Below are 228,762 nucleotides of genomic sequence, written 5' to 3'. Positions count from 1 at the left end.
GCGGTGCGGCACCGGCAGCGCGGCCGCACGACAGCGTTCGGCACCATCGCGGTGATCTTCGTCTACACCACGCTGGCGAACGTGGTGGAACGCCCGGACGGCGTGAAGATCGCGGCCTGCTTCATCGGCGGGATCATCGTGGTCTCGCTGCTCTCCCGGTTGTCCCGCGCCTTCGAGCTGCGGGTCGACCACGTCGAGCTGGACCCGGTCGCGACCAAGATGATCGACGAACGCGCCGGTCGGCGGATCCGCCTCATCGCCCACGAGCCCGACGGCCGGGATGAGGTGGAGTACCGCGCCAAGCTGGCGCAGACCATGGCGGACAACGACTTCCCCGACGACAGCGACGTGCTCTTCGTCGAGGTCCACGTCTCCGATCCGTCGGACTTCGAGACCGAGCTCGTGGTGACCGGCAGTCTGGTCGACGGTCGCTTCCCGGTGCTCAGTCTGACCAGCTCAGGGGTGCCCAACGCGCTCGCCGCCCTGCTGCTGGAGATCCGCGACCGGACCCGTCGACGCCCGCACATCTACTTCGAGTGGACCGAGGGCGGCCCGGGTCGCAACGTCCTGCGCTACCTGGCGTTCGGGCAGGGTGAGATCGCCTCGGTCACCCGGGAGATTCTGCGTCGACACGAGCCTGATCCGCGCCGACGGCCACACGTGCACGCCGGCTGACGGGACCGCGGGCACCCATCTCCCTGGTGAGCGTGGTCATAACGACTGGACGATCCACCCGTGCCTGCTGCTAGCCTCGGCGCAGGTCATGAGCGCCAGCGCGAAGCCCCGGCTCGCTGGCCGGCAACCCTCCTCCGCGGTGGGGTGCCCCGGGTGAAGACCAGGCACCGACAGGACGTCGGTGCAAGCGTGGCCTGGCACCCAGGTCAGCACAGACCCGGGAGAACCATGCGCATCCTCAGCACCACTCCACCGACCGACACCGCGGACGTCCGCGCCGGTTGGCCCTCGCCGGCACTGACCCGGCGGCGGCACGTGGACATGATGCGAATGTGCAGCGCCGCGTGTCGTCGCGGCACCACGCACTAGCGCAGCCCTCCTCCCGAACCTCCCTCACCGGTACGCCCATCGGGCGCACCGCCGGCGACGCACATCCGTGCGTGCCGGGACGCGACCTTTTCGGAGACACCCGTGCGACTTCTTCCTGCCCTGACCCGTGCCACCGCCCTGGGCGCTGCCGCCGTCCTGGCCGCCACCGCGCTCACCGCCTGCGGCGGCGACAGCTCGTCCGACACCAGCGCCAACCCGTACGGCCTGGCGCAGCCGGGCGTTCTGCGGGCCGGCACCCTGACCGACGCCCCGCCGAACGTGTACCTCGAGGACGGCAAGTTCACCGGCTTCGACAACGACCTGCTGACCGCCGTGGCCGGCAAGCTCGGTCTCCGGGTCGAGTTCGTCGGCACCGACTTCTCCGCATTGCTCTCCCAGGTCAACAACCACAAGTTCGACGTCGGCAGTTCCTCGATCACCATCACGGAGGCGCGGAAGAAGACAGTCGACTTCGGCAACGGCTACGACTTCGGCTACTTCGGCCTGGACGTCCCGGCCGGCTCCCCGATCACCGACTTCGACCAGCTCGCCGGCAAGCGGGTCGTGGTGGTGCAGGGCACCGTGCAGGACGACTACGCCACCGGCAAGCAGCTCGACCCGGTGCGGGTGCCGGACTACAACGGCGCGATCAACCAGCTCAAGGCCGGCACCGCCGACGCGTGGATCGCCCCGGCGGAGATCGGCGAGAAGTCGGCCGCCGACAGCAACGGCAAGATCACCGTGGCGGCCAAGCAGCTCAGCCCGGCACCGACCGCGTACGCCGTCGCGAAGGGCGGCGACAAGCTGCGCGAGGCGCTGAACAAGGCCCTCGACGAGGTCATCGCGGACGGCACCTGGAACCGGTTGCAGTCCCAGTACTACCCCGGCCGACCGATCCCGGCGGACTTCAAGCCGGGCAGCGGAGCGGTCACGGTGGCGCCGTCGGCGTCCGCGTCGACCACGTCCTGAACCGACGACGAGCGAGCAGGACGGTAGGAGAGACGACCGATGGATCCGTTGAGCACCCTGTGGGAGACGTTCTTCGACCTCGACGCGATGCGCGAGGCGCTGCCCGAGATGCTGACCGTCGGGTTGCCGAACACGCTGATCCTGGCGGTCTCCGCCGCCCTGCTCGGCTCGGTGCTGGGCCTGCTGCTGGCCGTCGCCGGGATCTCCCGCAGCCGGTGGTTGCGCTGGCCGGCGCGGGTCTACACCGACGTGTTCCGAGGGCTGCCGGCCGCGGCGACGATCCTGTTGATCGGCGTCGGGCTGGCACCGCTGGGCATGCAGGTCTGGGGACCGGACCCCTACCCCCTGGGGATCCTGGCGCTGTCGCTGATCGCCGCCGCGTACATCGGGGAGATCTTCCGCTCCGGCATCCAGTCGGTCGAGGCCGCCCAGTTGGAGGGCGCCCGCGCGCTCGGCTTCTCCTGGAGCGACGCGATGCGGCTGGTGATCATTCCGCAGGGCATCCGGCGGGTCCTGCCGGCCTGGGTCAACCAGCTCATCGCACTGATCAAGGACTCCAGCCTGGTCTACTTCCTCGGCCTGGTGGCCAGCCAGCGGGAGCTGTTCCGGATCGGGCAGGACTACGCGGCCACCACCGGCAACGAGTCCGCGCTGCTCCTGGCCGGGCTCTTCTACCTGGCGCTGACAGTTCCGCTGACACACGTCGTCAACTGGATCGACCGGCGGTTGCGCCACGGACGGCCAGCCGTCGCGTCGACCGACGAGGACGACGACCTCCCGTTGCCCGCCACCGTCCAGGGAGACCGGCGATGACCACCGACACCACCACCACTACCTCGGTCAGCCTCGACGTACGGGACGTGCACCTCGCCTTCGGGCCGAACCGGGTACTGCGTGGCGTCGACCTGACCGTGCCGCGCGGGGGGACGGCCTGCGTGATCGGCCCGTCCGGGTCCGGCAAGTCCACCCTCCTGCGCACCATCAACAGGTTGATCGAGCCGGACCGCGGCGACGTCCTGTTGGACGGGCGCAGCGTGCTGGGGGACGACCCGGACAGCCTGCGGCAGCGGGTCGGCATGGTCTTCCAGCAGTTCAACCTGTTCCCGCACATGAGCGTGCTGCGCAACGTCACCCTCGCGCTGCGCCGGCTCCGCGGGCTCGGCGAGGACGAGGCGGAGGCCGTGGCCCGGGCCCAACTGGACCTGGTGGGGTTGGCCGGCAAGGCCGACGCGCGCCCGGCTCAGCTCTCCGGCGGTCAGCAGCAGCGGGTCGCGATCGCCCGGGCGTTGGCGCTGCGGCCCGAGGTGATGCTCTTCGACGAGGCCACCTCGGCGCTCGACCCGGAGCTGGTCAAGGGCGTGCTCGGGGTCATGGCCGACCTGTCCGCCGCCGGCATGACCATGGTGGTGGTCACCCACGAGATGGGCTTCGCCCGACAGGTCGCCGACACCGTCGCCTTCATGGACCGGGGCGTGGTGCTGGAGGCCGGCCCGCCCGAGGCGGTCTTCGAACGGGCCGAGCATCCTCGGCTCCGCCGGTTCCTGTCCCAGGTGCTCTGAGTCGCGACGGCTCCCAGGTGCTCTGAGTCGCGGCGGCAGGTCGGCGGTCACTCGTTGGGTCCGCGCCCCAGCAGCCGGATCTCCTCGTTGTCCAGGGCGGCCTGGAGCTCCTGGAGCACCAGGTCGTCGATCTCCCGGTTGTCGCGCAGGCGGGTGACCTCCCGACGCTTGTGGGCGAGGACGCGCAGGCGCAGCCGACGTTCGAGGCGGCGCTCCTCGGCGGTGCTACCCCCGCTCTCGTCGTTGAGGTCCTCCAGGTGCCTCTGGTACTCGGCTCGCAGCCGATGGACCGACTCCTCCTGCGCGCCGACCTCGGCCGCCACCTGGGGCAGAGCGGCGAGGCCCGCCTCGGTGGCCCGCCGCCGGGCATGCCGGGCCTCGTCGACGCGTTCGGGGTCGCCGACCAGCCCCGCCCAGCGCACGACCAGCGGCAGGGTGGTGCCCTGGAGCAGCATGATCAGCACGATCACCAGGGCGGTGACGAAGATGATCAGGTCGCGCTCGATCACCGGTTGGCCGGCGACGGTCACCGTCGGTACGGCCAGGGCGGCGGCCAGCGACACCGCGCCCCGGAACCCCGACCAGCCGGCGACGGTCCCCACCCGCCAGGCCGAGGGCCCCTGGCTCGGGTCCATGATCCGGCGACGTCGCAGCCTGGCGATCTGCGAGGTGAGGTAGACGAACACCAGCCGGGTGCCGATGACGACGAGCGTCACCACGAGCACGATCACCAGAGCGCGCTGGGGCGAGGTGCTGGTGATGCCCCGCACCGCGCGGGGTATCTGCGTGCCGAGAAGGACGAACAGCCCACCGTTGATGAGGAACGTGGACAGGTCCCAGAACGCGTACGCCAGCACCCGGGACCGGGCGCGGATCACCCGAGGACCGGCGTAGGAGAGCACCAGACCGGCGACCACCACCGCCAGCACACCGCTGGCGTGCACGGCGTCGGCCAGCAGGAACGCGGCGAACGGCGTGAGCACGCTCAACGCGCCCTCCCGAAGCGGGTCGTCGAGCCGTTTGCGGACCAGCACCACGGCCACCCCCACCAGCACACCGGCCAGTACGCCGCCGAGGCTGGCGCCGACGAACTCCTCACCGATGCCCAGCGCGCCCGGGTCCGCGCTGTGCACGAGCAGACCCACGGCCACCGCGAAGATCACCAGGGCGGTGCCGTCGTTGATCAGACTCTCGGCGTGCAGGGTGGTGAGCAGCTTTCGGGGCAGCCGTTTCGCGAGCCCGGTGACCGCAGCGGCGTCGGTCGGGGCGAGGACGGCGCCGAGCACCCAGGCGGCGGCGGGGTTCACCCCCAACGCCTGCGCGGTGAACGACACGGTGACCATGGTGAGGACCACCAGCACCACGGCGAGCGACCCGATCACCGGAAGGTTGGCCCGGATCTCGCGCAGGCTGATGGTGAGGCTCTCCCGGTACAGGATCGCCGGCAGGAAGATCAGCAGCACCAGGTCGGGTTCCAGGCTCACCTCGGACAGCGGGGGCGTCAGGCCGAGCAGCACCCCGAACGCGATGAGCAGGACCGGCGGGGCCACCCGGTACCGTCCGCCGAGCGTGGTGCCGATCAGGACGGTGACGCCCAGCACCACGATCATGACGAGCGCCTGCACGGCGTACCCCCTCGATCGTCGCCGGCGGCGGACGCGCCGGTCCTCCCATCTGACCGCACCCGCCAACGCGTTCCGAGGAGAATCGGCAAGTCGCCGTGGACGGCGACCGCGATCAGCGTGCGGGGCTGGCCGTCCGGGCCCGGGCGCTGACCGCGCGGGCGACCTGGCGATGCGCGGCCGCTTCCTCCGCGCGGCCGAGTGCCTCGGCCAGGGCGGCAAGGTGCCCGGCCACCGGGCCGACGGTGAGCACGCCGCTGCCGGCGGCCAGTTCCTCCGCCGCCGGCAGCAGTTCGGCGTGGACCCGTTCCATCGTGACCCGGTCACCGAGAGCACGCGCCGCTCGACCGACGAGGCAGAGGCGCGCCTCCCGGAGAAGGTCGTGCGGCCCTTCCGGAAGTACCCGCACGGCCGCTGCCGCAGCGTCCCGGTCACCGTCGGCGAGCAGCAGCAACGGCCGGACCCATGGCTCGTGCGGCCCCCAGTCCATGGTCGCCCAGCCCGGGCCGGGAAGCGGCTGGTCGAGACCGTCGGTCCCGTCGTCGACGGATTCGGCCAGCCGCAGGCCGAGCAGCGCGAGCGGGAGCAGCCCACGGGTCAGGCCCGGCATACCGTCCGGGGGCAGGTGGCGGGCCGCCGCATGGAAGGCGTCCGCCGCCGAGGCCGCTTCGCCGTCGAGAGCCAGGCGCACCGCGGCGAACCACCTGGTGAACACCGCTACCAACGGAAGCTCGTACCGCTCGGCGAGGCGATCGGCGGCACGGGCGTGCTCGTCGGCTGAGGGCCGGTCGGCCAACGCGCAGTACGCCTGGACCAGCACGAGGTGGCCGAGCACCTCGAAGGTCACCAACTGGTGCCGAGCGGCGAGGTCGACCAACTCGCGACCGATGCGGGCCCGCTCAGCGGCGAGGCCGACGCGCTGGAAGGTGTGCATGAAGCGGGCGTTGAGCGCGAAGGCCAGCAACCCGGGGTCGCCGACCGTCCGGGCGAGGGTCTCGGCCTCGTACGCCGCCCGGCGACCGCCGTCGGTGGTGGTGCCGCGCAGCTCCAGCGCAAGGGTGCTCAGGAGGCGGCTGCGCCGCGCCGAGCCGGTCGGGCCGAGTGCGCTCAGGGCCTGCTCGGCGGCTCGGACGATGTGCCCGGAGAGCCTGTCGTCGTCGTTGCGCGTCCAGATGGCGGGTACGTCGAAGCCGGCCAGCACCTCCTCGATCAGCAGCGGATCGCCGACCGACTCCGCGGCGGTGATCGCCTCGGCACGTCGCCCTCTCGCCTCGGCCAGCCGCCCGGTCACGGCCAGCGCGCGCCCCAGACCGAGCAGTGCGGTCAACCGCTCACGTTGCTCGACGCCGCCGGCACGGTCGTACGCCTCGATCACCTGTCGCCACAGGCGGGCCGCCTCGTGCGGGTTGCCACCCCGTTCGGCCTGCTCGGCAGCCGTGCGGGCGTACGCGCCGGCGCGACCGGCGGCGACCCGTCCACCGGCGCTGAGCAGGTGGTGCGCGATCGCGGCAGGCTCGACCGGATCTCGTTGTCGCAGCGCTTCGGCGATGGTCGCGTGCCACGCGGCACGGCGCGGTGTGGACAGGTCGGCGTAGAGCGTGTCGCGGACCAGGATGTGGGTGAAGCGCAGCTGACCGTCGGGCTGCCGCTCGGCGAGGAAACCCGCCTGCAGGGCGCGGTCGACGGCGTCCAGCACGACTGCGGGGTCGCTCGCCAGGGACGTGAGGATCTCCAGGTCGAGGTCCCGGCCGAGCACGGCGGCCTGCCGCAGCACGGTGCGCGTCGGTGTGGGTAGCTGCGCCAGCCGGTGTCGGATCACGTCGCGCACGCCGGGCGGCACCGAGGCCAGTGCGGCCTCCCCCTCGCTCGCGTACAGCTGGGCCAGCTCGCGGACGAAGAACGGGTTGCCTCCGCTGCGCTCGTGGATCAACTGGGCGGTGGTCGGGGCGAGTGCCGCGCCGACGACGGCGCGGGCCAGCTCAGTCGTCGCCGACGCGGAGAGACCGGCCAGGTACTCCCGGGTCGGTTCCAGCCCGGCGAGACGGGCCAGGGCGGCGGTCAGCTCCGGACTGATCTCGGTGGCCCGGTAGGTGCCGAGAACGAGCACCGGCCCGGTGGCCGGGTGTGGACCGGTGAGCAAGGCGGTCAGCAGGTCCAGGGTGTCACCGTCGGCGCGGTGCAGGTCGTCGAGGACCACGAGCAACGGCCCCCGGTCGGCTACCGCCGCGACCAACGACGCGACCGCCCGGTGCCGACGGAACCGCCCACCGGTGGGGTCGCCCGGTTCGTCGGTCGGGCCGGGGGACTCCACCAGGCCGTTGAGCGCGTCGGTGACCTGGGTCCACGGCCAGGCCGGCGGGGCTCCCTCGTACTCCGGGCTGCGTCCCCACGCGGTGGTCCAGCCCTCGACGGCGAGCTGCCGCGCCAGCGTCTCGGCCATCGCGGTCTTTCCGGCACCCGGGTCGCCGCCGAGGAGCGCGAGGGTGGGCGTGCGGCGTCGGAGCGCGGCCTCGGCGGCGTGCCGCAGGCGGTCCAGCTCCACTGCCCGGCCGACGAACGGACGCTGCGCTGGCGGACCGGGTGGCGGACCGGGTGCCGCGGGCTGCCGGAGGCTGGGGGTGGCAGCGTCGTCGAGGTCCGGAGTGAGATGCGGTGCCTGGGCCAGGACGTCGGCTTCCAGCCTCTGCAACTCGGGCCCGGGATCCACGCCCAACTGCGTCACCAGGACGGTGCGCGCCTCGCGAAGCGCAGCGAGGGCGTCCCCCTGCCGACCGGCGCGGTACCGGGCCACCGCGAGCAACCGCCAGGCGTCCTCCCGCAGCGGATGGCTGGCCAGGTGAGGCGGCAGGTCGGCGGCGGCTTCGTCCGGCCGACCCAGTGCCAGCAGCGCCTCCGCCCGCCGCTCGACGGCGAGCATGCGCAGCTCGTCCAGTCGATTGATCTCCGCCGCCGCCCAGACCTCGTTCGCGCAGTCCGCGTACGCGGGGCCTCGCCAGAGCCGGAGGGCGTCGTCCAGGGCGGTCAGGGCCTGCGCGGGGCGTCCCGCCACGAGCAGTGGACCCGTCTCGCCGACGGCTGCCTCGAACCGGCCGGCGTCCACCGCCTCCGGGGCGACCCGCAGCACGTACCCCGGTGGCTCGGTGACCAGGATCCGGGGCGGTTGCCGCGGTGGCCGGTCGGGCTCCAGGGCCCGGCGCAGGTCGGCGACGAAGGTCCGGATCGCGCCCACCGCGCCATCCGGCGCGACCTCCCACAGGTCGTCGACGAGACGCCGCACCGGCACCACCCGCCCATGGGCGATCAACAGCCGGGCCAGCACCAGGCGCTGCCGGTGCCCACGCAGCAGTGCCGGGCCACGCTCGGTGACGGCGGTCACCGGCCCGAGGACGCCGAACGTCACCGCGTCCGGTGCGATCGGCTGCCTGGTCATGGCACCAATCTAGGCGAGGGCCGGCGCGCGCTGATCCGACGCTGACCGCTTGCTGATCAGCGAGGAGAAGGCTCGACGACGTACGACGACGTGGGGCCATCGCCCCCGCCGGCACTGCTCACCAGAGAGGTTCTCCCGTGGACCCCAGGATCAACGGATTCGACTACCGGCGCGTGACCGTCGCCGACGGTGTGACGCTCAACGTCGCCGTCGGCGGTTCCGGACCAGCTGTCGTGCTGCTGCACGGTTTCCCGCAGACCCATCTGATGTGGCGGCACGTCGCGGCCGACCTGGCCGCCGACCACACCGTCATCTGCCCCGACCTACGCGGCTACGGCGACAGCGACAAGCCCGTCGACCTCGACGGCACCGGGTACGCCAAGCGGACCATGGCCGCCGACATCGTGGCGTTGGCCCGCGCGCTCGGTCACGAACGGTTCGCGCTGGCCGGCCACGATCGGGGTGCGCTCGTCGCTTTCCGCGCCGGCCTGGACCACCCGGCGGCGATCAGCCGGTTGGCGTTGCTCGACGTGGTGCCCACCCTGGACATGTGGGACGTGCTGCACGGCACCTCAGCGGCGGTCGCGTTCCACCTGTATCTCATGGCGCAGCCACCCGGGCTGCCCGAGGAGTTGATCGGTGGCAGTGCGGACGCCTTCTTCGGCCACTTCCTGGACGTCTGGACCCGTGATCCGGAGGCCCTACCGGCCGACGTGCGGGCGGCCTACCTGCGTGCGTCCCGTAACGCGGTCACGTCGATCGTCGCCGACTATCGGGCGTCGGCCGGGATCGACGTGGCCCACGACAGCGCCGACCGGGCGGCCGGCAACCAGCTGCGCATGCCGGTGACGGTGCTGCAGCAGGACTGGGGGGCCGCGTTGGGATATGACGCGGCCGGGGTGTGGCGGGCCTGGGCGCCCGACCTGGAGCACCGAACGGTCACCTCTGGGCACTTCATGGCGGAGGAGGCACCGGCCGAGGTGGTCCGGACGCTGCGGGCTCTGCTCGACCGCTGACCGATCGGAGGCCCGGACGCACCGCCATCACCCTGAGTAAGATTTGCGACACTACCAGTGGCGATCATGGCGGTGCGGCCGGGCCGTCGCGCTCCAAGCGGGCGAACCCACGGCAACCCGCCCCGAATGGGCCCTGACCTGCGGTAATGCGACGTGACACGCAGTGGACGACAACCGGTCATCGGTGATACACAGGCAGATACCGGCAGCCAACGACGTCGAGTCGCTTCGTCTCCTCGCCTTACGACCCGTCCAACCGCACCGCACCAGCGTCGGCGTGCCGCTCCACAGTCGCGCGATCGGACGGCACCGGCCCGTGAGGCCGCTGCGGGAGGTCGGCCCTCGACCAAGGAGTTGCCGTGGGAACCCTCCGTATCCGATCCCGACACCAACCGTACGAGATCGCTGTCCTGACCGCCGCACCCGTGTGTGGCGTTCTGATGCTGACCCTCGACGTCCGGCCGACCTCCGTGCAGACGGCCATGCCCGGGCCCATCCAGGTCGCCTGGGAGCTGGGGCTGATCGCGGTGGGCGTGGGCGGATTGCTGGGCATCCTGTGGCCCGGCCGACTCTCCACCGGGCTCGGCCTCGAACTCGCGTCGGTGCTGGTGCTCGGCACGATCACCGGCATGTACGCCGTGGCCCTGGTGGCCATGTCGGGTCGACAGTCCATCGTCGCGACGTCGTTCATCATGGCCGTGACCGTCGGATCGCTCTGGCGGGCCACGCAGATCGCCGTCGACCTGCGCCGCCTGGCCCGAGCTTGCGAAATAGTTGGTTACGAACCCCTGCAGGCAGGTGTCACGTGAATACCTCCCCGGCGCCGGCCGCACCCCACTGGGTGCAGCTGGCGCTCAGTGTGCTCGGCATCCTCGGTGGCAGCACCGGCCTCGCCGCGATCGCCACCGTCGTGGTGCAGCGCGGCAAGTTCAAGGCCGACGCCGCCGACACCCTCACCGAGGCCGCGCTCACCCTGGTGCAGCCGTTGCAGACCCGGATCACCCAGCTGGAGGGCGAGGCGCTGAGCGCGCGGTCCGAGCTGGGCGTGCTCCGCGAGCAGGTCAACCAGTTGCAGTTCGTGGTCCGGGTGCTCACCCGGACCTTGGACCGCTGGCGGGCCGCGATCCGAGCCCCGGACGCCACCCTACGGAAGATCCGCGCGACGGTGGCGGAGACCGACAGAGCGACCGAGGAGCGCTGACCACGCGCGTCCCCGGCGCGGCCGCCCGGCAGTGAGGGCCCTCAGGAAGAGCCCTGGATACGGGCGCGAAGCTCGTCGACCGCCCTGCGGAACTCGGGATCGGACTCGCCCGGGTGGTGCCCCCGCATGGGTGGCGGACAGCGCTCCCCCGGGGCTGGCAGCAGGTCCGAGGGGTCCCGCAACCGCCGGTCGACCCGACCGGCCGGGTCGGTCGGGTCCGGGGGTGGATCACCGGGCCGATGGGAGGCGAAGATCCAGCCACCGATGGGGTCGGTCTCCCGCCAGAGGTTGAGCCATCGCCAGTCGACCCGTTCCCCGACCTCCCGCAGCACCTCCTCGTTCAGGTAGGCGGGGAAGATCCGGGCGTACAGACGGTCCAGCGGCGATCCGTAGGTGAGCAGCGCGACCCGCGCACGTACGCGCGGCGGCAGCCGCAGCACAGCGAGAGCGAGCAACGCGGACCCGTGGCTGTGCCCACAGAGCAGCACCCCGTCGTGCCGCTCCGTCAGTTGGGTGATCCGCTGCGCCAGCTCCGGTACCGCCCGGTCGGCGTAGCTCGGAGGCGCGAACGGGTGCGCGGCCCGGGGCCAGAAGGTGCCCAGGTCCCACAGGATGCCGACGTGCCGGCGGAACCACGGCGTCCGGTAGGCGAACACCCCACCCAGGAGCAGGGCGATCACCGCCGCCGTCGCGAAGTAGCTACCCAGGGCCAGCCCCATGCCCACCACTCCGACCGGGAGCCCGAGAAGCCGCGTCGCCAGTTCGTCGGGTGTCAGGTCGAACAGCCGCAACAGCCCCGCGGCCAGTCCGATCGCGGTGAGGGCCGCCCACGCCACGGCGAGAAGCCCCAACCACTCGGCGAACCGCGCCCGGGCGACCGCGCTCGTCACCTGACGCAGCCGCCCGACGCCCTGCGGCGGCACGGTCGGGAAGTCGCGCGCCGTGACCGCCGCTGCCGCGCGGCGACGGCGTCGCCGACTCAGCAGGGTCAACGCTCCGCACAGCAGGACGCCGGCGATGACGTGCAGGAAGAACGCCAGGATCGTCCACTGGTACGGCAGCGGCGGTCCGCCGTGGTAGCCGTCCAGCAGGTTCCCGCTCTGGTAGACGAGGTTGGCGGAAAACGCTCCGGCGAGGCCGACCGCGAAGGCCGCGACCACCGCCGAACCCAACCCCCGCGACAGCGCGCGGCGACGGTCCCCACGGCCGTGATGCCACAGCACAAGCGCACTCAGCGACACCAGCAGGATCATCTCTCCGAGCAGCACCCAGGTCGCGATGGTGTCGTAGCCGGGCAGTGCGGCCGCCGAGGGCCACGGCCGCTCGTCCAGGACGACGGCGGCGAGGGTGGCCGCGGTCAGGCCGACGGCCACCGCGCGCAGCGTCGTGGCGGTCCGGGTGACCATCCCCGTCATTGCCGCCCGATCGAGCAGGCCGGGCACGACGAGCAGTCCGGCGCAGGCCAGCAGCACCGCGACGCTGAGCGTCAGCAGCACTGCGGTCACGGCCGTCGCGCCGCCTGACACCCGGGCGACGAGCAGGATCAGACAGAGCATGGCGAGCGCGGTGGCCACGTGGATCGCCCGCAACCGCCCCACCAGTGGCTCGACGACCCACAGGGGTTTGCCGGCCGGACGGGGCCGTCGGGTGCCGAGCAACCGGAGGAACGCGATGGCGGCGATCGGCAGGAGCGACAGGACTGCCAGCCGCAACCCGACCTGACGCCCGTCGAGCCCGCCCACCGCGTCGAACGGCCCCCTGCAGCGCGCCGCGCCGAGACACCGCCAGGCGAGCAGGTCCAAGGCGACTCCGGCGGTGGACACCACGTACAGCACTGTGAGGTCGAGCGCGAGGAGCCGGCACAGCATGGTGACCCAGGCACCGCCGCGGCGGGCCGTGGGCCGCATCCACACCGCCAGGTTGCTGAGCATGAACGGCAGGAGGAGGACCAGGGAGAGGGTCCGGGCCACGGTGCCCGAGGGCAGGTCACCCCAGCGGTACGCCTCGAGCGTCACCCCGTCCGGGCCGCTGTCGGACCGTTCGGCGCGGTGGAAACCCCCGCTGTCGTCGCCGGCGACCTGCGTGGCCGGCCCCTGACCGAGAATGGTTCCGGGCTCCGCCCCGGACACGCCGTGCACCCGCAACTCCACCACGTCGTGCTCGCGCGGTGGGTCGTCGTGCTGCCCTGTTCCCTCCGGCATCGGCGGCTACCGGGCCGGCCGACCGGCGGCGTCGGAACGTCCGGCGGCCTGCCACATGACGGGCATCGCGTCGACCAGGACGATCAGCAGCAACACCCCGGCGACGACACCGCTGCTGGCGAGCTGCGGGAGCTTCCAGGTCGCCAGTCCGGCCACGACGAGGGCCGGCACACCGACCAGTCGCGCCCAGGGCAGGCCGCCGTCGACGGCGGCCGCGAGCAGGATCCGGGCGGTGAGGAACAGCGCCGGACCGATGACGCCCACGGCCAACTGTCCGTTGTCGCGGGCACCCGGGTCGTCGATCGTCATCTCCATGGCAACCGAGGTGGCCAGGACCCCGGCGATCATGACCAGGTGCAGGTAGCCGGCCATCAGCGCCAGCATGCTGCCCGGCGGCCCGGCCGCCACGACGGCGGCGCCCAACCGCGTGCCGGCGGGCACCAGGTAGAGCCGGGCGAGCGCCACCGCTGTCACGAACGCCAGGGCGAACGCCAGAGTGCTCTCCCGGTCCATGCCGGAACCGCTGTACGTGATACCGGCGATGAGGATCAGCTCACCCAACGCGATGATGAAGATCTGCTGGTAGCGCTCGGAGAGGTGGTCTCCGTTCACCTGAAGCTCGGGCCAGGTGCTGCGCCCGAGCCACGGGAAGGGCCAGCGCAGCCGTGCGAGGGCGTACTCGAGCAGCAGGGCGAGCGCCCAGAGGATCTCCCGGGCCGGGGCGACGAACGCCCCGACGATCCAGAACACGCCGGAGATCGCGAACCAGATCGCCACCCGCGCGCTGCGCGACTGCAGCCGATGCCCCCGCAGCGCCGGGAGCAACAGCGCGCCCCGGCCCAGGTGGATGGCGACGTAGGCGACGGCGAACACCAGGGCGTGCGCGTCGAAGGCGGTGGGCACGGCGGCGGCCATCAACAGACCGCCGAACATCACCCAGAGCAGGAGGACGACGATCAGCGGGGCACGTGGGTCGAACCAGTCCGCCGACCACGCGGTCACGAACCACACCCACCAGATCGCCGCCAACAGGATCAACACCCGGAAGCCGCCGCCCATGCTGAGGTCGTCGAGCAACGCCCGGGACAGCCGGGTCAGCGCGAAAATGAACGCCAGGTCGAAGAAGAGTTCCAGGAACGACGTCCGGCGGGGATTCTCACGGCGTTGGAGCAGCCGGTTGGCAAGCCCGTTCGTCATCGCCCGCCTTCCCTGACGTCAACTGCCGCCCCAGTCGTACCACCTGGGCAGCCGGGCCCGGGCGCGTTCCCCCAGGCCCGGCCGTCGTCCTCAGCGGCCGCTGGAGACGGCGGGCCGGGACGTCAGGTCCGACGCCACGTCCCAGAGCCGCTCGGCGTTGCCCGGGTCGACCGCGTACGCGGCCACACCGCTGTAGTCCGCCGGCCGCTCGGTGACGACCGCAGCCTCGGCACAGTCCTCGAAGTAGCGACCGCCGACGCCGTCGAGCAGCGGGGACGCGGCGAGCAGCACCGAGGTCGCGGCACCCTGCTGCGGGGTCTTCTGCCGCTCCTTCGGGGTACGCAGCCCACCGGTGTGCTTCTGCAGACCGGTCGCGATGGCCCCGGGGTTCAACGCGTTGGCGTAAATGCCCTCACCGGACCAGCGGCGCGTCACCTCGACGGCGAGCAACGCCTCGGCGCTCTTGGACTGCCCGTACGCCAGCAACGGATCGTACGGGCGGAACGCGAAGTGCAGATCGTCGAAGACCACCGGGGAGAACAGGTTGCCGCTGGAGCTGACCGACACGACCCGGGCGCCCCCGGCGGCGGCAAGCGCGTCGTGCAGGCCGACGGTCAACGCGAAATGCCCCATGAAGTTGGTCGCGAACTGCATCTCCCAGCCCTCGACAGTACGCTCCAACTCCGGCAGCGCCATGATCCCGGCATTGTTGACCAGGATGTGCAACGGCTGATCCCAGCCGGCGACGAACCGGCGCACCGAATCCTGATCGGCCAGGTCCAACTCGCGCACGGTCACCCGGTCCGCGCCGATACCGGCCGCGATGTCGGCAGCGGCCTGCTCGCCGGCGGCGACCCGGCGTACCCCGAGGACCACCTCGGCACCGGCAGCGGCCAACGAGCGAGCGGTCTCCACGCCGATCCCGGCGGCCCCTCCGGTGATCACGGCCCGCCTACCGGTCAGGTCGACCCCGGCGATGACCTCGTCGGCGCTCGAGGCGAAACCGAACGGGGTCACGATTCGCTCAGTCATCTCTGTCCCATCTCCCGATCACGCATACGCCAACCACTGTCACCCAACCAGCGGGCGATGTCCGGGTCCTGGTTTTCCTGGTAGTGACAGGACCAGGATGAGCGGCCGGTCGCCGCTCCTACGATGGGCTGGTGAGCACGGCCGGCCCGCTCGGCGAGTACCTGCGTGCCCGGCGCGAGCTGATCGGGCCGGGCGACGTAGGGCTGCCCGCGCACGGCCGTCGGCGGGTTCCCGGCCTGCGTCGTGAGGAGGCCGCCCTGCTCGCCGGCATCAGCGCCGACTACTACCTGCGGTTGGAGCAGGGTCGGGACCGGCACCCGTCGGCGCAGGTGCTCGACGCGCTGGCCCGCGCGCTGCTGCTGGACGCGGAGGCCACGGCGCACCTGCACCGCCTCGGCGCACCGGTCCCGACCCGCCGCCCGGCGCGACGGCCGGAGCGGGTGCCGGCGGGAGTCCGGCAGTTGGTCGGGTCGTGGACCGAGACGCCGGCGTTCGTGCACGGTCGGTATCTGGACGTGCTCTTCGCCAACCCCCTGGCGACCGCGTTGGCACCCATCTTCAGCGCCGGGGTGAACCTGCTGCGCGCGGTATTCCTGGACCCGAGCGTTCCGGCGCTGTACCCCGCACTCACGGCGGTCGCGGCGAACGCGGTGGCCGGCCTGCGCGCGCAGGTCGGCACCGAGACGGATGATCCCCGACTCACCGAGCTGGTCGACGAGCTGACCACCGGCAGCGAACGGTTTCGCCGGTTGTGGGCTCGCCACGACGTCAGCGCCCGCGCCGGCGGTGGATTGCGGGTGTTCCATCATCCGCGGGTGGGCGAGTTGGAGTTGCGCTACGAGAAGTTCACGATCAGCGGCACCACCCAGTCGCTCGTCGTCTACCACGCCGATCCGGGCAGCGGGTCGGCGCGCGCCCTGGCCCGCCTGGGAGTGCAGGGGGCGCCGGGTTAGCCGGCGGTCGCCCGCTCGGCGACCACCACCGAGATCCCGTCGAGGACGCGTTGCAGACCGAACTCGAAGGCGTACTCCGGGCCGTACGCGGCGCCGTGCTGCTGGCCCGCCGCCGTGCCGACCCGGGAGGCGGTCGGGTAGGCGTCCGCCGTCATGAACGTCTCCAGCCAGGGCGCGTGCGACTGCCACCACTGGCCGTCGGTCATGCCGGTCTCGCGTTCCAGGTCGACCACCTCGGAGGCGGCCCGTGCCGCGCTCTTCACGTGGCCGAGCACCAGGGTGAGCACCGCGTCCATCTCGACGTCGCTGAGCCCGATGTCGGCGACCGCGCCGAGCTCGTAGTCGTACTTCGCCACCAGGTGCGGGCCGAGCACCGGTCGGGTCGTCTCAGCCCGCAACATCCAGGGATGCCGCTGATAGAGCGCCAGGTTGTCGCGGGCGATCCGGTCCAGCCGGGCCCGCCAGTCGCCCTCGACGGTCGGGCGCGGCATCTCGCCGTACGCGCTGTCGATCATGACGGCGACGAGTTCGGCCTTACCCGGCACGTAGGTGTAGACCGACATGGTGCCGACACCCAGCGCCTCGCCGACCCGACGCATGGTCAACGCGTCGAGGCCCTCCGCGTCAGCGATGTCGATCGCCGCCCGGACGATCCGATCGACGCTGAGCCCGGGCCCCGCGCTGCGGCTGGCCGGCTCCGTCGTGCGCCAGAGGATGGCCAGGCTCCGGGCCGGGTCCGCGGTCGCCTTGCGCTCACTCGCCATGGTGCGGCCATCCTAACAACGCGGGCGTACGCCGTACGCCGCTGGCGCGCGCTCGCACCCGGCCGCCGAGATCCGGTCACACGGCCTCGCGGTCGTCGGACAGTGCCGGGCCAGCGGCGGCGGGCACCAGGTGTCGTACGTCCGGTTCGCCGTCGGTCAGCTCCCGGGCCCGTTCCTCGGTCGCGCGGTCCTCGCCCGTCAACCGGCCGCCGTGCTGGCGCAGGTGTTCGCCCCAGGACGGCACCAGGTACACCTCAACGAACCGGTCTGTCGTCTCCGCCGGCCGGAACAGCCCCCAACGCATCGCGCCGGTGCGCTGCCGCGCGCCGCGTACCAGGTCCATAGCCGCCAGGAACGGCTCGGTCCGCTCCGGCCGCACGGTGTACTGCACCATGACCAGCACCGGCCCCACCCCCGGATCCGGCTCGTGCGCCAGGTGCAGTTGCGGCCAGTAGGCGGCCGGTTCCCGGTTCACCCCGCGCATGTTCGGCAACGGCCAGATCCGACTCGTCACGGTGCCGACGAACATCAGCGCCGCCGCCGCGAGGTAGGCGACAACCAACCCGGCCATGTCGGCCACGAGCCCCCAGATGAGCGCGCCGACCGCCTGCCCGCCGGCGAAACAGACCTGGTAGACGGCCAGACCTCTGGCCCGTACCCAACTGGGCAGGAAGAGCTGCATCTCGGCGTTGACGTTGGCCAGCACCGTCACCCAGGCCATCCCGGCGGGCAGCAGGGCGAGCAGCACCAGCGGCACCGCGTCCACGGTGCCGACCACGGTCAGCGCCACGGTGAACAGCGCCCCGGCGATCAGCAGGAGCTGGTTGGCCGACAGGCGGGTGCGGATCACCGCCAGCAACACGCCACCCGCGATGGCACCCACGCCGAGGGCGGCCAACAGCAGCCCGTACCCGCCGGAGCCCAACCCCAGTCGACGGCTGGCCACCAGCGGCAGCAACGCCCACAGTGAGCTGGCCGGCACGACGAAGACCAGCGCGCGGCGCAACAGCCGGCGCACGGTCGGCGAGTGGCGTACGTAGCGGCTCCCTGCGCGCAACGCGGCGGCGAACCGCTCGGGCACCTCGACCGCGCGGGCGTCGCCGGGCCGCCAGCGCCACAACGCGTACGTGAACACTCCGAACGCGATGGCGTTGAGGCCGAAGACCGGGGCGACACCGGTGCGGGCGATCAGCACGCCGGCCACGGCCGGCCCGACGGCCCGCGCCACGTTCACGCTGATCGAACCCAGCGCGGACGCCGCTCGCAGCTGGTCCTGTGGCACCAGCTCCGGGATCACCGCTGCCCAGGCCGGCAGGGTGAGCGCCTGCCCGACCCCGAACGCGAAGGTGAGGGTGAGCAGCAGCGCCGGGGGCATCCGGTTGGTCAGGGTGAGCAGCGTCAGCAACACCGCCACCGCCACCAGGAACAGCTGCACGGCGATCAGCAGGTGCCGGCGGTCGAAGCTGTCCGCCAGTACGCCGGCGGGCAAGGCCAGCAGCAGCACCGGCAGCAGGCTCGCGGTCTGAACCAGCGCGACCAGGGTGGATGCGTTGGAGTGGTGGATCAGCAGCCACTGCGCACCGACGGTCTGCATCCAGGTACCGATGTTGGCGATGAGCAGGGCCAGCCACAGGTTGCGGTAGACCGCGGTCCGCAGCGGCGCCCACGCCGAAGCCGGACGGTCGTCGGGTCCGGCTGCGGCCGTCACCACCGCCCGTCCGCGCGCAGCACGCGCTCACCGGAGACGTAGAGGTCGTCGGGTTCGAGCAGCAGTAACCGGACGACCTCGGTGGCGACCTGTTCCGGCATGGCGTACACCTCGTCCAGGAACTCGGCCCCCACCCGTTCCTGTAGCCGCGTCGGCATCGGCCCGGGATGCAGCTGCATCACCTTGACCCGGTTGCTGTGCTGGGCCTCGGCCAGCGAATCGACCAGGCTGCTGCCGTAGCTCTTAGTGGCCCGATAGACGGGGATGCCGGGCCGAGGGGCCGCCAGAGCCAGCGCGCCGATGTACACGACGTTGCCGTAGCCCTGTCGGTGCAGGTGCCCCACCGACTCCCGCAGGAGGTACGTGATACCCAGAACGTTGATTTCCACGGCCCGGCGGATGTGCTCCACCGACAGGTCCGCCAGCTCGCCGCCCGCCCACATCGACGCGCAGACCGCCACTCCGTCGATCGCTCCGTAGCGCTGCACCACCTCGACGAAGCCCTCACGGACCTGCTCGTACGAGGAAATGTCGCAGACGACGCCGTCGCACCCCAGCTCGTCGGCTGTCGTGGCGACCTCGGACGCCTCGTTGCCGAACACCACGACCCGGTGTTCGTCGACCAGCAACCGGGCCACCGCGAGGCCGAGGCCACTGGTACCACCTACCACCAAGAAGGTTCTGGCACCCATGTCTCTCCAGCCGCCGCCAGCGCAGGTCACGCGAACCGCGTGACGTCGCGTTCTTCCCGTTTCCGAGCCCCGCACACCCGTTCGGTCGGTAGTGCTGGACCTACCTTGGAGAGTGGATCTGGACGGCTGGGGCGGCAGTTCGCCCACGATTAGCGTCTGTGGCATGACCCCGGAACGTCCTTCCCACCTGGCCGAGGCGCTACGCCGCCGCGACTGGCTGGTCTCCGCCTGGCCCTGGCGGGCGCTGGCCTACCTGGTCAGCACCGTACCGATCGCGGGCGTGCTCGCCGTCGGGCTGCTCATCGTCGGCGCACCCCTGCTCGCCGCCGTCAACGGGCTGCTGCTGCACGACCGCCCGCCGGGCATTCCGCTCATGTTGTTCCTGGCAGTCGGCAGCCTCACCGTGCTGGCGCTGGCGCCGATCGTCAGCTTCCCGGTGGCCGCCGTGGAGCGGTGGCGACTGCGCCTGGTGGACGGCCGCCCGCTGCCTCCGTCGCCGTGGCCGGGCCTGGTCGCCCGCTACCGCACCGCCGCCGGATGGCGGGAGGTGGCGTACCTGTTCTGGCTGGGCGGGGTCACCCCGATCACGTACTGGGTGTTCCTGCTACTGCTGGTGTTCGACCTCGGGCTGATCACCAGCCCCTGGCTGGCCGGCGACCCGAACAACCCGGTGGTGGTCTGGCAGCCGATCGAGACCACCGGTGAGGCCGTCCCGTACGCGATAGTGGGTGTGCTGCTCCTGCCGGTCCTCTGCTACGCGGCCGGTCTGTTCGCCGCAGTGCAGGCCACCGTGGCCCGCTGGGCGCTGGCCTGGCCGGTCGACGCGGCGGCGTTGCGCGAGGTCGCCCGTTCCCGCACCCGCCTGGTCAGCGCCTACGAGGCCGAGCGGCGTCGGATCGAACGCGACCTGCACGACGGCGCGCAGCCCCGGCTGACCAGTCTCACCCTCCAGCTCGGCCTGGCCCGGCTGGACGTCCCCGAGGACTCCCCCGCGGCCCGGCCCCTCGCCGTGGCCCACGACCAGGCCCGGGGCCTGATGGTGATGCTGCGGCAACTGGTGCACGGCATCCGCCCGCAGAGCCTCACCGACCTCGGCCTGGCCGGCGCCGCGCGGGAGTTGGCCGACGCGTCCACGGTCGCGGTCACCGTCCGCGCCGACCTCGACGGCGAGCTGCCGGAGATCGTCGAGACCACCGCGTACTTCGTGGTGTCCGAGGCGCTGGGCAACGTGGTCCGGCACTCCGGGGCGACGCACGCCGACGTCCGCCTCACCCGGACCGGCGGCGACCTGGTGGTCGAGGTGTCCGACGACGGTCGAGGCGGCGCCGACCCGAGCCTGGGTACGGGCCTGACCGGTCTAGCCGACCGGGTCGCCGCCGTGGACGGCCGGCTGCTGCTGTCCAGCCCGCCCGGTGGGCCTACCCTGGTCCGGGTGGAGCTGCCGTGCCGTCGCTGACCACTGTGGTGCTCGCCGAGGACGAGGTGCTGCTGCGGGAGGGCCTGGTCGCGTTGCTGACCCGCTTCGACTTCACGGTCCGCGCCGCCGTCGGCTCCGCGCCGGAACTGCTGGACGCGGCCCGCGAGCACGAACCGGACCTCGTGCTGACCGACATCCGCATGCCGCCGGGCCGCCGCGACGACGGGTTGCGCGCCGCCGTCGCGTTACGCGCCGAGCGACCGCACCTGCCGGTCGTGGTCCTCAGTCAGTACGTGCAGACCGGGTACGCGGCGGCGCTGCTGGACAGCGGCGACGGCCAGCGGGTGGGCTACCTGCTCAAGGACCGGGTGGCCGAGGTCACCGAGTTCGTCGACACGCTGCGTCGGGTCACGGCCGGCGGCACGGCGATCGACCCGGACGTGGTCCGGCAACTCCTGCACCGCCCGCGCGATCCGCTCGCCGCGCTCTCCGCTCGGGAGCGCGAGGTGCTGACGCTGCTCGCCGAGGGCCGTTCGAACGCGTCGATCGCCTCCCGGCTGCACGTCACCGAGGCGGCGGTGGGCAAGCACGTCGGCAACATCCTGCTGAAGCTCGACCTGCCACCGAGCGACGACACCAACCGTCGGGTGCTCGCGGTCCTCACCTACCTACGGGCCGACCCGACGGCCTGACCTGCACCGGGTCGAGATCACGGCGACCCGCTCGGGGCGTAGATTCTCTCCGCGGTACCGCCGCCGCATCGGGGCGCGGACCAGGAAGATGGGGGCACGGGCATGGCGGAGGCGCTGCGGGTTGGTCTGTTGGGGTACGGGTTGGCGGGTCGGGTGTTCCACGCGCCGTTGATCGCCGCGACGCCCGGGCTGCGGCTCGACGCCATCGTGACCCGCGATCCGCAGCGGCGCGAGCAGGCCGGGCAGCTCTTCCCGGACGCCCGCCTGGTCGACGACGCCGACGAGTTGTGGCGTACCCCTGACGATCTGGACCTCGTCGTGGTGGCGACGCCGAACCGGCTCCACGTGCCGATGGCGCGCGCGGCGCTCGCGGCCGGGCTGCCGGTCGTGGTGGACAAGCCGTTGGCCGCGACGGCCGCGGAGGGCCGCGCGCTCGTCGACGAGGCTGCCGAGCGTGGGGTGCCGCTGACGGTGTTCCAGAACCGGCGCTGGGATGGTGACTTCCTGACCGCCCGCCGCCTGGTGGAGCAGGGCGAGTTGGGGCGGGTGCTGCGCTTCGAGTCCCGGTTCGAGCGTTTCCGTCCGACGATCAAGCCGGGCTGGCGGGAGCTGGCCGGTCCCGAGGAGGCCGGCGGCGCTCTCTTCGACCTGGGCGCGCACCTCGTCGACCAGGCGGTGCAGCTCTTCGGTCGGGTCGACCGCGTCTACGCGGAGGTGGACCGTCGCCGCGCCGGTGCGGCCGTCGACGACGACGCCTTCGTGGCGTTGACCCACGCCAACGGGGTGCATTCGCACCTCTGGATGGGCGCGATCACCGCCCAGCTCGGGCCTCGCCTGCGGGTGCTGGGCGACCGGGCCGGCTACACGACGTACGGGCTGGACGTGCAGGAGGCGGCGTTGCACGCCGGTGGCCGCCCCGACCAGCCCGGCTGGGGCGAGGTCCCGCCGGAGCGGTACGGCATGCTCGGCGTCGACGGTGACCTGCGGACGGTGACCACCCAACCCGGGTCGTACCAGAGTTTCTACGCGCAGGTGGCGGCGGCGTTGCGCGACGGCACGCCGATGCCGGTGGACCCACGCGACTCGGTCGCCACCGTCGAGTTGATCGAGCTGGCGCACCGGTCGGCGGCCGAGGGCGTGGTGCTGCCGGTCCCGACCGTCTGACCTCGTCGGGCGACCTGGGGGCGCGCGCGAAAACCGGTGGAGCGGCGGCGTCGTCCGCCGTTACCGTGCTGCGCAACCAGGTCGTCTAGGCAAGGACGGGCCGTTGTACACCCTGTGAGACACCCCGAGAGCTGATCTGTCGCGCGTCGCACCCTGTGCGCCGCGCTCCTTCTTGCTGCGGACTTTCTCACTGGAACCGGTGTACTTCTGTGCTCATCACCTGGGCCGTCGTGCCCACCTGCCTGCCCCTCGTCCGCCGTCGCTGCCACGCCTGCGCGTCGCGGCGACTGCGGCCGAGCGGCAGCTTCCGCGTCAACGCCAATCACAAACTCATCGACGTCTGGCTCCTCGCGCTCTGCACCGCCTGCGGGGTCACGGCGAAGCTCACCGTCCTAGAGCGGACGACGGTGCGCGCCATCCGCCCGGAGGTGCTGGACCGGCTGCACGACAACGACAGCGGGCTGACCGCTCAACTGCTCCAGGACCCGATCGTGCAGCGCCGTAACCGGTTCGACCTCGACTGGACCGACGCCTGGCGTCTGGACACCGACGGATCGGTTCACCTCGACCACGACGTGATCGACGTGGTCGTCCGCTTCGCGGCACGGATCCCGGTCCGGCCGGTACGACTGATCGCCGACGGTTGTGGTCTGTCGCGCGGCGAGGTCGATCGACTGATCCGGGAAGGGAGGATCGTCTCGGCGGTCCGGTTGGGCGGCAAACTCTCCGGCGACTTCACCTTCACGCTCAAACGCTGAGCGCGAGGACGTCGCGGGCAGTCACTCCTGGTGAGGGTCTCCCTCGGAGGGTGCCTCGTCCGGGGCTCGCGCGTCGTCGTCGGTCAGCGCGTCGTCGTCCAGCACGTCGTCCGACGAGGCCGTGAGGTTGGCGAGCCTGCGCTCGGCCTCCCGGACCTCCTCGTCGAGCCTGGGGTTCTCCTCAGCGGGACCCTGCGACATGGGGGGACCTCCATCGGGCGCGACCGGCAGACCTCCGTGTACCCGACCTGAGGGCAGAGACACGAGCCCGCCAGCAAGCCTTGATCAAGTGATGAAAAGTAGCTGAATCGGCTCTGCGGGACCTATTTCTCATCACTTGATCAAGGAGATCGAACATCGGCCGCTGAGCGTCTGGCGGTCCGGTGTACCGAGCACCGGGCCGGTCGGCGCACGCCGGGCTGGGGGAGCCCGAAAGCGTTGCCGACCCGGCCCGGTGCCGGATCAGCGCTGCTTCAGCTCGCGCCAGGATGGGTGGGTGCCGCGCCAGGCGTCGGCGAGGATGGCCGCCGAGGCCCGGCTGGGGCACTGCTGCACCCGCTCACGACCCGACGCCCCACCGATCTGGGCGCGGACCTCCCAACCCTGCCCGTCAGTACGGATGTACACGTCCCGGCGCCCGCGCGGGGTCGTGTCTCCGTTCCACCAGTGCTCCTCCACCTTCATTCGCCGACCGTATAGCAATTCCCGCGCAGAGGGTACGGCGCAGGTATGCCCGGACCGGGGCAAGAACGACAATCCAGGCGCAATTCGGGTCAAGCGTTGACGGATCGAAACCACAACGGGTGGTTTTTTCGCCCCTGACTTGCCAATCAGCGAGCCCTCACCCTCACGTGCGCGCGGGTCAGGTCTGGGTGGTCAGGAGGTAGTCGTCGGCTTCCGGGCTCCAGCGCAGGTCCAGCACGCCGGCGGTGGCAGCGGCCTTGCAGAACTGGAGGAAGCTGCGGTAGCCGAGCTTCTTCTCGCTGAAGTCGGGGCGGGCGCGGCGTACCTGGTTCTTCAGCCCGGACAGCGCCACCGGGTTGCCGCCACTGCCCAGGTCCGCCACGACACCCCGGAGCAGGCCGAACGCCACCTCCCGGTCACCGTGCTCGGGCAGGGAGACCTCCGGGTCACCCTTGGCGGGCCCTTCGGCCAGCTCGACCACTGTGCGCTCGGCGAGGTGGCGCAACAGTTCGCCGAAGGTGCGGAAACCGTAGTCGGACTCACTGAACGTGGGGTCCTTGCGCAGCAGGGTGCGCTTGAGTCGGGACGCGGTGACCTCGCCGTTGGCGCTGCCCTGCAACCCGGCGACCGTCTGGGCGACCAGCACGGCGAGGGTGTCCACGTCCCGGCCGGGCTCCTCACCGGCGGGTCGGCGGTCCACCTCGGGCTCCGGCTCGGGCGGGCGCTGGTTCGCGCCGACCTGACGGGTGGGACGCGCCCGCTGGCTGCGGGGCGGCGGGATGTCCACACCTTCCAACCGGTCGTAGTAGAGGAACTCGTCGCAGGCCGGCGGCAGCAGCGCCGACGTGGACCCCTCGACCCCGACACCGATCACCCGCTTGTTGAGCTCGCGCAGCTTGTGCACCAGCGGTGTGAAGTCGCTGTCCCCACTGCAGATCACGAAGGTGGAGATGTAGTCGCGCTCGAACGCCAACTCGATGGCGTCGACGGCCATCTTGATGTCCGCGGCGTTCTTCCGGGACGCGCCCATCCGTTGCGGTATCTCGATCAGCTCGACGTGCGACCGGGTGAGCATCCGTCGGTCCTCGTCGAAGTACGACCAGTCGGCGTACGCCCGGCGGACCACCACCCGGCCCCGTTCGGCGAGCGCGTCGGCGATCGGCCGGAAGTCGAAGTCCGCACCACCACGGTGGTCGCGCGCGCCGAGCGCGAGGTTCTCGTAGTCCAGGAACAGGGCGATCCGGTCTTCTTGATCCACGAGGGTCAGCCTACGCCCGGCGTGAGCTGGTCGAGGCAGACGACGCGCGGCACCTCAACTCGACAACCGTCCATTTCTTGCGGCCTGATTGTCGCTTCTTTTCGTTGTTCGCTTGCGACCTTGCAGCGTGGTGTTTAGTGCTGACATCATGGCGATCAATGCCGGGCGTCGGGGGCGCCGGGCGGGCCTCCCACCACCATCCACCCAGGAGGGTCACCGATGTTTCGGACCATCATGCCGGCGCGGGGACGCCCCGGCCGTCCGGCCGCCACCGCAGCCGCGCTCGCGGCCGGCCTCACCCTGCTGGTCGTCACCCCCAGCGTGGCCGTCGCCCGACCGACCTCCTCCCCCGGCGCGACGCCCGTCGTCACCCGGGCCGCCCTCGACCCGGCGTTGGTCGCCGGGCGCGGCGCGAACGTCGGCTTCGTCGAGCAGGAGGCCGAGAACGCCCGCACCACCGGCGAGATCATCGGCCCCGACCGGTCCGCCTACACGCTGCCCGCCGAGGCCTCCGGACGCCGGGCCGTCCGCCTCACCCCCGGGGAGTACGTCGAGTTCGTCCTGCCCAGCGCGGCCAACGGGATCACCGTGCGGTACAGCATCCCGGACGCCCCGCAGGGCGGCGGGATCACCGCGCCGCTACAGGTCGCGGCGAACGGCAAGCACGTGCGCACCATGACGCTCACGTCGCAGTACTCGTGGCTCTACAACCAGTACCCGTTCACCAACGACCCGCAGGCCGGGCTACTGCACCCGGACTGGTGGATCACCGAGTGCCAGTGCGTGCCGGCGGCCACCACCCCGTACCCGAGCATCACCACGCCGTTCCGGCCCACCCACTTCTACGACGAGCAGCGACTCCTGCTCGGACGCACCTACCGGGCCGGCGACCGGATCCGGCTCACCGCGCCACCCGGCAGCCCGGCCGCCTGGACGGTCATCGACCTGCTCGACTCCGAACTGGTCGCCCCGCCGCGGGTCCGGCTGCTCGCGGCGAACGTCCTCGCGTTCGGGGCCGACCCGACCGGCCGGCGGGACTCCGCCGACGCCCTGGACAAGGCCATCGCCTTCGCCCGGCGCACCCACCTGAAGGTCTACCTCCCGCCGGGCACCTACCAGGTCAACCGGCACATCATCGTCGACGACGTGACCATCGAGGGCGCCGGCAACTGGCACACCATCATCAAGGGCCGCGAGGTCGCCCTGCCCACGCCCGCCCCGGACGGCTCGGTGCACACCGGTGTCGGGTTCTACGGCCGGGACGCCGCCGACGGCGGCAGCCGCAACGTCCACCTCTCCGGCTTCGCCATCGAGGGAGACGTCCGGGAACGCATCGACACCGACCAGGTCAACGCTATCGGTGGCGCGATGAGTGACTCGACCGTCGACGGGCTCTACCTGCACCACACGAAGGTGGGTGTGTGGTTCGACGGGCCGATGCGCAACGTCCGGGTCACCAACAACATCATCGTCGACCAGATCGCCGACGCGCTCAACTTCCACACCGGAGTGACCGACTCCCTGGTCGCGCACAACTTCGTCCGCAACACCGGTGACGACGGCCTGGCGATGTGGTCGGAGAAGACGGCGAACGCCCGCAACACCTTCGACCACAACACCGTGCAGTCACCGACCCTGGCCAACGGCATCGCCATCTACGGCGGCACCGACACCACCGTGTCGCACAACCTCGTCGCCGACCCGGTCCGCGAGGGCAGCGGCATCCACGCCGGATCCCGCTTCGGCGCGGAGCCGTTCACCGGGCACCTGCGGATCACCAACAACACCACCGCCCGCGCCGGCACCTACGAGCTGAACTGGAACATCGGGCTCGGCGCGATCTGGATCTTCGCGCTGGACCGCAGCATCGACGCGGACATCCAGGTGACCGGCGATGCGTACCTCGACAACACGTACAACGCGATCATGCTGGTCAGCGACTGGCCGGTGAAGGACCTCTACTCGATCAGCAACGTGAAGTTCCGGGACATCCGGGTCGACGGCACCGGCACCTCGGTGGTCAGCGCCCGCGCCGCCGGGTCCGCCTCGTTCGCCAACGTGGACGCGCGCAACGTCGGCGCGGTCGGCGTCAACAACTGCGGGTCGTTCCACTTCACCCCGGCCGGTTCGGAGTTCACACTGACCGACCTCGGCGGCAACGACGGCGGTTGGCTCGCACCGTGGCTGCTGCCCAACACCATCACCTGCGACGACCGGCCGCCCGTGTCGCCTCCCCCGCCTCCGGCGCAGTGGTGAACGCGGTGGGCGGCCCGATCGTCGCGGGCCGCCCACCGCACACACCGAAGAAAGCAGGTCAGAGCAGCTTGGCGTACGCCAGCGGCACTGTCGTCGGCTGACCGTCCCAGCTGCCGCCCAACATCGCCCCGGCCGACCTGTCCACCTCGGCGCCCGGCCGGTGGACGACGACCAGTTCGACGGCGTCGGTGTCGATGAGCGTGCGGTCCTCGTCGACCACGCGGCGCACGGCGCCGATGGCGGGCACCTCGGCCTCGCCGACGCCGCTGACCACGATGGTCACCGTCGGTTCGCGCACCTCCCGCCGGCCGTCGACCTCGAAGTACTGCTCCGCCTGACCGGCGCCGGTGAGAATCGCGTGGGCGAGCGCGGTGGCGTAGATCGGGTCGCCACAGCCGTCGTACACCCAGCGGGTGCCGAGCACCGAGTGTTCCGTGGTGCCGACCAGCCAGTCCTCGGCCCCATCGAGAGGCGCGGCGCGGTAGGTGAGCGGAACCTGGTGGACCGGCCCGTCGGCGGTGCCGACCAGCATCGTCTCGATGCCGACCGCCCCGGCCGGGTCGTCGAAGCGGTACGCGCCCCGGCTCACCAGGTCCGCGGCGGTCAGCGTGCCGGAGGCGCCGACGCGCCCGGCGAACCACCGTTGGTCCGGCAGCCAGGCCGCCAGCAGGTCGAGCTTCGTGGGGCGCAGTGTGGCCCGGTGCAGCAGTGCCATGACCGCAGCCTAGGTCAGAGGCCGGAGCACGGGTTGCCGCCCACCGTGCAGCTCTCCGGCGCCCGGGCCTTGGGCCGGTTGTCGCGTACGTCGAAGCGGATCGTCTGTGACCCGCCCGCCGGCAGGGCTCCGCCGGTGAAGGTGATCGACCTGCCGTCCTGTCGCGACTCCGCGCCCTCGACGTCGTCGACGGTGCTGCCGTCGGCGAAGGTGACCACCACGGCCCAACCCGCCGCCGGCGTGGCTGCGGGGTTGCCGACCACCACTTCGCCGGTGTAGCCGAACAGCCGGCTGGAGTCGGTCTCGTAGCGGGCGGTCAACGGCGGCGGAGGTGGTGGCACCGCCGCCGTCGCTGTCGGTGTCGGCTTCACCGACGGAGTCCGACTCGGACGGACGGTCGGCGACGTGGCCGTCCGGGACGGACGCACGGAGGCTGTCGAGCGTGGGGTGGTGGCGACCGCGACGGCCGTCACGGACGGCGACGGGGACGGGGGCGCGGGAGGCGCGGCGCTCTGCTTGCCGCCGATCGGGAGCGCCACCCACGCCGCCGCTCCGCCGAGGACCGCCAGCCCGACCAGCACGGCGGCCACCGTCCGTCGACGGGCGCGGGCCGAACCGTTGCGGGACGCGCCGACCAGCGGCAGTTCGGTGGTCATTCCGCCGTCGCCGCGCCGCAGGTCGACCTGTTGGAAGGCGAGCCAGTCGAGGATGGCCGGCAGTCGTACGGTCAGCGCCTGCCGGAGTTGCTGCTCGCGTGGCTTCTGCTGCTCGACGGACCACCCGCCGTGCGTGGTGACCTCCCGCACCTCCAGCCGGCAGCCCTGCGCCGTGGCCGTGACGTCACAGGTCACCTCGCTGAGCCGGCCGGCCTCGTCGCAGGCCAGCACGAGACGGTCCGGCTCCTGCCGGTCGGTCACCTCGACCTCGACGTCGGCCCCGAAGCCGGGCAACCCGGCGGTGCGCAGCAACAGCCGATCCGGTACACCCTCCAGCGTCTCGGCATCGGCGAACCACCGGCCGAGCAACTCCCGATCGGTCAATGCCAGCCACACCCGCTCGGGTGGGTGGGACAGCTCGACCTGCGCGCCGATCTCGATCACGGCGAGACTCTAACGGGTCTCCCGCCCGTCCTGCCCCGCCCGCCCGGGCCGGTGGCCGGCGCCTTGGTCATCCCCAGCGGGTCGACCGCTCGGTCAGCGCGGTGAGGGCCGCCCGGGCACCGGCGCTCACGTCGGCGACGACCTCGGCCGCCGGCAGGTCCCGGGCCAGCGTGTGCGCCTGCCCGGCCCAGGCGTTCGCGACCGACGCGTCCCCGTCGCGCCGGGCGGCGGCGAGCAGCGGGCGCGTCAGGTGCAGCACCTGTGGGTAACCGGCCGGTGCCGTGGCGTCGTGCCGGCGCAGGAAGTCGTTGGTCACGCCCCGGGCCCGCTTGCCGGTGAACGACCGGGTCAGCGCGGTGGGCGCGGTACTGGCCACCGCCTCCCGGTGCATCGGCGAACTGCCCGCCTCCGGGCACCGCAGGAAGGCGGTGCCGAGCTGCGCGGCGGTGGCGCCGGCAGCCAGCACGGCGGCCAGCGCGGGGCCGTCGACGATGCCCCCCGCCGCCACCAGTGGCAGGTCGCAGCGGGCGGCGGTCAGCCGGAGCAACGGCAGCAGCGCGTAGTCGTCGTCGTCCGGCAGGCCACCGCGGTGCCCACCGGCCTCGGTGCCCTGCACCACGACCGCGTCCACCCCGAGGTCGGCGGCGGCCGTGGCGGCCTCCGGGCGGGTGACGGTGGCCCACACCTCGGTGCCGCGTTCACGCAGGGCGGCCACCGCCGCCCGGTCGGGCAGCCCGAACACGAAGGACACCACCGGGACCGGGTCCGCGAGCAGGGCGGCAAGCTTCTCCGGGTACGCGTCGTCGCCGCCCACCGGCTCGCCCAGGCTGACGCCGCGCTGGGCGGCCTGCGGGGTGAGCCGTTCGGCGTACGCCCGGATGGCGGCCTCGTCGACGTCGCCCGGGTCGGGCAGGAAGAGGTTGACCCCGAACGGCCGGTCGGTGCGCGCGCGGACCTCGGCGACGTCGGCGGCCAGCCGGTCGGCGTCGATCATCCCGGCGGCCAGGAAGCCCAGTCCACCGGCCGCGGAGACGGCAGCCGCGAGCGCGGGCGTGGACGGGCCGCCGGCCATCGGAGCGGCGATGATCGGGTGACGCAGCGTGGACAGCGTGGACATGGGACTCATCCTGCCGCACCGCGCCGTCCGCTCAGCGGCGTGCGGTGTGCCTCCACCGCAGCACACCGGCCAGCCCGAGCAGGGCCAGCAGTGTCCCGGCGCCGGCGACCAACAACCAGATCCGGCCGCCGGGCCCGATGGTGTCCTCGGCGATCGGGCGGACGTCGGTGGGCGACACCGGGCCGGCGGAGCCCGTCGGGGCCGTTGTCGGTGCCGGCTCGGCCGTGGCCGGGTAGCGCAGGATCGTCGGACGGGTGCCCGGCGGTTGGTCGGCGGATTCGGAGACGGTGAGCAGCGACCCACCGTCGCGACTGTAGGTGATCGACTCGCCCTGCGGTTCGTCCGGCAACGGCGTGGTCCTGGGGGTGCCGGACGTCAACGCCCTGACCACGTCCCCATCGGGGACGTCGTACTCGAAGGCGTCGGCGTAGGTGCGCAGCACCACCCGACGTCCGTCCGGCGCGGTCGCCGCGCCGGTGACCACACCCCGCCCGAGGAACGAGAACGGGTTGCTGGTCGTCGTCGTCGGGAGGGTCACCTGGCCGGCCGGGGCCAGCGGCGTCGTCGCCCCCGCTCGGAGCGCGGTGGTCGGGCGGTACAGGAAGACGGTGCCGCTGCCACCCTTGGTGATGATCATCGGTTGGCCGTCGGCGTCCAGCAGCAACGCCTCGGCGTCGTGCGGGCGGTCCGGGTAGGTCATCCGGTGCAGCACCGGCTGCTCCGCCCCCGGTGCGAGCCGCCACACCCCGACAGTCGTACGCGAACGGTCGTTGTCGCCGATGTCAGCGACCCAGACGGTGCCGTCCCGGCCGACGGCCAGGTCCTCGGTGTCCCTGGGCCGGGACGGGTAGGAGACCGCCCGGACCACAGCGCACCGCTGGTCGAGGAAGAAGATCCGACGGCGGGCCTCGTCGTCCGCGCCGTCGTTGACGACCACGTACCCGTCGTCGGTCGCGACCATCCCGGAGAGTTCGCGGAGCCGGTCGTCGCGGATCTGGCACACCGGCGTGCCGACCGCCGCCGCGACCGCCACCCCCGGGGTCAGCACCACCGTCGGTACGACCACGCCGGTGAGCAAGGCCCCGAGCGCCGCCCCCACCCGGGCACGCCGTCCCCCGCCCAACCGTCCGCGTACCCGCATCGCCATCCTCCTCGTCGCGGCCATGCCCCGGCCACCCGCCCATCTTGTCCGATCCCGACCACCGACGGCGGCAGTCGCGGGTACGCGTCCACACCCCTGGTCGATGTACCGTCGCTCCGCCTCGTTCTCGATCGGAGGGATGATCATGCCCGGGACCGACACCTCCGCGGCCCGCCCGTTCGGGCGGCGGCTTCTCCACCGCCTGGGCCGTCCGAGCACTGGCGCGGCTGTCGTCTGGGTGCCGCTCGCCGCTGTCGTGTGCGGCCTCTTCGCCGGCGCGTCGGCCAGCCGGGCCGCCTGGGAGACGTCCCGGCCGCAACCCGACCGGGCCGAGGCCAGCGCCATCCTGACCTCGGCCTTTCCCGGCCACGACCTCGGCGAGATCGACACCCCGCCGGCGCTCTTCGTCGTCTACGGCCACGCGTTGCGTCTGGGCACCGTGAAGACACTGGTTCTCGGTGACGGCGGCGAGTACCAGGAGAGCGCCACCAGCGCCGCCGCCCTCGGCGCGCCACCGGTGCCCGCCGAGCAGATCGTCGCGGTGGCCCGGGACCGCCTCTCCGGTGCCGGCTGGACGGTGTACGACCCGCAGGTGACCGAGGGCATCAGCTGCGCGGACAAGATGTGCGCCACCCCGTTCGCGATCACCGACACCACGCTGGTCGCTCGACGCGGCGACACCATCCTGAACGCCTCGATCTCGTCGCAGACCGCCGCCGACGCCTCCTACCTTGCGGTCGAGCTGCACCGCGCGCCACCGCCGCTGGTGGTTCCCGCCGGGGTGCTCGGCACGCTGCTGGGCACGGTGGCCGGGTGGTGGGTCTTCGCCTGGGCCAGCCGCCGCTGCGCGCAGCGCGGCAGCGCCGTGCGCGTCCTGCTGGGCGTGGCCGTGGCGCTGTGGTGGCTGCCGGTGCTGCTGGCCGTCCCGTCGCTGCTGCGCCACCACCGCGACGAGCCACACCCGGCCTGGCATCCGTTCTGGGAGTGGCTTGGTCAACCGGCCGCGTCATTGCTCTTCCTGGTCGGCTCGGTGTGCGCGCTGCTGGGGCTGGGACTGGCCGCCGTGCCCCGCCGGGAGAGGTAGCAAGCGTGCGACGGGCAACCGCGGGTAGGCAGCGGCCCGGCGGTATGTCGAGACACGCCGGGCAGGAGGCTCCGATGAGCACGTACCGGGACGATCAGGACGACACGTTCCCTCCTCCGGAGGCGGATGCCCAGGAGCAACGGCAGAGCGCCGTGGACTACGGGCCGCCGGACCGGGTGTCGGGTGACGTCGACCCCGAAGCGTCCGAGGCGGACCTGGCCGAGCAGGGCGCCCTGCCGGCGGGCGCGCTCGAAGACGTGACGTCGCTGCCGGCCGACGCCAACCCGGCCGACGCCCTCGAACAGCGCCAGGAGATCCCGACCCGCGACGAGGGCCGTCGAACCTGACGCACCCGCTGCCGCCCTGACCCGACACGCTGCGGACAGCGTTATGACTGTGGGTCATAAATATGACTCACAGTCATAACGCTCGCCCGGACGTCCGTGACCGTGGCGGCCCACTCGACCGGCGTCTGCTCACCGGACAGCACATCTAGCCCGCGACGACCTGCCAGAGCAGGAAGGCGTTCAGTGCGACCACCAGGACCGCCACCAGGGACGCGGCGGCCGTGGTGAGCGGGTGGTTGACCAGGTTGCCCATCAGGTCCCGGCGGCGGGTGAAGGCGACCACCGGGATCAGCGCGAACGGGATACCGAAGCTGAGAATGACCTGGGACAGCACGAGTGCGCGGGTGGGGTCGAGGCCGATGGCGAGCACGGCCAGCGCGGGCGCCAGGGTGACCAGCCGGCGCAGTAGCAGCGGAATCCGCCGCCGCAGGAAGCCCTGCATGATCACCTCGCCGGCGTAGGTGCCCACGCTCGTGGAGGCCAGCCCGGAGACCAGCAGGGCGATGGCGAACCCGAACGCCGCGGCGGTGCCGATGGTCTGGCCCAGTCCGGCGTGCACACCCTCCAGGCTGTCCGCGCCACCCGGTCCGCCACCCCGGAAGCTGGCGGCGGCGATCAGCAGCATGGCGAGGTTGACCGCGCCGGCCGCGCTCAGGGCGAGCAGCACATCCGTGCGTTGACCACGGAACAGGATCCGCCGCTCGGTGTCGTCGGTGGCCGGGATGCGGTCGCGGGTCAGCGCGGAGTGCACGTAGATGACGTGCGGCATGACTGTGGCACCGAGGATGCCGGCAGCCAGCAGCACGCTGTCGGTGCCCTGGAGTCGAGGCACCAGGCCGGCCACTGCGGAGCCCGGGTCGGAGCCGGCGGCGAGCAGGTTCGCCGCGAAGGCCAGGACGATGACGCCGAGCCCCACGGCGATGGCGATCTCGAACGCGCGGAAGCCTCGCGAGCGCAGCGCCAGCACGGCGAACGCTGTGGCGCCGATGATGATCCCGCCGGGCAGCAGGGGGATGCCGAAGAGCAGGTACAGGGCGACCGCGCCGCCGATCACCTCGGCCAGGTCGGTGGCCATGGCGACCAGTTCGGCCTGCACCCACATGGCCTTGTTGAGAGGCTTCGGCAGGCGTTGCCGGCACAGCTCGGGCAGGCTGCGACCGGTGGCCAGGCCCAGCTTCGCGGTGAGGGTCTGCACCAGCATCGCCATCAGGTTGGCCACCACCACGACCCAGACCAGCAGGTAGCCGTACCGGGCGCCGGCGGCGGAGTTGGTGGCGAAGTTGCCCGGGTCGACGTACGCGACAGCGGCGACGAACGCCGGGCCGAGCAGGATCAGTCGCCCGCGTACGCGGCCGCGCGCGCGGGCCACCTGTAGTGGAGTGGCCTTCGTCGTCGTCAGTTCGTTGGTGACCAACGCACACCTCCCCTTCCGCCTGGATCGCTGCCTGTTCCTTCCCGAGCCGCTGACCCGTGGGGGCCAACCTCTGGCCTGCCGGTGCCACAGGGTCGACACGCCGGGTGGTCGACGGTGACGCGCCGGGCCGGGCCGGGTGCGCGCCGCGACGGCCTTGACAGCAGTCGCCGTGCCGGTGAAGCTGTCTATTAGTCCTACTGTCGTAGGACAACAGGAAGGATCATCGCGAGTGATCGAGTTCGTACTGGACAGCCGGTCGAAGGTGAACACCTACATGCAGCTCGTCCAGCAGGTGAAACAGGCTCTGCGGGTCGGCCTGCTGACACCGGGCGACCAGTTGCCGAAGGTCCGGGACGTCGCCCAATCCCTGGCGATCAACCCGAACACGGTGCTGAAGGCGTACCGGGAACTGGAGATCGAGGGTCTGGTCGGCGGCCGACCCGGGGTGGGCACGTTCGTCCAGCGCACCCTGGCCGGCGCGTCCCTGCCCAACCAGGCCGAGCTACGCGACGACCTGGTCGCCTGGCTGCACCGGGCGCAGACCGCTGGCCTCACCGCCGAGGACGTCATCGCCCTGGTGGAGACCACGCTGCGCGCCACCCTCGCCGACGACACCCCGCAGAAGGAACCCGCATGAGCGGAACGAGAGGACAGAGAATGGACCATGTCTTGGAGGCCGACCGGCTGGGCAAGCGGTACGGCCGCACCTGGGCGTTGCGGGACTGCTCGCTGCACCTGCCGGCCGGCCGGATCGCCGCGCTGGTAGGGCCCAACGGTGCGGGCAAGAGCACGCTGTTGCACCTGGCCGTCGGGCTGCTCAAGCCCGACGCGGGCACCGTACGCGTGTTCGGTCGATCCCCGTACGGCGACACGGACGGCCTCGCCGACATCGGCTTCGTCGCCCAGGACACCCCGCTCTACCGGGACTTCACCGCCGCCGAGCTGGTCGTCGCCGGGGGCAAGCTGAACAGGCGGTGGGACGCCACGTTGGCTCGCCAGCGGCTGGCGCAGCTCGGCATTCCGCCGGACAAGCCGGTCGGCAAGCTCTCCGGCGGGCAACGGGCCCAGGTGGCGCTGGCCCTGGCGCTGGCCAAGCAGCCCCGGTTGCTGCTGCTCGACGAGCCGGTCGCCAGCCTCGACCCGCTGGCCCGGCGTGAGTTCCTCCAGTCGCTGATGGGCAGCGTCGCGGATTCCGGGACCACGGTCCTGCTCTCCTCGCACCTGCTGGCCGACCTGGAGCGCGTCTGCGACTACCTGATCGTGCTGAACGCCGCCAAGGTGCAGCTCACCGGCGCGGTCGACGACCTGGTCGCCGAGCACCGCCAACTGGTCGGCCCACGGCACGACGGCGGCCCGATCGGGGGCGTCGCCGCCGTCGTCCGGGCCAGCCACACCGACCGGCAGTCGACACTGCTGGTCCGCACCGACGGCCCGGTCACCGATCCGGCCTGGACGATCCGCGAGGTGAGCCTGGAGGACGTCGTCCTGGCCTACCTCGCCGAGGGCACCGCGCAGACCAGTCACAGCGAGTGGGGGGTGGCAGCATGATCTGGTTGACCTGGCGGCAACACCGCAAGCAGGCGCTCTTCACCCTGCTGGGGCTCGCGGCGCTGGCCGCCCTGCTGGTGCCGATCGGCCTGTCGATGCGGCACACCTTCGCCGACCTCGGGCTGACGGACTGCGCACGACAGCTCGCGGACACCAATGTGGCGGCGGCGACCCGGGAAGCGTGCGATGCGGGCTTCCGCCGCTTCGGCAACCAGTACAGCAGCCTGAATCTGGTGGCCGTGCTGCTGATCACCCTGCCGGCGCTGGTCGGCCTGTTCTGGGGCGCGCCGCTGGTCGCCCGGGAGGTGGAGCAGGGCACGCACCGGTTCGTCTGGACCCAGGGCGTCGGCCGGATCCGCTGGGCCCTGGTGAAGTTCGGCCTGGTGGGCGGGGGCGTGCTGGTTCTCGCGGCGATCTACGGGCTGGGCATGTCCTGGTGGGTCGACCCGCTGACCCAGGTCGCCGACGAGGGCCGGCTCGGCATGATCGTCTTCGACCTGCAGGGCATCGTCCCGATCGGCTACACGCTCTTCGCCGTAGCGCTGGGCGTCTTCGCCGGCACCATCTGGAAGCGGATGCTGCCCGCCATGGGCATCACCCTCGCCGGGTTCATCGGTGCCCGGGCGGCGGTGGAGATCCTGGCCCGACCGCACTACCAGGCCGCCCGCACCAAGACCTTCCCGATCGAGGCGGAAGGGCCACCGGAGATAGACCGGGGAGACTGGATCCTCACCCAGGGCGTTCGGAACCCCGACGGCACGATGATCGCTGAGGGCACGCAGATCCAGTGCCCCCCGGGCGGGAAAGGGCCGAACGGTCGGGTTTGCGGCGCCGAGCTGGGCCTCGAACCGGGCGCGTACAACTGGCAGCTGTACCAGCCGGCGGACCGGTTCTGGCTGTTCCAGGGCATCGAGACGGGCATCTTCGTCGCCCTCGCCCTGCTGCTGCTCTATTTGGCCGTGCGCCGGGTCCGCCGGATCGCGTAGGCGGCGACCTCGGATCGGGTGGACGACGACGGGTGCTCGTCGGGGCGCGGGGGCCTCGGCGATCACCCGTCAGCGCAGGCCCTCCGGGGTCAGCGACAGCCAGGACGCCAGGTCGCGCAGCTCGTCGTGCACGGCGCGGCTCACCTGCGGGATAAAGGGCACGTCCTCGTGCACGGCGTGCACGGTGAACGTGCCGCGCCGGCGATCAGCAGTGGCGTCCACCTTTCCGACCAGCCGGTCGCCGTGCAGGATCGGCAACGCGAAGTAGCCCCACCGGCGGTTGGCCTTGGGCTTGTACATCTCCAGCACGTACTCGTACTCGAAGAGCTCTTCGAGGCGGACCCGGTCGTGCACCAACCTGTCGAACGGCGACAACAACGCCGTACGCCCGGTGAACGGCTGCCCGAGCGCGGCCGGGTCCACCCGCCAGACCCCCGGGACCCCCTCGACCTCCGCCGGCTCGCCGGCGTCGCCGACCTCCGCCGGCTCGCCCGGAAGGACAGGTGTCTTCGCCCGGGCTATGCCCAAGGCGCGTAGCCGGCGCTCGTTACGGACCCGAAGCGCCTGCTCTAATGCCACGACGGGGGTGCCGGCCGGATAGACCCGCTCGGCGACGTCCCACAGCCGTTGCCGGCCCTGACGAGCGGAGATCGCGACCTCGCCGCGGGCGACCAGGAACTCCAGCATCTGGGTGACGTTGCGGTTGTTGGTCCAGCCCGACGACGGCCAGGGCACCACGCAGGTGTCCGGGATGTCGCGGGACAGCAGTGGCCCGGAGCGACCGAGCAGGTCGAGCACGTCACGCCGGAACGAGTCGTTCACGCGCAGCCACTCGCGCGCCCGCTCGTGGGCGGGCCAGGCGGCCATCGCCGCGAGGTAGAGCCCCAGGTCGTCCATCGGTCGCAGCATGGCCTGGTGCTCGAAGAGCGTCCGGTCCCGTTCGAGGGCCTGACGCAGGTGGGCGGGCTGGTACGACGAGCCGAGCCGGCTCCAGCAGACCAGGTCGGCGCTCGGCGCGACGGCAGCCGTCGGGTCGATCTGCAGCAGCGTCAGGTGCCGCACCACAGTGAGCAGGTCGGTCGGGCGCGGGTCGGCCAACAACTGGGCCCGCACGGCTATCCGTCGTGCCTGCGCGCGATCGAGCTGGTGCACACCCACGCCCGCGAGCCTAACGCCGAGCACCGACATGCCACTGACCAGCGCAGTCGGATTCCAGCCCGTCGCCAACGCGACTGAACGCGTCCGTCCGATCACGATCGGTGCTCCGATGTGGACCGCAGGCCCACGTCCGGTGGGCCGCAGCGATGGGAGCGTACGCGTGAAGTCCAGAGTCCTCCGTCGGGTCGCCGCGTCCGCCGTGGCACTCGCCTGCGCCGTGCTGGGGGCGGTGGCACTGCCGGCCGCCCCGGCGTCCGCCAGCCCGATCCGTAACGCGACCCCTTGGTCGGTGCTGTTGTGCAAGTTCAGCGACAAGCCGGCGGAGCCACAGCCGCCGTCGCACTTCGCCAACTTCCTCACGGCTACCGGCATCGGCACCGGCGGGGTGGCGGACTACCTGGCCGACCAGTCCGGTGGTCGGGTGTCGTTGGCCGGCTCGGTGGTGCGGGGCTGGTACCCGATGCCGTACACCCTGGCGCAGTTCCAGTCGATCGACAGGTGGACCCGGACCCAGCGCTGCGTGGACACCGCGGCCGCCGCCGGCTACGCGGTGCCGGCCGGCAACCGGATCGCGGTCATGCTCAACGACTGGGTGGACTCGGGTGCGGCCGGCGGTCGGGTGCTGCTCGACCCGGGCGCCTGGAACGTCGGCTTCGCCGCGCACGAGATGCTGCACGGCTACAACCTGGGCCACTCGTTCTCCAACGACACCACCTACCAGAACGCGTCGTGGTCCCAGCCGGGCGAGTACGACGACCCGTGGGACGAGATGAGCGCGATGCACATCTACGCCTTCGGGACGGCGAACTACGGCACCAGCGCGGTCGGGCTCAACGGACCCAACCGTGACGAGTTGGGCTGGCTGCCGAAGAACCGGATCTTCACCATGGGTGCCGACGGGGTCGGCTCCCGCAGCCTCACCCTGGCACCGCTGGAGGTGCCCGCCGCGAGCGGCCCGCAGCTGATCCGGATCCCGTTCGACCCGGCCGACCTGTTCCACTACTACACCGTCGAGTTCCGCCGGAAGACCGGTTGGAGCGCCGGCATCCCGGCCGACACGGTGCTGCTGCACGAGGTCCGCAACGGCACGCCCACCCTGCTGCGCACCGGCCCCGGCGGCGGTCCGGCCCAGTCACTCAACGCCAACGGCGTGCAGGTCGGCGTGAACTGGCTCTCCGGCAACGCCGCCTCGGTGACGGTGACCACCGACGTGGTCAACCGCTGCCTCCAGGGGTACGTCTGGCGCGAGGCCCGCGCGGGCGACCTGGTCTGCGTCACCGGAGCCACCCGCAGCCAGGTGTGGGCGGACAACGCCGCCGCGGCGAGCCGCTGGGTGAACGGCCCGTACGGCCCGCACACCTGCGTCGCCGGGTACGTGTGGCGCGAAGCGTACGCCGGGGACGACGTCTGTGTCACCGGAGCGCAGCGCACCCAGGCCGCCTCCGACAACGCCGCCGCCGCGTCCCGTCGCAACCCGGCCCGGCTGGTGTCCGGCCCCAACACCTGCGTCAGCGGGTACGTGTGGCGCGACGCCGACCAGTCCGACTACGTCTGCGTGACCGGCACGACCCGATCCCAGGTGCTCGCCGACAACGCGGTCGCCGCGAGCCGCTGGGTCAGCGGCCCGTACGGCCCGCACACCTGCGTCGCCGGCTACGTGTGGCGCGAGGCGTTCATCGGGGACGACGTCTGTGTCACCGGAGCGCAGCGCACCCAGGCCGCTTCCGACAACGCCGCCGGCCCCGGCCGGGTGCTGCGTCCCGGCGGCTGACCGAGCGCGCCCCCGGTGGCGGCGGCCACCGGGGGCGCATCCGTCTGCGGTTCAGCCGTTCAGCCGCCGGTACCGGGCGACCGAGAGCGGCAGGAACACGACGACCAGTGCGATCGGCCAGACCACGGCCAACCACAGGTAGTGCTCTGCCGCCCAGGAGTCACCACCCCAGCCCGGATTGCCGAACAGCTCGCGGGTGGCCCCGACGGTCGCCGACAACGGGTTCCACGCGGCGACCGCGCCGAGCCAGGCCGGCATGGTCGCCGGTGCGACGAACGCGTTGGAGAGGAAGCCGAGGGGGAACTCCAGGGTCTGCACGGCGACGACTGCCGTCTGTCCGCGCGTGACCAGGCCGAGGTAGATGCCGACCCAGACCAGGGCGAACCGCAACAGCAGGATCAACCCCACCGCGCCCAGTGTGGCACCGGGCCCGCCGTGCGCCCGCCAGCCGACAGCGAGGCCCGTGACCAGCAGCACCGCGAGGGTGAACAGGGCGAACAGCAGGTCGGTCACCGCTCGGGCGACCAGCGGGGCGAGTGGTGCGACCGGCATCGAGCGAAGCCGGTCGGTCACTCCACGCTCCAGGTCCTCGGCGACGGCGATCGTGGTGAGGCTGATGCCGAACACCATGGTCATCACGAACATGCCGGGCATCAGGAACTCCCGGTAGCTGCCTCCGCCGGGCACCTCCATCGCCCCGCCGAACAGGTAGGCGAAGATCAGGACGATCAGGATGTTGAAGCCGAGTGAGGCGACCAGGGGCCCGGGGTCACGTCGCCACCGGGCCAGGCCCCGCCAGACGAGGGTGCCGCTGTCGGCCAGCGGAGCGGGCCGGCCCGGGGTCAGGTCGACCGTCGAGGGCGGGGCCGTGGCGCTCACGCGACCACTTCCGCGGTGGCCCGGTGGCCGGTGACGTGCAGGAACACGTCGTCCAGGGTGGGACGTCGGAGGGCCACGTCGGCCACCGTGACCTGGGCGGCGTCGAGCGCCCGCAGCACCTCGACGAGCGCACCCGCTCGGTGCCCGACGCCGACGCTCACCGCCCGCCGCTCCACGTCGACGGTTGGTTCGTCGTCGACGACCCGACGCATCTGCGCGGCGGCGACGGCGAGGTCGGCGGTCTCCCCCACGACCAGCTCGATCCGGTCGCCGCCGAGCCGTGCCTTCAGCTCGTCCGGCGTGCCTTCGGCGATGACGCGACCGGCCTCGACCACCGAGATCCGGTCGGCGAGTTGGTCGGCCTCGTCCAGCTGCTGGGTGGTGAGCAGGACTGTCGTGCCCGCGCGGACCAGCTCCCGGATCGAGTCCCACACCTCGTTGCGACCGCGCGGGTCCAGCCCGGTGGTGGGTTCGTCGAGGAACAGCACGGCCGGGGCCAGGACCATGCCGGCAGCCAGGTCCAGCCGGCGACGCATGCCCCCGGAGTACGCGCGGACCGGTCGCTCACCGACGTCGGCGAGACCGAACCGCTCCAGCAACTCGGCCGCCCGCTCCTGGGCCCGGCGGCGTCCCAGGTGGAACAGCCGGCCGAAGAGCATCAGGTTCTGCCGCCCACTGAGCGCCTCGTCGAGCGCGGGGTGCTGCCCCACCAGGCCGATCCGATAGCGCACCTCTTCGGGTTGGCGGGTCACGTCGAACCCGGCGACCTCGGCACGGCCCCCGTCCGGCCGCAGCAGGGTGGACAGGATCCGCACCGACGTGGTCTTGCCGGCTCCGTTGGGGCCGAGCAGACCACACACCGTGCCGGTGTCCACCCGGAGGTCGAAGCCGTCGAGGGCGAACCTGTCCCGATACCGCTTGCGCAGCCCCTCTGCGGCTATCGCCGCACCGTTCGTCGTCACGCCTGTCCCCTTCCCGTAGCCCGACACCCGGCCCTACCGTACGACATACGGTAGGCCGTACGGGAGTCGTGGATCGACTAGCGTCGTGGGCATGACGATCTCGTTGGACGGCCGACGGTTCGCCGCGCTGACGGATGTGGTGGCCGGCGAGGTGAGCGCCGAGACGGTCTTCACGTACCACGAGCGAGCCGGTGAGGTGTGGGCCGAGTACGCGGGCGGCTCCATCCGACGGGGCTACCTCGTCGGCACCCGGGAGGGCGACCGGTTGGAGTTCCGCTACGTCCAACTGAACGCCGAGGGGCAGACGTCCTCCGGGCGCTGCGTGACCGAGGTGGGCGCATCGGCCGATGGCAGGCTGGAGCTGCGCGAGAGGTGGACCTGGGAGTCCCGGCCGGGCAGCGGCACCAGCGTGGTGCGGGAGCTCCCCTAGATCGGGTCGACGGGATCCGTCTGGCCGGCGACCCCGACGTTGAGCGGGTCGGCCAGCAACTTGTCGAACGCCAACTCGGCGGCGCCGATCAGGACGGCGTCGCGGCCGAGTGCCGCCGCACGCAACCGCAGGTACTCGCGGGAAGCGGGCAGTGGCATCGTGTCCAGCCGCTCACGGACCACGTCCGCACCGGCGGTGAAGATGTCGCGAAGCGACCCACCGAACACCACAGCGTCGGGGTTGACCACGTTGACCAGGTTGGCCACACCGAAGCCGAGCCAGTCGGCGACCTGCGCGACCGCCGCGCCGGCGGTCCGGTCGCCGTCCGCCGCCGCGCGCAGCACCTCGGCCACCGCCGCCCGGTCGCTCGGGTCCCGGCCGGCGTGCCGCAGTAAGGCGGCTTCGGAGATCTCGGTCTCCCAGCAGCCACGGGACCCGCAGCCACAGGGCAGACCGTTCGGGTTGACGACCATGTGGCCGACCTTGCCGCTGTGACCCCGGTGGCCGATCACCAGCCGACCACCGACGATGATGCCGGCGCTGATGCCGAGGTCGCCGTGCAGGTAGATGACGTCGTCGATGCCCGTCGCCACGCCCCGGACCTGCTCGGCCAGGGCGGCGATGTCGGCCAGGTCGCCGGTCACGAAACCCGGGCCGGCGCTGAACTCCGCCTCCAGGGCGACACCGAGCGTCTCGTCGACGCCGGCGATCCGGATCCTGCCGTCCGGCTCGCGGGTGGTGTCGGTGACCGCGACCGCCCCACCGACCAGCAGCGCGTCGGGGGCCACGGATCGTTCCATGTCACGGACCAGGTCGGCGAGCGGCCGGACGGCGTCGATCGCCGACGCGCCGCTCAGTCGCGGGATCTCCCGCAGGTCCAGGATCTGCCCACCGAGGCCGACCCGAGCGGCGCGTAACCGGTCCGCGTCGATGCTCAGGGCGTGCGCGTACACCCGGTCGGAGCGGGGACTGACCACCAGCGACGGCCGCCCGGCGCGGCGCACGCTCGCCGGTGCCCCCTCGGTGACCAGTCCGCTGGCCACCAGGTCGGCGGCGAGGGCGCCGATGGTGCTGCGGTTGAGGCCGAGCTGGCTGGTCAGTTCGGCCCGGGACGTCGGGCCGTGCAGGTGGACGTAGCGCAGGACGGCGCCGAGGTTCTGCCGCCGGATCTCCTCCTGGCTCGCGCCAGGGACCGCCGGAAGCGGTAATTCGGTGGTACGACCGACGCCGGTTGGCCTGGACCGGACTGGTGCCGCCACGGTCAGACCTCCTTCCGGGTCGAAGCCGATGGGCGCGGGGGTGCGGAGACGACGATGGGTCCCGGTAGTGGAGACCCGGGACCCATCGGCATTGCTACCTACCGTGCGGTGATTACTTGGTGAGCGGCGCGAGCTTCGGGTCGTTGGCGTACGCCTCAGCCGCGTTCGCCTTGGTGACGGCGACCGGCGGGAGCAGGTACGTGTCGACGACCTTGCTGCCGTTGTTGTAGGACTTGGTGTCGTTCACCTGCGGGGCGTTACCGGCCTGGAGAGCCTTGACCATGTTGATGGTCTCCTTCACCAGGTTGCGGGTGTCCTTGTTGATCGTCATGTACTGCTCGCCCTTGACGATCGACTTGACCGACTCGACCTCGGAGTCCTGACCGGTGACCACCGGGGTCGGCTTGCCAGCGCCCTTGACCGAGGTCAGGATCGCGCGGGCCAGGGTGTCGTTCGGGGAGAGGACGCCGTCCAGCTCCTTGTTGCCGTAGGTCGAGGTCAGCAGCTGGTCCATGCGGGCCTGCGCACCCTCGGCCTTCCAGCCCTGGATGGCGGTCTGCTTGACGTCCTTCTGGCCCGAGGCGACGACGACGTTGCCCTTGTCGATCTCCGGCTTGAGCACGTCCATCGCACCGTTGAAGAAGACGCCGGCGTTGTTGTCGTCCGGCGAGCCGGAGAACAGCTCGATGTTGTACGGGCCGTTCGGCTTCTTGGCCTTCATGCCGTCCAGCAGGGCCTGGCCCTGGAGCTGGCCGACCTTGAAGTTGTCGAACGCGACGTAGTAGTCGAGGTCCGGCGTGTTGGTGATGAGGCGGTCGTACGCGATCACCTTGGCACCGGCGGCGTGCGCCGCGGCGACCTGGGTCGACAGCTGCGCGGCGTCGGTCGCGCCGATGACGATGACCTTGGCGCCCTTGGTGGTCATGGCGGTGATCTGGGCCTGCTGGTCGGCGACCGTGGTCGACGCGCCGGCGTACTGCACGTCAGCCTGGAAACCGGCCTCCTTCAGGCCGTTGGTGAACAGGTCACCGGCGAGGACCCAGTTCTCCGAGGTCTTGGCCGGGAGGGCCACGCCGATCAGCGAGTTCGCCGCGAAGCCCTTGGCGGCCTCGCCGCCGGAGTTGCTGTCGCCGTCGCGGCCGGAGCCGCAGCCCGCGAGGGCCAGCATGGCGGCGGCGCTGACCGCGACCACCGACGTGCCAAAGAATTTACGCATGGTGAGGACTTGCCTTTCTGGATGTGAGACGGGTGGAGAGGTCGGTGGCCGTCAGCCGGACACCGCTGCCTTGGCGGGCTCGCGCTCCGCGTCCGGCGGTGAGGCGGGTGGGGCGGAGTCCTCGCGGCGGAACGGCCGCATCAGGCTCCCGATGATGGAGAAGCGCCCCTGGCTCTTGTTGTAGACGTCGATCGCGACGGCGAGCAGCAGGACCAGGCCCTTGATGATCTGAACCCGGTCGGTGCCGACTCCCATCAGCTGGAGGCCGTTGTTGAGCACGGCCATGACGAGACCACCGACGATCGAGCCGCTGATGGTGCCGATACCACCGGAGACGGCCGCGCCACCGATGAACACGGCGGCGATGGCGTCCAACTCCCAGCCGTTGCCGTCCTGCGGGCCCGAGGCCGCCGAACGGGCCACGAAGATCATGCCGGCCAGCGCGGCCAGGACGGACATGTTCATCATGACGAAGAAGTTGACCCGCTTGAGCTTCACGCCGGACAGCTCGGCCGCCCGGGAGTTGCCGCCCACCGCGTAGATGTGCCGGCCACCGGCCGTGTTGCGGGTGTAGAAGGAGTACGCGATCACGAGGAGCACCAGGATGATGCCGGAGATCGGGAAGCTGGTGCCGACGCGACCACTGGCGAAGCGCAGCGCCGCGAAGGCGATCACCCCGACCATGACGGCCATCCGCAGGATCGAGATCCACATGGGTGCCGGGTCGGCGTCCATCGCCCGACGGGTGTTGCGAGCCTGGAGCTCCCGCCACACCACGGCTACCGCCGCGGCCAGGCCGAGCAGCAGCGTCGCGTTGTTGTAGCCGGTGTTCGGGCCGAACTCGGGCAGGAAGCCGGAGCCGATCTCGCGGAAGCCCTCCGGCACCGGGATCGTGTTGGCGTTACCGATGAACTGGTTGCCACCACGGAACAGCAGCATGCCGGCCAGGGTCACGATGAACGCCGGCACCCCGATGTACGCCACCCAGAAGCCCTGCCAGGCGCCGATGATCGCGCCGATCGCCAGGCCGAACAGGATGGCGACGGGCCAGGGCAGATCCCACTCGGCCATCGACTTGGCCACCAGGATGCCCGCGAAGGCGGCGACCGAGCCGACCGAGAGGTCGATGTGCCCGGCCACGATCACCATGAGCATGCCGATGGCCAGGATCAGGATGTACGAGTTCTGCTGGAACAGTGCGATCAGGTTGTCCGATCGCAGCGTCAGGCCGTCCGTCAGGATCTGGAACAGGACGACGATCGCCACGAGGGTGAAGATCATCCCGAACTGACGGGCGTTGGAGGTCGTGCCTCCGAACAGGTTCTTCTGAAGGTCCTTCAAACGGCTGCTCATCGGGTGGCCAACTTCTTCGTCGAGGTCATCTGCTTCATGAGGGTCTCCGGGTTCGCGTCCGCCCGGGCGATCTCGCCCGTGATGGCGCCCTCGAACACGGTGTAGATGCGGTCGCAGAGCCCGATCAGCTCAGGCAGCTCCGAGGAGATGACGACGACGCCCTTCCCCTGGTCGGCGAGCCGCTGGATGATGCCGTAGATCTCGTACTTCGCACCCACGTCGATGCCGCGGGTCGGCTCGTCGAGGATCAGCAGGTCCGGGTCGGTGAACATCCACTTGGCCAGGACGACCTTCTGCTGGTTGCCGCCGGAGAGCTTCGAGACACCCTCGTCGACAGTGGGGGCCTTGGTCCGCAGCTCCTTGCGGTACGACTCGGCCGCCTGGTACTCCTCGACCTCGTTCAGCACGCCGTGGTGCGAGATCTTGGACAGCTTCGCGGCAACCGTCGACGTCTTGATGTCGTCGAGCAGGTTGAGGCCGATCGCCTTGCGGTCCTCGCTGACGTACGCGAGCCCGTTGTCGATGGCGTCCGCCACCGACTTCAGGACGATCTCCTTCCCGTCCTTGATGATCGTGCCCGACTCGTACACCCCGTAGGAGCGGCCGAAGACACTCATCGCGAGTTCGGTGCGGCCCGCGCCCATCAGACCGGCGAAGCCGACGATCTCACCGCGGCGCACCGTGAAGCTCTCGTTCTTGCAGACCTGGCGCTCGGCGGAGATCGGGTGCCGGACGTTCCAGTTGCGGACCTCGAAGAACACGTCGCCGATCTTCGGGGTGTGGTCCGGGAACCGGCTGCTCAGCTCGCGACCGACCATGCCCCGCACGATCCGGTCCTCGTCGACCCCGTCCGCCTTGACGTCGAGGGTCTCCACGGTCCGGCCGTCGCGCAGGATGGTGATCTGGTCGGCGATCGCCTCGATCTCGTTCAGCTTGTGCGAGATCATGATCGAGGTGATGCCGCGGGAGCGGAACCCGCGCAGCAGGTCCAGCAGGTGCCGGGAGTCGGCCTCGTTCAGCGCCGCGGTCGGCTCGTCCAGGATGAGCAGCTTGACGTCCTTGGCGAACGCCTTGGCGATCTCCACGAGCTGCTGCTTGCCGACGCCGATGTCCTTGACCAGGGTGTCCGGGTCTTCTTCCAGACCGACCCGGGCCATCAGGTCCAGCGCCATCCGGTTCGCGGCCTTCCAGTCGATCGCGCCCCGCTTGCGCGGTTCGTTGCCGAGGAAGATGTTCTCGGCGATCGACATGCCCGGGATGAGCGCGAGCTCCTGGTGAATGATCACGATGCCGGCGTTCTCGCTGGCCCGGATGTCGGAGAACTTGCTCTCCGACCCCTGGTACACGATCTTGCCGTCGTAGCTGCCGTGTGGGTAGACCCCGCTGAGCACCTTCATCAGCGTGGACTTGCCCGCACCGTTCTCGCCGCAGATGGCATGGATCTCGCCGGCGCGAACCACCAGGTTGACGTCGGAGAGGGCCTTGACTCCGGGGAACTCCTTGGTGATGGAGCGCATCTCAAGGAGGATCGGCACGTCGCTCATAGCTCGTACCACCTCGCCAACGTCATCGGTTGCCTCCGGAAGGTTGAACCTTCACTTGGTTTTGTTGTTGACGGCAACGTATTGCGGCCGGAGGGTCATCCGCAAGGCGAGGGCCTGTTGAAAATGTAACAATCCGGCAATATAGACGTAGCGCAGTATTCGCCCGTCACAGCCGCATCCGCAGCCCCTCCCGGCACCTTCGCGCGCCGGTGGCAACGTTGTCAAATGATAGCCACGCCCCACCCGGGGCCGGCGACCCCTTGACAGAGGCCGCCACCAGGCATGATCCACAGCAACCTGACGACCGTCGGCGTGTCCGCGCGCTCGACACCATCGAATGATCTTGATCGGCCGGCGACGCCGACAGCGCCTCCGAGACGCACCCGGACCCGGCGACAGGTGGTGTGACCCACGCCTCTCCCGCGGAGCCGGATCGACGACTGTCGTCTCGATGCGCCCGTCACCAGGAGAGGGATCCGCGACCTAACGCACCTTAAGGTCGATTCGGGGCCGATCCGCACGGTCAGTCCGGGCGCAGCACCGCCTTGATCACGCCGTCCTCCCGGCGGTCGAAACGGCGGTAGAGGTCCGGCGCGTCGGCCAGGGTGCCGTGGTGGGTCACGACGACACTCGGCCGGGCACGACCGGCGACGACCAGGTCGCGCAGCAGCACCGTGTAGCGGCGGTCGTGGGTGCGGCCGAACCGGACCGCGACTCCCTTGCTGAACAGCGTCCCCCACGGCACGACGAGGTCTTCGTGGCCGTCCGCGCCGGGGGCGGGATGGAGGTCCTCGTCCGGGTAGACGCCGGCCACAGCTATCGCGCCGACCGGGTTGACCAGCCGAGCCGCGTCGGCGACGACCTGGTCCGGGCGCTCCCGCCCGGGGTGCTCCCGGTCGCGAGCCTGGAAACCGACCGCGTCGATCACCTTGTCCACTCCGCCCAGCTTCTCCTCGCCGAGCGGCAACCCGGCCCGGGCCCGGTCGGCGCGGATCTGCTCGACCGGGTCACCCCGGCGGAAGTCGATCGGCACGGCGCCGATCTCGCCGGCCTTGTCGAGCCGGGCGTCGACGCCGTCGACGCAGTAGACGACGCGGGCGCCTCTCAGCAACGCCGAGTAGGCGCCCAACAGGCCGATGGTCCCCGCACCGAACACGGCCACCGTGTCCCCGGCCTCGACCCCGGCCAGGGTGGCGGCGGCGTGCCACCCGGTGACGAACGCGTCGGCGAGCAGTACGAAGTCGTCCTCGTACTCGTCCCCCGGCTCGCCGGGCACCGGCACGCAGTTCGCATCGGCCCACGGCACGCGCAACAGGTCGGCCTGGGCACCCCGGTACGGGCCCATCCCGGCGTAGCCGTACGCCGCGCCCGGCGCCTCGGCCCGGGCTCGTAGGCAGGCCGCCGAGAACCCGCGCGCACACATCACGCACGTCCCGCAGAACAGATGCGTGGGGATCACCACCCGGCTGCCCGGCCGGACGGTCTGCACCGCGCTGCCCACCTCCTGCACCACTCCCAGCGGCTCGTGACCGAGCACCAGCCCGGGGTCGGCGCCGGTCCGTCCGTCGTACATGTGCAGGTCGGTGCCGCAGAGAGCGGTGGAGGTGATCCGCACGAGCACGTCGGTGTCCGCCTCCAGCGTCGCGTCGGGCACCTCTCGCACAGCGACGGTTCGCACGTCGGCGTAGACGACGGCTCTCATCCGGGCCCTCCTGTTCGGCGACGGCGGGTCTTCCCCCCGCCGGGCCGTTCATGCCACCGGGCCGGCCGACCGCGATCGGGGCGGTGCTATCTTAGGGCTCCTAAGTTCAGTCCTAGCCAGCCAAAGGATCGCCATGCCGCGACAGGGTCTGACCAGCGAGCGCGTCTCCGCCGCCGCGGCCGACCTGGCGGACGCGGTCGGCCTGGCACGACTGACCGTCGCGGCCGTCGCTCGTCACTTCGGGGTCTCCGACGCCGCGCTGTACGTCCACGTCCGCAGTCGTGACGCGTTGATCGAACAGGTCGCGGTGCGGGCCGCTGCCGGGTTCGCCGACCGACTCGCGATCGCCGTGGCTGGCCGTGCGGGCCGCCACGCGCTCGACGCGTTCGCCGACGCCTGGCGCGGCTTCGCCCTCGCCCACCCGGGGCAGTACGCGGCGACCCAACTCCCGTTGCCGCCCGAGATCGGCACGGCGTCCGCCGGGCACCTGCGCCTGATCGAGCTGAGTTACGCGATGCTGCGCGGCTACGGGCTGGACGAGCCCGCGCTGACCGACGCGATCCGATTCGTCCGCAGCACCCTCCACGGGTTCACGAGTCTCGAGACCGTCGACGGGTTCGGGCACCCGCGCGCCGTCGACGCGTCCTGGCACTCGATCCTCGACGCGGTGCACACCACACTGACCAACTGGCCGACCACACCTCGGGAGCAGATGTGACCAGCGACGACCAGACGATCAAGTCCGCCGACGGGACCCGTCTGGTGGTCCGGCGTGTCGGGGCCGGGGATCCCGTCGTACTCGTGCACGGCTCGGGTGGCGGGCTGCACTCGTGGGCCGCCGTCGCGGACGACCTCGCCCGGGACCACGCGGTGTGGATGCCGGCCCGGCGCGGCTACGGCCCCAGCGACGTGCCGCCGGGCCCCAAGTCCTTCCAGCACGAGACGGCCGACCTGCTGGCCGTCATCGAGGCGGCACGCCGCCCCTCAGGCAAGCCGGTTCATCTCGTCGGAGCGTCCTACGGAGCAACCCTGGCACTGCACACCGCCTCGGCCGACTCACACGACCTCCGCTCGCTGGCCGCCTTCGAGCCTCCGCTCTACGCCGCCGGAGCAGGGATCGCACCGCTGCTCGACAGGTACCGTTCCGCCTTCGAACGCGACGACACCACGGCGATGGCAGCGGCGTTGAACGACGTGACACGGGTTCCGGCCGAGATCGTCGCCGCCCTCGCCGCCTCGGCCGGCGACCGGACGCCCGACCCGGTCGAGGCCCGATGCTCGGCGATCGGCTGGCTGCACGACCTCGAAGCCCTCGCCGCGGACGGCACGGACATCGCACGGTGGTCCTCGATCAGCGTGCCGACGCTCCTGCTGGCGGGCGCCGACACGTGGGAGCCGATGCCCACCACCGTCAACGCTCTGGCGGCGGCGATGCCGACGGCGCGTCACGTCGTCTGGCCCGGCCAGTCGCACTTCGCGACCATGACGGCACCCCACCTCTTCGCCGACGCGCTGCGGCAGTTCTTCGCGGAGGTCTCGGGATAGCCCGGGCGCGACGCTCAGCGGGCCAACCGGTCGCGCAGTATCGGGACGCCGTCACCGGACAACTCGGCGAGGACGATGGACCGACCAGTCAGCGCGAGCATCACCGCCTCTGCCGCGCCCCGGACCACTCGCCCCTCCCCTGATGCCCAGCCCAGGTCGGTCGCCTCGAACCGCAGGCCGTCGGTGTGACCTCTGCGCACGAAGGAACCGATCGCGCGACGGTGCACCAGGAAGTCCAGCGACGTCCGGAGCCGATCGGGACGCAGGTCGTGCGGCAGGCCCAGCGGGCGGCGGATGTCCTGTCCGTGCACCTGGAGGTCGGTGAGCTGGCCGAGGAAGCCGACCCGCGGTGCCCGGAACGGCGTCTCGGCCTTCTCGCGCAGCAGCGCCGAGATCTCATCGGCCGGTCGGCGGGCGACCATCTCGGCCAGCCGGGCGTTGGCGTGGTGCAGATTGAAGCGGCTCCTTAGCAGGAGCGGCAGGACCCAGCGGCGGCGAGCGGCGAAGGGGGCGACGAGATGAGCGGCCACCTGTCGGACGGTCCATGCGCCGCACAGACTCGGGACGCCCAGTTGCTCGGGCGTCAGCGTATCGATCAGGTCGGCGGCCCGTCGCCGCTCGTCGCTGATCATGACCATGAGGTCGGTGGGTGTGGGACCTGGCGGGCCGGCGGACGGTGTGGTCATCGGAGTCCTCCCCGTTAGGACAGTGAACTCGGTCAGTATGCCGACCGCGTCCGTCCGAGACTGCCCCTCGCGGCTGGCTCACGAACCGGGAGCGCCCTCGCCGACGAGGCCTGCCCTCGCCGGTGCGGAGGCTGGGCCGCACCGGCGAGGGGCCGGGTCTACTCGGATGCCTGCTGCTGCCGGAACTGGTCGACCGGCAGGCCGCCGCGACCCCAGTTCTCGGTGGCGACCTCGTCGATCACCACGAAGGTCGACGTCAACGGCTTGTTCAGGACGTCGCGCAGCACCTCGCTCACGCCCTTGATCACTGCGGCCTTCTCCTCGGCGGTCGCCGCGGACGTACCGGGTGTGCTGCCCTCGCGGGTGATCTGGATGGTGACGATCGGCATCGTCTGCTCCTCTCCGGGATCGGGTCAGGTCAGTGGCCGGCGTTCTGGCCACCGTCGACGTGCAGGATCTCGCCGGTGACGAACGGGGCGGACTCGAGGTAGACGACGGCCTCGACCACGTCACTGGTCTCGCCCATCCGGCCCACCGGGTGCAGGCCGGCGAGCGTCTCGTGCGTCTCGACCGGGTGCATCGGGGTCTTGATGACGCCGGGCGCCACGGCGTTGACCCGCACACCGCGACCCGCGTACTCGATGGCCAGGGACTTGGTGGCCGAGCTGAGGCCGCCCTTGGTCAGCGACGCGAGCACCGACGGAACGTTCGAGTTGGGCTGGTCGACGAAGCTGGTCGTGATGCTGACGATGTGACCGGCGCCACTGGCCAGCAGGTGTGGCATGACGCGCCGGGTGAGGTGGAAGAACCCGGCGAGGTTGATCCCGGTCACCTGGTCGAAATCCTCGTCGGTGTAGTCGGTGAACGGCTTGGCGACGAAGACACCGGCGTTGTTCACCAGGGTGTCGATGCGCCCGAAACGGTCGAGGGCGGCGTCCACCACCCGCTGGGCCGTGTCGGCGTCGGCGATGTCGCCCCGGACCGTGACGACCTGCGGGTCGTCGGACGCGCCGATCGAGCGCGAGGTGGCTACCACGCCGTAGCCGAGCTTGCGGTAGGCGTCCACGAGGCCGGCGCCGATGCCCTGGGACGCGCCGGTGACCACGACGACCTTCTGTACCTGGCTGGTGTTCATGGGAACCCTTCCTGACTGGCCGAAGCCCCTGAGGGCCGGACCTGGAGGCCCGACCGGATGACCACTAGACGACTGGTCTACTAAAAGCTAGCCGACCGGTCGTGTATCGTCAAAGCATGGGACGGACCAGTGACGCGCGGAACAAGATCCTCGACGCTGCCGCCACGCTGATCGAGCAGCGCGGCTACTCGGCCCTGGGCGTGGCCGAGATCTGTGCGACGGCCGGCGTGCCGAAGGGCAGCTTCTACTACTTCTTCGAATCCAAGCAGGCCCTCGCCCGCGCCGTCATCGACGAGCACTGGGTCGCTCAGCGTCGCCAGTGGGAGCAACTGCTCGGCGCCGAGCACGACCCGCTACGGCGGCTGCGGGACCTGTTCGTGGCGACCGAGGAGATCCAGCGCGTCGGCCAACAGAACTCCGGGGTCGTCGCCGGCTGCCTGTTCGGCAACCTCGCCCTCGAACTCAGCAACCAGGCCGAGGATATCCGCGGTCGGCTCCAGGAGATCTTCGAGGAGCAGATCACCCTCATCGAGCAGGTCGTCGTCGAGGCGAAGGAACGCGGCCTGGCCGGCCCGTCGGTCGACGTTCGGGAGGCCGCCCGCTCCATCGTGGCCCAGATCGAGGGACGGGTCCTGCTCGCGAAGCTGCTGAACGACCCGAGCCAGCTGGAAACGCTGTGGCGCAACTGCCTGGATCTCCTCCAGGTGCCGGCGGAGGCACGGACCACGATCGACTGAGTGGACGGACAGCGCTGACCGATCAGGCCGGCACACCGACCGGGCCACTCAGTAACATCGGCGAGGAACGATGTCCCAGGCGGACCCTCACCGACCCGATCGGGCACCCGACATGACGACCGAGCAGACCACGACTCCCCCGCGCACCGGCGTCGGCATCGCCACGAACGGGCTGGGCCAGAGCGTCCGAGGCGGTCGCCAGATCCTGGACGACGTCTCGCTGTCCATCGCGCCGGGCGAACTGGTCGCGATCATCGGTGCCAGCGGCGCCGGTAAGACCACACTGCTGGAGCTGCTCGGGGGCGTACGGCGACCGACGGCGGGCACCGTGACGTACGACGGCACCGCGGACCCGGGCGTCATCGGCTTCGTCCCGCAGGACGACATCATCCACCGGGAGCTGCCCCTGGCCCGCACCCTGCGGTACGCCGCCCGCCTGCGCCTCCCCTCCGCGACCGGGACGGCCGAGGTCGGCGACCGGGTCGCCGAGGTGCTCGCCGAGCTGCGACTCAGCGAACGGGCCGGCACACCGGTGGGACTGCTCAGCGGCGGTGAACGCAAACGCGCCAGCATCGCTGTCGAGTTGCTCACCCGGCCCGGCGTGTTCCTCCTCGACGAGCCCACCTCCGGGCTGGACCCGGCGATCGCCGTGGAACTGCTCCAGGTGCTCCGCACCCTCGCCGACACGGGGACCACGGTCGTGCTCACCACCCACCAGATCACCGACGTGGACCACTGCGACCGGGTGGTCGTGCTGACCCGCGGGGGCCGTCTGGCGTTCAGCGGCACCCCGGCCGCAGCCCGGGAGTTCTTCGGCCTGCGATCCCTCGTCGAGGTGCACCTCCGTCTCGACGAGGCGACGCACCCGATCCAGTGGCCCGACCGTTTCGCCGAGCAGCGGCGCGACGCGGAGCCAGCAGCCCGCCCCGCGCACGCCGGTGACGGCGGCGCGCCGGCGCCCGTCGGGCGGCTGCGTCAGTGGTCCGTCCTCACCGCACGCAACGCGGAGATCGTCGTCCGCAACCGGCTGACGCTGGCGATCCTGCTCGGCTCACCGCTGATGGTGCTCGGCATGTTCGCGCTGCTCTTCCGTCCGGGCGCGTTCGAGCCGAGCCGGCCGAGCCCCACGGTGACGGTGATGATCCTGTTCTGGATCGCGTTCGGCGGCTTCTTCTTCGGGCTGACCTACGGGCTGCTCCAGATCTGCACCGAGCTACCCGTCCTGCGTCGGGAGCGGCTGGCGGGTGTCCGGCTGGTGCCGTACCTGATGGGGAAGGTCGCGGTGTTGCTGCCGCTGCTGGCCCTGGTGGACCTGGCCCTGCTCGGGGTGTTGCGCGGCATCGACCGGCTGCCACCTGTCGACGGCCGCGATTTCGCCGCCCTGTACGCGACCCTGCTGCTCTCCTCGACGGCCGCGCTCGCCCTCGGTCTGCTGTGCTCGGCGGCCGTGTCCGACGCGGCACAGGCCACGCTCATGCTGCCGATGCTGTGTTTCCCGCAGGTGCTGTTCGTCGGCGCGATCCTGCCGGTGCCGGCCATGGCGGTCGGTGGTCAGTGGCTCAGCTTCGCGATGTCGAACCGGTGGGCGTTCGAGGCCCTGGGGCACACCGCCGGGGTGGAGCGGCTCTGGCGCGACGGCGGCTCGCCGCTCGGCCCGCCGCTGCTCGCCACGTACGGCGACAGCTTCTCCCGGCCGGTGTGGGTGAACTGGCTGGTGCTCGGTGGCTTCGTGGTGCTCTTCCTGAGCGCCACCTGGGCGGTGCTGGCACGGAGGGACTCCCGTGGCAACCCGTGAGCCGGCAGCGCCCACCTCGCCGACGGCGTGGCCCGGATATTCCGCCACGAGCCGCATCGACGACCTGCGGGCCACGGAATACCAGCACCTGGACCGGGACGGGCAGGTGTACCTCGACTACGCCGGGGCGGGTGTGGCGGCGCAGGCCCAGGTACGCGAGCACCACGATCGGCTGCTCGCCGGCCTGTACGGCAACCCGCACTCGGAGAATCCCACCAGCAGCGCGGCGGGTTCGCTGGTGGAGTCGGCCCGGCGCACGGTGCTCGACTTCTTCCGCGCGGATCCGGCCGAGTACGCGGTCGTCTTCACCCCGAACGCCAGCGGCGCCTGTCGGCTGGTCGGCGAGGCGTACGACTTCCGTCGGGGCGGGTCACTGGTGCTGACCTGGGACAACCACAACTCCGTCAACGGTGTCCGCGAGTACGCCCGGTCGGCCGGCGCGACAACGCGCTACGTACCGCTGAGCGGGCCGGACCTACGGGTCGCGGAGTCCGACCTGGTCGCGGTGCTCGATGCCGGCCGGGGCGGCCTCGCCGCCCGGCGGGGTCGCCCCGGTGGTCGGGGCCTGTTCGCCTATCCGGCGCAGAGCAACTTCTCCGGCGTGCAGCATCCTCTGGACTGGGTGGAGGTGGCGCACCGGCGCGGGTACGACGTGCTGCTCGACGCCGCCGCGTTCGCGCCGACGAACCGGTTGGACCTCAGCGCCGTCAGGCCTGATTTCGTGTGCCTGAGCTGGTACAAGCTCTTCGGTTACCCCACCGGGGTCGGCGCGCTGCTGGCCCGCCGCGACGCCCTGGCCCGGCTGCGCCGGCCGTGGTTCGCGGGCGGCACCATCCGCGCGGTCAGCGTGCAGGGCGACTGGCACCGGTCGACGGACGACGAGTCGGCGTTCGAGGACGGCACACTCAACTTCCTGAGCATCCCGGACGTGGAGTTCGGGTTGCGGTGGCTCGACTCGATCGGCGTCGACCTCGTCCACAGCCGCGTCGCCCTGCTCACCGAGTGGTTGCTGGAACGGCTGACCACGCTGCGGCACGACACCGGCGGGCCCCTGGTGCAGGTGTACGGGCCGACGACGGGTGCGGGGCGCGGTGGCACTGTGGCGTTCAACCTCCGCCACCCGGACGGCACCCTGGTCGACGAACGGCTCGTCGCCCGGGAGTCCGCGGCAGCCGGGTTCTCACTGCGTACCGGCTGTTTCTGCAATCCGGGCGCGGGTGAGGGAGCGTTCGGGATCAGGAGGGAGTCGGTGCGGCAGCGGCTGTTGGCGCGGGTCGACACGATCGACCAGTATCTCGACGCGTTGCGTCTGCCGACGGGCGGCGCGGTACGCGTCTCGTTCGGGCTGGCGTCGACCGCGACCGACGCGGAGCGTTTCGTCGCCTTCGTGCAGTCGACGTACCTGAACCGTGACGTCGGGGTGGGCTCACCTCTGCCACCCCGACTACGCTGCTGACGGCAGCGCGGGCCAGCGTGCCCTAGCTGACCTGGGCTACCGGGCCCGGGTGGTGCGTGAATTCCTCCATGAACGGGAACCGGGCGGTGAGCTCGGTGAACGGCAGCCCGGCCCGCCAGGCCGCGGCCACCTGGGCGACCTGCAACAGGTCCATGACGTCGCCGCGCGCGAGGACCTCGCCGGAGACCCGCAGGTCGATCATGAAGTATCGGGCCTGCGAGCCCAGCTTGACGCAGACCACGCCCTGGTCGGAGTGCAGTTCGGCGCAGGTGAACCGGCTGCGCCCCTGGTCGGGGGCACTCACCCGGCCGATGTCGAGCCCGTGGCGGGTGGCGGTCTCGACGAGCGCGGGGGCCAGACCGCCGTGCTCGACCAGGTCCGGATAGAGGCGCACACCCAGCGCCGTCGACGCGTCGCTCATGACTGACTCCCACTTCCTTGTGACAGAGACCAGCAGCGCGCAGGTTACGAGGAGGTTTCCCGCACGCCTCGCCATCCTGTCCCGGTTGGACGCCCCACGGCAATAGGAAGGGTCGATTCGACCGCCATCGAGTAACGGTCGGGATTCCCGACCTCCGTCGATGCGCTGCCGCCGTCCACCTCGGAGACATCGACGAACCTCGCGTGCTCGTCGCACTCCAGCACCCCGCCGCTCACTGGCCAGCATCGGGCGGTAACGGACGGTTGTCATATTGGAAACACTCTTGACAGAAAGGACTCGGCATCGACATGCTTCAGTTTGGAGAGCGCTCTCCGCCTCTTCGCACGACGCCTCCGTCACCCCCACGCTGAGGAGCCTCCCGTGTTCACAGCCCGCCCCAAACTCCGCTTCCGACCACTCGTACTCGCGGCAGCCGCGTTGGTCACCACCACCCTGGCACTCGTCGTCCCGCCGGCGCCCGATCGGGCCGAGGCCGCCATCGGCCCGATCAGTTGGCAGGACGAGTTCAACTCCCCCGCCGGCACGCCCGTCGACCAGAACAAGTGGCGGTTCGACATCGGCGGCGGAGGCTGGGGCAACAACGAACGGCAGTACTACACGAGCAGCACCAGCAACGCCGTCCACGACGGCCAGGGCAACCTGGTGATCACCGCCCGCCGGGACAACCCCGGCAACTACCAGTGCCACTACGGGCGCTGCGAGTACACGTCGGCCCGACTGCTGTCGGCGGCCACCTTCACGCAGACGTACGGCCGGTTCGAGGCACGGATCAAGATCCCGCGGGGCCAGGGCATCTGGCCGGCGTTCTGGATGCTCGGCACCGGCGGCGGGTGGCCCGACGCGGGCGAGATCGACATCATGGAGAACATCGGCCGGGAACCCAACACCGTGTACGGCACCGTGCACGGACCCGGCTACTCCGGCGGCGGCGGCATCACCGGCAGTCGCACAGTGGGCAGCCCTCTCGCCGACGGCTTCCACACCTACCGGGTCGACTGGGAGCCGAACGTCATCACCTGGTACCTGGACGGGGTGCAGTACCACCGGGTCGACCCCGCGCGGCTCGGCGGTAACCGCTGGGTGTTCGACCACCCCTTCTTCATGATCCTCAACGTCGCGGTCGGTGGTAACTGGCCCGGCTACCCCGACGGTTCGACGCAGTTCCCGCAGCAGATGCTCGTCGACTACGTCCGGGTGTCCAGCTACACCTCCGGCGGAGGCGACCCCGCTCCCGGCACCAGCCGGATCCGGGGCGCGCAGAGCGGTCGCTGCATCGACATCCCCAGCGCCAACCCGGTCGAGGGCGCCAAGTTGCAGATCTGGGACTGCAACACCACCGCGGCGCAGGCGTGGACCTTCGCCTCCGACGGGACCGTCCGCGCGATGGGCAAGTGCATGGACCCCGCCTGGGCCGGCACCGCCAACGGCACCGAGGTCAACCTGGTCAGCTGCAACGGCAACACGGCCCAACGCTTCACCCTCAACGGCGCAGGCGACCTGGTCAACCTCAACGCCAACAAGTGCGTGGACGTACGGGAAGCCAACCCCAACAACGGCGGCAAGCTGCACCTGTGGGACTGCCTGGGCGCGGCCAACCAGAAGTGGTCTCGCATCTGAGGTACCCCGGCACCGCGAGTGGGCCGTTCGAGCACAGTCTCGGGCGGCCCGCCGTCCTGCGCGGACCGCTCCGCCGCCCGGGTGAATCGCGAGCCAACCCCCACTCCGGTCGAACCCACGCCCACTACGTTCGGATCAGTCCAGAATTCGGCCGTTCGGGAGTGAGTTCATGTCGCACCATCTCGACACCCCCCTCGCCGCCCAGGGCGGTCAGCTCTACATCGACGACCTCTTCGTCTTCAACGGTGATCGCGCCACGGTGTTCGTCATGGACGTCAACAGCTCGGTGACCAGGGCTGACATCAAGCGTGGTTTCCACGCCGAGGGCCGGTACGAATTCAAGATCCACGTCAACGGCACGGAGCTGGAGGACCTGACCTACCGGTTCGCCTTCGGTGAACTCGACGGCGACGGCAAGCAGGCCTTCCAGTTGTACGAGCTGACCGGATCGGACGCCCGCGACGACGCCGCGATGGGCACTCCCATCGCCGAGGGACGGACCGGTGAGGTGTCGACCGGCACCAACGTCCGGATCTGGGCCGGGCGGATCACCGACCCGTTCTTCGTCGACCTCGACGAACTCGCCACCATCAACGGCGCGGTCAAGGACGGTTCGACCGTGGACCGATCGTCGTGGCGCGTCGACCAGGCCAAGAACAGCTTCGCCGGCACGACCGTCGAGTCGATCGTCCTGGAGGTGTCCCACGACGAGCCCCTGCTGCGCGACGGCACCGAGATCGGCGTGTGGTGTCGCACCCTGCTGGCCACCGATGCCGGGGGCTGGCGTCAGATCAACCGCGCCGGCCACCCCATGATGTGGCCGATCTTCTGGCCGCACGACACCGACTTCTCGAACCCCGCCAACTTCCGCCACCCCAGTCGCGACCTCGCCGAGGACGGCGAGGAGATCGCCAACGCGGTCGCGGGTGTCGTCGCGGCGAACGGCACCGCACCGGATCCGCAGGCGTACGGCTGGAGCGTCGCCCGGCAGCTCTATCCGGACCTCCTGTCGTACACGGTCGGCACGGCCGCGAACTACGGCTTCGCGGTCCGCAACGGACGCGCCCTGGCCGACAACGCGCCCGAGGTGATGTTCTCGCTGGTCCTCAACACCGGCACCACCTCGGGCCTCACCCCGGAGGTCACCAAGGCCGCCCGGGCCAGCAGTTTCCCCTACGTCGTGCCGGCCTGACGGTCCGCGGCGCAGCGGGTCAGGCTCCGACACGGGGCCCGCTTCGCCCGCAGGATCGGCTCGTCGCCCCGGTCACGATCGCCCGCTGTCGTAACGACCGGCGGGCGATCGACTTTTCCCAGCTCATGACTGCCAGGCGTCCGGGTGACCTGCGAGCTGTTTGCCCACTAGTGGGCGATTTGCGTAGTTACTCTTCGAAAGCGCCGTATGGGCGATTCGAGGATAAGGAGATTCGATGCGCAGGAAACTTCTCGCGGGCATGGCCGGCGTCGCCGCCGTCGTCGCGCTCGCCGGCCCGGCCGCCGCGGACACGACCGGCGACACGATCGTGACCCTGACCGTCGACGCCGCCGGCGGTCTGTCGATCACCGTACCGGCGTCGGCGAACATCGGGCACGGTGTCGAGGGATCGACCATCACCGGGCAGCTCGGCCCGGTCACGGTGCTCGACCAGCGCGGGTCGCTCACCCCCAACTGGACGGCCAGCGTCATCTCCACCGACTTCATCACCGGCGGCGGCACCTCGGGAGAGACGATCCCCAACATCAACGTCCTCTACTGGTCGGGTCCCGCGACGGCCACCGCCGGCGGCGGCACCTTCACGCCCGGCCAACCGACCGCCGCTCAGCAGGTGATCATCAACGTGCCCCGCACCGCGATGACCCACACCGGCGGCACGGGCAACAACTTCGCCACCTGGAACCCGACGCTTGTGGTGAACGTGCCCGTCGGCACCGTCCAGGGTGTCTACACCGGGACGGTGACACATTCGGTGGTCTGACCCGCTCGGTCGGCTGGCGCTGCTGGCCTCGGTCGCCCTCGTGGCGCTCGGGGTTTCGGCGGCGCCAGCCGTTGCCGTGCGGGAGCAACGACAGGAACCCGCCGAGGAACCCGCGATCAGCATCCGCATGCTCGACATCCCCGCCAGCCGCGTGCAGGACCCCCGCGCCCAGGTCTACATCGTGGATCACCTGAAGCCCGGGACGACGATCAACCGCCGGGTCGAGGTGCTGAACTCCTCCGGCGAGTCGCAGGAGATCGACTTCTACTCCGGGGCGGCGTCGGTGGAGAACAACGCCTTCACCGTGCCGGAGGGGCGTACGGAAAACGAACTCAGTGGATGGATCCGGTTGAAGACAGCCAGGATGGTGCTGGATCCGGGTGAGCGACGGCCGGTCGAGGTCGAGATAGCGGTGCCGAGGAAGGCCTCCAAGGGCGAGCGGTACGCGGCGATCTGGGCGCAGGTCACCAGCGCGAAGGAACGCACCGGCAACGTCACCCAGATCCACCGGGTGGGCATCCGGGTCTACCTGGACGTCGGTCCGGGTGGAGAGCCACCGACGGACTTCCGCATCGACGGGCTGGGCGCCGAACCCGGGATCGGCGAGTTCCCGGTCGTCACCGCGACTGTCACCAACACCGGCCAACGCGCGCTGGACATGACCGGCACCCTGTCGTTGAGCAAGCAGGCGGTCCGGGCCGGCCCATTCAAGGTGACCAACGGTGTGACGATCCTGCCCGGCCAGAGCGGCCAGGTCCGGATCGAGGTCAACCAGGCGCTCCCCGCCGGGACCTGGGACGTGCAGGCGAAACTCGCCAGCGGCACCGTGGAACGCACCGCGACCGGGAAGATCAGCCTGCCCGTCGCCGCGCCGATGACTGTCGCGACGTCCGCCGGGCCGAGCTGGCTGGTCTACACGGTCGGTGCGATCGCCGCGCTGGTGCTGGTCACCCTCGGCGGCTGGTATCTCGTCCGCCGGCACCGCGCCCAACTGGCCTGAGGTTCCAGCCCGCACAGACTGCCCGGCCGTTCCATTGCGGAACGGCCGGGCAGCGTCGTCTCCGACGGCAGGTTCTCAGATGACCGAGTGCGTCACGACCGCCACGTAGTCGCCGACCACCACTCCGGACGGGAGCGTCACCCACAGTGTGGGGTTCCAGGTGGCGGAGTTCGCACCGCCGGTCTGGCCGGTCCACCGGGCGGCCGTACGCGGGGTGTTCAGCACCGCGCCGGGTTGCGGGACGAAGGTGCCGACGCCGGTGGCGGCCAGGGCGGCCCCGGAGGCGTACGTGATGCTGCTGTTGGGGATGGTCTCCCCGCCCGAACCGGAACCCGTGGTGAAGCTCGTGCTGGAGACGACGCTGACCCAGTTCCCGGAGAACGGTCCTCGGTCGTCGGTGACGGTCACCGGGCCGAGTTGGCCTGAGACCCCAGTCGCACCCGAGGTGACGGTGCCCAGTGTGGAGATCGCCGGGACGCTGATGGAGAGCCCACCGAGCGGGTTGACGACCAGCTCGACCGGTCGGGTCGCGGACTGGTTGAACGAGTCGGTCACCCGCACGGTGAACGGGAACGTCCCGGACACCGTGGGTGTGCCGGAGAGCAGGCCGGTGACCGGGTCGAGGGTCAAGCCGGTTGGCAGGCTCCCGGCACTGACCGACCAGGCGAAGGGAGCCGTGCCGCCGGCCACTGTGAGCTGGTACTGGTACGGGTCGTAGACCTTGCCGGGCGGCGGCGGCGCGAAGGTCAGCGTCGGTGCCGGGTTGACAGTCACCGACGCGGAGCCGGCCGACTGTGGACCGGTGCCGGCGGCGTTGATCGCCGCCACCCGGAAGGTGTAGGTGGCGCCACCGGTCAGCCCGGTGACGGTCTGGGTCGTGTCGGTCCCGGTGAAGGTCTGCGGGGTCTGCGCCACACCGCCGAGGTACGGCGTCACCGTGTACCCGGTGATCGCCGATCCGCCGTTGGCCGGGGTGGTCCAGCTCAGCCTGGCGGCGGTGGTCCCCGCAGTGACCGAGGTGATCGTCGGGGCGCCGGGCAGGGTGTACGGAACCACCGCCGCCGAGGCCGGGCTGGCCGCGCCGGTGCCGAGCGCGTTCACCGCAGCCACCCGGAAGGCGTACGAGGAACCGGCGATCAGGCCGGTCAGGGTGCGGCTGGTGGTGGAGGCGTCGAACGTCAGCGTCGGTTGCGTGACGCCGTCCCGGATCGGGGTGACCAGGTAGCTGGTGATCGGGCTGCCGTTGCTGGCCGGCGCGGTCCAGGTCACTGTGGCGCTGGTGACGCCCGCGACGGCGGTGGGCGCGGCCGGGGTGCCCGGTGTGGACGCGTAGACGTAGTTCGCCGAGCCGGCCGATCCTCGGGTGACGACGCTGACCGTGACCGTCCCCGGGCTGGATCGGGCGGGCATCGAGGAGATGGCGAGCGTGCCGTTCGCATTCACCGTGAAGCAGCCGGGGGCCGGCCCGGAGGTGCAGGGCAGTAGCAGCACCGAGGTGCCGGCCTGCTGCTCGGCGACCGTACCGATGGTGATGGCTGTCGCGCCGGTGAGGTTGCTGCCGCCGACGGTGACCGGGATGCCGCCGGAGATCGAGCTCTGGGCCGGGGTGACGGTGACGCCGGTCGGCGCGGTCGCGGGCGCGACGGGGGTGGTGCCGGTGGCGAGCCCCGGGTTCGCGTCGATCGACGACGAGGTCGCCACGGTCGCGGTCTGGATCTGCGCCGGGGTCACGCCCGTGCCGGTGACGGTCGCGACGACAGTGATCGGCGGCAGCGAGGTTCCACCGGCGAACGGGCCGTTGCTGTTGGTGCAGGTGATGGTCTGCCCGGAGGGTGCGCCGCAGACCCAGCCGGTCCCGTAGGCGGCGCGCGGTACGACACCGGTGGGGACGGTCTGGGTCACCGAGATCGGTGCCGTCTCCGTGGTGCCGGCGTCGACCCCCGCAGTGATCGAGTAGGTGACCGGGTCACCGGGTTGCGGGGAAGCCCCGACCGCGCTGGTCTGCGACACGTTCAGGTCCGGCACCTGATTGAAGCTGACCGCCCGGGCATCGTCCACCTCGTGGAAGTCGGTGACCGAGCCGGTGGAGCCCACCCAGCCGAAGGCGACCTGCCGTGGGTAGCCGTTGGCGTTCAGCCAGGTCGGCGACGGGTACAGACTGGGCGACACGACCGGGAGCACGCCCTCCAGAAGTCGTGCCTGCCCTCCGACCGGGGTGAATCTGATCCGGTACTGGCCGGCGGGAGTGGTGATGCCGGTGTCGGTGGTGTATGGCGACGCTGTGGTGTTGATGACGACCTCGACCGGCACCACGGAGGCGGCCCGGGTGCTGGCCCGCAGCGGGATGGCCGACGCCGAGGTGCTGCCGGCGGTGCTGTTGATGGCGCAGTAGCCGACGCCGTTGCGGCCCGGTCCACGGACCACGACCTGGCCGGGGACCCGCCCACCGGTGGTCGAGATGTACGGCGGGTTCGTGCAGCCGCTGCCCTGGTAGGTGCTGTTGCTGAAGTTGCCGAAGACGTCCAGCCCGACGCCCAGGTAGCCGTTGGAGAGGCCCGACGACACACCGGCGAACGCCGCCGAGTAGCCCAGCGATCCGCCCGCCGGGCCGAGCGTCGACGGCGACCTCGGGTTGGCCGGGTCGACAGCTGCCAACGCGAAGGCGAGGCCGTCCGCGCCCGGGGACGTACCGCCGTACTGGTAGGTGTTGAAGGTGAGGTGCAGGCCCTGTGAGGTGGGCACGCTCACCGCGCTGAACACCCCACCCTGCCGGTTGATGGTGGCGGGGGTGAGGCGCAGTTTGCCCGCGCCCTGCGGGTCGGTGGAGGTGGTGCAACTCAGCAGCGGCCCGATGGTGGTGTTGCCGGCGGCGCTCAGGCAGGCGGCGTTGGTGGTGACGACGCCGGGTACGGCTGGCACCGCCACCGCACCGATGCCGTTCGCGGTGTTGTTGTGGAACGGCTGGTCGAACAGGACGGAGCCGGCCGCCGACGCCGGAAGTGGCCCGAACGCGAGCACGCCCGCGATCAGGACGACGACCAGCGCACGGGCACTGGCCGGACGGCGCCGGCCCCACAACGACATGCCCACTCCCCCGCTGTCACTCCAGTCCCGATTCGGACTATAACCCCCTAAACCACCCGTATTTCCGGTACGCGGATAACAGCCGGAGACCGACGTCGCCTCGACGGAGACGGAACGACCCCCGTCGGCTCCTGCCGAGGGGGGTCGGTCCGCGGAAAACGGAGACGAGGGGCGGTCAGCCCTCGATGTCCCGGGGATCACGGCTGCGGGGATAGGTGTTCTTCTCCCCGATGGTGCCGTCCTGCTTCTTGACCACGTGTTCGACGCCCCGGTCGGCCGCCATCTCACGACCCTGGGCCTGCGCGTCGGCCTTCACGTCATGCGTGCTGCTGGCCCGCTCGTTGCCCTCCGGCTTGTTCTTCCACTGCCCGTCCTCGTGGTACGTGTCGACGTCACCCTTGGCCATGGCCAGCTCCTCCCTGCGTCCGAACTGTTCCCCGGATCAGTGCCCCGAGACGCGCCGGGCAAACCGCCGTCCTCACGAGACGGCCGGGCAGTTGTTGCTCACCCGCCGCAGGATCTGTTCACGGTCGTCGGTGGTGATCCCCGACGGCTCACCGTCGAAGTAGGTCTCGACCTTCTCCCAGCCGCGCCGCTGCTCGTAGTGCAGGTGGGGGGCGCCGGAGTTGCCGGTGCTGCCGAGTTTCCCGATCTGCTCGCCCCGGGCGACCTTCTGACCGACCTGGACCAGCGGTGGTTCGAGCAGGTGCAGGTACTGCGTCTCCCACTTGCCGCCGTGATCGATCTTCACCCAGTAACCGCCGCCGCGCCCGCGTGGGCCCTCCGGGTTCTCCGGGGTGCGACCACCGAGCGACCCGTTGATGCCGGCCACGGTGACCGTTCCGGCATAGGACGCGAGGACCGGCCGCCCCCACGCCTCGCCCTCGATGGGGAAGAAGTCGACGTCGTAGTCGTCGTGCCCGGGATAGGTGCTGAGCTGCCAGGTCTCGTCGCAGGCGACGGGCATCTGGAACAGCGGGCGCGGACCCGCCGGTCGCAGCATCGGCACCACGACCACCGCGACGCCGAGGACGGCTGCCACCGCGACCAGCGCGAGGAGGACGAGGAGGATGCGGCTTCGCGGGCGGCGGTGGGTGCGGGCTCTGGCGGGGCGGCCGGTCGTCACCGGCCCGAGCATGGCAGACGCCGACAACCTCGCGCCTCCGGGTCGCCGCCGGACGGTGGCCCGAATCGGATACATTGCAGTCGCATCGTAAACGAGCTACGGTCGACAGCAATGCAGTCGTATTGCAACGAGAGTGGGCTCCCCGATGCACGTGATCCCGTTGTCCGAGGTGACCAGCGAGATGCTCGACCTGGTCGGCGGTAAGGCCGCCGGACTGGGCGAACTGATCCGGCGGGGCGAACGGGTCCCGGAGGGCTTCTGCGTCACCACCGAGGCGTACCGGCTCGGCGTGATACCCACCGCTGAGGTCGTCGCCGCGTACGAGCGGCTCGGGGCGGGCCCGGTCGCCGTGCGGTCCAGCGCCACGGCGGAGGACCTGCCCGACGCGAGCTTCGCCGGCCAGCAGGACACGGTGCTCGACGTGGTCGGCACCACCCAGCTGATCGCCGCCATCGAGAAGTGCTGGGATTCGCTGCACAGCGACCGCGCCACCGCCTACCGCGACGCCCGCCAGATCGACCATCGGCAGGTGCGGATGGCCGTCGTGGTACAACGCATGATCACGCCCCGGGCCGCCGGGGTGCTGTTCACCGCGAACCCGCTCACCGGACGTCGCGACGAGATGGCGGTGGACGCGGCTCCGGGTGTCGGCACGACAGTGGTGGACGGCGTGGCGACGGTGGACCACTACGTCCTCGACGGTGTCGCCCGGGACGACACCGGATGCCTCACGTCCGCGCACCTGGCCGACCTGCGAGCCACCGGCGAACGACTCCAGACCCACTTCGGCTGCCCGCAGGACATCGAGTGGGCGATCGACGCGGACGACGTCCAGTGGCTCCTCCAGTCCCGACCGATCACCAGCCTGTTTCCACAGCCGCCCGCCACCGACAAACCCCTCCCCCGCGTCTACCTGGAGTTCGGTCACGTCCAGGGCATGCGGCAACCGGTCACCCCGATGGGCATGTCGACCCTGCGGACACAGATCGCCGCCATGCTGGCGTCGCTGGGGGTACGGGTCGAGATCGTCGACATCGGTGGCCGGCTCTACGGTGACCTGACCGACCTGGCGCGCGACCGGTCGTCCCGCAAGCGGCTGGTCAAGCTGCTGGCTGTCGACTTCGGGCCACGCGCCCAGGCGGTGATGCAGCACGTGCTGGCCGATCCCCGCTTCGCCCCGACCAGCGGCGGCGTCACGCGCGGCGGAGCGCCAACGGCCGCGTCGCTGCGGACGGCCCGACGCGCGGTGGTGGGGATCCTGCGGGCCCTCGCCCGTCCCGACACCGCGCGGATCCGGATGTTCGAGGCGATCGAGCAGATGAGGACACGATCGGCCGCCCCGACCGACCTGGGTTCCGCCGCCGACCGGCTGCGCTTCGTGCAGGCGCGCGACGCCCACGCCGACGACACCGCCGACGCGATCATGTGGCCGATCGTCGCGGGAATGCTCGCCGCCGCGCTGCCGGCCGCTCTGCTCAAGGGTCTGGCCGGCCCGGACGAGATCCACACCGTGCTGGGCGGCATGCCGCACAACATCACCATCGAGATGGACCTGGCCCTGTGGCGGCTCGCCCAGAGCGCGGGCGACCACCGGCAGCTCCTCCTCGACACCCCGCCGGCCGAGTTGGCCGCGCGCCACCTGCGCGGGACCCTGCCCGACATCGGCATGGCCGCCTTCCTGGACGTCTACGGGCACCGGGGCGTCGCCGAGGTCGACCTCGGCGTACCGCGCTGGGAGGAAGACCCAACTCCGGTCTTCGCGGCGGTCGCGAACTACCTCCGGGTCACCGACCCACAGCAGGCCCCCGACCGCCGGTTCCGACGGGCCGCCTCCGCTGCGGAGACAGCTCTGGAGGACCTGACCCGGCGAGCCCGCCGCCGCCGGCCGGTGCGGGGCACCGTCGCTGCCTTCCTGCTGCGCCGCGCACGGTCCCTGGCGGGCCTGCGCGAGGCCGGCAAGTTCGCCGGGCTCCACCCCCTGCGCGAGACCCGCCGTCAGCTCCTGCTCATCGGGGCCGACCTGCACGACTCCGGGTTGCTGGACCAGCCCGACGACATCATGTTCCTGACTCTCGACGAGGTGCACGACGTCGTACACCAGGGGGTTGATCCGCGTGCGACAGTCACCGCCCGACGGGCCGTGCACCGGCGGGAACTACGGCGCGGGTCGGTGCCCGTGGCGCTGCTCTCCGACGGCACGGACGTCGAGGCCGTCCTGCCGGCGGCGCCCGCCGCCGACGGGACGCTGACCGGCGTGGGCGCGTCGGCGGGCCGGGTGACCGGCCCCGCCCGGGTCGTCCAGGACCCGCGCACCGCCCACATCGAGCCCGGCGACGTCCTGGTGGCCGCGACCACCGACCCCGGCTGGACGCCGCTGTTCCTCACCGCCGCGGCGCTGGTCACCGAGACCGGCGCGATCATGGCGCACGGCCCGACGGTGGCCCGCGAGTACGGCATCCCCGCCGTCATCTGCGTCCCCGACGTCACCCGGACGCTCCGCACCGGGCAGGTCGTCACAGTGGACGGCGCCGCCGGCACCGTCACGCTCCACTGACCGCCGACAGCTACCGAGAAGGACGACGATGAGCGACACGAAGGCCCCGACCAGGGCACGGGTGGGCCCGCTGCTGCGTCGCGCGGCGCAGGCCGAGGCCGCGACGTGGCGCAGCCTGTACGTGTGGGCGCGACGCCGCCCGCTGCCGCTGGCTGCCGGCGACGAGCCGTTCGGCTACCTCGGCGTGGTCAAGCCGATCCTGGGCATCTTCATCGGCCTGTCGGTCGTGGAAATCCCGATCTTCGATGTCGTCGTCACCCACGTGGTGCCCTGGCGGCCCGCCCGCTGGATCGTTCTCGGCCTCGGCGTCTGGGGTCTGCTCTGGATGATCGGCCTGTACGCCAGCATGACCATCCACCCCCACGTCGTGGGCGACCGGGGCCTGCGGGTCCAGCTCAGTTCCGGCATCGACATCTTCGTCCCGTGGACGGACGTCGAGGCGCTGCGCAAGCGTTACCGCTCGCTGCCGTCGAGCAGGTCGGTGCAGGTCGAGCAGGAGGGCGACCGGCGGGTGGTGTCCATCTCGGTCGGCAGCCAGACGAGCATCGACGTCCTGCTGCGCCGGCCGATGACCTTCGACCTGCCCAGGGGTGGAGCGGTGCCGACAAACGAGCTGCGGCTGTACGCCGACGACCCCGACGGCCTCCTGCGCAGCGCCCGGGGCACCCCCACGAGCAACACCGTCAGCCGGTAACCACCGCCGCCGGCGGGGCGTCCGGGTCACCCACTGTGAAACGATCGAGGCCATGCCCAAAAAGGTCGATCACCAGGAGCGACGCACCCTCATCGCGGACGCGTTGATGCGGGTCGCCGCGGACCAGGGGCTGGAGGCCGTCAGCCTCCGACACGTGGCCGCCGCGGCCGGTGTGTCCGCCGGGATGGTCCAGCACTACTTCCGGACCAAGGACGAGATGATGGCGTTCGCGTTGAGCGTCGTACGCGAGCGCAGCCAGGTCCGGGTCACCGACGCGGTTTCCCGGCTGGGCGAGAACCCGCCGCCTCGGCTGCTGCTGCGGACCCTGCTCGCCGCCCTGCTGCCCCTCGACGAGCACACCCGCGACGACGGGCGGGTGGCGCTCGCGTTCCTCGCGTACACGGCGGTGCGACCGGCCGCCGCGACCGGTCTCCGGGAGGGCACCCGGCAGCTCACCGAGTTCGTGGCCGGCGTCCTGCCCGCCGGCCGGGGCGACGCCGCCGCGGCCGGCCTGCTGGCGCTGATGGAAGGGCTGGGTGTGTACCTGCTCGGCGGGCAGTACACCGCCGAGCAGGCGCTGGGCGCGCTCGACGCCCACCTGGACCTGCTCTTCGGCTCGTCGCCCGCCTGAGCGGTAGTGGTCGTGCCACGCCTCAGCAGCGCGGGATCCGGGGCCGCGTCGACGACGGATTGTGCGATCCCGTCGGGCGTGGCACTCTGCGGACGCGGCACGGGGAGGGCGGGTAACGATGTTGACCATCCACGACATGGCTGTCGGCTACGGCGAAGACCGGACCGTTCTCCGGGACGTGTCGGTGACGGTTCGCCCCGGCCGGATCCTGGCGCTGACCGGTTCCTCCGGCGCCGGCAAGAGCACCCTGCTCAACGCGATGGCCGGGCTACTGAGCCCACGCGACGGAGTGGTGCGCGTCGACGGGCAGCCGCTGCGCGATCGTGACCACGCGGTCGAGCACCGGATCGTCCTCGTCCCCCAGGACAACGGACTGGCCCCGATCCTCACCGCCGCCGAGAACCTTCAGGTGGCGCTCGTGGCCGACGGCGTGGCACCACCCGAGGCCCGTCGGCAGACCACCGCGATGCTGGATCTGCTGGGCCTCGCCGGCCAGGCCGACCAACTCGTCGAGGAGCTGTCCGGTGGCCAACAGCAGCGGACCGCGGTCGCCCGTGGCCTGGCTCTGCGCGGACGCGTGTTGCTGGCCGACGAGGTGACCAGCGAGCTGGACGCGGGCAACCGGCAGCGCGTTCTGGACCTGTTGCACGACGAGGCGCGGCGGGGCGCGGCCGTCGTGTTCGCCACCCACGACCCGGAGGTGGCCGCCGCCTGCGAAGCGGAGCTGCACCTCGTCGAGGGCCGGGCGGAGGTCCTGCGCGACTGAGGACCCCGACGACCGACAGGTCCCGGTCCGTTCGCACGGGGCGGCGGGTCGTCAGCCTGGTCGATACCCTCGGCACCAATGCTGACCGTCATCTGGGGCGCGATCGCGGCCCGCCGGGCGCAGGCCCTGGCGGTGCTCCTGCTCACCGTGCTCGCGAGCGCCGCCGCCGCGGCCGCGCCGAGCTATGTCGCCGCCGCCGGCCAGGCCCTGGCCCGCTACGAGGCGTCCAGGGCGACGCCGAACGAGCTTCGACTGCGACTCGCCGACCCCGTCGAATATCCGGGGATGCCCGGCGACCCCGCGCGGACCCCGTTCGCCGACAGGGTGCGGCAGTTGACGCCGGCCGGTTTCGAGGTCGTCCTGGGTGCGCAGAGCAGCGGCGTCGCCGCCGGCCGCTCCGGACGGGTGACCTCGACCCTGGTCTTCCGCGCGGGGGTCTGCGAACGGGTGACAGTGTCCGGCGCCTGCCCCCGGGCCACGACGCGAGGGCAGGTCCCCGAGGTCATGGTCAGCGCGCAGACAGCGGCGCGGCTCGGTGTAGCCGTCGGCGACCAGTTCACCTTCGGCGTGGTGCCGGTACGGGTGGCCGGCGTCTACCAACCGCAGGACGTGACCGATCCGTTCTGGCTGGGCGCGGAATACATTCGTCCCGCCGCGGCGGGCCCGTCCAGCACTCCGGCCGTGGGCAGCGCGGAGGACGCCGTCTTCACCGCCGAGGCCGCGCCCCTGACCGACGACGACGCGCTCCTGCATCGGTCGACTGCCGACCTCTACGTCACCGAGCGCCTGCTCGACACCCGTTCCGCCTCGGACCTGCGGACCGCCGTCGCGGTGGTGACGCGGGACGCGAGCCGCGCGGGCCTCGGGGGCGGCAGCAGCCTGTCCCTCCTCCTCGACCGGGTGGCAGTGCAACGTGGGCAGTTGGCCGACGGCGTGACCCTGGGCGCCGGGCTGCTCGTCCTGCTCTGCTGGCTGGTCCTGTTCGTCGCGGTCAGCTCGGCGGCGGATCAGCGCCGACCGGAGCAGGGCCTGCTCCTGCTCCGCGGGGTGCAGCGCCGACGGCTGTGGGCGCTGGCGATCGGCGAGCACGCCGTACCCGTGTTGATCGCGATTCCCCTCGGCTGCCTGGGCGGCGTCGCCGCCGCCACACTGCTCGCCGCGCGCACCCTTCCGGCCCGGGCCGACGTCGGGGTGGACGCCACCGTGATCGGCTTCGCCGCCGTCGGCGCGGTCGGCGCGCTCGCCGCGGTCCTGCTTGCCCAGCTTCGGATGTTGTCCGGGTCGGTCGTCGACCTGTTGCGTCGGGTCCCGGCACGGACCCGCGGCTGGCGGGCGACCATCGGTGACGTCGTCGCGGTGTCCGTCGCCGTGGCCGCCGTGGTGCAGTTGCGCTCCGGCGGATCGCCCAGCGGACTGGCCCTGGTGGCACCGGTCGCCGGGGCGTTCGCCGCAGGTGTCCTGCTGGCCCGGGTCGCGATGATCATCGGCGCGGCGGCGGGCGCTGCGCTGCTGGCGCGCGGGCGGACAGCCACCGGTCTCGCCCTGGTGCAGGTGGCCCGACAACCCCGCTTCCGGCCCCTGATCGCGCTTCTCACAGTGGTCGTCGCGATGCTCGCCTTCACCGCCGCGACGAGCGAGGTCGCATCGACCGCCTACACCGACCGGGCAGTTGTCGAGGTCGGCGCGCCGCGCGTGGTCCAGGTCGACGCGACGTCCCGTTCGCACCTTCTGAAGGCCGTGCGGACGGCCGATCCCGAGGGTCGCTTCGCGATGGCCGCAGTGGTGACGAGCGTGTCCTCCGCGGCCGGCACACCGCTCCTCGCTGTGGACTCCGACCGGCTGGCGACGGTGGCAGCGCCGCATCCGTCCTACGGCGTGTCCCTGCCGGACGTCGCACGGAAGATCCACCCGGCCGCGCCCGGGGAGCCGGTGTACTTCCGGGGGCAACTGCTCGACCTGGTCCTCTTCACCAGCTTCGACGCCGAGGCCTTCGCCGGGAACAAGGTTCGCCTCGCGGTCACGGTCGCCAGTGCCAACGGCACCCGGGTGGTCGCCTCTCTCAAGGACGTCGAGCCCGCCCGCCAGGCCTACCCATTCCAGGTGCCCGAGTGCGCGCAGGAATGCCGACTGGTCAAGATCGAGATCGTCGCCCCAGTGGTCTCCCGCCAACTGGAGGTCCACTTCGAGGAGTTACGCAGCAGCGACGAGGACGGCGGACGCGAGATGGTGGTGCTGACCGGCGCGCAGTTCGCCGACCTGACGCGGTGGCGGCTGTCCGACACGAGCACCACCCGCGCGAGCGCGACGACCACGGCGATGGTCCTCACCGTGGACGAGAACCGGCGGGCGACACCGGCCGCCATCAGTGTTGTCGACGCGCCGTTTCCGCTGCCGGGCTACCTGACCAGGTCGACGGGGACCCCGCTCGGCAGGGCCCACCCGTACGACGGCGTCGACGGCACACCGACCACGGCATCCGTCCAGGGCCTGGCCGATCGGCTGCCGCGACTTGGTGGCACCGGTCTGGTCGTCGACCTGGAATACGCGGATCGCCTCGCCGTCGCCAGCCAGAACGGCAGTGAGGAGGTCTGGTTGACGTCGTCGGCTCCCGCCGACGTCCTCGACCGGCTTCGCGCCCAGGGTCTGGTCATCACCGCCGATCGGACGACCGCCGCCGTGCGACAGGAATTCGACCGGCAGGGTGCCGCGCTGGCAGTGCGCTTCAACCTGTTCGCCGCGCTGGCCGGGGTGCTGATCGGGGCGGCCGGCCTGGTCGCGATGGCGGCGGCCGAGCAGCGTACCCGGGTGGCCATGTTGGTGGCGTTGCGCCGGCAGGGGCTGCCGCCACGAGCGGTGCGGGGCGGTTACGGGTGGCCGGTCGCCGTCGCCGCCGTGTCGGGCGGTCTCGTCACAGTGATGATCTGGCTGCTCACCCGGGGCGGGCAGCGCCTGTTCAGTGACGGCCGCTCGCCGGTCCCGTTGCCCGACTGGCCGGACGTCGGCCGGCTGCTGCTGCTGTTCACGGTGCCGACCATCACGCTGTTCGCCGTCACCGCGCTCGTGCTCGGTCGGGTCGTCGCCGCCTCGGTACGCCGCCGGAGCAGCCGATGACCACCGAGCCGCACGACGAGCCGACGACCGCCGCGCGGCCGGCCGGGGGCGTGGCCGTCACCTGCCACCGGCTCATCCACATCTACCCCAGCGCCACCGGTGACGTCGTCGCGCTCTCCGGTGTGGACCTGCGGATCTCACCGGGCGAGATGCTGGCGCTGGTGGGGCCGTCCGGCTCGGGAAAGTCCACTCTGGTGGCAATCCTCGGCGGGCTCATGCAACCGTCCGCCGGGCGCGTGCACGTGGGCGACCACGAGCTGTCCCGGCTCTCGGCCAAGGGCCTGGCGGCCCTTCGCGGGGCCACTGTCGGCACGGTGCTCCAGGGCGCCGAACGCAACCTGCTGCCGTACGTGTCGCTGGCGCGCAACGTCTGGTTGGCGCAGCGACCCGCGGCACGCATCGCCGGACGTCGGCTTGATCCGCCGGAGGCGGTCCTGGACCTCGTCGGTCTCGGCGGCGCCGGCGCGCGGCGGGTGGGCGACCTGACTCCGGGGCAGCGTCAGCGGGCCGCTCTGGCGCAAGGACTCGCGGCCGGGCCCGGGCTGCTCCTGGTCGACGAGCCGACCAGCCAGCTCGACGCGTCCGGTCGGGACGAGGTGCTCGCGGCGCTGGCCACCGTCAACGCGGAGCGGGGCACCACGGTGATCGTGGTGACCCATGACGGCGAGGTGGGTGCCCGGCTGGGCCGCGCCGTCACGATCCGGGACGGTCGGGTCGGGGCCGAGGGGCGCGACGGGCGGGACTTCGCCGTGGTGGCCGGCGACGGCACGATCCAGTTGCCGCCCGAGATGCTGGCGAGCTTCCCGGCCGGAACGCTCTTCGAGGTCGACCACACCGACCGGTCGGTGACTCTGCGCGCCGTCGCCACCCCGTCGTCCGGCGGCCCGGACGACGGGGTGGCGGGGGTCGTCGGCTCGCCCGACCAGGCAGGCTGAACGGGCCCCTCGCGGCTCAGTGGGTCGGGGTGCCCCGCGCCTTGAGTCGGCGCAGTTCGTCGGCGGACATCAGCGCGGCGCGGGCACCCTGACGGGGTGTCACCGCCACTCCGGCGGCGGCGAGTCCACTGAGGACGAATATGCGACGGCTGAGCCTTGTCATGGTCAGCAGCCTTAAGAACGTCGATGAACGGCGATGGGTGCGGCGCGGAATCCCACATGACGGAATGCTGTCCGCGCCAAGGCGGTCAGGTGTCCTGACCGCCCGACGAGGCCGGACCGTCAGGTCAGCGGGGACGGCGACTCGGCGCCGGGGATCACCAGCTTCGGCGCGCCGGACCCGTCCGCCGGGACGCTCCACACGTCCGGCCGTCCGTCGTCCTGCCGCAGCGTGTAGGCCAGCGTGCCGCCGTCCAGCCAGGCGGCCTGGTCGTCGACGCTCGTCGTCTCGGCTGTCGCGGTGACCCGCATGGTCGCCAGGTCGAGGACCGAGAGCCGCCAACCCTTCGCCGGATCGGCGTCGACGGCCTCCTTGAACGCGAGCCGGGTGCCGTCCGGTGACAGGGACGGGCACTCGACGTTCTCCTTCACCGTCTCGACGGTGCGGGCGGCGACGTCACCCCGGACCAGGTACCTCCTGCCCCCGGTCGACATCGTCGCGTAGAAGCGGTTGTCGTCGGCGGTGAAGGTGACACCCCAGTAGTTGACGTCCGGGTGGCGGTAGCGCCGACCGTCCTTCGTGATCGCGAACTCCTCCAGCGAGGCGACGGTCGCACCGCTGCTGGTGTCGAGGATTCCGGTGCGGGTGGAGAAGCCGCTGGAGGTGTAGGAGTCGCCGCCGACGAACGTCGTCCAGGAGACCATCCGTCCGCTGGCCGAGACCCGGGCCCGGTTCGGCAGACCCGGCACGCTGATCGTCCGGGTCTCGCGCAACGCGGAGTCGAGCACGACCATCTGGTACGACCACGCGGTTTCCGGCTTCAGGCAGACACCGGTGCCGGCGGCGGCGTACACCCGCAGGCATTCCAGACCGGAGACGGTACGCGGCCCGGTGGGGTCGGCCGTGGCGACGGTCGAGACGTGCCGGTCGGTGAGCGCCAGCAGGCGCGGACCGGACGTCAGGGTGACCGCCTGGTCGCCGGGGGCGGGAGGCGGCGTCGGCGGGGTTTCCGCCGCCGTGGCCACGTAGCCGGCCGCCACACCGCCCAACAACACTGCCGAGGCGGTCACCACGCCGAGTTTCGCCCGGGTCGACATCGCGGTCATCGGGGCACCTTCCGAGTGGTCAGGCGGGCTGGGCAGACCAGCAGGAGCAGCGTGAGGACCAGGACGCCGGCGACGGCCGCGGCCGCCGCGCGGATCGCGGTCTCCGGCCCGAACGCCTGCCAGGCGAGACCGAACAGCACCGAGGAGACGAGGTACGCCAGGGCCTGCCCGGTCTGCACGAGAGCGATGCCGGTGGTCCGCAGCCGCGCCGGCAGGACCGGCCCGGCGAGCGCGATGAGCACGCCGTCGGTGGCCGCGTAGAACGCGCCGTAGAGCGTCAGCGTCAACACGATCAGCGGCCAGCCGTCGACCGGGCCGGCGAGCAGCAGGTACGTCGCGCCGAGGGCGACGTAGCCGCCGATCACCACTGGCAGTCGGCCGATCCGGTCGGCGAGGACACCGAGCGGAGCGGCGAGCAGCAGGTAGGCCAGGCTGGTGCCCACCGCGAGCAACGGGAACCAGCGCAGGCCGAGATCCTCCCGACGCTGCAACAACAGGTAGACGAACCCGTCGCCGATCGTCGCCAGCCCGAGCATCGCCGCGGCCAGCACGAGTCGACGGGCCGGTCCGGCACGGAACAGCCGGAGAGCCTCCCGGACGGAGACCTTCGGCTCGTCCTTCACCTCGCCCTCCACCTCGCCCGGTGGGCGCTCCCGGACGAACAGCACGAGGACGACCACCGCCAGGGCGGCGACACAGAAACTGGTGACGAACACCGCGTCGTACGACTGGCCGACGACCAGCAGGACCGCGAACGCGGCGAGCGGCCCGAGGAACGCTCCGAAGCTGTCCATCGCCCGGTGCACCCCGAACGCCCGACCCAACGCCTCCGGTGGGGTGGAGAGCGTGATCAGGGCGTCGCGTGGGGCGCTGCGGACACCCTTGCCGAGCCGGTCGACGGCGATGACGGCGCCGATCGCCGGTATCGACCGGCCGGCGAGCAGAAGCCCGAGCTTCGCGACCGCCGAGAGGGTGTAGCCGAGACCCGCGATCAGCTTGCGGCGCTGGAACCGGTCGGCGGCGTAGCCACCGACGACCCGCAGGAGCGCCGTCGCGCCGGTGTGGACGCCGTCGAGCACGCCGAACGCCACCGGGCTGAGTTGCAGGCCCAGCACCAGATAGAGCGGGAGGACGGCGGCCACCATCTCCGCGGAGACGTCGGTGATCAGACTGACCGTGCCGAGCGCGACGACGTTGCCACTGACCATCGCGAACCGTCGGCGGCGTGGCCCCGATTGTGGTGGGTCGGCGACCGGTCGGGAGACGGTCGACAGGTACACGAGCATCTCCTCAGGTCGGTAGCTGACGGTCAGCCATCGTGGCGACTGGGCGGAGAGGCGGCAAGGGTCCGTCGGGGACCGCCAGGCGTGCGTCGGGTGAACATACGACAAACATCGAGATGTTTCACTGCCTGAGCGTACTGTTCATACGACAGTGGCCCTTCGGACCGTCGACTCTCCTACATTCCTTGCGCTCTTCCCACGATGTGAAGGAGTCCTGGATGGACATTCGATTCCCCCGTCCGTCGGTGACGCTGGGGGTGGTCACTGTGGTCCTCGCCGCGACCGCCGCCGTCGTCGTGACCGGCGTTGGCTCGGCGTCGGCGGCGAGCGTGACGTTCACGCCGGTCGCCGACACCTACGTCCAGAGCGACACGGCCTCCACCAACTACGGCACGTCCACGCAGATCGTGGTCGACAACTCCCCCGTACGGCGGTCGTTCCTACGCTTCACCGTGAGCGGCGTCAGCGGCACGGTGACCAGCGCCAAGCTGCGGCTGCGCACGATCAGCGGCAACAGTGGCAGCGACACCGGTGGCACGTTCCGCCGGATGTCCAACACGACCTGGTCGGAGACGGGTACCACCTGGAACAACCAGCCGGCCATCGACGGCGCCACGCTCGGCACGCTCGGCGCGGTCAGCGGCAACACCTGGTACGAGGTCGACGTCACCGCTGCGGTGACCGGCAACGGCACGTACAGCTTCGGTACGACCTCCGCCAGCGGTGACGGCGCGTACTACGACACCCGCGAAAGCGGCGCGGACGCCCCGCAACTGGTGGTCACCACCGGGACCACCACCCCGCCCTCCGGCGATCCGGTGTTCGTCGGCGCGGGTGACATCGCCGACTCCGGTTCCGGCGACAGCGCCACCGCCGCGTTGCTCGACACCATCTCCGGCACGGTCTTCACCACCGGCGACAACGTCTACGACAGTGGCACCGCATCGCAGTTCAGCACCTACTACGAGCCCACCTGGGGGCGGCACAAGAGCCGCACCCGCCCGTCGCCGGGCAACCACGACTACAACACGTCGGGCGCGACCGGCTACTACAACTACTTCGGCACGTCCGCCGGCCCGAGCGGCCGCGGCTACTACTCGTTCGACCTCGGCAACTGGCACATCGTGTCGCTGAACTCGAACATCAGCATGTCGGCGGGGTCGACGCAGGAGCAGTGGCTGCGTGCCGACCTGGCTGCCACCAGCAAGCCGTGCACGCTGGCGTACTGGCACCACCCACTGTTCACGTCCAGCTCCAACCACGCGCCGTCGACGTCGACGCGCCCGCTGTACCAGGCGCTCTACGACTACAACGCCGACGTCGTGGTGTGGGGCCACAACCACGTGTACGAGCGGTTCGCGCCGATGAACCCCTCCGGTGGCGCCGACGCCAGTCGGGGTCTGCGCAGCTTCGTCGCCGGCATGGGTGGCGCGAGCCACTACGGCTTCGGCACGATCCAGCCGAACAGCGAGGCGCGTAACAGCTCGGCGTGGGGGGTCCTGAAGTTCACCCTGCACTCCGGCAGCTACGACTGGCAGTTCGTGCCGGTGGCCGGGCAGACGTACAACGACAGCGGCACCGGCACCTGCCACTGACCGCGCGATCCCGCTGCACCGTTCGCGGTGCAGCGGGACCCCCTCCCGCCCCTCCCGCGACCCACGACCCACGCCGACCCTGGACGCCGCACCCACACACGCGCTCCACGCGCACGCCCGCGGCCCTGGCTCTCGGGCCGCATGACCTCGAGCCCCTGCGCCGAAGCCCGGCGAGCGTCCCGCACCGGGGTAGCGGTCGGCGGTCATGACGTGCGCGGCTCTCTGTAGAGCTGCCCCACACATGGGGCGGCGGCGGTTCAACTGCCGGTCAATCCGAAAAGGGAGATACCAGGCACCCAACTGAAGCGGCCCAATCGACTACGGTCATCCGCGCAACCCAAGGCGAGATCTTGGACAGTTTCCGTTCAGCGCAAACGGAAACTGTCCAAGATCTACGGAAAATGCGACGTCCACCGACACCGACCGCTCCCCTGACGGCCAAACGATGGGCCCGTCCACGGATACCCGGACGGTACGTCGGCCCGACGGCCGCGCGGTACGTCGGCCCGACGGCCGCGCGGTACGTCGCCCGACGGCCGCGCGGTAGGTCGCCCCGGACGGACCCACGGCAGGCCAGCCCTAGACGGCCGCACGGCAGGCCAGCCCTAGACGGCCGCACGGCAGGCCAGCCCTGGACAACGCACGACGGGCCAGTCCCCGGACCAGCGGACGGGCGTGACGCCCCACGGGGACCAGGACCATCCGCCACACAGCAAAGGTCACCCACACCGAAGGTGTGCCGGCCGCACGCGCGACAACGGCGACACCACCGCAGGGCCGGTCCCGGTCGAGCTCGTCGCGGGGTCGCGGCCCATATGTGGGGCAGCTCTACAGCGCCGTACCGGGAAGGGTGGACCCGAGCCCGGCGAGCCGGTTCCGGTACCCAGCGGCCAGCATCCGCCATCCGGCCGCCTGCGACGCCCACTGTCGAAACGGGTCGGACGGCCGGCCTCGGCACCGCTGGAGGAACGGCACCGCAAGGGACGGCACCCCGCCAAGCGACGTGTGCCCCCGCCCGCGGAGCGGGCAGGGGCACACGTGCGGACGGTCAGGCGTCAGCGGGCCGTACCGGCCCGACGCTTGTTGTAGACGTCGAAGGCGACAGCGACGAGCAGGACGAGGCCCTTCACCACCGACTGGGTCGACTGGTCGATGCCCATCAGCTGCATGCCGTTGCTCATCACCGCCATGATCAGACCACCGACCATCGCGCCCACCACGGTGCCGACGCCACCGGTCACCGCCGCGCCGCCGATGAAGGCCGCGGCGATCGCGTCCAGCTCGAACATGTTGCCGGCGGCGGGTTGGGCGCCGTTGGACCGCGAGGAGTAGATGACACCGGCCACGGCGGCCAGGAAGCCCATGTTGACGAACATCCAGAAGTTGACGGTCCGGACCTTCACCCCGGACAGCGCCGCCGCCGACAGGTTCCCGCCGATCGCGTAGACCTGGCGACCGAAGACGGTACGCCGGGTGACCAGGCCGTAGACCAGCACGAGGACCGCGAGGATGATCAGCACGATCGGCAGACCACGGGCGTGGGCCAGCTGCCAGGCGAAGTACATGATGACCGCGCCGACCAGCACGACCCGGGCGACGAACAGCGGGAACGACTCCACGTGCTGCTGGTAGCGGATGCGCGCCACACGGGTGCGGAAACCACTCACCGCGTAGCCGGCCACCGCGACTGCGCCGATCAGCAAGGTGAAGGCGTCGAAGCCGTTTCCGCCGAGCAGGCCGTTGAGGAAGCCCGCCGCGACCTTCTGGTATTCGGCCGGGAACGGCGACAGCGAGATGTTGTCGAGCACCCGCAGGGTGAGGCCCCGGAACAGCAGCATGCCCGCCAGGGTCACGATGAACGCCGGAATGCCGGCGTACGCCACCCAGAAGCCGTGCCACGCGCCGACCGCGATGCCGACGGCGAGTGCCGCCAGAACGCCGATCCACCAGGGGTGACCCTGCTGGATCACCAGGACGGCGGAGACCGCTCCGGTCAGCGCGACGACCGATCCGACCGACAGGTCGATGTGGCCGCCGATGATCAGGATGACCATCCCGATCGCGAGCACCAGGATGTACGAGTACTGGAGGACGATGTTGGTGATGTTGCCGGGGCTCAACAGCACCCCGTCGGTCAGGATCGCGAAGAGCCCGACGATGACGACCAGGGCGACGTAGATCCCGCTCTGCCTCAGGTTGTTCAACACCAACGCGCGTAGGTCGCTCGTCCCGCTGTGCAGGGCGGCGGCGGGCGCGCTGTCCGGGGGCGTCGGGCGCTCCGTCGAGGGGGTCTTGATGTCGGTCATCCGACGAGCTCCTTGTCCTTGGTCATCAGCTCCATGAGGCTCTCCTGAGTCGCCTCGGCCACCGGCATCTCACCGGTGATCCGGCCGGCGGCGAGGGTGTAGATGCGGTCGCACATCCCGAGCAGCTCCGGCAGCTCGGAGGAGATGACGATCACTGCCTTGCCGGCGGCCACCAGCCGGTTGATGATCGTGTAGATCTCGTACTTGGCCCCGACGTCGATCCCCCGGGTGGGTTCGTCCAGGATCAGCACGTCCGGGTCGGTGAACAGCCACTTCGACAGCACGACCTTCTGCTGGTTGCCGCCGGAGAGCTTGCCGACCACCGCCATGACGCTGGGCGTCCGGATGTTCATCTCCTGGCGGCTCGCCTCGGCGACCTTGATCTCCTCGTTGCCGTTCACCCAGCCCAACCGGGACAGGCGGTCCAGCGCGGCGGCGGACACGTTGCGCCGCACGTCGTCGATGAGGTTGAGGCCGTAGTGCTTGCGGTCCTCGGTGACGTACGCGATGCCGTTGTCGATGGCCTCGGCGACGGTACGCGCCTGCACCTCTTTCCCGCGTACGAACAGTCGGCCGTTGATGTCACGCCCGTACGACCGACCGAACACGCTCATCGCCAGCTCGGTGCGCCCGGCGCCCATCAGACCCGCGATGCCGACGACCTCACCGGCGCGCACGGACAGGTTGACGCCCTCGACGACCATCCGGTCCTGGACCGGGTGCCGCGCCGTCCAGTCCTCGATGCGGAGGACCTCCTCGCCGGGGGACGACTCACGGTCGGGGTAGAAGCTGTCCAGGTCACGCCCGACCATGCCCCGGATGATCCGCTGCTGGGTCACGTCGTCGGACTTCATGTCGAGGGTCTCAACCGTGCGTCCGTCCCGGATGACGGTCGTCGCGTCGGCGATGGCCATGATCTCGTTGAGCTTGTGCGAGATCATGATGCAGGTGATGCCCTGGTCGCGCAGTGCCCGCAGCAGGTCGAGCAGGTGAGCGGAGTCGATGTCGTTGAGCGCGGCGGTCGGCTCGTCGAGGATGAGCAGCTTCACCTGCTTCGACAGCGCCTTGGCGATCTCCACCAGCTGCTGCTTGCCGACGCCGAGCTGGATGACCGGGGTGACGGGGTTCTCGTGCAGTCCGACGGACGCCAGCAGCTTTGCCGCCTCGGCGTTGGCCAGGTTCCAGTCGATGAGCCCGCTGCGGCCACGCCGCTCGTTGCCGAGGTAGATGTTCTCGGCGATCGACAGGTACGGCACCAGGGCGAGTTCCTGGTGGATGATGACGATGCCGTTGGCCTCGCTGTCGCGGATGCCCCGGAACTGCATCGGCTTGCCGTCGAAGAGGATCTCACCGTCGTACGAGCCGGACGGGTGGACGCCGGACAGCACCTTCATCAGGGTTGACTTGCCGGCGCCGTTCTCCCCGCAGATGGCGTGGATCTCCCCGCGACGGACGGCGAGGGTGACGTCCTCCAGCGCGGTCACGCCGGGGAAGGTCTTCGTGATGCGGCGCATCTCAAGGATGGTGTCGTCCATTGTCACTGTCCTCTGTCAGGTCGGACGCGGTACGCCACGGCGTCGGGCCCGGCGGAGACCGCCGGGCCCGACGAGTGGCTTTACTTCTTGGCCTGGCCGGCGGCGACCTCTTCCGCCGTCCAGTAGCCCGAGTCGATCAGCGTGGCCTTGATGTCGTCCTTGTAGACCGTGGCGATCGGCAGCAGGTACGCCGGGACGACCTTGACGCCGTTGTTGTACGTCTGGGTGTCGTTGGCCTGCGGCTGCTTCTTCTGCAGGAACGCCTCGGACGCGTTGACGGCCTGCTCGGCGAGCAGTCGGGTGTCCTTGAAGACGGTGGAGTTCTGCACGCCGTCGTTGATCAGCTTGATCGAGGCGATCTCCGCGTCCTGGCCGGTGACGACCGGGAGCTTCTTCGCGCCGGTGCCGTAGCCGGCGTTCTGCAGGGCGGTGATGATGCCCCGGGAGATGCCGTCGTACGGGGACAGCACACCGTCGACCTTCGAGCCGTCGTTGTAGCTGGAGGTCAGCAGGTTCTCCATCCGCTTCTGCGCGGTCTCCTGCTGCCACCGCAGGGTGGCGATCTGCTCGGGGGTGGTCTGCTTGGACTTGACGACAAGCGTGCCGTCCTCGATGAACGGCTTCAGCGTGTCCATCGCACCGCCGTAGAAGTACTGGGTGTTGTTGTCGTCCAGCGAACCGGCGAAGAGCTCGACGTTCAGCGGGCCCTTGGCCGTGCCCTTCGAGCCGTCCTTGTTCAGCAGGCCGAGACCGACGAGCAGGGCGGTGCCCTGGGCGACGCCGACCTTGTAGTTGTCGAAGCTGACGTAGAAGTCGACGTCCTTGCTGCCGCGGATCAGCCGGTCGTACGAGATGACCGGGATCTTCGCGGCCGCGGCGGCCTGCAGCTGGCTGTTGAGCGCCGTGCCGTCGATCGCAGCGATCACCAGGACGTCCGCACCCTGGGTGATCATCTGGTCGACCTGCTGCGACTGCGTGGGGATGTCGTCGCCGGCGTACTGGAGGTCGACCTTGTAGCCCTTGGCCTCGAGCTTGGACTTCACCGCGTTGCCGTCGGCGATCCACCGCTCGGAGGTCTGGGTCGGCATCGAGACGCCGATGGTCAGGTCGCTGGGCTTCTCGCCGCTCTTGTCGCCGCCGCTGCCCGCTCCCTCGCCACTGCATGCCGCAAGGCTCAGCGCCAGCGCCGCGCTGCCGAGAGCAACCAGGAATTTCCTGCGCACGGGGTTCTCCTCTCTGGACTCCCCCGCCGACTGCCGGGGCAACTGTCATCTTTCGGGTAGTGTTAGCGCTCACATAGGTTGCGTCAACACCTACTCCGAAATACCGGTGTCACGGTCTCGTAACGGAGCATCCAGGCGAGCGTAGCCATGCGGTCAATCGACCAGGAGTGAGGGTGCGGCAACTCTCCGGGTCGGTCCGACGCTCCACACGCCGATGCCCGCGGACGACGTTAGTCGTCCACGGGCACCGACAGAAGCGGCGGTTCAGTGAGCTACCGCTGCGACCACCGCTGGTTGGCCGCCGCGGTGCAGTTCCACAGGATCACCGTGGTGCCGTTGGCCGTGCCGTTGTTGTTGACGTCCAGGCAGAGCCCGGACTGGACGTTGCTGATCGTCCCGTTGGCGTTGATGTTCCACTGCTGGTTGGTCCCGCCGTTGCAGTCCCAGATCTGCACCTTGGAGCCGGCCGCCGCGTTCGACGGTGCGTCCAGGCACTTGCCGAGGGACTGGAGGGTCTGACCGTTACGCGTCCAGCGCTGGTTGGCCTGGCCGTTGCAGTCCCAGATGACCGGCTGGGTGCCGTTGGCGGTGTTGCTGTTCGGCACGTCCAGGCAGCGGTTGGAGGCGGCGCTGGCGTACGCGCTCGACGTGGTCGGCGGCGGCGTCGTCGGCGGGGTCGTCCCGCCACCGCTGACCCGGTAGACGACAGTGCCGTGCGCGGGGACGCTGGCGCTGATCGTGCCGCTGCTGGAGCTGGTGCCATTGGTCCACGCGTCCACCAGGGTGAACGACGAGCCGGACTTGCCGATGGCCGCGGCCGTGGTGGAGATCGTCGTCGTCGAGCCACCCTGGTTGAACAGGGCGACGGCGACGTCACCGTTGGCGAGGCGCTTGGCCAGCACCCGACGCGTACCGTCGAACGACACCTGCGTCCCCTGCAACCCGAGGGAGTCCTGGTTGATCGCGATCAGGTTGGCGTTCTTGAGGATGGTCTGCGTCGCGGCGTTCATGTTCCGGACGTCGTTGCCGGCGATCAGCGGCGACGCCATGATCGCCCACATCGCGAAGTGGCTGCGCATCTCCGTGTCGTTCATGCCGCCACGACCGACCTCCATCATGTCCGGGTCGTTGAACCCACCCGGGCGCGCGTAGGAGGCCAACGGAACGGTCACGTTGATGATGTTCTGGATGCCCATCGGGTAGCCGTTGGTCTGGCCGGTGTCCCACGCGTTGGTGATGTCCTCGGTGGTGCGCCACATGTTGGCCACGTCGCCCCAGTTGCGCTGCGGGCCGGTCTTGGCGTGGATGCTGTTGGGATTGATGCTGTAGACGATCGGTCGTCCGGTGGCGGCCAGCGCGTCCCGCATCTTGGCGAAGGTGGTCACCTGGTCGTTGATGCTGCCCTCCGGCGAGCACCAGTCGTACTTCAGGAAGTCGACACCCCAGGCGGCGAACTGGCGGGCGTCCTGCACCTCGTGACCGCGGCTACCGGTGGCACCGGGGTAGGAGCCGAAGTACTGCGCGCAGGTCTTGTCGACGGGCACCTGGTAGAGACCGAACTTCAGACCCCGGGCGTGCAGGTAGTCGCCGAGCGCCTTCATTCCGCTGGGGAAACGGGTCGGGTCGCCCTGGATGTTGCCGGACGAGTCCCGGTTCGGGTTGAACCAGCAGTCGTCGACCACGACGTACTCGTAGCCCAGATCGCGCATCCCGCTGCTGACGATCGCATCGGCCGTGCTGCGGATCAGCGCCTCGTTGATGTTGCAACCGAACGAGTTCCACGAATTCCAACCCATCGGCGGGGTACGCGCCACGCCGTTGTCGAGCGCCTGCGCCGCAGGGGCGCGGAGGCCGACCAGGGCGCCGGCTACGAGCAGGCCGGCCGCCAGTACGCTCCCCCAGCGTCGACCTCGAGTGATGCGGTTCATCGAGCCTCCTTGTCGGTGGCGCCCGCCCCTGACTACGATCTCCGGTCGATGGGCCGATAGCTGGACGCCAATTGTTGTTAGCGTTAACAGAGACGACCATCATGTTACGGTCACATTTCACGAGGTTCAATACCTTCACCGCTTCGCATTGCCACTCATCGATAGCCAAGATCGCATAGCGATTGAGTGCGGTCTTATCGACCGGAGCGACGCGGACCCACAGGTCGACAACGCGGTGGGACCCAGTCGTCAGCGACACGGTGGGCCCGGTCAGCAACGAACGAGTGGCCCCGGTCGTCGACGACGGGGCGGACCCAGCGGTCAGCGACGCGGTGGGGCGACGCTCTCGCGGGCGACCAGGGTCGGGGCGACCGTCTGCCGCAACGCGCCACCGGTGCCCGATTCGATCTGGCTCAGCAACATCTGCAGACTCGCCCGCGCGACCGCGTCGAAGTCCGGACGGACGGTGGTCAGCGGCGGGATGAAGTACGCCGCCTCCGGCACGTCGTCGAAGCCGACCACGCTGATGTCGTCGGGCACCCGTCGGCCGAACTCGTGCAACGCCCGCAGCACGCCCAACGCGAGGTGGTCGTTGGCGGTGAAGACCGCTGTGACCTCCGGCATCCGCGCCAACATCTGCCCGCACCGGTAACCGGAGGACGCGGACCAGTCCCCCGGCATCAGCGGCGGCGGCACCAGGCCGGCGGCCAGCAGCGCCTCCCGCCATCCGTCGATCCGACCGACGCTGTCGAACCAGTCGGACGGCCCCGAGACGTGCCAGACGGTGCGGTGCCCCGCGTCGAGCAGATGTTGGGTCGCCGCACGGGCGCCCGCCACCTGGTCGACGGTCACCAACGGCACCGGTCGGCTCGGGTCACCGTCGACGGTGACCAGCGGGACGTCCTTAGGCAGACGCTCCAGCGCCTCACCGGCCGACTCGACGGGCGCGATGACCACGATGCCGGCGACCCGGTGCGACAGGTGCCGCTCGACGGCGGCCGAGATGGACCGGTGGTCGAGGTTGCGGACGCTGCCGACGCTGACCGCGAAACCCTCCTGGGCGGCGGTCTGCTCCAACGCTGCCAGCAGGGATGCCGGACCGTAGAGCGTGGTGTTCTGCGCGACGACGCCGATGACCTGGGATCGACCGGTCACCAGCGCGCGTGCCGCACCGTTGGGGCGGTAGCCGAGCTCGGCGATCGCCGCCCGCACACGCAGCCGGGTCTGCTCACGGACGTTGGGGTGCCCGTTGAGCACCCGCGACACCGTCTGATGGGAGACACCGGCGAGACGAGCAACATCCGTCATCGCGGGACCGTGGACGGCCATTTCGCTCCCCCCGCTACATCTCCGGTCCGCGGCCCGTCGACGTCGACTGGAGCGGCCCGGCCCGATCCCCCTCGCTCAGCCACCACGCCGGTGCTGAATCCCAGGTGACCAGCGCTGGATCGCCGACAGTCTACGCCAGCCACTGCCTCAAACACGGCATGCCTGTCGGTGGACTGCGCAACGCAGCAGTGACGCACAATCCCAACCCCCGCCTGGAGTACGCGACCGAATGTCGTACTCCGTCGATACGAGATGGCACGCCGGCCTGCCCTGCGCCCCTGGACAGAGCGCGGAGCAGGCCGGCGAGGACCAGCGGTGACGCCGACTCGACGTGCCGGCGGGCACGTGTCTGCCAGCGCCGCTGGTCAGACCATCGGTGGTGTGAGCGGTGTCACGGTGTTGTCAGGTCGAACCGGCGCACGGTGACCGCGCCGCCGAGCGCCTGGGTCGCGTGGTTGAAGATGGCGAACCGGTAGCCCATGAAGAACTGCCAGTTGTTCGCCAGGGTCAGGGCGTTGCCGAACGAGGTGAAGTTGACCCCGTCCGTGCTGTACGAGAAGCGGGCCTGCCGACCGGATCCCGGTCTGATGTCGGCGTTGGCCCGCAACCAGATCCGGCCACCCGAGACGCTGGTGCTCGCCACCTCGCTGCCGGTGCTCGTGGTGTTCCAACTGCCGTCCATCGTCAGGCCGTTCTGCATGACCAGTCGCGTGGACCCGTTGTCCCGTCTGATTCCGATCCAGGCGGACGAGTTGCGCAGCACCGCCAGACCCGTGCGGTCACCGTCGCGCATCGTGGAGTAGTCCAACTCGATGGTGGCTGTCGAGGTGGGGCCCTGGATGCGGTGCGTCAGCGTGTTGCGCGCCTTGTACAGATCACCGGTGACGGTGGCCGTCTGCAGGTTCAGCCCGTTGTTGACCGACCACTTGCTGTTGTCGGGGTTGTGGTTCCACTCCCACTGCGGGCCGAGTGTGGTGCCGGCGAACGTGTCGGTGCCGGTCAGCGGCTTGACCGCCCGGGGCGGCGCGGGCAGGTTCGGCTTCGGGTACGTGCTTCCCCACGCGCCGTTGACCGTCTGCAGCACCGGCCAACCGTCGCCGGTCCAGGTGATCGGCGCCAGGGCGGGCATCCGACCACCGGGGTACGCGTCGACGAAGGACATGTAGTACCAGTCGCCGTTCTGCGTCTGCACCAGCCCGCCCTGGTGCGGCACGCCGCCACCCGAGATCGGACCGGGCAGGTTGAGAAGCACCTGCCGCTGCTCGTACGGGCCGAACGGGCCGTTCGTCGACTTCAGCACGTACTGGCCGTTGGCCGGGCGGGTGAGCCAGATGTAGTAGGCGCCGTTGCGCTTGTAGAAGCGGGCCCCTTCCAGCGTGCCGATGCTCGACGGCGTCTGGTACACCTGCTGGGCCCGGACCTGGGACTTCCCGTCAGCGGAGAGCTGGGCGACGCTGATGGTGCCGTTGCCGTACGCGACGTACGGGGTGTCGTTGTCGTCGAACAGCAGGCCGGCATCGTAGTAGCAGTTCGGGATGGTGGTGTGCTTGCTCCAGGTGCTGTCGACGGCGGACGCGGTGTAGATGTGGGTCTGCGCGAAGTCGATGCACCCGGCCCAGTAGTACTGCCGGTTGCTCGGCCGGTAGTTCAACGTCGACGCCCAGATCCCGTCGACGTACGCGTTACCGCCACTCATGTCGTACTTCGCGCCGAAGTCGAGCCGGGGCACGGCGTGACCGGCGAACTCCCAGTTCACCAGGTCGTACGAGCGCAGGACCGGCGCACCGGGCGAGTAGTGCATGGTGGACGACGTCAGGTAGTAGACGTTGTCCACCCGGATGATGTCGACGTCGGCGAAGTCCTGCCAGATGGCCGGGTTCGAGAACGTGCCGTTGGACGGCGGCGGGGTCGTCGGCGGCGGAGTGGTGGGGTCGGTCCCCCCGCCGACGCGGACGAACTGCCACTGCTGGTTGGTGCCGTTCCAGTCGTCGTACTGCACGATGTTTCCGCCGTCGGCGGTCGAGGCGCCCTGCACCTCCATCACCTTGTTGCTGTTCCGGTTGATCAGCCGGACGTAGCCACCGTCGGAGTCGGCCAACCGGAACTGCTGGTTGGTGCCGTTGTTGTCGCTCCACTGCACGACGCTCGCGCCGTTGGCGGTCGAGAAGCCCGAGACGTCGAGCACCTTGCCGGAGAGCCGCGACTTGACCCGGTAGTAGCCGCCGCCGGAGTCGACGAACTGCCACTGCTGCTGGTTGCCGTTGTTCCGGGTCCACTGGGTGATCCGGGCACCGTCGTTCGTCGCCAGGTTGTACACGTCCAAGGCCTTGCCGCTGTTGCGGTTGACCAACACGTACCAGGCGCTGGTGTCCACTGTCGCCGCCGAGGCCGGTGACGGGGCGACGGCGGCGAGAGCCGCCCCGATCACCACCGCCACCGAGGCCGCGAGTAGTGACAACCTCCCGCGCCGGCGCGCCGCTCCCCGTGGAACCTGTCCCGTGGAAATCATGATCCTCCTTAGCTGGCCCGAGGTGCCGGACGTTCTCCGCCGGCATCCGCATCGCTGGTCGGCCCGCTGGCCAGACCCGCTGATGTGATCGCTAACAGCACCCTCCGCCACGTCCCGGAGATCGTTCGACCTCGACGGGGAGGCGCGCGGATCAGAGCCGGTACGGCGCAGGAATCGAACTCTGTTGATGCTTACTGTTATCGATAACAAGACCGTAGTCAAGCTGAAACATGCAAGGGCGAGCGAGCGGACGGACGGGCCGCCGAAGGGCGCGAGGAGGGCGGGCGGAATCCGCAGCCGGAGCGCGAGAAGGGGGCGGACGGGAGCCCGCCGGGGCGCGAGGAGAGCGGACGGAGCCCGTTGGGGCGCGAGAAGCCCGCCGGGCGCAAGGAGGGCGCGAGATCGTGATCCACTCGGGTCTATTGATGTCGGGCCTCCGCGCCGGGCGGATACCGCGTCTTCAGGGAAGCCGAGTGGATCAACCCCCGTGTGTTCGGGGCCGGGCAGGTGGTGCGGAAGAGCAGGGGCGTGATCGACCCGGACCGTCGAGGGCCCGGGTCGATCACGCCCCGGCGGCAGGGCTCAGAAGCCGCGGGCCAGCCGGTAGTAGGCCTGGTTCCAGCGCAGCTCGTCGGCGAAGCGGCGGGTCTGGGTGTCGGCGTCGATGACGACCAGCTCGGTACGGCTCATCTCGGCCAGGTCGTGCAACTCCTCCACCCCCACCGCCTGGGACAGCACCGTGTGGTGCGGTGCGCCGGCGGTGATCCACGCCTCGGCCGAGGCGGGCAGGTCCGGTCGCGGGCGCCAGACGGCGCGGGCCACCGGCAACCGGCGCAGCGGTTGCGGCGGGGTGACCACGTCGATCTCGTTGGCGACCAGCCGGAAGCGCTCCCCCATGTCGGCCAGGCCGAGCACGACCGCCGGGCCGGGTGCCGCGTCGAAGACGAGCCGGACCGGGTCCTCCCGCCCGCCGATGCTCAGCGGGTGGATCTCCGCGTTCGGCGTGTCGGACGCGATCGTCGGGCAGACCTCCAGCATGTGGGCGCCGAGCACCAGCTCCTCGCCCGGGGTGAGGTCGTAGGTGTAGTCCTCCATGAACGACGTGCCGCCGTCCACACCCACCGACATCGCCTTGAGGGTCCGGACCAGCACCGAGGTCTTCCAGTCCCCCTCGCCGCCGAAGCCGTAACCGTCGGCCATCAGTCGCTGCACGGCGATACCGGGCAGCTGACGCAGGCCACCGAGGTCCTCGAAGTTCGTCGTGAAGGCCCGGAAGCCACCCTCGTCCAGGAAGGCCCGCATGCCCAGCTCCAGCCGGGCCGCGTACCGCAAGGAGTCGTGCCGCTCACCACCGGACAGCAGCTCCGCGGCGACGCGGTACGTGTCCTCGTACTCCTTGACGAGGTCGTCGACCTGCGCGTCGGTGACCTGACCGACCACCTCGACCAGGTCGTTGACACCGTAGGTGTTGACCGACACCCCGAACCGCAGCTCCGCCTCGACCTTGTCGCCCTCGGTCACCGCCACGTCGCGCATGTTGTCGCCGAAGCGGGCCAGGCGCAGCGACCGCATCGCCGACCAGCCCAGCGCGGCGCGGGCCCACGCACCGACCCGGGCACTCACCCGCGGGTCGCTGACGTGCCCGGCGACCGTCTTGCGGGCCACACCGAGACGGGTCTGGATGTACCCGAACTCACGGTCGCCGTGGGCGGCCTGGTTCAGGTTCATGAAGTCCATGTCGATGTCGTTCCACGGCAACAGGACGTTGGCCTGCGTGTGCAGGTGCAGCAACGGCGTCTGCAACGCGTCGAGCCCGGAGATCCACATCTTCGCCGGCGAGAAGGTGTGCATCCACGCGATGACCCCGATGGCGCCCTGGGCGGCGGCGTCCCGGCAGACCTGCAGGATCTCACCGCTGTTGGTCAGGACGGGCTTCCAGACCACCCGGGCGGGAATCTGCGGCGAGTCGTCGAGCGCGGCCGCGATCTGGCGAGACTGCTCGGCGACCTGCCGGAGCGTCTCCTCGCCGTACATGCCTTGGCTGCCGGTGAGGAACCAGATCTCGGGTGCGTTGTGTGGTGCCATGGGGTTGCCTTCCAGGAGAGGAACGGTCACTTGTAACGGATTCCGATGAGGCGCTGAAGGAGGATGAACGCGAACAGCAGGCCGCCGATCACGATCTTGGTCCACCAGGAGTTCAGGCTTCCATCGAAGGTGATCAGGGTCTGGATCACGCCCAGGACGAGCACGCCGAGCACAGTGCCGAAGGCGTAGCCGCCGCCCCCGGTGAGCACCGTGCCACCGATGACGACGGCGGCGATGACGTCCAACTCCATGCCCACCGCGATCAACGGCGCGCCGGACAGGGTGTAGAAGGACAGCAGGATCCCGCCGATCGCCGAGCACAGACCACTGATCGTGTAGACCGCGATCCGGGTCCGCCCCACCGGCAGACCCATCAGCAGTGCCGACTGGGGGTTTCCGCCGATGGCGTACACGTTGCGGCCGAGCCGGGTGTAGGCCAGCGTGTACGCGGCGACGGCGACCACGACGAAGGCGATCAGGACGCTGATCGACACGAAGTTGCCCCGGGGATCGCCGATGCGCTCCTGCGACATCCTGGTCCAGAACCCGTCGGTGATCGGGATGGACGAGTCGGAGATGAACGTGCACATGCCCCGGGCGAAGAACATCCCGGCGAGCGTGACGATGAACGGCTGGATCTCGAAGAAGTGGATGACGCAGCCCATCAGCAGACCGAGGGTCGGCCCGATGAGCAGGGCGATGACGAGCACCAGCGCCGCCGGCAGACCCTCCTGGAGCAGCCACGCCGACACCATCGCCGTCATCGCGACGACCGAACCGACCGACAGGTCGATACCCCCGGTGAGGATCACGAAGGTCATCCCGATCGCGACCACCAGCAGGAAGCTGTTGTCGATGAACACGTTGAAGATGACCTGGACGTTCGAGAACGCCGTGTACTGGGACACGCCGATGCCGTACATGACCAGCAGCAGGGCAAGCGTGGCCAGGACCGGTATCTGCCGCCGTGGCAGCCGGAACCGGGTACGCCCAGCGGTGAGCGATCCAGTGGTCATGCCGGCACCTGCTCCTTCGGCTTGTCGGCAACTGTGGTGGGCGGCGGTAGGTCGCGTCGACGGCGAGCGAACTTGGCCCGGAAGGCCGGTGCCTGGACGAGGCAGACGACGATGACCACGACCGCCTTGAACAGCAGCGAGGTCTGCGGCGAGATGTCCATGGCGTACACGGTGGTGGTCAGGGTCTGGATGATCAGCGCGCCGAGGATCGTGCCGCTGAGGAAGAACCGGCCTCCCGCGAGGGACGTGCCGCCGATGACGACAGCGAGGATGGCGTCCAACTCCACCCAGAGACCGACCGCGTTGCCGTCGGCACTCGACACGTTGGCCGTCATCATGAAGCCGGCGACCGCGGCGCAGGCGGCGCTGATCACGTACGCGAGGAAGATGACCCGGCCGGAACGGATGCCGGCGAGTCGACTCGCCTCCGCGTTACCGCCCACCGATTCGACGATCATGCCGAGGGCGGTGCGGCGGGTGAATCCGGCGACGACGAGCGCCGCGGCGAGGGCGATGAAGATGGCCAGCGGCAGGGTCAGCAGGTGGCCCAGCCCGATCGCCCGGAACGGCTCCGAGTTGATGGTGATGATCTGACCCTGGGTGATCAGCTGGGCGAGGCCACGACCCGCCACCATGAGGATCAGCGTGGCGATGATCGGTTGAATCCCGATCACGGCCACGAGCACCCCGTTCCAGGCGCCGAGCACCAGTGAGATCGCCAACGCCAACGCCAACGCGGTCAGCACCACCGTGAGGCTGTTCTGGTCGGGCTGCTTGCTGATGTACATGCAGGCGATCGCGCCGCTGATCGCGCAGAGCGAGCCGACCGACAGGTCGATGCCCCCGGTCGAGATGACGAGCGTCATGCCCAGCGCGACGAGGATCAACGGGGCGCTCAGGCGCAGGATGTCGATCGGCGTACCGTACAGGTGCCCGTCCTTGAGCTCGATGGACAGGAACCCGGGGCGGTAGATCGTGTTCGCGGCGAGCATGACGACCAGCACGGCGGCGGGCCAGAACAGCCGGTGACCGGTCACCGCCCGGTAGCGGCCCATGGTGGCGCTCATCGGTCTGCCTCCTGGAGGGACCCACTGGCAATGGTTTGCATGATGCGGTCGGCGTCCAGGCTCTCGTCGTTGGCGAACTGGGCGACCATCTGCCGGTCCCGCATGACCGCGACCTTGTGGCTGAGACGCAGCACCTCCTCCAGCTCGGCGGAGATGAACAGCACCGCCATCCCGCCGTCGGACAACTGGGTCACCAGCTTCTGGATCTCGGTCTTCGCGCCGATGTCGATGCCCCGCGTCGGTTCGTCGAGGATCAACAGCCGTGGCTCGGTGATCAGCCACCGGGCCAGCAACACCTTCTGCTGGTTGCCGCCGGACAGGTTGCGGACCGGCACCTCCGGGTCCGCGGGCCGGATGCTGAGCGCCTTGATGTACTTGTCGACCAGCTCGTCCTGACGGCGGCGCGGGATCGGTCGCAGCCAGCCACGGGCGGCCTGCATGGCGAGGATCATGTTCTCGCGGACCGACAGGTCCGCGACGATGCCCTCCGCACGGCGGTTCTCCGAACAGAAACCGACGCCCTGCTCGATGGCCTGGGCGGGGGTACGCAGGCTGCTCGCCGTGCCGTCGACGGTGACCTGACCACCGTCGGTCTTGTCGGCGCCGAACAACAACCGGGCCACCTCGGTACGACCGGAGCCGAGCAGTCCGGCCAGGCCCACCACCTCACCGGCGTGGATGGTGAGGCTGAACGGCTCCACAGCGCCCTTCCGGGCGAACTCCGACACCGACACCAGAGGGGTGCCCTCCTCCACGGCGGCCAGGTCCCGCCGGGAGTGCTCCTCGATGCCCTCGAGGACGTCGAGCTCCTTGCCGATCATCTTCTCGACGAGGGAGAGCTGGGGCAGCTCGGCGGTCTGGTACTCGCCGACGAGACCACCGTTGCGCAGCACGGTGATCCGGTCGGCGATCTCGTAGACCTGGTCGAGGAAGTGGGTCACGAACAGGATCGCGATGCCCTCGTCGCGCAGTTGCCGCATGATGCGGAACAGTTGCGCCACCTCACCGGCGTCGAGGCTGGACGTCGGCTCGTCAAGGATCAGCACCCGCGCCTTGATGTCGATCGCGCGGGCGATGGCGACCATCTGCTGGATCGCCAGAGAGTACGAGCCCAGTGGCGCGCTGACGTCGAGATCGAGGTCGAGGCGGGTCAGCAGCGCCCGGGCCCGGCGGCGGACCTCTCCCCAGCGGACGGCGCCGAGGAGCCGGGGCTCACGGCCGATGAAGATGTTCTCCGCCACCGACAGGTTGGTGCAGAGGTTGACCTCCTGGAAGACCGTGCTCACCCCGGCGGCGGTCGCCTGCATCGGTCCGCTGAAGGACACCTGCTGGCCGTCGAGGGTGATCGTGCCGCCGTCGGTGTCGTAGACGCCGGTCAGCACCTTGATGAGGGTGGACTTGCCGGCGCCGTTCTCGCCCATCAGGGCGTGCACCTCGCCGGGGAAAAGCCGGAAATTGACGTCGTGGAGTGCGCGCACCCCGGGGAAGGACTTGCTGATCCCGGTCATCGTCAGGACCGGACGGCTATCCGTCATCCCATCAGACCTCTTCTGGGTCGTCGACACGGAAGGGCCGCTGCGCTCCCGTGCGCCCGCCCGGTCATCCGGGCGGGCGTGGCACGGGGTGGTCGCGGGCCATGCCCGGTCCGTTGCGGGTAAGGGAACGACGCGGCGGGGCCGCCACGCGAGCGCGGCGACCCCGGCGTCGATCAGTACTTACGGTTGGGCAGCGCTTCCTTGGCCTGCTCCTGGGTGAAGGTGGTCTCCTCGGTCTCGATCCGAGGCGGCACCTCCTCGCCGGCGTGCACCTTCTTGGCGAGGTCCATCAGCTGTGGGCCGAGCAGCGGGCTGCACTCCGCGATGAAGTTGAACTTCCCGTCGGCGAGAGCCTGCATGCCGTCCTTGACGGCATCGACAGTGATGATGGTGATGTCCTTACCCGGCACCTTGCCGGCGGCGGTGATCGCCTCCAGCGCACCCAGGCCCATGTCGTCGTTGTGCGCGAACAGCACGTCGATCTTCGGGTTGGCCTTGAGGAACTGCTCCATGACCTGCTTGCCACCGGCCCGCGTGAAGTCACCCGGCTGAGAGGCGATGATCTTCAGGTTCGGGTTGGCGGCGATCGCGTCGCCGAAGCCCTTCTTGCGGTCGTTCGCCGGTGCCGCACCCGTGTTGCCCTGCAGCTCGACGATGTTCACCGGGCCCGAGGCGGTCTTCTTCTGCTCGACCAGCCACTCACCGGCGAGCCGGCCCTCCTTGACGAAGTCCGAGCCGAGGAACGTCTTGTACAGCGTCTTGTCGGCCGAGTCGACCGAGCGGTCGGTCAGGATGACCGGGATGCCGGCGTCCTTGGCCTCCTTGAGCACGGTGTCCCAGCCGGACTCCACCACCGGCGAGAAGGCGATCACGTCGACCTTCTGCTGGATGTAGTTGCGGATCGCCTTGATCTGGTTCTCCTGCTTCTGCTGCGCGTCATCGAACTTCAGCTCGATGCCCGCAGCGGCAGCGGATTCCTTGATCGAGGTGGTGTTCGCGGTACGCCACCCGCTCTCCGCACCGACCTGGGAGAAGCCCATCGTGATCTTGCCGTCGTCCTTGGACCCGCCGCCACCGGTGTCGCTGTTGCCGCAGGCCGCCACGCCGCCGACCAACAACGCGCTGGCGAGGACCGCGACAGCGCGCCACCGAACGGACTGCGTTCGCATCTTTCCCATCGAATCTCCTTGGCTGGATGTGGTGGGTAACCGCGTCGGCCGTCGAAGAACCCGAAGAACGGCGTACGCGGGTGGTGCGTGCTGGTGCGTGGTGGTGCAGACCGGCGGGTCCCGATGATCGGGGAAGAGTCAGGAACCCGCCGGTGCGACTGGTTGTTGACCGTAGACGTTCTGGTAGCGGTCGTAGAGGGCGTCGATGTCGGCCTGCGCCATCGGGACCGGCTGGCCGAGGGTGTGCGCCAGGTGCGCGGTACGGGCCACGTCCTCGCACATGACCGCCGCCTTGACCGCCGCGCGGGCGTCGCGGCCGATGGTGAACACGCCGTGGTTGCGCATCAGCACCGCGGGCGAGCGGTGACCGGAGAGCGTGGCGACGATGCCCTTGCCGATGTCGTCGCCGCCGATCAGCGCGAACGGACCGATCGGGATCTCCCCGCCGAACTCGTCGGCCTGCGCCGTGAGGTGGCAGGGGATCGACTCCCCGCACGCGGCCCAGGCGGTCGCGTACGAGCTGTGCGTGTGCACCACACCGCCGACCTCGGGCATGGCGCGGTAGACGTAGGCGTGCGCGGCGGTGTCGCTGGACGGGGCGAAGTCGCCCTCGACGAGAACGCCGTCGAGGTCGCAGACCACCATCGTGTCCGCGGTGAGGTCGTCGTAGCTCACCCCACTCGGCTTGATCACCAGGAGGTCCTGGCCGGGAACCCGCGCGGAGACGTTGCCGGACGTCCAGGCGACCAGGTTGTACCGGGTCAGTTCGCCGTGCAGGCGCGCGACGGTCTCGCGCAGCTCACGGATCTGTCGGGTCACCTCGGCGTTCACGCGACCACCTCCAACACGGTCTCGGGCGTGGTCGCGGCGCTGTCGACCGCCGCGTTACGGATCGCCCGCAGGCGCATCATGACGTCGTTGCCACCGCGACCGAAGTGGTCGTGCAGCGCCCGGTACTCGGCGTAGAGGACGTCGTAGGCGCGGGCCCGCTCGGGGTCCGGGCGGTAGACGGCCTCGTGCACCCGACCCATCGCCTGGGACGCCTCGTGGACCGAAGGGAACTCTCCGGCGGCGACGGCGGCGTGGATCGCCGATCCCAGCGCCGGCCCCTGCGCCGAGGCGATGATGTTCAACGGTCGCCTGGTCACGTCGGCGTAGATCTGCATCAGCAGCGCGTTGTTGGTGAGGCCACCGGCGATCACCAGGTCGTTGACCGGGACGCCGGCCTCGACGAAGGCCTCGATGATCATCCGGGTGCCGTACGCGGTGGATTCCAGCAGCGCCCGGTAGATGTCCTGCGGCCGGGTGGCCAGGGTCATCCCGACGATCATCCCGCTCAGGTCGTGGTTGACCAGCAGGGACCTGTTGCCGTTCCACCAGTCCAGCGCGATCAGACCGTGCGCGCCGACGGGCTGACTCGCGGCCAGCTCGGTCAGGCGCTCGTGCGAGTCGGAGCCGGCCGGGGCAGCATGCTCGACGAACCAGCCGAAGATGTCCCCGACACCGCTCTGCCCGGCCTCGTAACCCCATGCGCCGGCGCTGATGCCGCCGTCCACGACACCGCACATCCCGGCCACCTCGGCGACCTCCGCGCCGTTGACCACGTGGCAGGTCGAGGTGCCCATGATGGCGACGAGCCGGCCGGGCTCCACCGCCTGCGCGGACGCCGCGGTGACGTGCGCGTCGACGTTGCCGACAGCCACCGCGATCCCCTCCGGCAGGCCGGTCCAGGCGGCGGCGCGGGCGGTGAGCGAGCCGGCTCGGGCGCCGAGGGGCAGCAACGGGCCGTCCAACTTGGCCACGAAGTCGCCGAAGCCGGGGTTGAGCGCGGTCAGGAAACCCTCGGAAGGGTACTGACCGTCCTGCAGGATGCCCTTGTAACCAGCCGTGCAGACGTTGCGGGTCTCGGTGCCGCAGAGCTGCCAGACGATCCAGTCGGCCGCCTCGATGAAGCGCTCGGCACGGTGGTAGACCTCAGGGTCCTCCTCCAGGATCTGGAGCCCCTTGGCGAACTGCCACTCGGCGGAGATCTTGCCGCCGTACCGGCCGATCCACGGCTCTGCCCGCTCGTGGGCCAGCGCGTTGATCCGGTCGGCGTGCGGCTGCGCGGCGTGGTGCTTCCACAGCTTCACCCAGGCGTGCGGTCGATCGCGCAGCTCGGGGTCCTCGCAGAGCGGGGTGCCGTCGGCGCTGGTCGGCAGCACCGTGCAGGCGGTGAAGTCGATGCCGATGCCGACGACCGCGCCAGGATCCACCCCGGCAGCTGACAACGCCGCCGGAACGGCGTACCGCAGCACGTCGCGGTAGTCCTCCGGGTTCTGCAGGGCCCAGTCCGGGGGTAGCTGTCGACCTCCCGGGAGCGCCGTGCTGATAACTCCGTCGCCGTACTCGTGCACCGCGGTCCCCAACTCGGCACCATCACCGACACGGACCACCAGAGCTCGCCCGGACAGGGTGCCATAGTCGACACCGACGACATAGCGGTCGCCTGCTCCGTCCACACGGTTCATGTTCACCTCCACCGTTAACGGGGATAGTGTTAACGCTCACATCAACCCTCGTCAAGACATCCACCCGCAACAGCTCCGTAACGGAACAGCGAAGGCGGGCCAACTGGGGCGCGTCGATAACGGATCGGTGCAGAACGCGCAAAAGCGACACCGACCACGGCACGCAGGCCTCGAACGGGCTGCCGCGCGGATCAGGCGTCGACCGGAGGCACCTCGGCAGGCCGGGCGACAGGCGCGGCCGGTCGGGCGTCGCGAGTCGATCATCCGACCGCGACAGTGTCGCGCTCGATCATGATGTCAGCGATAACATCATCGAGGCGCCCCGGTTCGACGGTCAGATCCGCGAAACGGCCGCAGTCGACCGCGTTGGCTCATAGCTGAGCATTTCGGCGGATCCCGCGGGGCAGCGCGACCGTCGTGTTATCGATAACATTCGACCTTTCGTGGTCGCTTGGGTCCGTCCGCCCGCGAAGACGCACGTCGGGCACGGCCATGGCCGCGAGGTCTGGTTGATCCACTCGTGTCCCGTGACAACGCGGCATCCGAGGCGCTGCGACAGACCGACTTCCCGAAACCCGAGTCGATCATGCGGGCACCAGCCGGCAGGCGGAGCGGGCAGGCGGAGCGGGCGCCCACCCGAACACGGAAAGCCGGCGACCCGACCCGGTGGGCCGAGCCGCCGGCTGCCGGCGCGGAGGCGATGATGCGGTGCGGGGGTGGTCTGGGTGGCGGAGCGCCGGTCCGATCAGGCGACCCGGTTGCGGTTGTAGAGGGCCTTGGCCCAGAAGAAGCACGCGACGGTGATGACGGCGCACCAGATGACCGCGATGGTCCCGTTGGCACCGATCCCGGTGCCGAGGAGCAGGCCGCGCAGGGTCTCCATGACGGGCGTGAAGGGCTGGTACTCGGCGAACCACCGCACCACTGTGGGCATCGATTCGGTCGGGACGAACCCGCTGCCCAGGAAGGGCAGGAGGATCAGTGGCATGGGCAGGTTGCTGGCCGTCTCGACACTGTCACTGACCAGGCCGAGGGCGACCGACAGCCAGGTGAGCGCAAAGGTGACCATGGCGAGGACACCGACGGCGGCCAGCCACTCGACCGGGTTGGCGGTGGGTCGGAACCCGACGAGCAACGCCACGCCGATGACGGCCGCGAGGCTGAGCAGGGTCTGCACGAGACTGCCCAGGACGTGACCGGTGAGGACCGACGGCCGGAAGATCGCCATCGTCCGGAACCGGGCGATGATGCCCTCGGTCATGTCCATCGCGACCGAGATGGCGGTGCCCTGCGCCGCGCTGACCACCGTGATGAGCAGGATGCCCGGGGTCACGTAGTTGGCGTACTCTGACCGGCCGCCGGACGGCCCCAGCCCGGCGCCGAGCGTGCCGCCGAAGACGTAGACGAAGAGCAGCAGGATGATGATCGGGATGCCCATGAGCAGGAAGGTCATCGACGGGTAGCGCCGCATGTGCAGGAGGTTGCGCCGCAGCATCGTGCTCGAGTCACGGACGGCGAGGGAGATGGTGCTCATCGCGCGGAGGCCCCTTCGTGATCGGGTCGGCCGGCGCGGGTGTCGGGCTGACCGGTGAGGGTGAGGAAGACGTCGTCGAGGTCGGGGGTGTGCACGGAGAGCCCGGCCACCGTGATCGAGGCGCGGTCGAGCTGGTCGAGCAGGGACCGCAGCGCCCCGACCCCGCCGTCACTCGGCACCTGGAGGGTGAGTGCGGCGTCGTCCCGGCTGGCGACCGGCAGCGCGCGGGCGGCCGAGGCGAGCCCTTCCTGGTCGGCGAACTGCAGCACGACGTGGCCTCCGGGGATGAGCCGCTTGAGCTCGCGCGGCGTGCCCTCGGCGATCAGCCGGCCGTGGTCGAGGAAGGCGACGCGGTCGGCGAGTTGGTCGGCCTCCTCCAGGTACTGGGTGGTGAGCAGGATCGTGACGCCCTCGGCGACGAGGTTACGGATGATCTCCCACATGGCGCGGCGGCTACGCGGGTCGAGGCCGGTGGTCGGCTCGTCGAGGAAGATGACACGGGGCTCACCGACCAGGGTCATGGCGAGGTCGAGCCGTCGGCGCATCCCACCGGAGTACGTCGACACCGGCTTGTCCGCCGCGTCGGCCAGGTCGAACTGGCCGAGCAGCTCGTCGGTCCGTCGCCGGCCGGACGTCTTGTCCAGGTGGCGCAGGTCCGCCATCAGGTTCAGGTTCTCCCGGCCGGTGAGCAGGTTGTCGACGGCGGAGAACTGGCCGGTGACCCCGATCAGCTCGCGTACCGCGTCGGGATTCCGTTGGAGGTCGTGACCGAAGACGCGGGCCTGTCCGCCGTCGGCGTCGACCAGGGTGGAGAGGATCTGCACGGTGGTGGTCTTGCCGGCGCCGTTCGGGCCGAGCAACGCGAAGATGGTTCCCTCGGTGATCATCAGGTCGATGCCGTCCAGCACGACCTTGTCGCCGTAGGACTTCCGCAGGTCGGTCGCGACGATCGCGGGCTTCGTGGAGCTGGTCATGGTCTCCTCTTTGCGGTCTGGGGGTGGCGGGTCAGGCGCGGCGGATCATGATGTCGCCGTAGGAGGTGTTCGCCCGGACCTCGACCGTCTCGTCGGTCTGCGCCGGGCTGTCGGTGCTCTCCAGGGCGTTGTGCACGCGACCGTGCTTGGAACTGACGTCGAGCCAGGCGGCCGTCCCGCGCCGGATGCCGACCTCGATGGCCCCGTACGAGGTGTTCAGGTCGATCGCACCCCGGACGACCTCGCCCAGCCGGAGGTTGCCGTAGGCGGTGCGTGCCGTCACCGAGGCCGTCGTCGCGTCGAGGGTGATGTCGCCGTACGCGGTGTTGACCCGGACGTCGCCGCCGCTGCGGCCGATCCAGCAGTCGCCGGAGGAGTTCTTGATCTCGACGGGTCCGTCGACCGTGCCGAGGCGCACCTTGCCGGACGACGCCTTCACCCGCGCCGAGCCGACGACCCGCTCCACGGCGACCTCGCCGTGACTGCTGTCGATGTCCAGCGGCCCGGTCTCGTCGAGGCGGATCCCGCTGCCGGTCTTGATGCGGCACTCGCCGAGTTGGCCCTCGCAGCGGAACGCCGCCCACGACGACTCGGCGTGCACCCGCGACCCGGTCGGTAGCTCGATCAGGACATCGACCGACGGGCCGGACCCGAAGCCGTAGCGCCGCCACGTCTTCGGCACCCTGATCAGCAGCTTTCCGGCGTCGTACTGGACGGTGGCCTGTTCGGCGGTGCTCACGTCGGCCTTGCTCGACGGGTCCCGCGGTCGCACCGTCACCACCGTGTCGGTGCGGTCGGTCGCGCTGATCCAGACGTCCCCGACGGGCAGTTCGATCTGGACGGAGATGGGCTCTGGGCTCTCGAAAACAGGCATGGCGGTCTCCCGGAAGGTGGTCGGTGACTGTCACCGCTGGTCGGCGGCGCGGAGGAAGAAGGGGTACGACGGGGTCAGCGCGCCCAGCCGGTGAAGTGCTGACCGGAGCGCGGCTCCGGCCGGCGGGGGGTACGGCGTTCGGTGTCGCCCGCGCCGACGGCGCCGGCGACGGCGCGTACCAGCCAGGCGTTGACGGAGAGCCCGGCGCGCCCGGCGGCCTCCTCGACGCTGGCCTTCAGGTGGTCGGGAAGGCGGAGGTTGATCCGCGAGGTGCCACCCTCCTCGCCCTCAGGTGCGGGCGGTGGTGCCGGCAGGGTCGGCGGAGCGCTGACCTCGCGCACCTCGTCGACCGGCGGGCTGGCCGGCGTCACCACGAAGTCGGGCTCGCGCCCGCGCAGGCGGACGTGCACCGAGCCCGGCGCGAGGTCGCGGGTGATCTCGTCGGCCGCGTCGGACAGTGCCTCCAGCAGGGTGAGACGGGTGGCCGCCTCCAGTTGGGTGAAGAGCCGCTCGGCCAGCGCGCGGCCGTCCGCGTCGACGCCCTCCGCAGCCACGGCGAACTCGTTACGCAGGTTCTCGACGTACGACCTCAGCTCCATGGCACCATCATGACACCACTTTGGCTCAGGGTGCAACCCTTCATGGCTCAGGACGGTGCCAGACTGGTCGACGAGCGGTGTCCGCCGTTCCTCAAAGATCCCCGAACGCGCGCCTGACCAGCCGGTTTGCCTCTTCCTGGGTCAGTCCGGTGGCCACCAGGAGGTCGCTGACAGTGGTACGGATCTGCGCCACCACCACCGCACCGGAGAAGCCGACGCCCTTGCGGTAGGCCCGACCGGCCATCCGCACCGCCCGCAGCGACTGCTCCCGCGCCCGGTCCGGCTCGGCGCCGGCGGCGAACTGCTTCTTGAGTACGCGCACGGCCTCGGCGAGAGCGGCCACCGCCCGCGGCAGCGACTCCGGAACCGGCTCGTCGTCCTCGATCAGGGTCACCGCTCGACGGATCAACGTCCCGCTGTTGCGCATCGCCCGGTCGATCGGCTCCGCCGCCTGCGCGTAGCGGCCCACCGGGCCGCGCCGCTGGTGCCAGTGCACCGGCGACAGGGTGCTGGCCTCCCGGGCGCCCTGGGTCGCCTCGACGAACGCCTTCAGCGGGCCCTTGTTCTGCCGCAGCTCACCCCGGGCGGTGCGGGCACGAGCGGCATCACGCTCCGCCAACGCGCCGGCGGTGGCCTCCAGCTGGGTGACCAGGAGGTCGAGCGCCGGCCGCGCGGCGCGGTTGAGCACCCGAAGCGGGTTCAACGGCAGGAGTACAGCGGTGACCAGCAGCGCCACCCCTCCCCCGACCAGGGCGTCCACGAACCGAGGAATCTCCAGGTCTCGGATCGACGGGCTGAGCGTGGCGATGAGCACCGCCGTCGCGCCGGCCTGGATCACCACGGCGGCACTGCCGGCGAGGAACAACGCGACCACGATCGCCAGCACGACGATCAGGGAGAGTTGCCACCACCCGGTGCCGATCACCACGAGCAACAGATCGCCGATCAGCACCCCGACGGTCACCCCGAGGATCAGCTCGATGGTCCGACGCAGCCGTTGACCGACCGACGCGGCAAGGGTCGAAACAGCACTGATCGGCGCGAACACCGGCTGCGAGATGTTCAGCAGCTCGTGCGCCACGAACCAGGACAGCGCCGCCGCCAGCCCCGCCTGCACCGCCAGACCGCCCACGGCCCGTACCCGACGGGCCCGATCGCGCACCGCGGCCGCCGCCCGGCCCCGCATCCGCGCCATCGTGCCCGCCAGACCACCCGTGGCGGCGTCGCCGGCGCGGGCCGGAGCACCCTCGTCCGCTCCGCGCCGACCGGCAGCGACCATGGCGGCACCTACCCCGCCCTGGTCAAATCAATCCTCCCGACGCCGGCCGCGCTCAGCGCGAGGCGAGCGTCTCCTCGGCGTACGCCCAGAGCCGGTCGGCGGCAGCTGGATCCATGGCGTGGGCAGCCACCCCGCCGGTGGCGTCGGGGCCGCCGGGCACGACCTCCGCCTCCTGGTTGTCGTCGAAGTACCGGCCACTGACACCGTCGAGCAGGGGCGAGCCGGCGAGCAGCACGGTGGTCGACGCGCCCTGGTCGGGCTTCTTGTAGTAGTCCGCCTCGATGAGGTTCCCCGCCTCGTCCATGGCACCCATCGCGCGCATCGTGTCGTCGTCGATGTGGCGCTGGAGGTTGGTGAAGATGTACCCGGGGTTGAGGGCGTTCCCGGTGATCCCGTCCTTCGCCCACCGGCGGCTGATGCCGACCGCGAGCAGGACCTCGGCGGTCTTCGACTGACCGTACGCCGACCACGGGTCGTACGGGCGCCGCTCGAACTGCGGGTCGTCGAAGTCCATCGGCGCGGCCAGGTGCGCTCCAGAGCTGACCACGACGACCCGAGCCGCCCGAGCGGCCCGCAGGTTGTCGTGCAGCCCCCGGGCGAGCGCGAAGTGGCCGAGGTAGTTGGTCGCGAGCTGAAGTTCCCAGCCCTCGGCGGTGAGCTGCCGGGTCGGGATCGCCATGATCCCCGCGTTGGCGACCAGCACGTCGAGCGGACCCTGCCAGCCCGCGACGAAGGCGTCGACCGACGCCAGGTCGGCGAGGTCGAGCGCGGACGCGCTGACCACTCCCCGGGTGGCCTCCGACGCGAACTCCTCGACGAGCGCGTCGGCGCGTCGCGGATCACGGGTCGCGATGGTGACCTCGGCGCCGGCCCGGGCCAGCGCGCGCACCGTCTCGACACCGATGCCGGAGGCTCCCCCGGTGACGATCATCCGACGCCCCGTCAGGTCGACACCGTCGAGGATCTCGGCGGCGGTGCTGCGTGCGGTGAACGGGGTGGTGAGGCGTGGGTTCGCTGTCATGGAACCCAGGCTAGGAACATGAGACTCGGACTGCCTATAGTCTAGGATCCTTCATACTTTAGTGAGCGTCCAGGAGGCCGGGATGGATCCCCTCGAAGATGTCCTGGCGTTGCTGGGCGCGTCGAGCCACCTCTCCGCGGGCCTGGTCGCGGGCGGGCGCTGGGCCGTCGCCTTCGACGCGCCGGCCGGGGCCAAGTTCAACGCCGTCCGGCGCGGACGGTGCCTTCTGCGGGTCGCAGGCCACGACGAGTCGATCAGCCTCGGCGAAGGGGACTGCTTCCTGCTGACCCGGCCGGTGGCCTACACCCTATTCAGCGATCCCGACGTGCCCGTCGAGCCCGCGTACCCACTCTTCGCCGCCGCCGACGGCCGTGTGGCGCACGTCGGTGACGGCGACGACGTCTTCCTCATCGGCGGCGCGTTCTCCCTGGGCGAACGGGCGCGCAGCCTCCTGCTCGACAGCCTCCCGCCGGTCATCCACGTGCCCGCCGACACCCCGGAGGCCACCACCGTCCGGTGGGCGCTCAGCGAGATCGACGCCGAACTACGGCAGACACGACTCGGGTCCACCCTCGTCGCCGAGCACCTGGCGCTCGTCCTGCTGATCCGGGTCCTGCGGTTGCACCTGGCCCGCGACCCCGAACGCACCTCCGGCTGGTTGGCCGGCCTCGCCGACCCGGTGATCGCCCCCGCGCTGCGGGCGCTGCACGCGCGGCCCGCGCAGCCGTGGACGGTGGATGCCATCGCCCGGACCGCCGCCGTCTCCCGGTCGACACTGGCCGCCCGCTTCAAGAGGGTCGTCGGCGTGGGACCGCTGGAATACCTGACCGGCTGGCGGATCGAGCTGGCGGCGGACCGTATCCGGCGCGGTTCCGACACTGTCGCCAGCATCGCCCAGGCTGTCGGCTACGGCTCCGAGAGCGCCCTCAGCGTGGCGTTCAAGCGCGCTACCGGTTTCTCGCCACGCGCGTACCGCACCGAGGTGGCGAGGGCGACCCAGACCGGCGGACGCGAACCGGCGGCGACCGGTCGAGGTGTCGAGTGAGCGGCAGCCTCCTCTTCGCCCGCTGCGGTTGATCCCGTCCGGATCGGGTAGACCGGTCCGCCGTCGTCGGGCGGCAGCCTGGGCTTGACCGCGAGGCTCACCGAGGTCGGGTCACGGGACGGCCGAGCGCCCGCGGGGGGACGTCGCATGGATCAGCACGGTTGAGCGGGTCGGACGGCCCCCGCGACGTCGTGGAGCTGCGGGTGCACGGAGTCTCCGGCGCGAGCGCCGCACAGGTGCTGGACCTGCGGCAGGCAGCACAGGTGGCGGGTGACCAGAGCGGTGGCTTCTACCGACCGCGACCACAGGGCTCGGACACCACCGCCCCGCGCGGCGTGACACTGGAGGCGTACCGCTGGGGTGATCTGCCCTCCGGGACCGTCGCCCGTACCCTCGCCGTGGTCTTCCTGTTGCCGTTCATGCTCGTCAACGTCGCGACCTGGATGCGCCCGGCGAGCCCCGGCTCCGAGGCGGTGGTCAAGTCCCTGTGCCGACTGCTGGCGCTCACCCTCACCGTGCTCTACGTGCTCGCCGTCGCCGGTGTCGCCCTGGATCTGGTGGCCTGGAGGTGCCTGCCCTCGACGCGCTGCCTGGCGGGGCGCAGCTGGTTGTCCTGGTTGGGAGGGCGGCCGGTCGGGGCGCAACTGGCGTTGGTCGCGTTGGTGCCGGTCGCCGCGATCGGCCTGCTCTGGCGGATCAGCAGCCGCCCAGGGCGGACGTTCGAAGCGTTCCGCGCACCCGACCAGGGGATCGGCGGGTCACGGCTCGGCACGGTCGGCCAGTGGGACGCAGAGCCGCTGGTGGGCCGGTTACGCGCCATCCACGTCGCCGCGGCGTTCGCGACACTGGATCTCACAGTGCTGCTGGCCCGGAGCGCGAGTGGCGCCACCGGGGTCACCGTTGCGCTGACGGTGGCGACCGCCGTGATCCTGGCGGCCTGCGTGGGCCTGCTGTGCACGCCGCCGCTGATCGACCGGGCCGCCGACGATCACCGGCTCGACCGGGTCACCCGTACGCTCCGAACCGTCGCCGTCGTCACGACCGTCGCCGTCCTGGCTCACCTGCTGACCGGGCCGCGCCGGTGGGACGACGGACACGGGCTTCCCGGGTACGAGACGACCCTGGCCGCTGTGTTCGCCGTACAGACGGCGTTGTTGGTGGTGCTGGGCTTGGTCCTGCTCTGCCACCGGCAACGCGGTGGCACCCCGCTGTTCGGGCTCGGCGCCCTCGTCATCGCGGCAACCGGGATCAGTCTGGCCGTGGCGTACTCCGCCGAGCTGGTCTACCGGGTGGCGGACTTCCTCGACCGCGACGTGCCGACCGGGGAGGGCATCGCCACCGGCCCGCCCCGGGCGTACACGTGGGTGATCTACGGCTTCATCCGAGCGCTGCTGGCCACAGTCGTCGTCGCCGGCCTCGTCGTCCTTCTCACGCGTCGCGGTCGGCGTCGCGCCGCGGCGGCGATCGTGGCACACGACTACCCGCGGGCCCCCGCGGAGGCCGAACCCCGACTGCGGCAGGTCCGGGACGCGATAGCCCGGGCCCGCTTCACCGAGAGGCTGGTGCCGCTGGCCGTGTTCTACGGGTGCCTCGCCGGGCTCACCACGGCCACCACCACCATCGGCCTGCTGGGTGAGTTTCCCAGTGACCTCCTCGAACGGAACCTCGGCCTGCCGGCGGACGCGATCACCTTCGGCATCGCGTTCGGGAGTTGGGTGATCGCGGCGGTCATCCTCGGTCTGATCATCGGGGGGATCTTCGCCTACCGGACCGTCCCGTTCCGCCGGCACATCGGCGTCCTCTGGGACCTGGGCACCTTCTGGCCCCGGGCCGCCCACCCGTTCGCCCCGCCCTGCTACTCCGAGCGGGCCGTGCCGGAGTTGGCCCGTCGCATCACGTACCTCGTCGAGCGCGGACACGGGGTGCTGCTCACCGGGCACAGCCACGGTTCGGTCCTGCTCGCCGCGACGGTGCTCCAGTTGCCGCCGCACGTCGGCGACCGAATCGCCCTGCTCACCCACGGGTCGCCGCTGCGCCGCCTCTACGCGCGACTCTTCCCCGCGTACGTCGACGACGTGGCGCTGCACGAGATCGGCCGCCGGGTCGGTTGGCGGTGGGTGAACCTGTGGAGTGACACCGACCCCATCGGCGGTTGGATCTTCTCAGCGCGGCGAACACCGGCGCCGGGCGACGTCGGCGGCCCGGCCGCCCGGGTGGATCGCCGGTACCGTGACCCACGCGACGTGGTGACGCCGCCCAGTGACAGCGTCCCCCCGCCCATCCGTGGGCACTGGCCGGGCGAATCCGAGGAGCCGTTCACCGCGGCGGCCCGGGAGTTGGTGCGGCGCCTCGGCGAGCGGGCCGACCCGCCCGGCGCGGCGACGTAGCGGACCGCGTCACCGTCCGCTGTTCGCCCGCGCCCGCCAGTCGTCGAGACGCGTACCGGCGAGGCGGGCGCCGTCGGCGGGAACGAGCGAGCGTTCGCCGAGCTTCGCGCCGAAGTAGCGGGCGTCCGGGTCGGCCACCACCGACCGAGGATCCTGCTGGGCGGCGAGGAGGTCTCGGCCCAGGTCGTCGAGGCGGAACTGCTCCGGGCCGGCGATCTCGACCACGGCGTTCGTCGGCGCACCGACCACGACCTCGGCCACTGCGGCCGCGACGTCGTCGGCGGCCATCGGCTGGATGAGCACCGGGGCGAGGTGGGCGGTGTCGCCCTCCGTGCCGGCGTCGACGATCCCCTGGAGGAACTCGAAGAACTGGGTGGCGTGCACGATCGAGTACGGGGTTCCCGACGCGACGACGAGCTTCTCCTGAGCGACCTTCGCCCGCATGTAGCCGCTGTCCGGGATCCGGTCACAACCCACGATGGAGAGCACCACGTAGTGGCCCACCCCGGCGTCCGACGCGGCGGCGAGGAGCGTCCGGGTGGACGTCTCGAAGAACTCCAGCACGGCCCTGTCCTCGAACGACGGCGAGTTCGACACGTCGACGACGACGTCGGCACCGGTCAGCGCATCGGCCACCCCTTCACCGGTCAGCGTGTTCACGCCGGTCTTCGGCGACGCCGGCACCACCTCGTGGCCCTGGGCGCGGAGGTCGTCCACGAGCTTGGAACCGATGAGGCCGCTGCCTCCGATCACGACGATCTTCATGGTCGAACCACGTCCTTCCTGCATGGGTTGAGTCGTGCTGCCACCCAGTAAGACGGAAAGCGTGCACCGGTGCAGGACAATCGCCGGAGAACAGTTCGACGGAGACCTGGAGGTGGCCGTGGCCGAGGTGTCGCACCCGGTGTTCGCCCGCGTCTACGAACGGCTGAGCGTCGCCATGGACCGGGCCGGTACGGCGGCCTACCGGCGGGACCTGGTCGCCGGCCTGTCCGGCCGGGTGATCGAGATCGGTGCGGGCAACGGGCGGATGTTCCCCCACTATCCGCCGTCGGTGACCGAGGTCGTCGCCGTCGAACCGGAACGGCGTCTGCGGGCCGCCGCCGAACGCGCGGCGTCGACCGCACCGGTGCGGGTCACTGTCGTCGACGGTCTGGCCGACCGGCTGCCCGCCGGGGCCGACGAGTTCGACGCCGCCGTTGTCGCGTTGGTGCTGTGCACAGTGCCCGACCAGGCGAGCGCGTTGACGGAGGCAGGCCGGGTGCTGCGTCCCGGCGGCGAGTTGCGGTTCTTCGAACACGTCGCGGCCGAGAGGCAGAGCGGCCTGCACCGGGCCCAGAGGCTGCTCGACGCGACGGTGTGGCCGAGGCTGTTCGCCGGCTGCCACACCGGTCGGGACACCCTGGCCGCCATCACGACAGCGGGTTTCGTGGTCGAGGAAGTGCGCCGGTTCCGTTTCCCGGCCACCAGCAACGGCCCGTCCTCGCCCTGCGTCCACGGACGCGCGACCTGGCCGGCCTGATCCGTCAGCGGCCGGGCAGGGTGGCCAGCCAGTCGTCCAGCTCCCCCGGTGAGCGCAGCAACACCACGGGCGGCGCGGACGGGTCGGTCCGCCAGGCGCGCATCCGCCGTCGCGCCCGACCGAACGCGGTCACGTGCCACACCAGGATCGAGTCCGGGGACAGCACGCTGCCCAGCGTCTCCCGGTTGCCGTTGCAGATCTCCTCGCCGGTCAGCACCCGGCGGACGGTGCGCCGCAGCAACCGCCCGAACGAGCACCACCGGGGGTAGTCCAGGCCGACGACCAGGTCGGCGCGGGCCAACGGTACGTCCCGCCAGCCGTGGTACGCCCCGTCGACGATCCAGCGGTCCCGCCGGCAGATCTCCTCGATCCGACCGCGTTGCCGCGCGACGGGCACCTCGACCCAGCCCGGCTCCCAGAGCAGGTCGTCCACCGGGTACCAGGGCAGCCCGAGGTGGTCGGCCAGCCGGGCGGCGAGGGTGGACTTGCCGGAGCCGTACACCCCGTAGATCAGGATGCGACGCGGTGGGCTCATCGCGGCAGCGTAAATCACTTGTCGGACGCGGCGCGCTCCGCGAGAGTGACCTCCATGACGTACTGACGGACCCACTCCCCCTCCGCCCCCGGTGACACCTTCCCGGGCGGCGTGACTCGTCCGTTGCCACGTCCTCCCGGTCAGAAGCGAGCTCTCCTTGATTCAGCACTACTCTCTGCCCTCGTCCAACCCCGCCACCGTCACGGTGTTCGCCTCGCCCACGAGCTGGATCGAGTCCGACGCGCTCGCCCAGTGCCAGCAGGTGGCCGCCCTCGACGGCATGATCCACGTTGCCGGGATGCCGGACCTGCACCCGGGCAAGGGCGCTCCCATCGGCGCGGCCATGGCGTCGACGGTGCTGTACCCGTTCCTGGTGGGGTCCGACATCGGCTGTGGCATCGCCGTGTTCCCCATCAAGCTCAAGCGGGCCGTACCGGAGCGGCTGGCCGCACGGTTCCCCGACCTCGATCGGGCGCTCGACGCCGACGACCCGGCCTGGGCGGTCGTCGAGGGCGACGTCCCGGCCGGTCACCTCGACGGCCTCGGGACGGTCGGCCGTGGCAACCACTTCGTCGAGCTGGCCCGGATCGGGCCCGTCCTCGACCCGGATCACGCGGCTCGTGTCGGTGTCGACGCGGACGATCTGGTGCTCGTCGTCCACAGCGGTTCCCGTGGTCTTGGGGAGCGGATCCTGCGGAGGCACACCGAGGCCCATGGCGCCGGTGCCGCTCCCGATCCCGCCGCCTACCTGACGATGCACGACGACGCGGTGCGCTGGGGTTCGCTCAACCGCCGGGTCCTGGCGGCCCGGGTCGCGTACGCGCTGGGGGCCGAACCCGCCGATCCGATCGTCGACCAGTGCCACAACCTGGTCGAGATCCGCGACGGGGTCTACCTGCACCGCAAGGGCGCGGCGCCGGGTGACGGCCGAGACGTCCTGGTCGCCGGCACCCGGGGAACGCCGTCCTACCTGGTGGCCGCCCATGCCGGGCCGGACGCCAACTTCTCCGTCGCCCATGGCGCCGGCCGCAAGATGTCGCGCTCCGACGCGCTGCGGCGGGGTCGGGCCAAGCACACCGTCGAGGAGCTACGCCGCACGCCGCTGGGCTCACTCGTGGTGTGTGGTGACCGCCAGCTCCTCTTCGAGGAGGCGCCCACCGCGTACAAGCGCATCGAGCAGGTGATCGCCGACCTCGTCGAGCACCGACTGGCCACGCCGGTCGCCAGCACGATTCCGCTGGTGACCTACAAGACGGCCGACCTCGGGCCCGCGGCCCGGACCGACCGGCGGGGCCACCGTGGTGGGCGGGGGCGGTCGTGAGCGTGCTCCTGCTGCTGTCCGCCGGGCGCGGCCCACGGGAATGCGCCTGGGCGCTGACCCAGCTCCTGCACCGCCTGAAGGCGGAGGGCACCCGTCGAGGAGTGACGATCGAGCAGGTGCGGGTGGTGCCCGGCGACCGGCCCGGCACCCACCGGTCGGTGCTCGTCCAGATCTCCGGTGTCGACGCGGAGGCGTTCGCCGACTCGTGGACCGGCACGCTGTGCTGGCAGGCCCCCAGCCCCTACCGGACGGGCACCGGTCGGAAGAACTGGTACGTCACCGCCCAGCGCCCCCGCCTCGACGCGGTGCCGACGACGTTCTCGGAGGCGGATGTCGACATCGTCGGCTGCCGCACCGGAGGGCCCGGCGGCCAGCACCGCAACAAGGCCAGCACCGCGGTACGGGCGACGCACCGCCCCTCGGGCATCGTCGTGGTCGTGGACGATGAGCGGCAGTTCAGCCTCAACCGGCGGATCGCCCTGAACCTGCTGCGGCAGCGCGTCGAGCACGGCGACGAGGTGGCCCGACGTGCCGTCACCACCGCCCGCTGGCGCATCCACGACGACCTGGTCCGCGGCGATCCCGTCCGGGTGGAGCGTCCAGAGCCGCAGCGGCCGGGCCGTTCCCGGTGACCGGCTCCGTCAGACCTCCAGCACCGCGTCCGCGAACGCCTGCGGCGCCTCCTGCGGCAGGTTGTGCCCGACACCGCCGCCGATGGTCCGGTGCTCGTAGCGCCCGGTGAACTGCTTGGCGTAGACGCTGGGCTCCACGTGTGGCGCGCCGTTGGCGTCCCCCTCCATGGAGATGCTGGGTACGGTGATCTTCGGCTGCGCGGCCAGGCGTTGCTCCACCTCGTCGTACTGTGGCTCGCCGTCGGCGAGGGCCAGCCGCCACCGGTAGTTGTGCACCACGATGTCGACGTGGTCGGGGTTGTCGAATGCCGCGGCGCTGCGGTCGAACGTCGCGTCGTCGAACGTCCACTGTGGTGACGCGGTGTGCCAGATCAGCTTGTTGAAGTCACGACGGTTCTTGTCGTAGCCCGCCCGGCCACGCTCGGTGGCGAAGTAGTACTGGTACCACCACGCCAGTTCCGCCTTCGGCGGCAACGGCGCCCGGCCCGATTCCCGGCCGGCGATGAGGTAACCGCTCACCGAGACCAGGCCCTGGCACCGCTCGGGCCACAACGCGGCCACGACGTCCGCCGTCCGCGCACCCCAGTCGAACCCGGCCAGCTTGGCGCTGTCGATGTGCAGGGCGTCCATGAGCGCGACGAGATCGAGCCCCATGGCGGCCGGTTCGCCGTTTCGCACGGCGCCGTCGGAGAGGAAACGGGTGGTGCCGTAGCCCCGCAGGTACGGCACGACGACCCGGTAACCGGCCGCGGTGAGCAGCGGTACGACGTCGACGAAACTGTGGATGTCGTACGGCCAGCCGTGCAGCAGGATCGCGGCGGGGCCGTCGGGCGGCCCGGCGTCCACGTACCCCACGTTCAGGACACCGGCATCGATCTGTCGCACATCCGTGAACGATCCCGCACCGGCCACCGTCATCGACCTCTCTCCCGCGTCGGACCTGCTCTGAGCTGCTGGTCCTATCGAATGTAGGAGCCGGCGCCGTGCCGGACGGCCGGTTGCCCAAGCTTCGCTGAGCCGGTGCCGGGCTGGGTAGGATGCGGGCCTGCTCGCGGGCGAGGTCCGACAGGGCCCGGCGGGCCGTCGGGGCCTCGCCGTAGGGTGATGGCATGGCTGAGCGACCTCTGACCCTGATGGCGGTGCACGCCCACCCCGACGACGAGGCGACGAGCACCGGCGGCGTGCTGGCCCGCTATGCCGACGAGGGGATCACGACAGTGCTCGTGACCTGCACCGACGGGCGGTGCGGCGACGGCCCGGGCGGGGTGAAGCCGGGCGACCCGGGGCACGACCCGGCCGCCGTCGTGGCGATGCGTCGGGCCGAGCTGGAGGCCAGCTGCGCGGTGTTGAAGGTCAGCCACCTGGAGACGCTCGGTTACGCCGACTCGGGGATGATGGGGTGGTCGACCAACGACCAGCCCGGCGCGTTCTGGACGACGCCGGTGGCGGAGGCGGCGGGCCGGCTCGCGGAGTTGATCCGGCAGTACCAACCAGATGTCATCGTCACGTACGACGAGAACGGCTTCTACGGCCACCCGGACCACATCCAGGCGCACCGGATCACGATGGCGGCCGTCGAGCTGACCGACAGCCCGGCGAAGGTCTACTGGACCACCGTGCCGCGTACGGCGTTCGAGCAGTTCGGCCGGATCATGCGGGAGCTCGGCGTCGACTGGGCCGAGCCGGACGAGGCGGCGGAGCCGATGCCGCAGCTCGGCCTGCCGGACGACGAGATCACCACCTGGGTGGATGCGAACAGCTACGGCGGGCAGAAGTTCGACGCGTTGGCCGCCCACGCCAGTCAGACCGAGAACATCTTCTTCCTGCAACTGGGCCGCGACCGGTTCACCGAGCTGATGGGCGTGGAGACCTTCGTGCGGGTCCGCGACCGGACGGGCGCGCCGACCCCCGAGGACGACCTCTTCGCCGGCCTGCGCTGACCAACGCGGATCAGCTCCCGTAGCGACGTCGGGCATCGTCGGCCGTCCGGCCGGCGTTCCTGCCCGCGTCGCCCGATCACGTGGGCGACGGTATCGGACCGACCGATAAGGCGCTGAGCGCAGCGCGCCCCCAGCCACTGAAAGTTTCGCGGTGCTGTTGCGCAAGGCCGCGCAGGTCATATGACGAATTTCCGGAAGTTTTCAGCGTTGACGCCCGGACATAGACGGCCTTAACGTTTCGAGCAGGTTTCCGGTCACCGGCCGGAACTACCGGCCCTCCGGCCGCGCCCGGCCGCTCCGCCCCGAATCCGCTCCTTATCCGCCATGACCGGACCCGCACCTTATTGATCGACAATTGTCGATCAAGGGTCTGGAAGGGAAGGCACATGAAGCTGAGACAGTGGACCACCGTCGGAGTGGTCGCCGTCGCGACCGTCGCGGCGTTGAACACCGTGCCGGCCACCGCGAGCCGGCCGTACGACCCGACGGCGCAGAGCCTCGGCGCCCTGGGTCTCCGCCACGGCCTGCACGTCGGCACCGCGGTGAACATGGATGCCCTCAACGACGCCGGCGACCCGCGGTACCGCGCGCTGGCGTCCTCCGAGTTCGCCTCGGTCACCGCCGAGAACGTGATGAAGTGGGAGGTCCTGGAGCCCACCCGCGGCACCTACAACTGGGCGGCCGCCGACCAGTTCGTGGAGTTCGCCAAGCGCAACCGGCAGAGCGTGCGCGGTCACGTGCTGGTCTGGCACAACCAGTTGCCCGCCTGGTTGACCAGCGGCGTCGCCGACGGCTCGATCAGTAAGCAGGAGCTGCGCGAGCTGCTGCGCAAGCACATCACCACCGTCGTCAACCGCTACAAGGGCAAGATCTGGCAGTGGGACGTGGTCAACGAGGCCGTCAGCGACCCGTGGGACACCCCGTCGACCCTGCACTACAAGGGCTTCTGGGCGCAGAACCTCGGGCCCGACTACATCGCCGACTCGTTCCGCTGGGCGCGGGCGGCCGACCCCAAGGCCCTGCTGTTCTACAACGACTACAACATCGAGGCCTTCGGCTCCGGCAACCCGGCCGACGACAAGACGCAGTTCGTCTACGACATGACCAAGGGTCTGCGCGCCCAGGGTGTCCCGATCGACGGCGTCGGCGCCCAGGGCCACCTGGGCACCCAGTACGGCAACTTCGACACCCTCCAGGTGACCGCCGCGTTGAAGAAGTTCAGCGGGCTCGGCGTCGCCACCGCGTTCACCGAGGTCGACGTCCGTAGTCAGATGACGGAGGCCGTCCGGGCCGGCAACTCGGAGGAGATCAACCCCCGGTTGCAGGCGTCGGCCGCCAACTTCAGCGTGTTGATGAAGGCGTGCCTCGCCGTGCGGAGCTGCCTGTCGTACACGGTCTGGGGTTTCAGCGACAAGTACTCCTGGGTGCCGGACTGGTTCAACGACCCGCCGGAGGGCCTGGCCACCATCTACGACGAGAACTACCAGCCCAAGCGGGCGTACAACGAGTTGAAGTCCGACCTGATCTTTGCTGGGCCGCCGTACGTGCTGCCTCGGATCGCACCCAAGCCGCGCCGCTGACCCGACGGCCCGGCTGATCCGGCGACACGCGCGTCGGCGTAGGGACCGTGTGGGGCGCGGCGGAGCCCCACACGGTCCCTACCTCACCACGGACGGCGGCGTTCGACTCACGTTCGGCCGGACCGTTGCGCCATCCGTACGCCATCGGGGGTGCTGGTGCCGGTTCTACCGGTTTATCGATGGTTTTGGTGTCACTATGGCAGGCGTGGGAACTGCGAAGACTGCCATGCCTGCCATCTCGCCGCTCACCGGCGACCCAATCAAGCGGGCCGATGCCGAGCGACTCGCCGGGGTGCTGAAGGCGTTCGCCGACCCGGCGCGACTCCGGCTGCTCAGCCTGATCCAGTCGGCGCCGGACGGTGAGGCCTCCGTCAGCGACCTCACCGGGGCGCTCAACCTCTCCCAGCCGACGGTGAGTCATCACCTGCGGATCCTCACCGAGGCCGGCCTGCTGGAGCGCGACAAGCGCGGGGTCTGGGCGTACTACCGCCTGGTGCCCTCCGCCATCGCGCAGATCGCCGACCTGCTGACGCCGCCCCGGAAACGGGCGACGAAGAGGGCTCGCTGACCGGACGCCGCCTCGTCACATCCGATCGACGGTTCGGATGCCGAGCAGGTGCAACCCCTGCCGAAGCGTCCGGGCAGTCAGCTCGGCCAGCAACAGCCGACTCTCCCTCACGTCGTCCGCGGCACGTAGCACCGGGCAGTGCTCGTAGAACGCGTTGAACGCCGTGGCGAGTCGGTGCAGGTAACCGGCGAGTTGGTGGAATTCGAGGGTCCGCTCCACAGCGGTGACCACCCCGGCGAAACCGAGCAGCTCGATCGTCAACGCCCGCTCTGCCGGCAGGGCGAGCACGACTGGCGCGTCCAGCCGGGCATCCCCGTCGGCCCGCCGGAACATCGACCGGACACGGGCGTACGCGTACTGGAGGTAGGGCGCGGTGTTGCCGTCCAGCGAGAGCATCCGCTCCCAGTCCAGGACGTAGTCCTTCGTCCGATCGGTGGACAGGTCGGCGTACTTGATCGCGCCGATGCCGACGGCGCGACCGATCTCGGTGGCGGCCCCGGCGTCCAGCTCCGGGTTCCGGCTCCGTGCCAGGTCGCTGGCGCGGGCCACCGCCTCCTCCAGGAGCCCGACCAGCTTCACCGACCCACCGGTCCGGCTGCGCAGCATCCGCCCGTCGGCGCCGAGGATCGAACCGAAGCCCAGATGTTCGGCGTGAGCCGGCGGGCTCAGCCAACCGGCGGCCCGGGCGACGGCGAACACCATCGCGAAGTGCTGCCGCTGTGGCAGCCCGACGACGTACACCAGCCGGGTCGCGCCCAGCTCGCCGGTGCGCTGCCGCAATGCGGCCAGGTCGGTCGCCGGATAGCCGTACCCACCGTCGCTCTTGCGCACGATCAGCGGCAACGGGTCCCCGCCGCGACCGACGAAACCGGTTGGGAACACGCAGTCGGCCCCGTCGCTGGGCGTCAACAGCCCCAACCCGTCCAGGTCGTCGACGACACCGGCGAGCAGGTCGTTGTAGGCGCTCTCGCCCAGGAAGTCGCCAGCGGACAGCGTCACGTCGAGCAGGTCGTACACGGTCAGGAAGTACCGCTCGGACTGCTCCACCAGCAACCGCCACAGCCGTAGCGTCCGCTCATCGCCGCCCTGCAGTGCCACCACCCGCGACCGGGACCGTTCCCGGAACGCCTCGTCGGCGTCGAACTTCAGCCGGGCCGCCCGGTAGAACGCGTCCAGGTCACCCATCGACAGTTCGTGCGCCGCCTCCGCCTCGCCGAGGTCGGCCAGGTGCTCGATGAGCATGCCGAACGGCGTACCCCAGTCGCCCAGGTGGTTGACCCGCACCACCCGGTGCCCGAGCCACTCCAGCAGCCGTACCGCCGCGTCGCCGATGACCGTGGACCGCAGGTGCCCCACGTGCATCTCCTTGGCCACGTTCGGCGCCGAGTAGTCGACCACAACGGTCTGCGGCGCGGTCGTGGACGGCACCCCGAGCCGGGAGTCGCCGGCCAGCCCGGCGGCCAGGTCGGCCAGTGCCCGGTCGGCGATGGTCAGATTGAGGAAACCCGGCCCGGAGACCTCCGCCGACGCGCAGACGTCGTCGAGCACCGCGCGCTTTAGGACCGCGGCGGCGATGTCGCGCGGCGGGCGACCGAGCCGCCGGGCCAGCGCCAGCGCCGCGTCGGACTGGAAGTCCGCGCGCGGAGACCGCCGCACGAGCGGGTCGACCGGGCCACCGGCCACCTGCGCGAACGCCGGTGCCAGCCGGTCGGACAACAATTTTTCAAGATCCATGAGTACGCCGATCTCACTCGGACCCGCGCTGTCACGCGAGCCGTCGAACGGGGAGATGCGGGCGGACCGGGAACGACCAGTCGGTGACCGGCGGCTCGAACCGCCGGTCGCAGGAGAACAGGTCAGCGCGGGCGGGCGACGGATCGCCGGCGTCGCGCACCCACCAGGACGTCACACGACGCTCCGGTGCAGGGCACGATCACGCTGGTCATGGCAGCAGCCTAACGGCTGTCCCGGTGTGGCGGCACCCCGGTTTCGGCAGGTCCGGTTACCGTCCGACAGCGGTGTGTAGTCGTTTCGGCGGCCTCGTCGCAGGAAACTGTCCGGGACAACCGAGGGAGGATCATGAGCCGACACCGACCGATGCCGACCGCCCGCACGCGCAGCGTCCTCGCGTTGATTCCGCTGGTGGGAGGCATCGCACTGACAGCCTGCACGTCCACCGAGGACACCCCGGACTCGACCCCCTCGATGGCGGCCCCGACGGTCACCTCGGCGTCGGTGAACCCGACCGACGGGCTGACGCCGAGCGCCGGCACTCCGGCGACCATCCCGACGTCGGCCTTCGTCGAGTTGCCGACCGAGTTGCGGAAGTCCCCCCGGCGGACGACGCCGGTGACGGATGCCCTACCGACGATGTGCGGCAACGAGTTCGGGACCGGGGGTCGGCAGGTCACGGCGAGCGCCGCGATGACGGTCACCTACAAGAAAGCCGGCGAGCCGGAAACCAACACTCCGCAGGGCATGATCCACCAGGTCATCTTCACCTTCGACGGCGACGGCGCGTCGGCGTACCTGGGACGTCTGCGCACCGACGTGCGGGCGTGCCCCGCCTACGACCAGTCCGGAAACCGGGTCACCGTCAAGAGCGAGCCGCTGACCGGCGTCGGCGACGAGGCGCTCCTGCTGACCCGCACCTGGGCCGAGACGAGCCTGAACGGAGACCGCACCGGCGAGACCGCGTCCAGCCAGATCGCCGTGGCCCGGGTCGGCAAGGCGGTGACGGTCTTCAACGACCAGGGGTGGGAGGGCACCAGCGGCAACCCCACCATCCTGGACCGGGTCGTCCGCGACGGCGCGAAGACGATCGACACGTGGCAGGGGTGACCCCCGCCCGGTCGACGACAACCACCGCGGTACGACGGCGGGCGGGCATACATCGCCGGCGGTAGGGCCATCAGCATCTCCGGCATGACGACTCACACGCACTCCCGTTCATACGCTGCTGCGTGTCACCCGTCCTGCCGACCAAGGGGAAACATGATGTCCGTCCACCATCTGCTCGCCGCCGCCGTGACCGCTTCGCCGGCGGTCGAGCCGGCGGCGCACATGTCCGTCCAGCCCACCGCCGCCACGGCTCTCACCATGAGCTCCGGGCGGCTCGGTGCCACAGTGGCGGTCCTGCTGGGGCTGGTCGGCACTGTCGTCGGTGGGCTGGCCCTGGCCCGCCCGGCCAGTCGCGTCGGCACCGGATCCGGGCGGCTCGGGGGTGTGCTGGCCCTGGCGTCGGGTCTGCTCGGTCTGGTTCTCGGGGCGCTGGTGGTGGCCACCTCCGACGGTGGTGTCGGCACCGGCAACGGGCGGGGTGGCGCGTTTGTGGCACTGGTGGTCGGGCTGGCCGGCGTCGTCCTCGGTGGGCTCGCCCTGGCCCGCTCGCGCCGCACCGGCCGGCTGAGCGTCTGAGGCCGGCTCAGGAGCGGGCCAGCCAGGCGGGAACGGTCAGGCCGGACTCGTAGGCGAGGATCACCAACTGGGCCCGGTCCCGCACCTGCGACTTGGTCATGATCCGGCTGACGTGCGTCTTGGCGGTGGCCGGGCTGAGCACCAGCCGTGCGGCGATCTCGTCGTTGGACAGGCCCGCGGCGACCAGGGCCAGCACCTCACGCTCCCGCTCGGTGAGCACGCCCAACCGCGGTTTCGGGTCCGGATGCGTCGCCCGGGTGGCGAACTCGGCGATCAGTCGGCGGGTGATCGCCGGCGCGATCAGCGCGTCGCCCCGGGCGACCACCCGGACCCCGTGGATCAGCTCCGCCGGCTCGGTGTCCTTCACGAGGAAGCCGCTCGCGCCGGCCCGCAACGCACCGTAGACATATTCGTCCAGGTCGAACGTGGTCAGGATGATCACGCGGGCTTCGGTGCTCGCCACGATCTCCCCAGTGGCGGCGAGGCCGTCCCGCACCGGCATGCGAATGTCCATGAGGACGACGTCGGGCCGCAGCTGCGCGGCGAGGCGCACCGCCTCGGACCCGTCGGCCGCCTCGCCGACCACCTCGATGCCGTCCTCACCATCCAGGATGGAACGGAAGCCCGCGCGTACCAGGGTCTGGTCGTCGACGATCAGCAGCCGGATCACGCCGGCTCCGATGTCGGTGCCGGATGGGGACGCAGCGGCAGGCGGGCGTGGACCCGGAATCCCCCGTCCGGCCGCGTACCAGTGGTCAGTGAGCCGCCGAGCGCGCGGGCCCGCTCGTGCATGCCGAGGATTCCGCTGCCCGGCGCACCGGGCGCGCCGGTGCCGTCGTCCTCCACCTCGACCAGCACGTCACCACTGTCGGATCGCACCCGGACCACAGCGGTGGCGGCCCTGGCGTGCCGGGTGACGTTGGTGAGCGCCTCCTGGACGATCCGGTACACCGCCAGGTCGACCTCCGGCGGCAGCGAACCGACCTCAGCGAACTCGGTTCGGATGTCCACCTCGGAACGCCCGACCGTCGTGATCAGGTCGTCGAGGCGGCGCAGGCCCGGCGCGGGCACGACCGGCGCGTCGCCCTCCTGCCGTAGCGCCCCCAGCGTCGTTCGCAACTCACGCAGCGTCTCCTTGCTGGCTTCCTTGATCGCGGTGAGCGCCTGCTCGGACCGGGTGGGGTCCGGTCGGTGCAGGGCGGCACTGGCCTGGACGTTGATCAGCGAGAGGTGGTGGCCGAGGACGTCGTGCAGTTCGCGCGCGATGCGCAGTCGCTCCTCGGTGGCGCGTCGCCGCGCCTCCTCCTCCGTCCGCTGCTTGGCCGCCACTGCCCGGGCCTGTGCTTCCGCGAGGTAGGCACGGCGGTTGCGGGTGACCCCGACGATGACCGCGACGAGCCAACCGGCGTGCAGCAGCGTCGCCCCGTTCATGGTGTCCGGGGATCGGTTGTAGCTGTCCGCGACGGCGAAGGCGATCACCGAGGCGAGACCCAGACCGACGGCGACCCGGAGATGACCCTCGTCGACGACCGTGTAGAGCGCCACGACGAACACCACCATGATCGGGCCGGGCTTGTGCAGCAACGCCCCGTACGCGCCGACGGCGGCGAGCGCCACGAGGCCCACCGGCACCGGGTGGCGGCGGCGGACGGACAGCGCGGCGGAGGAGGCCAGCACCACCGGCAGTGCCGCCCACTCGGCGACGGTGTCGATGCCGCGCGACTGCACCACCAGACCGACGAGGGCGACCAGACCGACGGCGAGCACCAGGGCGACGTCCGTCGACCGACCACGCCACCGCGACCCCGACATGGACCGCAGCCTAACCTCCCCACGACCGGCGGAGAACCGCCGAACCGCTGGGTGCGCCCGAGGAGACGGCCCGTCCGCGCCGATGTTGGTGGTCAGCGGGAGGCCGAGGGCGGCCGGGGATCCCCGGCCGGGCTGGTGTCGTAGCCGGCGGCCTGGAGGGCGAACAGTTCGGCGTACCGGCCGCCGGTGGCGACCAGGGCGTCGTGTGTGCCGGCCTCGACCAGCCGACCGTGGTGCAGGACGAAGATCCGGTCGGCGTGGCGGACGTTCGCGAGTCGGTGCGTGATGAGGATCGTGGTGGCGCGACCTCGCCGGTCACGGATGGCCTGGAACAGGGCGTCCTCGGCGCGGGGGTCGAGCGCTGAGGACGGCTCGTCCATGATCAGCAGTTCGGCGTCGCGCAGGAAGCCACGGGCTGCGGTGATGCGCTGCCACTGCCCGCCGGAGAGATCCTGACCCCGCGCGAAGGTGCGGTCGAGCAGTGTCTCGTACCCGTGGGGAAGCTCGTTGATCATGTGGTGGGCCACCGCGCGGGCGGCGGCGGCCTCGATGCGCTCCTGCCGGGCCTCGGTATCCACGTCGCCGATGGCGATGTTGGTGGCGGCGGTGAACGGCCACTTGTGGTATTCCTGCGTCACCACGGCGATCCGACCGCGCAGCCCGTCGACGTCCCAGTCCGACAACTGTCGGCCGTTCCACTCGATGGTGCCCTCGCCGGGTACGCGAAGACCGGCGATCATCGCGGCGAGGGTCGTCTTGCCCGAGCCGTTCTCGCCCACGAACGCGACCGTCTGCCCCGCGGTGATCCGCAACGTGACGCCGTCCACGGCCGGGGTGTCCCGGTCGGGGTAGCGCAGACTCACGTCCCGGACGCTCAACTCGCGCAGCCGTTCGGCGTCGGCACCGGCGCCGGGTCGGGTGGCCTTCGGCAGGTACGCGGCGGCCCGCGCCATGAAGCCCGTGTAGTCACCGAAGTGCTGCCCTTCGGTGTAGACGTGGTCGACCTGGAAGGTGGCGATGGCCAGGGATCGCTGGGCGGACTGCACAGCGATGACGCAGGTCGCCGCGGCGGCGAGAGGGATCTGCCCGTCCAGGAGCAGCAACCCGAGCAGGACGTACACGGTGCCCGTGGCGAGACCGCCGATGAGCGCCCCGACGGTGGTGGTCGTGGTGACCCGGCGGGCGAGGGCGAGTTGGATGTCGGTCTCCACCCGCATCACCCGGTCGTACTGGTCGAGCAGGAATCCGCGCAGCCCGTACGAGCGCAGCTCCGGCGCCGAGGCGCGTTCGGCCATCAGCTTGTGCAGCAACCACAGTCGACGCCGACGCACCGAACCGGCGGTGTACGTCCGGTACCGCAGGTGCCCGGACCGCAGCGACGCCCAGGCGTTGGGCACCGTGGCGACCACCAGCGCCACCAGCAGCAACGGGTGGATGATGACGACGGCGGCGGCCACGGCCAGGAGCCCGGCCAACCCGGCGAGCAGGTTCATCGACGCCTGCACCAACCCAATCGTCGACTCGGTCCCCCGGGAGGCGCGTTCCATGTCGTCGGCGAACGCGTCGGCGTCGAACGCCTCCAACCGGACTGCCGTCGACACCTCGAACAGCCCTCGCTCCACCTCGCGGCTCACCCGGGGCGTCAGCCCGTTCTGCGCGTACCCGGTGGCGATGCCCATGCCGGCGCGAAGCGCGACCGTCGCCGCCAGCACGGCCAGTGCGGGCAACGCCGCCCGCACCTTGTCGGCGGTCGGTCCGCCGGCGAACAACTCGACGAGGACCCGCTGCGTGGCCAACAACCCGAAGGCCGCCATCACCCCCGCGCCGACCGTCGCGGCGGCCACCACGCCGGTACGAAGTCGGTCCGCGCGCCAGCTGATGCCCAGCGCTGTCCGAACGAGCCTGGGCAGTTCCGCGAACACGGCGAAGACACCGGCCTCCGCCCGCGCCCGCACCCCCGTCTCCCACCACATCTCGCGCAACTCCGGCAGCACCGACTCCGCCCGCTGGTTCGGTGGAGTCGGTCGGGTCCCTGCGGTGGCGGTCTCGATCATGGGCGTACCTCCCGGGCGGCGCAGCCGTCGCCAGTCCGCCGGTCGGCGGTCAGCGGTCGGAGTGGCGGTTTCTGGAGGATTGGACCACCCTGATGTTGCTCTCGGCAATCAGATGATCACTCGCAGTCAGTTCGCGGTGATCCAGGTCGTAGCGTCGGACCCTCGGTCATTCCTTGTCGAGGGCGTCGAGATTCCTCTGCAGCGCTGTCGCGATCTCGCCCGCCGCGACGATCTGATCCGGTGTGAGCGCGTCGACGAACAGCTCGCGGATGGCGCGTAGGTGCGGAAAGGTGGCCCCTCCGAACGCCTCGGCGCCGGTCGTGGTGAGCAGCACCTCCGCCCCTCGGGGCACTGTCGCGCACTCCTGGCGGCGGATGAGACCACGGCGCTCCATCCGCCCCAGGTGGTGGGACAGGCGGCTGCGTTCCCATCCGATGTGTGCGGCGAGTTCGGACGACCGCATCGACTGCCCCTCCGCCTCGCTGAGAGCGAGGAGCACGGCGTAGTCCCCGGTCGAGAGCGAGGAGTCGCCCTGGAGACGGGATTCGAGTCGGGAGCTCAGCGCTGCCGTCGTCTCGATGAAGGTCCGCCAGATCCGCAACTCCTCGGCGGTCGGGAGTTGGCGGCCGGCCCGCCGGCCGGGTGTGGTCTCCGTCATCTCACCCTCCCCGGGAATTGACGCGTCAATCGCCAAGTTAGCATCATTGACACGTCAACCGGTAGGTCTGCTTCCGTGGATCGCCGGCTGCGAGAGCACCGAGGAGGAGACGATGGCAGCTGCAGACTTCGAGCTGGGGCTCAACTCGTTCGGCGAGGTGGCCACCGACGGCGACCGCGTCCTGAGCGACGCCGAGACCGTACGGCTGCTCGTGACCGAGGCACGACTCGCCGAGTCGGTCGGACTCGACGTGTTCAGCCTGGGCGAGCACTACCGGGAGGGTCACAACGACTCCGCGACACCCGTGTTGCTCGCGGCAGCCGCGACGGCGACCGAGCGGATCCGCCTCGGCACCTCGGTCACGGTGCTCAGCACCAACGATCCGGTACGCCTGTACCACGAGTTCGCGACCCTCGACGCCGTCTCGAACGGCCGCGCCCAGATGGTCCTCGGCCGCGCCTCGGCGACCGAGTCGTTCCCGCTGTTCGGTTTCGACCTGGCCGACTACGAGCGACTGTTCGAGGAGAAGCTGGATCTCTTCCTCCGACTTCAGCGCGACGAACCGGTCACCTGGTCCGGAACGGTGCGAAGCGCACTGGTCGACCAGCGCCTGCACCCCCGGATGCGACCCGGCGGCATCCCGACCTGGATCGGCGTCGGGGGAAGCCCGAGCTCGGTGGTCCGCGCCGCCCGACACGGCCTCCCGCTCATGCTCGCGATCATCGGCGGGCGACCCCAGCGGTTCGCCGGCCACGTGGACCTCTACACCAAGGCGCTCGAACAGTTCGGGCATACCCCGCAGCCAATCGGGCAGCACTCTCTCGGCCTTGTCGCCGACACCGACGAGGAGGCGGTGGAGACGTGGTGGCGGTACTGGCAGCCGGTCGCGGCGGCGCTCGCCCGCGAGCGTGGCTTCTACAAACCGGACCGCGCACGCTACGAGGCGGAAATCGACCACGGGGCGCTCTTCGTCGGATCGCCCGAGACCGTGGCGCAGAAGATCGCCAGAGTCGCCCGCGACCTGCGGCTGAGCCGCTTCGACCTGAAGTACGACATCATGCACCTCCCCCGCGACGCACGCGCGCGCACCATCGAACTGCTCGGCAGCGAGGTCGCTCCGCGGGTCCGCGAGCTGTTGGCAAAGGAGCCCACCCATGTCTGACGTTCTGTTCGGCCTCGACACGTTCGGCGACGTACCGCAGGACGACTCCGGCAAGCTCGTCTCCCACGCCGCGGCGATCCGGCAGGTCGTCGACGAGGCGGTGCTCGCCGACCAACTCGGCGTCGACGTCATCGCCCTCGGCGAGCACCACCGGCCGGAGTACTCGGTCTCCACGCCGGAGACGGTGCTGGCCGGCATCGCCACCCGTACCTCCCGGATCCGGCTGGCCTCCGGCGTGACAGTGCTGAGTTCGGACGACCCGGTACGCGTGTTTCAGCGCTTCGCCACCGTGGACGCGCTGTCGAACGGCCGCGCCGAGGTCATCCTCGGTCGCGGCTCGTTCACCGAGTCGTTCCCTCTCTTCGGTTACGACCTGCGCGACTACGACACGCTGTTCGAGGAGAAGATCGAACTGTTCGTGAAGTTGCTGGACGAGAAGCCGGTGACCTGGAGCGGCACCCTGCGGGCACCGCTGGAGAACGCCGACGTCTTCCCGAAGACCGAGTCGGGTCACCTGGACACCTGGGTCGGCGTCGGTGGCTCGCCGCAATCGGTGGTCCGCACCGCCCAGTACGGCCTCCCGCTCATGCTCGCCATCATCGGTGGCGCCCCCGAGCGGTTCGCGCCCTACATCGACCTGTACCGCCGGGCGGCCGACCAGCTCGGCACGACCGCCCACCCGGTCGGCATGCACTCGCCGGGCTTCATCGCCGACACCGACGAGGAGGCCAAGGAGATCTACTGGCCGCACTACCGGGTCATGCGGGACCGCATCGGCAAACTGCGCGGCTGGCCGCCGATCCGCCGGCAGGAGTTCGACTCCGAGGTGGAGAACGGTTCCCTCTACATCGGCTCCCCGGAAACCGTGGCCCGCCGGATGGCCCGTGCGATCCGCAGCCTCGGTGTCGGCCGGTTCGACCTCATCTACTCGGCCGGCGCACAACCGGCGAGCGCCCGGATGCGCGCCGTGGAGCTGTACGGCTCCACGGTGATCCCGATGGTCCGCGACATCCTGGCCTGATCAGCCCGTCAGCACCGAGAGGACGACATGAACGACAACGACCGGAGCCGGCCCACGACCCTTGGCATCCTCGGAGCCGGCAAGGTGGGAACGGTGCTGGCCCGCCTCGCCGTCGCCGCCGGCTACCGGGTGTTGGTAGCCGGCTCCGGCGACCCGGCGAAGATCGCGCTCACCGTCGAGGTCCTCGCCCCCGGGGCGGAGGCCACCACGGCCCTCGACGCCGCGACACGCGCCGACGTCGTCATCCTCGCCCTGCCACTGGGCAAGTACCGCAGCATCCCCGTCGACACACTGCGCGGCAAGCTCGTCGTCGACGCGATGAACTACTGGTGGGAGATCGACGGCATTCGCGACGACCTCACCGACCCGCGTACGTCGTCGAGTGAGACCGTGCAGGCCTTCCTGTCCGGCTCACGCGTCGTCAAGGCGTTCAACCACATGGGCTACCACGACCTCGAGGACGGAGCCCGGCCGGCGGGCACGACCGACCGCAAGGCCATCGTGATGGCTGGTGACGACACCACCGACGTCAGCGCCGTCGCGTCCCTGGTGGACGCGCTCGGCTTCGATCCGGTCATCGCCGGCCCGCTGAGCGAGGGGGTACGCCTCGAACCCGGCAGCGAGTTGTTCGGCGCGAACGTTAGCGCCGACGACGCACGGGCCATGCTCGACCGCTTCCCCGAGTCGGAGCGCGGCCAGATGATCGCCGCCGCCCGCGAGGCGTCCTAGCCGTCCCGGCGGCCGAGGGAGGAGAGCAGGGCTTCCTGAGCAGCCTGCGTGATGGTCGCGGCCGTCACCACGATCCGCACAGACACGATCCGCACGCCACAAGATCCGCGCCCAAGATCCGCGCAACATCAGGGTTGTTGCTGTCTCCCGAGCTCCGGAGACAGCACTATCCGTGAAGTTGCGCGGATCTTGGGCGCGACGGCACGAGGCGCGACGGCGCGGGGCGCGACGGCGCGGGGCGCGTTCGGTCAGCGGTTGTCGTACCCGAAGGCCCTTTGCGGGTCGAGGCGCTGGCCCTCGGCGTACTCCTTGTCGAACACGGCGGCGCCGAGGGCCTCGGTCGCTGCGGCGCGCATCGTGGCGAGGTCGGCCGCGTCGTCCGGGTCCGGCACCTGGCCGATCGCCGCGAACGCCGCGTCCGTGACACCGATCATCCGCGCCGCCCGCGAGTGGTCGCCCTCGGCCGACGCGAGCGCGGCGCCGGCGACGCAGACATAGGGCACGAAGTCGGCCCAGGCGTTGCGGAACACCCGCTCGCGGTTCTCGGCGAACAGTGTCCTGGCCGTATCGAAGTTGCCCAGCCCCAGCTCGCAGAACGCCAGGTTGTGGTACTCGGAGTTGACCGTCTGGGGTTGGCCGAGCATCTCGTTGAGCGCGATGCTCTCCCGATACAGGTCCCGCGCGCGGGCCAGGTCGCCGGACATCCGCGCGACGCCGGCCAGCACGTGCCTCGGCCGTTCCTCGAGGCTGCGGTCGCCGGAGCGCAGCGCCACCTCCAGGGCCTCCCGCGCGCGGGCCTCCCCGCCCGGCAGGTCACCTCCGCGGATGGCGACCCGGGCCAGGCTGTAGCGGGCCTCCACCTCACCTGCCGGGTCGCCGGCCGCCTGCGCCCGCTCGATCTCGGCCTCGCTCATGCGCACCACGGCGTCGGTCTCGCCTCGTCGGAAGGCCGCACGCACGGTCTCGCTGAAGCTCATGGCCTCTTCTCCCGTCACAGAAACAGTTCGCTCGCGCCGTCACTGGGGCACGAACATCGTCCAGTTCTCCACGAGTACGAATCCCATCGACTCGTAGAGCGGTCGGCCCATCGGGCTGGTGTGCAGGTAGGCGGCGTCCGCGCCGGCCGCGATGCCGTCGCGCAGCACCGTTTCGGTGAGCGTGCGGCCGAGGCCACGACCCCGGGCGGACGGTACGACGCCGATGTTGAACACGCCGATCACGCCGGAGGTCAGCATTCCGAGGGCGGTGCCGACGGGACGGTCGGACTCATCGGCCAGGTAGCCGGTGATGCCGTCGGTGTCGAGGACCGCCCCGCCCATCAACGAGCCGAAGGCGCCTTCGGGCGCCTCGAAGCTCTCGGTGAGGGCGTCGGTGTACGTGTCGTTCTCCATGGCACCAACCCGACGCACCGGAGTCCGCTGGGGCGGGTCGGGCCGGAACGCGATGTCGTCGGTGGCGCAGGCCAGGAAGGGCATGACGCTGCGTCCCCGCAGCCGGTGCCGGGCCGCGAGGTCGACGACTGCCGCGCTCGCCTCGCCCCGAACAATGATCGACCAGTGCGGGATCTGCCTGGCGACGTCGGCCGCCAACTCGTCGAGCGACTCGAGATCCGGGTCGGTGGTCAGGTCGAAGACCCCGTTGAGCGAGGCGAGGCGGGCGTGGGTGATCCCCGCACGAGCGGTGCCCCGTTCGGCGTACCAGCCCTTTGGGGTCACCCGGCAGAGGGCTGCGATGGCGTCGAAATACGCGATCGCCAACCGGTCGGCGGCGCTGGTGCTCATGCCTGGTCTCCCCCCATGGAACGGTCGTCCTGCCGAACGCCAACCTAGCCAGCGACCTCTTACGTGAGCAAACGTGACCATTCGGGCAGTTCGCGACGCGTCACACCGATCAGGAATCAAGAAGCCCCTGGACGCGCGTCCGGCCTAGCCTTTCCCCAGGCAGCCGGCAGCACACCGAGCCGGACGACGAGAGGGAGCCCGAGCATGGCCACGAAGACCACTACCACCGAATCCGACGGCTTCACCGCCGACGAGCGCGCCGCGATGAAGGAGCGCGCCGCCGAGCTGCGCGCCGAGGGCAGGAAGGGCGCCAAGAAGGCCGACGGGTTGCAGGCGGTCCTCGACCGGATCGCGCAGATGGAGCCGGACGACCGGGCGCTCGCCGAGCGCGTCCACGTGACGGTGACCGCCGCCGCGCCGGACCTGTCGCCCAAGACCTGGTACGGGATGCCCGCCTACGCGAACGCGGACGGCAAGATCGTGGTCTTCTTCCAGGACTCCGGGAAGTTCAACTACCGGTACTCGACACTGGGCTTCCAGGACACCGCCAACCTCGACGACGGAGACATGTGGCCGGCGTCGTACGCGTTGAAGAACTGGAGCCCCGAGGTGGAGAAGAAGATCACCACTCTGGTGCGGGCGGCGGTCTCCTGATCTCTGCGGGCATCGGGGCAGCCGCCCTGGCACGGCCGGCCTGAGGTGCGCGATGATCGAGATCGGAGCTGAAGGAGGCGGCCAGTGCGGACAACGGGGCGCGGGCGAGCGGTGAGACGAGTCGCCCGATGACGGCGAAGGCAGGCCAGGCGTTCGACATCGGTCGGGCGGTGTCCGACGTCGAGTCGCTGCTCGCCGCCGAGCTGCCCACGGACGGCGACCCGGTCAGCGAGGGAGACCCGGCCACCGGGGAGTGGACCGGCACCCGGGGGGCGGGCTTCCGGATCATTCCGATCTGGGAGAGCGCCGACCTCGTTGGTGTGTACGGCGCCGACTGGAACGAGGCCGAGGATGCCGCGATGGCGAACCTCGCCCTCGTCACCGGTGAGCTGGACCGCCGCTGGGGCCCACACCGCAGGGTGTCCATGCACGTACCCATGTTCCGGAAGCAGGCCGGCACGCCGATGCCGGTGCTCTTCCAATCGCTGTCCGGCCTGGACTGCTACGGCGACCTGGCGGTCTGGGGCCCGACGCCGGACGATGGTCGATGGGTCGCGGTCTCGGTCAACCAGTGCGACGGTGACGCCCCGATGATCATGACGGCGGTCGTCAGTCGGTTCGCGATCACCGAACTGCCGGAGTGACGGGTGCCGATCACTGATCACGCCCTGGCCATCGCCGCGGCCGAAGCCGGAGCCGCGGTCGTCCGCGCTCGATACGGGTCGTCGCTGACACGCTTCATGAAGATCGGGAACGACTTCGCCACCACCGTCGACATCGACGCGGAGAAGGCCATCCTCGACGTCCTTCGCGGGGCGCGTCCGCACGACGTCGCGGTGGGCGAGGAGAGCGGGCGCACGGGCATTGACGGAAACGGACGCACCTGGCTGGTCGACCCGCTCTGCGGCACCGCGAACTACGCCGCCCGCACCACGCTGGTCACGGTCAACGTCGCTCTGCACACCGGTGGGAACGGTCTCGTCGTCGCCGCCGACGAGCGGACCCACGCCGCCCTGCTGACCTTCGTCCGGAGACAACGCACCGCGACGACGTGACGCTTGACATGAAGTACGGTTGAGGTCTTAGCCTCCCGTCCGTCACCCAGCCTGTTGTCGGAGGGAATCTGATGCACCTGCCACGTCTTCTCCGCCCGCGTACCGTCGCGAGCGCGCACTGCGACCTGCCCTGCGGCGTCTACGACCCGGCCCAGGCCCGGATCGAGGCCGAGTCGGTCAAGGCGATCTCCGAGAAGTACCAGGCCAGCGACGATCCGGAGTTCCGCACCCGCGCGTTGGTCATCAAGGAGCAGCGCGCCGAGCTGGTCAAGCACCACCTCTGGGTCCTCTGGACCGACTACTTCAAGGCACCGCACTTCGAGAAGTACCCCCAGCTGCACGACCTCTTCAACGAGGCCACCAAACTGGCCGGCGCCGGTGGTGCGAAGGGCGCCGCCGACCCGGAGGTCGCCGAGCGACTCCTCGGCAAGATCGAGGAGATCTCGAAGATCTTCTGGGAGACCAAGCAGAGCTGACCCGGCAGAACCGGGTGGCGTCGGCCACCCGGTTCGGCGCACCGCATTCCAGGAGGACCGCATGGCGTCGCGCACCGATCTCGTCGAAGAGCTGATGAGCCGTTATCCGCAGGTGCCGCGGGAGGCGGTCATCAAGGAGGACCTGCTGCGCGGCGGGCTCGCCTTCGACGACGCGGCGCTGACCGACAACGAGAACGGCAACGTCAAGCCGAAGTCGTACTTCATCTTCTCCTTCGACCACCGGACGCTTCCGGAGTTGGGGACCGCCGCGCTGCGCCGACCGCCCGAGGAGATCGTGCTCACCGGGGGTCCGTACGAGCTTCGTCGTACCGTCGTCTCGGTCCGCACCAACCCCAGCTCGCCGTACCGCGTCGGAACCGACAGCGACGGTCGGCTGCGCCTGTTCCTGGACGGGCGGCCGATCGCCGACGTGGGGCTGCCCCCGATGCCGGCGTACTACCGTCACACGCTCGCCAACGGAAAGTCGGTGATGGAGGTCGCCCCCACGATCCAGTGGGGCTATCTGATCTACCTCACCGCGTTCCGGGTCTGCCAATACTTCGGCGCGAAGGAGGAGTGCCAGTACTGCGACATCAACCACAACTGGCGGCAGCACAAACAGGCCGGTCGGCCGTACACCGGCGTCAAGCCCGTCGACGAGGTGCTGGAAGCCCTGGAGATCATCGACCGGTACGACACCGACCGCGCCTCGCAGGCGTACACGTTGACCGGCGGCAGCATCACCTCGCAGGTCAACGGGCTGGCCGAGGCGGACTTCTACGGCCGGTACGCGCAGGCGATCGAGGAGCGGTTCCCGGGGCGGTGGATCGGCAAGGTCGTCGCCCAGGCGCTGCCCCGAGCCGACGTGCAACGCTTCCACGACTACGGGATCCGCATCTACCACCCCAACTACGAGGTGTGGGACAAGCGGCTGTTCGAGTTGTACTGCCCGGGCAAGGAGCGCTACGTCGGCCGGGAGGAGTGGCACCGCCGTATCCTCGACTCCGCCGAGGTGTTCGGCCCCCGCAACGTGATCCCGAACTTCGTGGCGGGCGTCGAGATGGCCGCCCCGCACGGCTTCACGAGCGTGAGCGAGGCGATCGCCTCCACCACCGAGGGGCTTGAGTACTTCATGTCGCGCGGGATCACGCCGAGATTCACCACCTGGTGCCCGGAGCCCACCACGCCGCTCGGCCGGACCAACCCGGAAGGCGCGCCGCTCGAATACCACGTCCGCCTGCTGTGGGCCTACCGGGCGACGATGGACGCCCACGGGCTGTCCAGCCCACCGGGGTACGGCCCGGCGGGGCCCGGCCGAGCCGTCTTCTCGGTCAGCTCCTTCATGGACACCCTCTCGGCCGAGGCATCCTGACGGGCGGGCAGGCATTCGCGGGCGACAGACGGCAGCCGGCGGTGACCGTCGGCCACCTCCGTGGGTGCGGCGGTGAGCGGTATACCGCAGAGTCATATTCATACCTCTGCGGTATACCGCTCACCCCAACGTCGACACGAGCCCGGTCCGTGTGAGTCGTGATCAGCTGGCGTACGTCTCGAATTCGGCGACGCGGGGCGTACCACCGGAGCTGTTGATCTTGAAATTGATCTTGCTCAGCGAGGTCGCGGAGAAGGTGATCGAGCCTGCCCCGCTACCGGAGGCCAGGACGGCGCCGTTGTCGTTGTTGACCAGCTGCCAGGACCCGATCGATCCCTGCGTGCCGGACGGCTCCCGGATGACCACCCGGGACACTCGGGTGGCCGAGCCCCACTTGATCGAGATCGTGCCGGTCGATCCGGCCGGTGACCAGTACGTGGTGATGTCGCCGTCGCGCACGTTGCCGTAGCTCGTCCCACTCGCCTTGCTGGAACCGTCGGCGCCGGCGCCGAGGCTCAGGTTGGTCCCGCCGGACGGCGGCGGGGTGGTCGGCGGGGGCGTCGTGGGCGGAGGCGTGGTCGGCGGAGGCGTGGTGGGCGGCGGGGTCTGCGGAGAGCAACTGCCGTTCGACACCCGCAGGCCCGTGTTCGCGCCCACCGTCTGCCGGACGATCTCCGGCACACAACTCGCTCCGTCGAGGCTGTACGGGTACGGGATGCCGACGGTGGTGGTGGACGTCAGGTTGGGGCCCGCCGGGTAGGTCTCGCTGCCAGGGCTGGACCAGGTCACGTTGTCGAGGATGTTGCCGCTGACCTGCCAGTAGCCGCGCTCGCTGGTGTAGAAGGTGCCGAGGACGTCCCTGGAGTTGCGGAAGTAGTTGTTCTCCACCTTGGCCTTGGCGCCGGCCCGGGAGTTGATGCCCGACTCGCGCAGGCTCACGTAGTGGTTGTTGTAGATGTGGGCCGTACCGCCGCGCAGCAGCGGCGTACGCGAGTCGATGTTCTCGTACAGGTTGTGGTGGTAGGTGATGAAGCCGTTCGACAGGTCGCTCTCGCTGGATCCGACGAGGCCGCCCCGACCGGAGTTGCGCAGGATGCTGTACGAGAGCGTGACGTACTGGGTGTTGTCCTTCATGTCGAAGAGCCCGTCGTAGCCCTCCGACTCCCCGCCCGAGGCTTCCAGGGTCACGTGGTCGACCCAGACGTTGCGGACGGTGCTCTCCATGCCGATGGCGTCCCCGCCGTTCGAGGTGGGTGAGCCCGACTTCTTGACGTTCCGGATGGTCACGTTCTGGATGATGATGTTGCTGGAGTCGCGGATGTGGATGCCGAGCTGGTCGAAGACGGCTCCGCTGCCGACACCGAGGATGGTGACGTTGCTGATCTGCTTGAGCTCGATCACGCCCGCCGCGGTGTTGCAGCTCGACCCGGAGACCTTGCTGGTGTTGCCGTGGTTGATCGTCCCGGACACCTCGATGACGATCGGGGTGCTGCTACTGGCCCGGCCGCACAGGGCGGCGTGGATGGCCGTCCCCGTGGTGGCCCGCACTGTCTGACCGCCCGCGCCGCCGGTCGTGCCGCCGTTCTGGGTGGCGTAACCGGTGGCGCTGCCGACCGCCGCCGACGCCTGAGGAGCGGGCAGGGCGGCAACCCCGACCACGATCCCCACGGCTGCCGTGGCCAGCGCCGCCTGAAGTCGCAACGCGACTGGTCGTCTCATCTCGCCTCACCTTCGCATTCGTTCCGCCCACGGCGTCGCCTCGACGGTCGTCGCGACCCACCGCCACGCCTTTACGAATAGGCGGATGTGAATCACGAAAGAATTCATCGAAGTCGCATGCGCCCTGGTGGAATCAGGGATTCACCGGGCGCTCGCAGCACCACTGTCGGCACTGACCGCTCGGCCTCTAACGGAAACATCGATGTAACGCAATCGTAGGAAAGCGGTTTCCGCAAAGGCAAGGGTTGACGCTTGCAGGTTTGTTGCAGCGCCGGGAGGTGCAGCCCGGCCCCACCTCGCGGGAAGCCCTGCGCCTTCGAGTATTGACACCGCACGGTGGGCCGTCGATGCTCTGCTAAATCAGTTTAGCGGCGGTCGGGAACCCCTCCACCCAGCGCGACCGTCGTCGGCTGAGCGCACCACCACCCAGAAAGGACTCGCATGAGACTCCGAAACGGACTCATCCCGCTCGCCGCCACTCTCGTGCTGGCCAGCGCCTCCGGCACGGCGTACGGCAGCCCTGGCGACAAGCCCGGCCCCGAGGACGGAATCCGCAGCATCACCCCGATCACCACCGTCTACACGTACGGCCAGAAGGTCTCCGCGGTCGCGATCGAGTACGGGGCGACGGTCAACCCCCGCACCCTCGACACCGGCACGTTCTCGGTGAGCGACACCGTCTACAACTTCCGCTTCAACCCCATCGAGGACCTGCCGAAGCTCGCCGACCGGACCGTCACCCACACCTACACCAACGGGGTCGCGGACACCCGTAGCGACCACCGGTCGACGCCGGGCCGGTACGTCATCGTCGAACTCGACCGCGCCGACACCGGCGGCAACACGGTCATCGTCTCCAAGTGCCCGACGTTCCTCTGCACCGTGAAGGTCAACCCCGAGCTGCCCACAAGGGTCGTGCAACGCAAGGACGTGCACGCCCAGCCTGGCCGAGGGGCCGGCAAGGGCCCGGTGCTCGCCCGGGCCACCCCGCACGAATCCCGGCCGGTCACCGAGAAGCCGGTCGACCACCTCGTCGAGGAGTTCACCTACGGCTCGTACCTCAGCGGCGGCATGGTGCTGCCGTACCACTACCGCCTTCCGAAGAACTACCAGCCCGGCCGCACGTACCCGCTGATGGTCGTCCTGCCCGGTCACGGGATGGGCTGGGACGGCGACAACCTCGGTGTCCAACTCGCCGCCGACATCCCGGCGACCGCCTGGCTGCAACCGGAGTGGACCGGCACCTCCGAGGACGTCATCGTCCTGGCGCCCCAGCACCAGCGGGTCGGCGGGGCCGCCGAGGCGGACCTGCTGATCAAGCTGCTCGACCAGTTCGTCGGCGAGTTCGCCGTGGACACCCGCCGGGTGTACGCGACGACCGTCTCGTACGGCTCCCAACTGCTCTGGGCGGCGTTCGCCAAGCGGCCGGACCTGTTCGCCGGTGGTCTGGTGACCGGTGGCTTCCCGGTCAACGCCACGCAGGCGACAGCCATCGCGGCGGCCGAGGTGCCGGTGTGGATCACGCACGGCGAGCACGACCACCTGCTCAACGTGTCGGGCGCGCGCAACTCCACGACCCTGCTGCGGCAGGCGTACGAGGCCCGGGGCAAGAGCCCTGAGCAGACCGCCGACCTCGTGGGCTACACCGAGTACGCCGACGCCGCGTTCTCGGTGCCGGACTACCACGCGGCGTTCGGCCCGACCTACGAGGACAGCAGCATCCTGCGGTGGCTCCTCGGCCAGGCAAAGCCCGCCACCGCTGCCAACTGACGGCGCAGCGCCCCGCCCCGGTGATCATGAGGTTGTTGTCATCGCTCCCGGCGTGTCGGGGCGATAACTTCATGGTCACCGGGGCGGGTCCGGCGGGAGCAGGCCCGGGGGGTCAGTTCAGACAGGTGCGGAGGGCTGCGGTCAAGCGGTTGGCGCGCTCGTCGCCCATCCCCCGCATCTGGTTGACCACGTACCCGAATCCGACCTGGTGCTGGGCGTCGGCGAAGGCCAGGTTGCCGCCCGCGCCGTCGTGGCCGAAGCTGCGCTCGCCCAGCAGTGGCCGGGCCGGCGGCGAATGCAGCAGGAAGCCGCTCCCCCAGCGTTGCCCGGTGTCCGGCGGGCCGTGCCGCTGCTGACCCCGCGAACGGACGACCACCGCGTCGTCCACCGACGCGGTGGTCAGCAGCGGACCGTCCTGGATGTCCGACACGCAGGCCGCGTAGAGGCGCGCGAGACCGTCCGCGGTGCTCACCGCGCCCGCGCCGGGAACGCCCGCGGCCCGGATGGCCGGGTCGTTGAAGCTGACCAGACCATCGTCGTCGGCAGGGAAGGCGAAGGCGCCTCCCATGGTGATTCCGCGTTCGGCGACCGGGTCGACGAACGGGTCGGCGTCCGGTGGTGGCGCCAGACCCCAGGCGACGGTGTCGCTCTCGGCGGCGGGCAGCCCGAGCCAGGTACGCAGACCGAGCGGCTCCGCGGCGACCTCGGCGAAGTACGCGCCGGGCAGCTGGCCGGTGATGCGGTGGATCACCTCGCCGACCAGCCAGCCGTAGGTCATCGAGTGGTAGCCGTGCGCGGTGCCCGGCTGCCACAACGGTGTCTGCGCCTCGATCGCCTTAATGACCGGATCCCACGCCAGAACCTCGTCGAGGGCCAGGGGCCGGTCCAACGCGGGCAGGCCGGCCTGGTGGGTGAGCAGCCACCGCACGGGGATGTCCGCCTTGCCGTGCTGCCCGAACTCCGGCCAGTAGCGCGTCACCGGAGCGTCGAGGTCGAGCCTGCCCTGCTGAACCAGGAGGTAGGCACAGATCGCCAGGATCCCCTTGGTGCAGGAGAAGACGACGACCGGCGTGTGCGCATCCCAGGGGCGCCCGGTCCGCGTGTCGGCCACGCCGCCGTACAGGTCGACCACCTTGCGACCGCGGACGTAGACGGTGACGGCAGCGCCGACCTCCCCCTGGGTGGCGAAGTTGTCGCGGAACACGTCGGCGACGCGGCCGTAGCCCTCGTCGGCATGGCCGTGGATCTGCGGCTGTGTGAGCACTGCCTACCCCTTCACTGACCCCTGGATCAGGGCCTTGATGAACTGTCGCTGGAAGATCAGGAACACGATGAGGGTGGGCGTGAGGATCAGCAGCGATCCGGCGCACAGCAGCACGAGGTCCGTGCCCCACTGACCCTGGAACGCGCCGAGCGCCCCCGCCATGGTGCGTTTGGTGGCGTCGTCGACCAGGACGATGGCGAGGAGGAACTGGTTCCAGGTCCAGAGGAACATCAGGATCGTCAGCGAGGCGATGGCCGGCCGGGCCAGTGGCACCTGGACCCGCCAGAACATCTGCCACGTGCTGCTGCCGTCCACCCGGGCCGCCTCGGACAGCTCGACCGGCACGTTGGTGAAGTGCGCCCGCATCCAGAACACCGCGAACGGCATGTAGAGGCCGATCAGCGGCAGGATGATCGCCCAGCGCGTGTTGAGCAGGCCGAAGTCCTGCATCTGGTAGTACAGCGGGGTGACCACGGCCTCGAACGGCAACGTCAGGCCGAGCAGGAGCAGGCCGAAGACGAGTCGACCGCCGGGCACCCGGAGCTGACCGAGCCCGAACCCGGCCATGGTGGCGATGAGCACGGACACCGGCACGACGCCGGCCACGATGAGCAGGCTGGAGCGCAGCAGGGCACCCATGTTGGCGGCGGTGAAGGCGTCGGCGAAGTTGCCCCACTGCGGGTCGGACGGCCAGGCCAGACCGGTGGGCACCGTGCCGCGTGGCTGCAACGCCGCCGAGAGCATGCTCACGAACGGCAACAGGGTGACGAGGATCAGGGCGATCAGGAAGACGCGGCCGGTCACCTGTTCACGGCGGCTCAGGTTCACGGCTTCTCCCCTCGGGTCAGTCGCTGGATCGGCAGCACACAGACCAGCACCAGCAGCATGAGGACGACGGCGAGCGCGGAGGCGAGCCCGACCTGACGCTGCGAGAAGGCCAGCCGGTAGATCTCCAGTCCCGGAACTGTGGTCTGGAGGCCGGGACCGCCGCTGGTGGAGATGTAGACGATGTCGAAGCTGGCCAGGGCGGCGATGATCGTCACGGTGAGGCAGACGCCGATCTCCTGGCGCAGGCTGGGCAGGGTCACGGCGAGGAACTCACGGACCGGGCCCGCGCCGTCCAGACGGGCGGCCTCGTAGAGCGCGGGATCGATCTTGCTCATGCCGGTGACCAGCAGGATCGTGCAGAGGCCGAGCAGGACCCAGGCCCCGATCACGCCCACGGCGGGCAGGGCCGTGTCGAAGTCGCCGAGCCACGCGCGGGCGACGCCACCGAGGCCGACCGCGCGCAGCGCCTGGTTGACCAGACCGTTCGACGAGAGCAGCCAGCTCCACGCGATGCCGGCCGCCACCAGGGGAATGACCTGCGGCAGGAACAGGATGGTCCGCACGACGGTCCCGAACGCGCCGGTGGTGATCCGCCGGACCATGCTCGCCACCAACAGACCGAGCGCGACGGGGATGAAGCTGAAGAAGACGATCAGGACGACGGCGTTGCCGATGATTTTGAGCAGGTCGCTGTCGGTGAACACGGTGACGTAGTTGTCCAGACCCGCCCAGCGGGCCACCCCGATCCCGTTCCAGTCGTAGAGCGAGTACTGGAACGTCAGGACGAGCGGGCGGAGGACGAACACCGCGTACATCACCAGGGCGGGCAGGACGTACAACCAGCCGGTCCCGGCCGCGCGGGCCCACCGGAGTCGGTGGGCCCGCGCGGGGGTCGGACGGGCGGGACGATCCGCTGACGACACCTGATCGTCCCGCCCGGTTGGTGCGCTGCCGAGGGCAGACGTCATCGGGACAGTTCCTTCGCGTACTCGGCCTGGACGGCCTTCACGTACCCCTCGGGAGTCTGCTGTCCGGCGATCAGCTTCTGCATCTCCGGGGTGATCGCGGCGGCGAAGATGCCACCGGTGGCGTTCGCGGTGAAGTCCACCGCGCCGTTCTCCGCGCCGAGCTGCTGCGACGCCTTCAGGGTCTCGGCCAGGACGGTGTTCGGAGCGGCGGCCGGCACCGGCAGGTCACTCGGGCCGCCGGGGCTGGAGCCTCCGACGGTCACCGCGATCTCGCGCGCCTTGTCGTTGGTGTGGACCCAGTTCAGGAAGAAGGCGGCGGCGTCGGGGTTCTTGGCCTTGGCGGAGACGCCGAAGGTGTTCGGGGCGGACATCGCGACGTGCTTGCCGCCGGGGGCCTCCGTCGGGAACAGGAAGAAGCCCACGTTGCCGGGCATCCCCTTGTCCAGGTTGGCCGACTCCCAGTCGCCGTTGAACATGAACAGGCCGTTGCCCTTCTGGAACTCCCCCACCATCCCCGCGTAGTCGATGGCGTTGGCGTCCTTGGGGAAGTAGCCGGCCTGCGCCCACTTCTGGATGGTCTGGGTGGCCTTCAGCGCGGCCGGAGTGTCGAACGTGGCCCCCGGCTTCTGGAAGATCCAGTCGGCGACCTGGGTCGGGTCGCCGAACTGGTTCTGCAACGCCTGGTGCGGGAAGTTGATGCCCGCCGTGTTCTTGTTGAACTGCATGATCGGCTGGACCCCGGCGGTCTTCGCCTTCGCCAACAGCTGCTCGAAGTCGGCGACGGTGGCCGGCGGCTGGGTCATGCCGACCTGGGCGGCCAGCTTCTTGTTGTAGAAGACGCCGGTGACGCTGTAGCCGAGCCCCATGCCGTACAGGGATCCGGTGCCCCGGGTGTTCTCACCGACGCGCAACTGCATGAGCTGCGAGGCGGGGAACTTGTCCCACCCGTACGCGGTGAAGTACGGGTCCAGGTTCTTGAGCAGGTCGTCCTTCACCAGGTCGACCATTGTGGGGAGCCGGATGATGTCGGGCGAGTTGTCCGACGCCATCACCCGTGGCGCGTTCTCCACGATCACCGTGAACTGGTCCTCGCGGATGTTGAACGTGACGTTTGAGTGCTGCTTGGAGAACTCGTCGGCCAGTGCCTTGGCCAGGGGGAAGCCGGTCTCCGCGTACATCTCCAGGGTGATCGGCGCGGTCCCGAGGTCGGTCTTCACGGCTGCGTCGGACTTCGGGGCCGACGACCGGTCCTCCCCGGGCGCGCTGCACGCCGTCGCGGCCATCCCGACCGACAGCAGCGACGCGAGGAGCACGGTTCTCCGTCGCGCGAGATTCGTCAGTAATTCTGCCATTTCATGACTCCTCGACTATTCATCCGCCACGCGGCCTCACGACCGCGCGACAGCTCCACCGGAACCACCGCGCCGGACTGACGGCGACGACGTGCGCGTCGCGACCCGTGGATCGAGCACGACACCGCACCTGTCACCACGAGGCCCTGGCATGGCCATCGAAGGCGCCTCTGGATGCACCAGAAGTGGTCGCTAAACTGATTTAGCAGAGCATGCGCGTGGCACGGGAAGCTGTCAAGGACAACCTGGCAACAGGGCGGAAACGTCGGGTTCACACACTCCGGGCGTGACCGACGCGAGATCTCGGGCGGCGACGCATCATGATGGGCAGGAGCAGCGCCTAAGGCACCGCGCCTGATTCGGAGGACTGATGGGCAGCAACAGAGCAACACTCGCCGACGTCGCGCGGAGAGCCGGGCTGTCCAAGACCGCCGCGTCGATGGTGCTCAACGGTCGGGAGGGCACCCGACTCTCGGCCGAGGCGCACCAGCGCGTGTTCGCCGCCGCCGAGGAACTCGGCTACCGGCCCAACCTCGCCGCGCGCAGCCTGCGTACCCGCAAGACCGCCACCATCGCGTTCGTCTCCGACATCGTCGCCACCACCCGGTTCGCCGGCGACCTCATCCGGGGTGCCCTCGACGCGGCCCGCGAGCGCGACCACGTGCTGCTCATCACCGAGACGCAGGGCGACGCCACGTTCGAGCAGTACGCCATCGAGGCGATGCTGGACCGGCAGGTCGACGGGGTGATCTACGCGGCGATGGCCACCCGACGGCTGACGGTGCCGCCGGCCATCCTCGGCGGTCCGGTGGTGCTGCTCAACGCCACCAGCTCCGACGGCCTGCCCAGCGTGCTCCCGGACGACGACCGGGCCGGCCGCACCGCCGCCAACACACTGCTCGAACTCGGCCACCACGACGCCATCGCGCTCATCGGCCGCAACCGGCTCAAGGAGGAGGACCCGGAGGTCTCGCTCGCCGCGCGGGCGCGTCTGCACGGCATCCGGCAGGCGCTGGCCGACGCCGACGTCTCCCTCCTGGCCGAGTGCTTCTGCACCGAGTGGTTGCCCGAGCACGGGTACGCCGCCATGCGCGGTCTGCTGAACCGGTCCACGCGGCCCAGCGCGGTCATCTGCATGAACGACCGCCTCGCCTTCGGCGCCTACCAGGCGCTCGGCGAGGCGGGGTTGACGGTCCCGGAGGACATCTCGGTGATCTCGTTCGACGACGATCCGATCGCCGCCTGGCTGCGTCCCGGCCTGGCCACCACGGCACTGCCGCACGAGCAGATGGGGCGGCGAGCGGTCGAGCTGCTGCTGGACGGCGGCGACACCGAGCCCTCGCTCGTGCCGATGCCTCTGCGCCGCCGGAAGTCCCTCGCCCCTCCGGCGGAATGACCACGAGCGGGCCTCGGGATCACTGGGCCGACCCCGCCCGGGCCGACGCTAAAACGGTTTAGTGCTAGGTTTCCCGCCATGCTTCGTCTACCCGACCACTGGGTGTGGGACAGCTGGTACGCGCGGGACGACAACGGCCTCTGGCACGCGTTCTTCCTCCGCGCCTCCCGCGCCCTGCACGACCCGCACCGCCGGCACCGCCGCGCCACGATCGGCCACGCCGTCTCGTCGGACCTGCACTCGTGGCACCTGGTCGCCGACGCCGTGGTCCCCGCCGACACTCCCGCCTGGGACGACCTGGCGACCTGGACCGGCTGCACGGTCCGCGGCCCGGACGGGCGCTGGTACCTGTTCTACACCGGGGTCGGCCGCGCCGAGGACGGTCTCGTGCAACGCATCGGTCTCGCCGTCTCCACCGACCTGATCACCTGGCACCGGCACGGCACCGAGCCCGTCGTGCAGGCCGACCCGACCTGGTACGAGCTGCTCGACAAGGACCTGTGGTACGAGCAGGCCTGGCGTGACCCGTGGGTGTTCCCCGACCCGGACGGCGAGGGCTGGCACATGCTCATCACCGCGCGCGCCAACACGGGACCGACGAACACCCGTGGCGTCGTCGGCCACGCCACCTCCACCGACCTCCTCACCTGGACCGTGCAGCCGCCGCTGTCGACACCGGCCGGCTTCGGTCACCTGGAGGTGCCCCAGGTAGCTGTCGTCGACGGGCAGCCCCTGCTGTTGTTCTCCACCGATGCCACCAGCAGCGCCCGACGCGACGACCAACGGATCTGGGTGGCGACCGGCGAGACCGTCCGCGGCCCGTGGGACATCGCGTCCGCCCGCCCGTTCACGCACCCGCACCTGTACGCGCCGCGACTGGTCCCCGGCCCCGCCGGCGACTGGTCACTCATCGGTTTCCTCGACCACGTCGACGAGACGTTCGTCGGGGAACTCACCGACCCCATCCCGGTACGTCTCGACGCGTCGGCCGGGCTGGTGCTGGACCCGGCGCGCACGCTGGCCGCGACCTGACGGCGAGGCACCCGGACACGACGCCCCGCCGAGCCGCCCACCGCGTCGAGGTCGGCCGACCCGACGACCGGTGAACGCACGAGGTCCGGGCTGCGGCAGTCGCCGCAGCCCGGACCGTGGACAGCGTCCGGTCAGCTCAGCTACGGAGCTGCCACTGCTGGTTGCTCCCGCCGTTGCAGGACCAGAGGATCAACTTCGTGCCGTTCGCCGTTCCGGCGGCGTTGGCGTCCAGGCAGAGGCCCGACTGCACGCCCGTGATCGTGCCGTTCGCGTTGACGTTCCACTGCTGGTTCGACTGACCGTTGCAGTCCCAGATCACCACCTGGGTGCCGTTACTGGTGCCCTGCCCGGAGGCGTCCAGGCACTTGGTGCCGTACACCATGAGTTGCCGGCTCGCGGTGTGCGTCCACCGCTGGTTGGCGGCTCCGCTGATGCAGTCCCAGAGCTGGGCCTGGGTGCCGTTGGTCGTGCTGGAGTTGCCGATCTCGGCGCAGCGGCCCGACTGGACTCCCACGATCTGCACGTTCTGCGGGTTGGTGCTGCCGCCGCTCTGCACACCGGCGGCGTTGATCACCGTCTGCGCGCCGGACGGCCAGTTGCCTCCGGAGACCGTGACGTTGCCGTTGACCACGTTGCCGCGATCACCGTTGGTCACGTTCGTGCTGTTGTTCGTCGCCCAGTTGTTGGTGACGGTGAAGTTGCCCATGTTCTCGGCGTACCAGTAGTTGGCGGTGGCCCAGGTGCCGGTGTTGGAGAAGACGTTGTTGCGGGCGGTGTAGTAGCGGGAGCCCTCGTCGAAGTAGAGCCCGAACCAGCCGTTGGTGCGCAGGCAGTAGTTCTCGTTGATGGTGCCGCCCGGGTTCGCCGAGAGCGTGTAGATGCACCCACCGTCGGTCATCTGCTGCATCACGTCGTGCACGTAGTTGCCGATGACCTGGTTGTTGGCCGCCGTGGTCGCCGTCGTGTAGCGCGGCTGGTAGTTGTAGAGGCCCCGGTTCGCGTAGTGCTGGCTGCCACCGGCGTCGTTGGCACCCCAGCCGTAGCCGACCGACAGGCCGGTGTACGGCATGTTGTAGACCTCGTTGTGCGAGACCAGCGCCGTGTTCACGTAGGTGGTCAGGATCGAGACCACACCCCGGTATTCCAGGCCGAGGTCGTGCACCCGGTTGTTGCTGATGGTGATGTTGCGGTTGACCATCCGCTGGTCGCTGGGGTGGTGGGCGTCGGCGCGTACGCCACCGACCACGATGCCCCCGGCGGAGTTGCGGGCGATCTCGGAGCGGGTCACCGTGATGTTGCTGGCCCCCAGGCCGACGCCGCTGGCGTGGGCGTTGGCGTCGTTGCCGATGCCGATGGCCGTCTGCCCGAGGTTGACGAACTGGGAGTCGCTGAAGGTGATGGTGTTCGCGGCCGAGACCTGCACGGCGGCGGGCATCTGGTTCCAGTTCGGCCGGGTGGCCTCGAACTGCGGGCAGCCGGCCTGGCAGGAGGTCAACGCGTCGGACGGTCGGGACCACGTGCCGGTGATGTGCGCGCCGGTCTGCTGGTCCGCGAAGCCGTTGCTGCTGCTCGGGCCAAGCCAGCTGGTGCCGGTGAAGGTGATCCCGCTGAACGAGATGTGGTGGGCCGGCGCGTCGTAGGTGCCGCCGACGTTGACGAGCGACTGGAGCTGCGGCAGCTCCACGCTGACGGAGCTCATGTTCTGCCCCGAGAGCGGGATGTAGTTGAGCTGTCCGTTGCTCGGGTTGAGGTACCACTCCCCCGGCGAGTCCAGGAACTCGTACGCGTTGGTCAGGTAGAACGGGCCCGCGCGGTGCGGGCTGGAGAGGGTGTCGAACCCGAAGGTGTTGTTGTTCCACGCGGGCTGCTGCATGGTCAGGAAGTTCCCGCTGATGCTCTGCACCGGCGAGTACCGGTCGGTGAACGAGCCGACGCTCTCCACCTCGACCCGGTTCTGGTTGCCGAGATTGTTCAGGTAGTTGAGCGCGCTGTTGCTGAACCGCATGCCGCTCGTGGTGAAGGTGAAGTCGGCGCGGTTCACCGCGGTCCGCGCCCGCGTGGCGACCGCACCGTTGACGTAGAGCTGACGGGCGTCGAGTCCGGCGCCGACGTTGGCCCGCCAGATGTTCCTCCCGGCGTCGACCTGCGACCAGCCGGTGACCGCCCGGGCACCGGTGATCGTCGGCCGGGCGGAGGCGGCGGCCCGCCAGATCACCTGGTAGCCGTTGTTGCCCGAGTCGGCTGCGGTCAGTCGCATCGGCGACGTGAGCCGGTAGGTGCCGTTGGCCAACTCCACAACGATGTCACCGGACATGGAGGTGTTCTGTGAGCGCACCGCGGCCTGGGCGGCGGTCAGCGAACACGGCTGGCTGGCCGAGCAAGTGGTGCCGGTGCCGGTCGGGGACGCGTAGAGGGTGGTGGTGGCCGCGGCGGCCGGAGACGCCGAGACGGTCACGGCGACCACTGCGGTCACCGCCGTCGCGGCGGCGCCGGCCAGCAGCCGGCGCAGCGGAGGGGAAGAGGACACGGGACGGTACTCCTGACATGCGGAGGGCAGGGGGACGGGACGCCTCGGCGGGCGGGCGGAGGCGTGGGTGGCGGGGGCGGGCGGCGGCTACCCGAGGATCTCCCGGAGATAGCGCAGGCCGTCGGTGGCGAGGCGATCCTGCGAGGGGGCCAGCGGACGCCAGATCGCCGCGGCGGTGGCGATGGTCTCGTTCTCCGCCGTGAACGACTCGATGCAGATGGCGCCCTGGTAGCCGGTGTCCCGCAGGACTGTGAAGAACCGGGGCCAGTCGAAGTGGTCGGCACCGGGAGCGCCCCGGTTGGAGCCGCTGACCTGGACGTGCTTGATGTGCCGGCCGGCGACGGCGAGGGCCGCGTAGGGGTCGGCCTCCTCGATGTTCATGTGGTACGTGTCGATCATGATGCCGACACTCGACGGAAGACCGTCGATCAGCTCGATGGTCTGCTCGATCGTGTTGACGACGCTCGTCTCGTAGCGGTTCAACGCCTCGACACCGATGCTCACCCCGCACTCGCCCGCCTGCTCCGCGACCGGCGCCAGGGCGCGCCGGAAGTCCGCGTAGCAGGCGGCGCGAGCCGTCGGCGACATCCGCCAGGTCCGACCGACCGAGGCGTACACGGGGCCGCCGACGCATCCCGCGCCGACGACCGCCGCGTTCGCCACGCACTCCTTGAGGTACGCCACCGTCGACTCGACGACCGCTGGCGGGGCGTCCACCAGGTCCCGCCCCGGCGGGGTGACCGCGCAGACGCCGGCGGCGACGAGGCCGTGCTCGGCCAGCAGATCCCGGGTACGGACCGGATCCCAGTCACCGGGTTGCTCGATCGGCAACTCGACCGCGTCGAAGCCGAACGACGCGATCCGTGGGATCAGCTCGGCCAGGGCCTTGTCGTCGACCGGGGAGGCCCACACCCACGGGTTGACGCCGATGGCGTACATCGGAACCTACTTCCAGCGCTGCGGGTAGCCGGGCAGGTCGGTGCAGCCGCACATCGCGTAGTGCAGGGGCGGCATGTTCGCGTCGAGGTACTGGTCCAGGTTGTCCTGGGTGACGGTCGGCTGCGGCAGCTTCCACGGGTTGGAGACCTGCTCGCCGTCGAGGATCCGCAGGGCGGCGATGATCGGCGTACGCCACTGGTAGGTCGGGTAGGTCGGTGCGATCGCGGTGAGCTGCTTGTCCTTCCAGATCTTCAGGAAGTCGAGCTGGTCCTCGCCGTTCATCGGCGGGACCGGCTTGCCCGCGTCCTGGAAGGCCTCGACCGCCGCGACGGCCGTTGCCCCGGCGTCCATCCAGACACCGTCGATCGTGCCGTACCGCTGGATGTAGTCGTCGACGATCTTCTTGGTCTTCGCCGGGTCGCCGTCGGTGAACTCGACACCCACGACGTCGACCTTCGCCTTGTCGAACGCCACCTTCGCCGCCGACCAACGGGTCTCCAGAACGTCCACGCCGGGCAGGATCCGCAGGGCGAGGACCTTGCCGCCGGGCTTCATCTTCTGGCTGACGAACTCCGCGCCGACGTGGCCGAACCCGTACCCGCCGATGGGGTTGATGAACGTCACCGGGCACTTCGTGTTGACGCCACGGTCGAAGACGACCACCGGCAGGCCCGCCTTGCAGGCCGCCTCGACAGCCGGGGTGAGCGTCGCGGTGGTGTTCGGCGAGACGATGAGCGCGTCGCAGCCCTTGCCGAGCAGGTCGTTGATGTCCGCGATCTGCTTCTGGTCCTTGCCCTCGGCGTCGACGTGCACGAACTCCTTGATGCGGCTCTTCTGCGCCTCGACCTCGGCCTGCATGGTCTTGAACCCGACCTGCCGCCACGGGTTGTTCAGGGCCGCGTTGGAGAAACAGATCTTGTGCGGCCCGTTCTTCTTGAACGTGGCGGTGTCCACCATCTTCGGGTTGAGCGCCTGCTCCCACGGCTTGTCGGCCGGCCCGGTGGCGGTGGCGGTCAGCAGTGCCAGCTCGGCGTCGTAGTCGGCCTGCACGAAGAACTTCGACTGCTCACCGGTGCCCGATCCCGCGGCCGGAGCACTCCCCGAAGGGCTCGCGGCCGGTTCGTCGGTGGCGCACGCGGTGAGGGACAGCAGGGTGACAGCGGCCAGCGCCGCTAGGGAACGTCGCACTATGGCTCCTCTTTATCTCGACGAAGAACGCGTTGCGGAGACCGCCACGGCGAGCAGGATGATCCCGCCCTGGACGGCCGACCTGAGGGCGCCGGAGACGCCGTAGAAATTCATCAGGGCGAACAGCAGTTCGAGGGTCAGCGCGCCGAGCATCGCGCCGACGACAGCGCCGCGACCTCCGCCCAACGCGACCCCACCGAGGACGACGGCGGTGATGGCGCCGAACTCCAGGCCGGACCCGGCCTGGAACGACACCCCGCTGTAGCCGCCGAGCAGGATCGCCGCCACCGCCGCCGCGAGGCCGCTGAGGATGAAGGCGAGGGTTCGGGTACGCCAGACGCGTACGCCGCTCAACTCGGCGGTGCGCGGGTTGTCGCCGACGGCGACCAGTGTGCGCCCGAAGTCAGACCGCATCAGCAGCACGGCCACCACTGCCAGGACCAACAGCACCAGCAGCGCGTACGGCACGCGGCCGAGCAGTGGCACGTCCTCGAAGGCCCGCCGGCCGAAGCGACGGAACTCCTCGGAGAGCGCACCCTTCGGGGCGCCGTCGGACCACAGGTAGACCGCCCCGAAGAGGATCAGGAACATGCCGAGGGTGGTGATGAACGACGGCACCCGCAGCCGTGTCGTGACGAGGCCGTTGACCAGGCCGACGAACGCCCCGAAGGCGAGCAGGAGCAGGACCACCGGCCAGGTACGGCCGGGGTCGCCGTCGATCAGTCGGGCGGCGACCACCACCTGCGCGGTGACCAGCGAGCCGACGGACAGGTCGAACTCGCCGGAGACGATCACGAAGTACTGGCCGGCGGCGAGCAGGATGATCGGCGCCGAGCGGCCGAGGAAGGACATCAACGAGGGGGGTGCCAGGAAGTCGGGCTGTCGAATGCCGACGAGCACCAACAGCACCCCGAGGATCACGAGGATCGGCAGGACACCACCGGGACGCACCCGGGGGAGCCGCAGCGGCAGCGAACGGGTCTGGACGGTCTGCATGGCTAGGACGCCTTTCGCAGGGCCCTGCGGGCATAGACGGCGACCGCGGCGATGATGATGACGCCCCGGATCACCTGCTTGAAGAAGGCGTCGACCTCGAGCTGGTTGAAGATGGAGTCGATACTGGCGAGCAGCAGCACCCCACCGAGGGTGCCGATGACGCCGCCGCGACCACCGGCGAGGGCGGTCCCGCCGATCACCACGGCGGCGATCGACTCCAGGTCGTAGAGGCCCTCGGTGCCGACCCGGGGCGCACCCGAGCCGAGCCGACTGGCGAGGTAGATGCCGGCCAGCCCCGCGCACATCGAGCAGAGCATGTGGGCGGTGACGAGAATGCGGTCGTTGCGGACACCGGAGAGCCGGGCCACCTCCGGGTCGCCACCCACGGCGACCAGGTGGTGCCCGAACCGGGTCCGCGAGAGCGCGAACCAGGCTGCGGCGGTCACGGCGAGCAGCAGCAGGAACGACACCGGCACCGGACCGACGCGCTGGTAGCCCAGGGACTGCACGAGCGAGGGCGAGGTGGTGCCGGCCGGGCCGTCGTACCCGTTGTCGAGGTATCCCTTGAGTAGCAGCCCGACGCCGAGCGTCGCGATGAACGCGTTGACCCGGAACTTGGTGACGAGCAGCCCGTTGAGCAGCCCGATGCCCGCGCTCACGGCGAGCGCCAGGCCGATCGCCGGCACCAGCGCGCCGTCGCTGCCGTTCATCGTCTCGGCGGCGACGAGTGTGCTGAGGCTGATGACGTACGCCACCGACAGGTCGAGCGAGCCGCCCAGGATGACCAGGGTCTGACCGACGGCGACGAGCCCGAGCCCGGCCGCGACGTGCAGCAGACTCACCGTCGTGGACTGGTTGAAGAGCTGACCGCCGTCGACGAGGACGACCAGCCAGCCGATCGCCAGGGTGAGGAACAGGGCCACGAAGACGCCCGGCACGGGGCGGCGGGCCGGAAGGAGCGACAGGGCGCTCATGCGGCGGCCTCCCGTACGGTGCCGACCGCCAGGGCGACGACGTCCTCCTCGGTCGCGCCGGCGGGCAGCTCGCCCGCGACGCGCCCGTCGCGCATGACGACGATGCGGTCGCTCATTCCCAGCAGCTCCGGCAGGTCGGACGAGATCATCAGCACGGCCGCGCCGTCGCGGGCGAGGCTGCGGACGAGGTCGTGGATGGCGGACTTCGCGCCCACGTCGATCCCCCGGGTCGGTTCGTCGAAGAGCAGGATCCGCGGGTTGAGCGCGAGCCAGCGGGCCAGTACGACCTTCTGCTGGTTTCCGCCGGACAGGAAGCGGATCTCCTGGTCGTCGCCGGCGGAGCGGACCTCCACGGCGGCGAGCAGTTCGCGCAGGCGTTGCGTGCGGGCCGCACGACCGGACCGGGCCGCGAAGACAGCGCGGCTGGCGAGCAGCGCGTTGTCGAGCACCGACTGCCGGGGCACGATCCCCTCGCCCTTGCGGTCCTCGGTGACGTACGCGATGCCGGCCCGCATCGCGGTGCGGGGCGAGCGCAGCCGGACCGGTCGGTCGTCGACGGTGACGTCACCGGTCGTAAACGGGGTCACCCCGAAGATCGCACGGGCCAGCGCCGAACGCCCGGAGCCCTGGAGGCCGCCGATGCCCAGCACCTCACCGGCGCGCAACTGGAGGTTGACGTCGTGCAGCTTGCGGTTGCCGGCGTCCCGGAGGTTGAGCCGCACCGGGCCGCGGTCCTCGGGGGCGGCCCGGTCCGGGTAGTAGCTGGACAGCTCCCGGCCGACCATGTGGCGCACCAGCTCGTCGGCGTTGGTGGCCGTGGTGTCCACTGTGGTGACCCGGCGGCCGTCCTTGAGGACGGTGATCCGGCTGGACAGGTCGAAGACCTCGGCGAGCCGGTGCGAGACGTAGAGCAGGCCGATGCCTCGTTCCTGGAGTCGGCGCACCAACCCGTAGAGCAGCTCCACCTCGTGGTCGGCCAGCGAGGCGGTCGGCTCGTCCATGATGAGCAGGCGGGCGTCCAGGGCGAGCGCCTTGGCGATCTCGACGACCTGTTGCTGTGCGACGCCGAGCTGGCCCACCCGGGCGTCCGCCGGCAGCGCGGTCTCACCGATCGAGGTGAGGAGCTGTGTGGTGCGGTCGAGCATCGCCCGACGGTCGACCAGCCCGCGGCGGACCGGCTCGTGCCCCAGGTAGACGTTCTCCGCGACGGTGCGCTCCGGGAGAAGGTTGAACTCCTGGTGGATGATGCCGACGCCGGCCCGCTGCGCGTCGCGCGGACCACGGAACGTGCGCTGCTCGCCGGCGAACTCGACGGTGCCCTCGTCCGGAGCGTAACCGCCCGAGACGATCTTCATGAGGGTCGACTTACCGGCGCCGTTCTCGCCGACCACGGCGTGCACCTCGCCCGGCGCGACGTCCAGGTCGACATCGCCGAGAACCCGTACGCCAAGGAAGGACTTGCCGATGCCCCGGAGGTTGAGTAACGGCACCGGCCGTGGGTCTGACATTCCGAAAGCCCTCACAGACAGTAGTCATCAACAAGATTCGATCAAACGCTACGGCGACTTCGAAGCGACAGCCATCGAACTTTCGTAGGTACCGATGGATGCTTACGTTCTTCTATCGCGAACATTCCCTTGACATCGACGAAACATCACACGTATGAAGATAGATGTTTGGATGCTGGTCCGCAATCCTCGACCGGGGCCGATTGCCAGGTCCGGCAACCAGACCGGCAGCGATGCCGCAGCGGGGAGGTCGATGACGGCCGTCGTCAACCGGGCAGAACGTCGGACGTCACTTCATTAATTGACAGTCATGGATCTCTAGCTCATCCTGACCTCGTGGACCACGGGACGAGAACCACGGCGACCGTCACGCTGGGTGATGTCCCGCGGGTCTGACTGCCGTTGCGGCGAACGGCATGAGGACAGACCAGACCGCTCACGCCCACCCGCGCGTGCAGGCACAACCTGACGCAGCGTGGTGCTCGTGGTCACACCCCCACCACCCGCCCAACCTAGGAGACGGCATGCGTCGCAACACATTGCTCATCTCAGTGATCGCCGGCTTGTTGCTGGCGCTCGGACTCGCCCCACCCGCGTCGGCCGCTCCGGCCTTCCGGGCCCTGGTGTTCAGCAAGACCACCGGCTACCGCCACGACTCGATCCCCGCCGGGATCAGCATGATCCAGCAGCAGGCCGCCGCGAACAACTTCGAAGTGGTGGCGACCGAGGACTCCAGCGTCTTCACCGCCAGTAACCTGGCGACCTTCGACGTGATCGTCATGCTCCAGACCTCCGGCATGGTCTGGACCTCGGCGGCGCAGCGCCAGGCGGTGGAGGGCTACCTCGCCAGCGGCAAGGGCATCGTCGCCATCCACAACGCCACCGACATGGGCATCGAGAGCGAATACCCGTGGTGGGACCAGACCATCAACGCCGGCGCCCACATGCCCGAGCACTCCCCCGGCGTGCTCCAGGGCACCGCCATCGTCGCCGACAAGAAGCACCCGTCGACGGCCAGCCTGCCGGATCGGTGGACCCGCAGCGAGGAGTGGTACAACTTCGACGCCAACCCGCGCGGCAACGTGCACGTACTGGTGACCGCCGACGAGCGCACGTACAACCCGGGATCCCGGGCGATGGGCCCTGATCATCCGATCTCCTGGTGCCGCAACACCAACGGCGGCCGGGTGTGGGCCACCGCGATGGGCCACGCGATCGGCTCCTACAGCGAGGCGAACTTCCAGAATCACGTGCTCGGTGGCATCAAGTGGGCGGCCGGCAACGCCGCCGGTGACTGCGGCGGCACCGTCTGGGGCAACTTCGAGAAGCGCACCCTCGACGACAACACCGTCGACCCGATGGCGCTGGGTGTGGCACCGGACGGCCGGGTCTTCTACGTCCAGCGCGGCGGCCAGGTGAAGATCTTCAAGCCCTCCACCAACAGCACCGTCACCGCCGGCACGCTCAGCGTCTACACCGGCGGCGAGGACGGCCTGACCGGCATGGCGCTGGACCCCAACTTCGCCACCAACGGCTACATCTACCTGTACCACTCGCCGGCCAGCAGCAGCACCGACGTCAACCGGGTCTCCCGCTACACGGTCAGCGGTGACACGCTGAACACGTCCAGCGGCGTGACGATCATCGACATCCCCGCGTACCGGGACCGGACGTTCCCGGAGCCCGGCCACACCGGCGGCTACATCAAGTTCGGTCCGGACGGCAACCTCTTCATCGGCACCGGCGACGACACGCCGCCGAACCTCGACCCGAACTGGCAGGGCTACGCCCCGTTGGACTGGCGGTCGGGCAAGTCCAACCTGGACGCCGCGCGCAGCGCGGGTAACACCAACGACCTTCGGGGCAAGCTGCTGCGCATCCGGCCCTCGGCCAACGGTGGCTACACCATCCCGTCGGGCAACCTCTACCCCCAGGGCACCGCGCAGACCAAGCCCGAGGTCTACGCGATGGGCTTCCGCAACCCGTTCCGCTTCTCCATCGACCCGGCCAACGGCTGGGTCTACCTGGCCGACTACGGCCCGGACCGCAACCCGCCCACCACCAACCGTGGCCCGGAGGGCCTGGTCGAGCTCAACGTGATCAAGCAGGCCGGCAACTACGGATGGCCGTTCTGCCACGGCGACAACCAGCCGTACGCGCCGTTCAACCCGGACACCGGCGTCGTCGGCTCCAAGTTCAACTGCTCCTCGCCGGTCAACAACTCGCCGAACAACACCGGTCTGACCAGCCTGAAGCCCGTCGTCGCGCCGAACATCTGGTACGGCTACGGCACCTCGCCGACCTTCCCGGAGCTGGGCTCCGGCGGCTCCGCGCCGATGGGTGGGCCGATCTACCGGTACGACGCGTCGAACCCCTCCGCGACGAAGTTCCCGCCCTACTACGACGGCGTGCACTTCTTCTACGAGTGGGCGCGCAACTACGTCAAGGAGGTGCACTTCGACTCCTCCTCGGCGGTCACCCGCACCAACCCGTTCCTGCCCAACGTGCGGTTCAACAAGCCGATGGACATGGAGTTCGGCAAGGACGGCTCGCTCTACCTGCTGGAGTGGGGCACCAACTTCGGCGGCGGCAACAGCGACTCCGGGCTCTACCGGATCGACTACAACCAGGGCGGCCGGTCACCGATCGTCAAGGCCACCGGCACGCCCACCAGCGGCAGCGCACCGCTGACCGTCCAGTTCAGCAGCGCCGGCACGTCCAACCCGGACGGCGGCACGCTGAGCTACCTGTGGACCTTCGGCGACGGCACCACCTCGACGGCGGCCAACCCGTCGAAGGTGTACACCTCCAACGGCAACTACACCGCCCAGTTGAAGGTCACCAACAGCGCCGGCAAGACCGGCTTCGCCAACGTCCCGATCACCGTCGGCAACAGCGCCCCGGTGCTCACCATCACCACACCGGGCAACGGCGGCATGCTGACCTTCGGTGACAAGGTGCCGTACCAGATCACCGTTACCGATCCGGACGGCGGCACCGTCGACTGCTCGAAGGTGTTCCTCAACCCGGCGCTGGGTCACGACGACCACGCCCACGAGACCACCGAGTACCCGGGCTGCTCGGGCACCATCTCCACCGACCTGCTCGGCGGACACCCCGATGGCGCCAACCTGTTCTACGTGCTGAACGCCCGGTACACCGACAACGGTGGCCCCAGCGGTGGTGCGCCGCTCACCGGCACCGCACAGGCGATCCTGCAGCCGAAGCACAAGCAGTCCGAGTACTTCAGCAGCCAGTCCGGCATCCGGGTGGTCGACCAGGCGGCCGCGGAGAGCACCAAGCGCATCGGTGACATCTCCTCGAATGACTGGATCGCGTTCACCCCGATGAACCTGTCGGGGATCTCGACGGTCAGCTACCGGCTGTCGTCGCCCTCCGGTGGCGGTTCGATCGAGCTGCGGGCCGACTCGCCGACCGGCACCCTGTTGGCCACCACCACGGTGCCCAGCACGGGTGGCTGGGACAACTACCAGTCCACGACACCGGTGAGCGTCGCCGCCCTCGGCGGGACGCACACGCTCTACATGGTGTTCAAGAACGCCAACAACTCGTTCGATGTTGACTCGCACACCTTCGGCGGCAACGGCGTCGGGACACCCGGCACCGGAACCGGCACCGGCCTGGCCGGTAAGACCTACACGGTCACCGCACAGCACAGCAACAAGCTGTTGGACGTCAGCGGTGTCTCCACCGCCGACGGCGCCCAGATCACCCAGTGGGCGTCCACCGGTGGCAACAACCAGAGGTGGCAGGCGGTCGACGCCGGTAACGGCGCGCTCTACCTCAAGGCCGTGCACAGCGGCAAGTGCGTCGAGGTGATCGGTAGCTCGACCGCGGCGGGTGCCTTCCTCCAGCAGGCCACCTGCAACAACGGCAACCAGCAGAAGTTCACCGCCACCGCGACGGGAACCTCCGGCGTGTACACGGTGAAGAGTGCGCTGAGCGGGCTCTGCATGGACGTCAACGGCGCTTCCACGGCCGACGGCGCCCGGGTGTTGCAGTGGAACTGCACCAACGCGACGAACCAGCAGTGGCGGTTCACCGCCCTCTGACCTGCGGCTGTCGCGGTAAGAGATGACGTCCCGGTCGGGACCGGTATCCGATGATCGGAGCCGGTCCCGGCCGGGACGCCTTTTCCCAGCCGCGCTACGCGGCCTCGTCCGGGCCGGGCTGCGCGGCAAGCAGACCCGCCTGCGCCAACGCGCCCCAGAGCTCCTCGGGTACGACGGTCCCGAACCGCCGCATCGTCTCGGTCACCTGCCCGCCGTCGCGCACACCGACGACAGTCGACACCACTGCCGGATGCCTGCGGACGAAGGCGAGCGCCGCCTGCGGCAGGGTCACCCCGTACGTCTCGCAGACCGCCGCGATCCGTCTCGCCCGCTCGATCAGCTCCGCCGGCGCCTGCTGGTAGTTGTAGACGGCATCGGTTGGCGGCCGCTCCCGCGACAGCAGCCCCGAGTTGTAGACGCCCGCGATGACCACGCCCACGCCCCGGTCGCCGGCGGCCGGCAACAGGTCGTCCGCCGCCCCCTGCTCCAGCAGGGTGTACCGCCCGGCGCACATCAACACGTCCACGTCGGTCTCCCGCACGAACCGCGCCAGCATCGCCGACTGGTTCATGCCGGCGCCGATCGCGCCCACGACGCCCTGGTCACGCAGCTCGACCAGGGCGGGTACGGCCTCGCGTGCGGCCTGCTCCCAGTGGTCGTCCGGGTCGTGGAGGTAGACGACGTCCACCCGGTCCAGCCCGGTCCGCTCCAGGCTGGCCTCGATCGAGCGGAGGACGCCGTCGCGGCTGAAGTCCCAGACCCGCCGGTGGCTGGCCGGGACGTCGAACCCGTCGGAGTCCCGCAGGTGCGCGTCCTGCGGGGACGGCACCAGGAGTCGTCCGACCTTCGTCGACACGACGTACTCGTCACGTGGTCGGTCACGCAGGGCAGCGCCGAGTCGACGCTCGGACAGCCCCAGCCCGTAGTGCGGCGCGGTGTCGTAGTACCGGACGCCCGCCTCCCACGCGGTGTCGACCGCCGACGCGAACTCCTCGTCCGTCGTCGTCCGGTACAGGTTGCCGCCCTGGGCCGCGCCGAAGCCCAGGTCGGTGAGGCGTACCTGCGGGCGGAGCGGCAGTGCCCGTGCCCTCATGACGCCTCCAGCCCGTAGACGCGGCGTGCCGTGTCGGCCCAGATCGGTGCCTGGTCGGCCTCGTCGTGGCCGCCCAGCAACTCCGCCAGCGCCTCGACCCACCGCGCGTACGAGCTGGCGAGCAGGCAGACCGGCCAGTCCGAGCCGTACATCAGTCGGTCCGGCCCGAACGTGTCGAGTGCGGCCTCGACGGCCGGTCGGAGGTCTCCCGGCGTCCAGGGCGACCGATCGACCTCGGTCACCAGACCGGAGATCTTCGCCGTGGTGTTGGGCGCGTCCGCCAGCGCCCGCAGGCCGCGGGTCCACTCCGTCATCTCCGGACGGCCCAGCGCGGGCTTGCCCAGGTGGTCGAGGACGAAGTTCACCTCCGGCAGGTCGTGCGCCAGGCGCGCGGCCATGTCCAGCTGGTGCTGGCGGACCAGCAGGTCGTACACCAGGCCCGCCGCACCCACCGCCTCGATCCCCCGCCGGACGTCCGGACGGTCCAGGTACGCCGGGTCGGTCTCGCTCTGCACGAGGTGACGGATGCCGACGAGGCGGTCTCCGCCCGGTGCGGCCCGCAGGCGGTCGATGCGGGCGACGACGTCGGCGGCGGTGAGGTCCACCCAGCCGACGACACCGCGGACGAGGGTGTCCCCGGCCGCGATGCCGAGCAGGTCCACCGTCTCCGCCTCGGAGGCGATGGACTGCACCACCACTGTCGCGGTGACCCCGGCCGCCTGGGCCAGCGGCGCGAGGTCGGCGGGCTCGAAGTCGGCGTCGATGGCCGCCATCGTCACCGGGTCGATCCATGTCTGGGGGTGCCGTGCGCGGACCCAGAGGTGATGGTGCGCGTCGACGATCCCGGCTCGTCGAGGCCCCTGCCCGCCGGTCATCGGCCCAGCCAACCGCCGTCGACGGGCAGCACGATCCCGTTGACGTAGTCGGACGCCGCCGACGCCAGGAACACTGTGGCGCCTCCGAGATCGTCGGCGCGACCCCAGCGGGCGGCGGGGATCCGACCGAGGATCGCCTGGTTACGGTCGGGATCGTCGCGCAGCGCCTGGGTGTTGTCGGTGGCGATGTAGCCGGGTGCGATGGCGTTGACGTTCACCCCGTGGGCGGCCCACTCGTTGGCCAACGCCTTGGTGAGGCCGGCGACGCCCGACTTCGACGCGGCGTACCCGGGGACGGTGATGCCGCCCTGGAAGCTCAGCAGCGACGCGGTGAAGATGATCTTCCCTCGGCCGCGCTCGACCATCGTCCGGCCGATCTCCCGACTCAGGACGAACTGGCTGCTGAGGTTCACCTCGATCACCTGGTCCCACATCTCGTCCGGGTGCTCCGCGGCCGGAGTACGGGCGATCGTGCCACCGTTGTTCACCAGGATGTCGACCGGTCCCAGAGCCGTGAGGTCACGGGCCAGGCCGTGCACTGCCGCCCGGTCGCCGAGGTCGACCCGCAGCGCGGTGAACCGTCGACCGGCGGCCTGCACGCGGGCCTCGACCTCGCTGCCGCTCGCTTCGAGCTGGGCGGAGACGCCGACGATGTCGGCACCGGCCAGGGCCAGGGCCTCGGCCATGGCGAGACCGATGCCACGCCGGGCCCCGGTGACCACCGCGGTCTTACCGGACAGGTCGAACAGCGCGGTCACCTGCTACCTCCCTGTACGTCGAGCAGCACCTTCATCACGCCGCCACCTTCGAGCGCCGTGAAGGCGGCGGCGGCCGCGTCGATCGGCTCGACCCGGGAGATGAGCTGTCGTGCCGGGATCGCGCCCGAGGCGACCAGCCGGATCGCCTCCTCCATGTCGTCGCGCTGGTAGAGCCGGGCGCCGAGGAGCTCCAGTTCGCGCCAGAAGAACCGGTGCAGGTTCACCTCGCGGGGCCTGGGGTGGATCGCCACCATCACCAACCGGCCCCGGGTGGTGAGCACGTCGACAGCCGTGGTGACACCGGCGGCAGCGCCGGACACCTCGAAGGCGATGTCGGCGCCCGCTCCGTCGGTGCGGTCGCCGACGAGGGCCACGACGTCGGTCGACCCCGGGTCGACGGCCTCGATTCCGACTGCGCCGGCCACCTCACGCCGGTACGGGTCCGGCTCGACCAGCAGCACCCGCGCGCCCCGGCTCTGCGCGACGGTCGCGATCAGCACGCCTACCGGCCCACCGCCGACCACGACCACCTGGTCGTCGGCGGAGACCTTCCCCCGCCGGACGTCGTGCACGGCGACCGCGACCGGCTCCACGAGCGCGGCGTGGTCGAGCGGTAGTTCCTCGGGCAGTGGCAGGACCAGTTCCGCCGGCACGTTCCAGGAGGACTGCATGGCGCCGGGTGAGTCGATACCGAGGAAGTTCATGGCGTGACAGATGTGCGAGGTGCCGCGCCGGCAGGCCGCGCACCGTCCACACGGGCGGGTCGGCATCACGGTGACGGGCTGGCCGACGGTCACGCCGTCGACGTCCGCGCCGACCGCCGCGACACGTCCGGACATCTCGTGCCCGATGATCGCGGAGTCACCGACCCGGGCGTCCATGTCGCCGTGGTAGATGTGCAGGTCGGTGCCACAGATTCCGGTGTAGGCCACGTCGATCCGCACCTCTCCGGGACCGGGTGGCGCCGGTTCGCGGTCTTCGATTCCGAGGTCACGAGCCCCCCGGTAGACGACTGCCTTCATCGATCCTCCGTCTCGACGGTCGGTACGTCGGTCGTGCCGACCGAGCATGGCCGTGGGTGCACCGCCGCGGCGGTGCACCCACGCTCCTCCTTCGGTGGTGCTCAGCTCACTACCGCCCGGTGGGCGCCACCTCGTTGTGCGAGTTCAGCGACACGACGGGCACCGGATGGCCGGCGACGATACCGTCCACGCCGGCCAGCAACCAGCGGCCGGCCAGCTCCGGCCGTACGTTGGGGGTGTCGGCCGTCTGCGCCTGCGGGCGGCGGTTGGCGACCCGGATCAGCTCCTCGTCGACGCGGACGCCCAGCCCGGGTGAGTCGCCGAGGATGAACGCGCCGTCCTCGACGTGCAGGTCGATGGAGACACCGACCGGTCGGTGAAGGTCCTGCAGTTCGCTGGTCAGGTGGTTCGGCACCGAGGTCGCGGCGTGCAACAGCCCGACCGGGCTGTTACCGATCGGGCTGACCGGCAGGTCGTGCGCGTGGGCCAGGGCGGACACCCGCAGGAAGTGGGTGACTCCCCAGACGGCGGCCATCTGGACGACGTCGACAGCGCCGGCGGCGATCAGCGGGCGATACTGTTCGAGCCCGGTCAGGTTCTCCCCGGTGGCCACCGACGCGCGCACTCCCCGACTGACGGCGGCGTGACCCTCGGCGTCCCACCGCCGGACGGGCTCCTCGATCCAGATCAGGTCGAGGGAGCGTTCGATCTCGCAGACGTGCCGCACGGCCTGCTTTCGGGTCCAGGCCTCGTTGACGTCGAGCATCAGACCCGCTCGTCGGCCGTGCCCGGCCTCGGTGAGGACGTCTCTGACCAGGCCGAGCCGGTGCTGGTCCCGCTCGATGTCGAGGCCACCCTTGAGCTTGGCGGCGCGCAGGCCGTGGCTGGCGTAGACCTCGTACGCCGCGACGAGTTCGTCGTCGGTCAACCCGATGTCCAGGCCGGAGGCGTAGGCGTTGACCCGCCGGTCCCGTCCGCCCAGCAGCCGCCACAGTGGCTCACCGGCGGCCTGCGCCTTGATGTCCCACAACGCGGTGTCGAGAGCGCCGATGGTGCCGAACACCGGCCCCGCGTGGCCGGCCTTGAACGTGTGCCGCAACATGCGGTCGTACAGGGTCGTCACCGCACGGGGGTCTTCGCCCTCGATCGCAGCGAAGATCCGCTCGATCTCGACGTGCGGCCCGAGGCCCACGCCCGTGATGCCCTCGTCGGTGTCGACGAGGACGATCGAGATCGGGACCACCCCGTCGGCGAACACGCCATTGGCGTCGCCGACGGGGCGCCCCCATTCCTGGACCGTGGTGAGCGTCCGAAATCCCGTGATCCGCATGTCAACCCTTCGTGGAACCGGCGGCGACGCCGTCGGCAATTTGGCGCTGGAGGAACAGGTAGACCAACAGGACGGGTATCGCGGCGATCAGCACCCCGGACGCGAACGTCGGGATGTTGTCGGAGTACTGCCCTCGCAACGAGGTCACCCCGATCATGAGCGTCCGGTTCTCGGCCGAGGGCATCATCACCAGCGCCATGAGGACGTCGTTCCAGCAGAACAGCGTGTTGAGGATGCCCACCGACAGCAGCGCGGGGGTGCCCAGGGGCAGCATGATCCGGCGATACACGCCGTAGACGGTGTTGCCGTCGATCCGGGCGGCGTCGACGATCTCCGGTGGGATGCCCTTGTAGTAGCTCGTCATCAGGAAGACGGTGAACGGCAGGAACTGGGCCACGTAGACGAGGATCAGACCCGGATACGTGTCGATCAGCGCGGTGTCGGCCATGATCCGCGCGAGCGGCACCATGATCACCTGGAACGGGATGAAGAGCCCGGCGAGGCAGCCCAGGAACAACGCCGACGAGCCACGGAACCGCAACTGGCTCAGCGCGAAGCCGGCCATCGACCCGATCAGGAGCAGCAGCAGCACCGACGACGCCACCACGACCAGCGAGTTGACGAAGTAGCGGCCCATGCCGACGCTGGTCCACGCCGTGCTGATGTTCTCCCATTGCAGGGTGCTGGTCAGGGAGAACCGGTCCAGGATGTAGTCCCGGCGGGTCTTCAACGCGACGTTGGCGGTGAAGAGCAGGGGGTAGATCGTCGCCACCGCGAGCAGTGACATCGGGATGGCGACCATCCACCGTCCCAGTCGGACGCGGGACATCAGTCCACCTTTCCCGATCGTTCGAGCAGCTTGATCTGCAACATGCCCACCACGAGCATGATCGCGAAGAGGATCGTGGACGCGGCGGACGCGAGCGCCGGCCGGTTCATCTGACCCTGCTGGATCCAGATGTAGTACTCCGGCAGGTACGTCGAGCCTTCCGGACCGCCGCTGGTCATGACGAACAGCAACCCGAACATGGAGGTCAGCATCCCGATCATCGTGGTCACGAAGACGAACTGGATGGTCCGCGAGAGGCTCGGGACGATCACGTGCCAGACGACCTGGCGCAGTGACGCGCCGTCCACCCGGGCGGCGTCCAACAGCGCGGCGTCGAGCGTGGCGAAGCCGGCTAGGAACACCACCAGGGCCATCCCGAAGGTGGCCCAGATGTGTACGCCCGCCACCACGAACATCGCGATGTCCGGGTCACCGAGCCAGTCCACCGGGCCGACACCGACCGCGCCGAGGACCGCGTTGACGGGGCCGTCGAAGGCGAGCAGCAGGTTGAAGATCGCTCCGACGATGACCGGTGAGAGCACGGCGGGGAAGAAGTAGACGCTGCGGTAGAGACGGTGGCCCGGCACCCGCAGGTAGATGAACGTGGCGAGGAGACCGGGGATCGCCACCGCCACCGGAAGGAGCAACACCAGCAGACCGACGTTGCCCAACGCGGTGCGGAACAGCGGATCGGAGAACAACTCCTGGTAGTTGCCGAAACCGACCGCTTCCCCGTTCTGGTCACCGTCGCCGGTGAAGGAGAAGTTGACTCCGAGGATCAGCGGGTAGAGCCGCAGCGCCACGATGATCAGGACGGCCGGCGCGACCAGGATGTAGGGGGCGAAGCGCTCGGCCCCCAGGCCGCCCCGGGTGCGACGGGGACGGGTGCCACCGCTGCGGGCGGAGGAGGTGACCGCCGGGCCGCCGGCCCGCCCGGCCGAAGCCAGGCGGACCGACGGTTGCGTGTTTCCGATCGACACGAGGTCAGCCCGCCTGGTCGGAAGCGGCCAACTGCTTCACCACCTCGTCGACGGTGATCGAACCGCTGAGCAGCTGCTGGGAGAGGCGCCCCATGAGGTCGATCGTCTTCGAGGAGAGCGCGACGTGCAGAGCCGGCTTACCGGTCTTCAGCTCACTCACGATCGTGGAGGCGGCCGGGCCGGCCTGCGACACGTCGATCGTGATGTCGGCGGCGATCGCGCCGGCGTCGGCGTAGAACGCCTTCAACGCCTCGGCCGAGGTCAGGGAGCGCACCAGGTCGGCGGCCACCTTCGGGTCCTTCGTCCACTTGGCGACCGCGTAGCCGATGCCACCGTCATACGGCAGGCTCGGCGTGGTGCCGGCGGTGACGATCGGGGGCTTCATCACGCCGAGCTTCTCCGGGGTGAGGAACTCGTTGAAGGACTTCCAGTGCCCGACGTCCGACATGAGGCCCATGACGTGGGCGGCCTTGCCGGACTGGAAGGCCGCGAAGGAGTCGTTGAACATCGCCGTCGAGTTGGCCCCGTCGGTGTTCATCTTCTTGTCCCCGGTCTCCTTCCAGAGCTCGAAGACCCGCTTCACGTTGGGCGAGTTCCAGTCGCGCTTGCCGGTGATCCAGGCGTCGTACTCAGCGGCGGTGAGGGTCACCGACCCCATGCTGGAGAGCCAGAACTGAATGCCGACGCCCTCCTTGTTGCCGAGGGCGAAGCACTTGGAGCCGGCCTTGGAGACGGCGGCGCAGTCCGCGACGAACTTGTCCCAGGTGGTGGCCGGGCTGGCCGGGTCGAGGCCGGCCTTCCGGTAGATGTCCTTGTTGTAATAGATCGGGTAGCCCTGCAGCGTCACCGGACCGCCGTAGACCTTGCCGTCCTTGGTGAACGCGTCCCAGCCGGCCAGTCGCTGCTTGTCCTCGGCCACGTAGTCGGTGATCGGCACCAGCGCGTCCACCCGGTCGCGGATCTGGCCGCCACCGTTGAACATCATGACGTCCGGACCCTTGCCGGACTGGATCGCCGCACCGAGCAACGTGTAGTACTGATCGAAGGGCTGCGCGACGAACTCGACCTCGACGTCCGCGTGCTTCTTCTTGAAGTCGGCCTTCGCCTTGTCCAGATACGATTTGGCGAACGGCTCGCCGGACTTCCAGTCCCACACCACCAACTTGCCCTCGGAACTCTTGGACGAGCTCGAGTCGCTAGCACTTCCACAGCCGGTCAGGGCCAGTCCAACAACGAAGACGGCCGACCATATTGCGCGCTGTCTCATGAGTTGTCACCTCTGAAAGTGGGGTGGCCGACGGCGCTACCGTCTGCCATCGTTGATCGGAAAGTAACTCGTATGACGTGTGACGTCAATACTCGGCCGTAGACTGGCGAGGACGTCGTGCCACGGCGGGTCATTCGGAGGGGACATGACGCCAGCTCAGGAGACAGCCCTGACCAATCCGGCGGCCCCGGCATGGGTCCGTCGACCGACGAACCTCGCCCGGGCGGTCACCGCCGAGCTCGTACAGCGCATCGTTCGTGGCGTACACCCGTCGGGAACATCCCTGCCTCCGGAGCCGATCCTCTGCGAGACCTTCTCGGTGAGCCGGACCGTCGTCCGCGAGGCCGTCAAGATCCTTCAGGAGAAGGGGCTGGTGCAGGTCCGCCAGGGCGCCGGCACCATGGTCACCCCACCGTCACAGTGGGACATGCTCGACGAACTCGTCCTCGCGGCCACCATCGCCGAGGACGACACCCTCGCGATCCTCGACGACCTGGTCGTGACCCGACGGGTGCTCGAATCCGACATGGCGAACGTCGCCGCCCGGCTCGCCGACGCCGAAACCATCGACCGCCTGCGCGAGATGGTGGACGGAATGGACGACCTGGTCGACGACCACGTGACGTACCACGAACACGACCGGGCCTTCCACGACACGATCATGCAGGCGTCCGGCAACCGCATCGCTCGCGGCGTCGTACGCGCTCTGGAGAGCCAGGTCATCAACACCGCCAGCTACATGGGTCGCACCGAGCGCTCGCTGTGCGTGGCGTCGAACCAGGGTCACCGGCGGATCTACGAGCGCATCGCCGCACACGACTCCGAGGGCGCCGCCGAGGCGATGTTCACCCACATCACCGAGGCGTGGCTGGTCCGCCGCAGCGGTTCGGGCAAGCCGGTTCGACTGCAACGCTGAGCGGCAGCGCACGCCCCCGGGCACAGGAGCGGACGCTGCCGCCGACGTCAGCGCCGGCCTCGCCGGCGACCGGGGTCAGGAGAACTGCGAGAAGAACCTCCAGATCTCACCCTTGGTCCAGGTCGTGATGCCGCTCTCGGCGTAGGTGCCGTCCACCGGGCCTGGCATGTGACCGTTGTCGTACGCCGCCCACTGCACCGGGTACCCGGACCGGCAGCCCGAGTAGGTGGTGGTGATGTGGGTGCGGCTGCCCGCCCCCGGCTCGGGCGGGTTCTGGGCGGTGCACCCGTTGTTGCGCACGAACGTGTCGCGCAGCGATCGCCCCTGTCCGATGCTCAGGACGTTGTCCGAGATGCCGTGCAGCCCGAAGTAGGCGATGGGCTGCGTTCCACCACTGCACCCACTGATCTGCCCGCCGGAGATGACCGCGACGGCCCGGAACACTGTGGCGCGGGCGCAGGCGATGGCGTAGCTCATGCCGCCGCCCCAACTGAAGCCGAGGGCGAACCGCTGCCGCGGGTTGACACAGAGGCTGCTCTCGATCCGGCTGATCATGTCGTCGACGAAGACGATGTCCTCACCGCCGGAGTTGCCCCACCCGTTGCCGAAGCCCTGGGGCGCGACCAGGATCGCGCTGTTGTTCGACTGCTCCTGCTGACCGTAGTAGGACCACGGCGTTCCGCTGGTGCCACCGGAAGAGACGTCCTGCATGGTGCCGCCCCGCCAGTGGAACGCGAAGATCAGCCGGTACGGGTTGCTGTTGTTGTAGTTGGCCGGCACCCGCAGGGTGAACGTCCGGCTCTTGCCGTTGCTCTGGATCGTGTGCGTACCACTGGACAGGGTCGGCGCCTTGCCGCAGCCGCTGCCACCGGTCGGTGGCGGGGTGGTGCCGCCGTCGGTGCGGACGAGCTGCCACTGCTGGTTGGCACCGCCGTGGTCGGCGTACTGCACGATTTTGCCGCCGTCGGCCGTGGAGGCACCCTGCACCTCCACCGCCTTGCTGCTGTGCCGACTGATCAGTCGGACGTGGCCGCCGTCCGAGTCCGCCAGGCGGAACTGCTGGTTGGTCCCGTTGAGGTCGGACCACTGCACGATCGCACCGCCGTCGGCGGTCGAGAAACCACTGACGTCGAGGACCTTGCCGGAGTGCCGGGACTTCACCCGGTAGAAGCCGCCTCCCGAGTCGACGAACTGCCACTGCTGGTTGGCACCGTTGTTGCGAGTCCACTGGCTGATCCGCGCGCCGTCGTTGGTGGCCGAGGCGTACAGGTCCAGGGCCTTGCCGCTGTTGCGGTTGACCAGGACGTACCAGGCGTTGGTGTCGACCGTGGCCGCCGCCGCGGGGGCCTGGTTGACAGCGACCAGCGCGCTGGCCGCCATGACCGCTGCCGCTGCCGCGGCCAACCCTGACCGCCAGCGATGCCGTGGTGGGGAGGCGGGACGGGCCTCACCGATGACCTTCATGGTCCACTCCTTCGATCGGGGCGACCCACGAGCAGAAAGCACGCGCGTGCCCTGGGGTGTGTGCCGGCGACTGGTGGTGGCGTCAGCACGTCTGAGGGGTTTACGAACGAGATGCGGCCGCCGCCGAGCGACCGTGGCCCAGGCCACGGACCGAACGTGGAGCAGGCCCGCGCCGGGTGTGCGGTGCCGAGCCGGCTCCGGGCAGCCAGTGGTCCGCGGGTGAAAATTAGCGTTAACGACGTCATACGTCAAACGACTGACATCGATTTCGCGAGGTTCTCCACGGCCGGCAGCATGGGTGCTGGCAGCGGCCCTGCGAGCTTCGCGCCGCGACGGAGCAGTGACTTGACGTAGCTCTTGTTATCGCTCACAGTCGATGGACGATGGGGTGGCGTCGATCGGGCGAGCGGCACCTCCCCAGCGGGCACAAGCAGCGGCCCGCCCCGGGTGGGGGCGGGCCGCCGTCCTGTCACCTGACTCGTCCGGTCGCTATCCGATCCGGACCAACTGCCACTGCTGGTTGGTGCCACCCCAGTCGGCGTACTGGACGATGTTGCCGCCGTCCGCCGTGGACGCACCCTGCACCTCGATGGCCTTACCGCTGTTGCGGTTGAGCAGACGCAGGTACCCGTCCGACGAGTTGGCGATCCGGAACTGCTGGTTGGTGCCGTTGCCGTCGCTCCACTGCACGATCGCCGCGCCGTCGGCGGTGGAGAAGTTGTAGACGTCCAGCACCTTGCCGGAGTGCCGGGACTTCAGCCGGTAGTAACCGCCCCCCGAGTCCACGAACTGCCACTGCTGGTTGACGCCGTTGTTCCGCGACCACTGGCTGATCCGCGCGCCGTCGTTGGTCGCCGAGGCGTACAGGTCCAGGGCCTTGCCGCTGTTCCGGTTGAGCAACACGTACCAGGCGCTGGTGTCCACGCCGGAGCCCGGCGGGGGCGTGGTCGGCGGGGTGGAGCCGCCGTTGAGGGCGTCCAGCACGGCGGTGTACGCGGCCTTCTTGTTGCCGTTGCAGTCGAACAGCAGCGCGTTGTCCGAGCCACGCCACGAGTCGCAGTCACGCACGCCCCACGTGGTGATGCCGGTGCACCGCGAGACAGCCAGGCAGGCACGGGTGACGGCACCGTAGATGTTGGCCTGGTTGCCGCCGGTCATCACGTCCAGCTCGGTGATCTGCACGTCCACGCCGAGATCGGCGAACCGCTGCAGGTTGGCCTGGTAGTCCGACGCCAACGACGTGCCCAGGTGCGACTGGAAGCCCACACAGTCGATCGGCACACCACGGGACTTGAAGTCCCGCACCATGTTGTAGATCCCCGTCGACTTCGCGTTGATCCCGTCGGTGTTGTAGTCGTTGTAACACAACTTCGCACCCGGATCCGCCGCCCGCGCGGCCCGGAACGCCGCCTCGATCCAGTCGTTGCCGGTCCGCTGCAGGTTCGAGTCACGCCGCCCACCCGAACCACCGTCGGCGAACGCCTCGTTCACCACATCCCAGGCGTAGATCTTGCCCCGGTAATGCGTCGCGACCTGGGTCACGTGGTTGATCGCCGCGTTGCGCAACGCACTGCCGGACATGCCCTGCGCCCAACCCGGCTGCTGCGCGTGCCACAACAACGTGTGACCCCGCACGCTCATGCCATTGGCCTGCGCATGACTGACCAGACGATCACCACTGGAGTGATTGAACACCCCCTGCTGCGGCTCGTTGGAAGCCCACTTCATCTCGTTCTCGGCCACGACACTGTTGAACTCACGATTCAAAATCGTCGTGTAGGCGCTGGTCGACAGCTTGTTGACGGCGACCGCCGCGCCGAAGTAGCGGCCCTTCTCGGCGGCGGCCGCCTTCAGGGTCGTGCCGGCGCCGGATGCGGGAGTCAGCGCCACTGTCATGCCGGCGGTGAGGGCGACGGCGAGGGTCGCCGCCGCCAGCAACGTTCTGCGTGATTTCATGTCGTTCCTTTTCAGTGGATGCATCGGTGGTGGTGATGTGCCACATCGATCAGGACGGCCGCCCGGTGCGGCGCACGCGGTCGGGGAAGGCGTTCGCCGGCACTGCCGGGAGCCCTGAGGTGACGTCCGCCCGCCCGGAGGGGACGCCGGGGTTCGAGGTACGACCCGCAGGGCTCGCCCGGTGAACCCAACGAAACGATAAACCTCAATATCGAGGGTGAGCGATAACATGTCGTTCGTCAAGACGAAACGAGCCGTTCACGCCGACGCGCCGGAACGCCTCGCCTCGCTCACCACCGGCCGCCTGCGGGGATCTCCGTCACCCGCCGCGAAACCACCGGACGAACCGGCCCGCCGAGACACTCCTGAGGGTGGTTCTGTTATCGCTCACAGCGATTGGGCGGCTGTACGCCCACCGGGCCGCCGTCAGCCGGCGGCGCCGCCGTGCCCATGCTCGGCGAGGCTCGCCTCGAGGCGTACCCCGGCAAGCATGTCGGCGGTGGTGTGCGCCCGGATGCCCGGCTGCGTGCCGTCGGCGAACCGGGCGACGACCGCCCGGACGTGTCGCTCGGCGGGCGCGGCGAGGCCGTCGTAGACGGCCACGAACAACTCCTGCGCCGGCCGCCGGAGCCACCCCTCGGGAAGGAGTTCCAGTGGCAACTGCGGATCGAGCACGGGGAACCGCCGGAAGGTGTCCATGACCTCGGTACGGGCCCGCACCGCGGCGGCACCGTCGACCTCCCCGGACACCACAGCGGGCAGCAGCGGCGTCCAGCGCCGGAGGAACGCGTCGTAGCTCCGGCTGATCGCCTCGATGTCCCAGGCTTCGATCGGGGGACGGTGGATGGCCGACCCGAGGGGGGCCTGCCGCCCGCGAAAGACCGTCACGGCACCGAGGGTGAGCTGGTCGAGACGGGCACGAGCCGGGGCGTTCAGGTCGCGCGGCGAGATCCACAACCCGTCGTACAACGGCGCGTAACCGAGCCACCGCAGCTGAGCCCGTAGGGCCCGCCGCTGCCCGCTCAACTCCTGTGGAAGCGAGAAGGCGACGACCGTCCAGCACCCGTCCCAGGGCACCGTCGAGGTGGTGGAGGTGAGGATCCAGTGGGCCCCGGCGGACAGGCTTGCGGCCGCGCCGCGGCTGAGCCGGTACGAGCTGCGGCGTCCCAGTCGACTGCCCTCCAGCACCCCGCGGCGGGCCAGCCGGCTGATCGCGGTGCGCGCACCGGCCGTCGTCACGCCGGTCTCCCCGAGCAGCGCCACGATGGCGGCGGACGGGAGTGGGACACGGGTCCGCAGTGTGTAGTCCGCCAGCAGGGTCACGGCGACCCCCTGGGGCGAGTTGCCCGCCTGCCGCCGGGGCAGCCGGAGCTCGCGATCTCCGTCGTCCGGATAGATCTCGTCGATGTCGAACGGGCTTGCCACAGGCGCTCCGTGCTCTTCAGGGACGGTGTGACGACTGTAGACGGAGCGCCGCCCTACCGGCTTCCGGGATCGACAGACGATAGAAAGACTTCGATTGACACTTGTCGGCCCGAGGGGAACACTAATTGCCATGCAATGCCGCCCGGAGCCGGGCAGGGACAGGGCAGACCACAGGTAGCGGGCAGGCGTGATCAGGCGGGCACCGGGCGCACCCGCCACCGAATCGCGCCACCAATCCCAGCCGCACCGGCAATCGAAGGAGTCGTCCGTTGACAATCAAGAGAAAACTGCTGCTCGCGCTCGCCGTGCCACTGGTGACGGCCGGCCTGGTGGTCCCCTCGTTCCGACCCGCGTACGCGGCGTCGCTGACCGAGGTGACCAGCTTCGGGGACAACCCGGGGCGGATGCGTATGCACGTCTACGTGCCGGACAACCGCCCGGCCAAGCCGGCGACGGTCGTGGCCATGCACGGCTGCGGCGGATCCGGCCCCGGGTTCTACTCCGGGAGCGAGTTCGCCAGCCTCGCCGACCGCTACGGCTACATCGTGATCTACCCGTCCGCCACCCAGCAGGCCGGCTTCGGCAACTGCTTCGACACCTGGTCGGACGCCGCCAAGCGGCGAGGCGGGGGCAGTGACCCGGTCTCGATCATCTCCATGATCCGGTACGTGCAGCAGCAGTACGCGGCCGACCCGGACCGGGTCTACGCCACCGGCAGCTCGTCCGGCGGCATGATGACCAACCACATGCTGGCGCTCTACCCCGACGTGTTCAAGGCCGGCGCCGCGTTCATGGGCGTGCCGTTCAACTGCTTCGCCAACGCGGCGGACTACCCGCCCGGCAGCAGCCAGTGCACCGGCGGGAACATGAACCGCACGCCGCAACAGTGGGGCGACGCGGTGCGCCAGGCGTACCCCGGCTACGCCGGACCCCGTCCACGCGTGCAGCTCTGGCACGGCACCAACGACACCCTCGTGCCGTACTCGCTGTTGCAGGAGACGATCGAGCAGTGGACGAACGTGTTCGGCCTGAGCCAAACACCCACCTCCACCGACACACCCCAGGCCAACTGGAACCGGCGTCGGTACGCCGACACCAGCGGCACCGTCCAGGTCGAGGCGTACAGCATCCAGGGCGCCGGGCACAGCCTGCCGTCCGGCGGTATGGCCGCCGCCGCCCTGCAGTTCTTCGGCCTGACCAACCCCACGACGCCGCCGCCGACCACGCCGCCGCCGACGACGCCGCCCCCGACCACGCCGCCGCCGACCACGCCGCCCCCGACCAACGGCGCGTGCCGGGTGACCGTCGCCGTCAACGCCTGGAACAACGGCCTGACCGAGAACATCACCATCACCAACACGGGCACCAGCGCCGTCAACGGCTGGTCCCTGGTCTTCACCCTGCCCAGCGGGCAGACCATCACCTCAGGTTGGAACGCCACCTACTCGCCCAACTCCGGGCAGGTGACGGCCCGCAACGTCGCCTACAACGGCGGTATCCCCGTCAACGGCTCGGTGACCATCGGTTTCCAGGCCACCCACAGCGGTAACAACGCCCGACCGTCCTCGTTCACCCTCAACGGCGCGCCCTGCACGGTCGCCTGAGACCGGGTCTGCGCCGACGAAACCGTGCGCCGGTCACCACCTCCGTGGTGACCGGCGCACGACTCGTTCCGGCGTCGCCGGGTCAGCGGTAACCGGCGCCCACCACGCTGGCCTGCACCGCGTTCTCGGTCGCGTCGGACGGGTAGCCGGCAACCATGGCCCCCTCGTAGAAGGTGCCGGCGCTCAGGTTCGCGCCACCGTCGGGCTTGCAGCAGTCACCACCACTGCCCAGGATGATCGCGCCCTGCTTCTTCATCGGGCTGTATCCCGGCGGGAGCGAGCCGTCGTACAGCGTGTAGAGGCTGCCGGACTGCGCGTCGCTGCCCTTGATCGCGAAGCGGGTGGTGCCGTTGTTCTTCAGCGTCGCGGTGACGAACTTGCTCGTGAACGCACGCTGGTTCGGGTTCCAGGTCTGGCTGCCGCCCGGGAACAGGCCCCACTCCAGGTCCGCCTGCACCCAAGGGCCGGAGCCCGAGCAGCCGCCGAACCAGCACTGCTTGCTGAAGTTGATGGCGTCCATCGCGCCGGCGGCGTCCGCCTTCCTGGTCGTCTCGCTGTTGCCGTAGTCGAAGCAGCAGCCGCTGTTGACGTGGGTGCCGCTGGTGACCATGTACATGCCCTCGGGCGCGGCTCCGGTCGGCACGCCGGTGAGGTGCCCGTCGCGCCAGTAGCTGTTGCCCGGGTTGATGTAGAGCGAGTACGCCTTCGCCCCGCCCACCGTCAGCGACTCCGACGTGGCGATCGCCGGCTTGCTCTGCGGCGAGCCCGGCACGACGCTGGAGCCTTGGTACCAGAGGTCGTTACCGCGCCCGGACTGGTCGAAGACGACGGTGATCACGCAGGTAGTGCCGGAGCAGAAGGAGTCCTGGGTGGCGGCGACGGCGGTGCCGCCGGCGCCGGACACCGCGATGTTGCGGGTCGTGTTGTCCGACGAGCGACGCACCTGGTAGAGGTTGCCGGTGTACGCCGCGTAGAGGGCCCGCGTCGTGCTGTGCGCCGCGATGCACGGCGTGCCGCCGGAGGCGTAGATGTCGCACGGGCGCGCGCCGCTCGGTGGCGGGGTGGTCGGCGGCGGGGTCGTCGGCGGGGTGCTCGGCGAGGTCCACTGCTGGTTCGCGCCGCCGTTGCAGCCCCAGAGGATGAGCTTGGTCCCGTTCGCCGTGCCGGCAGCATTGGCGTCGAGGCAGAGCCCGGACTGCACGCCGGTGATGGTGCCGTTGCTGTTGACGTTCCACTGCTGGTTGTTCTGGCCGTTGCAGTCCCAGATGATCACCTGCGTGCCGTTGGTGGTGCCCCGACCGTTGGCGTCCAGGCACTTGTTGCCGTACACCGTGAGCTGTCTGCTCGACGTCCAGGTCCAGGTCTGGCCGGCGCTGCCGTTGCAGTCCCAGAGTTGGGTCTGGGTGCCGTTGGTGGTGCTGGAGTTCGGCACCTCCAGGCAGCGGCCGGACTGGGTGCCGACGATCGTGGTGCTCTGCCCGGGCTCGATCGCCGCGGACACGGCTGCGGCGGCTTCGGCGGCGAAGGGTGAGGTGGTTGGCGTGGTGCCGTAGCCGACGAGGACGCCGACCAGGGCGGCGGCCAGAAAGGTCAGACGTCGCACGCGGCGGCGTCTCGGGATGGGATCGAGGGCCGTTCCTGGCCCACCGGGGGACGGGGTTCGCACGAGGTACTCCTCGGAGTCGCGGAGGTGGGGGACGTCGACGCGCCACGGGCGAGGGTGGTGTCGGCGAATCGATTCGCAACGAATGGTAGGATCTTTGTTTCATTCATGTCAATGAATGCGGTCGGTAGGAGATACGCTGACCACCCGACGAGCGGCCAGCGCATCACCTCCCCCGAGACAGCTACCGCCCCAGGAGCCGCCACGTCTGGTTCAACGGGCTGCCCTGATTGACCGCTCGGCAGGTCCACTGGTGGACCAGCGCGCCGGCCGCCGTGGAGACAGCGTTGACATCCACGCACTTGCCACTGTGCCGGGCGACGAGTTGGTAGTCGTGCGAGTCGTTACCCGAGTAGGTCACCTTGCGCAGCGCGAACTGCTGGTTGGAGCTGTTCAGGCAGGTCCACTGGTGCACGGCCGCGCCGTCGGCGGTCGACACGCCGCTGACGTCGAGGCACTTCCCGCTCTGCTGGTTGACCACCGTGTACGTGTTGGCCACCCCGGCGACCGGCCGGAAGTTCCAGAGCTGCTGGTCACCGCCGTCGCAGTAGTTCTGCTGCTGGACGTTGCCGTCGGCAGTGCTCAGGCCGGCGTTGTTCAGGCACTGCTGGGAGTGCTGCGCCACGGCCACCGACTGGAAGCCAGCCTCCGAGGGAGGCAGCACCGTGAGCGTGTAGGTGTCGGTCTGGTTGGAGTACGGCAGAGTCACCGTGGCGTTGTTGTTGGACACGTTCACCACGCTGTTCGAGACCGTGACCGGCCCCTGCACGGCGCCGCCGTTGTTGTGCGGGATGCGCTGGGTGAGCACCCGGACCTGGTTGTTCTGCACGATGCCGCTGGTCGTGTCCAGGCGTTGCAGGTTGACGGTCAGGTTCCCGGTGGTCCGACCACCACCGACCAGGACCTTCGCCGAGCCGGCATCCTTCGTGGCGTACGCGTCGAACGACTGGCTCGGGGTCACCCCGACGATCTGCCCGGTCTGGGAGGCGTAGAAGCGGTAGTTCCACCACTCTCCCTTGGGCTGGTGCTGACCGGCCGAGTTGCGGATCAACAGGTTGCCGAGGTCGTTGTGCAGGCTGCCCCCGCTGGCCCAGTTCGCCCGCAGGCCGTCCGCCCGGGCCCGTTCCAGACGAGCGATGTACCAGGCGCCGTCGGCCGGGTTCTGCTCGTCGGGGGCACCGTACTCGTTGATCTGGTACGGACGCGGGTGGGCGATGCCGCGCGGGTCGAGGGTGGCGTTGGCCGCCGCGACGTTGGCGACCGGGTCACCGGGAAGTGAGTGCCAGCTGATGATGTCCGGCACCGTGTTGGTCGAGCGGACGAAGTCCAGGTACTGGTTCCAGAAGGTGTGGTTGGTCGACGGTACGCAGGCACAGCTCGGCCCGACGATGAGCTGACTGGGGAACTCCGCCCGGATGCGCTGGTAGGTGCGGCGCCACAGTTCGAGGTACTGGGAGATCGGGCGGTTCCAGAAGATGGTGATGTTGGGTTCGTTCCAGATGTCCCACTGCACCGACAGCCCGGACGCCCGGACGTCGCCGATCAGGCGGGTGAGGAAGTTGTCGTAGTCGGTCCAGTTGCCGTTGTCGCCGGGGAAGCGGGAGATCCCGGCGCCGTCGGCACCCCACAGGTCGTGCGGCAGGATGATGAACTGCCCGCCGAGGGCGTTGGTGCGACGCGCCTGGGCGAGTGTGGAGTTCCAGCGGCGGTCGTAGGTGCCGCCGACCCAGCCGCTCCCCGGAAGCTGCGCACCGCCGGCACGCATGTACTGGAACTTGACGTCCCGGTAGAAGTGGTCGGCCGGACCGCTGGCGTTCTCGGTCATGCCGTAGATCCAGCCGGAGGCGCGGTAGGTCGGGGTACCGCTGGTCGAGGAGAAGTTGACACTGATCGACTCGTCGGCGGCCTGGGCGGGGGACGGGGCGACGGCGACGGCGGTCGTGGCGGCGAGCAGGCCGACCACGAGTCGGGCGACGATCGCACCGGCTCGTCCGGACCTGCCGCGGGACGGGGTTTTCACGGGCGGCTCCTTGGTGGGGCGTGGGGGACGCTCTCCGGAGGGCAGCACTTGCGAATCGATTCGCACGGATCGTAGGACCGAGCACTGAACCATGTCAATGAATTGACAGTCGGGTGAAGACCATGTTTCCACGCTCGGCCGCCAGTCTCTTGACCACCGGTTCCGGACCGTCTTATCTTCGTGCGAACCGATTCGTCGAATCGATTCGCCTCCTGGTCGGGCTCCGCCCGGCCCGCGACTGTCACACCACCCCACCCTGACGATCGACTTGAAGTGAGGCACCACATGACCGGACTCAGTCGTCGGCGGCGCCTGGCCGCCGTCGCCGTGATAGCCCTCGCCGCAGCGGCCGGCAGCGCCTGCTCGTCGTCCTCGGACAAGTCCGCCGACGGCGGCGCCTACCTCGTCTGGGACCCCTATCCCCAGTTCGCCGACGACTCCGAGTGGGTCGCGCTGCTCAAGAAGTGCGGTACCTCGGCGGGCGTGACCGTCGAACGGACCGGCTACGACACCACCGACCTGACCAACAAGGCGCTGCTCGCCGCCCAGCAGGGCAACTCGCCGGACGTGCTGATCGTCGACAACCCGGTCATCTCGACACTGGCCGAGGCCGGCGCGCTCACCACCACCGACGACAACAAGCTGGACGTGTCGTCCATGGAGAAGAACCTGCTCGGCGCGGGACAGAGCGAGGGCAAGACGTACGGGGTGCCGATCGGCGCGAACACCCTCGCCCTCTACTACAACAAGGACGTACTCACCGCCGCCGGTGTCGACCCCACCGCCGTCAAGGACTGGCCGTCGCTGAACGAGGCGCTGGGCAAGGTCAAGGCCAAGGGGAAGAAGGGCATCACCTTCTCCGCGATCGGCACCGAGGAGGGCAGCTTCCAGTTCCTGCCCTGGTTCTGGGGCTCCGGGGCCCAACTGACCGGTCTGGACTCCCCGCAGGCGGTGGCCGCGCTGACCCTCTGGACGGACTGGCTCAAGCAGGGCCACGCTCCGAACTCGGTCATCAACAACACCCAGACGACGAGTTGGCAGGAGTTCGCCACCGGCGACTACGCCTTTGCCGAGAACGGCACCTGGCAGCTGGCGAACGCGGAGAAGCTCGGCTTCGCGTACGGCACCATCGCGATCCCGGCCAGCTCGGGCGGGCCCGCCCCGGCGCCCACCGGCGGTGAGTTCGTCTCCATCCCCGTGCAGAAGAACACCGGACGGTACGACACGTCGCAGAAGCTCGTCACCTGCCTGACCAGCGCCGACAATCTCCTCACGACCGACACCACGCTCTCCTACGTCGCACCCGTCGCCGCCGTCCAGGACCGGCAGGCGACCGCGGACCCCAAGCTCAAGGTCTGGGTCGAGGCGGTCCGGGCAGCCAAGGGCCGCACCGGCGACAACCTCGGCACGAAGTACCCGAAGATCTCCGAGTCACTGTGGACCGCGGTGCAGGCCGCCCTCAGCGGCGGGAAGTCTCCCCAAGAGGCGCTGGCCGCAGCGCAGGCCGCGGCCACGAACCGGTAAGGCGCCGAAGCGACAGCATGGTCCCCACGACAGAGACCTCCACCGACGTACGGGGCCCGGGTGAGGCGGCGACCGCCGCACCACCCGGGTCTCCCCCGCCCCGAGTTCGCCGGCCGCGCCGGTGGCTGGCCTGGGGCTTCCTGGCACCCGTGACCCTCTACCTGGCGGCCTTCTACGCGTACCCGCTCTACCGCAACATCGAGTTGAGCCTGCGGGAGTACACAGTCCGCTCGTTCGTGCAGGGCGGCGCGCCCTTCGCCGGTCTGGACAACTACCGGACGGTGCTCACCGATCCGGCCTTCGTGCCGACGCTGACGCACACGGTGATCTTCACCGGCGCGTCGCTCGCCTTTCAGTTCACCATCGGCATGGCCCTCGCGCTCTTCTTCCACCAGCACTTCCCGCTGTCGCGCACCCTGCGCGCGCTGTTCCTCGTACCGTGGCTGCTGCCGTTGATCGTTTCGGCTTCGACCTGGTCGTGGCTGCTCAACAGCGACTCGGGGTTGGTCAACTCCGCGCTCGGAGTGGTGGGCGTCGACCCGGTCAACTGGCTCACCTCGCCGGGCTGGTCGCTCACCTCGGTGATCATCGCGAACATCTGGATCGGCATCCCGTTCAACCTGGTGGTGCTCTACAGCGGCCTACAGGCGATCCCCGCAGAGGTGTACGAGGCGTCCGCCCTCGACGGCGCCACAGGGTGGCAACGGTTCTGGTCGATCACGTTCCCGTTGCTGCGCCCCGTCTCCGCGATCACGCTGCTGCTCGGGTTGATCTACACCCTGAAGGTCTTCGACATCATCTGGATCATGACCAAGGGCGGACCGACCGGCTCGTCCGCGACGCTCGCCACCTGGTCGTACCGGCTCGGCTTCGGCAACCTGCTGCCCGAGTTCGGGCCGGGCGCGGCCGTCGGCAACCTGCTCATCGTGATGGCCCTGATCGCCGGGCTCGTCTACATCCGAATCGAGCGAAGGCAGCACCTACGATGACCACCTCCACGCCGCGCGCCTGGTGGAAGACCGGAGTCGGTCTGGTGCTGACCGGACTGATGCTCTTCCCCGTCTACTGGATGATCAACGTGTCGTTCACGCGGGACCAGGACATGCGGGCCAGTCCCCCGCACCTGATCCCCACCAACGGCACCCTGGACGGCTACCGGGCGGTGCTCGACCAACAGCTGCCCTACCTCGGCACCAGCTTCCTCGTCGGCCTCGGCACCGTCGCGCTGACCGTGGCGCTGGCCGCCCCCGCCGGATACGCGCTGGCGAAGCTCCGACCACCCGGCGGCCCGACACTGAGCTTCGTGCTGCTGATCGCCCAGATGATCCCGGGAATCATCATGGCGATGGGCTTCTACGCCATCTACCTCAGCCTCGGCGTCCTGAACACACTGCCCGGCCTGATCCTGGCCGACACGACACTCGCGGTGCCGTTCGCCGTCCTGATCTTCACGGCCTTCATGTCCGGCATCCCCGACGAGTTGCTCCAGGCCGCGGTGGTCGACGGCGCCAGCCGCCTACGGACCTTCTGGTCCGTCGTCCTGCCGGTCAGCCGCAACTCCATCGTCACGGTGTCGCTGTTCGCGTTCCTGTGGTCCTGGTCCGACTTCATCTTCGCCTCGACCCTCACCGGCGGCGGCGACCACCAGCCGATCACCCTCGGCATCTACCACTACATCGGCAACAACAACCAACAGTGGAACGCCATCATGGCCACCGCTGTCGTCGCCTCCATCCCCGCCGCCGTGCTGCTGGTCCTGGCCCAGCGCTACGTCTCGATGGGCGTGACCGCCGGCGCCGTCAAGGACTGACCACCCGCACCACAGAAAGGCACCCGCCACCCATGACCGTCGCCCCGTCCGGTCCGGAGTTCTCCATCCAGGACATCCCGTTCAGCTACCGAGGATCCTGGTTCAACATCTCCCCGGTGGTAGCCGAGAAGACGTACGCCGACGATCTGCACCTGGTCTCGCACCAGACCGGGCTGCACCCCGTCCTTCGTCTCGCCCCCACCGTCGCCGACACCACCATCGTCGCCACACCCACGCTGCTGACCTGGCGTAACGGCGCCGACCGGATCGAGGCCGTCTACGACGGGCCGGACACCCTGCGGATCCGGGGCCGACGGCTCGGTCTGCGGGTGGCCGCGGCAGCCGGCACCCTGACCCCGTTCAGCGGCACCTACCTGTACCTCGATCCGCTCGACGGGTCACACGTGTTCACGTCGTACGAGACCGGTCGCCGCTACCGGGTCACGGTGCTCTCCGGCACCCTCGCGCGGACCGACGGCGTGGAGGCGCTCGGCACCGCCGACCGGTCCCTGGACCTCCCCGCCGACGGCCAGTGGGAAATCGCGATCGAGGAGTACGCGACAGCCCGCCGCCGGTACGACGGGTCCGTGCCGTTCGAGCAGTTGTGCCGCGACCGGATGGCGGAGTTCACCGCGTTCGTCGACGCGATCGCCCCATGGCGTGGCCCGGACACGCCGGCCGCCGAACTGGCCGCGTACGTCCTGTGGTCGGCGACCGTCGCCCCGGCGGGCTTCGTCACCCGCCCGGCCGTCCTGATGTCCAAGCACTGGATGGACAAGGTGTGGAGCTGGGACCACTGCTTCAACGCGATCGCCCTGGCTGCCGGCGAACCGGAACTGGCCTGGCACCAGTTCCACCTGCCCTTCGACCACCAGGACGAGGCCGGCGCACTACCCGACTCGGTGACCCACTCCGAGGTCCTGCACAACTACGTCAAGCCCCCCATCCACGGCTGGGCGCTACGACACCTGCGTCGACTCCTCCCCCAGCCGCCGGACCGGGCGGCGCTGGCCCAGACGTACGGCCGGCTGGCCCGCTGGACCCGGTTCTGGCTCGACGCGCGTCGCGCGCCCGGTCAGGACCTGCCCCACTACCAGCACGGCAACGACAGCGGCTGGGACAACGCGACCACCTTCGACGGCGACCGGGTCCTCCAGACGGCCGACCTCGCCGCGTTCCTGGTGTCCCAACTCCGCTGCCTGGCCGACCTCGCCGTCGAACTGGGCGAACCCACCGAGCAGTGGTCCGGGGAGGCCGACCGGATCTGCGCGACCATGGTGCACGACCTGTGGGACGGCGAACGGTTCCTGGCCCGCAGCCCGCACACCGGTCAGCGGCGGGCGAGCCGCAGCCTGCTCGACCTGATGCCCATCGCACTCGGCGCCGACCTGCCCGCGCCGGTCGCCGCCGCCCTGGCGCGAGGCACCGAAACACACCTGACCACGCACGGACTGGCCACCGAACCGACCGACTCGGTCCACTACCTTGCCGACGGCTACTGGCGTGGCCCGATCTGGGCGCCCTCCACGGTCCTGGTCGAGGACGGCCTGCGGCGGGCCGGGCAGACCAGGATCGCCGACGAGATCAGTCGACGGTTCCTCGCCCTGTGCGAGAAGTCCGGGTTCGCGGAGAACTTCGACGCCGAGACCGGTGCCGGGCTCCGGGACCGCGCGTACACCTGGACGGCCAGCAGCTACCTCATCCTGGCGGCCGCCCAGGAACAACGGCGGGCGGCCGGCGGATAGCTCAGCGCGCCGGAACCGGGCCGGTGCTGGACCGCAACGAGATGGGCGGAGTGTAGAGGCGGTGCCGTGGCACGGCACCGCGCTCGGCGATGGTCTCCAACAGCAGCGACACCGCCTCGGCGCCCATCTCGACCATCGGCACGTCGGCGGCGGTCAACGGGGGGCGGAAATCCTCCGCCCAGTGCTGGGCGGCGACCCCGGTGACGGAGAAGTCGCCCGGCACCGACATCCCGGCGCTGGTCAATGCCCGCTTCATCCCGGGCAAGGCGGCCTCGTTGATCGTCGCCACAGCGGTGACGTCGGGATGCGTCGCGAGCAACTGTTCCACGCACGCCTCGCCGGAGGCGGTGTCGTCGCCGCAGCAGACCTCCACGCCAACCAGGCCGCGCTCCGCCGCGGCCGCCCGGAAACCGGCCAGCGCGCGGTGGCTGGGGCCGTAACCCGCGGCCACCAACTCGGCGGAGCGGTTCACGAGTGCCACCTGCCGGTGCCCCAGGTCGGCCAGGTGGTGCACGCACCGGGCGATCAGGCCGGCGTAGTCGATGTCGATCCAGCTCATGCCGTGCGGCTCGGCCGTCCGACCGATCGTGACGAACGGCAGCCCGGCCTTCGACAGCCGGGTCACCCGGTCGTCCTCCAGTCGGATCTCCATCAGGATCACCCCGTCGACCCGACGCCCGGTGACGATCCGCTCGAACGACCTGTCGTGGTCGCCGCCGGACGGGGACAGCAGCACATCGAGGTCGTGGCGGGCTGCCGCCTCGACGACACTGGCCACGAAACCCAACTGCATGTCGGTCAGCCGTTGGCTCGCCGGCGGGATGACCAGGCCGAGGGTGCGGGTGCGCCCCTCCTTCAACGCACGGGCGCTGGCGTTCGGCCGGTAGTCCAGCTCGTCGATGACGGCCTGGATCCGCTGCCGGGTCGCCTCCGACACGGCCCGTTTCCCGCTCAGCACGTACGACACGGTGCTGCGGGACACCCCCGCCCGGCGGGCGATCTCGCCGATGTTCATGGACCGCCCTCGAATCACATCCTGCCCCGGAACGGGGACGCGCCAGGCTTCGCGGACGAGCATATCCACAGCCAGCTCGCCAATTGTCGGCCCGGGCGGGCCGGGTCGAGGTTGGCCGCCGTCAGCGGCGAGGCTGGTCAGCCGATCCCTGGGCGTCGCCCTCGACGACCCTCGCCACCTCGCCCAGGTCGTTGTTCAACTGGTGATCGCGGCCGGGCAGCCGATGCAGCCGCGCCTGCGGGATGACACCGGCGTACAGGTCGGCGTGCGACGGTGGGGCGGTCTCGTCCCGGAGGCCGTGGAACACGTGCACCGGCACGTCGCGCGGCAGCCTGGCGCCGAGGTCGTACGGCACCTCGAACTCACCCGCGTCCCAACCGCCCGCACCGACGAAGGGGGCGGCGACCAGCACGATCGCGCCGAGCTGCCGCTCCGGTGGCCGCTCGGCGAGCGTGTTGACGAGGATCGTCCCGCCCACCGAGTGGCCCACCACGATCGCCCCGTCGTCCAGGGAAGCGATCTCCCGCCGGATGGCCACGCTCCACGAGGCGTAACTGGGGTCGGCTTCCTCGGGCATGCGCGGGTAGCGGACCTCGTAGGCGTCGCCGAGCTCCCGACTCAAGCTGTCGAACAGCTTGTCGTCCCACTCGTCGTGCACGTCGGCGCCGCCGCCCTGGATCAACAGAACCTGGGTACGTCCCGGCATGACGATCCTCCCCGCGTTGGTCTCAGCGCGTACCCGGTGTCGTGGAGGCCGGTCGGCCGGCCCCGCCGGAGCGCTTGAGCAGGACCGCTCCGCCAACGACGAAGACGCCGGCGAGGATCAACCCGACCGGATTGCCCTGCGTCAGACTGCTGAAGAGCCCCAGTATGCCGAGGATGACCAGCACTCCGCCGAGAAGTCGCAGGAAGTAACCGCCGACTGCTTTGCCCCGTCCATTCGTCATGGTGTTTCTCTGCCCGACCCGCGGGTTCGGCAAACGGGTCACCGGCGCGGTGCCCGCATGTCGACCGAGGGCCGGTAGCTTTCACCAGTCGGGGAAGGGGATCCGCATGCTCAAGGGGTGGCACGGCTGGCTCGGTACGTTCAACGGCGTCGTCCTCATCACGGTGGCCGTACTGCCGTTGGCCGCGCTGGTGGTCTGGGCGCTGGCCCTCCGTCGCCGTGGCACCGATGTCGGGGCGTTGCGGATCTCGCTGGCCGAGGTCGGCATCGTCTACGGCACGGTCCCGTGGGTCTGGATGATCATGCTGCCGGGTGATCAGGCTGGCGTCGTCCCCGGCCGGGTAAGCCTGGCGCCCCTGCGAGACCTGCTCACGATCGTCGCCGACGGCGGGCCGCTGACCGCGACGGTCCAGGTGGTCGGCAACCTGTTGGTGTTCGCGGCACTGGGGTTCTTCGCCCCGCTGCGGTTCGCGGCGCTGGCGTCGGTGCCGCGGATCCTCCTGCTCGCGGCGGCCTGTTCGGTCCTGGTCGAGGCCGCCCAGTACGTCCTGCGGCTGGACCGGGTGTCGTCAGTGGACGACGTGCTGCTCAACGCCGCCGGGGCAGGGTTGGCCGCGCTGGCGTCGCGGCGCTGGTGGCCCGCCCCAGCGCCCGATCAACCAGCCCGAGCGGCCCCGGCGCACTGAGCAGGCGGTGCGTGACTCGTATAGTGCCGGGGTGGACAGGGACAAGGTCCGGCAGGCGTACGCGTCAGTCGCGGATCTGTACATCGGGCTGTTCGGCACACGCGAGCAGGTGGACCCCGACGACCTCGCCTTCGTGGCACGACACCTGGCGACCCGCACGGGCCCGGTGCTCGACCTGGGCTGCGGCCCCGGCCATCTCACCGGATACCTGCATTCGCTGGGCGTCGACACGTCGGGGATCGACCTGGTCCCGGAGTTCATCGCCCACGCGCGGGCGGCCCACCCGGGCGTCGAGTTCCACAGCGGGTCGCTGGAGAGTCTCGACGTCGTCGACGGCTCGGTCGACGGCATCCTCGCCTGGTACTCGTTGATCCACCTGCCGCCCGAGGAACTCGACGGGGTGCTCGCCGAGTTCCGGCGAGCACTGGCCCCGGGCGGAGCGTTGGTGCTGGGCATGTTCGACCACGACGAGGTCGGCCCCTTCGACCACAAGGTCGTGACCGCCTATCACTGGCCGGTCGACGAGATCTCCGAACGACTCACCCGGGCCGGTTTCGTGGAGGTGGAACGCCTCCGACGGCACAGGGAGGGCGACCGCCGCCCGCATACCGCCTTCGCGGCGGTCGCGGGAACCACATAAGCCCCGACGCGCTGTCACGCAGGGCGGTGACCGGCACCCCGCACGCGGAACTCGTTGCCGTCCGGATCCGCCAGCACGACCGCGCCGTCCTCGGCGACGTCGAGTCGGGTGGCGCCGAGGGTGACCAACTCGTCGACCGCGGCCTGTTGGTCGTCGGCAGCCGGGACGAGCTCGAGGCGTTGCCGGTTCGGCTCGTTCTTCGGCGCCACGGGCGGGCCACCCCAGGCGATCTTGGTGCCGCCGCGCGGTGACTGGATCGCCGTCTCCTCGTCCTGGTCCCACACCAGCGGCCAACCCAGCGCCCTGCTCCAGAACAGACCCACGTCCCGGGTGCCCTCGCAGGTCAGCTCACCGAGGAAGCCGGCGCCGGCGAGGTAGGAGTTGCCGGGCTCGATCACGCAGAACGCGTAACCCGCCGGGTCGGCCAGAACCGTGTGCCCCTCCTCGGGCAGCTGCCCGACGTCGAGGTGGTCACCACCCAGCTTCAGCGCCGTCGCAATCGTGTGCTGCTGCTCGTCGACATCGGCGCTGGTCAGGTGCAGGTGCATGCGGTTCGCCCCGAGTTGGCCCGGGCGGCCCGGCACGAACCGGAGACCGAGCTGGGTGTCGTCGCCCGGCAGGAGCACGCCGCCGGCGTCCTCGACGGCGTCCCGATTCAGCAGAGCGGCCCAGAACCGCGCCGCAGCAACCGGATCGGCGGACTCGACGGTGACTGCCAGCAGGTGCGAACGCATCACCGGATGATAGGTATCGCCCCGGCACGCCACCAACGCATTTACGAGTCGGTCACGGGTCAGCGGTCTGGCCTCTGATCCGGGAGACTGGCCGGCATGTCTGACCCGGGCGATGTGAAGGCTGCGCTGCATCACTACCTCAAGGAGATACGCGGGGCCCTGATCTGGAAGCTGGAAGGGCTGAGCGAACGCGATGCCCGGCTCCCGCGTACCGCGACCGGCAACAACCTGCTCGGTGCCCTCAAGCACTGCCTCAACGTCGAAGCGAGCTACTTCGGGCTCACCTTCGGGCGCGAGTTCCCGACGCCCGAAGACCTCGTGCCGATACACGCGTTCGACGAGGACCCGCAGGCGGACTGGTACGCCCGCGAGGACGAGACGAAGGACGGGCTCATCGACCTGTATCGCCGGGTCGGGGTGTTCGCCGACCAGACGATCGACCAACTTCCACTCGACGCGCCGGGGCAGGTGCCCTGGTGGCAGCCCGGCAGGCAGGCCACCACGCTGCACCAGATCATCATCCACGTGACGTGCGACCTCGCCCGGCACGCCGGTCACATGGACGTGATGCGCGAGCAGCACGACGCGATGATCGGCCGGCGGCCGGACAGCGCCGGTGTCCCCGACGGCTACGACTGGCCGGCGTACGTCAGCAAGCTGACGAAGCTGGCGGACCGCTTCGGCTAGCCCGCCCGGCGTGGCGGCGGCGCCGACCTACCCGTCGCTGGCGCGGCCGCTGCGGGCGCGGGCTCGGTAGGCGGCGACGTTCGTGCGGTTGCCGCACACCTCGTAGGAGTGCCAGCGCTGGGTGCGGCTGCGGGTCGTGTCGTAGAAGACGTGGGCACACCTCTCGTTGCCGCAGATGCGCAGCCGCGACCAGGTGTCCTCCGTGACGAGGTCGGCGACGGCGAGCACGATCCGGCCGACGACGGGATCGCCGGCCACCTGCTGAAGCTGTGGTCGCCCGGCAGCCGTGAAGGTCTGCCGGAAGGTGAGTTGGCTCCCGTCCTCGGTCAGTAGCGTCCACGCCTGGGCGGTCTGTGCCGGTGTGCCAGCCGCCAGCACGGGCCGAGAGGAGCTGGTCATGCGTGAGCTCGTGAACCTCCTGGGCGTCGGCGACGCCCAGGACGGAGTCGCGGCAACCTACCCGCCGGAGACGTACCAGCGCCCGGCTGCGATCAAGCGCAGCTACGACCCGACCGACGCCTTTCGCGTTAACCACAACATCGCCCCCGCGTGAACACGTGGGCGCGAGGCCCGGCACACCCGGCCACGCGCGACGCGAGCACCGACCACGAAGCTGGAGAACCACGATGCAGTACGCCGTTCGTCACATCCGCCGGCCGGGTCTGACCCGGGACCTGCCGTACGGCCCGGAGGACCTTTTCTGGGTCAGCAACGCCGCGACCCTCGTGATGGGTGAGCAGGACGCGGTGCTGATCGACACCTTCGTCACGGCGGAGCAGAACCAGCAGTTGATCGACTGGGTGCGGTCGTTCGGGCGTCGGCTGACCCACGTCTACGTCACCCACGGCCACGGCGACCACTTCTTCGGCCTGGGCCAGATCGCGCAGGCGTTTCCCAGCGTACGCGCGGTGGGCACCGACGCGACGGTGGCGGGGGCCGAGGCCCAGGTGACGCCGGACAAGCTGGTCTCGTTCTGGCAGCGCCTGTTCCCGGAGCAGATCCCGGACCGGCTGACCGTCCCGGAGCCGCTGGGTGACGACCACCTCGAACTCGAAGGACAGCGGTTGGACATCGTCGAGACGGGCTTCACCGACACGGCAGGAAGCACAGTCGTCTGGGTACCGGCCCTTCGGTTGATCGCGGCGGGCGACGTCGCTTACGACGACACCCACCCGTACCTGGCGGAGAGCACCACCGCGACGCGTCGGGAGTGGGCCGCGACGCTCGACCGGCTCGGCGAGCTCGACCCGGCCGCTGTGGTGGCCGCCCACAAGAATCCGGACCGGCCCGACGATCCCCGGATCCTCGCCGAGACGGCGGCCTACCTTCGCGAGTTCAACCAGCTCGACGCCGACACCACGACCGCCGAGGAGTTGTACCGCGCGATGCTCGACAGGCATCCGCGTCGGATCAACCCGGGTTCGCTGTGGAGTGCCGCGCAGCGGGCGAAGCAGCCCGCCCTGCGGTGACCGTCGGTCACCTCCGTCGGGACGGATGAGGTAGTGAGCGGTATACCTCAGAGTCATAAGTATGACTCTGAGGTATACCGCTCAACAGCACAGCGACGCGGTGCGGGCAGCAGTGACGATCAGCAGCCGATACGGCTGGACCCGAGCGCCACGTCGTCGTACCAGAGGGTGTCTGCCCCGCCGCCGTAGCTCTCCCAGCCCAGCTTCAAGTCGGTGAGCTGCGGACGCCAGGTGCGGTTGTACCACTGGCCGTCGATGTCGTGCGTCGGTGTGCCGTCCGCGGTCAGCCCGGTGACGGCGGTGCCGTCCACCCAGGTACGGAGCTGACCGGCCGACCCGTCCACCATGAACTCCACGCACACCCACCGATTGGTGGGTAGCGGCAGGCTCTGCGCCACCCCGGCCGGGCTCTGCTCGGGCAGGGTCGCGTCGTCGGACGCGCGGTTCCACTGCAACGCGCCGTTCTGGCCGCCCAGCCGCAGATCCTTGTTGCCGTCGGCGGAGTCCGCCATCGCCACCATCGTGGTGTGCTCGGTGGGCTGGGCGGTGGTGTGCCGCATCCAGATCCGGCCGTAGCGGACACTGCCCACGCTGCCGAGGTTCTTCGTGGACCTGACGAAGACGTGGTTGCAGTAGCCCGCCGCGCCGTTGATCCGCACCGCGCGGCTGCCGCTGTGTGTGGTGGCCGTGTCGATGGTGGCCGTGCCGGCGCCGGAGCAGTCCGGGCTCACCACGGCCCAGTCGCCGGACGGCGTCGACCCGGTCTGGTTCTCGAAGCCGTCACAGAGCACAGCGCCGGCACACCCGGCCGGTGGCGGCGTCGTCGGAGGCGGCGTGGTCGGAGGCGGCGTCGTCGGTGGCGGCGTGGTCGGGGGTGGCGTGGTCGGAGGTGGCGTCGTCGGCGGTGGCGTCGTCGGCGGTGGTGTGGCGCCGTTGCACGGTACGCCGTTCAGCGTGAAGCCGGTCGGCGTGCCACCGCTGGAGCCGTACGTGCCCTGCACACCGAACTCGGTCGAGCCACCGGCCGGGATGCTGCCGTTGTACGACAGGCTGCGGGCGGTCACCGTCGATCCGGACTGGCTGACCGTGGCATTCCAGCCGTTCGTGACGCGCTCGTCCCCGGCGTACGTCCAGGTGGCGGTCCAACCGGAGACGGCCGTGTCCCCCGGGGCGATCTTGACCGTGGCGGTGAATCCGCCGGGCCACTGGTTGGCCGTGTAGTCGACCCGGCAGCCCTGGGCTGCCGTCGCCGGACCGGTGAGCAGGGTTGAGCCGGTCACGCTGGCGGCTGCGGCCAGCGCGGCGACGACCGCCAGGGTCAGGGCGGGGCGGGCGCGGAGAATCGTCATGAGAAGGTCCTTCTGCCATCGAGCTGTGGGAAGGCGGCGCGACGGCGCGCGTCCTGGACGGACGAGGCGCGGCAACGCACCGTGGGAGCGGCGCAGCGGTGCGCCACAGCTGCTGGTCGGCGCGTACGACCGAAGTGCCCGGCTCGGGGGTTGGACCTGTCAGCCGCCGGCGGCCCGATCACCCGGACCCCGGCGACGCCCGCACCCAATCTATTCACAGACCTCTATCTAATCAAGCGCCCGCCGCCTCGCTCGCGGCCTTCGCTGGCCCACCGGCTCCGGTCGTGATCGACTGGTGAGGTGATCGAACCACTCGCCACCCCACCAACGGACGTCCAGGCACGCCTGGCCCGGGAGCCGAACGTCTGGCTGTGCACGTTGCGGCGGGACGGCTCCCCACACCTGACGCCGGTCTGGTTCGTCTACGTCGACGGCACCTGGTGGATCGGTTCCGGCAGCCGCAACGTCAAGGTCCGCAACATCCTGGAAGACCCACGGGTGTCCCTGGCCCTGGAAGGCGGCAACGCCCCCGTGGTGGCGGAGGGCACCGCCCGGGTGCACCGAGACGGCTTCCCGGACGCGGTCGTGGAGGCGTTCGCCGGCAAGTACGAGGGATGGGACGTCGGCCGGCAGGTCAGCCCCGGAGGCGAGCGCGTGCTGCTGGAGATCCCGGTCCGGCGGTGGCTGCTCGCCGGCACGGCGCAGTAGGCCACGTCCCCCGCGCCAGACCCCACACGTCGGCGCGGTCCTTGTAGTAGCGGCCCTCCCAGCCGGGTCCCACCCGCGTCTCCGCGCAGGCCATGATCCCGGCATGAGGGGCACCTGGCCGCCGGGGCCTCCGGGGATCCCTGGCAGCAATCCCGGCCCGCCCCGGCGTCACCCAGCGCCGAGCTGGCCCAGCAGGTCGACGGCGCGTAGCACCGTCCAGTACGTGTCGGGTGTGCCGGTCACGGTCACGACCGTCGAGCCGGCCCCCACCGGGGCCGGGGCGCCGAGGCGGGGAACCAGCCGATCGAGGGCCTCCGGATCGACGACACCGGCCAGGACCGTGCGGCCGGCCAGGTCTGGTAGCTGCCGCGTCCCTCCCGTTTCCGCCACTGCCGCCGCCCGAATGGCAGCGGCATCCGCCGGTACCTCGGTGTAGGTGTGGTCGGCGTGGCCGACCAGGATCCGATCGGCGCGTCCGACCGCGTGCCACGCCAACAGATCGAGGATCGTCGGGCGGTGGCCGCCGAGGAAGTGCTCCCACTGGTCGGCGGCGGCTCGGGCAAGCTGGTCGCCGTGCCGGCCGACGCTGTGGTTGTCGCCACGGCCGTTGAGGGTCAGGTCGGTCCAGAGCAGTCGTCGGGTACGCAGGTCCACGACCATCGGCAGCAGCATGCGGGCGTTGCCGCGCAGGTCGAACCGCTGCGCCACCCGGGAACCGTCGAACTGCTCACCGCCGGTGAGGGGCAGCATGACACCGGCGATCGCCTCGGTGAGGTTCTCGAACGGAACGGCGTTGTAGCTGAGCAGGGTCGGTGCGGCGTAGCGGACACCGTGCTCGACCAGACGGGTCAGGTGGAGGTCGAGGTACTCGGTGGCCCCGAGGGGGGCCGGGGCGGAGGTGAGGTCGCCGGAGTGGATGGCGCCGTCACCGGCGAAACGCAACTGGGTGTAGTCGCAGTGGCCGACCCGTTGCCAGTCCTGGTCGAAGAACACGCAGGACAGGTCGAGGTCGACACGGGTGGCGTCAGGTTCCTCCCAGTGCAGGAAGAGCCGCAACACCTCGGCGTCGGGCAGCGCCCGCACGCTGCCCCGGGGCCATCCGGCCAACTGCGTCGAGGCGGCCCGTTCCCGCATCGGGGCGGGCACCTCGGCCAGGGCGGCGTCGAGCACTGCCACGTCGTACCGGCCGAGTCGGGCGGCCCTGGTGGCCAACTCTTCGTCGACGAGTTCGCGTACACCGGTGATCGCCGCTGTCGGCAGCGTCGGCCGCCGTTCGGGCTCGGTCCAGGTGGTGACGACGCTGCCGCGGGGGAAGAAGACGCGCCGGGGCATCCCGGGGCCCGGCCGACCACCGACGATGCCTGCCGCCCCGGCGGCACCGTCGTCGGTCGGCTCCTCGGCCGGGGCGGGCGTCCGGGCACCGGACCGGAACGCCTCCCGCAGGACGGCCGGCCCGTCACCGCCGATGCGTAGCGCCGCGGCGCGCAGGGCGTCCCCCAGGCCACCGGCGGACGCCGACTCGGTGGTGGCCTTCGCCGACGCACGGGCCTGCGCTGCCGCCGCCCGCGCCCGCGCGGTCGCCGCGAGCTGAGCGTCCGTCGCCGTCGTCGTGCCGTCCCGGCCGGCGAGCTGGGCTGCTGCCGAGGCGAGCACGCCCGGTGCCACCCGGGCCGCCGTGCTGCGCGCGGCATCCTCGATCGCCGCCTGCGCCGCCGGGTCGTCGCCCGCCGCCCGCAGCAGGTGGTCGAGCCGACGCCACAGCTCGCCCGAACGTTCGGTGAGCAGCCGCGCGGCCTCGACCACGTCGCCCGCTGCCAGCGCCTCCTCCACCAGTGACGCGTGGGACCGCACCCGAACCGACGCGGTGCCGTCGAAGTGGTCGGTGAGGAGGAGGTGCCGGGGCGCCCGGGCGCAGGAGGTCACCATCGCGACGCCGAGGGCGCTCTCCACGGCGGCGCGGGTGCCGCGCAGCGTGGCGAAGGCGACGGCGGCGGCCGGATGAGCGGCGACGTTCTCGTAGGGGTGCAGCCGCTCACCGAGGCGCTTCCACACCGTCGGGTGGCGGCGCAGATCCTCGGCCGCGACCACGGCACCGAGCGCGTCCAGGTGCGCGAGAACAGCGCGTCGCAACGGCCTGGGCAGCGCCCGTACCCGGACGACCGGCACTGGCACGGCAGGTTCACGCGACGGACGCCCCGTCGCGCCCGGTGGCTCGTCGTCCCGTCGGGGCAGGACCAGCCCCGGGTCCCCACCGGAGTACGCCCACAGCGTCCGCGCCGCATCCGTCGCCGTCGACCACCGCCGGGCGGCGGCGTCGACCAGGTCGCCGTAGCCGGGGGTGAGTGCCGCGGCATGCAGCGCCCAGGCAATGACCTGCGCGAGGGTCTCCCGGGCCGGCACCACGTCGGGCAGCCAGTCGAGGCGGCCCGGCGCGGTGGCGTCGACGAGCACCTTCAGGTCGGCCCGGTCGGTCTCGCTCAGGGCGGCAGGTTGACCGATGAGTTGGTCCCTGATCCGGATCGCGGCACCGATCGGGTCCATCTCCAGCCCGGCGATCCGCATCGGGAGCGGCGGCGCGTCGCGAACGGTGCGCTCGTCCGCATCCTCGGTCGGCGTGCCGGTCCGCCGCAGCCGGCTGCGCACCGGGGGCGAAGGCTCCACGATGGTGAGGTAGGTGTTGTCCGCCGACAGCCGACGCCCACACACCGGGCACCCCGTGACCTGCTCGGGCGGGAAGCAGGCCGGACAGACGAGGTGACCGCACGGGTCGAGGGGCGCGCCCACGTTCTCGCGGCCACACAGCACGCAGGGCGCGTCGGGCACGGCGAACAGGTGGGTGAGCAGCCGCCGCACGTAGACCGCTTCGACATCGCGTGGGGTGTTGGGGAACGAACGGTAGAGGGGAAGCAGGGGACGGTCCGCGCCGACCAGCTCGTCGACGGTAGCCAGCAGCCAGTCGGCCCACCGGATCCGCACCGCCGGTGGCAGCCTCGTCGCCCCGGCACGAAGGTCCTGCCGCAGCAACCAGCCGCGATCGGCAAGGTCCGCCTCGAGGGAGGCCACCCACGCGGCGCCGTCCGCAGGAGCGGCGCCCGAGCCCACCACCGAGACCCGGGCGGTACGGCGCAGCAGCACCACTGCCAGCGCATCCATGCTCGCGTCCTCCCCCAAGGAAGCGGTGGGCGGAGAGTCGCGACGCTAGTTCGCCAGAGAAGTGAGAAGGAAGCACCGCGGGGAGCCGCCCACCGCGGGCAAGATCCTATGGGGAGCACGGCGGACACGTCACCCCGATTACGAGTCCGAGGACGGTCCGGACGATGGTGGCGTACACCCGACACCGACTCACGCGGTAGCCGACTGTGACCGTGACATCACCAGCCGCACACTCCTCCCCGACACGTCCCTGTCGGATGGAGGAACACATGCGTCTCCGATCGTTCGTCACCGCAACACTGGCGGCCGTCCTGGCCGCCAGCGCACTCGCACCGACGGCACCCGCCGCGGCAGCCACCGCCGATCGCTGGGGGTTCGCGTACGTCAAGGACCCGACCGTCGCCGTCTGGACCGTGCTGGACACCAGCCGGCAGTGGGGTAGCTGGAAGACCGCGTTCCCGGCCGCCTGGGCCGACGGCATCAAGCTCGCACCCGGCCGCTTCCAGGTTCGTTTCCCGCAGGTGGGTGCCAGCTCGCGTGGCGTGCCGCACGTGACCCCGGTGAACCGGACCGGGCACTACTGCGAGGTGGTCCGCTGGTTCCAGTCCGGTGCCGACGAGATCGTCGACGTGCAGTGCCACAAGCCGGGCGGCACCCGCGACGACACCCCGTTCACGGTGCTCTGGACGACCAGCTCGGGTGTGCTGCCGGTCGGCACCTCCCACGCGTACACGCAGTGGAGCGGCGGAGCGCTGGTGCAGTCGTACAACTCCACAGGTGTGGTGAACGCGGTCGGGCCGGTGGGCGTCGGGCAGTACCTGGTGCGGCTGCCCGGAGTGGGGTTGGCCGGTGTGCTCGCCGGAAACGTGCAGGTGACCGCCGTACAGCCGAACGCCGGACCCCGCCGGTGCAAGGTCTACTCCTGGAGCGCGGTCGGCAGCGACGTGCAGGTGTACGTCTTCTGCTTCGACCAGGCCGGCGCGTTCGTCAACACCGACTTCGTCCTCTCGTACCACCGTCGGCGGCCGGTGATCGGCTCGCTCGGCCCGCCGTCGTACTTCGGCTACCTGGGCACCGCCGTCGGCGGTCCGACCAACGACAACTCGGTGCTCGGCGTCGGCGCGAACACTGTCGCGCCGCTGGCTCCGTCGGGCCGTTACCTGGCGACCTTCCCGCAGATCGGTCTCAAGGAGACCCACGCCCAGGTCGTGGCGCAGGGCGCCGGCAGCAACTACTGTCATCTGACCCAACCGTGGACGTACACCACGAACGCCGACGTCGACGTCATCTGCTTCGACAACACCGGCGCGGTCACCCCGCACCGCTTCCTGGCCACCTTCACCTCCCGGCTCTGACGCCGGGCCGCGTCGGCGGTGGCCGTAGGCAGGTCACCGCCGACGCGGCGGCGCGCGACGCGCCCTCAGCTCCTGGCGACGAACTCCACAGTGGGTGCGAAGTGCCGCAGCGCGATCACGCGTCGTCGGCCGCCTCCTGAAGGACAAGTGATTGATACCGGTCGAGGTAGAGAGGCCATCCGGAATCGGTGTCGACCCCGTCCCGGACCGACTCCCAGCCGGGGCCGTGCCGGTCGATGTGCCGGTGCTCCAGCTCGACCCTGGTCTGGTCCGGCGTCTCGGCGACGAAGGTGACCTCAACCTCGCTGGTGAGGTCCAGATTGGTTTCGATCTGCCAGGTAGGCCCGATGTCCCAACTGAAGACGACCCGGGTCGGCGGCTCGTACGCGAGGATGCGGGCCCACCGGCACTCACTGCCGTCGGCGCCTCGGTCGCAGATGAACCCGCCGACCCGGGGCTCGAAGACGGTCTCGACGATCGGGGCGTCGAGCAGCGTGTGTTCGCGCGGCTTGAAGTCACCGAACCGCTCGGTGAACACCGTGAAGGCCCGTTCGATCGACGCCTTGACGACGATGTGCCGGCGGACCACTGCCGTAGCGGATTGCGTCACGAGTTCTCCTCGGTCTCTTCAACGACGTCCTGATATCCGTCCAGAGCCCGACGCCAGAACGTGTCGAGCTGGTCCCGCAGCGCGGCCAGTCCCACCGGACTGAGCCGGTAGACGCGCCGAGTTCCCCTTGCCTGGTCGACGACCAGGCCGGCGCTCTTGAGCACCTTGAGGTGTTGTGACACGGCTGGCCGACTGATCGGCAGCTCGTCTGCCAGCTCCCCCACGGCGAGGGGCCGATCTGCCAGGCGCTGGACGATGGCGAGTCTGCTGGGGTCGCCCAGCGCCTCCCACCCCGGGTGCGCTCCGTAAGTTACCACGAACGTAAGCTACGACTTACGGTTGCCGTCGTCAAGACGAATCGCTCAACGGCCTGCGACTCCCGGCGATCGCGAGCAGCCCATGCCATCTCACCCCGCAGATCCGGGTTCGGTCGGTCTCAGGTGCCGTGCCCCACAGCGTCAGCCGCAGCGGCCGGCGCGCGCCGGGGCGGCGGCACGTGCGGCCCGCCAGAGGCGGCCATGACGGGGGTACGTCCACTCCCACACCACCGGCAGCTCGTCGCGCCGGGGGTGGAGCGTTGCCTAGTAGGTGAAGGTCCAGAGGAAGTAGAAGCCGGGACCCGTGGGGCCGGACTGGCGGTATTCGCAGTAGTACCAGCTCCACAGGCCGGTCCGGGCGCCCTCGCTGCCGTAGCTGTTGCAGAACTGACCGTCGTAGTAGACGCCGCGCAGCGTGCCGCCCGGGGGATCCGCCGCAGCCGGAGTGGCGGCGGCTCCGACCAGTCCACCCAGTGCGAGCGCCATCGTCACCAACAGGGTCTTCCATCTGCGTCCGCGCATGGAACCTCCTTACGTCACTGCCACAGCGCACAGCGGCTCCACACCGAGCCGGGCCCAAGGCATCGAAGATTGTGAAAGTAAGGCTTGCACGGGCGAGCACGGTTCGGGCCCCGACAATGGGCGACGCCCTCGCGATGATCCGCCAGCGGGATCTCCGTCGAACGGGCATCTGCCCTGACGGCACGGGATTAGCTCAGCCCGTCGCGCGGGTGCGCCGGGCGGCGACGTAGCGGCGAATCTTCTCGGACGTCCCGCAGTCGTCCATGCTGCACCAGCGGCGACTGCGGTTCTTGCTCTCGTCAACGAAGAGGAAGCGGCAGCCTCCGCATCCCTTGATCCGGCCCAGTGCACCGGTGGTGAGAAGCTGGACCGCCGCGTGCACCACCGGCCGCAGCGGCCGGGCGAGGGTCTTGTCGTCTCGCCAGGTCCAGGTGAACGCGCGCCCTCGATCGAGCCGTGCGTGACCGAGCGCGTCCGCTTCGTCGTCTCGCAGCCGGGCCAGCACTGCCGCGCTCGGGCCGCGGTCGGCAGCCACGGCTCGGAACACCTCGTCGAGGTCGTCGCGGACGCGCAGCGATCGGGTGAAGGCGACCTGAGCGCCGGCCGGATCGTCGCGGGACCGCCGGCGCAACGCCTTCGCCTCCGGCTCGCTGAGCGCGCCCGCGTACACGCCCCAGGCGACCAGGTCCGGGTAGCCGGTCAGCACGTCGTCGTCAGGAGGCCCGACGGGCGGACCGGTACGGGTGTTGAGGAAATCCAGGGCGAGGTCGCCGCCCACCAGGCGCATCCGTGTGACGCCCGCAAGTGTTTCCATCGAAACCCACTTTACCAGTTGACCGCCATCGAAGGACACCACTAGCCTGTTTCCATCGTAGACGGTTTGACCGGTAACATCGGGAGGGTCTGATGGGTCGTGCTCGGGCAGTGGGGGCGCTGGTCGGCTTGTCCGGCGGGACGTTCCTCTACACCACCGCCGAGGCGCTGCCGATCGGGCTGCTGCTCCCGATGGCGACGGACCTGGCCGTCTCGCCATCGCAGGTGGGCATGCTCGTGACCGCGTACGGCGCGGTGGTGATGGTCGCCTCGGTCCCGTTGACGGCCCTGGTCCGCCGGGTCCCTCGCCGGTGGTTGCTGTCGGCGCTCCTGGCCGGCTTCGTCCTCAGCACTGCGGTCACGATGCTCACGAGCACCTTCGAGCTGCTCCTGGCGGCCAGGATGGTCACCGCAGCCACCCATGCGCTGTTCTGGGCCGTGGTGGTGCCGGCCGCGGCCGAGCTGTTCCGGCCAGCGCTCCGCGGGCGGGTGGTCGCCGTCGTGTTCGCCGGCGGCACCGTCGCGTTGGCCCTGGGGGTGCCCGCGGGCACCTGGCTGGGTGAGCGCGCCGGGTGGCGAGCCTCCTTCCTGGCGGTGGCCGGGCTCGGTGCGGTCGTGCTCGTCGTGGTGGCCGCGCTGCTGCCCTCGACCCGGCCGGAAGAGGGGCACGCCGCCCGAGGTGCGGCGCCCGACGCCCGACGTTTCTGGCTGCTGGTGGCGGTGGCGGTCCTGGCGACCGCCGGCGCCATCGCCGCGTACACCTATGTCGCAGTGTTCGTCACCGAGGTCAGCGGATTCGCCGCCTCGTCCGTCGGGGCCATCCTGTTCGCGCGGGGCATCGCCAGCGTGCTCGGCATCCTGGCCATCGGCCCACTGCTGGACCGCAGCCCGTGGAACGCCCTGCTGATCACCGTCGCGGTGCAGTCGGCGGCACTGCTCGGGTTGTACGCATTCGGTCAACGACCCTCGGTGTCCGTCGGTCTGATCGCACTGGCCGGCCTGGCGTTCACCGCCTTCACCGCGGCGCTCGGCGGCCTCGTGCTCCAGGTCGCGCCCGGGCGCTCCGACCTCGCCGCCGCCACGGTCTCCGCCGCGGTCAACGTCGGCATCACCGCCGGCGCGTTCGTCGGCGGACTCGTCCTACCGAGCCACGGCGTGCGAGCCGCGGTCCTGATCGGCGCCCTGCTCGGCTTCGTCGCGCTGCTGCTGGCCCTCGGCGAACGACTCGTCCGGCCGACGCCCGCCGCGTTGGAAGGACGACGCCAGGCGGAGTCGATCCAGCTGGCGCGGTGACTTTGCGTCAGCACCTGGCGCCGCCGGTAGGGCGCGTCGCAGTTCAGCCGTTCGCGCGCTGGATCTTCGCCAGCGCCGCGGCGTACTCGGCGTCGGTGAGCGCGCCACGCTGATGCTGCCGAGCCAGCGCGTGGATGTCCCGCCGCCGATCAGCACCGGCAACACCGCTGGTGGCGCGCTGTCGGCGTACTCCGCCGGGCGGCCTCGTCTTTCCGGCACCGTCGGCGAGAGGCGGCACGGACCTGCCGATCTGTGCGCTACGCCGGGGTTGCGCCTCACCGTGGTGCGCCCGCAGCGTCGCCAGGATCTCGTCGTAGTGCTCCGGCCAGGTGGCCAACCGCCCCAACTCGGGTCGGAACGTGAACGGCCGCAACAGGTCACCGCGCTGGATCGCGGTCTGGATCGGCACGCCGTCGGCTCGCTCGATGATGATCGCCGAACGACCCATGTCCAGGCCCGCGATGGTGGCGATGCCGCTTTCTATGGACACCACCGACCGCCAGGGCACCGTGGTCGTACGCAGAAGGGTCCTGGACCGGATACCGAACGCGCTGACGTAGACCCCGAGCATCGCCTGCCGTACGACGACGGCGAGGCAGACAGCCATCCACGCCCCCAACAGGATCGCGACGGGCAGAGGGAACGGTCGCTGGCGTACGTACATGATCGACAGGAACGTGGCGAAACCGACCACACCGACCAGGCCCATCATCGCGAAGGCGGTCGCGGCATCCAGGGAGTACGGGCGCTGCCATCTACCCATGCCGGCATTGTGACCTGCGGCGTCCAGGAGAGGCACCAGCAGCGAGAGGTCAGGAGGGCTGGACCTCGTCGAAGAGGGCGAGGGCTGCGGCCGGGTTCGGGCTCACGAGGCGTTCCAGGCCGGCCGCCGTGATCGTCGCCCACCGGCCGGCCCGCACCCACATCCGCTCCTCGAAGGCGCGGACGACCTCGTCCAGGTCCTCACCGGCGGCGATGGACTCGGCGAGTTCGGCACCCTCCAGCATCGCGAGGTTCGCACCGGCCCCCAGCGGGGGCATCAGGTGGGCGGCGTCGCCCAACAGCGTCACCCCGGGCGCGTGGGTCCAGGTGTGGGATACGGGAAGGACATAGAGGGGGCGGTGGACGAACGCCGTCCCGTGGCGAAGGAGGTCGAGTACGCGAGCGGCCCAGCCGTCGAACAGAGCCAGCAGGCTCGCCCGCACGGCTTCGACGTCTACCAGGTCCAGGTGCGTGTGCCAGTCCAGCGGTGCGCGGAACTGGGCGTACACCTTGACGTGGCCGCCGCTGTTGCGCTGGGCGACGAGGGCCCGGTTCACCCCGTACACACCCAGGGATCCGTCGCCGATCAGCCGGGCGAGGGCGGGGGCGCGGGTGTCGACGTCGTCGAGGGAGGTCTCGACAACTGTGACGCCGGTGTAGTGCGGGGTCGCCGACGAGACCGCCGGGCGGACCCGCGACCAGGCGCCGTCAGCGCCGACGACGAGGTCGAACGTCTCCTGTCGTCCGTCGGCGAAGTGCACCACCACGCCGTCGCGGGTCCCGGGCACCACCTGGGTCACGGCCCGACCCCACTGGACGTCCAGTGGGCCGAGCAGCAGGTCGCGGAGTTGCCTGCGGTCGATCTCGGGATTGGCCCGGTCGTCCGGACGCGGTCGCCAGTCGCGTAGGACCGTGCCGTCGGTGTCCAGGATGCGCATGGCCTGCCCCTCGGGGCGGGACAGCGCCCGGAACTCCGACAGCAGCCCCGCCTTGTCCAACGCGAGCTGCCCCAGCCCTTCGTGCAGGTCGAGAGTGCCACCGGGAGGACGGGCATCGGGGGCGGGATCGCGTTCGAAGACAGCGACCGGGTGACCGTGGCGGTGCAGGACTCGGGCGAAGGCGAGGCCGCCAGGGCCGCCGCCGACGACGGCGATACGCTGTCTCATGTCGATACACCGTATCGGCCCATACGATGCCTGGCAACAGAACGGGTGTGATCATGACTGTGTGGGACCGGCCGGAGCCGCCGAACCGACTCGTGCCGCTCGACCGGGAGCGGATCGTCGCCGCCGCCATCGCGCTGGCCGACGAGGACGGCCTCGATGCGGTGTCGGTGCGCAAGGTCGCCGCCCGACTGGGCGCCGGGCCCATGCGGCTGTACGGATACATCGCCACCAAGGACGAACTGTTCGATCTGATGGTCGACGAGATCTACTCCGAGATCCTTCCCGGGGAGCAACCCGGCGACTGGCGGGAGGCGCTGCGCGTCCTCGCCCACCGCACGCGGCAGACCGCCCTTCGACACAATTGGCTGGCCGACCTGCTCGGCGGTCGCCCGGCGCTCGGCCCGAACGCCCTCGCCGTGACCGAGGCAACGCTGGCCACCCTCGACGGGCTCGCCGACATCGACACCGTCATGCGGGCCGTGGAAACCGTCAGCGCCTACTTCACCGGCGCGATCAGACGCGAGGTCGCGAACCTGCGCGCCGAGCGCGCCACGGGTCTGTCCAAGCAGGACTGGCAACGTGCCTCCGGCCCCCATGTGACGAGGATGCTCGCCACGGGCCGCTTCCCGGCGCTGGCCAGGGCTGTGCACGACGGCACGGACGTGGATGCCGAGACGTCCTTCACCACCGGCCTGGAGTGGGTGCTCGACGCGGTGGCCGCGAAGATCACTCCACCCCGACCGTGACGGTCAGCCGGGCGCGAGTGCGCGGCGCAGGGAACTGATTGTTGGGAGCGGTACCAGTCGGGGCGGAAATTCAGACCGTCCGATCGCTACACTCGCCGCAGCACCGGCACCGCCGCCCCACCGACCTCAGCCTGCGCTGGTCCGAATCGAATGGAGACGCCTGTGACCCGCGACAAAGCGGTCCCCCCCGGCATCGACCCCAACATTCCCAGCGTGGCGCGGGTCTATGACTTCTTCCTGGGTGGCAAGGACAACTTCGAGGTCGACCGGAAGGTCGCCGAGCACGCGCTGCGAATCACGCCGGACGGGCCGGCAGCCGGCCAGGCCAACCGGGCCTTCCTGCGTCGAGTGATCCGCTTCCTGGTCAGCGAGGCGGGCATCGACCAGTTCCTCGACATCGGATCGGGGCTGCCCACGCAGGGCAACGTGCACGAGGTCGCCACCGAGCAGAACCCGAAGGCTCAGGTGGTGTACGTGGACAACGATCCGATCGTCCTGACGCACGGGCGGGCTCTGCTCGCCGCGGAGGGCACCGCCACGGTGATCCAGGCGGACATCCGGACGCCGCAGGAGATCCTCAACCACCCGGACGTACGTCGGTTCCTCGACTTCGACCGGCCGATCGGGTTGTTGCTCTTCGCGATCCTGCACCACCTCGGCGACGACGAGGACCCGCGAGCGGTGGCAGCGGAATTGATCGAGGCGCTGCCCTCCGGCAGTTACGTAGCGATCTCCCATTTCCGCGACCCGGGTGAGCGAGACCCGGAGGGCTCCCGCAAGGCCCGCGAGGTCGAGCGGGTCTTCAACGAGTCGCTGGGCACCGGCCGCTGGCGTACGGACGAGGAGATCCTCTCGTTCGCCGACGGGCTGACGGTGCTGGAGCCAGGGCTGGTGCCGCTGGCCGAGTGGCGTCCGGAGCCGGATGCGCCCGCTCCGACGCAGACCGACACCTATCACACCTTCGTTGGCCTCCTCGCGCGCAAACCGTAGGCGCTTCGCCTTCCGGTGACGTCCGTCGGCGGGGTGCGCCCCGCCGACGGACGAGCCGCGAGCCCGGAAAGACGACAAGCACTTACCCCTCCTGAGCAGGCATTCTTGGCTTATGGACCAGCCGAGGAACCTACCCATGGAGGCATCACAATGTTCACCACGAAGTTCTGGAAGGCCACCGCCGAGCGCGCGGTGAAGAGTGCCGCGCAGGGTCTGCTGCTCTACTGGGGCGCCGACGTCGTGTTCAACGCCTGGCAGGCGGACTGGGCTGCGGCCGGTGGCATCGCGTCCGGTGCCGCGGTGCTGTCGGTGCTCACCTCACTGGTGAGTGCGAAGGTCTCGGGAGAGAGCGACTCCCCCAGCCTTGTCGGTGCAGAGCAGTAACCTCACCTCGCTGCGAACGGTTCGTCCCCGCCGGCCTCGGCCTGCGGGGACGTCTCAGCGTCAGCTCCCGCCAACGTCGACAGTCGGCAGGTCGAGGCAGACGAGCAGGCGCAGAACGCCGGCGAGGTGCTGGCACCCTGATCACCCAGGGCAGCGCCCGGTTGCCAGCGGATCTTTGTCGGGCTAGGTTGAAAAGCCATCGATGACCATCGAGATCGTTAGGTCGGGGGCCCCGCATGTCCGCGTCTGTCACTCGCCGCACCGTCCTGGCCGGTGGCGCCGGCGCCGCCATCGACCTGGCGCTGCCCGGCTCCGCCGCCCTCGCTGGCGGCCACCACGAGAGCCGGGTGAGCTTCACCCTGGACGCGAGAACGCTCGACGGCGGTGAGCAGGTCACCTCGGTCACCCTCGACACCGGCCGGCTCGGGCCGATCGACCCCGCCGGGCTCACCCCCGGCACGTTCAGCGTGCACGCCAAGGCCACCAGCCCGATCCCGATCGCTCCCGGCGACCTGATCTTCAGCGAGTACGACCTGGACCGCACGGTGACCGCGGCCCGGCTCGACCGGCGCGGAAACATCGTGCTGGAGTTGAGCCACGCCGAAGGTCAACCCGGTGGTGGCACCCTCGGCTACATCCTGAGCAGGGGCCGTAACGTCCAACTGGACCTCGTCTACACCATCACCCAGAACACCCCGCTCGTCCGGCGCAACGGCTCGCCGCTCACCATCACGCGCTTCGTGCAGGGGCGGCTGTCGAACCCCGAGGTGGACGTCTTCAGCCACCACGTCTCGGGCTCGGGCCTGAAGTACCGGTTGTACTCCCCCGAGCGTTCACCCCACCACGGTCGTCGGCCACTGATCCTCTGGCTGCACGGCGGAGGTGAGGGTGCGTCACTACCCGACGACTACTACGACAACGAGACCACGCTGCGCGCCAACCGCGGGGCGCTGGGCTTCGCCACCCCGGAGGCCCAGCGGATCTTCTCCGGCGCGTACGTCGTCGCTCCGCAGAGCACCTCGTACTGGATGGAGGACGGCCCCCGCTTCGCCCCACTGATCCGCGAGATCGTCCAGGACCTCGTACGCCGCAAGCGTGTCGATCCCGACCGGATCTACGTGGCCGGTTGCAGCAACGGCGGTTACATGTCCCTGGAGATGACCGTCGCCTACCCCGACCTGTTCGCCGCGTCCGTGCCGATCTGCGGCATCGTCGAGCCACTCGGCGGGGACGGGCCGCCGCTGATCACCGACGCGGAGCTGGCGGGTATCCGCACCCCGACGTGGCTGGTCACCTCGCGCGACGACGACACCGTGCCACCCGAGACCAACACGGTCCACGCCCACGACCTCATCCCGGGATCACTGATGAGCCTGTACGACCACGTGGTGTGGGACGGGTACCAGTTCCCCGGTCACTGGTCCTGGATCTACGTGGCCCGCAACGACCCGAGCCTCAACGGCACCCACATCTGGCAGTGGATGGCCCGCCGCCGTCGGTGATCCGGCCACGCCCACCTCAGCTCACCAGGTCACCGGCGCGGTAGACGGCGAGAGGGCGGCGCAGCACAGTGATGTCGCTCGTCGGGTCGCCCTGCACGATCAGGAGGTCGGCCTCGAAGCCCGGTCGGACGCGGCCCTTGCGTCCGCCCAGGCCACACGCCTCGGCACCGACCGAGGTGGCCGCGGTCAGGGCTGCGGTGGCGGAAATGCCGCAGGCCACGTACTCGACGAGCGTCTCCGGCAAAATCCCGTGTGGCTTCGCGGGGCCGAGGCCCGCGTCCGAACCGGCCACCAGACGAACCCCGGCCCGGTGCAGGGTGGCAGTGCCGGCCCTCAGGGCGGCCTCGCTGAGACCGGCCCGCGCCGCCATCTCCACCACCTCCGGCGGCGTGACCACGGCCGGATCGGTGCCGAGCGTGGCGCAGACAGCGATTCCGGACGCGGCCAGCCGCTCCGCGAGTTCCTCGGGTACGCGCGCCCCGGTCGCTGTCACACACGTGCAGTGCTCGATGCCGTCGGCCCCGACGCCCAGCGCCTGTTCCACAGCGCTGAGCGCGTGCGCGTGGGCGGTCACGGGCAGGCCCAGATCGTGCGCCTGGTTCACGGCGGCGGCCAACTCCTGGTCGGTGAACTGCGGCCGGGTGGTGTCCGTGCCGGGGGTGAACACCCCACCGCTGGCCATGATCTTCACCAGGTCGGCGCCGGCCGCCGCCCGCAGCCGCACGGCCTCCCGCACACCGTCGACACCGCTCGCCTCACCCCCCAGCGCCCAGCAGTGCCCGCCGATGCTGGTGACCGGCGCGCCCGCCGCCACGACAGTCGGCAGGTCGTCACGCACGCCCCGCCCCCGCCATCGGAGCACCGCGTCACGTCGGTCGCCCAGGTCGCGTACCGTCGTGATTCCGGCCCTCAGCTGCGCGCGCAGTGACGCCTCGACGACAGCGTCGAGGTCCGTCTCGGCGCGGTCCGCGAGCCGGCCGAGCGCGTCGGGTCCGGCATCGGCGCACAGGTGTACGTGTGCGTCGACCAGCCCGGGCAGCAGCGTGCCGTCCGGCACCTCGCGCACCGGCCAACCCTCCGGCGCCTCGGGCCGACCGCTGCGCACGTCGACGATGCGCCCGCCGTCGAGCAGGACCAGCACCCCGCCGTCCACGAGCCGCTCGCCGTCGAACATCAGTCCCGCCCGGACAGCATGCTTCGTCATCGTCACCCCGGTCCCCTGCACGGCCACAGCCCTGGCGTCGTCCTCGCCCCGCGGTGACCATCGGTCGTGACCTGACGATCGCACCGCCACCGGGTGCACAGCCTCCCTCGCCAGGGTGATGTGGCCTCCCTCCGGCGGGTCAGTGCGCGTCCGCCCAGGCGTCTCTGCGCGTTCACCCCTGAAGGGCGGCTGTCAACTGATCCAAGCCCAGCGAACCCAGCTCCAGTGCCTGACGATGGAACGCGCGCCGGTCGCCGGGGAAGGACGAGCGGCCTGCCAGCCACACGCGCTCACCCACCTTGTAGGCCAGCGCCTGCCCTGGCCGGCCCAGGTAACGCGCCAGCTCGGCGGAGGCGTACGGCCCCTGGTAACAGCGATCCCGCAGCAGCTCCAGCGCGGCGTCGGCTGTCCACAGTGCTCCGTGAGCGGACGGTATCGGCAGTCGCAGGTGCAGGCCGATGTCGAGTACGACCCGGGCCGCCCGCAGGAGCTGCATGTACAGATACCCCAGTCGAGCACCCGGCTGTTCGTAGAACCCGAGCTCGTCCATCAACCGCTCGGCGTACAGTGCCCAACCCTCCTGGCTGCCGGACAGGCCGCCGAGCAGGTTCAGCCGCTGCCCGAGGCCTCCCCGCCAGGCCTCGGAGCCGAGGTGGAGGTGGTGGCCGGGAACGCCCTCGTGATAGGCGGTGCTGTAGGCGTACCAGGTGGGGAAACTCGTTGCGTGCTCGGGGAGGGACCACGAGACCCGGCCCGGCCGGGTCAGGTCCCGCGACGGACCGGTGTAGGCGATGCCGGACGACGTGGTCAACCGCGACTCGATGCGCCGCAGCGGTGCGGGGATGTCGACGTAGACGCCATCCAGTCGCTCGATGGTGGTCTCCAGCAGCTCCTGCAGCCACGCGCCGAACGCCTCCCTGCTGTGCAGCGTTCCGGGTGCGTCGGGGCTGCCGAACCAGCTGAGCACCTCCGACACGCTTCCACCCAGGGCCTTCGCCTCCGCGATCAACTCTGCCTCTGTCGCTCGGAACTCGTCCCAGCCCCAGTCGTACAGCTCGCGCAGGTCGGGCTGGGCCGCGAGGAACGTGCGCACCCAGAGTGCGTACCGCTGCCGACCGAACGCTTCCTCCTCGACGGCCCGCGGTGCCAGGTCCGCCGTCAGCGTCTCGGCCAGTTTCCGGTACGCCTTGCCCGCGCCCGTCACCGCAGCCCGCAACGACGCCCGCTGAGGCCCCTCGCCGTAGCGATCCACCAGGGCGACATCGTCGTCGGCCCAGGTGCGGCAGCGCTGCGTCACGAGCTCCACCTGACGCCGCGCTGGCACGTTGCCGCGCTCTGCGGCGAGGAGAAGGCTGCGCGCGTACCCGTCCAGGGCTGCCGGGATCGCGGCCAGGCGTGCGCCGACGCGAGCCGAGCCCTCCTCGAAGGCCGCGCCCTCGGCGTCACGGGCGGGGGCCGTGGCCTCGACGGTCTGACGGATGAGCTGGAGCGGACCGGTGGCCGCCGCGTGCAGTTCGCGCAGGTCCTCCCCGGCGTCGTGGAACGCGACACGCGTGTGCAGCCGCTCGGCGAGGTGGGCGTGCAGCGGGGTCTCCGCCGGCAGTGCGTCGCCCCGGAGATCGAGCTCGCGAAGAGCGCGGGCTGCGAGGTCGGCGCGGGCCTGGTGGCCCTCCGGGCTGTAGTCGGTAAGCCCGTCGATGGTCTGCTCACCGGCCTCGACGACCGCCGTGCAGGGGTCGAGGCCGGCCATGTCGCGCAGGAGCCGACTCGCGAAGTCCTCGATCACGGGCTAATGCTAGGCAGCGGGTGGCCGCGACGGGAGATCCGGACTTCTCGGCCGGGCCAGACGATCGGGCTCGGCGTCGGGGTAGAACCACGGCCCGGCCCGCCGGGTTCGACGGCAGCCGGCGGGGATCAGGCTGGCGGCGAGTCCGCACCGGTTCCCGGGAAGCGTTCCACGAACGTGCGGTACACCGGCGTGCCCGGCAGACCGTCATGGATGGCGAACACCACGTGGTCGAATCGGTCGACGGCCTGGAGCGCCTCGGCGAAAGCGCCGGCCACGGTGGCAGGATCGTTGCGGAACACCCCACACCCCCACGCGCCCAACACGATCGTCCGGTGCCCGTGCGCGGCCGCGACCTCCAGCACCCGCCGGGCACGTCGGGCCAGCACAGCAGGCACGTCCGTGGCGTGCGTGGGCTGGTTGCGGACGATCGCGCCGAGGTTCGGCGCCGCGGCGGTCAGAAACGACGTCGGGTACGACTGATCGAGCAGGTTGCCCCTGTCATCGCGGAACACCGGCACGAGCGGGGAGTAGATGACCCGGTCGCTGTAGCGCAGGTCCCCCTGCTCCCGGTGGAACGCGTAGAACTCCGGCGCGGCGAGGAGACACGGGTAGAGCGCCGATGCGCGGGCGATGCTCTCCTCCTGCGCCTTCGCCCCGCCCAGGAACCCGCCACCCGGGTTCTTCGCCGACGCGAACACCAGACACGCGGCATCCGGCCCCAGCCGGTGGGCCGCCTGCAACGTCGACTCGTGCGTCACCTCCACAGTGGCGACGCCGGGCTCCACGTCCCGCACCGCGAGCACCTCGTCCGGCAGGTGGTGACGAGTGCCGGCGACCGCGGCGCGTACCGCCTCGCCGATGACGACCTCAGCGCCGCTGCCGTTGCGATAACGCCCCGACTCGGCGATCGCCACCGTCTGCCGAGCGATCTCGCGAAGACGACCGCTCACCGGCACACCAGGTGAAAGGGAGACTCAAAGGCGTCCACAGCCAGCAGGCTAGGCAGGCCGAGCCCTTACCCACAAGCACATTACGCACACCACGGAGGGCCGGCGGGCGATGTCCGCCGACCCTCCGGGTGCGGTCACCGTCCGTACAGCTCGAACTCGTAGAGCGAGAACCCGTACGAAGTGGCGCGTTTGACTCCGTACACCCGCACGTAGCGGGCGGTGACCGGGGCGAAGGTGGCGTTGTCGACGCCGCCGTTGCCGGTGGTGGTGGTGAACACCGGCGTCCAGGAGCTGCCGTCGCCGGAGACCTCGATGCGGTACGAGGTGCCGTAGGCGGCCTCCCAGCGCAGCACCGCCCGGCTGACACTGCGGGCGGCGCCGAGGTCGACCCTCAGCCACTGGTTGTCGTTGTAGCTGCTGGCCCACCGGCTGCTCAGGCTGCCGTCGACAGCCTTGTCCGGCGTGTTGCTGGTCAGGAACTGGGTGCTCGACGCGGTGGCCGGGCGGCCCTGGGCCAGGTTGGCGACGTCGTCACCCCGGCGCGCCGGGAACGAGACGACCTGCTGGTAGGTGGGGCGGTTCTGCCAGGCGATCACCGGGTGGGTGATGCCGCCGAGCCCGGAGTGGGCGATCGAGTCGGCGCACCACTGGTCGCCGGCCCCGCAGGACTTGTCGCCCGGGTAGACAGTGGTCGCCGGCACCGCGGCGGCCTGCCCGAGCGTGTCGAGCAGGGCCTGCCGGCACGCGCCGAGGTTGCCGTTGCCGCAGTACGAGCGGCCCAGCCCACCGGCCACCGGGTCGCCGAGCACGCCGCGCAGGTCCTTGTCGACGTAGCCCCACCAGCCGTACTGGAACGACGAGCCCTTGTGCGCCTGGCCCTGCAACGCCCAGTTCGCGGTGCCGTCGCGCCCGCCGTTCTGGCCGCCCGACGGCGCCTCGTTCACCTCGATGGCGTCGACCAGCGCGGCGTAGAGGTCCGGCCCGAGGCCGGGGCGGAACTGCGCCGAGGCCAGCAGGGGCCACCAGGCGTCGAAGATCCGGATGGCGTCGGCGTGCTGGTAGACCTTGGAGCCGGGGGCGGTCTCCACCCGGCGGGCGCCGGCCTGCTGCCAGGCCCGCAGCTTGCCCGCCGCGTCGGCCAGCGCCGGATCGGTGACCGGTGTGCTGTCCAGCACCCGCAGCAGGTCGCCGAGAACCTGCTGACCGCGCAGGTCGGTCACCGCCGCGTCCGCCATGATCTTGACGACGTCGGCGCGGCCGAGCTTGCGCTGGGCGATCGCGGCGCGCACCGGGCCGTCGAGCAACTGACCACGGTGTACGGAGCCGAAGCTGAAGTTGCCGTCCGCCGCCCCGAAGTCCCGCGCCTGCTTGTTGTTCCAACTGACGTAGTAGTCCTGGTTGACCGACTGCGGATGCGCCGACGCCGGGGTGTAGGTGGCGTCGTTGGTGTCCGGGTTCCAGCCGGCCCACTCGTACGCCGCCTCGGCCTTCGTGGGAAGGTTCGGATCGGCGGTGGCCGGACGGACCGGGTTCGAGCCGGAGTTGTAGTACGCCGCCTCGGTCGAGTTGACGTAGAACCAGTTGAACGCGTACCCGACGCTGGCCGCGGACGCCTGGAAGGCCGCCGCGTCGCCCATCGCCGACGGGTCGTTGAACGCCTGGAAGCCGATCGCCGAGTCCGCCTCGTGCCGGTAGGTGGAGCGCAGCTTGGTGAACGCCGTCGGCTGGCCGTTCACCAGGCCCCGGTAGGCCACCAACCCGTACTTGGTGCGCAGCGCCCGCAGCGTGTACGACCCGGCCGGGGTGGAGTCGGCAATCGTCGGGGACCAGGAGTTGCGCTGCTCCAGCGCCTCCATGGCGAGGCACTGCCCGCGATAGAGATAGCGGTTGGTGCGCAGCGTCGGGGCGCTGCCGTCGGTGGTGCACAGCGGCACCGCGTACGTGTCGGTGAGGTCCTGCGACGCGGACGTGGCGCTCCACGCGTAGTCCTGGCCCCGCCCGAGCAGCACGTAGAGGTTCAACCCGGCGAACGCCGCGCCGCGCGCGCTGATCCCCGGCCCCTGCAACTCCTGGAGCATGAGCAGTTGCGGGGCGAAGTAGCCGGTCTGCGGGCCGAACACGGCGATCGGGTTGCCGGTGGTGGTGTGCCGCCCGGAGACCACCACAGCGTTGGACATGCCGTGTGCGCGCAGGTTGGACAGGCCGCCGAGCAGTTCCTTGGTGGCGGTGCTGGCCCCGGCGCGGGAGGCTGCCCCACCGGTCTGGTCGTAGGCGAGGGGTTCGGCGACCACCGTCCCGGCGTCGGGGAGCACGGCGCTGGTCGCACCCGGTGGCGTCGCCCCGTACGGGAAGCTCTGCCCGTCGTGCAGGGTGAGCACGGTCTCCGGGTCGTTCTGCGAACGGAACGCCGCCCACACCCGGTCGCCCTCGGTGGCGCCGTACTTGGCTCGAGCGGCGACCCGGACCAGGGCGGACTGGATTTCGCTGCCGCCGCCCCCGCCGAAGAGGCCGCCGATCACGCCGGCGGTGGCGATCAGGTCGGTCATGGTGAAGTGCTTGGGCTTGCCGGCGCCGGCGAGCACGTACTCGCCCGGGTAGTTGTCCTCGGCGATCGACTTGTCGATGTAGGCGTTGATGCCGGCGATGTAGTCGACCACGTCGGTGTAGAGCTGCTGGCCCCGCGCGCCCTTGGTGCGCAGTGCCTCCACCTGGGCCTGGAGGTCCGCCTCGGTGTACGGGGAGTTCGCCCAGACGCTCTGCTCCAGCTCACGGTTGCCCGGCGCGCCTCCGGCGAACGAGGTGACGTTGCCGCGACCGACGTGCCGCAGCAGGTCCATCACCCAGAGCCGGTCCTGGGCTCCGGCGTAACCGGCGCCGAACATCGTGCCGCCGCGGGTGGTGCCGGTGATGTGGGGGACGCCGGTGGCCTTGTCCCGCACGATCGTGACGTCCGCGCGCGGCGAGACGGTGCTCTCCACCTGCGCGGCCGGGACGCCGAACGAGGCGTCGTTGTAGAAGTGGGCGATCTGCTCGTCGGTCAGCCCGGCGTAGTTGTAGACAAGGTTCGCGTACTCGTCGAGTTGGTCGCTGGAGTGCGCCGGGCGGGTGCCGAGCGCCTGGTGCGCCAGGATGGCGACGAGCGTGGCGTTGCCGTTCTGCCCCGGGGGCAGGATGTCGGCGCACTGCCCGAGGCAGTAGTCGTTGGCGGCGAACGTGGTGGCGGCCAGGGCGGGAGACGGCGAGATCACCGTCAGGACGCTCGCGGTCACTGTGGCGGCGGTGAACGCCGCGAGCCGGTTACGGAGAGCGGTACGGGGCATGGCGATCCTCCGGGGGACGCGGAGCAGGGCCGTTCGGTATCGCCCGGCTACGGTGCCGACGTCTCGCCCTCCGCGCCCGGGCGATCCACAGGGAGGTGAGAATGACTCATATCAATCTCCGGGCAATGATCGGCGCACGACCACCATTTGGGATACCCGTCGTTCACCACGCGCCAATGCCGACGTTTCGCCGATTTCCCCTCACCGGCCGCCCCGGTCACGGGCCTGCCGATGGCCGGCGACCGCCCGACACCGCACCGAAATGGATGGCCTCGCCGACCCGGTCCGGCCTACCGTGCGATCAGGTATCCACTTCTGACGCATTCACGAGAGGACCTCACCCCGCGTGACACCGCCTGCTCTCTAGACCTGACACGTTCCCCGCGCCTGGGTTGCCGACGTCACCGTCGGTTCGTTCCCATGCCTTCCGTCAGGTCTTTGGAGAGATCATGTCTACGCGTCCCCATACCGTGCCGCCCTGGCCCGCCGGGCGCGCGGGGCTTCCCCTGCTCGCACTCGGCTGCGTCCACTGCGATTCCGGCATCGGCGACCGGACGTTCCGCGTCATCGCCAACGAGGGTCCTGCCCCCAACAAGATCGCCGTTCACTGTCGTGTGCACCCGATCCTCTTGGCGGGCCACTCCGGCACATCCTCGGGGCGTCGGCCGCCGTTGGGGCGGGAGCATCGCTGGCCCCGCCCGTGGCTGCATCATGCGGCGGTCCGCGCCCGGTCGCTCCTGACCCCCCAACGAACGTCAGGACCCGCCCGCTACCGCCGGAGGAGGTGACCTCACCGGTGCGTATCCCGGCCCGCACTCGGAGCGACCGCCATCAGGCGAAGCCGAGCGCGGGCCGCCCGCACCGGCTTGCCGGCCGACACCCGCCCATGGGCGCCCGCGATCTCACGGTGCCGCCGCACGACCCAGCGCCGCCGCGACGATCCGGATCGCCTCACCGGGATCGATGCCGATGCTGGTGATGACCTTCGCGTAGTCGCGGGCAGCACGGCGGGCCTGTTCGAGGGCCTGCTCACCCGCGGCCGAGACGAACGAGCCGGCTCGCCCGCGAGTCTCGATCAGGCCTGCCTCCTCCAGCTCCCGGTAGGCCCGACCGACGGTGTTGACGGCGAGACCGAGGTCGGCCGCGAGCCGACGGATCGTCGGCAGTCTCGTGCCGACGGTGAGGGAGCGGTCCTGGATCTGCCTCGCGAGCTGGGCCCGGAGCTGCTCGTACGGCGGCGTCGGCGAGGCCGCGTCGACGACGATCATCGGATGGCCATGGCTCGCCGTGCCGCCGTTTCGGCATTGACAGTCCGGGCGTGGATGACGCCAAGTGCACCGACGCCCGCCACCACGAGCACAATCGAGACCACGTTCCACCAGCCGAGCGATTCCCCGTAGAGAAAGATGGCCGGCAGCAACCACACCAGGCTGGGTGTGACGAGGGCGCGGACGTCCTCGACCCGCATGATGACATCGGCGGTGAGCGACGCCTCATCCTCCGCGACGGCCGGGCTGGCCAGCACCTGGCGCAGCTGCATGACAGTGCTGACGCCGCTGCCGGCGAGGCCGATCAGCACGACGACCGCACCGTAGCGCAAGCCGGAGTCCGGAACCCGGAGCACGCTCACCGCGAGCAGCACGGCGCTGGTGAGGGCGGCGGTCGCGAAGACGGCGTACGGCCAGCCCAGCACCGCCGACCAGCCGAGTTCGACCGGAAGAGCAACACGTCGAGACAGGTGCTCGCCCGCCCTCTGATCGGCGCGCCGCACCCACCAGCCGAGCCGCCACTGCGCCAGCACCATCCCGACCACCAACACCGTCAGCGCCAGCAGCGGCAGCCAGAGAGACGCGGCAGAGGTGAGTCGCAATGCGTGCATCAGTGCCGCGCCGACCAGGAACCCAGCGAGCAGGATGCTGTCGACGAGCTTGGCACGCCGCCGCGCCGCCAGCCGCGCCGAGAGCAGTGGCGTCGGCTCGACGTCGGCCAGGCCGTGCCGAGTCATCCACTGCCCAGCCTCCGCGTCATCCACCTGCTGCATGCGCGCACCTCCATATGTCGCAAGGTTTGTACCAGGAGGATGGGTCATAACTTGCGACAATGTCAACCCTGGGTTGCGCGCCACCCCGGCGGCAGCCGGCCACTCAGACGTCGGCGGCGGGCTTCAGCACGTCGAGACACCACTGGCGGAAGGTGGTCGGCGTACTCAGTTCAGGGGTGCGGGCCACGCCGTTGTCCAGGCCCTCGTTCTTGGCCACGGCCATGTCCAGCAGGCCCTGCGCGATGGCTTCGGAGCGGCCGGCCCGCAGCATGTCCTCCTTGTACGCCTCGCCGGAGACCTGCTGGTAGCGGACGGGACGGCCGAGCACGTCGGCGATGACGGCGGCCATCTCGGTCTGAGTAAGGTCCTCCGGGCCGAGCACGGGCACCTCCTCGAAGCCGGTCCACGTGTCGTCGCGCAGCAGGCGGGCGGCCGTCGCGGCGATGTCCCGGGCGGCGACCGTGGGCGCGGACAGGTCCGGCGCGGTGGGGCCGTACAGGACGCCCTGCCGGGTGATCGGGGCGAGCTGCCACAGCACGTTGTCCATGAAGGACGGCATGGTCAAGGCCCGGTACGGCACGCCGGTCGCGGCGATCAGGTCGTCCATCGCGAGCGTCGCGGTGACGTGCCCGGCCCGCCCGGCCGCCGGCGTGCCGCGGCCCAGCGCCGAGATGCCGACCACGCGCGGGACGGCGGCCAGCGCGTCGAGCACCGGGCGGGTGAAGCCGGAGTACGCCTCGTTCAGGCTTGTCGACAGCGGGTCGGCCAGCACCAGCCAGAAGACGGCAGCGGCACCGGCGAACGCCTCGGCAGCGACTGCCGGGTCGCCGTGCGAGCCCCTGACGACCTCGACCCGCTCGACGACGCCCGGTGCCAGCCGTGCCGGGTCACGGGCCACCACCCGCACGGGCGCGCCGACGTCGAGCAGATCCTGGACCAGACGGCCGCCGATGTTGCCGGTCGGAGCGGTTACCACAATCATGGCTTTCATCCCTGTTCGGTGAGGAATCTGACGTAGCCAGTCAACGCGGATCCGCGGCGGAGCGGAAAGACCGTCTCCCTCTGGATTGATACCGTGGTGATATGAGTGATCTGGAGACGCGGCAGCTCCGCTACTTCGTGGCGGTCGCCGAGGAGCGGCACTTCGGGCGGGCCGCCGACCGGCTCGGCATGGCCCAGCCGCCGCTGTCGCGCGCCATCCGCAACCTGGAACGGCAGCTCGGCGTCCAGCTCCTGATCCGCACCACGCGGCAGGTGGCGTTGACCCCGGCCGGCGAGACCCTGCTGGCCGACGCCAAGGTGGCGCTGGACGCGATCGGCGCCGCCCAGCGCCGAGCCCGCCGGGCCGGGCAGGAAACGCCGGCCCTGCGGTTGGCGCTCAAGGCCGACTACGACGGCGGCCTCCTGCCGCTGATCCTGGAGGCGTACGACGTCATGCCGGTCGAGCTGCTGCTCGGCGGACGCGGCGAGCAGGTGCCGGCGCTGCGCGACGGGCGTGCCGACGTGGCGTTGATCCCGGCGCTCGAAGACGAGGACGGGCTGGACAGCGAGCTGCTACTGACCGGGCCGAGCGTGGTGGCGCTGCCGGCCGCCGACCCGCTGGCAGCGCGGACGACCATCCGCCTTGCCGACCTGGCCGGCCGTCGGCTCCCGGACGGGTCACCGGCCGAGGAGGCCCGCATGGTGGGCAACCGGCGGCCGCTGGACCTCGCGCAGATCTTCAACCTGGTCGAGGTGGGCACCGCCGTGTGGTTCCTGCCGGAATGGGTGGCTCGGCGGTACTCCCGGCCGGGCACCGCCTTCCGCCCCGTGCCGGAACTCGATCCGGTGACGCTGAAGGTGGCCTGGCCGGCCGAGTCACGCTCACCCGCGGTGGCGGCCTTCGTACGCGTGGCCCGCCAGGTCGCCGAATCACCCGAGAAGCAGTTGCTCCGCGGCTGACGCGTGTCTCGAAGGGACGAAGATGGTCATGAGCGCGCGGGACGTGGTGGGCGTGATCGAGTCAGACCCCGCAGCGATGAGAGTCCTCCGGGCCGCAGCCGGCCTTGGGCTACCCGACTGGTGGATCGGTGCCGGCTTCGTACGCAACCGCGTCTGGGACACCATCAGCGGCCTCCCCGCCTTGCCGGAGCGCGACGTGGATGTCGCCTACTTCGCCCCGGGGAAGCTCGACCCGGGCGAGGACGCCCGCGCCGAAGCCCGAGCCGCAGTGGTCCTCCCGAGGTGCCGTGGGAGATTCGCAACCAGGCCCGGATGCACCTACGCAACGGCGAGGAGCCCTACACGTCCACACTGGACGCGATATCGCGCTGGCCCGAAACGGCGACCTGTGTCGCGGTGACCCTGCGGGACGACTCGGTTCGCCTGGTGGCCTGCCACGGCCTGACCGACCTGGTGGGATTGGCGGTCCGCCCCTCGCCGACCTTCGACAACGCAGCCGGGCGGGCAACGGTCGAGCGCCGCGTCAAGGCCAAGGGATGGCTCGACCGGTGGGCCGGGCTCCGGCTGGAGATCTAGCATGGGGCTTCCGCCACGTGCTTGATGTGGGCTGCCCGCTGCTTGAGCAGTCGTCGCAGGTACGGCGCGACGAGCACGCGGGTCACCAGCGCCCCCAACGGCCCCAGAGGCGCGGTGACGGTCATTCGGTCGATCATCTGCGTCCCGCCATCGACGTCTCGGAAGAGGTGTTCGTGGCGGAGGGCGCGGAAGGGACCCTGTGTCTGCTCGTCGACGAAGCGGTACGGGCGTTCGTAGACGGTGATACGGCTGGTCATGCACCAGCGCAGACCGAGATGCCGAGCGCGGAAACTGACCTCGTCCCCGAGCGCGAGGCGGCGTCGACCTGTGCTGGTAGTGGCCGTCTCCTGGCTACCGGGCAGCGACGCGGCATGAACATCCACATCACGTTCCAGGTCGAACACGACGGTCGGAGCAGCGCCGATGACAGACACGATCTCGATCAGCCCCGCCACGTCACGAGCCTAGAGCACCGCTACGGCGGAATCCCGGTTGAGCAGTCGAGTCCCGATCGGTGACGATCAAGCTGTGTCCGTACCCACCCGTCAGGTCCGCGGCCGATACTCGGCCGACACCATCACCGTCTACCAGGCGTACCCCGCGCAGATCGCGCTACCGGCGGTGGCCGGCACCTGAAGACCAGCCCCGTACGGGTTCAGTGGGATCCGGAACGATCCCTGCATCTCACGGCGCTGCCATACCGGTCGCTACAGGTCGGGTTGTCCGGCGAGGCGGTCGATCGGTACATCGACGACTGGACGGTGACCGTCACGGACATCACCCCCACCGTGCACCGCGTCCGGGACCTTCTGCGTGGCGGCGACGAACAGCAGGCAGCGGCTCTCCTGCCTGTCGAACGCGTCTACCCGCTGCCGGCCCCGATCGTCGCCAACGTCGACGCCAGCCCGGACGTCACCGGGGCACTGCCTCGATGATCAGGTTCCGGTTCGAGCTGTACCCACTGGACGAGGTGTCGCCGTGGGGCGGTGACCGGCCGACGCTCCACTGGTTCGGGCTCACCGACGGCTGGTACTGGCTCGAAGCGGGCGGGCAGGAGCTGCTGCGCCGCACCCGGCAGGTGCACAGGCATCCCTTCGTCGACCACTATCTGGCCCGGCTCTGGGAGGACGTCAACGTCCTCACACCCGCGGTGTTGGAGCCGGTGCCCGACGACGTGCAGCCGTTCATCGCCTCCCACCCCGGGCAGTGGGCGTGTGACCCTCTCGATTTCGTGGCGGAACCGGACGGGGACCGCACCGACGGTGGGGACGCGGACGCGCCCGACCATCCGGTCCTCACGGCCGCGACCTGGTACGGCGATCACCACCTGGACCTCGGTTACCTACGCAACCCGCCCCGGCTCCGGTTCTGGCGTACCACATCCGGCGATCGCGACGAGATCACCATTGATTGGCAGCACGAGGACGACGGCGAGATCGGTTTCACCGCCGACCCCGCAGTCCGGCTCAGCGTCCCGACCAGCGCATACCGTGCGGCCGTGCACGCCCTCCACAGCGATCTGATGAACGTGATGGGGCAGCGGATCGAGGAACTGGAACGCCGCGGCGGTCTACCGGGCGTGGACCTCGACCTCGTCCAACTGCGCCGGGAACACGACGACCGGCGGCACTGGCTTGCCAGGAACCTCGACCGCTCCCCCGAGACCGACTGGGACGCTGTCCGCCGAGGCGCCCGCCAGCTACTCGTCGACGGTCAACGGGCCGACGCCCCGGCGAGCTAGGGCCTGTTTCATAAGGGCGGTCGAGCCGAGGCGGAGTCCGGGCGGCGATCCGGCAAGGCGCGGTTTCGTCCGGATACCGGTGTTGTATCCGGACGAAACCGCAACGCCGCCGGGCGTCGTCCGGGCCCGCCGCAGGCCGGCCAGTTCTTATGAAACAGGCCCTAGCCACCTCCACGAGGAGACATAGCGGGTACGCCGACACCGGGGTTACCGGTGGCGCGTCGGCTGGCGGCAGGTTGATGGCGTTGCCGGAGGTCTCGATCACGTCGGCGCGGCCTCATCGCCCGGCGTCGTAGGCACGCCGTGCTCGTTCCACCTCTCCGAGGCTGGCGTCGGCCCACGTGGCCAGGTGCGCGAAGAGCGGGCCGAGGCTGGCACCCAATTCCGTGATCTCGTACTCGACTCGAGGGGGCACCTCGGCGTGGTAGGTGCGCGTCACGAGGCCGTCGCGTTCGAGTTGGCGGAGCCGCTGCGTGAGCACCTTGGGCGTGATGCTGGTCAGTCGGCGCTCCAGCTCCACGAAGCGCTGCCGACCGTATTCGTGCAGGGCCCACAGGATTGGTGTGGTCCACCGGCTGAACACGATGTCGACGACCGGTGCGACCGGGCACGCCAGCTCGGGATCCGTCGAGTGCTGCACGTGCCCTCCGCCACAAAGCCATTACTATCCTCTAGGTACCTACTATATCGGCGCTACTAGCGTCTCCCTCAACCGCGCGAACGACGCGGTCGAACTGGAGACACAGAGATGTTTGTCGTGGTAGGAGCCACCGGAAATGTCGGCAGCACGCTCTCGTCACTTCTCGCGGCCTCGGGTTCCGCTGTGACGGCGGTATCCCGGGGACGACGCCCGATCGCCCTGCCGGAAGGGGTTCGCCACCACCGCGCGGACCTCGAACGGCCAGAAACCCTGAGCCCGGTGCTCACCGACGCCGAGGCGCTGTACCTGCTCGTGGAGGGCGCCGGAGCCCATCTCGACATGCGCGAGATCCTGCGGGTCGCCGCAACCTGTGGAGTGAAGCGCATCGTGCTGCAGTCCTCGCAGGCGGTCGTCACACGGCCGGACTCGCCGTCACACGCGCCCCTGCACGCCATCGAGGACCTCGTCCGCCGATCCGGCCTCGGCTGGACGATCCTGCGCCCCGGCGGCTTCGCCTCCAACGCCTTTGCCTGGACCGAACCCATCCGGGGCTCGCGGATGGTGTCCGCACCGTTCGGCGACGTCGGCCTGCCCGTGGTCGACCCTGCCGACATCGCCGAAGTGGCGGCCACCGCCCTGCTCGACCGCTCGCACGACGGCCGCACCTACGAACTGACCGGCCCGGCCCTGAGCACGCCACGCGAACGGGTCGCCGACCTCGCCGCCGCGCTCGGCGAGCCGATCGGCTTCGTGAACCAGACGCCCGACGAAGCCCGCGAGCAGATGCTGCGTTTCATGCCGCCACCGGTGGTCGAGGGCACGCTGGCGATCCTCGGTACGCCCACCAACTCCGAACAGCGGATCAGCCCGGACGTCACCGAGGTGCTGGGTCGACCACCACGCCCCTTCGCCGACTGGGCAACGCGCAACATCGCCGCCTTCCGCTGACGCGTCGCGCCGGTCGGACTGCCCTGCGCTCCGACCTGGCGCGTACGCGACGCCGACCTACCGGCCCGATCTCATTGGCGGCGTTGGGCATTCATCGCAGGCGACGGGAATCAGTCTGGCTGCTACGTCAGCACAGTCGCCGAACAGATCCATAAGGGGCGTAGACCGCCGCGAACGACTCACTCCGACAGTAGGTCCACATCCGAAGGAGGTCCCGGCTAGGTACTCGTCGGCCCCCGATAACTGATCCCACCGCATCGATCAAGGCTGGTAGCGTGCGCCGAACATGAAGATCACGGGGGAAACATCGATGAACCGAACTCGACTCGTCCTGACTGGCTTGGCCGTTGCGGCGGCGATCGCAGTGTCCGGCTGCGATCCGCAGCCCGCATCTGAGGGTGCCGCAACCACACCGTCCGCGGCGGCCTCGAGCGCCGCCCCGACCAGCACCGCGGCTAGCACTGCGGCCAGCACCCCGGCCAGCGACGCGGCCACGGTGAAGGCCTGCGCCGACATCAAGAAGGACATCGAGGACAACGCGACTAAGATCGCCAAGGCCGAGAAGATCGGCCCGCCGGCCGGACACTTCGCGGTCAGTGCCCAGTGGGCCGCCGGCTCGGTCGCGATCCTGGCGCATTCGATGTCCGCCAACGAGGCAGTCACCGCCGCCTCCGAGAAGATCCAGAACGAGATGATGAGCCTGAGCGACGCGTACAACAAGTCCGCCGACGCCAAGCCCAGCAAGAAGGCCCTGGAAGCCGCCATCAAGGAACTGGACACCGCCTGCTCGGCCGCCTGACCGGTTCGACCACGTAATCGGCGGTGACCCTCCCCCTGAGGGTCACCGCCGATTCGTATCCGTGCGGGCCGCGGCACCTGGATCAGCGTCTCTGCGCAACCCACGGTCAGCCTGCGCGACGGACGCCCAGCAGGATGCCCTGCGAGCGTCGAAGCTTCGATCACCCGCTGGCGGTGTCGCCCGAATGCCGGCGATGCCTGCCGTCTCGACCAGCGTCAGGGCGATGACGAGCAGGCCGAGCAGCGCGACGACGGCGTTGGCCGCAGTGAGGAACACTGCCTCGCCGAGGCTCGCGCGGCCGAGTTGGGTCAGGTGGAAGAAGAAGTGCGGGACGGCGAAGGTGGAGAATGCCGCCGCTACGGGGAACGGCGAATGCGGCGCGAGGTGCGACGAGCGTCGATCGCAGCACCGTGGCGGGGACGGTACCGTCCAGGACGCGGCCCACTCGGAGCGCAGGTCGAGAGCGTTGTCAGGGCGCCGAGGTTCCAGAGTGGTGCTGGAGCCTCGGCGCCCTTCGCCTTGCTCGGCATGACGGGGACGCTACGGCCTGCGGGTGTTCGGCCGCTGTAGCGATCTCGGCAGGTCAGGCCTGCAGACGGACACGGCGACGCCGTGCGACGAGCACCAGCACCGTACCGAGCGCGAGGGCGACCGCAGCCGCGCCGACGAACAGCATGGTCTTGTCGCCGGTGACCGGCAGGCCCGGGCCCGCGCTCGACGACGCCGATGCCGAGGGCAACGCCGATGCCGACGTCGACGTCGATGCCGACGGTGAGGCCGATGCCGACGGTGAGGCCGATGCCGACGGCGAGGCGCTCGGCGAGCTCACGGCGACCTTCTTCGCCACCACGAAGACCCTCGGCTCGTCGCGGTCGCCGGCACGCACCTGCGTCAGAGTGTCGTCGCCCTCGCCGTTCTCGCCGGCCAGGATCTTCCAGCCCGCCGGGGCGGTGAAGGTCAGCAGGACGTTGCCGGCGGGGAGGCGGGTGAAACGGAACAGGCCCTTGGCGTCGGTGCTGGCCTCGGCGTACCTGGTCTTGCGGTCGGCACTGGTGGCGACGACCTTGACACCCGGGACGCCAGGCGTCCGGGGCGTCCACTCGGCAGCATCGGACTCACCCTGGAAGACGTAGCCGCTGAGATCGGCGAAGGCGCCCGCCACCGGCAACCGCACGCTGGTGTTGTTGTCGGCGTCGTTGGCCTCGCCGTTGTCGGCGGCGAGCGAGAAGGCGACGAATCCGTAGCCGGACCGCCACGCCGCGTTGTTGGTCTTGCCGGTGATCTGAACGGTCTTGGTGGCACCGCCGGCGACGTCGAAGCCGGTCGACAGCACACCGTAGGCGACACCGTCGACGCCCTCGCTGTCGCCGCCGGTGTAGTGGACGCGCTTGGCGTCGACGGAGCTCTTGTTCTTCACCGTGACAGTGATGGTGAAGGTCTCGCCCTCGGCGTAGTTGGCCTTGTCGGCGGCGGAGGTCACCGCGATATCCGGCTTGGGGGCGGCCATCGCGGCCGTTGCCGGGAGGACGGCCACGAGCACGCCCGCGAGGGCGGCGGCGGCAAGTTTGCGCATGGAGGTCTCCGTAATAGGGGACGGGAATCAGCGCGATGCTAGCGCTGGGCGAGTCACTCCGCTGTCCCAAGATCGAAAACGTGATCGGAAAGCCAGCCGATCACGGGCAGCTTGACGACCACGTGCAGACCTGACCGCCCGGCGGGACGACCCGACATCCGCCAGATGATGTCGGGTCGTCGGGCACGGGTCTCAGAGGAATTCGCTGCGGTACGTCGAGGCCAGTTCCGCCGCACGGCGGCGGCGCTCCACCAGCTCGTCCGGTGTTAGCTGCGGTGGCGGCGCGTCCGCGCCCGCGACGACGTCACCGATCCTCATGAAGTACTCGTCCTGCCCGGCCGGGGTGCACATGCAGAGCATCCGGGCCGGCGCGCCCGAGACGTTGCGGAAGTGGTGCGGCGCGTTGGCCGGGATGTTGATCGTGGAGCCGGCCCGTACGGTGTGCCGCTCACCCCGGAAGGTGAACTCGATCTCGCCCTCCAGGATCGTGAACATCTCCTCGAAGTCGTGCCGGTGCGGTGGCGGCCCGCCGCCGTCCGGGACGCGCATGTCGATCAGGCAGTACCTGCCGTTGGTCTGCTCACCGGTGATCAACATGCCGTAGGTGTTGCCCACCAGCGAGATGTACGTCGTACCGGGGTCGTCGGGATCGGCCACGGTCAGCGTGCGGGACGGGTCGTCGTCGGGAATCATCCTGGTTTCTCCTTCGGGGCTTCGTGTTAGAGCGACCTGAGAACGTCGAGCAGCGCCGGTGAGCGGCTTCGGGAGGTCAGGCCGTGGGCGCGAGGACGACGGTCTTGCCCGGCAACTCACCCGCGGCGGCCCGCGCGTGCAGGGCCGGCAGGTCGGCCAGCGGCACCCGCTGGCCGACCTCGACGCGCAGCTCACCGGTGCCGACGCGGGCGACCAGGTCGGCGAGCTGATCGGCGTCGCTGCGCACGAACAGGTCGATACCCCGTACGCCGCGTCCCTCGTCGGAAGGGGCGGGCATCCAGACGGTGGTGTTGACCAGGGTGCCGCCGTCCCGGATCACGGTGACCAGCGCGGCCAACCGCTCCGGGGTGACCGGCGCGAGGTTGAGGACCAGGTCGACCGGCTCGGTCACCGCTGCGGTCACGTCGGTGGTGGTGTGGTCGATCACCTCGTCCGCGCCCGCGCTCCTGACCCGGTCGGCGCTGCGAGGGCTGGCCGTGGCGATCACTCGGGCGCCGACCTCCTTGGCCAGCTGCACGGCGTACCCGCCGACCGCTCCGCCGGCACCGTTGATCAGCACCCGCTGACCGGCGGTCAGCTTGCCGTGGTCGAACAGCGCCTGCCATGCGGTCAGGCCTACCAGCGGGAGCGCCGCCGCGTCGGCCAACGGGATGTTCCCGGGTGCCCCGGTCAGGATCTCCGCCGGCGCGATCACGTACTCCGCGGACGCTCCCGTCCCCGTCATCGGCAGGAAGCCGACGACCCGATCGCCGACCGCGACGTCGTCCACGCCGTCACCCAGCGCGTCGACAGTGCCGGCGACGTCGAGGCCGGGAGTGTGCGGCAGCTCGACCGGGATCGGACCCTGCATGAAGCCGGCCCGGATGTTGCCGTCGACACCGTTGAACGACGTCGCGGCGACCCGGATGCGGACCTGACCGGCACCAGGGGTAGGCCGGTCGACATCCTCGTAGCGGAGGACCTCGGGACCGCCGAACTCGTGAAAACGTACTGCCTTCATCGCTGGACCTGCTTCCGTTGGGCGTCGCTTGCGGACGTCACCCAATCTGGCCGGAGCCGGCGCGGTTAACCTGGGCCGGCTTGGCCCACCCTGAGGATGGTCGGTTCGCCGGCGGCGTCGACGATCTCGGCGAGACGCGCCGCGTCGGCCGAGCCGGGCGCCGCGGTGAGCATCAGCGCCGCCAGGTCGTCCCCGGGGATGGCGAGCATGCTGCCGACCAGTGTGACCGCGCCGGCGTCCGGATGGATGAAAGCGGCACTGCTCTCGTGGGCGGCCACCGGTCGTGGCACCCGCCACAGGTCGTCGAACCGGCGGCTCCTACTCCGCAGCTCGTCCACCAGCGCGGCGAGCGACGCGTCGGCGGGGTAGCGCAACTGCGCGCTCCTCAGCCGGGCGACCAGGACCGCCTCGTGATCGGTCGCGTCGGCCGTGGACTGCTGGAAACCGTCGAAGGGGTCGCAGAACGACCGCCAGGCGATGTTCCACTCCCACGGGTCCCCGGTGAGTTGCCAGTGCCCCAGGGCCAGGAAGGCTCCGTTCACGGCGACCAGGTTCATCGCCGCGTCGGAGACGAACATCGGAGTGTCGGTGAATCGCTCGAGCAGCCGCATCGCGCCCGGACCGATCTCGGTCGGCACCTTCCCGTCCGCGGCGGCGTACCCGGCCAGCGCGCAGAGCCGCTCGTACTCGGCCCGCCCGGTCCGCAGGGCGCGGGCGATGGCATTCACCACCCCGGCCGACGGATGGCTGCGCCCCTGCTCCAACCGGCGTACATAGTCCGCGGACATCCCGGCGAGGTCGCCGAGTTCCTCCCGCCGCAACCCCTGCGTCCGTCGACGGCCGACCGGTAGGCCGACCTTCTCCGGGGCGGTGCCCTCCCGCAACTGGCGCACTGCGGCACCGAACTCGTGACGTTCCACGGCCCAAGTGTGCCCTGACGAGGCAGTCGGCGAAGGTGGCGGCGGTCACGGCGGGCGGAGCACCGACCGTTGGGTGCGCGACCCGGCACTGTGGAACCCGCACATCAGCGAAGCCCGTCACCGGCAATCCGGTGACGGGCTTCTGACCTGCGCAAACCAAGGGTGGGCGATGCTGGTATCGAACCAGCGACCTCTTCGGTGTGAACGAAGCGCTCTCCCACTGAGCTAATCGCCCTCAGCGACACTGACTCTACCCGATCGTGGAACCGGACCGGAAACCCGGGGGTCAGTGCGTCGCGAGGTAGTGCATCGCCTCGGCGACCACGTCGATGCCGAGGCTGTACTTGAGTGACAGCCAGACCACTGTGGCGACGAAGACGAGGCCAACAGAACCGAGCACGATTCGCACCCCGAGTGACTGTCGCGTCACCCATTGTGTCCAGCCGTGGACGTGTCGGCGAGTGAAGCCGAGCAGCCGGCGCGCCCAGTGGTATTCGACGGCCCAGATGCCCAGGCCGGCGATCACCAGAAGCCAGCCCGGCCCGGGTAGCGGGATGAGGGCGATGCCGATGGTCACCACCAGCGCACCGGCGATCGCAATGAAGATCTTGAGTGCGATGCGGCCGGTGGGGTTGGCGCGGATGAGGTCGAGGGTCATCGAGATCCGTTCACGCCAGCGTGGTCGACGCGGCCGTTCCGCGACGACGAGGATCCCACCGGCACGGCCGGCATCGAGCCCCGGCCGATCGGCCCGTTCGGGCTGCTCCATCGGCACTTCGTACCCCCGCTTTTCGGCTACTCGGACCGCGACGTTCGGCGGGCCGGGCGCTCTCGCCGGATCCACTGAGGATCGCTTCGCCACCATTTCACCCCCCAGTGTCGCTCGGGCCCGTCACTGCAACGCCCGACTGGACGTTACCGGAGTAAGTCGACGACTGAGCCACCCGATGCCGGGCGGGATCACGCACTGGGCAGAACCGGAAATCCTACATGAATTCTCACATTCACGCGGTCTTTCCGTCCCCCTTCCCACCACTGGGTGAAGTCAGCGTATGGCGGAGCGTAGCCAGGAGTAGCACCTGAGTATGGGAAAAGCGGGACACGCGCGTTCCGCAGCGGTGCCGGGGGGAGAACGTCCATGAGTGTCATCCGACCGACGACCGTAGAGGTCGAGACGTCGCTAAGGCTCGTCGCGCCTGACGCCACCGCCTTGCCGGTGCGTGCCAGTCTGCGTTACGACCCTGCTGACCCGTATGCGGTCCATGTCCTGTTCCATGCCGAATCGGCCGGGGGCGAGGCGGTGAGTTGGTCGTTCGCTCGCGAACTTCTGGTCACCGGCCTGGACGAGCCGGCCGGCATCGGGGATGTGCGGGTCTGGCCCTGGGCCACACCGCGCGGCGATTTCGTCGCGCTGGCCCTCTCGTCACCGGACGGCAACGCCCTCTTCGAGGTGCCGCGCAGCGTCCTGGTGCGTTTCCTTCGACGGACGTACGTCGTCGTCCCGCGCGGCCGTGAGGCCGAGCACCTGGACGTCGACACGGCGGTGAACCGGCTGCTCGCCGGTCGCTGACCGCCCGAAAGAGCAACACCGGCCAACCCAGGGCCGCGCGGATCTGCCGAGTCCGCGCGGCCCTGGCACACCCACCCCAAGGGGTACGCGGACAAGCTCACCCGGGTCAGCCGGTGCTCAGCCGTGCGTGGTGATGCCTCCGTCGACGGGAATGACCGCTCCGGTGAGGTACGCGCCGGCGCGCGAGGCGAGGTAGATGGCGGTGCCGGCCATGTCCTCGGGGCGGCCGATGCGGCCCAGCGGCACCTGCTCCTCGATGGCGGCCCGGCTCGCCGGGTCGTCGAGCGCGAACGCCATCATCTTGCTCTCGAACGGGCCGGGCGCGATCGCGTTGACGGTGATCTGCTCGCCGGCCAGCTGGTGGGCCAGGCTGCGGGTGAGCATGTGCACGGCGGCCTTGGTGGCCGAGTACGCGTACACCTCCATCCACGGCACCCGGATACCGTCGATCGACCCGATGTTGATCACGCGGGCCGGGTCGTCGGCGTCGGCGGCGGCGCGGAGCGCCGGCAGCAGCGCGGTGGTGAGCCGGAAGACGGCCTTGACGTTGACCGCCCAGAGCTTGTCGAACGCGGCCTCCGGGTAGTTCTCCAGCGGCGCGCCCCAGGTGGCGCCCGCGTTGTTGACCAGCACGTCGAGTCGGTCGAAGCGTTCCCGCACGGCGGCGGCGAGCGCCTCGGCGCCGGTGTCGTCGCTCAGGTCGGCGGGGATGGCCTCGCAGCGACCTTCGGCGGAGAGCTCCTTGGCGACCGCCTCGCACACGTCGGCCTTGCGGGACGAGATGACGACGTGCGCGCCGGCGCGGACGAAGCCCTGGGCGATCATCAGGCCGATCCCCCGCGACCCGCCGGTGACCAGTACCGTCTTGCCTTCGACCGAGAACAGTTGCGTCATGCCCATCCCATCGCGTGTCGGCGGGGCCGCCGGCCGGTCGGGCGACCGACAGCGCGTCGGCCGGTCGGGGTGGCCGACGGAGCGCCGGCCGGACCGCGGACCGAACAGCGCTACCGCCGGGTAACGTAGCCCGGTCGCGGGACCACGACAAGCCCGCTCCGACGCGCCGACTGCGGCGCACAGACCGACCGGGATGCGATGACCTGCGGTTCGGGCTACCGTCGCAGGCGATGGTCTCCACCGATCCCGCCCCCGCGTCATCGATCGGAACGGCGTCACCCGTGCCCGACGAGATTGCCACGTTCGCGCTGGCCGACCTATCCGGTTCCCCGGGCTGGCGTCGACCGGTGATCGTCGAACGGGAGCTGCTGATCCTCACCACGCGTGGTCACGGCGACGCGGAACTCGACTTCCACCTGCTCCCCTGTCGGCCCGGCACGCTGCTGCGGGTCCGCGCCGGCCAGGTGCTGCGCTGCGCCGGCCGGCAGTTCGACGCCACAGTGGTCGCCTGGGAACCCGAGGCGCTGCGTGGTTTCGGCGTCGAGCTGGACACTCCGGTGACCTGGCGGCAGTTGGCCGGTGAGGACGAGGACGCGGTGATCAGCGAGGTGAGCCAACTGGTTGTGGACTGTCAGCGCCATCCCGACAGCCTCACCGCCCGCGCGCTGCTTCGTCACCAACTGGCAGTGCTGCTGCTGCGGCTGGCCCTGGCGAACGCCGACCGGTCGACGCCCCGACCTGAGGACGAGACGTTCCACAGGTTCCGCCGGGAGGTGGAGCACGGCTACCCGCACACCCGACGGGTGGAGGACTACGCTTCCAGCCTCCGCTGCTCGGTGCGGACCCTGACCCGGGCGTGCCTGGCCGTCACCGGTCGCAGCGCCAAGCAGGTGATCGACGAGCGGGTCGCGTTGCAGGCCGGCCGGCTGCTCGCCGCGACCGACCAGCCGATCGCCCAGATCGGTCGGCACCTCGGCTTCTCCGAGCCCACGAACTTCGGTCGTTTCTTCACCCGGGAGGTCGGGGTCAGCCCCGGCGCGTTCCGCGCCGCCCGGGATCAACCCGCCGCGCGGGTGGTCCGGCCCCGACCTCCGGCCGAGCCCACCGGCGCCAACGGCGGCAGGTTCCGCGCCGTCGGCACGACGAACGGCGGCCACGCCACGCGACGCGGGTCGCCCAGCGCACCGACGGGCGACACCGGCCGGGCATGATGGCACTGTGCAGATCTCCGCGCGCGGCGACTACGCGGTACGGGCAGCGCTGAGCCTCGCCACCGCGTACCCCTCGCTGTTGTCCACCCAGGCCATCGCGGCGGAGCAGGACATGCCCCGCAAGTTCCTGGAGGCGGTCCTGGCGGACCTGCGCCGGGCCGGCATCGTGCGTGCCCAGCGCGGCGCCGAGGGCGGCTACACCCTGGCCCGTACGCCGCGTGAGGTGACCGTCGGCGCGGTGCTGCGCGCGGTGGAGGGGCCGCTGGCCGGGGTACGCGGGCTGCGCCCCGAGGAGACCCGCTACGAGGGCGCGGCGGAGAACCTGCCCGGCCTGTGGGTGGCGGTGCGCGCCGCCGTGCGTCGGGTCGTCGACGAGGTGAGCCTCGCCGAGATCGTCAGTGGCCGACTGCCCGCCCACGTCCGCAAGCTCACCGCGATGCCCGACGCCTGGGAACCGCGCTGACGCCACCCGCGCTGGTCACGCCGGGCGCGGCTGGCTCGGGCACGTCACCGTTCGTCGCTCGGCCAACGCCCTCGTGGGTGCGGATCACGTCGCCGTTGTCCAGCCGGGGCAGCCGTGCACGCCCCGCGTCCGGGCCGGGGCGCCCCAGATTGAGCAGGAGCAGCACCTCGTGACGGCCGTCGGGGAAGAACTCCCGCTGGACGCCCCCGGCGTCGAAACCGGCCATCGGGCCGGCGGCGAGACCTGCCGCGCGCACACCGACGATCAGGTAGCCGATCTGCAGGGTCGCGTTGAATCGGGCCTGCTCGACGCGCGCCGCCCGGTCTGCGAGCCAGTTCCGGGCCTGCGGGCGGTGCGGATAGAGCTCGGGCAGCCGCTGGTGGAAGTCCACGTCGGCGGCGAGGATCGCGGTCAGCGGGGCGCTGGCCGTCTTGGCCCGGTTGCCGCTGGACAGGTACGGCAGCAGTCGGGCCCGGGACACCGCCGAGCGCAGCAGAAGCACCCGTAGTGGCTGACCGTTGTACGCGGTCGGCCCGTGCCGGATGAGGTCGTGGATCGCCGCGACCTGCGCGTCGGTGACCGGCTCGTCGGCGAACGTGTCTGCGGTCCGGGCCTCCCGGAACAGCAGGTCCTGTGCGGCGCGGTCCAGCGCGAGCAGGTCCTCTTCGGTGGGTGCGGTCGTGCCGCCACCACGGTCGGCGTGCGCACGAGCGGTGAGGAGGATCTCGTTCCGCTGCGACATGACCTCATGCTGCCGGCGCCGGGACCGAGCGGTCAACGCTCTACCAGAACGTGAGACTTGCGTTGCCGTCGATGTCGCGTACCGCGTTCAACAGCGTTTATCGCGGCGAAACACCTATCTGTTGAATAGGGATTGTGGTGGACGGTCGGCACTGTCCAGGGCGGACAGCGAAGGGGTTTCAAAGGTTGCCGGTCCGGGAATGTTCGATCTCGACACGGCAGGGAACGGTGACGAGGGGAGACCTCCGATGGGCCTCATGTTTCGCAAGCGCAAGAAGTACGGACCGATCATCCTGAACTTCACCGAGAACGGCTTCTCCTCGTGGAGCATCAAGATCGGGCGCTGGTCCTGGAACTCCAAGGCGAAGGCGCACCGGGTCGACCTGCCGGGTCCGCTGTCGTGGAAGCAGGACAAGGCCCGGTCGTAGCATCCCGGGAGTCGAGCGGGGTGCCGGTGATTCACCGGCACCCCGCTCGGCGTCTGGACCGGGCTGGCGTCGCGCTCAGCGCGCCAGCGCGATGATCTCGTCGCCGGCGAGCCTGCCCGACTCGCGATCACGGCGTACGTCGCCCACGTCGAGCAGGTGGGTCAGCGCCCGGTTGGCGTCGGCGGCACGGTAGACGGTGGCGGTGAGCGTGTGCCGGCGCAGCTCGGTGACCGGCCGCGAACCGCCCCGGCGCAGTTCGGCCAGCAACTCCCGGGCCAGCGGTTCGAGCTCGGGATCGCCGGCCACACCGACAGTGACGCCCATCGGGTCCTGCGGGTCGCGGTAGCGCACGTCGAGATCCGCGCCGACCGCCCAGAGCGCGTCGCGGACGGCCTCCAGGCTCCGGTCGGAGCGGCTGCCGAACGCGATCACACCGGCGGCGTCGCCGTCCGGCAGCACCGGCGCCACCTCGGCGACCAGGGGGAAGCCGGCGGAGACGAGCGCGTCGCGAGCGCTGTCACCGGTGTGCAGCAACAGCTCTCCGGCGCGGCCGTTGGCCGCGGCGGCGAGGAGCTTCGGCGTCACCGCGCCGGGCAGGTCCACGAAGGAGAACAGCGGGGCGCCGGCCGCCCCGGCGGCCTTCACCGCGACCGGAAGCCGGTACGGATCACCGGAGAGCAGGTGCACGGTGACCTCGGCGGGCAACTCCGCCTCGATCGGGCCGAGTCGGGCCGGCAGGGCCGCACTGTCGGCCAGCACCAGCACCGTCACCTGCCGGCCGCGTACCTGGTCGCCGTGCGCGGCGACCAGGCGCAACACCGCCTCCGCGCTGCCCGCGTCCGTGCCCGCGATCGCGACGGTCGCCCGCCGGGAGCGGTGCAGGGCCGCGGGCAGCCAGGTCGTCAGCTGGCGGACCAGCAGCTCGCGGAGGAAGTCAGTGGTGCGGTCGGTCGACATCGGTCCGTTCTACCGCACGACCGATCAGGCGGGGACGGAGATCCCCACCCCACCCTTGGTCTGCCCGCCGTAGCGCTGCCGCTCGGCGTCCAGGTCGAGCCGGGTGATCTGCTTGCGGGCAGCGAGGGCGCTGTCGTCGAGCAGGTCGGCGGGGATCAGCCAGACGATCTCGAACTCCAGACCGTCCGGGTCCTTGCCGTAGAGGCTCTTGGTGGTGCCGTGGTCGGACGTGCCGACCAGCGCGCCGGCGGCGGCGAGCCGCTCGGCGGTGGCGGCCAGCTCGTCGAGGGTGTCCACCTCCCAGGCGAGGTGGTAGAGGCCGACGGTGGACCGGCCGGCGGTGGACCGCCCGGCCCCGGCCCCGATCTCGAACAGGCCGAGGTCGTGGTCGTTGGTGGAGTCGGGCGCCTGGAGGAACGTGGCGCCGCGGAAGCCGTCGGGGGTCATGGCCACCGTACGGAAGCCCAGCACGTCGCTGTAGAACGCGACGCTGCGGGCGAGGTCACTGACGTAGAGAACCGCGTGGTTGAGCCGGTGAATACCCATGCCCCGATGCTAGCGGGATTTGGTTGAGCGTTCAACTATCCGCAGTATGATGGCGGTCATGACGCGCTGGTTGAACCCCGACGAGCAGCGCACGTGGCGCGCGTACCTCACCGCGTCGCGAGCGCTGATGGACACTCTCGACCGCG

204 protein-coding genes, 1 tRNA gene, 2 pseudogenes and 1 riboswitch (2 of these 208 only partly in view) are annotated in these 228,762 nt (G+C 70.4%); of the genes and pseudogenes, 88 read left to right on the top strand and 119 right to left on the bottom strand.

All coding sequences use genetic code 11. From position 1 onward, the window contains the following. The 4 genes from O7631_RS15020 to O7631_RS15005 form a co-directional block, all read left to right on the top strand. On the top strand, positions 1-675 hold the final stretch of the coding sequence (locus O7631_RS15020) for an amino acid transporter (RefSeq protein WP_278144781.1). 1,266 nt of this gene lie to the left of the window's left edge; the window shows 675 of its 1,941 coding nt (coding positions 1,267-1,941); its start codon lies beyond the left edge, outside the window; the stop codon is at positions 673-675. A gap of 84 nt (positions 676-759) precedes the next feature. Further along, a riboswitch (SAM riboswitch) is annotated at positions 760-871 on the top strand. 275 nt (positions 872-1,146) lie between these two features. Continuing rightward, positions 1,147-2,013: an ABC transporter substrate-binding protein gene (locus tag O7631_RS15015; protein ID WP_278144780.1), complete on the top strand. Its 867-nt coding sequence runs from the start codon at positions 1,147-1,149 to the stop codon at positions 2,011-2,013. 39 nt (positions 2,014-2,052) lie between these two features. Next, a complete protein-coding gene (locus O7631_RS15010; RefSeq protein WP_278144779.1) occupies positions 2,053-2,826 on the top strand; it encodes an amino acid ABC transporter permease in 774 nt (257 codons plus the stop codon). Beyond that, positions 2,823-3,572, top strand: coding sequence for an amino acid ABC transporter ATP-binding protein (locus tag O7631_RS15005; protein ID WP_278144778.1), 750 nt, complete (start codon positions 2,823-2,825; stop codon positions 3,570-3,572). The genes O7631_RS15010 and O7631_RS15005 overlap by 4 nt, the downstream gene beginning before the upstream one ends. A gap of 47 nt (positions 3,573-3,619) precedes the next feature. Here the strand turns inward: O7631_RS15005 and O7631_RS15000 are convergent, their stop codons facing one another. Both O7631_RS15000 and O7631_RS14995 read right to left on the bottom strand, forming a co-directional pair. Next, on the bottom strand, positions 3,620-5,197 hold the full coding sequence (locus O7631_RS15000) for a Na+/H+ antiporter (protein ID WP_278144777.1): 1,578 nt from the start codon (positions 5,195-5,197) through the stop codon (positions 3,620-3,622). Between the two features lie 112 nt (positions 5,198-5,309). Continuing rightward, positions 5,310-8,624: an AfsR/SARP family transcriptional regulator gene (locus tag O7631_RS14995; RefSeq protein WP_278144776.1), complete on the bottom strand. Its 3,315-nt coding sequence runs from the start codon at positions 8,622-8,624 to the stop codon at positions 5,310-5,312. 137 nt (positions 8,625-8,761) lie between these two features. Between O7631_RS14995 and O7631_RS14990 the strand changes: the two genes are divergently transcribed. From O7631_RS14990 to O7631_RS14980, 3 genes are all read left to right on the top strand, one after another. Further along, positions 8,762-9,640 carry an alpha/beta hydrolase gene (locus O7631_RS14990; RefSeq protein ID WP_278144775.1) on the top strand — a complete coding sequence of 293 codons (879 nt, stop codon included), beginning with the start codon at positions 8,762-8,764 and terminating at the stop codon, positions 9,638-9,640. A 359-nt stretch (positions 9,641-9,999) separates the two neighbouring features. Continuing rightward, on the top strand, positions 10,000-10,449 hold the full coding sequence (locus O7631_RS14985; RefSeq protein ID WP_278144774.1) for a hypothetical protein: 450 nt from the start codon (positions 10,000-10,002) through the stop codon (positions 10,447-10,449). Beyond that, positions 10,446-10,841: a hypothetical protein gene (locus O7631_RS14980; protein ID WP_278144773.1), complete on the top strand. Its 396-nt coding sequence runs from the start codon at positions 10,446-10,448 to the stop codon at positions 10,839-10,841. Before O7631_RS14985 ends, O7631_RS14980 begins: the two co-directional genes overlap by 4 nt. Before the next feature lie 41 nt (positions 10,842-10,882). On the opposite strand, the gene O7631_RS14975 is transcribed toward O7631_RS14980, so the two are convergent. The 3 genes from O7631_RS14975 to O7631_RS14965 form a co-directional block, all read right to left on the bottom strand. After that, positions 10,883-13,042, bottom strand: a complete 2,160-nt coding sequence (locus tag O7631_RS14975; protein WP_278144772.1) for a hypothetical protein — start codon at positions 13,040-13,042, stop codon at positions 10,883-10,885. Positions 13,043-13,048: 6 nt separating this feature from the next. Continuing rightward, the gene (locus tag O7631_RS14970; RefSeq protein WP_278144771.1) at positions 13,049-14,239 is read right to left on the bottom strand and encodes a low temperature requirement protein A; all 1,191 of its coding nucleotides are present in this window, start codon (positions 14,237-14,239) and stop codon (positions 13,049-13,051) included. 90 nt (positions 14,240-14,329) lie between these two features. After that, positions 14,330-15,271, bottom strand: coding sequence for an SDR family NAD(P)-dependent oxidoreductase (locus O7631_RS14965; protein ID WP_278144770.1), 942 nt, complete (start codon positions 15,269-15,271; stop codon positions 14,330-14,332). Positions 15,272-15,402: 131 nt separating this feature from the next. On the opposite strand from O7631_RS14965, the gene O7631_RS14960 reads away from it, so the two are divergent. Next, positions 15,403-16,224, top strand: a complete 822-nt coding sequence (locus O7631_RS14960) for a helix-turn-helix domain-containing protein (protein WP_278144769.1) — start codon at positions 15,403-15,405, stop codon at positions 16,222-16,224. Here the strand turns inward: O7631_RS14960 and O7631_RS14955 are convergent. The 3 genes from O7631_RS14955 to O7631_RS14945 form a co-directional block, all read right to left on the bottom strand. Continuing rightward, positions 16,221-16,988: a TetR/AcrR family transcriptional regulator gene (locus O7631_RS14955; RefSeq protein ID WP_278144768.1), complete on the bottom strand. Its 768-nt coding sequence runs from the start codon at positions 16,986-16,988 to the stop codon at positions 16,221-16,223. The two genes, O7631_RS14960 and O7631_RS14955, sit on opposite strands and share 4 nt — an antisense overlap. 76 nt (positions 16,989-17,064) lie before the next feature. After that, a complete protein-coding gene (locus O7631_RS14950; protein ID WP_278144767.1) occupies positions 17,065-18,699 on the bottom strand; it encodes an MFS transporter in 1,635 nt (544 codons plus the stop codon). After that, on the bottom strand, positions 18,693-19,388 hold the full coding sequence (locus O7631_RS14945; protein WP_278144766.1) for an SDR family oxidoreductase: 696 nt from the start codon (positions 19,386-19,388) through the stop codon (positions 18,693-18,695). The genes O7631_RS14950 and O7631_RS14945 overlap by 7 nt, the downstream gene beginning before the upstream one ends. Before the next feature lie 163 nt (positions 19,389-19,551). On the opposite strand from O7631_RS14945, the gene O7631_RS14940 reads away from it, so the two are divergent. From O7631_RS14940 to O7631_RS14925, 4 genes are all read left to right on the top strand, one after another. Further along, a complete protein-coding gene (locus tag O7631_RS14940) occupies positions 19,552-20,844 on the top strand; it encodes a sensor histidine kinase (protein ID WP_278144765.1) in 1,293 nt (430 codons plus the stop codon). Then, a complete protein-coding gene (locus O7631_RS14935) occupies positions 20,832-21,497 on the top strand; it encodes a response regulator transcription factor (protein ID WP_278144764.1) in 666 nt (221 codons plus the stop codon). The genes O7631_RS14940 and O7631_RS14935 overlap by 13 nt, the downstream gene beginning before the upstream one ends. Positions 21,498-21,599: 102 nt before the next feature. Next, positions 21,600-22,661: a Gfo/Idh/MocA family oxidoreductase gene (locus tag O7631_RS14930; protein WP_278144763.1), complete on the top strand. Its 1,062-nt coding sequence runs from the start codon at positions 21,600-21,602 to the stop codon at positions 22,659-22,661. A 209-nt stretch (positions 22,662-22,870) separates the two neighbouring features. Then, positions 22,871-23,419: a DUF1062 domain-containing protein gene (locus O7631_RS14925; protein WP_278144762.1), complete on the top strand. Its 549-nt coding sequence runs from the start codon at positions 22,871-22,873 to the stop codon at positions 23,417-23,419. A 21-nt stretch (positions 23,420-23,440) separates the two neighbouring features. On the opposite strand, the gene O7631_RS14920 is transcribed toward O7631_RS14925, so the two are convergent. The 3 genes from O7631_RS14920 to O7631_RS14910 all read right to left on the bottom strand — a co-directional run bounded on the left by O7631_RS14920 (position 23,441) and on the right by O7631_RS14910 (position 25,361). Next, positions 23,441-23,620: a hypothetical protein gene (locus O7631_RS14920; protein ID WP_278144761.1), complete on the bottom strand. Its 180-nt coding sequence runs from the start codon at positions 23,618-23,620 to the stop codon at positions 23,441-23,443. A 261-nt stretch (positions 23,621-23,881) separates the two neighbouring features. Continuing rightward, a complete protein-coding gene (locus O7631_RS14915) occupies positions 23,882-24,103 on the bottom strand; it encodes a hypothetical protein (RefSeq protein ID WP_030335934.1) in 222 nt (73 codons plus the stop codon). A 178-nt stretch (positions 24,104-24,281) separates the two neighbouring features. Beyond that, positions 24,282-25,361 (bottom strand): NYN domain-containing protein, encoded by a 1,080-nt coding sequence (locus tag O7631_RS14910; RefSeq protein WP_278144760.1) that lies wholly within the window; start codon positions 25,359-25,361, stop codon positions 24,282-24,284. A 219-nt stretch (positions 25,362-25,580) separates the two neighbouring features. Between O7631_RS14910 and O7631_RS14905 the strand changes: the two genes are divergently transcribed. Then, positions 25,581-27,617, top strand: coding sequence for a glycosyl hydrolase family 28-related protein (locus O7631_RS14905; RefSeq protein ID WP_278144759.1), 2,037 nt, complete (start codon positions 25,581-25,583; stop codon positions 27,615-27,617). 58 nt (positions 27,618-27,675) lie between these two features. Here O7631_RS14905 and O7631_RS14900 read toward each other — a convergent pair whose 3' ends face one another. The 4 genes from O7631_RS14900 to O7631_RS14885 form a co-directional block, all read right to left on the bottom strand. Further along, on the bottom strand, positions 27,676-28,332 hold the full coding sequence (locus O7631_RS14900; protein WP_278144758.1) for a hypothetical protein: 657 nt from the start codon (positions 28,330-28,332) through the stop codon (positions 27,676-27,678). Positions 28,333-28,346: 14 nt separating this feature from the next. Further along, positions 28,347-29,432 (bottom strand): SRPBCC domain-containing protein, encoded by a 1,086-nt coding sequence (locus O7631_RS14895; protein ID WP_278144757.1) that lies wholly within the window; start codon positions 29,430-29,432, stop codon positions 28,347-28,349. Positions 29,433-29,499: 67 nt separating this feature from the next. After that, on the bottom strand, positions 29,500-30,549 hold the full coding sequence (locus O7631_RS14890) for a nitronate monooxygenase (RefSeq protein WP_278144756.1): 1,050 nt from the start codon (positions 30,547-30,549) through the stop codon (positions 29,500-29,502). A 31-nt stretch (positions 30,550-30,580) separates the two neighbouring features. After that, the gene (locus O7631_RS14885) at positions 30,581-31,837 is read right to left on the bottom strand and encodes a hypothetical protein (protein ID WP_278144755.1); all 1,257 of its coding nucleotides are present in this window, start codon (positions 31,835-31,837) and stop codon (positions 30,581-30,583) included. Here O7631_RS14885 and O7631_RS14880 point away from each other — a divergent pair. Continuing rightward, a complete protein-coding gene (locus O7631_RS14880; RefSeq protein WP_278144754.1) occupies positions 31,836-32,774 on the top strand; it encodes a hypothetical protein in 939 nt (312 codons plus the stop codon). The two genes, O7631_RS14885 and O7631_RS14880, sit on opposite strands and share 2 nt — an antisense overlap. A 74-nt stretch (positions 32,775-32,848) precedes the next feature. Further along, positions 32,849-33,121, top strand: a complete 273-nt coding sequence (locus O7631_RS14875) for a hypothetical protein (RefSeq protein ID WP_269680163.1) — start codon at positions 32,849-32,851, stop codon at positions 33,119-33,121. A 145-nt stretch (positions 33,122-33,266) separates the two neighbouring features. Here the strand turns inward: O7631_RS14875 and O7631_RS14870 are convergent, their stop codons facing one another. Continuing rightward, a complete protein-coding gene (locus O7631_RS14870; protein WP_278144753.1) occupies positions 33,267-34,535 on the bottom strand; it encodes an Nramp family divalent metal transporter in 1,269 nt (422 codons plus the stop codon). Between the two features lie 229 nt (positions 34,536-34,764). On the opposite strand from O7631_RS14870, the gene O7631_RS14865 reads away from it, so the two are divergent. From O7631_RS14865 to O7631_RS14855, 3 genes are read left to right on the top strand one after another with little or no spacing between them, the layout of a single operon-like run. Further along, positions 34,765-35,172, top strand: a complete 408-nt coding sequence (locus tag O7631_RS14865; RefSeq protein WP_269680165.1) for a GntR family transcriptional regulator — start codon at positions 34,765-34,767, stop codon at positions 35,170-35,172. 20 nt (positions 35,173-35,192) lie between these two features. After that, positions 35,193-36,083 carry an ABC transporter ATP-binding protein gene (locus tag O7631_RS14860; protein WP_278144752.1) on the top strand — a complete coding sequence of 297 codons (891 nt, stop codon included), beginning with the start codon at positions 35,193-35,195 and terminating at the stop codon, positions 36,081-36,083. Further along, on the top strand, positions 36,080-37,069 hold the full coding sequence (locus O7631_RS14855; RefSeq protein ID WP_278144751.1) for a transporter: 990 nt from the start codon (positions 36,080-36,082) through the stop codon (positions 37,067-37,069). Before O7631_RS14860 ends, O7631_RS14855 begins: the two co-directional genes overlap by 4 nt. A gap of 69 nt (positions 37,070-37,138) precedes the next feature. Here O7631_RS14855 and O7631_RS14850 read toward each other — a convergent pair whose 3' ends face one another. Beyond that, on the bottom strand, positions 37,139-38,227 hold the full coding sequence (locus tag O7631_RS14850; protein WP_278144750.1) for a crosslink repair DNA glycosylase YcaQ family protein: 1,089 nt from the start codon (positions 38,225-38,227) through the stop codon (positions 37,139-37,141). A 160-nt stretch (positions 38,228-38,387) separates the two neighbouring features. Here O7631_RS14850 and O7631_RS14845 point away from each other — a divergent pair, with 160 nt between their 5' ends. Continuing rightward, a complete protein-coding gene (locus O7631_RS14845) occupies positions 38,388-39,998 on the top strand; it encodes a hypothetical protein (RefSeq protein ID WP_278144749.1) in 1,611 nt (536 codons plus the stop codon). 51 nt (positions 39,999-40,049) lie between these two features. On the opposite strand, the gene O7631_RS14840 is transcribed toward O7631_RS14845, so the two are convergent. Both O7631_RS14840 and O7631_RS14835 read right to left on the bottom strand, forming a co-directional pair. Next, positions 40,050-40,877, bottom strand: coding sequence for an ABC transporter permease (locus tag O7631_RS14840; protein WP_278144748.1), 828 nt, complete (start codon positions 40,875-40,877; stop codon positions 40,050-40,052). Beyond that, the gene (locus tag O7631_RS14835; RefSeq protein ID WP_278144747.1) at positions 40,874-41,839 is read right to left on the bottom strand and encodes an ATP-binding cassette domain-containing protein; all 966 of its coding nucleotides are present in this window, start codon (positions 41,837-41,839) and stop codon (positions 40,874-40,876) included. Before O7631_RS14835 ends, O7631_RS14840 begins: the two co-directional genes overlap by 4 nt. Before the next feature lie 91 nt (positions 41,840-41,930). Here O7631_RS14835 and O7631_RS14830 point away from each other — a divergent pair, with 91 nt between their 5' ends. Beyond that, positions 41,931-42,269 carry a hypothetical protein gene (locus O7631_RS14830; protein ID WP_278144746.1) on the top strand — a complete coding sequence of 113 codons (339 nt, stop codon included), beginning with the start codon at positions 41,931-41,933 and terminating at the stop codon, positions 42,267-42,269. Here O7631_RS14830 and O7631_RS14825 read toward each other — a convergent pair. The 5 genes from O7631_RS14825 to O7631_RS14805 form a co-directional block, all read right to left on the bottom strand. Then, positions 42,266-43,528 (bottom strand): ROK family transcriptional regulator, encoded by a 1,263-nt coding sequence (locus O7631_RS14825; RefSeq protein WP_278144745.1) that lies wholly within the window; start codon positions 43,526-43,528, stop codon positions 42,266-42,268. The genes O7631_RS14830 and O7631_RS14825 overlap by 4 nt on opposite strands. Positions 43,529-43,640: 112 nt before the next feature. Continuing rightward, positions 43,641-44,744, bottom strand: a complete 1,104-nt coding sequence (locus tag O7631_RS14820) for a sugar-binding protein (protein WP_278144744.1) — start codon at positions 44,742-44,744, stop codon at positions 43,641-43,643. Between the two features lie 51 nt (positions 44,745-44,795). Then, positions 44,796-46,097, bottom strand: a complete 1,302-nt coding sequence (gene mmsB, locus O7631_RS14815) for a multiple monosaccharide ABC transporter permease (protein ID WP_278144743.1) — start codon at positions 46,095-46,097, stop codon at positions 44,796-44,798. Beyond that, entirely contained in the window at positions 46,094-47,641 is a 1,548-nt protein-coding gene (mmsA, locus tag O7631_RS14810; RefSeq protein ID WP_278144742.1) for a multiple monosaccharide ABC transporter ATP-binding protein, read from the bottom strand. Before mmsA (O7631_RS14810) ends, mmsB (O7631_RS14815) begins: the two co-directional genes overlap by 4 nt. Positions 47,642-48,164: 523 nt before the next feature. Beyond that, the gene (locus O7631_RS14805) at positions 48,165-49,343 is read right to left on the bottom strand and encodes a glutathione-independent formaldehyde dehydrogenase (protein WP_278144741.1); all 1,179 of its coding nucleotides are present in this window, start codon (positions 49,341-49,343) and stop codon (positions 48,165-48,167) included. Positions 49,344-49,476: 133 nt separating this feature from the next. On the opposite strand from O7631_RS14805, the gene O7631_RS14800 reads away from it, so the two are divergent. Further along, on the top strand, positions 49,477-50,061 hold the full coding sequence (locus O7631_RS14800; protein ID WP_278144740.1) for a TetR/AcrR family transcriptional regulator: 585 nt from the start codon (positions 49,477-49,479) through the stop codon (positions 50,059-50,061). After that, the gene (locus O7631_RS14795; protein ID WP_278144739.1) at positions 50,058-50,888 is read left to right on the top strand and encodes an alpha/beta fold hydrolase; all 831 of its coding nucleotides are present in this window, start codon (positions 50,058-50,060) and stop codon (positions 50,886-50,888) included. Before O7631_RS14800 ends, O7631_RS14795 begins: the two co-directional genes overlap by 4 nt. A gap of 14 nt (positions 50,889-50,902) precedes the next feature. On the opposite strand, the gene O7631_RS14790 is transcribed toward O7631_RS14795, so the two are convergent. The 3 genes from O7631_RS14790 to O7631_RS14780 form a co-directional block, all read right to left on the bottom strand. Next, positions 50,903-51,574, bottom strand: a complete 672-nt coding sequence (locus tag O7631_RS14790; RefSeq protein ID WP_278144738.1) for a maleylpyruvate isomerase family mycothiol-dependent enzyme — start codon at positions 51,572-51,574, stop codon at positions 50,903-50,905. Positions 51,575-51,732: 158 nt separating this feature from the next. Beyond that, positions 51,733-51,963, bottom strand: a complete 231-nt coding sequence (locus tag O7631_RS14785) for a 4-oxalocrotonate tautomerase family protein (protein WP_088990601.1) — start codon at positions 51,961-51,963, stop codon at positions 51,733-51,735. Positions 51,964-51,992: 29 nt separating this feature from the next. Then, entirely contained in the window at positions 51,993-52,709 is a 717-nt protein-coding gene (locus O7631_RS14780) for an SDR family oxidoreductase (RefSeq protein WP_269680179.1), read from the bottom strand. 116 nt (positions 52,710-52,825) lie between these two features. On the opposite strand from O7631_RS14780, the gene O7631_RS14775 reads away from it, so the two are divergent. From O7631_RS14775 to O7631_RS14765, 3 genes are all read left to right on the top strand, one after another. Continuing rightward, positions 52,826-53,446: a TetR/AcrR family transcriptional regulator gene (locus tag O7631_RS14775; RefSeq protein ID WP_278144737.1), complete on the top strand. Its 621-nt coding sequence runs from the start codon at positions 52,826-52,828 to the stop codon at positions 53,444-53,446. Positions 53,447-53,558: 112 nt separating this feature from the next. Continuing rightward, positions 53,559-55,241, top strand: coding sequence for an ATP-binding cassette domain-containing protein (locus tag O7631_RS14770; protein WP_278144736.1), 1,683 nt, complete (start codon positions 53,559-53,561; stop codon positions 55,239-55,241). Beyond that, positions 55,228-56,697 (top strand): aminotransferase class V-fold PLP-dependent enzyme, encoded by a 1,470-nt coding sequence (locus O7631_RS14765; RefSeq protein WP_278144735.1) that lies wholly within the window; start codon positions 55,228-55,230, stop codon positions 56,695-56,697. The genes O7631_RS14770 and O7631_RS14765 overlap by 14 nt, the downstream gene beginning before the upstream one ends. Before the next feature lie 22 nt (positions 56,698-56,719). Here O7631_RS14765 and O7631_RS14760 read toward each other — a convergent pair whose 3' ends face one another. Continuing rightward, positions 56,720-57,118, bottom strand: a complete 399-nt coding sequence (locus O7631_RS14760; protein ID WP_278144734.1) for a hypothetical protein — start codon at positions 57,116-57,118, stop codon at positions 56,720-56,722. A gap of 381 nt (positions 57,119-57,499) precedes the next feature. Here O7631_RS14760 and O7631_RS14755 point away from each other — a divergent pair, with 381 nt between their 5' ends. From O7631_RS14755 to O7631_RS14740, 4 genes are all read left to right on the top strand, one after another. After that, a complete protein-coding gene (locus tag O7631_RS14755; protein WP_278144733.1) occupies positions 57,500-58,756 on the top strand; it encodes a family 16 glycosylhydrolase in 1,257 nt (418 codons plus the stop codon). Positions 58,757-58,925: 169 nt separating this feature from the next. Continuing rightward, entirely contained in the window at positions 58,926-59,948 is a 1,023-nt protein-coding gene (locus O7631_RS14750) for a DUF4331 family protein (protein WP_278144732.1), read from the top strand. 235 nt (positions 59,949-60,183) lie between these two features. Next, on the top strand, positions 60,184-60,729 hold the full coding sequence (locus O7631_RS14745; protein ID WP_278144731.1) for a hypothetical protein: 546 nt from the start codon (positions 60,184-60,186) through the stop codon (positions 60,727-60,729). A 127-nt stretch (positions 60,730-60,856) separates the two neighbouring features. Further along, complete coding sequence (locus tag O7631_RS14740; RefSeq protein WP_278144730.1) at positions 60,857-61,729, top strand: hypothetical protein; 873 nt, start codon at positions 60,857-60,859, stop codon at positions 61,727-61,729. Between the two features lie 75 nt (positions 61,730-61,804). Here O7631_RS14740 and O7631_RS14735 read toward each other — a convergent pair whose 3' ends face one another. The 3 genes from O7631_RS14735 to O7631_RS14725 all read right to left on the bottom strand — a co-directional run bounded on the left by O7631_RS14735 (position 61,805) and on the right by O7631_RS14725 (position 65,939). Continuing rightward, positions 61,805-64,813, bottom strand: coding sequence for a fibronectin type III domain-containing protein (locus O7631_RS14735; protein ID WP_278144729.1), 3,009 nt, complete (start codon positions 64,811-64,813; stop codon positions 61,805-61,807). A 175-nt stretch (positions 64,814-64,988) separates the two neighbouring features. Further along, positions 64,989-65,219 carry a DUF2188 domain-containing protein gene (locus O7631_RS14730; RefSeq protein ID WP_088990612.1) on the bottom strand — a complete coding sequence of 77 codons (231 nt, stop codon included), beginning with the start codon at positions 65,217-65,219 and terminating at the stop codon, positions 64,989-64,991. Between the two features lie 72 nt (positions 65,220-65,291). Beyond that, entirely contained in the window at positions 65,292-65,939 is a 648-nt protein-coding gene (locus tag O7631_RS14725) for a M23 family metallopeptidase (protein WP_269680189.1), read from the bottom strand. Positions 65,940-66,084: 145 nt separating this feature from the next. On the opposite strand from O7631_RS14725, the gene O7631_RS14720 reads away from it, so the two are divergent. From O7631_RS14720 to O7631_RS14695, 6 genes are all read left to right on the top strand, one after another. Further along, the gene (locus O7631_RS14720; RefSeq protein WP_278144728.1) at positions 66,085-68,493 is read left to right on the top strand and encodes a PEP/pyruvate-binding domain-containing protein; all 2,409 of its coding nucleotides are present in this window, start codon (positions 66,085-66,087) and stop codon (positions 68,491-68,493) included. A 28-nt stretch (positions 68,494-68,521) separates the two neighbouring features. Beyond that, complete coding sequence (locus tag O7631_RS14715; protein ID WP_278144727.1) at positions 68,522-69,187, top strand: hypothetical protein; 666 nt, start codon at positions 68,522-68,524, stop codon at positions 69,185-69,187. 52 nt (positions 69,188-69,239) lie between these two features. Continuing rightward, positions 69,240-69,818 carry a TetR family transcriptional regulator C-terminal domain-containing protein gene (locus O7631_RS14710; RefSeq protein ID WP_278144726.1) on the top strand — a complete coding sequence of 193 codons (579 nt, stop codon included), beginning with the start codon at positions 69,240-69,242 and terminating at the stop codon, positions 69,816-69,818. Between the two features lie 118 nt (positions 69,819-69,936). Beyond that, positions 69,937-70,584, top strand: a complete 648-nt coding sequence (locus tag O7631_RS14705) for an ATP-binding cassette domain-containing protein (RefSeq protein ID WP_278144725.1) — start codon at positions 69,937-69,939, stop codon at positions 70,582-70,584. 78 nt (positions 70,585-70,662) lie between these two features. Then, positions 70,663-73,695: an FtsX-like permease family protein gene (locus O7631_RS14700; RefSeq protein ID WP_278144724.1), complete on the top strand. Its 3,033-nt coding sequence runs from the start codon at positions 70,663-70,665 to the stop codon at positions 73,693-73,695. Continuing rightward, entirely contained in the window at positions 73,692-74,630 is a 939-nt protein-coding gene (locus tag O7631_RS14695; RefSeq protein WP_278144723.1) for an ATP-binding cassette domain-containing protein, read from the top strand. Before O7631_RS14700 ends, O7631_RS14695 begins: the two co-directional genes overlap by 4 nt. Positions 74,631-74,646: 16 nt before the next feature. Here the strand turns inward: O7631_RS14695 and O7631_RS14690 are convergent, their stop codons facing one another. The 3 genes from O7631_RS14690 to O7631_RS14680 all read right to left on the bottom strand — a co-directional run bounded on the left by O7631_RS14690 (position 74,647) and on the right by O7631_RS14680 (position 77,176). Then, a complete protein-coding gene (locus O7631_RS14690; RefSeq protein WP_278144722.1) occupies positions 74,647-74,793 on the bottom strand; it encodes a hypothetical protein in 147 nt (48 codons plus the stop codon). Positions 74,794-74,912: 119 nt separating this feature from the next. After that, a complete protein-coding gene (locus O7631_RS14685; RefSeq protein WP_278144721.1) occupies positions 74,913-75,896 on the bottom strand; it encodes a hypothetical protein in 984 nt (327 codons plus the stop codon). After that, positions 75,893-77,176, bottom strand: coding sequence for an MFS transporter (locus O7631_RS14680; protein ID WP_278144720.1), 1,284 nt, complete (start codon positions 77,174-77,176; stop codon positions 75,893-75,895). The genes O7631_RS14685 and O7631_RS14680 overlap by 4 nt, the downstream gene beginning before the upstream one ends. A 221-nt stretch (positions 77,177-77,397) precedes the next feature. On the opposite strand from O7631_RS14680, the gene O7631_RS14675 reads away from it, so the two are divergent. Next, the gene (locus O7631_RS14675; protein WP_278144719.1) at positions 77,398-78,774 is read left to right on the top strand and encodes a DNRLRE domain-containing protein; all 1,377 of its coding nucleotides are present in this window, start codon (positions 77,398-77,400) and stop codon (positions 78,772-78,774) included. Between the two features lie 1,055 nt (positions 78,775-79,829). Here O7631_RS14675 and mmsB (O7631_RS14670) read toward each other — a convergent pair. The 19 genes from mmsB (O7631_RS14670) to O7631_RS14580 form a co-directional block, all read right to left on the bottom strand. Further along, positions 79,830-81,080 (bottom strand): multiple monosaccharide ABC transporter permease, encoded by a 1,251-nt coding sequence (gene mmsB / locus O7631_RS14670; protein WP_088990622.1) that lies wholly within the window; start codon positions 81,078-81,080, stop codon positions 79,830-79,832. Further along, positions 81,077-82,615, bottom strand: coding sequence for a multiple monosaccharide ABC transporter ATP-binding protein (gene mmsA, locus O7631_RS14665; protein ID WP_278144718.1), 1,539 nt, complete (start codon positions 82,613-82,615; stop codon positions 81,077-81,079). Before mmsA (O7631_RS14665) ends, mmsB (O7631_RS14670) begins: the two co-directional genes overlap by 4 nt. A gap of 80 nt (positions 82,616-82,695) precedes the next feature. After that, a complete protein-coding gene (gene chvE / locus O7631_RS14660) occupies positions 82,696-83,838 on the bottom strand; it encodes a multiple monosaccharide ABC transporter substrate-binding protein (RefSeq protein ID WP_278144717.1) in 1,143 nt (380 codons plus the stop codon). Between the two features lie 272 nt (positions 83,839-84,110). Further along, positions 84,111-85,766, bottom strand: a complete 1,656-nt coding sequence (locus tag O7631_RS14655) for a ricin-type beta-trefoil lectin domain protein (protein ID WP_278144716.1) — start codon at positions 85,764-85,766, stop codon at positions 84,111-84,113. Positions 85,767-86,087: 321 nt separating this feature from the next. Further along, positions 86,088-87,074, bottom strand: coding sequence for a LacI family DNA-binding transcriptional regulator (locus tag O7631_RS14650; RefSeq protein WP_269680204.1), 987 nt, complete (start codon positions 87,072-87,074; stop codon positions 86,088-86,090). Between the two features lie 412 nt (positions 87,075-87,486). Continuing rightward, entirely contained in the window at positions 87,487-89,604 is a 2,118-nt protein-coding gene (locus O7631_RS14645; protein ID WP_278144715.1) for an RICIN domain-containing protein, read from the bottom strand. 582 nt (positions 89,605-90,186) lie between these two features. Beyond that, positions 90,187-91,689, bottom strand: a complete 1,503-nt coding sequence (gene araA / locus O7631_RS14640; RefSeq protein WP_088990628.1) for an L-arabinose isomerase — start codon at positions 91,687-91,689, stop codon at positions 90,187-90,189. A gap of 26 nt (positions 91,690-91,715) precedes the next feature. Next, positions 91,716-92,705 carry a galactofuranose ABC transporter, permease protein YjfF gene (gene yjfF / locus O7631_RS14635; RefSeq protein WP_145784528.1) on the bottom strand — a complete coding sequence of 330 codons (990 nt, stop codon included), beginning with the start codon at positions 92,703-92,705 and terminating at the stop codon, positions 91,716-91,718. Beyond that, positions 92,702-93,772: an ABC transporter permease gene (locus O7631_RS14630; RefSeq protein WP_278144714.1), complete on the bottom strand. Its 1,071-nt coding sequence runs from the start codon at positions 93,770-93,772 to the stop codon at positions 92,702-92,704. The genes yjfF and O7631_RS14630 overlap by 4 nt, the downstream gene beginning before the upstream one ends. Beyond that, positions 93,769-95,307 carry a sugar ABC transporter ATP-binding protein gene (locus tag O7631_RS14625; RefSeq protein ID WP_278144713.1) on the bottom strand — a complete coding sequence of 513 codons (1,539 nt, stop codon included), beginning with the start codon at positions 95,305-95,307 and terminating at the stop codon, positions 93,769-93,771. Before O7631_RS14625 ends, O7631_RS14630 begins: the two co-directional genes overlap by 4 nt. A gap of 173 nt (positions 95,308-95,480) precedes the next feature. Further along, positions 95,481-96,476 (bottom strand): ABC transporter substrate-binding protein, encoded by a 996-nt coding sequence (locus O7631_RS14620; RefSeq protein ID WP_278147940.1) that lies wholly within the window; start codon positions 96,474-96,476, stop codon positions 95,481-95,483. Positions 96,477-96,614: 138 nt separating this feature from the next. Continuing rightward, a complete protein-coding gene (locus tag O7631_RS14615) occupies positions 96,615-97,307 on the bottom strand; it encodes an L-ribulose-5-phosphate 4-epimerase (protein ID WP_208745067.1) in 693 nt (230 codons plus the stop codon). Continuing rightward, positions 97,304-98,986 carry a ribulokinase gene (araB, locus tag O7631_RS14610; protein WP_278144712.1) on the bottom strand — a complete coding sequence of 561 codons (1,683 nt, stop codon included), beginning with the start codon at positions 98,984-98,986 and terminating at the stop codon, positions 97,304-97,306. Before araB ends, O7631_RS14615 begins: the two co-directional genes overlap by 4 nt. A 745-nt stretch (positions 98,987-99,731) precedes the next feature. Continuing rightward, the gene (locus O7631_RS14605) at positions 99,732-100,520 is read right to left on the bottom strand and encodes an ABC transporter permease (protein ID WP_278144711.1); all 789 of its coding nucleotides are present in this window, start codon (positions 100,518-100,520) and stop codon (positions 99,732-99,734) included. After that, positions 100,517-101,494 (bottom strand): ATP-binding cassette domain-containing protein, encoded by a 978-nt coding sequence (locus O7631_RS14600; protein WP_278144710.1) that lies wholly within the window; start codon positions 101,492-101,494, stop codon positions 100,517-100,519. Before O7631_RS14600 ends, O7631_RS14605 begins: the two co-directional genes overlap by 4 nt. 31 nt (positions 101,495-101,525) lie before the next feature. Continuing rightward, a complete protein-coding gene (locus O7631_RS14595) occupies positions 101,526-102,368 on the bottom strand; it encodes a DUF4097 family beta strand repeat-containing protein (protein ID WP_269680211.1) in 843 nt (280 codons plus the stop codon). A 74-nt stretch (positions 102,369-102,442) separates the two neighbouring features. After that, on the bottom strand, positions 102,443-102,967 hold the full coding sequence (locus tag O7631_RS14590) for a hypothetical protein (RefSeq protein WP_269680212.1): 525 nt from the start codon (positions 102,965-102,967) through the stop codon (positions 102,443-102,445). Positions 102,968-103,058: 91 nt separating this feature from the next. Continuing rightward, positions 103,059-104,162, bottom strand: a complete 1,104-nt coding sequence (locus tag O7631_RS14585; protein ID WP_278147939.1) for an FUSC family protein — start codon at positions 104,160-104,162, stop codon at positions 103,059-103,061. Positions 104,163-104,298: 136 nt separating this feature from the next. Then, complete coding sequence (locus O7631_RS14580) at positions 104,299-105,267, bottom strand: SDR family NAD(P)-dependent oxidoreductase (RefSeq protein ID WP_278144709.1); 969 nt, start codon at positions 105,265-105,267, stop codon at positions 104,299-104,301. Positions 105,268-105,349: 82 nt separating this feature from the next. On the opposite strand from O7631_RS14580, the gene O7631_RS14575 reads away from it, so the two are divergent. Together O7631_RS14575 and O7631_RS14570 are read left to right on the top strand one after the other, a co-directional pair. Beyond that, on the top strand, positions 105,350-106,312 hold the full coding sequence (locus O7631_RS14575; RefSeq protein ID WP_278144708.1) for an AraC family transcriptional regulator: 963 nt from the start codon (positions 105,350-105,352) through the stop codon (positions 106,310-106,312). 161 nt (positions 106,313-106,473) lie between these two features. Then, entirely contained in the window at positions 106,474-108,699 is a 2,226-nt protein-coding gene (locus tag O7631_RS14570) for a hypothetical protein (protein ID WP_278144707.1), read from the top strand. A gap of 9 nt (positions 108,700-108,708) precedes the next feature. On the opposite strand, the gene O7631_RS14565 is transcribed toward O7631_RS14570, so the two are convergent. Then, positions 108,709-109,464 (bottom strand): SDR family oxidoreductase, encoded by a 756-nt coding sequence (locus O7631_RS14565; protein ID WP_278144706.1) that lies wholly within the window; start codon positions 109,462-109,464, stop codon positions 108,709-108,711. A gap of 34 nt (positions 109,465-109,498) precedes the next feature. Here O7631_RS14565 and O7631_RS14560 point away from each other — a divergent pair, with 34 nt between their 5' ends. Then, complete coding sequence (locus tag O7631_RS14560) at positions 109,499-110,221, top strand: class I SAM-dependent methyltransferase (protein WP_278144705.1); 723 nt, start codon at positions 109,499-109,501, stop codon at positions 110,219-110,221. Positions 110,222-110,225: 4 nt separating this feature from the next. Here the strand turns inward: O7631_RS14560 and O7631_RS14555 are convergent, their stop codons facing one another. Then, positions 110,226-110,756: an adenylate kinase gene (locus tag O7631_RS14555; RefSeq protein WP_278144704.1), complete on the bottom strand. Its 531-nt coding sequence runs from the start codon at positions 110,754-110,756 to the stop codon at positions 110,226-110,228. A gap of 157 nt (positions 110,757-110,913) precedes the next feature. Between O7631_RS14555 and O7631_RS14550 the strand changes: the two genes are divergently transcribed. Then, on the top strand, positions 110,914-112,077 hold the full coding sequence (locus O7631_RS14550; protein WP_278144703.1) for an RNA ligase RtcB family protein: 1,164 nt from the start codon (positions 110,914-110,916) through the stop codon (positions 112,075-112,077). Continuing rightward, positions 112,074-112,709: a peptide chain release factor H gene (gene prfH, locus O7631_RS14545; protein WP_278144702.1), complete on the top strand. Its 636-nt coding sequence runs from the start codon at positions 112,074-112,076 to the stop codon at positions 112,707-112,709. Before O7631_RS14550 ends, prfH begins: the two co-directional genes overlap by 4 nt. 9 nt (positions 112,710-112,718) lie before the next feature. On the opposite strand, the gene O7631_RS14540 is transcribed toward prfH, so the two are convergent. Beyond that, positions 112,719-113,594, bottom strand: a complete 876-nt coding sequence (locus O7631_RS14540; RefSeq protein ID WP_278144701.1) for an alpha/beta hydrolase — start codon at positions 113,592-113,594, stop codon at positions 112,719-112,721. Positions 113,595-113,818: 224 nt separating this feature from the next. Between O7631_RS14540 and O7631_RS14535 the strand changes: the two genes are divergently transcribed. The 3 genes from O7631_RS14535 to O7631_RS14525 all read left to right on the top strand — a co-directional run bounded on the left by O7631_RS14535 (position 113,819) and on the right by O7631_RS14525 (position 116,797). Further along, positions 113,819-114,649: a PIG-L family deacetylase gene (locus O7631_RS14535; protein ID WP_278144700.1), complete on the top strand. Its 831-nt coding sequence runs from the start codon at positions 113,819-113,821 to the stop codon at positions 114,647-114,649. A gap of 386 nt (positions 114,650-115,035) precedes the next feature. Further along, positions 115,036-116,229 carry an endo-1,4-beta-xylanase gene (locus O7631_RS14530; protein ID WP_278144699.1) on the top strand — a complete coding sequence of 398 codons (1,194 nt, stop codon included), beginning with the start codon at positions 115,036-115,038 and terminating at the stop codon, positions 116,227-116,229. A 226-nt stretch (positions 116,230-116,455) separates the two neighbouring features. Next, the gene (locus tag O7631_RS14525) at positions 116,456-116,797 is read left to right on the top strand and encodes a metalloregulator ArsR/SmtB family transcription factor (RefSeq protein ID WP_269680224.1); all 342 of its coding nucleotides are present in this window, start codon (positions 116,456-116,458) and stop codon (positions 116,795-116,797) included. A 15-nt stretch (positions 116,798-116,812) separates the two neighbouring features. Here O7631_RS14525 and argS read toward each other — a convergent pair whose 3' ends face one another. Then, the gene (gene argS / locus O7631_RS14520; RefSeq protein WP_278144698.1) at positions 116,813-118,531 is read right to left on the bottom strand and encodes an arginine--tRNA ligase; all 1,719 of its coding nucleotides are present in this window, start codon (positions 118,529-118,531) and stop codon (positions 116,813-116,815) included. Positions 118,532-118,876: 345 nt separating this feature from the next. Here argS and O7631_RS14515 point away from each other — a divergent pair, with 345 nt between their 5' ends. Next, positions 118,877-119,638, top strand: coding sequence for a hypothetical protein (locus O7631_RS14515; protein ID WP_278144697.1), 762 nt, complete (start codon positions 118,877-118,879; stop codon positions 119,636-119,638). Positions 119,639-119,794: 156 nt separating this feature from the next. Beyond that, positions 119,795-120,214: a DUF6223 family protein gene (locus O7631_RS14510; protein ID WP_278144696.1), complete on the top strand. Its 420-nt coding sequence runs from the start codon at positions 119,795-119,797 to the stop codon at positions 120,212-120,214. 7 nt (positions 120,215-120,221) lie between these two features. Here O7631_RS14510 and O7631_RS14505 read toward each other — a convergent pair whose 3' ends face one another. The 4 genes from O7631_RS14505 to O7631_RS14490 form a co-directional block, all read right to left on the bottom strand. Continuing rightward, complete coding sequence (locus tag O7631_RS14505; RefSeq protein WP_269680228.1) at positions 120,222-120,884, bottom strand: response regulator transcription factor; 663 nt, start codon at positions 120,882-120,884, stop codon at positions 120,222-120,224. Next, positions 120,881-122,026, bottom strand: coding sequence for a sensor histidine kinase (locus tag O7631_RS14500; protein ID WP_278144695.1), 1,146 nt, complete (start codon positions 122,024-122,026; stop codon positions 120,881-120,883). The genes O7631_RS14505 and O7631_RS14500 overlap by 4 nt, the downstream gene beginning before the upstream one ends. 92 nt (positions 122,027-122,118) lie before the next feature. Beyond that, positions 122,119-124,080: an ABC transporter ATP-binding protein gene (locus O7631_RS14495; RefSeq protein WP_278144694.1), complete on the bottom strand. Its 1,962-nt coding sequence runs from the start codon at positions 124,078-124,080 to the stop codon at positions 122,119-122,121. A gap of 166 nt (positions 124,081-124,246) precedes the next feature. Continuing rightward, positions 124,247-124,738 (bottom strand): MarR family transcriptional regulator, encoded by a 492-nt coding sequence (locus O7631_RS14490; RefSeq protein WP_278144693.1) that lies wholly within the window; start codon positions 124,736-124,738, stop codon positions 124,247-124,249. A gap of 112 nt (positions 124,739-124,850) precedes the next feature. Between O7631_RS14490 and O7631_RS14485 the strand changes: the two genes are divergently transcribed. From O7631_RS14485 to O7631_RS14475, 3 genes are read left to right on the top strand one after another with little or no spacing between them, the layout of a single operon-like run. Next, positions 124,851-125,900, top strand: coding sequence for an LLM class flavin-dependent oxidoreductase (locus tag O7631_RS14485; RefSeq protein ID WP_278144692.1), 1,050 nt, complete (start codon positions 124,851-124,853; stop codon positions 125,898-125,900). Next, a complete protein-coding gene (locus O7631_RS14480) occupies positions 125,893-126,921 on the top strand; it encodes an LLM class flavin-dependent oxidoreductase (RefSeq protein WP_278144691.1) in 1,029 nt (342 codons plus the stop codon). The genes O7631_RS14485 and O7631_RS14480 overlap by 8 nt, the downstream gene beginning before the upstream one ends. A 27-nt stretch (positions 126,922-126,948) precedes the next feature. Continuing rightward, a complete protein-coding gene (locus tag O7631_RS14475) occupies positions 126,949-127,650 on the top strand; it encodes an NADPH-dependent F420 reductase (protein ID WP_278144690.1) in 702 nt (233 codons plus the stop codon). Between the two features lie 248 nt (positions 127,651-127,898). Here the strand turns inward: O7631_RS14475 and O7631_RS14470 are convergent, their stop codons facing one another. Together O7631_RS14470 and O7631_RS14465 are read right to left on the bottom strand one after the other, a co-directional pair. Next, the gene (locus O7631_RS14470; RefSeq protein WP_278144689.1) at positions 127,899-128,627 is read right to left on the bottom strand and encodes a tetratricopeptide repeat protein; all 729 of its coding nucleotides are present in this window, start codon (positions 128,625-128,627) and stop codon (positions 127,899-127,901) included. A gap of 39 nt (positions 128,628-128,666) precedes the next feature. Beyond that, positions 128,667-129,431, bottom strand: coding sequence for a GNAT family N-acetyltransferase (locus O7631_RS14465; protein ID WP_278144688.1), 765 nt, complete (start codon positions 129,429-129,431; stop codon positions 128,667-128,669). Positions 129,432-129,635: 204 nt separating this feature from the next. Here O7631_RS14465 and O7631_RS14460 point away from each other — a divergent pair, with 204 nt between their 5' ends. The 5 genes and pseudogenes from O7631_RS14460 (at position 129,636) to O7631_RS14440 (ending at position 132,988) form a co-directional block, all read left to right on the top strand. Further along, a complete protein-coding gene (locus O7631_RS14460) occupies positions 129,636-130,085 on the top strand; it encodes a hypothetical protein (protein ID WP_278144687.1) in 450 nt (149 codons plus the stop codon). A 128-nt stretch (positions 130,086-130,213) separates the two neighbouring features. After that, the gene (locus O7631_RS14455) at positions 130,214-130,729 is read left to right on the top strand and encodes a hypothetical protein (RefSeq protein WP_278144686.1); all 516 of its coding nucleotides are present in this window, start codon (positions 130,214-130,216) and stop codon (positions 130,727-130,729) included. A gap of 3 nt (positions 130,730-130,732) precedes the next feature. Next, a pseudogene (locus O7631_RS14450) lies at positions 130,733-131,053 on the top strand (inositol monophosphatase family protein); the annotation flags it as partial. A 158-nt stretch (positions 131,054-131,211) separates the two neighbouring features. After that, on the top strand, positions 131,212-131,616 hold the full coding sequence (gene sodN / locus O7631_RS14445; protein WP_145784599.1) for a superoxide dismutase, Ni: 405 nt from the start codon (positions 131,212-131,214) through the stop codon (positions 131,614-131,616). Between the two features lie 61 nt (positions 131,617-131,677). After that, positions 131,678-132,988, top strand: coding sequence for a radical SAM protein (locus O7631_RS14440; protein ID WP_278144685.1), 1,311 nt, complete (start codon positions 131,678-131,680; stop codon positions 132,986-132,988). Between the two features lie 162 nt (positions 132,989-133,150). Here O7631_RS14440 and O7631_RS14435 read toward each other — a convergent pair whose 3' ends face one another. Beyond that, positions 133,151-134,707 carry a pectate lyase gene (locus O7631_RS14435; protein ID WP_278144684.1) on the bottom strand — a complete coding sequence of 519 codons (1,557 nt, stop codon included), beginning with the start codon at positions 134,705-134,707 and terminating at the stop codon, positions 133,151-133,153. Between the two features lie 441 nt (positions 134,708-135,148). Between O7631_RS14435 and O7631_RS14430 the strand changes: the two genes are divergently transcribed. Then, a complete protein-coding gene (locus O7631_RS14430; protein ID WP_278144683.1) occupies positions 135,149-136,477 on the top strand; it encodes a hypothetical protein in 1,329 nt (442 codons plus the stop codon). A gap of 112 nt (positions 136,478-136,589) precedes the next feature. On the opposite strand, the gene O7631_RS14425 is transcribed toward O7631_RS14430, so the two are convergent. The 4 genes from O7631_RS14425 to O7631_RS14410 are packed head-to-tail and all read right to left on the bottom strand — an operon-like array spanning position 136,590 to position 140,889. Then, positions 136,590-137,741: a serine hydrolase domain-containing protein gene (locus O7631_RS14425; protein WP_278144682.1), complete on the bottom strand. Its 1,152-nt coding sequence runs from the start codon at positions 137,739-137,741 to the stop codon at positions 136,590-136,592. 3 nt (positions 137,742-137,744) lie between these two features. Beyond that, the gene (locus O7631_RS14420) at positions 137,745-138,569 is read right to left on the bottom strand and encodes a carbohydrate ABC transporter permease (protein WP_145784610.1); all 825 of its coding nucleotides are present in this window, start codon (positions 138,567-138,569) and stop codon (positions 137,745-137,747) included. Continuing rightward, positions 138,566-139,537: a sugar ABC transporter permease gene (locus tag O7631_RS14415; RefSeq protein ID WP_278144681.1), complete on the bottom strand. Its 972-nt coding sequence runs from the start codon at positions 139,535-139,537 to the stop codon at positions 138,566-138,568. Before O7631_RS14415 ends, O7631_RS14420 begins: the two co-directional genes overlap by 4 nt. After that, the gene (locus tag O7631_RS14410; RefSeq protein WP_278144680.1) at positions 139,534-140,889 is read right to left on the bottom strand and encodes an extracellular solute-binding protein; all 1,356 of its coding nucleotides are present in this window, start codon (positions 140,887-140,889) and stop codon (positions 139,534-139,536) included. The genes O7631_RS14415 and O7631_RS14410 overlap by 4 nt, the downstream gene beginning before the upstream one ends. Before the next feature lie 370 nt (positions 140,890-141,259). Here O7631_RS14410 and O7631_RS14405 point away from each other — a divergent pair, with 370 nt between their 5' ends. Further along, positions 141,260-142,285: a LacI family DNA-binding transcriptional regulator gene (locus O7631_RS14405; protein WP_278144679.1), complete on the top strand. Its 1,026-nt coding sequence runs from the start codon at positions 141,260-141,262 to the stop codon at positions 142,283-142,285. Between the two features lie 78 nt (positions 142,286-142,363). Continuing rightward, positions 142,364-143,317, top strand: coding sequence for a family 43 glycosylhydrolase (locus tag O7631_RS14400; RefSeq protein WP_347403508.1), 954 nt, complete (start codon positions 142,364-142,366; stop codon positions 143,315-143,317). 136 nt (positions 143,318-143,453) lie between these two features. Here O7631_RS14400 and O7631_RS14395 read toward each other — a convergent pair whose 3' ends face one another. The 6 genes from O7631_RS14395 to O7631_RS14370 all read right to left on the bottom strand — a co-directional run bounded on the left by O7631_RS14395 (position 143,454) and on the right by O7631_RS14370 (position 151,449). Next, positions 143,454-145,844: an RICIN domain-containing protein gene (locus O7631_RS14395; RefSeq protein WP_278144678.1), complete on the bottom strand. Its 2,391-nt coding sequence runs from the start codon at positions 145,842-145,844 to the stop codon at positions 143,454-143,456. 87 nt (positions 145,845-145,931) lie between these two features. Then, the gene (locus O7631_RS14390; RefSeq protein WP_278144677.1) at positions 145,932-146,783 is read right to left on the bottom strand and encodes a sugar phosphate isomerase/epimerase family protein; all 852 of its coding nucleotides are present in this window, start codon (positions 146,781-146,783) and stop codon (positions 145,932-145,934) included. A 6-nt stretch (positions 146,784-146,789) separates the two neighbouring features. Beyond that, positions 146,790-147,971, bottom strand: a complete 1,182-nt coding sequence (locus O7631_RS14385) for an ABC transporter substrate-binding protein (RefSeq protein WP_278144676.1) — start codon at positions 147,969-147,971, stop codon at positions 146,790-146,792. A gap of 12 nt (positions 147,972-147,983) precedes the next feature. Further along, positions 147,984-148,967 (bottom strand): ABC transporter permease, encoded by a 984-nt coding sequence (locus O7631_RS14380; RefSeq protein ID WP_278144675.1) that lies wholly within the window; start codon positions 148,965-148,967, stop codon positions 147,984-147,986. A gap of 2 nt (positions 148,968-148,969) precedes the next feature. Continuing rightward, a complete protein-coding gene (locus O7631_RS14375; RefSeq protein WP_278144674.1) occupies positions 148,970-149,941 on the bottom strand; it encodes an ABC transporter permease in 972 nt (323 codons plus the stop codon). Next, positions 149,938-151,449, bottom strand: a complete 1,512-nt coding sequence (locus O7631_RS14370) for a sugar ABC transporter ATP-binding protein (protein ID WP_278144673.1) — start codon at positions 151,447-151,449, stop codon at positions 149,938-149,940. The genes O7631_RS14375 and O7631_RS14370 overlap by 4 nt, the downstream gene beginning before the upstream one ends. Positions 151,450-151,973: 524 nt before the next feature. On the opposite strand from O7631_RS14370, the gene O7631_RS14365 reads away from it, so the two are divergent. Further along, entirely contained in the window at positions 151,974-155,522 is a 3,549-nt protein-coding gene (locus tag O7631_RS14365; RefSeq protein WP_278144672.1) for a ThuA domain-containing protein, read from the top strand. Between the two features lie 94 nt (positions 155,523-155,616). On the opposite strand, the gene O7631_RS14360 is transcribed toward O7631_RS14365, so the two are convergent. From O7631_RS14360 to O7631_RS14325, 8 genes are all read right to left on the bottom strand, one after another. Continuing rightward, positions 155,617-156,615, bottom strand: coding sequence for an aldo/keto reductase (locus O7631_RS14360; RefSeq protein ID WP_278144671.1), 999 nt, complete (start codon positions 156,613-156,615; stop codon positions 155,617-155,619). Then, a complete protein-coding gene (locus O7631_RS14355) occupies positions 156,612-157,490 on the bottom strand; it encodes an amidohydrolase family protein (RefSeq protein ID WP_278144670.1) in 879 nt (292 codons plus the stop codon). The genes O7631_RS14360 and O7631_RS14355 overlap by 4 nt, the downstream gene beginning before the upstream one ends. Beyond that, positions 157,487-158,248 carry an SDR family NAD(P)-dependent oxidoreductase gene (locus tag O7631_RS14350; protein ID WP_278144669.1) on the bottom strand — a complete coding sequence of 254 codons (762 nt, stop codon included), beginning with the start codon at positions 158,246-158,248 and terminating at the stop codon, positions 157,487-157,489. The genes O7631_RS14355 and O7631_RS14350 overlap by 4 nt, the downstream gene beginning before the upstream one ends. Next, the gene (locus tag O7631_RS14345) at positions 158,245-159,270 is read right to left on the bottom strand and encodes an alcohol dehydrogenase catalytic domain-containing protein (protein WP_278144668.1); all 1,026 of its coding nucleotides are present in this window, start codon (positions 159,268-159,270) and stop codon (positions 158,245-158,247) included. Before O7631_RS14345 ends, O7631_RS14350 begins: the two co-directional genes overlap by 4 nt. A 109-nt stretch (positions 159,271-159,379) precedes the next feature. Beyond that, a complete protein-coding gene (locus O7631_RS14340) occupies positions 159,380-160,600 on the bottom strand; it encodes a mandelate racemase/muconate lactonizing enzyme family protein (RefSeq protein ID WP_278144667.1) in 1,221 nt (406 codons plus the stop codon). Position 160,601: 1 nt separating this feature from the next. After that, positions 160,602-161,429: a carbohydrate ABC transporter permease gene (locus O7631_RS14335; RefSeq protein ID WP_088990680.1), complete on the bottom strand. Its 828-nt coding sequence runs from the start codon at positions 161,427-161,429 to the stop codon at positions 160,602-160,604. Continuing rightward, positions 161,429-162,409 (bottom strand): sugar ABC transporter permease, encoded by a 981-nt coding sequence (locus O7631_RS14330; protein WP_278144666.1) that lies wholly within the window; start codon positions 162,407-162,409, stop codon positions 161,429-161,431. The genes O7631_RS14335 and O7631_RS14330 overlap by 1 nt, the downstream gene beginning before the upstream one ends. Positions 162,410-162,413: 4 nt before the next feature. After that, the gene (locus O7631_RS14325) at positions 162,414-163,676 is read right to left on the bottom strand and encodes an extracellular solute-binding protein (protein WP_278144665.1); all 1,263 of its coding nucleotides are present in this window, start codon (positions 163,674-163,676) and stop codon (positions 162,414-162,416) included. 145 nt (positions 163,677-163,821) lie between these two features. Between O7631_RS14325 and O7631_RS14320 the strand changes: the two genes are divergently transcribed. Next, entirely contained in the window at positions 163,822-164,592 is a 771-nt protein-coding gene (locus O7631_RS14320; RefSeq protein WP_269680266.1) for a FadR/GntR family transcriptional regulator, read from the top strand. 75 nt (positions 164,593-164,667) lie between these two features. On the opposite strand, the gene O7631_RS14315 is transcribed toward O7631_RS14320, so the two are convergent. The 3 genes from O7631_RS14315 to O7631_RS14305 form a co-directional block, all read right to left on the bottom strand. Then, on the bottom strand, positions 164,668-166,056 hold the full coding sequence (locus tag O7631_RS14315; protein WP_278144664.1) for an RICIN domain-containing protein: 1,389 nt from the start codon (positions 166,054-166,056) through the stop codon (positions 164,668-164,670). A gap of 489 nt (positions 166,057-166,545) precedes the next feature. Further along, a complete protein-coding gene (locus tag O7631_RS14310; RefSeq protein WP_278144663.1) occupies positions 166,546-168,012 on the bottom strand; it encodes an endo-1,4-beta-xylanase in 1,467 nt (488 codons plus the stop codon). Positions 168,013-168,438: 426 nt separating this feature from the next. Continuing rightward, positions 168,439-169,437 carry a PaaX family transcriptional regulator C-terminal domain-containing protein gene (locus tag O7631_RS14305; RefSeq protein ID WP_278144662.1) on the bottom strand — a complete coding sequence of 333 codons (999 nt, stop codon included), beginning with the start codon at positions 169,435-169,437 and terminating at the stop codon, positions 168,439-168,441. A 269-nt stretch (positions 169,438-169,706) separates the two neighbouring features. Between O7631_RS14305 and O7631_RS14300 the strand changes: the two genes are divergently transcribed. Next, entirely contained in the window at positions 169,707-171,041 is a 1,335-nt protein-coding gene (locus tag O7631_RS14300; RefSeq protein WP_278144661.1) for a PHB depolymerase family esterase, read from the top strand. Positions 171,042-171,123: 82 nt separating this feature from the next. Here O7631_RS14300 and O7631_RS14295 read toward each other — a convergent pair whose 3' ends face one another. Further along, positions 171,124-172,644: an arabinofuranosidase catalytic domain-containing protein gene (locus O7631_RS14295; RefSeq protein WP_347403507.1), complete on the bottom strand. Its 1,521-nt coding sequence runs from the start codon at positions 172,642-172,644 to the stop codon at positions 171,124-171,126. A 244-nt stretch (positions 172,645-172,888) separates the two neighbouring features. Further along, a complete protein-coding gene (locus tag O7631_RS14290; protein WP_278144659.1) occupies positions 172,889-174,724 on the bottom strand; it encodes an RICIN domain-containing protein in 1,836 nt (611 codons plus the stop codon). 285 nt (positions 174,725-175,009) lie between these two features. Between O7631_RS14290 and O7631_RS14285 the strand changes: the two genes are divergently transcribed. Genes O7631_RS14285 through O7631_RS14270 form a run of 4 tightly spaced genes read left to right on the top strand, consistent with a single transcriptional unit; the run spans position 175,010 to position 179,803 of the window. Further along, positions 175,010-176,248 carry an extracellular solute-binding protein gene (locus O7631_RS14285; protein ID WP_278144658.1) on the top strand — a complete coding sequence of 413 codons (1,239 nt, stop codon included), beginning with the start codon at positions 175,010-175,012 and terminating at the stop codon, positions 176,246-176,248. A 17-nt stretch (positions 176,249-176,265) separates the two neighbouring features. Next, positions 176,266-177,237 carry a sugar ABC transporter permease gene (locus O7631_RS14280; RefSeq protein WP_278144657.1) on the top strand — a complete coding sequence of 324 codons (972 nt, stop codon included), beginning with the start codon at positions 176,266-176,268 and terminating at the stop codon, positions 177,235-177,237. Continuing rightward, a complete protein-coding gene (locus tag O7631_RS14275) occupies positions 177,234-178,058 on the top strand; it encodes a carbohydrate ABC transporter permease (protein ID WP_278144656.1) in 825 nt (274 codons plus the stop codon). The genes O7631_RS14280 and O7631_RS14275 overlap by 4 nt, the downstream gene beginning before the upstream one ends. A gap of 32 nt (positions 178,059-178,090) precedes the next feature. Further along, a complete protein-coding gene (locus O7631_RS14270) occupies positions 178,091-179,803 on the top strand; it encodes a trehalase family glycosidase (RefSeq protein ID WP_278144655.1) in 1,713 nt (570 codons plus the stop codon). A gap of 1 nt (position 179,804) precedes the next feature. Here the strand turns inward: O7631_RS14270 and O7631_RS14265 are convergent, their stop codons facing one another. From O7631_RS14265 to O7631_RS14255, 3 genes are all read right to left on the bottom strand, one after another. After that, positions 179,805-180,818 carry a LacI family DNA-binding transcriptional regulator gene (locus tag O7631_RS14265; protein ID WP_278144654.1) on the bottom strand — a complete coding sequence of 338 codons (1,014 nt, stop codon included), beginning with the start codon at positions 180,816-180,818 and terminating at the stop codon, positions 179,805-179,807. Between the two features lie 121 nt (positions 180,819-180,939). Then, positions 180,940-181,524, bottom strand: a complete 585-nt coding sequence (locus tag O7631_RS14260) for an alpha/beta fold hydrolase (RefSeq protein WP_278144653.1) — start codon at positions 181,522-181,524, stop codon at positions 180,940-180,942. Positions 181,525-181,546: 22 nt separating this feature from the next. Beyond that, positions 181,547-181,765, bottom strand: a complete 219-nt coding sequence (locus O7631_RS14255; protein WP_278144652.1) for a hypothetical protein — start codon at positions 181,763-181,765, stop codon at positions 181,547-181,549. Positions 181,766-181,871: 106 nt separating this feature from the next. On the opposite strand from O7631_RS14255, the gene O7631_RS14250 reads away from it, so the two are divergent. After that, entirely contained in the window at positions 181,872-182,450 is a 579-nt protein-coding gene (locus O7631_RS14250; RefSeq protein ID WP_278144651.1) for a VanZ family protein, read from the top strand. 31 nt (positions 182,451-182,481) lie between these two features. Beyond that, entirely contained in the window at positions 182,482-183,090 is a 609-nt protein-coding gene (locus O7631_RS14245; protein WP_278144650.1) for a class I SAM-dependent methyltransferase, read from the top strand. Between the two features lie 14 nt (positions 183,091-183,104). Here the strand turns inward: O7631_RS14245 and O7631_RS14240 are convergent, their stop codons facing one another. Further along, positions 183,105-183,824 (bottom strand): VOC family protein, encoded by a 720-nt coding sequence (locus O7631_RS14240; protein ID WP_278144649.1) that lies wholly within the window; start codon positions 183,822-183,824, stop codon positions 183,105-183,107. 96 nt (positions 183,825-183,920) lie between these two features. Here O7631_RS14240 and O7631_RS14235 point away from each other — a divergent pair, with 96 nt between their 5' ends. Continuing rightward, entirely contained in the window at positions 183,921-184,511 is a 591-nt protein-coding gene (locus tag O7631_RS14235) for a DinB family protein (protein ID WP_278144648.1), read from the top strand. Between the two features lie 27 nt (positions 184,512-184,538). Here the strand turns inward: O7631_RS14235 and O7631_RS14230 are convergent, their stop codons facing one another. Beyond that, the gene (locus O7631_RS14230; RefSeq protein WP_278144647.1) at positions 184,539-184,910 is read right to left on the bottom strand and encodes a CGNR zinc finger domain-containing protein; all 372 of its coding nucleotides are present in this window, start codon (positions 184,908-184,910) and stop codon (positions 184,539-184,541) included. On the opposite strand from O7631_RS14230, the gene O7631_RS14225 reads away from it, so the two are divergent. Then, on the top strand, positions 184,909-185,064 hold the full coding sequence (locus O7631_RS14225; protein WP_278144646.1) for a BBE domain-containing protein: 156 nt from the start codon (positions 184,909-184,911) through the stop codon (positions 185,062-185,064). The genes O7631_RS14230 and O7631_RS14225 overlap by 2 nt on opposite strands. A gap of 73 nt (positions 185,065-185,137) precedes the next feature. Beyond that, entirely contained in the window at positions 185,138-185,980 is an 843-nt protein-coding gene (locus O7631_RS14220) for an MBL fold metallo-hydrolase (protein WP_278144645.1), read from the top strand. Between the two features lie 119 nt (positions 185,981-186,099). On the opposite strand, the gene O7631_RS14215 is transcribed toward O7631_RS14220, so the two are convergent. Next, positions 186,100-187,329 (bottom strand): cellulose-binding domain-containing protein, encoded by a 1,230-nt coding sequence (locus O7631_RS14215; RefSeq protein WP_278144644.1) that lies wholly within the window; start codon positions 187,327-187,329, stop codon positions 186,100-186,102. 300 nt (positions 187,330-187,629) lie between these two features. Here O7631_RS14215 and O7631_RS14210 point away from each other — a divergent pair, with 300 nt between their 5' ends. Continuing rightward, positions 187,630-188,037, top strand: coding sequence for a pyridoxamine 5'-phosphate oxidase family protein (locus tag O7631_RS14210; RefSeq protein ID WP_278144643.1), 408 nt, complete (start codon positions 187,630-187,632; stop codon positions 188,035-188,037). A gap of 168 nt (positions 188,038-188,205) precedes the next feature. On the opposite strand, the gene O7631_RS14205 is transcribed toward O7631_RS14210, so the two are convergent. After that, positions 188,206-191,190, bottom strand: a complete 2,985-nt coding sequence (locus O7631_RS14205; RefSeq protein ID WP_278144642.1) for an MXAN_6230/SCO0854 family RING domain-containing protein — start codon at positions 191,188-191,190, stop codon at positions 188,206-188,208. Between the two features lie 269 nt (positions 191,191-191,459). On the opposite strand from O7631_RS14205, the gene O7631_RS14200 reads away from it, so the two are divergent. Beyond that, on the top strand, positions 191,460-192,545 hold the full coding sequence (locus O7631_RS14200) for a hypothetical protein (RefSeq protein ID WP_278144641.1): 1,086 nt from the start codon (positions 191,460-191,462) through the stop codon (positions 192,543-192,545). A 115-nt stretch (positions 192,546-192,660) separates the two neighbouring features. Here O7631_RS14200 and O7631_RS14195 read toward each other — a convergent pair whose 3' ends face one another. The 4 genes from O7631_RS14195 to O7631_RS14180 all read right to left on the bottom strand — a co-directional run bounded on the left by O7631_RS14195 (position 192,661) and on the right by O7631_RS14180 (position 194,808). Next, on the bottom strand, positions 192,661-193,155 hold the full coding sequence (locus O7631_RS14195) for an SRPBCC family protein (protein WP_278144640.1): 495 nt from the start codon (positions 193,153-193,155) through the stop codon (positions 192,661-192,663). Next, positions 193,152-193,472: a metalloregulator ArsR/SmtB family transcription factor gene (locus tag O7631_RS14190; protein ID WP_278144639.1), complete on the bottom strand. Its 321-nt coding sequence runs from the start codon at positions 193,470-193,472 to the stop codon at positions 193,152-193,154. Before O7631_RS14190 ends, O7631_RS14195 begins: the two co-directional genes overlap by 4 nt. A 264-nt stretch (positions 193,473-193,736) precedes the next feature. Continuing rightward, positions 193,737-193,994 (bottom strand): hypothetical protein, encoded by a 258-nt coding sequence (locus O7631_RS14185; protein ID WP_269680290.1) that lies wholly within the window; start codon positions 193,992-193,994, stop codon positions 193,737-193,739. Positions 193,995-194,187: 193 nt separating this feature from the next. Next, complete coding sequence (locus O7631_RS14180) at positions 194,188-194,808, bottom strand: ABATE domain-containing protein (protein ID WP_278144638.1); 621 nt, start codon at positions 194,806-194,808, stop codon at positions 194,188-194,190. A gap of 92 nt (positions 194,809-194,900) precedes the next feature. On the opposite strand from O7631_RS14180, the gene O7631_RS14175 reads away from it, so the two are divergent. After that, positions 194,901-196,100 carry an MFS transporter gene (locus tag O7631_RS14175; RefSeq protein ID WP_278144636.1) on the top strand — a complete coding sequence of 400 codons (1,200 nt, stop codon included), beginning with the start codon at positions 194,901-194,903 and terminating at the stop codon, positions 196,098-196,100. A gap of 43 nt (positions 196,101-196,143) precedes the next feature. On the opposite strand, the gene O7631_RS14170 is transcribed toward O7631_RS14175, so the two are convergent. Then, positions 196,144-196,863 (bottom strand): hypothetical protein, encoded by a 720-nt coding sequence (locus tag O7631_RS14170; protein ID WP_278144635.1) that lies wholly within the window; start codon positions 196,861-196,863, stop codon positions 196,144-196,146. Positions 196,864-196,912: 49 nt separating this feature from the next. Beyond that, positions 196,913-198,028 (bottom strand): NAD(P)/FAD-dependent oxidoreductase, encoded by a 1,116-nt coding sequence (locus O7631_RS14165; protein WP_278144634.1) that lies wholly within the window; start codon positions 198,026-198,028, stop codon positions 196,913-196,915. Positions 198,029-198,081: 53 nt separating this feature from the next. Here O7631_RS14165 and O7631_RS14160 point away from each other — a divergent pair, with 53 nt between their 5' ends. The 4 genes from O7631_RS14160 to O7631_RS14145 all read left to right on the top strand — a co-directional run bounded on the left by O7631_RS14160 (position 198,082) and on the right by O7631_RS14145 (position 201,650). Then, complete coding sequence (locus O7631_RS14160) at positions 198,082-198,774, top strand: TetR/AcrR family transcriptional regulator C-terminal domain-containing protein (RefSeq protein WP_278144633.1); 693 nt, start codon at positions 198,082-198,084, stop codon at positions 198,772-198,774. Between the two features lie 150 nt (positions 198,775-198,924). After that, positions 198,925-199,764, top strand: a complete 840-nt coding sequence (locus tag O7631_RS14155; RefSeq protein WP_278144632.1) for an SAM-dependent methyltransferase — start codon at positions 198,925-198,927, stop codon at positions 199,762-199,764. A 150-nt stretch (positions 199,765-199,914) separates the two neighbouring features. Beyond that, positions 199,915-200,148, top strand: a complete 234-nt coding sequence (locus tag O7631_RS14150; protein ID WP_278144631.1) for a holin — start codon at positions 199,915-199,917, stop codon at positions 200,146-200,148. A gap of 236 nt (positions 200,149-200,384) precedes the next feature. Then, positions 200,385-201,650 carry a PHB depolymerase family esterase gene (locus tag O7631_RS14145; protein ID WP_278144630.1) on the top strand — a complete coding sequence of 422 codons (1,266 nt, stop codon included), beginning with the start codon at positions 200,385-200,387 and terminating at the stop codon, positions 201,648-201,650. A gap of 16 nt (positions 201,651-201,666) precedes the next feature. Here the strand turns inward: O7631_RS14145 and O7631_RS14140 are convergent, their stop codons facing one another. The 7 genes from O7631_RS14140 to O7631_RS14110 form a co-directional block, all read right to left on the bottom strand. After that, entirely contained in the window at positions 201,667-202,854 is a 1,188-nt protein-coding gene (locus tag O7631_RS14140; protein WP_278144629.1) for an amidohydrolase family protein, read from the bottom strand. A 172-nt stretch (positions 202,855-203,026) separates the two neighbouring features. Beyond that, positions 203,027-204,640 carry a DUF885 domain-containing protein gene (locus tag O7631_RS14135; protein ID WP_278144628.1) on the bottom strand — a complete coding sequence of 538 codons (1,614 nt, stop codon included), beginning with the start codon at positions 204,638-204,640 and terminating at the stop codon, positions 203,027-203,029. Between the two features lie 128 nt (positions 204,641-204,768). Then, the gene (locus O7631_RS14130; protein ID WP_278144627.1) at positions 204,769-205,593 is read right to left on the bottom strand and encodes a TIGR02452 family protein; all 825 of its coding nucleotides are present in this window, start codon (positions 205,591-205,593) and stop codon (positions 204,769-204,771) included. Between the two features lie 134 nt (positions 205,594-205,727). After that, a complete protein-coding gene (locus O7631_RS14125; RefSeq protein WP_278144626.1) occupies positions 205,728-208,913 on the bottom strand; it encodes a penicillin acylase family protein in 3,186 nt (1,061 codons plus the stop codon). 902 nt (positions 208,914-209,815) lie between these two features. After that, on the bottom strand, positions 209,816-210,181 hold the full coding sequence (locus O7631_RS14120) for a GntR family transcriptional regulator (RefSeq protein WP_278144625.1): 366 nt from the start codon (positions 210,179-210,181) through the stop codon (positions 209,816-209,818). Further along, positions 210,178-210,954: a hypothetical protein gene (locus O7631_RS14115; protein WP_278144624.1), complete on the bottom strand. Its 777-nt coding sequence runs from the start codon at positions 210,952-210,954 to the stop codon at positions 210,178-210,180. Before O7631_RS14115 ends, O7631_RS14120 begins: the two co-directional genes overlap by 4 nt. 103 nt (positions 210,955-211,057) lie before the next feature. Then, positions 211,058-211,936 carry an NAD(P)H-binding protein gene (locus tag O7631_RS14110; protein WP_278144623.1) on the bottom strand — a complete coding sequence of 293 codons (879 nt, stop codon included), beginning with the start codon at positions 211,934-211,936 and terminating at the stop codon, positions 211,058-211,060. Positions 211,937-212,037: 101 nt separating this feature from the next. Between O7631_RS14110 and O7631_RS14105 the strand changes: the two genes are divergently transcribed. From O7631_RS14105 to O7631_RS14095, 3 genes are read left to right on the top strand one after another with little or no spacing between them, the layout of a single operon-like run. Next, positions 212,038-212,895: a LysR family transcriptional regulator gene (locus O7631_RS14105; protein ID WP_278144622.1), complete on the top strand. Its 858-nt coding sequence runs from the start codon at positions 212,038-212,040 to the stop codon at positions 212,893-212,895. Between the two features lie 22 nt (positions 212,896-212,917). Further along, positions 212,918-213,295, top strand: a complete 378-nt coding sequence (locus O7631_RS14100) for a nucleotidyltransferase family protein (protein ID WP_347403506.1) — start codon at positions 212,918-212,920, stop codon at positions 213,293-213,295. Next, on the top strand, positions 213,178-213,471 hold the full coding sequence (locus O7631_RS14095) for a nucleotidyltransferase family protein (RefSeq protein ID WP_278144621.1): 294 nt from the start codon (positions 213,178-213,180) through the stop codon (positions 213,469-213,471). Before O7631_RS14100 ends, O7631_RS14095 begins: the two co-directional genes overlap by 118 nt. Here the strand turns inward: O7631_RS14095 and O7631_RS14090 are convergent. Continuing rightward, complete coding sequence (locus O7631_RS14090; RefSeq protein ID WP_278144620.1) at positions 213,468-213,926, bottom strand: SRPBCC family protein; 459 nt, start codon at positions 213,924-213,926, stop codon at positions 213,468-213,470. The two genes, O7631_RS14095 and O7631_RS14090, sit on opposite strands and share 4 nt — an antisense overlap. Before the next feature lie 73 nt (positions 213,927-213,999). Between O7631_RS14090 and O7631_RS14085 the strand changes: the two are divergent. Then, positions 214,000-214,406 (top strand): annotated as a pseudogene (locus tag O7631_RS14085) (DUF4291 family protein). Then, on the top strand, positions 214,403-215,212 hold the full coding sequence (locus O7631_RS14080) for a DUF5984 family protein (protein WP_278144619.1): 810 nt from the start codon (positions 214,403-214,405) through the stop codon (positions 215,210-215,212). The pseudogene O7631_RS14085 and the gene O7631_RS14080 overlap by 4 nt, the downstream one beginning before the upstream one ends. Positions 215,213-215,489: 277 nt before the next feature. Here the strand turns inward: O7631_RS14080 and O7631_RS14075 are convergent, their stop codons facing one another. After that, the gene (locus O7631_RS14075) at positions 215,490-215,852 is read right to left on the bottom strand and encodes a helix-turn-helix domain-containing protein (protein WP_278144618.1); all 363 of its coding nucleotides are present in this window, start codon (positions 215,850-215,852) and stop codon (positions 215,490-215,492) included. Positions 215,853-215,960: 108 nt separating this feature from the next. Here O7631_RS14075 and O7631_RS14070 point away from each other — a divergent pair, with 108 nt between their 5' ends. Then, complete coding sequence (locus O7631_RS14070; protein ID WP_278144617.1) at positions 215,961-216,800, top strand: NAD(P)H-binding protein; 840 nt, start codon at positions 215,961-215,963, stop codon at positions 216,798-216,800. A gap of 286 nt (positions 216,801-217,086) precedes the next feature. After that, positions 217,087-217,599 carry a hypothetical protein gene (locus O7631_RS14065; RefSeq protein WP_278144616.1) on the top strand — a complete coding sequence of 171 codons (513 nt, stop codon included), beginning with the start codon at positions 217,087-217,089 and terminating at the stop codon, positions 217,597-217,599. A gap of 583 nt (positions 217,600-218,182) precedes the next feature. On the opposite strand, the gene O7631_RS14060 is transcribed toward O7631_RS14065, so the two are convergent. From O7631_RS14060 to O7631_RS14035, 6 genes are all read right to left on the bottom strand, one after another. Continuing rightward, on the bottom strand, positions 218,183-219,172 hold the full coding sequence (locus O7631_RS14060; protein ID WP_278144615.1) for a carboxypeptidase-like regulatory domain-containing protein: 990 nt from the start codon (positions 219,170-219,172) through the stop codon (positions 218,183-218,185). A 192-nt stretch (positions 219,173-219,364) separates the two neighbouring features. After that, positions 219,365-219,865 carry a cupin domain-containing protein gene (locus tag O7631_RS14055; RefSeq protein ID WP_278144614.1) on the bottom strand — a complete coding sequence of 167 codons (501 nt, stop codon included), beginning with the start codon at positions 219,863-219,865 and terminating at the stop codon, positions 219,365-219,367. A 76-nt stretch (positions 219,866-219,941) separates the two neighbouring features. Beyond that, entirely contained in the window at positions 219,942-220,886 is a 945-nt protein-coding gene (locus O7631_RS14050; RefSeq protein WP_278144613.1) for an NADP-dependent oxidoreductase, read from the bottom strand. Between the two features lie 65 nt (positions 220,887-220,951). Next, entirely contained in the window at positions 220,952-221,806 is an 855-nt protein-coding gene (locus O7631_RS14045) for a helix-turn-helix domain-containing protein (RefSeq protein ID WP_278144612.1), read from the bottom strand. Between the two features lie 163 nt (positions 221,807-221,969). Further along, positions 221,970-222,041: transfer RNA gene (locus O7631_RS14040), tRNA-Val, on the bottom strand. Positions 222,042-222,092: 51 nt separating this feature from the next. Beyond that, positions 222,093-222,671: a TIGR02611 family protein gene (locus O7631_RS14035; RefSeq protein WP_278144611.1), complete on the bottom strand. Its 579-nt coding sequence runs from the start codon at positions 222,669-222,671 to the stop codon at positions 222,093-222,095. A gap of 273 nt (positions 222,672-222,944) precedes the next feature. Between O7631_RS14035 and O7631_RS14030 the strand changes: the two genes are divergently transcribed. Further along, on the top strand, positions 222,945-223,376 hold the full coding sequence (locus O7631_RS14030) for an SsgA family sporulation/cell division regulator (RefSeq protein WP_007457244.1): 432 nt from the start codon (positions 222,945-222,947) through the stop codon (positions 223,374-223,376). 117 nt (positions 223,377-223,493) lie between these two features. Here O7631_RS14030 and O7631_RS14025 read toward each other — a convergent pair whose 3' ends face one another. Continuing rightward, positions 223,494-224,270: a glucose 1-dehydrogenase gene (locus tag O7631_RS14025; protein ID WP_278144610.1), complete on the bottom strand. Its 777-nt coding sequence runs from the start codon at positions 224,268-224,270 to the stop codon at positions 223,494-223,496. 230 nt (positions 224,271-224,500) lie between these two features. On the opposite strand from O7631_RS14025, the gene O7631_RS14020 reads away from it, so the two are divergent. Beyond that, entirely contained in the window at positions 224,501-225,481 is a 981-nt protein-coding gene (locus O7631_RS14020; RefSeq protein WP_278144609.1) for an AraC family transcriptional regulator, read from the top strand. 7 nt (positions 225,482-225,488) lie between these two features. Then, a complete protein-coding gene (locus tag O7631_RS14015) occupies positions 225,489-225,944 on the top strand; it encodes an Rrf2 family transcriptional regulator (protein WP_278144608.1) in 456 nt (151 codons plus the stop codon). On the opposite strand, the gene O7631_RS14010 is transcribed toward O7631_RS14015, so the two are convergent. Next, positions 225,910-226,686 carry a malonic semialdehyde reductase gene (locus tag O7631_RS14010; protein WP_278144607.1) on the bottom strand — a complete coding sequence of 259 codons (777 nt, stop codon included), beginning with the start codon at positions 226,684-226,686 and terminating at the stop codon, positions 225,910-225,912. The two genes, O7631_RS14015 and O7631_RS14010, sit on opposite strands and share 35 nt — an antisense overlap. Before the next feature lie 247 nt (positions 226,687-226,933). Here O7631_RS14010 and O7631_RS14005 point away from each other — a divergent pair, with 247 nt between their 5' ends. Continuing rightward, the gene (locus O7631_RS14005; protein ID WP_278144606.1) at positions 226,934-227,113 is read left to right on the top strand and encodes a DUF4236 domain-containing protein; all 180 of its coding nucleotides are present in this window, start codon (positions 226,934-226,936) and stop codon (positions 227,111-227,113) included. A 75-nt stretch (positions 227,114-227,188) separates the two neighbouring features. Here the strand turns inward: O7631_RS14005 and O7631_RS14000 are convergent, their stop codons facing one another. Together O7631_RS14000 and O7631_RS13995 are read right to left on the bottom strand one after the other, a co-directional pair. Continuing rightward, positions 227,189-228,070, bottom strand: a complete 882-nt coding sequence (locus O7631_RS14000; protein WP_278144605.1) for a hypothetical protein — start codon at positions 228,068-228,070, stop codon at positions 227,189-227,191. A 24-nt stretch (positions 228,071-228,094) separates the two neighbouring features. Next, on the bottom strand, positions 228,095-228,616 hold the full coding sequence (locus tag O7631_RS13995) for a VOC family protein (protein ID WP_278144604.1): 522 nt from the start codon (positions 228,614-228,616) through the stop codon (positions 228,095-228,097). A 49-nt stretch (positions 228,617-228,665) separates the two neighbouring features. On the opposite strand from O7631_RS13995, the gene O7631_RS13990 reads away from it, so the two are divergent. Then, on the top strand, positions 228,666-228,762 hold the 5' end (the start) of the coding sequence (locus O7631_RS13990) for a MarR family transcriptional regulator (protein ID WP_278144603.1). It continues 365 nt past the right edge of the window; 97 of the gene's 462 nt are visible here — the first part of the coding sequence; its start codon is at positions 228,666-228,668; the stop codon falls past the right edge of the window.

This window comes from Micromonospora sp. WMMD967 (assembly GCF_029626165.1).
In the GTDB taxonomy this organism is placed as follows: Bacteria; Actinomycetota; Actinomycetes; order Mycobacteriales; family Micromonosporaceae; genus Micromonospora; species Micromonospora taraxaci.
This window is presented reverse-complemented; position numbering and strand designations above follow the sequence as displayed.

What these genes read in the sequence shown, in the direction of transcription:
- O7631_RS15010 (WP_278144779.1), top strand. Translation starts at nt 2,053, where the DNA reads ATGGATCCGTTGAGCACCCTGTGGGAGACGTTCTTCGACCTCGACGCG.
- O7631_RS15005 (WP_278144778.1), top strand. Translation starts at nt 2,823, where the DNA reads ATGACCACCGACACCACCACCACTACCTCGGTCAGCCTCGACGTACGG.
- O7631_RS14995 (WP_278144776.1), bottom strand. Translation starts at nt 8,624, where the DNA reads ATGACCAGGCAGCCGATCGCACCGGACGCGGTGACGTTCGGCGTCCTC.
- O7631_RS14975 (WP_278144772.1), bottom strand. Translation starts at nt 13,042, where the DNA reads ATGCCGGAGGGAACAGGGCAGCACGACGACCCACCGCGCGAGCACGAC.
- O7631_RS14970 (WP_278144771.1), bottom strand. Translation starts at nt 14,239, where the DNA reads ATGACGAACGGGCTTGCCAACCGGCTGCTCCAACGCCGTGAGAATCCC.
- O7631_RS14965 (WP_278144770.1), bottom strand. Translation starts at nt 15,271, where the DNA reads ATGACTGAGCGAATCGTGACCCCGTTCGGTTTCGCCTCGAGCGCCGAC.
- O7631_RS14955 (WP_278144768.1), bottom strand. Translation starts at nt 16,988, where the DNA reads ATGGCGAGTGAGCGCAAGGCGACCGCGGACCCGGCCCGGAGCCTGGCC.
- O7631_RS14945 (WP_278144766.1), bottom strand. Translation starts at nt 19,388, where the DNA reads ATGGGTGCCAGAACCTTCTTGGTGGTAGGTGGTACCAGTGGCCTCGGC.
- O7631_RS14940 (WP_278144765.1), top strand. Translation starts at nt 19,552, where the DNA reads ATGACCCCGGAACGTCCTTCCCACCTGGCCGAGGCGCTACGCCGCCGC.
- O7631_RS14930 (WP_278144763.1), top strand. Translation starts at nt 21,600, where the DNA reads ATGGCGGAGGCGCTGCGGGTTGGTCTGTTGGGGTACGGGTTGGCGGGT.
- O7631_RS14920 (WP_278144761.1), bottom strand. Translation starts at nt 23,620, where the DNA reads ATGTCGCAGGGTCCCGCTGAGGAGAACCCCAGGCTCGACGAGGAGGTC.
- O7631_RS14915 (WP_030335934.1), bottom strand. Translation starts at nt 24,103, where the DNA reads ATGAAGGTGGAGGAGCACTGGTGGAACGGAGACACGACCCCGCGCGGG.
- O7631_RS14905 (WP_278144759.1), top strand. Translation starts at nt 25,581, where the DNA reads ATGTTTCGGACCATCATGCCGGCGCGGGGACGCCCCGGCCGTCCGGCC.
- O7631_RS14900 (WP_278144758.1), bottom strand. Translation starts at nt 28,332, where the DNA reads ATGGCACTGCTGCACCGGGCCACACTGCGCCCCACGAAGCTCGACCTG.
- O7631_RS14890 (WP_278144756.1), bottom strand. Translation starts at nt 30,549, where the DNA reads ATGTCCACGCTGTCCACGCTGCGTCACCCGATCATCGCCGCTCCGATG.
- O7631_RS14880 (WP_278144754.1), top strand. Translation starts at nt 31,836, where the DNA reads ATGCCCGGGACCGACACCTCCGCGGCCCGCCCGTTCGGGCGGCGGCTT.
- O7631_RS14885 (WP_278144755.1), bottom strand. Translation starts at nt 31,837, where the DNA reads ATGATCATCCCTCCGATCGAGAACGAGGCGGAGCGACGGTACATCGAC.
- O7631_RS14875 (WP_269680163.1), top strand. Translation starts at nt 32,849, where the DNA reads ATGAGCACGTACCGGGACGATCAGGACGACACGTTCCCTCCTCCGGAG.
- O7631_RS14860 (WP_278144752.1), top strand. Translation starts at nt 35,193, where the DNA reads ATGGACCATGTCTTGGAGGCCGACCGGCTGGGCAAGCGGTACGGCCGC.
- O7631_RS14855 (WP_278144751.1), top strand. Translation starts at nt 36,080, where the DNA reads ATGATCTGGTTGACCTGGCGGCAACACCGCAAGCAGGCGCTCTTCACC.
- O7631_RS14830 (WP_278144746.1), top strand. Translation starts at nt 41,931, where the DNA reads ATGACGATCTCGTTGGACGGCCGACGGTTCGCCGCGCTGACGGATGTG.
- O7631_RS14820 (WP_278144744.1), bottom strand. Translation starts at nt 44,744, where the DNA reads ATGCGTAAATTCTTTGGCACGTCGGTGGTCGCGGTCAGCGCCGCCGCC.
- mmsB (WP_278144743.1), bottom strand. Translation starts at nt 46,097, where the DNA reads ATGAGCAGCCGTTTGAAGGACCTTCAGAAGAACCTGTTCGGAGGCACG.
- mmsA (WP_278144742.1), bottom strand. Translation starts at nt 47,641, where the DNA reads ATGAGCGACGTGCCGATCCTCCTTGAGATGCGCTCCATCACCAAGGAG.
- O7631_RS14805 (WP_278144741.1), bottom strand. Translation starts at nt 49,343, where the DNA reads ATGAGAGCCGTCGTCTACGCCGACGTGCGAACCGTCGCTGTGCGAGAG.
- O7631_RS14800 (WP_278144740.1), top strand. Translation starts at nt 49,477, where the DNA reads ATGCCGCGACAGGGTCTGACCAGCGAGCGCGTCTCCGCCGCCGCGGCC.
- O7631_RS14790 (WP_278144738.1), bottom strand. Translation starts at nt 51,574, where the DNA reads ATGACCACACCGTCCGCCGGCCCGCCAGGTCCCACACCCACCGACCTC.
- O7631_RS14785 (WP_088990601.1), bottom strand. Translation starts at nt 51,963, where the DNA reads ATGCCGATCGTCACCATCCAGATCACCCGCGAGGGCAGCACACCCGGT.
- O7631_RS14780 (WP_269680179.1), bottom strand. Translation starts at nt 52,709, where the DNA reads ATGAACACCAGCCAGGTACAGAAGGTCGTCGTGGTCACCGGCGCGTCC.
- O7631_RS14775 (WP_278144737.1), top strand. Translation starts at nt 52,826, where the DNA reads ATGGGACGGACCAGTGACGCGCGGAACAAGATCCTCGACGCTGCCGCC.
- O7631_RS14770 (WP_278144736.1), top strand. Translation starts at nt 53,559, where the DNA reads ATGACGACCGAGCAGACCACGACTCCCCCGCGCACCGGCGTCGGCATC.
- O7631_RS14760 (WP_278144734.1), bottom strand. Translation starts at nt 57,118, where the DNA reads ATGAGCGACGCGTCGACGGCGCTGGGTGTGCGCCTCTATCCGGACCTG.
- O7631_RS14750 (WP_278144732.1), top strand. Translation starts at nt 58,926, where the DNA reads ATGTCGCACCATCTCGACACCCCCCTCGCCGCCCAGGGCGGTCAGCTC.
- O7631_RS14745 (WP_278144731.1), top strand. Translation starts at nt 60,184, where the DNA reads ATGCGCAGGAAACTTCTCGCGGGCATGGCCGGCGTCGCCGCCGTCGTC.
- O7631_RS14740 (WP_278144730.1), top strand. Translation starts at nt 60,857, where the DNA reads ATGCTCGACATCCCCGCCAGCCGCGTGCAGGACCCCCGCGCCCAGGTC.
- O7631_RS14735 (WP_278144729.1), bottom strand. Translation starts at nt 64,813, where the DNA reads ATGTCGTTGTGGGGCCGGCGCCGTCCGGCCAGTGCCCGTGCGCTGGTC.
- O7631_RS14730 (WP_088990612.1), bottom strand. Translation starts at nt 65,219, where the DNA reads ATGGCCAAGGGTGACGTCGACACGTACCACGAGGACGGGCAGTGGAAG.
- O7631_RS14720 (WP_278144728.1), top strand. Translation starts at nt 66,085, where the DNA reads ATGCACGTGATCCCGTTGTCCGAGGTGACCAGCGAGATGCTCGACCTG.
- O7631_RS14715 (WP_278144727.1), top strand. Translation starts at nt 68,522, where the DNA reads ATGAGCGACACGAAGGCCCCGACCAGGGCACGGGTGGGCCCGCTGCTG.
- O7631_RS14710 (WP_278144726.1), top strand. Translation starts at nt 69,240, where the DNA reads ATGCCCAAAAAGGTCGATCACCAGGAGCGACGCACCCTCATCGCGGAC.
- O7631_RS14705 (WP_278144725.1), top strand. Translation starts at nt 69,937, where the DNA reads ATGTTGACCATCCACGACATGGCTGTCGGCTACGGCGAAGACCGGACC.
- O7631_RS14700 (WP_278144724.1), top strand. Translation starts at nt 70,663, where the DNA reads ATGCTGACCGTCATCTGGGGCGCGATCGCGGCCCGCCGGGCGCAGGCC.
- O7631_RS14695 (WP_278144723.1), top strand. Translation starts at nt 73,692, where the DNA reads ATGACCACCGAGCCGCACGACGAGCCGACGACCGCCGCGCGGCCGGCC.
- O7631_RS14690 (WP_278144722.1), bottom strand. Translation starts at nt 74,793, where the DNA reads ATGACAAGGCTCAGCCGTCGCATATTCGTCCTCAGTGGACTCGCCGCC.
- O7631_RS14685 (WP_278144721.1), bottom strand. Translation starts at nt 75,896, where the DNA reads ATGACCGCGATGTCGACCCGGGCGAAACTCGGCGTGGTGACCGCCTCG.
- O7631_RS14675 (WP_278144719.1), top strand. Translation starts at nt 77,398, where the DNA reads ATGGACATTCGATTCCCCCGTCCGTCGGTGACGCTGGGGGTGGTCACT.
- mmsB (WP_088990622.1), bottom strand. Translation starts at nt 81,080, where the DNA reads ATGACCGACATCAAGACCCCCTCGACGGAGCGCCCGACGCCCCCGGAC.
- mmsA (WP_278144718.1), bottom strand. Translation starts at nt 82,615, where the DNA reads ATGGACGACACCATCCTTGAGATGCGCCGCATCACGAAGACCTTCCCC.
- O7631_RS14655 (WP_278144716.1), bottom strand. Translation starts at nt 85,766, where the DNA reads ATGAACCGCATCACTCGAGGTCGACGCTGGGGGAGCGTACTGGCGGCC.
- O7631_RS14650 (WP_269680204.1), bottom strand. Translation starts at nt 87,074, where the DNA reads ATGACGGATGTTGCTCGTCTCGCCGGTGTCTCCCATCAGACGGTGTCG.
- O7631_RS14645 (WP_278144715.1), bottom strand. Translation starts at nt 89,604, where the DNA reads ATGATTTCCACGGGACAGGTTCCACGGGGAGCGGCGCGCCGGCGCGGG.
- araA (WP_088990628.1), bottom strand. Translation starts at nt 91,689, where the DNA reads ATGGCACCACACAACGCACCCGAGATCTGGTTCCTCACCGGCAGCCAA.
- yjfF (WP_145784528.1), bottom strand. Translation starts at nt 92,705, where the DNA reads ATGACCACTGGATCGCTCACCGCTGGGCGTACCCGGTTCCGGCTGCCA.
- O7631_RS14630 (WP_278144714.1), bottom strand. Translation starts at nt 93,772, where the DNA reads ATGAGCGCCACCATGGGCCGCTACCGGGCGGTGACCGGTCACCGGCTG.
- O7631_RS14625 (WP_278144713.1), bottom strand. Translation starts at nt 95,307, where the DNA reads ATGACGGATAGCCGTCCGGTCCTGACGATGACCGGGATCAGCAAGTCC.
- O7631_RS14620 (WP_278147940.1), bottom strand. Translation starts at nt 96,476, where the DNA reads ATGCGAACGCAGTCCGTTCGGTGGCGCGCTGTCGCGGTCCTCGCCAGC.
- araB (WP_278144712.1), bottom strand. Translation starts at nt 98,986, where the DNA reads ATGAACCGTGTGGACGGAGCAGGCGACCGCTATGTCGTCGGTGTCGAC.
- O7631_RS14605 (WP_278144711.1), bottom strand. Translation starts at nt 100,520, where the DNA reads ATGAGCACCATCTCCCTCGCCGTCCGTGACTCGAGCACGATGCTGCGG.
- O7631_RS14600 (WP_278144710.1), bottom strand. Translation starts at nt 101,494, where the DNA reads ATGACCAGCTCCACGAAGCCCGCGATCGTCGCGACCGACCTGCGGAAG.
- O7631_RS14595 (WP_269680211.1), bottom strand. Translation starts at nt 102,368, where the DNA reads ATGCCTGTTTTCGAGAGCCCAGAGCCCATCTCCGTCCAGATCGAACTG.
- O7631_RS14590 (WP_269680212.1), bottom strand. Translation starts at nt 102,967, where the DNA reads ATGGAGCTGAGGTCGTACGTCGAGAACCTGCGTAACGAGTTCGCCGTG.
- O7631_RS14585 (WP_278147939.1), bottom strand. Translation starts at nt 104,162, where the DNA reads ATGGCGCGGATGCGGGGCCGGGCGGCGGCCGCGGTGCGCGATCGGGCC.
- O7631_RS14580 (WP_278144709.1), bottom strand. Translation starts at nt 105,267, where the DNA reads ATGACAGCGAACCCACGCCTCACCACCCCGTTCACCGCACGCAGCACC.
- O7631_RS14575 (WP_278144708.1), top strand. Translation starts at nt 105,350, where the DNA reads ATGGATCCCCTCGAAGATGTCCTGGCGTTGCTGGGCGCGTCGAGCCAC.
- O7631_RS14565 (WP_278144706.1), bottom strand. Translation starts at nt 109,464, where the DNA reads ATGAAGATCGTCGTGATCGGAGGCAGCGGCCTCATCGGTTCCAAGCTC.
- O7631_RS14555 (WP_278144704.1), bottom strand. Translation starts at nt 110,756, where the DNA reads ATGAGCCCACCGCGTCGCATCCTGATCTACGGGGTGTACGGCTCCGGC.
- O7631_RS14535 (WP_278144700.1), top strand. Translation starts at nt 113,819, where the DNA reads ATGGCTGAGCGACCTCTGACCCTGATGGCGGTGCACGCCCACCCCGAC.
- O7631_RS14530 (WP_278144699.1), top strand. Translation starts at nt 115,036, where the DNA reads ATGAAGCTGAGACAGTGGACCACCGTCGGAGTGGTCGCCGTCGCGACC.
- O7631_RS14525 (WP_269680224.1), top strand. Translation starts at nt 116,456, where the DNA reads ATGCCTGCCATCTCGCCGCTCACCGGCGACCCAATCAAGCGGGCCGAT.
- argS (WP_278144698.1), bottom strand. Translation starts at nt 118,531, where the DNA reads ATGGATCTTGAAAAATTGTTGTCCGACCGGCTGGCACCGGCGTTCGCG.
- O7631_RS14515 (WP_278144697.1), top strand. Translation starts at nt 118,877, where the DNA reads ATGAGCCGACACCGACCGATGCCGACCGCCCGCACGCGCAGCGTCCTC.
- O7631_RS14510 (WP_278144696.1), top strand. Translation starts at nt 119,795, where the DNA reads ATGTCCGTCCACCATCTGCTCGCCGCCGCCGTGACCGCTTCGCCGGCG.
- O7631_RS14500 (WP_278144695.1), bottom strand. Translation starts at nt 122,026, where the DNA reads ATGTCGGGGTCGCGGTGGCGTGGTCGGTCGACGGACGTCGCCCTGGTG.
- O7631_RS14495 (WP_278144694.1), bottom strand. Translation starts at nt 124,080, where the DNA reads ATGATCGAGACCGCCACCGCAGGGACCCGACCGACTCCACCGAACCAG.
- O7631_RS14490 (WP_278144693.1), bottom strand. Translation starts at nt 124,738, where the DNA reads ATGACGGAGACCACACCCGGCCGGCGGGCCGGCCGCCAACTCCCGACC.
- O7631_RS14485 (WP_278144692.1), top strand. Translation starts at nt 124,851, where the DNA reads ATGGCAGCTGCAGACTTCGAGCTGGGGCTCAACTCGTTCGGCGAGGTG.
- O7631_RS14480 (WP_278144691.1), top strand. Translation starts at nt 125,893, where the DNA reads ATGTCTGACGTTCTGTTCGGCCTCGACACGTTCGGCGACGTACCGCAG.
- O7631_RS14475 (WP_278144690.1), top strand. Translation starts at nt 126,949, where the DNA reads ATGAACGACAACGACCGGAGCCGGCCCACGACCCTTGGCATCCTCGGA.
- O7631_RS14470 (WP_278144689.1), bottom strand. Translation starts at nt 128,627, where the DNA reads ATGAGCTTCAGCGAGACCGTGCGTGCGGCCTTCCGACGAGGCGAGACC.
- O7631_RS14465 (WP_278144688.1), bottom strand. Translation starts at nt 129,431, where the DNA reads ATGAGCACCAGCGCCGCCGACCGGTTGGCGATCGCGTATTTCGACGCC.
- O7631_RS14460 (WP_278144687.1), top strand. Translation starts at nt 129,636, where the DNA reads ATGGCCACGAAGACCACTACCACCGAATCCGACGGCTTCACCGCCGAC.
- O7631_RS14455 (WP_278144686.1), top strand. Translation starts at nt 130,214, where the DNA reads ATGACGGCGAAGGCAGGCCAGGCGTTCGACATCGGTCGGGCGGTGTCC.
- sodN (WP_145784599.1), top strand. Translation starts at nt 131,212, where the DNA reads ATGCACCTGCCACGTCTTCTCCGCCCGCGTACCGTCGCGAGCGCGCAC.
- O7631_RS14440 (WP_278144685.1), top strand. Translation starts at nt 131,678, where the DNA reads ATGGCGTCGCGCACCGATCTCGTCGAAGAGCTGATGAGCCGTTATCCG.
- O7631_RS14435 (WP_278144684.1), bottom strand. Translation starts at nt 134,707, where the DNA reads ATGAGACGACCAGTCGCGTTGCGACTTCAGGCGGCGCTGGCCACGGCA.
- O7631_RS14430 (WP_278144683.1), top strand. Translation starts at nt 135,149, where the DNA reads ATGAGACTCCGAAACGGACTCATCCCGCTCGCCGCCACTCTCGTGCTG.
- O7631_RS14415 (WP_278144681.1), bottom strand. Translation starts at nt 139,537, where the DNA reads ATGACGTCTGCCCTCGGCAGCGCACCAACCGGGCGGGACGATCAGGTG.
- O7631_RS14410 (WP_278144680.1), bottom strand. Translation starts at nt 140,889, where the DNA reads ATGGCAGAATTACTGACGAATCTCGCGCGACGGAGAACCGTGCTCCTC.
- O7631_RS14405 (WP_278144679.1), top strand. Translation starts at nt 141,260, where the DNA reads ATGGGCAGCAACAGAGCAACACTCGCCGACGTCGCGCGGAGAGCCGGG.
- O7631_RS14400 (WP_347403508.1), top strand. Translation starts at nt 142,364, where the DNA reads ATGCTTCGTCTACCCGACCACTGGGTGTGGGACAGCTGGTACGCGCGG.
- O7631_RS14390 (WP_278144677.1), bottom strand. Translation starts at nt 146,783, where the DNA reads ATGTACGCCATCGGCGTCAACCCGTGGGTGTGGGCCTCCCCGGTCGAC.
- O7631_RS14380 (WP_278144675.1), bottom strand. Translation starts at nt 148,967, where the DNA reads ATGCAGACCGTCCAGACCCGTTCGCTGCCGCTGCGGCTCCCCCGGGTG.
- O7631_RS14375 (WP_278144674.1), bottom strand. Translation starts at nt 149,941, where the DNA reads ATGAGCGCCCTGTCGCTCCTTCCGGCCCGCCGCCCCGTGCCGGGCGTC.
- O7631_RS14370 (WP_278144673.1), bottom strand. Translation starts at nt 151,449, where the DNA reads ATGTCAGACCCACGGCCGGTGCCGTTACTCAACCTCCGGGGCATCGGC.
- O7631_RS14365 (WP_278144672.1), top strand. Translation starts at nt 151,974, where the DNA reads ATGCGTCGCAACACATTGCTCATCTCAGTGATCGCCGGCTTGTTGCTG.
- O7631_RS14360 (WP_278144671.1), bottom strand. Translation starts at nt 156,615, where the DNA reads ATGAGGGCACGGGCACTGCCGCTCCGCCCGCAGGTACGCCTCACCGAC.
- O7631_RS14355 (WP_278144670.1), bottom strand. Translation starts at nt 157,490, where the DNA reads ATGACCGGCGGGCAGGGGCCTCGACGAGCCGGGATCGTCGACGCGCAC.
- O7631_RS14345 (WP_278144668.1), bottom strand. Translation starts at nt 159,270, where the DNA reads ATGAAGGCAGTCGTCTACCGGGGGGCTCGTGACCTCGGAATCGAAGAC.
- O7631_RS14340 (WP_278144667.1), bottom strand. Translation starts at nt 160,600, where the DNA reads ATGCGGATCACGGGATTTCGGACGCTCACCACGGTCCAGGAATGGGGG.
- O7631_RS14335 (WP_088990680.1), bottom strand. Translation starts at nt 161,429, where the DNA reads ATGTCCCGCGTCCGACTGGGACGGTGGATGGTCGCCATCCCGATGTCA.
- O7631_RS14325 (WP_278144665.1), bottom strand. Translation starts at nt 163,676, where the DNA reads ATGAGACAGCGCGCAATATGGTCGGCCGTCTTCGTTGTTGGACTGGCC.
- O7631_RS14320 (WP_269680266.1), top strand. Translation starts at nt 163,822, where the DNA reads ATGACGCCAGCTCAGGAGACAGCCCTGACCAATCCGGCGGCCCCGGCA.
- O7631_RS14315 (WP_278144664.1), bottom strand. Translation starts at nt 166,056, where the DNA reads ATGAAGGTCATCGGTGAGGCCCGTCCCGCCTCCCCACCACGGCATCGC.
- O7631_RS14310 (WP_278144663.1), bottom strand. Translation starts at nt 168,012, where the DNA reads ATGAAATCACGCAGAACGTTGCTGGCGGCGGCGACCCTCGCCGTCGCC.
- O7631_RS14285 (WP_278144658.1), top strand. Translation starts at nt 175,010, where the DNA reads ATGACCGGACTCAGTCGTCGGCGGCGCCTGGCCGCCGTCGCCGTGATA.
- O7631_RS14280 (WP_278144657.1), top strand. Translation starts at nt 176,266, where the DNA reads ATGGTCCCCACGACAGAGACCTCCACCGACGTACGGGGCCCGGGTGAG.
- O7631_RS14275 (WP_278144656.1), top strand. Translation starts at nt 177,234, where the DNA reads ATGACCACCTCCACGCCGCGCGCCTGGTGGAAGACCGGAGTCGGTCTG.
- O7631_RS14270 (WP_278144655.1), top strand. Translation starts at nt 178,091, where the DNA reads ATGACCGTCGCCCCGTCCGGTCCGGAGTTCTCCATCCAGGACATCCCG.
- O7631_RS14265 (WP_278144654.1), bottom strand. Translation starts at nt 180,818, where the DNA reads ATGAACATCGGCGAGATCGCCCGCCGGGCGGGGGTGTCCCGCAGCACC.
- O7631_RS14260 (WP_278144653.1), bottom strand. Translation starts at nt 181,524, where the DNA reads ATGCCGGGACGTACCCAGGTTCTGTTGATCCAGGGCGGCGGCGCCGAC.
- O7631_RS14255 (WP_278144652.1), bottom strand. Translation starts at nt 181,765, where the DNA reads ATGACGAATGGACGGGGCAAAGCAGTCGGCGGTTACTTCCTGCGACTT.
- O7631_RS14250 (WP_278144651.1), top strand. Translation starts at nt 181,872, where the DNA reads ATGCTCAAGGGGTGGCACGGCTGGCTCGGTACGTTCAACGGCGTCGTC.
- O7631_RS14240 (WP_278144649.1), bottom strand. Translation starts at nt 183,824, where the DNA reads ATGCGTTCGCACCTGCTGGCAGTCACCGTCGAGTCCGCCGATCCGGTT.
- O7631_RS14235 (WP_278144648.1), top strand. Translation starts at nt 183,921, where the DNA reads ATGTCTGACCCGGGCGATGTGAAGGCTGCGCTGCATCACTACCTCAAG.
- O7631_RS14225 (WP_278144646.1), top strand. Translation starts at nt 184,909, where the DNA reads ATGCGTGAGCTCGTGAACCTCCTGGGCGTCGGCGACGCCCAGGACGGA.
- O7631_RS14230 (WP_278144647.1), bottom strand. Translation starts at nt 184,910, where the DNA reads ATGACCAGCTCCTCTCGGCCCGTGCTGGCGGCTGGCACACCGGCACAG.
- O7631_RS14220 (WP_278144645.1), top strand. Translation starts at nt 185,138, where the DNA reads ATGCAGTACGCCGTTCGTCACATCCGCCGGCCGGGTCTGACCCGGGAC.
- O7631_RS14215 (WP_278144644.1), bottom strand. Translation starts at nt 187,329, where the DNA reads ATGACGATTCTCCGCGCCCGCCCCGCCCTGACCCTGGCGGTCGTCGCC.
- O7631_RS14205 (WP_278144642.1), bottom strand. Translation starts at nt 191,190, where the DNA reads ATGGATGCGCTGGCAGTGGTGCTGCTGCGCCGTACCGCCCGGGTCTCG.
- O7631_RS14200 (WP_278144641.1), top strand. Translation starts at nt 191,460, where the DNA reads ATGCGTCTCCGATCGTTCGTCACCGCAACACTGGCGGCCGTCCTGGCC.
- O7631_RS14185 (WP_269680290.1), bottom strand. Translation starts at nt 193,994, where the DNA reads ATGCGCGGACGCAGATGGAAGACCCTGTTGGTGACGATGGCGCTCGCA.
- O7631_RS14180 (WP_278144638.1), bottom strand. Translation starts at nt 194,808, where the DNA reads ATGGAAACACTTGCGGGCGTCACACGGATGCGCCTGGTGGGCGGCGAC.
- O7631_RS14175 (WP_278144636.1), top strand. Translation starts at nt 194,901, where the DNA reads ATGGGTCGTGCTCGGGCAGTGGGGGCGCTGGTCGGCTTGTCCGGCGGG.
- O7631_RS14170 (WP_278144635.1), bottom strand. Translation starts at nt 196,863, where the DNA reads ATGGGTAGATGGCAGCGCCCGTACTCCCTGGATGCCGCGACCGCCTTC.
- O7631_RS14165 (WP_278144634.1), bottom strand. Translation starts at nt 198,028, where the DNA reads ATGAGACAGCGTATCGCCGTCGTCGGCGGCGGCCCTGGCGGCCTCGCC.
- O7631_RS14160 (WP_278144633.1), top strand. Translation starts at nt 198,082, where the DNA reads ATGACTGTGTGGGACCGGCCGGAGCCGCCGAACCGACTCGTGCCGCTC.
- O7631_RS14155 (WP_278144632.1), top strand. Translation starts at nt 198,925, where the DNA reads ATGGAGACGCCTGTGACCCGCGACAAAGCGGTCCCCCCCGGCATCGAC.
- O7631_RS14150 (WP_278144631.1), top strand. Translation starts at nt 199,915, where the DNA reads ATGTTCACCACGAAGTTCTGGAAGGCCACCGCCGAGCGCGCGGTGAAG.
- O7631_RS14145 (WP_278144630.1), top strand. Translation starts at nt 200,385, where the DNA reads ATGTCCGCGTCTGTCACTCGCCGCACCGTCCTGGCCGGTGGCGCCGGC.
- O7631_RS14140 (WP_278144629.1), bottom strand. Translation starts at nt 202,854, where the DNA reads ATGACGAAGCATGCTGTCCGGGCGGGACTGATGTTCGACGGCGAGCGG.
- O7631_RS14125 (WP_278144626.1), bottom strand. Translation starts at nt 208,913, where the DNA reads ATGCCCCGTACCGCTCTCCGTAACCGGCTCGCGGCGTTCACCGCCGCC.
- O7631_RS14120 (WP_278144625.1), bottom strand. Translation starts at nt 210,181, where the DNA reads ATGATCGTCGTCGACGCGGCCTCGCCGACGCCGCCGTACGAGCAGCTC.
- O7631_RS14115 (WP_278144624.1), bottom strand. Translation starts at nt 210,954, where the DNA reads ATGCAGCAGGTGGATGACGCGGAGGCTGGGCAGTGGATGACTCGGCAC.
- O7631_RS14110 (WP_278144623.1), bottom strand. Translation starts at nt 211,936, where the DNA reads ATGATTGTGGTAACCGCTCCGACCGGCAACATCGGCGGCCGTCTGGTC.
- O7631_RS14105 (WP_278144622.1), top strand. Translation starts at nt 212,038, where the DNA reads ATGAGTGATCTGGAGACGCGGCAGCTCCGCTACTTCGTGGCGGTCGCC.
- O7631_RS14100 (WP_347403506.1), top strand. Translation starts at nt 212,918, where the DNA reads ATGGTCATGAGCGCGCGGGACGTGGTGGGCGTGATCGAGTCAGACCCC.
- O7631_RS14080 (WP_278144619.1), top strand. Translation starts at nt 214,403, where the DNA reads ATGATCAGGTTCCGGTTCGAGCTGTACCCACTGGACGAGGTGTCGCCG.
- O7631_RS14070 (WP_278144617.1), top strand. Translation starts at nt 215,961, where the DNA reads ATGTTTGTCGTGGTAGGAGCCACCGGAAATGTCGGCAGCACGCTCTCG.
- O7631_RS14065 (WP_278144616.1), top strand. Translation starts at nt 217,087, where the DNA reads ATGAAGATCACGGGGGAAACATCGATGAACCGAACTCGACTCGTCCTG.
- O7631_RS14060 (WP_278144615.1), bottom strand. Translation starts at nt 219,172, where the DNA reads ATGCGCAAACTTGCCGCCGCCGCCCTCGCGGGCGTGCTCGTGGCCGTC.
- O7631_RS14055 (WP_278144614.1), bottom strand. Translation starts at nt 219,865, where the DNA reads ATGATTCCCGACGACGACCCGTCCCGCACGCTGACCGTGGCCGATCCC.
- O7631_RS14050 (WP_278144613.1), bottom strand. Translation starts at nt 220,886, where the DNA reads ATGAAGGCAGTACGTTTTCACGAGTTCGGCGGTCCCGAGGTCCTCCGC.
- O7631_RS14035 (WP_278144611.1), bottom strand. Translation starts at nt 222,671, where the DNA reads ATGGTGGCGAAGCGATCCTCAGTGGATCCGGCGAGAGCGCCCGGCCCG.
- O7631_RS14030 (WP_007457244.1), top strand. Translation starts at nt 222,945, where the DNA reads ATGAGTGTCATCCGACCGACGACCGTAGAGGTCGAGACGTCGCTAAGG.
- O7631_RS14025 (WP_278144610.1), bottom strand. Translation starts at nt 224,270, where the DNA reads ATGACGCAACTGTTCTCGGTCGAAGGCAAGACGGTACTGGTCACCGGC.
- O7631_RS14020 (WP_278144609.1), top strand. Translation starts at nt 224,501, where the DNA reads ATGGTCTCCACCGATCCCGCCCCCGCGTCATCGATCGGAACGGCGTCA.
- O7631_RS14010 (WP_278144607.1), bottom strand. Translation starts at nt 226,686, where the DNA reads ATGTCGCAGCGGAACGAGATCCTCCTCACCGCTCGTGCGCACGCCGAC.
- O7631_RS14005 (WP_278144606.1), top strand. Translation starts at nt 226,934, where the DNA reads ATGGGCCTCATGTTTCGCAAGCGCAAGAAGTACGGACCGATCATCCTG.
- O7631_RS14000 (WP_278144605.1), bottom strand. Translation starts at nt 228,070, where the DNA reads ATGTCGACCGACCGCACCACTGACTTCCTCCGCGAGCTGCTGGTCCGC.
- O7631_RS13995 (WP_278144604.1), bottom strand. Translation starts at nt 228,616, where the DNA reads ATGGGTATTCACCGGCTCAACCACGCGGTTCTCTACGTCAGTGACCTC.